This window comes from Streptomyces sp. NBC_01723 (assembly GCF_036246005.1).
GTDB lineage: Bacteria > Actinomycetota > Actinomycetes > Streptomycetales > Streptomycetaceae > Streptomyces.
The window spans coordinates 228,099-458,784 of record NZ_CP109171.1 but is presented as its reverse complement, the minus strand read 5'-3'; the positions used below and the strand labels follow the sequence as shown (position 1 = coordinate 458,784).

Here is a 230,686-nt window from a genome sequence, read left to right as displayed (position 1 = left end):
GGGCGAGCTGATCTACGACACGAACCCGGCCGTCAAGGAGGCCTGGGGCCTGGCCGCAGACGCCGCGGAGGACGGCCTGACGGCCAAGCTCCGTCAGTTCCAGCCCGGTTGGGACCCCGGTCTGGCCAACGGCACGTTCGCCACGGCGGTCTGCCCGGCCTGGATGCTGAGCCACATCAGCGAGAAGGCCGGCGCGGCGAACAAGGGCAAGTGGGACGTCGCCAAGGCCCCCAAGGGCGCGAACTGGGGCGGATCCTTCCTCGGCGTGGTCGAGCAGAGCCCGGTGAAGGAGGAGGCGAAGAAGCTCGTCGCCTGGCTGACCGCGCCGGAGCAGCAGGCCCACATCTTCAAGGAGATCGGCAACATCCCCTCCTCGCGCACGGCGCTGGAGAGCGCCGACGTGAAGAACGCCGAGTCCGAGTACTTCAGCGGCGCCCCGATCGGCCGGATCTTCGGTGCAGCCGCCCAGGAGATCCCGGACAAGCAGGTCCTCGGCCGCAAGGACGGCACGATCAAGGACACCTTCTCCCAGGGCCTCACCCTGATCGAGCAGCAGGGCACCGCCCGTGACGAGGCGTGGAAGACCACCGCGGAGCGCATCGAGAAGGCGGTCGGCTGACCTTCCGCCCGCCTCGTGGCCGTCCGGGCCCGCCCGCGTCACTCCGGCGGGCCCGGCGCACGGTCGCACACATCCGAACTCAGGAAGGAATCCCGGTGGCCACCTCCACCACCAAGGCCCCGGCGCGGCGCGGCGCGCTCCTGCACCGGCTGGACATCAAGGGCGCCCCGTACGTGTTCGTCGCGCCGTTCTTCGTGGTCTTCGCCGCGTTCAGCTTCTACCCCCTCGTCTACACCTCGTGGATCTCCCTGCACGACGTGGAGCTGGCCACCCTCGATGTCATGGAGTGGGTGGCGTTCGACAACTACGTCGACCTGTGGGGGGACTCCAGGTTCTGGAACGCGCTGCGGAACACGATCACCATCGGCGTCATCTCCACGGTGCCGCAGCTGATGATGGCGCTCGGGCTGGCGCACCTGCTCAACTACCGGATGCGCGCCTCGCTGTTCTTCCGGGTCGCCTCGCTCGTCCCCTACGCCACCTCGGTCGCGGCGGCCGCCCTCGTCTTCACCATGATCTTCGAGCGCGACTTCGGCATGATCAACTGGGCGCTGGGTTCGGTCGGCATCGACCCGGTGGACTGGGAGGCCGACAAGTGGCCCGCCCAGGTCGCGATCTCCACCATCGTGATCTGGCGCTGGACCGGCTACAACGCGCTGCTCTACCTGGCCGCCATGCAGGCCATCCCCGCCGACCGGTACGAGGCGGCCTCGCTCGACGGGGCCTCGCGCTGGCAGCAGTTCACCCACGTCACCGTGCCCGGGATCCGCTCCACCATCGTCTTCACCATCGTGCTCTCCACGATCGGCGCCACCCAGCTGTTCGGTGAGCCGCTCATCTTCGGCCAGGGGCCCAACGGGGTCACCGGCGGCGCGGACAACCAGTACCAGACGCTGGGTCTCCTGCTGTACGAGGAGGGCTGGAAGAACTACCAGATGGGCCGCTCGGCGACCGTCGCCTGGGCGATGTTCCTGCTGCTCGTCCTCGTCTTCGTCGTGCAGCGCCTGACCAAGCGCCTGCGCTCCCGTACGTCCTGACCTGGAGTCGCCATGACCACACAGAGCCTCCCGGCCCGGACGGACAGCCCGGACCGCACCCCCGCCGCCCGGGCGGGCCGCCCCGCCGGGCGCCGGCTGCTGCGCCAGCGGGCGGGCCGCCAGCATCACGCCGGGCCCCTCGCCTACGTCCTGCTCGCCGTCATGGCGGTGCTGTCGATCTTCCCGCTGTACTGGACGATGGTCGCCGCCTCCACCGACAACACGCGGGTCAGCCAGACGCCCCCGCCGTTCCTGCCCGGCCCGAACCTGTTCAGCAACCTCGCCCGCGCCTGGGACGAGGCGGCGATGGGCAAGGCGATGGTCAACAGCCTGATCGTGGCCGGGGTGATCGCCCTGTCCACGGTGATGTTCGCGACGCTCGCCGGGTTCGCCTTCGCCAAACTGCGGTTCAAGGGGCGCAATGCCCTGCTCATGCTGGTGATCGGCACCATGCTGGTGCCGCCGCAGCTCGGCGTCGTACCGCTGTTCATGATGATGGCCGAGCTGGGCTGGTCGCAGCAGCTGCCCGCCGTCATCTTCCCCACCCTGGTCAGCGCGGTCGGCGTCTTCTTCATGCGGCAGTACCTCTCGGAGGCGCTGCCGGACGAACTCGTCGAGGCCGGACGCGTGGACGGGGCGCACTCGCTGCGGATCTTCTGGAGCATCGTGCTGCCGGTCGCCCGGCCCGCGATGGCGGTCCTGTTCATGATCACGTTCGTGCACGCGTGGAACGACTTCTTCTGGCCGTTCGTGGTCCTCGACATGACCAACCCGACGGTGCCCGTCGCGCTCACCCAGCTCAGCGCCGGCTACGTCCGCGACCAGTCGCTGATCATGGCGGGCGCACTGCTCGGCACGCTGCCGCTGCTGGCCATGTTCATCGTCTTCGGCCGTCAGATCGTCAGCGGCATCATGGCGGGCGCGGTCAAGGGCTGACCCGCCGCCCCGCGAACACCCCCATCTTGAAAGGACTTACGTGGTCACCGCAGCACACCAGACCGGATCCGGCCCGGACGCCGCCCGTACCTTCCCCAAGGGCTTCCTCTGGGGTTCCGCCACCGCCTCCTACCAGGTCGAGGGCGCCGCCGCGGAGGACGGGCGCACGCCGTCCATCTGGGACACCTACGCCCGCACCCCCGGCCGCGTCCGCAACGGCGACACCGGTGACGTCGCCACCGACCACTACCACCGCAGCGCCGAGGACGTCGCCCTGATGGCCGAACTCGGCCTCGGCGCCTACCGGTTCTCCCTGTCCTGGCCCCGAATCCAGCCCACCGGGCGCGGTCCGGCCGTGCAGAAGGGCCTGGACTTCTACCGGCGACTCGTCGACGACCTCCTGGAGAAGGGCATCGAGCCCGTCGCCACCCTCTACCACTGGGACCTGCCGCAGGAACTGGAGGACGCGGGCGGCTGGCCCGAGCGTGCCACCGCCGAGCGGTTCGCCGAGTACGCGGCCCTCGCCGCGGACGCCCTCGGTGACCGGGTGAAGACCTGGACCACCCTCAACGAACCCTGGTGCAGCGCCTTCCTCGGTTACGGCTCCGGCGTGCACGCCCCCGGCCGCACCGACCCCGTGGCCGCCCTGCGCGCCGCCCACCACCTCAACCTGGGGCACGGCCTGGCCGTCCAGGCGCTGCGCGACCGCCTCCGCGCCGACGCCCGGTGCTCGGTCACCCTCAACATCCACCACGTCCGCCCGCTCACCGGCACCGAGGGGGACGCCGACGCGGTCCGCCGGATCGACGCCCTCGCCAACCGGGTCTTCACCGGCCCCATGCTGCAGGGCGCCTATCCGGAGGACCTGCTCAAGGACACCGCCGAGCTGACCGACTGGTCCTTCGTCCAGGACGGCGACCTGCGGCGGATCCACCAGCCGCTGGACTTCCTCGGCGTCAACTACTACACGCCCACCGTCGTCTCCGAGACCGACGGCAGCGGCACCCACAGCTCCGACGGACACGGCAACAGCTCCCACAGCCCCTGGCCGGGAGCCGACCGGGTCGCCTTCCACCAGCCGCCCGGCGACCGGACCGCGATGGGCTGGGCAGTCGACCCCACCGGCCTGTACGACCTGCTGCGCCGGCTGGCCGCCGACTTCCCGGCGCTGCCGCTGGTCATCACCGAGAACGGCGCCGCGTTCGACGACTACGCCGACCCCGCCGGCCAGGTCAACGACCCCGCCCGGATCGCCTATGTGCGGGGCCACCTCGCCGCCGTCCACCAGGCCATCCTGGACGGCGCGGACGTCCGCGGCTACTTCCTCTGGTCGCTGCTGGACAACTTCGAGTGGGCGCACGGCTACAGCAAGCGCTTCGGTGCCGTCTACGTCGACTACCCGACCGGCACCCGCATCCCGAAGGCGAGCGCCCGCTGGTACTCCGAGGTCGCCCGCACCGGCGTCCTGCCCGGCGCCTGACCGCGTGCCGCCCCCGCCCTGCCGCGCGAGCGGAGGACGGGGGCGGTCCGGGTTCGGGCGGCGGTCAGTTGAGCGGGTCGAGGGTGAGCTGGGCCTGGGCCGGATTGCCGTCGTGCACCAGCGACTCGTGGTTGCCGACGTCGTCGAAGGCGAAGGCGTACGCCTTCCCGTCCGCCATCCGGTCGTGGATGATCCGGGCGTAGTGGTTGGTGACGGAGTCCTTGTAGAAGTTCGCCGCCGAGGGGTCGGGCTGGTTGGGGTTGCTCAGCAGCGTCGAACGGTTGAACCCGGCGCACAGCGTGCGCGAGATCGGTCCGCGCACCAGGTCGTTGGGGGCGTCCAGGAGCCGGTGGCAGCCGAAGACGCTGGAGGCGTCCGGTTTCTGGAAGCTCGTGACGACCGCGCCCGAGCCGTTGGTGAAGTTCATGACGTTCCCCGAGACCCGCCCGAAGTACTTGGTGTTCGGCTGGTTCCCGAACGGCGTGACGGTGAGGGTGTTCGTCGCGTACTTCTGCCAGACCCGGTTGATGTAGTCGTTGAGCACCGACGCGGGCAGCGCCCCGGTCTCCAGCCCGTACAGCGGCGACAGCGCCCGCAGCACGGTGCCGTCAGGCCGGGTCTGGATCAGTCCGCCCCAGCCGGGCTGCGCCCGCAGCGCGTTGAACACCGCGTTGTAGCCGCCGGCCTTGAGCTTCCCGGCGCTGATCACACTCCCGTCGCCGCGCTGCACGCCGACCGTGTAGGGCGCGGCGAACATGTCGACCTGGGTGCTGTTGAGCCACAGCCCGGAGTCGTTGAGCGTGTACTCGGACCAGTTGAAGAGGATGTTGCGGTTCGGGTCGCTCGGGTTCTGCACCGCCGGCTGCACCAGACCGCCCGTGGTCAGCCGGAAGTCGAGCTTCTGGCCGTACGAGAAGTAGATGCGCCCCGACAGCTTGGGGATCCGGATCGTCTTGGTCTGTCCGGCGGCCGGCCCGGGGATGGACGCGTCCGGTGCGGGGGTGGGCGGATTGCCGCCGGCGGGCCAGGCGTGGAAGGTGCCGTTGGCATCGGCCCAGCCCTGCTGACCGGTCGTCAGCGAGGTGCCGAGGTTGTAGATGTGCACGGCTTCGCCGCGGCTGGAGTTGTTGGTGATCTTCAGGGGGATGGTGGCGGGCACCGCGGCGTCCGCGGGCGCCGAGGCGCCGAACGTGAGCAGGGTGCCGGCCAGGCCCGCTGCCGTGGCCACGGCGAGCAGACGGCGTCTGAGTCTTGAGAGCACTCTCCACCTCCGTGCGGGTGTGGGGGAATTGGTCCGTACCGATTCTGAGAGCGCTCTCAGCGTTGCGCCGGGACGCGTGCATGTCAATGCAGGGGGCGGGATGCCGCGAAGTCGCGGGGCTCGGTGGGGAGGGGCGCGGCGGACACCGGCTGTGGTGAACCGGACGAGGAGCTGCAACGCGTCCGGTCTCCCGAGCGCGGCTCCACGGCGCGGGACCTGGTCGCCACCGTCGCCGAGGGCACGCCGGAGGCGATCACGGCGTGGCTGCGCCGGACCACCGACGCCTGGCCGGCCATCCGGCCGATCATCCGCCTCGGCCGCGACGCCGCGGTGATCGAACCGGACCTCGCCGACCTGGTCGAGCGGTGGATGGAGGAGGCCGTCGGCGACATCGAGGACGGCCTCACGCTGGCCGGACGCTTCGAACCGCACCAGCGCCACTTCCGCGGAGTGCTCGCCATGGCACAGCTCGACTACGTCGCCCAGAACTGGGACCGCGTCGACTGGAAGCTCACCGACGACCAGATGCTCGACGAGCTGAGCGCGGGCTGGGTGTCCCTGCTGACCTGACCCTCCTGCTGACCGAAGGCGCCGTCGTCCGCGACGGCGCCTTTCGCAGGCCCGGAACCGTGCCGTCGGCGCGGACCGCCCTCTCGTCGTGCGTACCGTTCGTTGTCTTCTCCTCATGTCCACTTGATTGACGCGAAGACCGCCTTGAGGCTCGGCGGCCGTCCGGCCGCGGCCGGCACCTGCATCGAGCCGAAGTAGGAGATGCCGATCATGCCGACGTTGCCGTCGCACCACGGCTGGGCCTTCACCGACGGCGTCAAGTCCCGCATGCTGGAGACGTTCTCGCCCGAGGAGATCAGGGAGAAGGCCGCCCCCCGGCTCCGGGACCCGGACGTGGCCGCGTGGGCCAACCTGGTCCATGTGGTGGAGGGCGCGCGGGCCGACGAGCACAACGCGCTGCTGCCGCCGGACGCGTTCCACCTGCCGGTGGGCCGCCCCGTCACCCACAAGATCTACCGCGACGCCGCGCACCCGTTCCGGCTGGTGCTGCCGTTCGCGACGGTCCGGGCGGACGGGGAGCCGGCCAGCGTGTAGTGGCGCACCCCGGCGCCGCCCCGGTGTTCCGCCTCGGGCCACAGGCAGTCCAGGACCGAGGCGGACGGGGCGAAGAGGGCGGACGGGACCGCGTCCCGGGCGAACCACTCCCAGCGTTCGATCTTGTCGGGCTCGGTGACCCGGGGCGTGCCCAGGGCCCGCTCGGTGACGGCCGCCGCCGTCACCCGGGTCAGTCCGGCCAGGCCGTCGACGAACACGGCCAGGACCCGTACGTCCTCGGCGGCGACCGTGAGTCCGGTCTCCTCCGCCAGTTCCCGGGCCGCGGCCGTCTCGAAGTCCTCGCCCGGGTCCACCTTGCCGCCGGGCAGTTCCCAGCGTCCGTCATGGCCGAGGCCGAGCAGGACCCGCCCGGTGGGATCGAGGACGGCGAGACCGACTCCGGTGAGGCTGTGGGAGGCGGGGCGCGCGCGTTCGGGGCGCTCGGCGCCCGGTGCGGGTGCGTGTCCGGGGTGCGGTTCGGGCTCGGGCTCGGCAGGGTTCATCCGGCCATTCCACACGGTGGGGCCGGCCTCGCGCCATCGCGGGGCAGTCCGGCGGCCGCGTCGTGGAACGCCCGGCGCAGGGCGACGATCCCGTCCCCGGCCCTGGTGGGGTGCACCCGGTTGGTGAGCAGCACGGCATAGCGCCCCGTGTCCGGGTCGACCCAGAGACTGGTGCCGGTGAAGCCCGTGTGGCCGTACGAGGCGGGGCCGAACACGTCTCCGGCGGGGGAGCCGACGGGATCGCGGCCCTGCCAGGCGAGAGCGCGCCGCAGTGCCAAGTGGTCGGTGTGGCCCGCCGTCATGACGGCGAAGGTGTCGGGGCGCAGGAGCCCCCGGCCGCCGTCGGCGAGTGCGGTGCCGAGGCGTTCCATGTCCGCCAGGGTGGAGAACAGGCCCGCGTGGGCGCCGACGCCGCCGAGCACCACCGCGTTCTCGTCGTGGACCTCGCCCACGACCGTGCGCCCGCGCCAGGGGCAGTCCTCGGTGGCGACCGCCCGCGCCCGGCGCCCGGCGTCCGGCCGGAACACGGTGTCCCGCATCCCGGCCGGCGCGCACACCAGCTCCTCCACCAGCGCGTCCAGCGGTCGTCCCGTCGCCGCCTCGGCGATCAGACCCAGGACGATGAAGCCCTGCGAGGAGTACTGGACGCGGGTGCCGGGCTCCGCGGTCAGCGGCAGCAGCCGTACCGCCTCCAGCAGGGACGCACGGGTGGGACGGTCGCGGTAGAGCGGCACCTGACCAGGGATCCCCGAGGTGTGCGCGAGAAGTTGACGTACCGTCAAGTCGGCCTTGTCGCCCCCTCGGTAGTCGGGCAGATACGTGCCCACCGTCGCGTCGAGCCCCAGCACGCCGCGCTCGACCAGGGCCATCACCGCGAGCCCCGCGACCGGTTTCGTCACCGAGGCGAGGTCCCACAGATCGTCGCCGTCCAGCGGCGGTCCGTCCCAGGACCGGGTGCCGGTCCAGCCGCGGTCCAGCGGGCCCTCCGGGTCTCCGACGGACCAGGCGGCCCCCGAGAACACCCGCCGTTCCCGTCCCTCGGCGAGCAGGTCGGCCAGGGCGCTCACGACCGCTCACCCCGCGAGGCGTCGTCCACCACGCCGAGGACCGGCGTGCGCGCGCCGAGCCCGGCCGACACCGTGCGTGCCGCGGCCCGCACCATCGGCCCGAACACCTCCACGCTGTCGGGGTCCATGGTGAAGGTCAGGCCCAGGATACCGATCGCGCCCACGACCCCGCCCTCCGCGTCGAGGACGGGGGCCGCCACCGAGCGCACGTCCGGCTCGTCGTACTCGTCGTCCACGGCGTACCCGCACAGCGCCGCGCGCGCCAGCACCGCCCGGACGGCGGCGGGCTCGGTGGGTGTGCTGGGTGTGCGGGCCTCCAGGTCGCGTACGTCCAGTACGGCGTCGGCCTCCTCAGGAGGCAGGGCCGAGAGCATGGCGAGCCCCACGCCGCACGCGTACAGCGGGGAGCGCTGGCCGGGCGCCGTGCTCATCCGGTACTCCCGGGCCGGCTCGGACCGCTCCAGGTACACCGCGTCGGTCGCGTGCCGCACCGCGTAGAACGCCACGTGTCCGGTGCGCCGCCGCAGGTCGGCGAGGGCGGGCCGGGTGAGTTCGAGGACGCGGCTGTCGTTCAGGGCCGCCGCGGCCAGACCCAGCAGGCGCGGGCCCGGGCGGTAGCTGCCGTTCTCCGCCGCCTCCGCGAAGCCGTACTCCGCCATCGTCCGCAGGTGCCGGTGGACGGTGGGCTTGGTCAGTCCCGTGCGGCGCGCGATCTCGCCCAACCGGTGGGGACCGCCGGGCTGCACGAGCGCGTCGAGGACCTCCATCGCCTTGTCGACGGGGCCCTTCACGAGTTCCTGATCGACCGACCGGGTGTTGACCGCTTTCACCATGTCGCTTAGCTTAACCCAACCGCATTCCATCTGACGGAACGGAGGTGTTGTTCAATGGAACGAATTCATCAGGGGCGCACGATGGACCGCAGCCGTCCCACCCGACGTCACGTCCTGCGGACCGGCGGTCTGCTCCTGGGAGCCCTCGGCGCCCCGGCGCTCCTGACCGCGTGCGGCACGACGGCCGCCGCGGACCGGGCCGGCAACGTCCTGCGGGTCTCCCAGCCCGGGGACCCCAAGACGCTGGACCCGCAGAAGCAGGGCGACATGGTGTCGATGAACGTCCTGATCAACATGTTCGACACGCTCACCACCCGGGGCCGGGACAACCGGCTGCACCCCAGGCTCGCCCTCTCCTGGAAGGCCACCGACGCGCGCACCTGGCGCTTCACCCTCCGACCCGGCGTGACCTTCCACAACGGTGAGGCGTGCGACGCGCGGGCCGTCGCTTTCAGCATCGAGCGGCTGCTCGACCCCGCCACCAAGTCCCCGATCGTCGAACTGCGCTTCGTCAAGGGCGTCACCGTGGTCGACCGCCTCACCGTGGACTTCCACACCACCGTGCACGACCCGATCCTGCCCGCGAAGCTCTCCCTCTTCGGCGGCGTGGTCGTACCGCCCCGCCACCTGGCCGAGGTGGGCGACGCCGAGTTCGCCGACCACCCCGTCGGCACCGGCCCCTTCACCTACGTCAGCTGGCAGCGCGACCACGAACTGCGCATGCGCGCCTACGCAGACCACTGGAACGGACGGCCCGCCGTCGACGGCCTTGTCTTCAGCCCCGCGCCGAACGCCTCCTCCTCCCTGGCCGCCCTGCAGAGCGGGGGCGTCGACCTCGTCGCCGGACTCACCCCGGACGCCGCCCAGCAGTTGGAGGGCTACGGCGGCGTCTCGCTGGACGGCCACACCGGGATCCGCACCGCCTACCTGTCCCTGAACACCCTGGAGCGAAGCCCGCTCCAGGACCGCCGGGTCCGCCAAGCCCTCAACCACGCGATCGACGTACCCCTGCTGATCAAGGCGGTACTCGGCGGCAAGGCGACCGAGACACCCGCCCTCGTCCCGCGCGGCGCCTTCGGCTTCGACCCCACCGTCAAGCCGTTCGAGCGGTCCGTCGAGACCGCGCGCGCCCTCCTCGCCGACGCCGGGCACCCGCGCGGCTTCGCCACGACGATCACCGCCTCCAACGTCGACGCCAACGTCGCCGAGGCCCTGTCCGGACTGCTGGCCAAGGCGGGGGTGGACGCACGCGTGAACCTCCTCGACCCCGGCACCTACTCGGCCCGGCTCACCTCCGACAACCGGGGAGCGCTCGGCCCGGTCTACCTCGCGGCGAGCACCGTCTGGACGATGGACGGCGCGAGCATCGTCCAGTCCAACGTGCGCAGCGACCGACGCCAGAGCCGCTGGCACTCCGAGGAGGCCGACCGCCTCATCGACCTCGAGGAACTCTCCGAGGACCCCGCCGAACGCGAACGGGCCTTCTCCGACCTGCAACGGCTGATGCGGGAGGAGGCGCCCTTCGTCTTCCTCTACCAGATCGACAACATCTTCGCCCGCAACGACCGCCCCCGCTGGACACCCGGCTCCGCGGGCGTCCTCGCCATGGAGAGCGCGGAGGTGTCCCGATGAGCGCCCCCACCCTCGACAAACCACCCACCCCCGCGGAGACCACACCCCGCCGCACGGGCCGGACCGGGCTGCTGCGCACGGTACTCAGGCGCCTGGCCACCGCGCTGTTCGTCCTGCTGTGCACCGCGACGGTCTCCTTCTTCCTGGTACGGCTCTCCGGCGACCCCGTGAAGATCCTGCTGCCGCCCGACGCCACCGCCGAGCAGGAGAACGTGCTGCGCGCCTCCCTCGGCCTGGACCAGCCGCTGTTCGCGCAGTACCTCGACTACCTCTGGGGACTGCTCCGCCTCGACTTCGGCGACTCCCTGGTCTACGGCCAGCCCGTGAGCGAGATCCTCGCCGACCGGCTGCCCGCCACCATCGAACTGGCCGCCGCCGCCCTCGCGGTGACCCTCGTCGTCGCCGTCCCGGCGGGCATCTTCGCCGCCATGCGCCGCGGGCGCGGCTCCGACCACACCGTGATGACCGGCGTCCTGCTGGGCCAGTCCACCCCGCCGTTCTGGGTCGGCATCCTGCTCATCCTGGTCTTCGCCGTCTGGCTGCGCGCCCTGCCCGCCTCCGGCTACGGCACCTTCGCCAACCTCGTCCTGCCGGCCGTCACCCTCGCCGTCTACTCCGTCGCCGTCGTCGCGCGCCTGCTGCGCTCCTCGCTGATCGACGTCCTGTCCTCCGACCACATCCGCAGCGCCCGCGCCAAGGGCTTCGGCCCCCTGAAGGTGGTGCTCAGGCACGGACTGCGCAACGCCTCGCTGCCGGTGGTGACCGTCGTCGGGCTCGAGGTCGGCAACCTGCTCGGCGGAGCGATCCTCACCGAACGGGTCTTCTCCTGGCCCGGAGTCGGCCAGCTGACCGTCGAGGCGATCTCCAACCGCGACTTCCCGCTCGTCCAGGCCACCGTCCTGTTCTTCGCCGCCACCTTCGTCGTGGTGAACCTGCTCGTCGACCTCTCCTACAGCTTCCTCGACCCGAGGGTGAGGACGTCACGATGACCGTCATGTCACCGGCCGCCACCGACCGGACCCCGGCCGAGGCACCGTCCGGCGGCTCGGGCTCCGCCGTCCTGCGGGCCCTGCTGCGCAACAAGCTCGCCGTCGCGGCCCTGGCCGTACTCGCGCTGCTGCTGCTCGCCGCCCTGTTCGCACCCCTGATCGCCCCCTACGACCCCAACGCGCAGAACCTCCTCCTCAGGCTGCGGCCCCCCGCCTGGCAGGACGGCGGCAGCGGCGCCCACCTCCTGGGCACCGACCAGCTCGGGCGCGACATGCTCTCCCGCGTCATCTTCGGCGCCCGGGTCTCCCTGCTCGTCGGCGCCGGCGCGGCTCTCCTCGCCGGAGTCATCGGCACCGTCGTGGGACTGTCCTCCGGGTACTTCGGCGGCTGGGCCGACCGCGCCCTCATGCGGCTCGCCGACGTCCAGCTCGCCTTCCCGGCGCTGCTGCTGGCCCTCGCCATCGTCGGCTTCCTCGGCTCGGGCCTGTGGTACGTGATCCTGGTGCTCGGCTTCACCGGCTGGGTCTCCTACGCCCGCGTCGTGCGCTCCGAGGTGATGTCCCTGCGCACCCGCGACTTCGTCACCGAGGCCCGCGCGATCGGCGTCACCGACGTCACCATCATGCGCCGCCACCTGCTGCCCAACGTGATGGCCCCGCTGGCCACCATCGGCACCCTGCACGTCGCCGCCGCCATCGTCGCCGAGGCCTCCCTGAGCTATCTCGGCCTGGGCGTGCCCAAGGAGACGGTCACCTGGGGCGGCATGCTCTCCGACGGCCAGCTCTACCTGGGCACCTCCTGGTGGGTCGCCGTCTTCCCCGGCATCGCCCTGATGCTCACCTCCCTCGCCATCAACATCACCGGCGACGCCCTCAGGGACGTCGCGGACCCGAAGGCCTACCGCCGATGAGCCACGACCGACCGACAACGCCACCGCCGCTGCTGGAGATAGCCGGCCTCAGCGTCGACTTCCGCCTGGAGACCTCCGTCGTCCACGCCGTCCAGGACGTCTCCCTGCACGTCCACGCCGGTGAAACCCTCGCCGTCGTGGGGGAGTCGGGCAGCGGCAAGAGCGCCACCGCCCTCTCCGTCCTGCGCCTCAACCCGAGCCCGCCGTGCGTCTACGCGAGCGGCGAGATCCGCTTCGACGGACGCGACCTGCTGAAACTCTCCGAGAAGGACCTCGGCCGGGTCCGCGGCAGCGACATCGCCATGGTCTTCCAGGACCCGATGACCTGCCTCGATCCCCTCCAGCGGGTCGGCGCCCAGGTCGCCGAAGTACTCGGGCACCACACCGGCATGTCCCGCGCCGAGGCGAAGGAGGCCGCGCTGGAGGCCCTGGACGAGGTCGGCATCCCCGACCCGGCCCTGCGCTACCGCCAGTACCCGCACGAACTCTCCGGAGGCCTGCGCCAGCGCGTGATGATCGCGACGGCGCTGGTCGCACGGCCCCGCGTGCTCATCGCCGACGAGCCGACCACGGCCCTGGACGTCACCGTGCAGCGCCAGATCCTCGACCTGCTCGTCACCCTCCAGCACAAGCACGACATGGCCGTCGTGCTGATCACCCACGACCTCGCCGTCGTCGCGGAGACCGCCGACCGCGTCGTGGTCATGAACAAGGGCCGCGTCGTCGAGACCGGCGACGTCCTCGACGTCTTCGACCGTCCCGCCGACGACTACACCCGCAAGCTGCTGGCGGCCACCCCTCGACTGGAGGCGGCATGACCACGGAAGCCACCGAAGCCACCGCACCCGCACCCGCGTCCGCCAAGGTCCTCCTGGAACTCGTCGGACTGCGCAAGGAGTTCGGCACGCACGGCACGACCACGGCCGTCGACGACGTGTCGCTCGAAGTCCACGAGGGCGAGACCCTCGCCCTGGTCGGCGAATCAGGCTGCGGCAAGACCACCCTGACCCGGCTGCTGCTGCGGCTCCTCGAACCCACCGCCGGCAGCGTCCGCTTCGACGGACAGGACCTCGCCGCCCTCTCCGCGCCCGAACTGCGCGCCGTACGACGGCAGATGCAGGTCGTCCTCCAGGACCCCTACTCCAGCATGAACCCGCGCATGCGCATCACGGACATCGTCGCCGAACCCCTCGTCACCCACGACCCCGAGGCGCGCGGACGGCGCGCACGGCCCCGGACCCGCGAACGCGTCGGTGAACTCCTGGAGGCGGTGGGTCTGGACGCCGGTATCCAGGACCGCTACCCGCACGAGTTCTCCGGCGGACAGCGCCAGCGCGTCTCGATAGCGCGGGCCCTGGCCCTGCGCCCCCGCCTCCTCGTCCTGGACGAACCGACCAGCGCCCTGGACGTCTCCGTGCAGGCGACGGTCCTCGACCTGCTGGCCGACCTCCAGCAACGGCTCGGGCTGACCTACGTGTTCGTCTCCCACAACCTCGCCGTCGTCGGACAGGTCGCCGACCGGGTCGCCGTGATGCGCCGGGGGCGCCTGGTCGAGGTCGGCGACACGGCGGAGGTACTGCGCTCACCGCGACACCCCTACACGCGGCAACTGCTGGACGCCGTACCCGTCCTCGACCCGCGCAAGGGGCGTCGCGCGGCACAGCGGGCCGCCTCGCCGACGGACGGGGCGAGCCGGTGACCGGCCCCGTCCTACAGGTGCGACAGCACCAGACCCGCACCGCCGAGCAGCGCGACGTCGTCGACGGCGGCCGTTCCCACCAGCACCCGGGGCTGCTCGGCCTCGGTGAAGGCGACGGCCTCGCGCAGCCGCTCCTCCACCACGGTCCGGAAGCGCTCACCGCCCTCCCGCGCCTCACCGTGCAGGATGAAGAGACCGGGCGCGAACAGCTGCTGCACGTTCACCAGACCCAGCGCGAGGTTGTGGGCGTACTCCTCCACCACCCGTCCGGCGAGCGCGTCCCCGCCGTTCACCAGTGCCTCCAGCGACACCGCCGGGCCGAGGCCCGCATCCCGCGCCCGGGCGCGCAGCCAGCCGGTCGTGGCCACCGTCTTCCAGCAGCCCCGGCTGCCGCACGTGCAGCGCTCACCGCTGGCCGACACGGTCATGTGCGCGCCGCTGCGCCCGCCGGGCGGGGCCATCACCTCGCCGTCGTACAGGACACCGACCCCGAGCACCTCGCCCGTCGACACCGAGGCGAAGGTGCGCCGCCCGCGGCCCGCGCCGAACCAGCGGTCGCCGAGCACCTGGAGGCGCGCCCGGTGCTCCACCCGCACCCCGGCGCCGGTGAGCGCGCCGAGCCGCTCCGTCACCGGATAGCCGTGCAGGGCGGGCACGTCGTTCACCTCCAGGATCAGCCCCGTGCGGGGGTCCACCAGCCCCGCCGCGGCCACGCCGATCCCCTGGAGGTCGTGCGCGGCGAAGACACCGGCCGCCTCCTCCAGCGCCGCGTCGATGTCCGCGGGCGTCGCGCCGGCCGCGTCGTACGACGACTCGGCGCGGTCCAGCACCCGGCCCGCCACGGACAGCACGGCCGCCCTGACCCGGCCGGGCACCAGCTCGACGGCGCCCAGCCGCCGCGGCGCGGGCGGCGCGGCCGGTCGCGGCACAGCCGCGGGGACCAGTCGCAACGGAGAACTTTTGTGGACCATGCGCCGACTCTGCCACGGCCCCGTTTCGGAGAGGTAGCACTGTGAGCCAATCGAGACTGAGCGAACTCACCTGGCGCGAGGTCCGCCGGGCCGGTGAGCGGGGCATCGCCCTGCTGCCCATCGGCTCGCAGGAGCAGCACGCCGGGCACCTGCCCATGGGCACCGACACCCTGCTGGTCGAGGAGGTCGTGGACCGGGCGCTGGACCTCCTCTCCCGGGAGGCGGCCGCACCCGAGGTCGTACGGCTGCCGGCGCTGCCCTTCGGCCACAGCCCGCACCACCTGTTCGCCGCCGCCGTCTCGCTCTCCGCGGCCACCCTGGGCGCGGTTCTCGACGACGTCCTCGACTCGCTCGTGACCAGCGGACACCACCGGGTGATGGTCGTGAACGGCCACGGCGGCAACGACGAGATCATGCGGCTCGCCGTGAAGCGGTTCGCGCTGCGCGCCCGGGTCACCGTCGCCGCCTGCTCGTACTGGACCCTCACCGCCGGCGAGGACGAGGCGGGTCGGCCGGACGTCACCCCGGGGCACGCCGGATGGTTCGAGACCTCACTGATGCTCGCCGCCCACCCCCGACTGGTGCGCACACCCGTGCCCGCCCGCGCCCCGGTGGAACCGCCGCCCCTGTTCGACAACCCGCCGCACCCCGGCCTGACCGTGGAACGCCACGGCGAGTGGGAGCGGGTCGACGGCGCCACGGACGACGCGTCCGGCGCCGACGCCGTCCGGGGCGGCCTGCTGCTGGACGACCGGGCGCGCGGCCTCGCCGACGCGATCCGGGCGTTCGACACGGCGAGCCGGCCGTCCTGATGAAGCCATGCGACAAGGAGAAGCAATGAAGATCACTGACGTGGACGTGTGGGTCGTCAACCTCCCGCTGGTCAACCCCTTCACGAGTTCGTTCGAGACCAAGACCGGCGAGACCCGCACCGTCGTCCGCATCCGCACCGACGACGGCGTCGAGGGCTGGGGCGAGACGATGTGGGGCGCCCCGGTCGCCGCGATCGTCCGGCAACTGGCCCCCGAGCTGATCGGGACCAGCCCCTTCGCCCTGGAGAGCTTCCACCGCAAGCAGCACATGGTGCCGTTCTTCTACGGCTACCTCGGCTACGCGGCCATCGCCGCCGTCGACGTCGCCTGCTGGGACGCGATGGGCAAGGCGACCGGCCAGTCCCTCACCGACCTGCTGGGCGGCCCCGTGCGGGACGAGGTCCCGATCACCGCGCTCATCACCCGCGCCGACGCGCCGGGCGCCACGCCGGCGGACCTGCCCAAGGCCCTGGCGGAGCACACCGTGCGCGTCGTCGCCGAGGGCGGCTTCGACGCCGTCAAGCTCAAGGGCACCAAGGACTGCGCGGGCGACGTCGCCATCCTGCGCGCGGTCCGCGAGGCGCTGCCCGGGGTGAACCTGCGCGTCGACCCGAACGCCGCCTGGTCCGTCCCCGACTCGGTGCGCGCCGGGATCGCGCTGGAGGAACTCGACCTGGAGTACCTGGAGGACCCGTGCGTCGGCATCGAGGGCATGAGCCAGGTGAAGGCGAAGGTCCGCATCCCGCTGTGCACCAACATGTGCGTCGTCCGCTTCGAGGACTTCGCGCCCGCCATGCGGCTGAACGCCGTGGACGTCATCCACGGTGACGTCTACAAGTGGGGCGGCATCGCCGCGACCAAGGCGCTCGCCGCGCACTGCGAGACCTTCGGCCTCGGCATGAACCTGCACAGCGGCGGGGAACTCGGCATCGCCACGGCCGCGCACCTGGCCGTCGTGTCGAGCACACCCGTCCTCTCCCGGGCGATCGACAGCATGTACTACCTGCACGCGGACGACATCATCGAGCCGCTGCACCTGGAGAAGGGCAGGCTGCGGGTGCCGTCCGGCCCGGGACTGGGTGTACGGGTGGACGAGGACAAGCTCCGCCACTACGCCGGGGTCAACGAGCGGGACGGAGACCTCACCGGATGAGCGGGCGGACCGGGAAACGAGCCGTGCGCACGACCGGGGCTCCCCGGCCGGCGGGTGCGTACGCGCAGGGCGTGGTGGCGGGCGGACTCCTGTTCACGGCCGGGTTCGGCCCGCAGGACCCGGCCACCGGCGAGGTGCCCGAAGGCGTCGGCGCACAGACCGCGCAGGTGCTGCGCAACGTCCGCGCGGTCCTCGCCGAGGAGGGGCTCTCCCTGCGGGACGTCGTGAAGGTGACCACGCACCTGCAACACCTGAAGCGGGACTTCGCCGCGTATGACGCCGCCTACCGCGAGTTCTTCGACGAGCCGTGCCCGGTGCGCACCACCGTCGGGTCGGACCTCATGAACATCCTCGTGGAGATCGACGTGGTGGCCGTCCTGCCCGGCCCCCACACGCCCGGGTGACCACCCATCCGCGCTCGCGTGCCCCGGCGCACCCCGGGGCACGCGAGCCCTTCGCAGTCGTACGCTGATCAGCACCGACCGAGACCGTGTGGGAGACGAACGTCATGCCCCTGCTGGAGCCCAAGCCGGACAGCCTCCGCCCGGGATCGGCCCGCGCCGCCGCGGCCGACCGGGTCCCCGACCGGGGTGCCTCGGGCACGCCCGAGCGGCTCCGCGCGGAGCTGACCGCACTGCTCGGTCCGGAGAAGGTCCGCTGGAAGGTCTCCGACCTGGTCAAGTACGCCTCCGACGCCAGCCCGTACCGGTTCGTCCCGCAGGTCGTCGTCCTGCCCGAGACCACCGAGGACATCTCCGCGATCATGGGGTACGCGCGCTCCCACGGCCGCGACCTCGTCTTCCGCGCCGCCGGCACCAGCCTGAACGGCCAGGCCCAGGGCGAGGACATCCTCGTCGACGTCCGCCGCCACTTCACCGGCGTGCAGGTCCTGGACGACGGCGCGCGGGCCCGCATCCGGCCCGGCACCACCGTCATGCGGGCCAACGCGACCCTCGCCCGGTACGGCAGGGTCCTGGGCCCCGACCCGGCCAGCGCCATCGCCTGCACCGTCGGCGGGGTCGTGGCCAACAACGCCTCCGGCATGACCGCGGGCACCACCCGCAACTCGTACCGCACCCTCGCCTCGCTGACCTTCGTGCTGCCGAGCGGCACCGTCGTCGACACGGCCGACCCGGACGCGGACGCGAAGCTGGCCCGCACCGAGCCGGACCTGTGCGCGGGTCTGCTGGCCCTCAAGGCGGAGATCGAGGCGGACGCGGCACTCACCGACCGGATCCGGGCCAAGTACGAGATCAAGAACACCAACGGCTACCGGCTCGACGCCTTCCTGGACGGCACCACGCCCGTGGAGATCCTGCGCGGTCTGATGGTCGGCTCCCAGGGCACCTTCGGGTTCATCTCCGACGTCGTCTTCGACACCCTGCCGCTGGACCGCCGGGTCACCAGCGGCCTGCTCTTCTTCCCCTCGCTGACCGCCGCTGCGGCGGCCGTGCCCCTCTTCAACGAGGCCGGGGCCCTGGCCGTCGAGCTGATGGACGGCAACACCCTGCGCGCCTCGGTCAGCGTGCAGGGCGTGCCGGCGGACTGGGCAGGACTGCCGCGCGAGACCGCCGCGCTGCTGGTGGAGTTCCGGGCACCGGACGAGGCGGGTCAGGAGGCGTACGAACGGGCGGCGGCCGACGTCCTGGAGCGGCTGAGCCTCGTCGCCCCCGTCCCCTCCGTGACCAACGGGTTCACCCGCGACGCCAAGGTCATCTCGGGGTACTGGAAGGCCCGCAAGGCATTCGTCACCGCGGTCGGCGGCTCCCGGCCGGCGGGCACCACGCTGATCACGGAGGACTTCGCGGTCCCGCCGTCCCGGCTGGCCGACGCCTGCGAGGCCCTGCTCCGGCTCCAGGACGGCCACGGCTTCGACGCGGCCGTCGCCGGTCACGCCGCCCACGGCAACCTGCACTTCCTGCTCGCCTTCGACGCGTCGAAGGCGTCCGACGTCGACCGGTACGCCGCCTTCATGGACGACTTCTGCCGGATGACCGTGGAGCGTTTCGACGGGTCGCTGAAGGCCGAGCACGCCACCGGACGCAACATCGCCCCGTTCCTGGAGCTGGAGTGGGGCCCGAGGGCGACCGAGCTGATGTGGCGCACGAAGCGACTCGTCGACCCCGACGGCGTCCTGGCGCCCCGGATCGTCCTGGACCGGGACCCCAGGGCCCACCTGCGCGGCCTCAAGACGATCCCCGGCATCGAGGCCGTCGCCGACCCCTGCATCGAGTGCGGCTTCTGCGAACCCACCTGCCCCAGCCACGACCTGACGACCACGCCACGCCAGCGGATCGTGCTGCGCCGGGAGATGATGCGCCAGCCGGACGGCTCACCGGTGGAGGAACAACTCCTCGCCTCCTACGGCTACGACGCCGTCGACACCTGCGCGGGCGACTCCACCTGCCGGATCGCCTGCCCCGTCGGCATCGACACCGGCGCCATGATGAAGGACTTCCGGCACCAGCGGCACTCCCCCCGCGAGGAGCGGATCGCCGCGCTCACCGCGAGGCGGTTCAAGGCCGTCGAGGCGTCGGCGCGCCTGGCGGTGGGCGCGGCCGACCGGATCGCCGACCGGCTGCTGACGGCCGCCACCGGCCTCGCCCGCAAGGCGGTACGCCCCGACCTGGTGCCCGAATGGCTGCCGGAGATCCCCGGCGCCGCCACTCGCGCCGTGCCCCGCACCGCGAAGGCGGACGCGAGGGCCGTCTACTACCCCGCCTGCGTCAACCGCATCTTCGGCGGCGCCGGGAGCGACGACAGCCCTTCGCTCCAGCAGGCCGTGGTCGACGTCTCGGACCGCGCCGGCAAGCCGGTCTGGATCCCGGACGACGTCGCCGGCACCTGCTGTTCGACGATCTGGCACTCCAAGGGCTACGAGGACGCCAACACCGTGATGGCCAACCGCGTCGTCGAGGCCGCCTGGGCCTGGACCGACGGCGGAAGGCTCCCGCTGGTAGTCGACGCCTCCTCCTGCACCCTGGGCATCGCCGACGAGGTCGTCCCCTACCTCACCGAGGCCAACCGGGAACTGCACCGGCACCTCACGGTGGTCGACTCCGTCGTCTGGGCCGCCGAGGAACTCCTGCCCGGGCTCACGATCCGGCGCACCGCCCGCTCGGCGGTACTGCACCCCACCTGCTCGATGCAGCACCTCGGCGACGTCGATCAACTGCGCGAGGTCGCCGAGGCGGTCGCCGACGAGGTCGTCGTCCCGGACGACGCCGGATGCTGCGCCTTCGCCGGTGACCGGGGCATGCTGCACAAGGAGCTGACGGCGTCCGCGACGGAGAAGGAGGCCGCCGAGGTCACCTCGCGCGCCTACGACGCCCACCTGTCCGCCAACCGGATGTGCGAGATCGGCATGGACCGGGCGACGGGACGCGCGTACCACTCCGTCCTGATCGAACTGGACCGGGCGACCCGGCCCTGACTCAGCGCTGGGTGAGGGTCTGGGGGTAGTCGGTGATGATGCCGTCGACGCCGAGGCCGGTCATTTTGCGGATGGCGCCGGGTTCGTCGACGGTCCAGACGTTGATGTCCATGCCGAGTTCGTGGATGCGGTCGACGAGGGTCTGGTCGGTGACGGTGTGCTGGGGGTTGATCTGGTCGGCCCACCCGCTGAGTTGCTGGAGTTCGGTGTCGGTGGGGCGGTCGGCGTCGAGGATGCCGATGGGTATGTCGGGCATGCGGGTGTGGAATTGCCGGGCGTCGTCGGTCTGGAAGGACTGGACGGCGAGTTGGTGGCGGGCGAGGGCGCGGCGGACGTAGGCGGGTTTGGTGTGGAGGTGGTCGGCGAGGTCGGTGGCGATGTCGGTGTAGTGGCCGCAGGGGCTGATTTCGGCGAGGAGTCCGGTGCGGGTGTGGTCGATGTGGCGGATGACGTCGTCGACGGTGATGAGGGGTTCGCCGGTGTATTTGGTGTGGAACCAGGAGCCTGCGTCGAGGCGGCGGAGTTCGTTCCAGGTGAAGTCGGAGACGCGGTAGCGGGGGCGGTCGGGGTAGAGGTCTTCGATGTTGGTGGTGCGTTCCATGGTGCAGTCATGGAAGTTGACGAGTTTGCCGTCCTTGGTTTGCTGGACGTCGATTTCGACGTGGTCGGCGCGTTGGGTGACGGCCAGGTCGATGGCGGCGGCGGTGTTCTCGGGTGCCATGCCGGAGGAGCCGCGGTGGGCGATGGCGTCCGGGGCGCCGGGCGCGGCGTGCGCGGTGGTCGTCGTCAGGGCCAGGGCCAGACCGCCCAGTGCGGCCACGACGACACCCGCACGTCTGGCCGAGCGTCTGCCGTCCGGTTCCGAGAGCACGGTGAAGCGCATGCGCGGTCCTTCCCTCGTAGCTCGGTGCGGGACTGTTCGTGACGTGCCGTCAGCCGCCCGCGGCGGCGGGCAGGGCGGCGAGGACCGCGGTGGCCGAGGCCACGGGGTCGCCCGAGGGATGGACGGGGTAGCGGTCGCGCTCCTGGTTCCAGGTGTTCTCCAGCGCGAACCAGTCGATGGCGGCCGGAGGGCGGCCGGTGACCAGCGCCGTCTCGAGGGAGTCGAGGTACGTCGTCCACCGCATCGCGTAGAAGTCGCGGACCAGCCCCGACCACTCCCGGTTGGCGTAGTCCCGCAGCCCGCCGGTGTCGCTGCCGGAGCGGTGCCCCCAGGTGGTGAGGATCGAACGGGCGTCGAACTCGGCGGCGGCCCGCTCGGCCGGCGTACGGCCCCAGGACTTGGCGTCCTCCAGCCAAGGCCCGAGGAGGAACCGGGTGTCGGTCGCCAGCAGCCGGTCGAGGAGTGCCAGGTCGCCCTTCCACTCCGCGGCCAGCGCACGGAAGCGGGACAGGTCCTTGGCGTCGTAGGCCGTCCTGATCTCCGGGAGCAGGGACCGGCTCCGGTTGGCCAGCGCCTGACGGGCGACGTCCACCAGGTCGAAGCGGTACGCGTCGGTCGCCCGCAGCGCTGGCGCGACCTGCAGCAACTCGGCCAGCGCCTCCCGCACGGTGGCCGGGTCGTAGCGCATCGCGCCGGGGCTCCAGCTGGCCGCCGTGGTCGCGTTGAGCCGGGGACGGGCGGTGAACAGGCTGTCCTGCGACTCGCTCCAGGTGCCGGAGGGCGTGCTGTACGGGCCCGTGCGCAGCAGCTCCCAGGCGCGGGCCGCGTGCGGGTCGGGGCCGCCGTAGCGGCGTGACGCATAGGCGGCGAACCAGGCCCGCTGGTCCACCGGGGCCGTCCGCCAGGCCAGTTCGGTGAACAGCTCGTAGGCGACCGGGTTGCCGCCGGTGCCCTCGGGCAGGTAGGCGATGCCCGCGAGGGTGCTGCCGGGCTTGGTGCGCCAGTGGTCGAATCGCTCCGCCCAGACGGAAGTGTTGGCGCCGATGGTGGTGTGGCCGCCGAAGTTGGGGATGGTGCCGAAGGCGTAGGGCGCGCCGTGCCAGGTGGTCTCCCGGTCGAGCCCGTCGTAGCGGTCGGACAGCCCGTCGACGATGAGCAGCCTGCTCTTGTCGACGGCGTCGATGATCTCCGGCGAAGGGTTCCTCTGCCAGCCGATCAGGGTCCAGACGGCACCGGGACGGGCGGTCTGCAGAGCGTCCATCACCGCACGGGCGGCGTCCCCGACCGGCACGTTCCCCGGTCGGCCGCCCTCGTGCAGCAGGTCCATCTTGAACATCGACGAGTCGCCGAACAGCTCACGCTGGTGGCGGTAGAAGGAGGCGGCGACCCGGCGGAAGACCTCGCTGCGCGGATCCAGCCAGTCGGGTCGCTGGAAGCCGACCCACTCGCCCTGCGGGACGACCGGCCCGGTGGGGTTCCGTTCCGTGAATCCCGGGGGCACCGTGCCGAAGTAGCCGGGCAGCACCGGGGTCATGCCGAGCTGTCGCAGCCGGTCCGCGATCCGGCGCCCGAGGTCGGCACGGTCCTGGAGGAGCCGCTCGGAGACCGGACCGGCGAATCCGGACATGTTCTGCATCAGCCACCACGGCTGGTGCGCCGGGCCGGGGATCCAGGACCTCAGCTCCTTCCCGGAGTACCCGAACTCCTGGAACGTCTCGTGGTAGACGGCGTCGGCGCCCATCTGCACGAAGACCTCGTTCACCCCGTGCAGGGCGAGCAGGTCGATCTGCCGTTCGTACGAGGCCCAGTCGCGGTAGGCGCCGGAGTAGCCGTCGTCGGTGTCGTTGAGCGCGAAGCGGTGCGGCACCGACGCCTGCCGGTGGACGGTCCCGGTGGGCGCCGGGAGAGTGCGCGGCAGCTTCGCCGTACTCCGCCCGGGCCACCCGAGGTCCACCTTCGCCGTGTGCTTGAGGTACCAGTTGACGCCGCTGAGGATCACCGCCGGGCTGGTGCCCCGGACGCGCACATGGCCAGCTCTGCCAAAGACGCTGAAGTAGTCGCCCGACGCGGGGCGGGCCGCCGGGACCAGGCTGAACTGCGAGACGTGGCGGGGGAGCAGGCGGGCGAGGGCCGCCCTGGCGGGGTGCGTGGCGAAGGCGGGCCCGCCCGGTGGGGAGGAGGCCGCGGATGAGGTGCCGGGGGTGAGAGCCGTGGTGAGAAGGAGGAGGGCGGTGGCTGCGTGGACGGCAGCCCAGGGTCTGAGGCCTCTCACAGGTCACCTCTGTGGGGGTTGTCGAGGGGATGCTGGTGAATATGGGGCCGGGGGAGTCCACCGTCAAGAAGACATCCGGTCATGACGTACGCCTCGCCTGGTACACCGAGTCGTAGATGGGGAAGGCGTGGCGCAGCCCGGTCAGCGCGAAGAGCTGCTTGGTGTGGGCGTCGGTGATGACCAGTTTCAGCTCGCCGCGGACGGCCTGGACCCGTTTGAGGGTGCCGACCAGGACGCCCAGGCCCATGGAGTCGATGAACGCCACCCCGCGCAGGTCGATGACGAACCGGCGGAGTCCGTCCGCGAGCCGCTCGATCATGTGCTGCTTGATCGTGGGCACGGTGTACACGTCGACCTCACCGCGGATCTCCACGACGGTCCAGCCGCCGACATCGCTGTAGTTGATCTCGATCGGAGGTTCCATACGCACCCAACGGCGATGCCGTGGGCAGAGGTTGCGCCGCACATTCGTTCTGCATATGCATGAACGGCTGGCCAAAGGATCACCTGAGGTGCAGGTGAGGGTCACGGTGCGGTGTGCGAGCAGGGGCTCCGGCCACCCTCGGAACGTACGTTCGAAATAGATCGCGGTCGCCGTGGCCCCGGCCCCGCCGTGCGCGTTCCGCCATTCGGGGTCATCCTGGTAGCCGGGCCACGAAGCCCACAGACCGACCTACCGGGAGGTTCTGTGATTCTGCTCGCGCTTCTCCTACCGGTCGTGATGATGGCCTTCCTCTTCGCCGCGGACGCGCTCGAGGACCTGATCTTCCCGCCCCCGGCGGCCCCGGAGGACGACGCCTCAGGCGCCGCCGGGGCGACGACCACCTCGCCCTGACAGGGACAGGGCACCCGGCCCGAAGAAGACCAGCAGCAGGAAGCCCCAGCAGAACAGCGCCGGGGGCAGCCCGCCGTTCTGGAGCGGGAAGAGCCCGTCCTGCTGGTGCTCGGTGAAGTAGGCGAACGCCATGATCCCCGAGCCGATGAACGCCGCGCCGCGCGTGGCCACGCCGACGAGGACGAGGGCGCCGGTCACCAGCTCGATCACCCCGGCGTACCAGAACGGCCAGTCGCCCACGGGACTGGCCGGCCGGTCCAGCAGCCCGAAGACCGTCGCGGCGCCCTCACTGGTGAACAGCAGACCCAGGACGATGCGGAACAGGCCGAGCACCAGGGGCTGCTGCCTGGTCAGCCGGTCGTTCAGGCGTGCGGTGCTCATCGGTGGGCGCTCCCTCGGGTCGTACGGCGTGCGGCCGCGCACGACGCGGCCGTGGGGAGTACGAGACTCCTCCCGTACTCCCTACGTGCGTGCGCGGCGATCGACTCAACGCCGGCCCCGAAAGGTGGAACCGTCGGCCGTCAGCCGTCGTTCGTGGTCACCTTCACCTCGTCGACGACCAGCTGCTGCGGGAAGGTGGTCGAGCCGTCGGGGTCGCCCGGCCAGTAGCCGCCGACCGCGAGGTTCAGGATGAGGAAGAACGGCTTGTCGAAGACCCACTGGTTGCCGTTCAGATCGGCCGGCGTACGCGTCTGGTACACGTTGCCGTCGACCGACCAGGTGATCCTGTCCGGGGCCCAGTCCACCGCGAAGGTGTGGAAGTCGTCCGCGAAGGCCTCGCCGTTCGGCAGGGTGTAACCCGCGCCGATGCCGCCCGAGCCGGAGTAGCCGGGGCCGTGGATGGTGCCGTGGACGGTCGACGGCTCGAAGCCGACGTTCTCCATGATGTCGATCTCGCCCGAGTTCGGCCAGCCGACCTCGCCGATGTCCTGGCCCAGCATCCAGAACGCGGGCCAGATGCCCTGCCCGCGCGGGATCTTCATCCGGGCCTCGACGTGCCCGTAGGTGGCGGTGAACTTGCCCGAGGTGTTGAGTCGCGCGGAGGTGTACTCGCACGGCCCGTACCAGCACTGGTAGTTGCCCGGGTTCTCGCGGCGGGCCTCGATCACCAGGTTCCCCTGGCCGTCGAGCTTCGCGTTGTCGGTGCCGGGCGTGTAGTACTGCCGTTCGTGGTTGTTGACGTTGTCGCCGGTCTCCAGCTGCCACTTGGCGGAGTCGACGCCGGACCCGGCGGGTCCGTCGAAGGTGTCGGAGAACGTCACGGCCGCGGCCGTCTCCGCCGGGCGGTCCGCGTGCGCGGGCGCGACCGCGGCGGCGGCCACCAGGCCGACCGACAGGGTGGTGAGCAGGCAACTGCGGATCAGACGGGGGGAGTTCATGTCTCTCCCTTTCGTGGGCCCGCTCCCACGACGCGGGAGCGGGCACTCGGGTGGGGGGAAGGTGGTGCGGTGTGGACTGTCCGGGCGCGGGTGGGGCCGGCCGGTCAGCCGAAGGACTCCAGGGTGATCGCCGCGTCCTTGGGGTCGCCGTCGTGCACCAGCGACTCATGGGCCCCGACGTCGTCGAACGCGAAGGCGTACGCCTTCCCGTCCTGCATCTGCGAGTGGATCAGGCGGGCGTAGTGGTTGGTGACGCCGTCCTGGTAGAAGCCCGAGGCGTCGGCGTCCGGCTGCTCGGAGTCGGTGAGCAGCGTCGACCGGTTGTACGCGGCGCACAGGGTCCGCGAGATGGGCCCGCGCACCTGGTCGTTGGGCGCGTCGAGCTTGTTGTAGCAGCCGAAGACGGAGTCGGAGTCCGGCTTCTCGAAGGAGGTCACCACGGCGCCGGAGCCGTCGGTGAAGTCCATCCGGTCCCCGTTGACCTTGCCGAAGAACTTCGTGTCCGGCTGGTCCTTGAACGGCGTGACCGTCAGCGTGTCGGTGGCGTACTTGCTCCAGACACGGTCGATGTAGCCGTCCAGCACCCCGGCGGGCAGGTCGCCGGCGCCGATGCCGTGCCCAGGGGCCAGTACGCGCAGCGGCGTTCCGTCGGCGCGGCTCTGGACCAGGCCCTCCCAGCCGCCGCCCTGCTGGACGAGTCCGTCGGCCACGGCCTTGTAACCGCCGGGCTTCAGCGAACCTGTGTGCTCGGTGGAGCCGTCACCCGCGGTGAGACCGACGGAGTAGGGGGCCGAGAACATGTCCACCTGGGTGGAGTTGATCCACAGACCGGAGTCGTTGAGCGTGTACTCCGTCCAGTTGAACAGGATGTCGTGGTTGGGATCGTCGGCGTTCTGCACGGCGGGCTGGACGAGCCCGCCGTCGGCGAGCCGGAAGTCCAGCTTCTGGCCGTAGGAGAAGTAGACGCGGCCCGAGAACTTCGGAAGCCGAACGGTCTTTGACCCGCCGTTTGCCGGGCCGGTGAAGGACGCGTCGGGGGCCGGGACCGGCGGGGCGCCACCGGCCGGCCAGGCGTGGAAGGTTCCGTTCTCGTCGGCGTAGCCCTGCTTGCCGGACGCCAGTTCGGTGCCGATCACGTACACGTAGACCTGTTCGCCGCTGCCCGAGTCGTTCTTCAGGGTGAGCGGGATCGTGTCCGGCACGGCCGAGGCCGGTTCGGCCGGTCCTGTGACGACGGCGACGGCGCCGAGGGACGCCGCGACGGCCAGGGACGCCGTCAGCTTGCGTGGGGAAAGCACACGGTCCTCCTTGGTGTGGGGGGACTTGCAACGTTGTAGTGCTCCCCTGTACATGTCAACAAGATGAACGAAATGAATCGGAAGAAGGCGCTCCAGCTTCGGGAGATGAACCGGCACCCGGCCCGGTGGCCCGCCTCCTTCAGGGGGTCGGGGACCAGCGCGGCGTCACCCCGGTGAGCCGGCAGACGAGGAAGTACAGCGGTATGGGCGCGGTGTACGGCGAGTCGCCGTCGGGTCCGTGGACCATGCGCGGACCCGACGGCGGGGTCTGCGCCGCGCGGGTCCAGGAGGGGTCGCCGCTCACGTAGAGGACGCCGGGCGGCCACGCGACCCCGATGTCGGAGCCCGACGGGACGACCCACCACCAGCGCCCCTGGTCGGCGAAGACGCAGCCCGCGCGGGGCAGACGGGCCAGGATGCGCTCGCCGTGATCCGGCGAGGTGCCCACCGCGTCGTGTCCGAGACCTGCACGCACTCCGGCGGGCAGGGACAACGGGGCGGGGGCCGTGGACGGACGTGGATCACGGGTGTGCTGCAGGTCCATGGGGGGTGTCCTTTGGCCGGGAGGAGAGCGCGGTCTGCCGACGCGCACAACCGGCGGAGCACCAGGAGAACGTTGTCATGCGAGACCGACCCGGACGTGAAGAAAAGGGGCGGTGGAACCACTGTGTCATCCGTCAGCAACCGTACGCAACCGGCAAGTTGAAATGTGCAGTTGAGTGGATGCATGCTCCTCGGACGGGGACGCCCGCCGTGGCAGACTGCGCACCCGAGGCTGGGCGCACAGCCGCGAACAAGGAGATGGTGTGACCTCGGAGACCGATTGGGGCGGTGCCCCCTCCGTGCTGCGCATGATCCTCGGCAAACAGCTGGAGGAGTTGCGCACCCGGGCCGGTCTGTCCTTCGAACAGGCCGCCGAGTCGATCGGGGTGAGCCACTCCACGATCCGGCGCATGGAGGCGGCGAAGGTGGCCCGCCTGCGGCTGCCGGACGTGGAGAAGCTGCTCCAGTACTACGGCGTCCGCGACCAGCAGGAGATCGACACCTTCCTCAAGTCGGCCCGCGAGGCGAACAAACGGGGCTGGTGGCACACCTACCGCGACGTCATGCCGGACTGGTTCGCCGCCTACCTCAGCCTGGAGCAGGCGGCCCTGCACATCCGCGCCTACGAGCCCGAGTTCGTGCACGGGCTGCTCCAGACCCCGGCCTACGCGCGGGCCCTGCTCAGCGCGGGCAATCCGCACGCCTCCTCCGTCGCCACCGAGCGCCGGGTCGCCCTGCGCATGCGGCGCCAGGAGATCCTCACCCGCCCCGAACCGCCCCGGCTGTGGGTCGTCATGGACGAAACGGTCCTGCGCTGGCCCGTCGGTGGCGCCGAGGTGATGCGGGAGCAGGTGGACCACCTGATCGAGGTGGGCCGGCTGCCCAACGTCACGCTCCAGATCATGCCGTTCGCCGGGGGCCCGCACCCCGCGATGCGGGCCGGCGCGTTCCACGTCTTCCGCTTCCGGGCTCCCGAACTCCCCGACATCGTCTACCTCAGCGGCCTCGTGGGCGCCGTCTACCTGGACAAGGGCGACGACGTGGTGGTCTACCGCGAGGCGCTGGACCGCCTGGGCGCCCAGGCCGTACCGGCCCGAAGCACCGAGGAACTCCTCGGCGCGCTACGCAAGGAGCTCTGAATGGACCAGCACCCACAGCACTCCGCCGGCTCCGGGACACCGCCCCCGGGACCGGGCCCCTACGAGTGGGTCAAGCCATGGAGCGACGACGCGGGCGGCGCCTGCGTCGAGGTGCGCAGGCTGGGCGACGGACGGATCGCGTTGCGCCAGTCCTCGGACCCGGACGGCCCCGCGCTCGTCTTCACCCCTCACGAGATGTCGTGTTTCCTGGACGGTGTGAAGGCGGGCCAGGCCGACTTCCTCTACTGAACGCGCCGGTTGCCGTAGGTTCCACCGAGAGATCACTGGTACCGCACGACTTGACGGAGAGGGGCGGACGTTGTCCGACAGCGGATGGCCGGCCGACCGGATCGACACCGAGCACGCGCACTCGGCCCGGATCTACGACTACATCCTGGGAGGCAAGGACTACTACCCGGCCGACCGGGAGGCGGGCGACGCGATGGCCGCGGAGTGGCCCGCGCTGCCCGTGCACATGCGCGCCAACCGGGACTGGATGAACCGCGCGGTGCGCTGGCTGGCGGAGGAGGCGGGCATACGCCAGTTCCTCGACATCGGCACCGGCATCCCGACCTCACCCAACCTGCACGAGATCGCGCAGTCGGTGGCGCCCGAGTCGCGCGTGGTCTACGTGGACAACGACCCGATCGTCCTCACCCTGTCCCAGGGGCTGCTGTCCAGCACGGCCGAAGGGCGGACGACGTACATCGAGGCGGACTTCCAGCATCCTGAGGACGTCCTCGAATCCGCCGAGTTCCGCAAGACGCTGGACCTGGGCAGGCCGGTCGCGCTGACCGTGATCGCGATCGTCCACTTCGTCCTCGACGAGGACGACGCGGTCGGTATCGTCCGCCGCCTCCTGGACCCCCTGCCGTCGGGCAGCTACCTGGCGATGACCATCGGCACCGCCGAGTTCGCCCCGGACGAGGTCGGCCGGGTCGCGCGGGAGTACGCGGCCCGCGACATGCCGATGCGGCTGCGCACCCTCGACGAGGCGCACGAGTTCTTCGACGGCCTCGACCTGGTCGAACCCGGCATCGTCCAGGTGCACAAGTGGCACCCGGACGGCGCGGGGGAGCAGGGCATCCGCGACGAGGACATCGCGATGTACGGCGCGGTGGCCCGCAAGCCGTAACGGCGCGCGGGAGCGGGCGGGACCGGAGGCCCTGGGGCGTCAGATCACGCGGAAGAGGTCGGCGGCGGCGTGCACGTCGGTGAAGTCCTCGACCGAGCGGAGGTTGTCGCACAGGGCCTCCAGGACCGACCCGGCCTCGGCGGCCCGCGGGGTACCGATGGCGACACCGAAGACCCGGAAACCCAGCAGGCGCTTGGCTTCGTTCCAGTCGCGCATCCACTCCTCGGTGACGCCGCAGTCGTCGTCGGTGAGCATCACGATGTCCCCGCGCCTGCGGGCGGCGTCGTCGAACTCCTCCCTCAGCAGCTCGCCCGCCGCCGACAGGGGCCGCTGGTAGCTGGTGCCGCCGCCGAGGAAGGTCTCCGCGAAGTCGAGGGTCCGGCCGAGGTCGGCGGGCCCGTCGGCGGGGAAGTGGAAGACCTGGAGTTTGTCGGCGGCGGAGAAGAGGATGCCGACGAAGTCGCGCCCCGCCCGGCGGGCCTGGTCCAGCAGTGCCAGGGCGCACGCCTTCGCCCACGCCTCCCGGGTGATGCCGCCGGGCCCGGCCTCGTACATGGAGTGCGAGGTGTCCACACACGCGATGACCGCCCCCCGGCCGGTGGCCTGTTCCCCTTGGCTGTCGTAGAGCATCAGCTCCCCGGCGGCGTAGCGTGCGGCGAACACCGCACGCAGTTCCGCCAGGCCGAGATGAGCCAGTTCGGAGGGGATGACACGGGAGAGGTCGTCGCCGAGCGTGACACCGATCAGCTCGCCGGTCGCGTTCTCCACCTTGCGGGCGCGCTCGCCTTCGGCCATCTGCCGGAATCGGCCGATCAGCTCGGCCCACCGCGCGAGCCGACCGGTGCGCAGCCGCTCGGCGAGCCGGGCGCGCCGCTCGAAGGACATCCGCTCCAGCTCGCCGGAACCGACGCCCCAGGCCCGCATCAGCGCGGCCTCCTCCCGGGCGGCCGCCGCGGCCTTCGCCACCCCGCCGCGCGCGGCGGCGGGCATCCCGGGCAGCGGTGCCGCGAGCGCCTCACCGGCCATTTGGGCGGTCTGCCGGGTGTGGGCCCGAGCGTTCTCCATCGCTCGTTCTACGGCTTCGGCGGCCGGACCGGGCACGGTGCCGTCCTCGCCGGCCTCGTCGGCGGCCCGCCGGAGCGCCTCGGCGACGGCGGTGGCCGCGTCCTCGGCGTCCCCGCCGGCCCGACCCGCCCGCTCCGCGCGGTCCTGGGCGTCCCCGGAGTCGTCCAGCATCCGGCGCAGCGCACCGGCTTGGGCGAGTACGGCCATCGCGGCGGCGTACGGGTCGCCGGCCGTCTCGCGGTGCAGTTCGGCGAAGTGCGGCGACTCCAGCATGGCCCCGACGACACGGTGGTTGACCAGCCGGGTGGGGTCCATCTCGCCGGGTTCGCGCAGTCGGGGGCCGACTCGATAGGCGGCCAGGAACGCGTCGGTCAGCAGGTCGGTGGCGTGCGCGTGGCGCTCGCCCAGTTCCGCGGCCAGGTCGCGCAGAGCGGGCGACTGCTCATAGGTGTCGCGCCAGGCGATCCGGTCGAAACGGTCGGCGACCACGGCCGTGGTGTGGCGTGCGGGGGCGGTGGCCGCCCCGGCCAGCCATGGCGCGGCCCGGGCCGCCAGACCGTCCAGCAGGGCCGGGATCTCGTCCATGTTCCTGATCGCCCCTCGTGCTCAGAGCCGGGACTGCACCGTGCTCGCGTCCACGCCGAGGGCCTCGGTGAGTACCCGGGCGCGGACGGCGCGCTGGCGGCCGGTGACCCGGTCAATTGCCGCCGTGGAGCGGCCGGCCACCACCGCTTCCTCCCGCAGTTTCTCCAGTCGGGTTCCGGCGGTGGCGAGCTGGTTGTGGGCCTTCTTGATGACCCACTCGCTCAGCGCCTCGCGGGACTGCCCGGCCATGGCGTCGAGCTGGGTCTCCAGTTCGTCGATGGTGTCGGCGAGGTCCAGGGCCTCGCGGGCGTCGGGGTTCACCAGGTGCAGCACCTCGCGTTCGACCGTCGGGCGTTCGGCGGGGGAGTGCCACAGCACATGCGTCAGCACCGACAGGTCGCTCTCGCCGACCGCGACGCGTCCGTCGAGGTAGGCGGAGGCCTGGAGCAGGCCCACCGCCTGCCGCCAGCGCCGGTCGGAGGCGACCAGTTCCTTGCGGCGCAGGGCCGCGCGCAGCGTGCACACGGCGTCCACGATCGCGTCGGGGACGTCGACGGCAGGGACGGTCCCGGTCACGGCGTGCTGCAGCGCGGCCAGTTCCACCGTGGTCCGCGGCGGCGGGGCAGCCGGGCGGCCGACGGCGGAGCGGACCAGCGCGGCGAAGTTCGAGGGGTCCTCGAGGTACGAGACTTCGATCCGCACCAGAAGCCGGTCGTAGATGGCGGCCGAGTCCTCTCCGGTGGGCAGCTCGTTGCTCGCCGTGATGGCCCCGATGAGCGGGCAGCGGACGGGTTCGCCGCCGCTCTCGGGATGGTAGATCCGTTCGTTGAGGTAGCCCAGCGTCTCGTTCAGCGCCGCCGTGGAGCACTTGAAGATCTCGTCGATGAACGCGACGTGCGCGGTCGTGGCGCGACCCTCGTAGACCTGGCGGTACTCGCCCCGGGACAGCGCGGCGACGTCGATCGGGCCGAACATCCGCGTCGGCGCCGTGAACTTCGACAGCAGGATCTCCCAGTACGACGCCCCCTCGATCCTGCCCGTGAGTTCCCGGGCCAGCTCGGACTTCGCCGTCCCGGGCGGACCCAGTATCAGGGAGTGCCGGCCCGCCAGCAGGGTCACCAGCAGCGTCCGCACCACGTCGGCCCGTTCGTAGAAGCGGTCCGACAACTCCTCACCGATCGCGCGGAGTCGCCGGGCGGTGTCCTGCGCGCCGGGCGCGGACGGATGGTCCCGCGCGTCCTGTGGGCCCATCGCCGACTCCTTGCCTGTCACGTCCGGGGGTGGCAGGTCGGAGCCTATCCCGCGCCCACGGCGAGTGATCCGGACACCTGCGACGCGGACGGCTTCAGGTCAACGGGCGCTGTGGGCGCCCCCTTCACCGCCGGTCGGCCAGGTGCGGAGCAGGGAGTCCAGCGCGTTGAGAATCTCCGTCCAGCTCTCCTGCGAGTCGGGTGCGCTGTGGCTGAAACCCCCGGCGGTCTCCAGGCCGACGTATCCGCTGAAGACGCTGCCCAGCAGGCGTACGGCGTGCGTCTGCTGGGGTTCGGCCAGGTCGTACCCGCGCAGGATGGCCCGCGACATCTGGGCGTGCCGCGCGCCGGCGCCGGCCGCCGCCGCCTCGGGGTCGAGGCGGAACTGCGCGGCGGCGAAGCGGCCCGGGTGCCGGCGCGCGTAGTCGCGGTAGGCGTTGGCGAAAGCGGACAGCGCGTCCTTGCCGGCCCGGCCGGCCACCGCCTCGGAGACCAGGTCGGCCAGCTCTTCGAGAGCGAACAGCGCGATGCCGGTCTTGAGTTCGTGCGCGTTCCTCACGTGCGAGTAGAGGCTCGCCGTGCGTACCCCGAACCGCCGGGCCAGCTCCGTGGGTGTGGTGTGCTCGAACCCGATCTCGTCGGCCAGCTCGGCCCCCGCCCTGAACAGGGTCTCCGTCGTCAGTCCTGCCCGCGCCACACTCGTCCTCCACGTCACCTGCCGAGCAACCGTAGAAGATTATGTGTGTGCCTAACATGATTAGGCAACCTGAGGAGTCAGTGGTGCGTCGCCGCCGCCCAGTGGGTCTCCCGGTACTCTCGCGCCCCGGCCATCAGCGCATTGAGCGCGTCCCGGGTACTGATGAGGTCCGCGATGTGCTCGGACAACCGGTCGCGCTCCTGCGCCATGCGCTCCAGGGCGGCGTCGGAGTTGTCCTCGCTGGGCGAGTCGACGCACGGCAGCAGTTCGGCGATGGTGCGGCTGGACAGCCCCGCCGCGTAGAGCCGCTGGAGGAACCTGACCCGATCGACCTCGTGGTCCGTGTAGTGGCGCTGGCCGCTCGGGCTGCGGGTGCTGGCCAGCAGCCCCTGGTCCTCGTAGTAGCGGACGGACCGCACGCTGACCCCGGCCCGTGACGCCAGCTCCCCGATGCGCATGCCGTACTCCCCACTGCTCGCTGTGATCCGCGACACAGACCCTTGCCTCTGACGTCAGTGTCAGGTTTTAGCGTAGCCGCCGAGCCCGACATCCGGGCCCCGCGCGACCAAGGAGTTCCGACGTGACGTCCCTCTTCGACAGCTACCCGCTCGGTGAACTGACCCTGCCCAACCGGATGGTGATGGCCCCGATGACCCGGGTCCGTGCCGCGGCGGGCGGGCTGGCCACGTCCTCGATGGCGACGTACTACGCCCAGCGCGCCTCGGCCGGACTGATCGTCTCCGAAGGCGTGCAGCCGAGCCTCGTCGGGCAGTCCAACCCCGGTACGCCCGGGCTGTACACCGACGAACAGGTGGCCGCCTGGCGCCCGGTGACCGGCGCCCTGCACGCCAACGGCGGACGGATCTTCGCCCAGATCATGCACGGGGGGCGCGTCTCGCACCCGGACACCACGGGCATGCGGCCCGTCGGCCCCTCGGCCGTCCCCGCCGTCGGGAAGGTGTTCACCCCTACCGGCCCCCAGGCGGCGCCGACTCCGCGCGCCCTGGAGACCGCCGAGGTGCCCGAACACGCCCTCTCCTACGCCAGTGCCGCCCGCCGCGCGGTCGACGCCGGCTTCGACGGGGTCGAACTGCACGGCGCCAACGGCTACCTCATCTCGCAGTTCCTCTCCTCCAACGCGAACCTCCGCACCGACCGCTACGGAGGCTCGGTGGCCAACCGGATCCGCTTCGCCGTCGAGGCGGTGTCCGCGACCGCCGAGGCCGTGGGCGGCCACCGGACCGGCATCCGCCTCTCCCCGGCCGGGACCTTCTGGGGCGTCGAGGAGACCGACGTCCCCGAGCTGTACGACGAGCTGCTGACCGAACTGGCGCGCCTCGATCTCGCCTACGTCCATGTCGAGGCCACCGCCGAGGAGGAGGTGCTCGTCGGTCTGCGCCGCGCCTGGCCGGGCACGCTCATCATGAACCCGGTGCTGCCGATGGGGCCGAAGCAGGCCGGGCGGGACGAGGCCGACCACTGGCTCGGGCTCGGCGCGGACCTCATCAGCTTCGGCCGCGGCTTCATCGCCAACCCCGACCTGGTCGAGCGGCTGCGCACCGGCCTCCCGGTCGCCCCGGTGGACGAGGACACCTACTACCAGGGCGGCGACGCCGGTTACCTGACCTACTCGGCCTATCAGCACACCGCCTGACAACCGCCCGGATGCCGGTGTGTGACGTGAATCACGCACCGGCGCGCGGTTGCCGGGCCGGGAAGTTTCGTATCCCTCTCATGACAGCGGGGCTGTGAATGCGAGGATGAGCCGCCATGACTGCTGGGTGGTGCTGCCGCACAACGCGGGCCGCGGTGTTCGCGGCCGTCTGCGTGCTGCTCGCCACCCTCGGGCACGTCCTGATGTCGGAGACCGCCGTGCCCTGGTGGGCACTCGTCACCGCGGGCACCGTGACCGGCGGCGCGGGATGGTGCCTGGCCGGCCGGGAGCGAGGGGTCCTCCTCGTGTCGTCCGTCGTGGTGGTCGCCCAGACGGCACTGCACGAGTGGTTCTCCTACGCCCAGCGGCTCACGGCGCCGTCCGCGTCCCCGATGCCCATGGGTGCCGGCGCGTCCGTCCCCGATCACACGGCCGGCATGGCCCACCTGGGCCACGCCATGCATCCCGCCGCGCACGGCGGCTCCGCCGCGGGACCGACGGGCGCCATGGACTCGATGACCGGCTTCGGCCCGGTCATGGAGGCGATGTCCTCGTCGGGCATGCTCGCCGCCCACCTGCTGGCCGCGCTGCTGAGCGGCCTGTGGCTGGCGTACGGCGAGCGCGCGGTCTTCCGCATCCTGCGGGCCGCCGCCGGGTGGCTGGCCGCCCCGCTGCGCCTGGTCCTCACGCTCCAGGTGCCACCGCACCGGCCGCGTCCCGCCCTCCGCCGCGGCCACGCGGCCCACCGGCCGCCGCGGCTGCTCCTCGTCCACGCGATCACTTCTCGGGGTCCGCCCGCGGGAACCGCTGTCGTCTGAGACAGCCGGTCCCCGACCGCGCCGGGCGTTCCACGCCGGGCCGGGCCGGGCATCGGACGTACACCGCCCCGCGGGTGCGTCCGCCACTCCCACCCCGTCACCGGGCCCCGCCGCGCACTGAGCGCCGCCGGGTCCGGAATCCGGGCGTCCGCGTACGCCGTGGCCGCATGCCGCGCGTCGTGCGCCGGAGATCCGGACTCACGAGAAGGACAGCACGTGATCAGTCCTGCCCCCTCCGCCGTCCACGACCGGGTGGCACGCGCCGCGAGAGCACGTCAGGAACGGACGTCCGCCGACGAGCCGGCGACGCTCTGGGCGCTGGCCGCCCGCGGCGGCGATCCGCGGGCCGTGGAGAACCTCGTCCGCGCCCTCCAGCGGGACGTCCGCCGCTTCGTCACCCACCTCGGCGCCGACCCCCAGTCCGCCGACGACCTCGCCCAGGACACCTTCCTGCGGGCGCTCGGCAGCCTGCACCGCTTCGAGGGCCGTTCCTCCGCCCGCACCTGGCTGCTGGCCATCGCCCGCCGCGCGGTGATCGACAGCTACCGGCACGCGTCCGCCCGGCCCCGGCTGCTGGCCACGGAGGACTGGGAGACCGCCGCCGAGTGTGCCCAGGAACACGGTCTGCCGGGATTCGACGACGGCATCGCCCTGGCCGAACTGCTGGACGCGCTGCCGCACGACCGGCGCGAGGCCTTCGTCCTCACCCAACTCGTCGGAGTCTCCTACGCGGAGGCCGCCGAACTCGTCGGCTGTCCGGTCGGCACGGTCCGCTCCCGCGTGGCCCGCGCCCGCGAGGCGCTGATCCGGTCCCTCGGCGAGGCCGAACGCAGCGGGCCGCCGGACGTACAACGGGCGATCAGGTCCCGCACGGCCTGCCGTTAGCATGTTCGAACTCGTGACGATCGCCATGAGTGACCCGTTTGTCCGATCACTAGCAACCAGGCCAAATAATTGAAAACCATACCGACACGAATATCCGCGCGAACGACGCTCTGGGTCGCGGCGGGTGTGGCGACCCTCGGGTTCCTCATCGCGCTGGAGTTCGCCGCGCGCCACTACGGCGAGCCGGGACCGATCACCCAGCAGGCCCGCGAGGTGGTCTTCGCCCCCGATTCCGGGCCGCTGCTCTACGCGGGGCTCGCGCTGACGATGGTGGTGCTCACCTGGCGGCAGCGGTTCGTCGCGGCCGGTGTGGCGATCGGCGTCGACCTCGTGCTGTGGCCGGTGCGCTGGGCGGTCGGCGCGGACATGAACTTCGGCAACGGCGCCCTGTGGGTGGTCCTGGGCTGCGCGGTCGTCGCCGTCACGCGTCGTACCGGCCGGGAACGGGCGCTGCTGCTGAAGGGTGTCGGGCTGGGGCTGTTGCTGGTGGCCGGGCACAAGACGGGGGACACCTGGCTGCTCATCACGTCGGAGACCCGCCCGACGGTGCTCGACCCCTATCTGGCGACCGCCGACCACGCGCTGGGCGATCCGTCCTGGCTGGTCGGCCGGCTGGTGGAGGCCACCTCGCCGGTGGGCGGCGGCATCCTGCACGTCGTCTACGGCCAGCTCCCGCTGGCGGCGGCCCTGGTCGGCCTGTACCAACTGCGCCACGTGGCGGTCGAGCGCCGCTTCCCGAGCCACCATCTCGTCCGCACCTTCCTCGTCATCGGCCTGCTCGGGCCCGCCGTCTACATGATCTTCCCGGTCGTCGGGCCCGTGTACGCCTACGGAGCCGAGGGCGGACAGTGGGCGGTGGCCAACCTGTGGCCGGACACCCTGCCGTCGATCGGTGCCCCGCACGCGGTGCCGTTCGACGAGATCACCCCGCGCAACTGCATGCCCAGTCTGCACACGGCGTGGGCGACGACGCTCTTCGTCCACTCGCGCAAGGGGTCGCGCCCGATGCGGTACGCCGGGGCCTTCTGGCTGGTCGCCACCCTGACCGCGACGCTGGGCTTCGGTTACCACTACGGCGTGGACCTCATCGCCGGCGTGGTCTTCGCGCTCACGGTCGAGGCGGCGATGCGCGCGTTCGCCCGCGGCTGGGACCGGTCGGCCGTCCGGCTGGTCGCCCACGGAGCGACGGTGTTCGCGGTGCTGCTGGTCTCGTACCGCCTGCTCCCGGAGGAGATGGCCGCGTACCCGTGGGTGGCCGGACCGCTCCTCCTCCTCGCGATGGCCTCGGTGGTGTTCGGGTACCTGCGGACCACCAGGGCGTGGGAGCCGAAGTCCGGGCCGGCGCGGCAGCCGGAGCCGCCGAGGCCTGCCGAGCCGCAGCCCGAACTCGTCTGAGCCCGTGAGACCCCCGCAGGGCCAACGGGCCTGCGGGGTCGGGCGGTTCACGAAAACGACGCAGCGCTCTGGTCGTCGGACACCCGCTGGGCTACCGTCGGTAACACCCTGTCGGCGCAGGAGTGACTCCCGTGTCCCTCCGCCCCTCCGTACACCGTCGGAAGGCAGCCCATGCAGAACACGCCGGCACCTGCCGGGATCACTCGCCGCAACGCCCTGACCGTGACCGGGGGCGTGCTCGCGGCGGCGACACTGGCCCAGGCGGTGCCCGCCTTCGCGGCCGAGGAGCAGGCGGCGGACGCGATCGTGGTCGGACACGGTCTCGCGGGGCTGGTGGCCACGGCCGAACTCGCCGCGGCGGGCCGCAAGGTGCTGCTCCTCGACCAGGAACCCGAGGCGAGCCTGGGCGGCCAGGCGTTCTGGTCCTTCGGCGGTCTCTTCTTCGTGGACTCCGCCGAACAGCGCCTGATGGGCATCAAGGACTCGCGCGAACTGGCCTGGCAGGACTGGCTCGGCACGGCCGGCTTCGACCGGGGCGTCGGCGACCCCTCCGGCCAGGACCACTGGGCGTACAAGTGGGCCGAGGCGTACGTGGAGTTCGCCGCCGGCGAGAAGCGGTCCTGGCTCGCCGGGCTGGGCGTGCAGTGGTTCCCGATCGTCGGCTGGGCCGAGCGCGGCGGCGGCCTCGCGGACGGACACGGCAACTCGGTGCCGCGCTTCCACGTCACCTGGGGGACCGGCCCCGCGGTCGTCGAGCCGTTCGAGAAGAAGGTGCGGGCGGCGCGCGCCGACGGCCGGGTCACCTTCAGGTTCCGGCACCGGGTCGACGGCCTCGTGACGACCGGCGGCGCCGTCACCGGAGTACGCGGCGCCGTCCTCGAACCGAGCACGGCACAGCGCGGCAAACCCAGCTCCCGCACCGTGGTCGGCGAGTTCGAACTGCGCGCCCCGGTCGTCGTGGTGACCTCCGGCGGCATCGGCGCGAACCACGATCTCGTCCGGCGGAACTGGCCGGCCCGACTCGGCACCCCGCCCAAGTCCATGATCACCGGTGTGCCCGCGCACGTGGACGGCCGCATGCTGGCGATCACCGAGGAGGCGGGCGGCCGGATCGTGAACCCGGACCGCATGTGGCACTACACCGAGGGCCTCAGAAACTACGACCCGATCTGGCCCGGCCACGGCATCCGCATCCTGCCCGGACCGTCGTCCATGTGGTTCGACGCCACGGGCAAGCGCTTCGGCACGCCCGACATCCCCGGCTACGACACCCTGCACACCCTGAAGTCCATCACCGACACCGGCTACGACTACTCCTGGTTCGTCACCACGCAGAAGATCATCGCCAAGGAGTTCGCGCTCTCCGGCTCCGAGCAGAACCCGGACCTCACGGAGAAGAACGTCTGGAAGCTCCTCTCCCGTATCTGGCAGACGCCGGAGCCGATCGAGAAGTTCAAGAAGAACGGCGTGGACTTCGTCGTCGCGACGACCCTGCCCGAACTGGTCCGCGGCATGAACAAGCTGACCGGTGACAACCTGATCGCGCTGGACGGCCTCCAACGGCAGATCGAGGCCCGCGACCGCGAGATCGACAACCCGTACACCAAGGACGTCCAGGTGATGGGCATCCGCAACGCACTCGCCTACCCCGGGGACACGCTCAGCCGGACCGCCTCGGTCCACCGGATCCTGGACTCCGGCGCGGGCCCGCTGATCGCGGTCCGTCTCAACATCCTCACCCGCAAGACCCTCGGCGGCCTCCAGACCGACCTCTCCGGCCGGGTCCTGAACGCCTCGGGCGACCCGGTACCGGGTCTGTACGCCGCCGGAGAGGTGGCGGGCTTCGGGGGCGGCGGCGTGCACGGCTACCGGTCGCTGGAGGGCACCTTCCTCGGGGGCTGCCTGTTCTCCGGCCGCGAGGCCGGACGCGCCGCGGCCGCCGCGACGGCGTCCTGAGGGAGGGCCGCCCCTCGCTACGGGAGGCGCATCAGCCCGAGGTCCTCGCCCCACGCGTCCAGCACCGCCGCGTGGCCGGCCGCGCGCACCGCGGTCTCCACCCGGCCGAACAGGTCCCGCTGTACGTCCGTGTCACCGGTCTCCGCGACGCGCGCGAGCGCGGACAGCAGCGCTCGCGTGTCCCATCCCGGGAGGGGGAAGCGGTCCAGTTCCCACGCCAGGTACTTGTTGTAGGGACGCGGACGACGGTCGAGGGCGAACAGCAGCTCCAGCAGGAAGCCGACGCTGTCACCCGCGTCGAGGCGCGCCGCGAGCGGATATCCGTCCCGGGCGTTCTTGACCGACCGGTAGAGGGAGTTCGCGTAGGCGTCCAGCCAGTCGGCCGCCGCCCGCGACGCCTCCCCGGCGTCGAGCCGCCCCTTCGCGGCCACCATCTCGGCGATACCCCCGTCGAGCCGGTCGAGCACGACCCGGGCCCGCGCGAGCGCGTACCGCTCGAAGCCGCCGAGCCGGCGGAACTCCGCGACCGTCACCACGACGAGATCCAGCCCGGCCGAGCGGAATCCGTCGAGACCGGCGAGCCCGGTGCCGGCCGAGTCGGCCAGCACCACGTACAGGTCGTGGTCGGAGTGGCGGGTGGCCATGCCGTCGTGGGCGTGGGATCCCTTGAGGACGAGCCCGACCACATCGGGGTCGGCGGTGGCACGGGCGACGAACGCCTCGTAGGTCATGGGGTGTCGTGCGGACACGGTCCGATCGTCTCCAGACAGCTCTACGGGGGCACGGGAAGCCACCCTCGGAGTCCTGCCGACCCGAGGGCGGTGAAGCCGTTCGCGACGGCCCTGGCCGTCGCCCCGCAGATCAACGCACGTCCGGCACGCTAGCGGCCGATCACCGCGTCCGGCAACGCGTTTGCCCGCCGCCGGTCGTCATCGACCCTGAGGTCCGTCTGAACAGACCGGAGGAGGCGCCCCGTGTGTCACGGGGCGCCTCCCGGGATGGATCGTTCCCTGTTGTCAGGCCTTTTCCTGCATGGACCGTCGGGCCGGGTTGCCCTGCTCGGCGGCCTTCGGGTCCTTCTCGTCCGCCTTGGCCCGGACCCCCTTGGCGATGCGGTCGCCGATGGTCTTGTCGATGTTCGACCAGTACTCGAAGGCCCGCTGAAGGACGGGTTCGCTCACCCCGTTGAGGAGGTGACCGACCACGTTGTCGACCAGCCGGTCCCGGGCCGCGTCGTCCATGACCTCGCGGACCAGCGTGCCCGGCTGACCCCAGTCGTCGTCCTCGGGGTGGTCGACGTACGCGGCGCGGGTGATGGCCCCGTCCGCCTCCCAGCTGGGCGGGGTGCCGAACCGCTCGGTGTCGGCGGCGGGACCGCCCTTGGAGTTCGGCGCGTAGACCGGGTCACTCGTCTTCTGATAGGCCATCGCCCCGTCCTTGGAGTACGTGTGGACGTCGACGACCGGGGCGTTCACGGGGAGTTGCTGGTAGTTCGCGCCGATCCGGTGCCGATGGGCGTCGGCGTAGGAGAAGAGCCGGGCCAGCAGCATGCGGTCCGGGCTCGGGCCGATGCCGGGGACCAGGTTGTTGGGCTGGAAGGCGGCCTGCTCGATCTCGGCGTGGTTGTCGGTCGGGTTGCGGTCCAGCGTCATGCGGCCGACCGGGATGAGGGGGTAGTCGCCGTGCGGCCACACCTTCGTCAGGTCGAACGGGTTGAACCGGTAGTCCGCGGCGTCCTCGTACGGCATGACCTGCACATACAGGGTCCAGCTCGGGAACTCGCCGTCACGGATGTGCTCGAACAGGTCCCGCATGTGGTAATCCGTGTCGGCCGCGGCCATCTGGTCGGCCTCGTGCTGCGTGAAGAACTCGATGCCCTGGTCCGTCTTGAAGGTGTACTTCACCCAGAACCGCTCGCCGGCCGCGTTGATCCACATGTACGTGTGGGAGGTGTAGCCGTTCATGTGGCGCCAGGTCCGGGGGATACCGCGGTCCCCCATGAGCCAGGTGACCTGGTGGGCGGACTCCGGTGACAGCGTCCAGAAGTCCCACTGCATGTCGTGGTCGCGCAGGTTGTTGTCCGCCCGGCGCTTCTGCGACCGGATGAAGTGCTGGAACTTCATCGGGTCCTTGACGAAGAACACCGGCGTGTTGTTGCCGACCATGTCGTAGTTGCCCTGGCTGGTGTAGAACTTCACCGCGAAGCCGCGCGGGTCGCGCCAGGTGTCCGGGCTGCCGCGCTCGCCCGCCACGGTGGAGAAGCGGATGACCAGGTCGGTCGTCGTCCCCGGCTGGAAGACGGCCGCCTTGGTGTAAGCGCTCACGTCGTGCGTCACCTCGAAGTGGCCGAAGGCGCCGCTGCCCTTGGCGTGCGGCTGGCGTTCGGGGATCCGCTCCCGGTTGAACTGCGCCATCTGCTCGATGAGGTAGGCGTCCTGGAGGAGTACCGGGCCTCCCGGGCCGACGGTGAGCGAGTGTTCGTCGCTTTCCACCGGTGCGCCGGAGTCCGTGGTGGTGGCAGGCGTGATGTCCGTCATGAGACTGCCTTTCGTCGTGGAGTGGGTGACGCCCAGGCGCCGCGCGACACGGTCGCGGGGGAGGGGTGCCCTGGAGCGGCCACGCCAATCCGGTCCGGATACGTCCGGACGGGGGCCTCGCGCGTCTCGCAGCGCCTCTCGCGGAACGACTCCGGGCCCGGCCCGGGGCAGGGGGCACCGCAGCTCCCGCTCCCGTGCCGCGTCCCGGCGCCGGGACGCGCCGCGTGCTCACCCATCCGTCCAGGCCTTCCGGAGTGCCGTCGTCCGTATCAGTCTCCGCCGCCGCCGAGGGCGCGCAAGCGGAGACGACAGGCCGGACGCGTGCCCACGTACGGCGTCCTCAATCGCGCGTTTGCGCCCTTTTCGGCCGGGGTGGGTCCGTGACGGCGCCACAAGTCCTGATCTTCGCGGTCCGGTCACGTGGTGGCCGCGGCGGTGGCAGGCATGGGGGCGGCGGCGCCAGGCGGACCGGCGCAGTACGTGGTTGAGGTCGCGGCGGGGAGCCGGGAGCGCAGTGGCGCGCAGGACGGCCGGCAGCTCGCGCGCGCCGGCAGGGACGAGGTCGGTGGGGGTGTCGCCGATGGTGTGGGCGCGGGCGCGGGTGACGTCAGGATCGCGGCGGCCAGCAGGGTGATCAGGCTCCATCGTCCCCGAGACGCGGCAGTCGTCGGGGCGTTCTGTGTGTCAGTCGGCCGCCGGGAGGCGAAGCGTGGCGACGGCCCCGCCGCCGGGCGCGTTGGCGAAGGACAGCGACGACCCGATGACCTGGGCCTGGCCGAGCGCGATGGTCAGCCCGAGGCCGTGGCCCCGGCCGCGTTCCGACGCCCCGGTGCGGAACCGTTGGGGCCCCGCAGTGAGCAGTTCGTGGGGGAATCCCGGGCCGTGGTCCCGTACCGTCACACAGGTGCCCGCCACCTCGACTTCGACGGGCGCGCGACCATGTCGGTGGGCGTTGATGACCAGGTTGGCGACGATCCTGTCAAGCCGGCGCGGGTCGGTCTCGGCGGACAGGGCGCCGGCCGTGGTGAGCCGCGTCTGGAGCCCGGTGCGGACCAGAGACTCCCTGACCGCCTCGGCGAGCGGAACGGGCCCGAGGTCGGCGCGCTCGGCGCCCGTGTCGAGCCGGGCGATCTCCAGCAGGTTGTCCACCAGGGTCCGCAGCACCGCCACGCGGTCCCTGACCAGTTCCGTGGCCTCCCCCTCGGGGAGCAGCCCACTCGCGGTGACCAGGCCCATCAGCGGGGTGCGCAATTCGTGGGCGACGTCGGCGGTGAAGCGCTGTTCGGCCAGCAGTCGTCCGAGCAGGCTGTCGGCCATCGAATCGACGTCGCCGGCGATCTCGGCGATCTCGTCGCTGCCGCGGCCGACCTTGGTTCTGGCAGCCAGGTCACCCGACGCGATCCGGCGTGCGGTCCGCGCCACCCGCCGCAGCCTGCGATGGGGCAACTCCGCGGCGAGTGCCGACAGCGGTACCACGATGGCCAGCGCGACCAGGGAGTACTTCCACATGTGCCGGTCCAGGGCGCGCCGGGTGAGCAGGTCGGGCGTCATGTCGACCTCCACCGCCACGGGTCTGCCTCGGTACGTCCGTGCCGCCCACATCGACGGGTGGTCCCCGGGGCCGTCACCGTCGTACCAGGTGGCATACCCGTCCCTCAGGCCCTGCGGGCCCCGGAGCCGGCGCAGCAGCTCGGCGGGCACGGCCTCGGGCGACATCCGAAGCGAGTCGGGCGGGGTGCCGTACCGCTCGTAGTCCCGCAGGTCTTGGGACAGCTGGGTCACCGCCTTGGACCTGCCGTCGTTCAGCGACCGGGCCAGGGTGCTGCGGTGGACCAGCGCCCCGACGGTGAGCGCGATGGCACAGCAGGCCATGGCGACAAGCGCAGCGATCTTCCAGCGCAGCGAACGCCAGTTCAGCAGGTCGCGCAGGACATCCACGTCAGCGCCGCAACTTGTAGCCGAACCCGCGGACGGTCTGGATCCGCTCCGCTCCGATCTTCCTTCGCAGTCGCTGGACGCACAGGTCGACCACGCGACTGTCGCCGTCCCAGCCGTAGTCCCACACGTTGCGCAGCAGCATGTGCCGGTCCAGGACGACGCCGGGATTCGCGGCGAACTCCAGCAGGAGCCGCAGCTCGGTGGGGGCCAGCGCCACTGGCTCGCCCGCCTGGAACACCTCGAGGCCGGCGGTGTCGATGGTCAGGTCGCCGAAGACAAGTGGGGCGCGCTCGCCCGGGCGACCGGAACTCTCCGGTCGTGCCGCACCATCCACCGGTTCGGCCGGGGGGTGGTGCGGCACGGCCGGGGCGGCGGGGTTGAAGGCAGCCCGCCGCAGCAGTGAGCGGATCCGGGCCACCAGCACCGCGGTGTCGACGGGTTTGACCACGTAGTCGTCGGCACCCGCCTCCAGGCCGGAGACCACGTCCAGGGCGTCGCCGCGCGCGGACATCATCAGAATCGGGTCCATGCTGGTCTCCCTGATTCGGCGGCACAGCCCGATGCCGTCGAGGGCGGGCAGCATCACGTCCAGCAGCAGCAGGTCGTGGCGGCCTTCCCGGAACAGTTCGAGTCCGGTCAGGCCGTCGCCGGCGGAGCTGACACGGTAGCCGTAGCGCTCCAGCGCCAAGGTGAGCGATCTGCGGATCACCTCGTCGTCCTCCACGAGCAGGATCGCCACGGGCACCAGGGCGGACCCCCCGGCCACTGGAACCGACATCTTTCCCCATCGACGTAGGTGCTGGAGGTCCATCATGCGACGGGCATCCCGCCCTGCCGAATTCTGCCTCCACCGCGCCTGTGCCGGGGCCGGTTCGCCGGTGGTACCGAGTGGGTCAGGGTTCGCGGGTCCGGTGGCCGCTGTGCCGGTCCTGGTCACCGAGGAGGCTGTCGCGGCGGTCGGGACGGTGCGTGGCACCGGTGAGGGTGCAGCCCTGACGGGACAGGTCCAGTTTCGATCCCTTGGCCAGGCAGTCCGTGATCATGTGAACCTGCTGGCCATAGCTACGACCCTGGTGGGAGGTTACTTCCCCGTTCGGGCCCACCTCGCAGGGGTTGTTGTCGGTGCACTGCTCGCCGTCGTCGTTGTGGGTGTTGTGGATTCCCACGACCGTAGTGCCGTCGGGAGCCAGCAGCGCCGAACCGGAGTCGCCGTGCCAGGGGGCGCAGTCGTCGCTGGTGGTGTAGCGGATCGAGTTGTCCAGCTGATAGCCGCCCTCCCGCAGGTGCGGGACCACGGCCTCGGCGGTGCAGTTGTGGCGGGTGCCGAGGGACGCCACGGTCAGTGGGTCGCCTGCGCGCACGGAGGTGGAGGTGAGCCGGAAGACTTTCGCGCCTTCGGCCTTCAACTGCGCGTAGGTCTTGTCCAGGCGGTAGAGCGCGATGTCGGTGCCGGTCATCGTCGCGTACATCAGCCGTTTCGTACGGGCGGTGGTTTGCGGATAGCCCTGGCGGTCGGCGATCTGCACCTCGCGGTCGGCCGGCCGGTCCACTGTCGCGGTTCCGGGCGCGGGCCACTGTCCTTGCACGCAGTGACCGTTGGTCAGCAACAGCGCCGGGTCCTGCGGCCGGGAGGCGGGAGTGCGGACCACTGATCCCGCACAGCCGCTCAGGTCCACCGTGCCCTCCATGTCCGGGATCGGATCATCGGGGGGCACGTTGGTGCCCGTGATGATGCCGTTGATCCAGTCGGCGTGCTTGGTGACATCGGAGTACAGCGTCTTGCCGCTTTCGTCGGGGCCACTGACCACACCGGCCACGGCCCACTGGCCGCCGTCGCGGACCAGCGCAGGCCCGCCGGAGTCCATGTTCGACGCGGCGATGCTGCCGTCGCGGCTACCGATGCACAACTCTCCGCTGGGCGCGGCTGACGGACACGTTGAGATCGGTTGCACCACGGTGTCGGCCTCCCGCAGCCGCGTGGGGAAACACGCCGCGTTGTCGGTGTCGTCGCAGGTCATGCCCCAGCCCATGATGCGGACGGGCGTCCTGTCCGGCGGCGTGGTCGAGGCGATCGGCACCGGCTTGGCCCGAACCGGCTTCCGCAGGTGCATCAGAGCGAGGTCGCGGCCCCAGAACCCGCCCTCATCGTGACTGGTCGCCAGCCGGTAGTAGTGATCGACGTCGGCGACCTCGCCGCCGGACGTGGTGTCCAGTGACCCGACCCGGACCTTCCAGCCACGCGGGACACCGGCCTTCGCGCCGGTCGGGTTCCTGCCGGCGCAGTGGCTGGCGGTCAGGACCCATTGCGGTGCGAGGACCTCCACCCCGCAGCCGTGCTTGTCCGAGCGCGGCGGGGCGGGGTAGGACGGCTGGAACGAACCCATGAACGAGTAGGCCCGGGTGGACTCGGTGCCACCCACGACGGCCTGCGCGGATAAGGGTGCTACCAGGGCCGCCGCGGTCAACGCGATCCCCGTCGTCAGGGCGGCGGCCGCCCTTCGGCCTGTCGACATGTGCATGAGTGGCTCCCTCGCGTCTATCGCCAGCCATCGCTCCGGCGGGCTGGTCGGGGGGACGGCAGTCGGCCGTCCCGTCCGGCATCGAGCCTGGACCCAGCGGCTCTCCGCAGGGTCTCTTCCGCGTATCAGGCGCGGCGCGGCAGCCGCTCAGTTGTGTATCAGTGTGTTCGGGACCGGCCTGATGATGCCTGGCCACGCGCGGGAAGCGGCCCGCTGCCTTTGTCCGTCGCAGCGTGACGGTGGAGACGGAGGCCCGGGGACGACATCTCCGCCAAGGTGGCCGGCCCGCCTACGGCCGCCGCTGGGATGCGGAGCGCACCGCTTGGACGGCGACCTCGCCCCCTGACGCCATGGACACCGCCATCGACATCTACGGGCACCCTGCTGCCCAGCGCCTGGGGGCCGGGCGGCGCGGACCGGCCCAGGGACGGCAGGGTGATCGTGTGAGGATCCCCCAGGCACACGGCGAAACGGGCCCGCGCGTCGGAGCTGGTGATGACTACGTCGAAGAGGCCGCCGCCGAGACGGACGGGGGGGCGCTGCGGGCTTCAACGGCCAGGAAGCCGCGGACCAACTCGGCAAGGTCAGCCATGCGGGGGCCGGCTCGCGCATGGCACCCGCGGACTCGACCAGTCGCTGCTCTCGGGCGGACCAGGGTGGCGATCCCGGTCGGGGCGTACGGGTCCAGCGTGCCGGGTGCCGGGTGCCGGGTGCCGGGTGCCGGGTTCGGCGGGGAGACCCGGGTCGGTGTCGGCGTGACGGGGGACCGCGGGGGGGGCCTGGCCGGTTCGGGCAGTCGCTCACCATCATCAGCACCTGACACACCGCCCGGCTCAACGCCCGGGCTCCCCATGGGTGCCGTACCTCAGGACCGAGGCGGCCCTGACGAGAGGCAACGGAAAAGGCAGGAGGACCACTCGCCTCCTGCCTGCCACTGTCAAGCTATAGCTCATGCGGGGCCTTGCGGCAAGGGCCCCTCCGTGGCGCAGAATCGGCGCCCTCGGCCGCTGCCCACATGAGGCAGCAGGGCCGATCGGACGCTTTCTCACCATGGGGGACTCATGATCGACGTGCTCGTCGTCGGCGCCGGACCGACCGGCATGATGCTGGCCGGCGAACTGCGCCTGCACGGCGTACAGGTACGGGTGCTGGACAAGGAGACCGAGCCGACCCAAGTGGTGCGCTCGCTCGGGTTGCACGTGCGCAGCATCGAGGTGATGGACCAGCGCGGCCTGCTGGAGCGGTTCCTCGAACACGGTAAGCGTATCCGGCCGGCGGCTTCTTCGCCGGCATCGGCAAGCCCGCGCCCGTCGAGCTGGACACCACGCACCCCTACGTCCTCGGCATCCCGCAGCCCGTCACCGACCGCCTGCTGACCGAGCACGCCGTCGAACTCGGCGCGGAAGTCGAGCGAGGCCGCGAACTGGCCGGACTGTGCCAGGACGACCAGGGCGTGACCGCTGAGCTGGCCGACGGCACCCGGCTGCGCGCCCGCTACCTCGTGGGCTGCGACGGCGGCCGCAGCACCGTCCGCAAACTGCTCGGCGTCGGCTTCCCAGGAGAACCCTCCCGCACCGAGACGCTGATCGGCGAGATGCGCGTCCGCGCGGAGCCCGAGGAGGTGGCCGCCGTCGTGGCCGAGGTCCGGGAGACCCAGAAGCGGTTCGGCGCCGGACCGCTGGGGGACGGCTTCTACCGCGTCGGCGTGCCCGCCGCGGACGTGGCCGAAGACCGCTCGCTCCCGCCGACCCTGGACGAGTTCAGACGGCAGCTCAAGGCGTGCGCGGGCACCGACTTCGGCGTGCACGCGCCGCGCTGGCTGTCCCGTTTCGGCGACGCCACCCGGCTGGCCGAGCGCTACCGCACCGGACGGGTACTGCTCGCCGGCGACGCCGCGCACATCCACCCGCCGGTCGGCGGGCAGGGCCTCAACCTCGGCATCCAGGACGCCTTCAACCTCGGCTGGAAACTCGCCGCCGAGGTGAACGGCTGGGCCCCGGACGGGCTGCTGGACAGCTACCACACGGAACGGCACCCGGTGGCCGCCGACGTGCTGGACAACACCCGCGCCCAGATGGAACTGCTCTCCACCGAACCCGGCCCTCAGGCAGTGCGCCGCCTGCTGGCGGAACTGACGCGGTTCGAGGACGTCAGCCGCCACCTGACCGAGAAGGTCACCGCGCTGAACGTCCGCTACGACCTCGGCGCCGGACCCGAACTCGTCGGCCGGCGGATGCGGGACGTCGAACTGCGGCAGGGGCGCCTGTACGAACTGACGCACACCGGCCGCGGGCTGCTCCTCGACCGGACGGGCCGGCTGTCGGTGACGGGCTGGTCGGACCGGGTCGATCACGTCGTGGACGTCGGTGCGAAACTGGAGGTGCCCGCGATGCTGCTGCGGCCGGACGGCCATGTGGCATGGGCCGGTGACGACCAGCAGGACCTGGTCGGCCGGTTGCCCCGGTGGTTCGGGGCCGCCACCGGCTGACCCGACCGTCCCGGGCCGCCCGTCCCCGCTTCCCCACCGGAGAGCCACCATGAACCACGTCGCCGACCCCCACCGCTACGACGGCACCATGCGGTACCGCCGCACCGGTCGTTCCGGTCTCGACCTGCCCGTCCTGTCGCTGGGCTACTGGCACAACTTCGGCGACGACAAGCCGTTCGAGTCGCAGCGGGAGATCGCCCTGCGCGCCTTCGACCTCGGCATCACCCACCACGACCTGGCCAACAACTACGGCCCGCCCTACGGATCCGCGGAGATCAACTTCGGCCGGATCATGCGGCAGGACCTGGCACCGTACCGGGACGAAATGGTGATCTCCACCAAGGCCGGATACGACATGTGGCCCGGCCCCTACGGCCAGGGCGGAGGCTCCCGCAAGTACGTGCTCGCCTCCCTCGACCAGTCCCTGAAGCGCACGGGCCTGGAGTACGTCGACATCTTCTACTCCCACCGCCTGGACGCCTCCACACCGCTGGAGGAGACCATGACGGCGCTGGACACCGCGGTGCGGCAGGGCAAGGCCCTCTACGTCGGGATCTCCTCCTACGACGCCGAACGCTCCCGTGAGGCCGCGGCGATCCTCCGCGACCTCGGCACCCCGCTGCTGATCCACCAGCCCTCGTACAACATGCTCAACCGGTGGATCGAGACCGAGGGCCTGCTCGACGCCGCGGGCGACGAGGGCTTCGGCGTCATCGGGTTCACCGCGCTCGCCCAGGGGCTGCTCACCGGCCGCTACCTCGACGGCGTCCCGGAGGGCTCCCGCGCCACCCAGGGCAAGTCCTTCGCGACCGACTGGCTGAACGAGGACACCCTCCAGCGGCTGCGCGCGCTCAATGACATCGCCGCCCGCCGGGACCAGACCCTGGCCCAGATGGCGCTCGCCTGGGCGCTGCGCGACCCGCGCGTCACCTCGCTGGTGATCGGCGCCTCGCGCACCGATCAGCTGGAGCAGAACGTGGCCGCGCTGGACAACCTCGCCTTCACCGCCGACGAACTCGCCGAGATCGACAAGTACGCGGTCGCCGACGGCAGCGTCGACCTGTGGCGGCAGGCCCGCACCGGCGAGATGGGCTGAGGCCCGCCCCGCCCGCACGGGCGGTCGACGGCGGTCACGACACCGGTTCGTCCGTGACGCGGAGCAGCCGGGGCGGCACGGTGGCGGGCTCGGGCAGGCGCAGGGGCTCCCGGCCCGGGGTGATGCTGCCGAGGAGCGTCGCCCGGCGCGCACCGGTTCCCGACGGGATCGCGCCGGGCAGGCCGTGCACCGTGAGGAAGCCCAGGAGCGCGAAGGCGAGGGCCTCCTTCGCGTCGGACGGCAGCCCGAGCGCGTCGCTGGGTCCGAGCGGCACGCCGGGCAGTTCCTCGGCGAGCATGCCCATCAGCACCGGGTTGTGCGCCCCGCCGCCGGAGACGACGAGCCGGGTGACCCCGTGCGCCCGGCAGGCGTCGGCCACGGTGACCGCGGTGAGCCGGGCCAGGGTCGCCAGTACGTCGTCCGGCTCCGGCACCGGCGCCAAGGCCAGTGCCTCGAGCAGGTGGGGCAGGTGGAAGCTCTCCTTGCCGGTGCTCTTCGGGGCCGGCCTGGCGTAGTACGGCTCGTCCAGCAGCACCCGCAGCAGCGCCGCGTCGACCCGCCCCGCGCCGGCCCGCCGCCCGTCCTCGTCGTACCCGAGGGCGCCTCCGGTGAAGTGCCGTACGGCGGCGTCCATCAGCGCGTTGGCGGGCCCGGTGTCGAAGGCCAGCGGTTCGGCGCCGGGGGCGACGACGGTGAGGTTGGCGATGCCGCCCAGGTTGAGCGCGGCCGGGGTGCCGGGCAGCGCGGCCAGGGCGAGGGTGTCGGTCATGACCACCAACGGGGCGCCCTGTCCGCCGGCCGCGACGTCCCTGCCGCGCAGGTCGGAGACGACGGGCAGACCGGTGGCCTCGGCGATCCAGGCGGGCTGGCCGAGTTGCAGGCTGCCGCGGACGGCGCCGTCCTCGACCCAGTGGTAGACGGTCTGCCCGTGCGAGACCACCAGGTCCGCGGTCCCGTCGCACAGTTCGCGCAGGGCGCGGACGGCCACGTCGGCGAAGGCGCGGCCGATGCCGGTGTCGAGCACGGCGGCGGTGCGGGCGGTCGTGTCCGACGGCGGCAGGAACCCCGCGATCAGCTCGCGCAGTTCGTCGGGGTAGGGGGCCGAGAGATGCCCGAGGGGCCGCATCACCAGGACGTCGTCCTGGAGGACGAGGTCCGCGGCGGCCGCCTCGACCGCGTCGTAGGAGGTGCCTGACATCAGGCCGATCACACGCAAGACGTCTCCTGTGCGAAGGGGTCCGGGCCGGAGGGCGGCCCGCTCACTTCCGGCCGGCCGTGGTGAGCCGGTCGGGGCCGGTACCCGGCTCGGCGCCCTCCAGGGCGCCCCCGCCGGCGGCCGGCGCCCGGTGGAAGAGGCTCAGGACGCCGCCGACGACCAGGGTGATCACCACCCCGATGGGCACCAGCCACTGGGCCGCGATGGCCTGGGACACCGTCGTCCCGCCCGTCGTGACGTCGATCTTGACCACCCGCACGATGTACGTCATCACCCCGATGGTGACCAGGAAGGCCACGACGGAGTCCACCTCGTTGGCGCGGGTGACCAGCCGCCCGAGCAGGAACGCGCCGAGCAGCGCGCCGTAGGTGTAGCCGGCGATGGTCAGCCCGGTCAGGTAGACGTTGCCGGTGCTCGCGCTGAACGCGCACGCGAAGACGGCCATCAGGGTCGCCCACACCAGCGTCATCCAGCGGGCGAGCCGCAGCAGTGACTCCTCGGACGGGGTGCTGCGGAAGAAGCTGTGGATGATGTCGGCGACCGTCGAGTTCGACATGGAGTTGAGCGCCGAGGACAGCGAGCCCATCGCGGCGCCCAGGATGCCGGCCACCAGCAGCCCGGAGACGACGACGGGCAGCCCGTTCAGGATGAACTCGGGGTAGAGGTTGTCCGAGCTGGACAGGCCCAGCTCGGAGAACGGCCGGCCCTGGTTGTAGGACCACAGCAGCGCGCCGACGAGCGAGAACGCGGCGAACTGGACGACGACGAAGACACCCGAGGCGATCATGGCCTTCTGGCCCTCGCGCAGCGTCCGGGTGGCCAGCACCCGCTGCACGATGAGCTGGTCCGAGCCGTGGCTGGCCATGGCGAAGATGGCGCCGCCGATGATGGCGGTGGGCAGGGCGAACGGGCTGGTGAGGACGTGCGCCAGGTTGAGGTCGGTGTCGAAGAGCGTGAACCGCCCGGCGTCCCAGGCGCGGGCGTAGCCCTCACCGCCGACGTGGGCGGACAGCACCGCGACGGCGAGGATCGCGCCGCCGAGGTAGAGGCCCATCTGGATGGCGTCGGTCCAGATGACCGCCTTGATGCCGCCCAGGTAGGTGTACACCACGGTGATCAGCGTGAGCACGATGATGATCACGCGGTAGCTCGCGTGTACACCGAACTCGTCGAGCAGCAGCTTGATCGGGATGGCCGACGCGAACAGCCGGACACCCTCGGCCAGGAGCCGGGTGAAGACGAACGTCACCGAGGCGAGCCCCTGCAGCTTCAGCCCGAACCGGTCGCCCAGGTACTGGTAGGCGCTGACGAACCCGCCGCGCTTGTAGAGGGGGATCAGTACGGTGGCGACGACGACGCGTCCGATGACGTAGCCCAGGGCGAGTTCGACGTTGCCGAAGCCCTGACCGCTGTAGGCACCGCCGGGAACGCTGATCACGGTCAGGACGCTGGTCTCGGTGGCGACGACGGAGAAGGACACCGTCCACCACGGCATGTGGCCTTCACCGACGAAGTAGTCCTTCGCCGACTTCTGCTTGCCGGCCTTCCGCAGGCCGATCCAGGCGATCCCGATCAGATAGACCACGATCACCACGAGGTCGAGCTGGCGCACGCTTGCTCCTAGACACTGGCCGGTGGGGTCGCCGGCGTGGGGAGAGGGCCGTCCGAGTATGGGAATGCCGCACTCCGGATGTCAATAAGTAACGGCCAGTCGGACCGCACGTAAATTTTTGACCAACCCGGGTGGCCCCACTAGCCTGTGTCCACCACACTCAGGAGGGGCCATGGTCCGCCAGTCCTCGTCCGGCGCGCCGGAGCAGTCCGCGCAGGACGCCCCGCTCGCCGACATCCTCACGCGAGTCCGTGCCGCCCGGCCCTCCCTGGCCCCCTCCGAACGCCGGGTGGCCGACGCCGTCCTGGCCGCCCCGGGACAGGTCGCCGAACTGTCCATCAACGCGCTGGGGGAGCGGGCGGACACGTCGGCCGCCACCGTGATGAGGTTCTGCCGCACGATCGGCACGGGCAACTACCCCCAGCTGCGCCTCGCGCTGGCCGCCGCCGCCGCACGCGAACACGCCCTGGGTGGTGAGCGTCCGGAGCGCGGCGGCACCGACATCAGCCCGACGGACACGCTGGACCGCATAGTCGGCAAGATCATCTACAACGAGGTCCGGGCCCTGGAGGACTCCGGCGCCGGACTCGACATCGAGGCGCTGGGCCGGGCGGTCGACGCGGTGGCGGGGGCCCGCAGGGTCGACATCTTCGGCGTCGGAGCCAGCGCGTTCGTCGGCCAGGACCTGCATCAGAAGCTGCACCGCATAGGCCGCATGGCCTTCATCTGGAGCGACCGGCACGCCGCACTCACCGCGGCGGCGCTCCTGGGGCCCGGCGACGTGGCGCTGGCCGTCTCCCACTCCGGCGAGACCGAGGACACCACCGAACCCCTCCAGGCCGCCGCCGAACGCGGAGCCACCACCATCGCCCTGACCAACGACCCCGGCTCCACGCTCGCCACCGGCGCCGACCTCGTACTGACCACCTGCGCCCGGGAGACCCCGTTCCGCTCCGGCGCGACCGTCAGCCGCATCGCCCAGCTCGCCGTCGTCGACTGCCTCTTCGTCGGCGTGGCCCAGCGCTCCTACGACGCGTCGACCGCCGCACTGGAGAAGACCTACGGCGCCGTCCAGCGCCGCCGCCGCCCGGCCCGCCGCGGCACCTGACCGGACGTCACCTCATCCGCCGGCCAGGGCCCGCCTCCGGGCCTGCTCGACCGCCCGCTTCAGTGCGTCGATGTCGAAGGCACCGCGGTGGCGCCGGCCGTTGACGAAGAAGGTCGGCGTGCCCGACACACCGCTCAGGTCCGCCGAGTCCACGTCCTCGGCGACCCGCCGGGCGCCCCGGCGCCGCGCCAGGTCCTCGCGGAACACCTCCATGTCCAGGCCCACTTCGCGCGCGTGCCGCAGCAGATCCCGCTCGCCCAGCTCGTCCTGGCGGTCCATCAGCAGGTCGTGCATGTCCCAGAACCTGCCCTGCCGCGCGGCCGCCTCCGACGCCTCGGCCGCCGCCTGGGCGTTCGGATGCACGTCGGTCAGCGGCAGATGGCGCCAGACGTAGCGGACGTCGGTCTCGCTGCCCAGCAGGTCGCGCACCACGCCCTCGGCCTGGCCGCAGTACGGGCACTCGAAGTCGCCGTACTCCACCAGGGTCACGGCGGCGTCCGCGGGACCGCGCACATGGTCGTGGCGCTCGTCGACCGCCACCCCGAGATCCGTCAGCGGCTCGGACGTGCCGAGCAGGGCCCTTGTCCGCCGGGCCGCGGGCAGCAGGCCGATCACCCCGGAGACCGCCCAGCTGACCGCGAACGAGCCGATCAGTGTGGCGATGATGCCGATGCGCGCCTGATTCAGCTCCTCCCCCTCGAAGGCGAGCGCGGCGATCAGCAGCGAGACGGTGAAGGCCGCCCCCGCGATCGATCCGGCGGCGGTGACCGAGCCCCAGCCCACGTTGGGCCGCAGCCGCCGCCCCGACAGCAGCTGCGCGCCCGCCATGGAACCCACCACCCCGACGATCTTCCCCACCACGCAGCCGCACACGATGCCCAGAGTGACGGGCGAGGTGAACGCGTCGGCCAGTCGCGCGCCGCTCAGCTCGATCCCCGCGTTGGCCAGGGCGAACAACGGCACGATGCCGAAGCTCACCCAGGGCAGGAACCGCTGTTCCAGCCGCTCGTTCGGCGAGATCGCCGAGGCCAGGCCCCGCGCCGCCGAACGCTGCAGCTCGGGCGTCGGCTGCTCCCGGAACAGCCGGAAGAGACGGCTCGCCCGCTCCAGATCCCCACGCGGCGCCGGGTAGGCGATGACCAGGGCCCCCACCGCCAGACCCGTCACGACCGGATCGACCCCGGCCTCGTGCAGCGCCACCCACACCACCACGGCCAGGAGGGCGCAGAGCAGACCGCGGCCGGCGTCCGCCAGCCGCAGCACGACGACGACGGCCAGCAGCGCGCCCAGGGCGACGAGGAGCGCCGGAAGGTGAATCTCGTCGCTGTAGAAGACGGCGATGACGAGCAGCGCCACCACGTCGTCGACGACCGAGATGGACAGCATGAGCGCCCGCAGCGAGGCCGGCAGCCGATGGCGCAGGACGGCCAGGATGCCCAGCGCGAACGCGGTGTCGGTCGACATGGCCGTGCCCCAGCCGTGCACCGAGTCGTGCCCCGCGTTGATCGCGACGTAGATCACGGCGGGAACCACCATGCTGCCGAGGCCGGCCACCGCGCTGAGCACCACCCACCGCCGGTCCCGCAGTTCCCCCATGTCGAACTCGCGCCGCGCCTCCAGCCCGACCACGAAGAAGAACAGGCTCATCAGCCCCGCGTTGATCCACTCGTGGACCGTCAGCGACAGGTGACGGGTGTCGAAGCCGACCATGAAGTGGGCCTGCCACACGGCCTCGTAGGAGTGGATGTCGATGTTGGCCCAGAGCAGCGCCGCGACGACGGCCACCAGGAGCAGGACCGCGCTGCCGGTCTCCGTCTGCACGAAGGTGCGCCAGCGGGTACCGCCCCTGGTGGACATCTCCTGCGCTGTCTCGTGGGACTCAGTCTCGCTCACGCGGGCGATTATGGCCGCCCGGGACCCGTTCCTCGCGCAGGCTCGTCACCAGGTCGCGAGGGAGTCCGTGGGTGTCGTGGAGGTAATGGAAGTCGTCCTCTCCCAGCGGGCCGCGGAAACGGGGCCGGGAGAGCACGCTCCGGCCGCGCTCCAGGAGCCCGCGGAACCGGCGTTCCTCCTCCAGCAGCAGTCGCCGTACGGTCTCGGGGTCCCCCTCCTGCCGGAAGCGGCCCAGGGTGTGGGAGACCAGCTCCTGCGGCAGGTCGCCGAGGGCGCGCGACGGGTCGTCCCGCCACAGCACGGTGAGGACGCGTCGTACGAGGCGGCGCAGCACGTACCCGCGGCCGGTGTTGGCCGGGCGGACCCCGTCACCGATGATGACGACGGCCGAGCGCAGGTGGTCGACGACCAGCCGCAGCGACGGTTCGTCCAGCGGCCACAGGGACGGCACCAGCCGCCGCCACGGGTCGAAGACGTCGCACTCGAACACCGACGACCTGCCCTGGAGCAGCGAGGAGAGGCGCTCCAGGCCGAGGCCGGTGTCGATGTTGCGCTGCGGGAGCGGCACCAGGCTGCCGTCGTCCAGGCGGCGGTGACGCATCATCACGTGGTTCCACACCTCGACCCAGCGGTCGTCGCGGGTGGGTGTGGACCGGGGCGGGGTGTCACCGGTCCACAGGAAGATCTCCGAATCGGGTCCGCACGGGCCGACCGGACCGTTGGACCACCAGTTGTCCTCCACCGTCAGCTCCACCGGCACACCCCGCTCCTGCCAGAGCCGGAGCGAGTCGGTGTCCGGTCCCACCTGGTCCCCGCCGCCGTACACCGTGGCGTGCAGCAGTCCCGGATCGATCCCCAGGCCCTCGGTGAGCAGCCGGTGGGCCCAGTCGAGGCTCTGCGAGCTCTCGTAGTCACCCAGGGACCAGGTGCCGAGCATCTCGAAGACGGTGAGATGGGTGCTGTCGCCGACCTCCTCCAGGTCCGTGGTGCGCAGACAGCGCTGGACGCTGACCAGCCGCCGGCCCAGCGGGTGCGGACGGCCCTCCAGGTACGGGGTGAGCGGATGCATGCCGGAGCTGGTGAACAGCACGGTGTCGCCGGGCGGGGGCAGCAGGGTCGAGCCGGTGATCCGGCGGTGACCGTGTTCCTCGTAGTACTCGACGAACGTGCGGACGATCTGCTCGGTGTCCATGGGGGTGACTCCTTCGCTGCGTGGCGGGAGGCACCGGAGAACGGGTCCGTGCGAGCGGGGCGGCGAGGCGAGGGGCCGGAACGCCACGAGACCACCGACGGGCCGTTTCCGGTCGCCGGTGGGAAAGGGAGAAGGTCAGGCGGCGGCGGCCGGCGAGCTGGTCGCTCGCGCGGTCGCGAAGATGCTTCGGCCGATGACGTTCATGCGGACGACGGTAGCGCCCGCCACCGCTCGGTGCACGCGAATATCCGCGGGACCGCCGAGATCCGGGGGACGGCCGAGATCCGCGGGTGGCCGAGATCCGCAGGACGGCCGCAGACGGTGTCGGTCGGCGTCAGAGCACGTCGTAGGTCAGGTGGGTCGCGGTCGACGTCGGTGTCACGCTCCGCTGTACCAGCGAGCGTGGTGCCCGGCCGGGGAACAGCGGCGTCCCGGTGCCCAGCACGACGGGTGCCAGGTGGAGTGTCAGCGAGTCGACCAGTCCCGCGTCGAGCGCCGAACCGATCAGGGAGCCGCCGCCCATGAGGACGACGTCGAGGTCCCGGCCGGCGGCCGCCGAGGCCGCGTCGGCACGCTCGCGCGCGGTGGCCACCGCGTCGGCCAGGCCGGTCGTGGCGAAGGTCCAGTCGAGGCCGGTGAGGCGCACCGAATCCGGTCGTGTGCCGGTCACGACGACGAAGGCCGGTTTGCCGACCTCGCCCGCGCCGTAGCCGGTCGTGTCGTCCCAGCCGCCCGGTCCGTCGACCACGTCGAAGAGGTGGCGGCCGAGGACGACCGCACCCGACCGGGCGGTGGCCTCGCGCAGGACCCGGCGGTCGTCGGGGTCGTCGGAGAACGCCCAGGTGTGCAGTGCCTCGCCGCCGGTGCCCAGCCCGTTCTCCGGGCCGGGGTCGGGTCCGGTGACGAAGCCGTCGAGGGAGACCGAGATGTCCGCGATGATGTGCGCCATGTCAGGGTGGACCCGTGCCGTCGGCAGAACTCATCGGTCGCCGTCGCCGGTCAGGGCGGCCAGGTCCTCGCCGGTCCGCAGCAGGCCCGTGACCTCGGCCTCCGCCTCCCGGGGCGCCCGGACCGCCAGGGTGCGGTCGTCGCTCTCGGCCGTGACCTCACCCGTCACGCGCAGACCCGTCACGGCGCGGCTGCCGGCGGCGAGGACGTACCAGTCGCCGTCGGGGGAACGCCAGCGGGTGTCGGCCACCACGTGCTGGCCGAACCGGCTGCACGCCGCCGTTCCCCGGGCCCGTACCACCGGCTGCGCGGCGTCGCCGGTGCGCAGGTCCACGGAGACCTCGTCGGTGCCGCGCCAGGTGACGGCGCGGGCGCAGGACCACACGGCACGGCCGGCGTCCTGGGGGAGTCGCTGGTCGGCGAAGTCCCAGAGGTTGACGGCGCGGACCGGCTCGCCCTCGCCGGATAGGCCGTCCAGGCCGCACGCCAGCCGGGACCAGGCCACCAGGGCGGCGCTCCCGGTGGCCTCCCTGGGCCGGCGGGCCGGGGGAGCGCCGGCACCGGGCAGCGGCGTGTAGGTGAGGTGCACGGGGGAGAGACCGCCCCGGTCGGCCAGGAGGAACGAGTGATCCTCGACGATGCGGGAGGACGACCGCAGTTGCAGCACCGTGCGCCGCTCGCAGGACCCGCCCGCCGGTGTCGCCGGCACGGGCTCGGTGACACCGTCCGCCGAGACGTCGAGGTCGCGTGCGGCGTCGTCGGGGCGCAGCAGGTCACGGGTGCCGGCCTCGGCGATCCACGGGGCCAGCAGGTACCGGGCCGCTCCGTCGCGTTCCGTCACGGCGACCGCTGCGGCGGTGGTGACGTCCGCGTCGTCGGCCCGCGCCACGGAGAGGGCGGCGGGCTCACCGCCGGAGGCGTCCGGCTCCCTGTACCGGGCCAGCCGTCGGCCGTCGTGGAGGAGGACGACCGTGCGGGCGTCCACGTCGCCCGCGTAGAGCAGTTGCGGGGAGCCGGGCGGAGGGTCCACAGGTGTGCCCGGAGCGAAGGAGACGTCCGTGTTCCCGCGTGAGGGGCTCGACCAGGTCTCCAGGGCCCGGGTGAGCAGCGCCGTGTCGCCGGTCCGGTCGCCGCGGGCCGGCCAGGCGGTGAAGTCCACCCGTGAGGTGTCCGCCCACAGCGCGGGGTCCGTGCGGCGCAGGTCCTGTGCGGTGGGCGCGTAGGCGGACCGTGCGACGTCGGACCCCGCCACGTCGGAGCCCTCGGTGTCCTGGCCGGTGGCGACGAGCGCCGTCGCGGTGACGAGTGCGGCGAGCACCACCGCGCCTGCCAGCCGCGTCCGCCGCCTGCGGCGCAGCAGGTCCGTGGGCTGCGCCCGCACGGTGCACGCGTCGAACTCGCTGGGGCCCGCGGCCGACAGCACACTCGCCGCCGCGGCACCGTTGCCGAGGTCGAGCCGGTCCGCGGCGCGCAGGGCCCCGGCCGGGTCCTCGACGCCGGCGGCCCGCAGCACCTCCAGGACCTCCGGCTCGGACAGCCCGTCCACGTGCCGCAGGACGAACGCGCCCCGGGTGTCCGGTTCCGCGCCGGACAGCACCTGGCCCAGGGCCATGTCGTCGGCGTTGCCCGACCGGGGGAACAGCCGCAGCCCCAGCACGATGGGCAGTCGGCGCGGCGGCCACACCGCCGTCGCCCGGCCCGCCCAACTGCCTGCGCGTCGCGCGTCCTTGAGCGCGGCGCGCAGGACCGCGACGCGCAGGTCGTTGCCGATGAGGGCCGCGACCGGCTCCCCACCGCCGCGCGGAGCAGGCACACCGGGCGTCGGCCGTGCTCCGCCGCCGGTCCGGGGCAGTGCCCGCTGGGCGAGGGAGTGGGCCCCGAGGACCCTGCGGTGCCTGCCCAGCGAGGCCGGCAGCACCAGGTACGCCAGGCGTACCAGGCCGCCGTACTGCTCGACCAGCACGGACTCGGCTCTCTGAACACGCCCCTGGACCGGGCGACTTCTCTCACGGAACCGACTGACGGGCATAGGCGGTGCACTCCACGACCGAGGATCTGCTGTTGCTGATCTCTCAAACGAGTGAATCGCGTGATGGTCACACGACGGTCGTGGCCCGGCTTCACCCGAAGGGGGCCGGCACGGCGTTCCTGGGCGTCATCCCGTCACCCGGTCCTCCTCAGTTCACGGAGAGCCGCACCAGCCCTTCGTGCGCGCGGGGCGTGCCGTCCACCGTCACCGCCACGTAGCGCGCCGAGCCCCGGTACGCGACCGCGCGCACCCGCCCGTGACCGGTCAGCGTCCCCACCCGCCGGTACCGCACGCCGTCGGTGCTGAACTCCAGGCGGGCCGCCGGGGCCGAGCCGGTCGTCCACTCCGCCTCCACCCGGCGGACCTCGGTGCTCGCGCCGAGGTCGACCACCATCCGGCCGTCCCGGCCCGGCCGCCACACCGTGTCGGGGGCACCGTCCACGGCGGCACCCGGGCTGGACATCCCCGGCGGCAGCGGATTGGTCGGGAAGGTGTGCCGGCCCAGGGCGTGGTCGTCGTGCGGGAAGGGCCGCGCGCCGCGCAGCGTGACACGGACCTCGTGCCCGTTGTGCACGTTCGTGACGGTGCTGCGCCCCTGGGCCTCGATCCGCACCCGGCAGCGGGGGCCCGACAGGTGCAGGGTCGCCCCGTCACTCACCCTGACCCGCAGCCCCGGCGGCAGGCTCCGGCCCGACAGCGGCACGAGGGTGAACCGGGGCGGGAGCAGCAGCGCGGACGCCGGGTCCAGGCGCGCCGTGTAGCCGAGGCCCTGACGGGTCACCGTCTGCTCGCCCTCGTACACGTGCCGGTGACGCCCCTCCTGCGGCACCTCGATCCCGGTGTCGACCGCGTCCGCCGAGAGGTTGAACAGGCTCAGGTGATCGTCCACGAGGGCCGCGCGGACCCGGGCGTCCTCGGCGACGGGGGCCGGCCGGCCCGCCAGCGCGCGCAACTGGGCCGGGGACGCACCGCAGTGCCCCTCGATCACGAGAGCGTCCCGCGCCCCTTCGGCCGGCACGATCGTGTCGCCGTACACGGCCACCGTGTGCTCGCCGTCGCCGCCACGGACGACCAGTCCGGCGCGGCCGTCGATGTCGAGCCAGCCGCCCTCGCTGCGCAGCGCCGGGGCCGGTCCGGTGGCCAGGTCCGTCCACCGCTCACCGTCGGACGAGCCCTGTATCAGGTAGGAGCGTCCGGCGGCCGCCTCCCAGCGCAGGGTGACCCGGTCGACCGCACGGGCGGCGCCCAGGTCCACCGCCCACCAGCTGTCCGCGCGCTTCCTGTCCTCGCGGGAGACCGCCCAGCGGGTGCCGGCGTCGCCGTCCGCCGCCAGGTCGGCGGTCATGCCGGCCGACTGCGAGGAGGCCGTCGCGGCCCTGCCGCGCGCGAGGTCGTCGGTGCCGTCCCCGGCGCGGACCTCGACGGCGTACAGCGAGTACCCGTACGCCGGGTCGGGCCGCACGCCCAGCATCCTGACGTGGCGCACCGTCGCGGCCGGGAAGGCCAGTTCGTCCACGCGTCCCTTGGCCGTGGGCGAGGCGTCCTGCGCGCGGACCGTGGCCGAGCCCTCCGCGAACCGGTAGGTGCGGCTGCCGTCCAGGCCGGCCACACCGGGCATCGTGAGGTTGTGCACCTCCAGCCGCGAACCGCCCGCTCCCGCCCCGTCGGAGGCGTAGACGACAGCGCCCGAAGGGAGTGTCGTGTACCCCGCGAAGCCCTCGCCCAGCCGCAGCACCGTGGCGCTGCCGTCGAACCCGTCGCGCAGAGCGGTGTGCACCCGCACCTGCCTGCCGGTGACCTTCGCGGCCGTCGAGGGCAGGAACATCGGTGTGCCGCCGCTGAGCCGGAACAGCCAGTCGTCGTGCCCGGGCTGCCAGCCGAACTTGACGAACCCGGGCTTCGTCACCACGCCTGCCCAGGCGGCGGGGGACTGGTGGGAGACCAGCCCCGGTCCGGTCCCGAAGTCGGTGACGCCCGCCGCGTGCGCGAACAGCTCCTCGCGCGACATCGGGCGCACCTCGCGGCCGGCGGTCGGCCACACGTGCAGCAGGTAGCTGATCGCGAGTTCCGCGCGTGCCTCCGGTTCGTACTTGGGCTCGCCCGAGAACTTCGCGAGCCGGTACTCCGGCGGGTACTTCTGGTACGCCTCCAGCCGCTCGGCCAGGTCCGCCTCCGCGCGGGCCGCCGCCCGGTCCCCGGCCACCCGGGAGAGGAAGGCCAGCGGGATCACGTCCCTGCCGTACAGGTGCTCCCGGTCGTTCACCATGGGCATCAGCGGCTCGCCCGCGTCCGACATGACACCCAAGAGCGTGCGCCACAGCGGTTCCGCGTTGGGCTGCCTGGTCAGGACCTCGGGCAGCGGCTCGCCCGCCGCGAGGAAGTGCGCGGCGTTGCGGCCCGAGGTGCGCCACATCTCCGCCTGGTAGTGCGGCCCGAACGAGCCGTGGTTCTCCACGATGAAGGTGTCGTACGTGTTGTGCGCGGTGTTCCGCGAGACCGGGACGCCGTCCACGCGCGCCGGGTTGGCCAGGTCGGCGGCGGGCAGCCCGCCCTCGTTGCGCGACCAGGTTCCGTAGTCGGTGGCCCAGTCGGCCCGGCGCCGGTCGTCCGGTGCCCAGGCCAGCGCCGGGGCGAGGGTCTGCGCGTACAGCCCCATCTCCTCCAGCTTCGTGTCACCGATGTGGCCGCCCTCGAGGCCGTTGGGCGTCCAGTCCCCGGAGGCCGGGTCGTCCCCGGTGCCCAGGGAGTGGGTGTACGCCGCCTGTTCGCGGGTGATGGTGTCGACCGCGGCGCGGGTGCCCGCGTCCAGCTCGTCCCAGAGGAGGCGCGCGGCGAGGATGAAGTACGACTGGAACGTGGTGTCGAAGAACAGGGTGCGGCCCCACTCGGTACCGCCGGTGAGCCGGTTGGAGGAGGCGAAGTGGCGCAGGGTCGCCAGCGTCCGGCGCCTGAGGGTCTCCCGGTCGACGCCGGCCTCGCGCTCGTCGAAGGTCCCGTGCGTCAGCAGCACGGCGTGTCCGAGGACGACGGCGAAGCCGAAGTACTCGTCCGTGTAGGTCCCCTTGGCCTCGTCCCACTGCGTCTCGGACCAGCGGGTGTGCCTCAGCAGGACGCGGTGGTACGTGGCGGCGACCTCGTCGGGCGGATCGACGGACCGGGCCGCGGCCGAGCCGGAGGCGGCGGCCGGGGACGCGCTCAGCGCCGGCTGGAGCGCGGCCGCGGCGCCGCCCGCGCCGAGCAGTTGGAGCAGGAGCCTGCGGCCGACAGGGAGGGATACGGGGCCCATCATGGTCCTTCTTCACCAGGCGACAACGTTGTCAACGAAGGTCATCCTTGAACGGCCCGGAGAGGCGTGTCAATGGTCGTGCGTTCATCCGTCCCGGCGGAGGGCCCGGGAGCGTCCGGGTGGGAGAGGTGTGCGACATCCCGTGAATTCCCCCAAGCCGTGCTGAATCCCCGACTCCGTGGCCAGGGGGTCTTCCACCTGGCAGCGAGCCGGCGCTGGGACCGGGCCGCCTACGCTGCGGAGGTCAGCCACCGATCTTCAGCACACCCTCCGACCTGCGAACCAGGAGCACCGGCATGAGACTCGACGGTCAGCACGTGGTCATTACCGCCGCCGGACGCGATTTCGGACGTACTCTGGCCATCCGTCTCGCGGACCTCGGCGCCGAGGTCTTCCTCTCCGCGCGCACTCTCGCCGCCGCTGAACGTGTCCGCGACGAGATTCGCGGCCGAGGGCACCAGCAGGTCCACGCCTTCATCTGCGACCTGACGGACCCGACCTCGATTCGCGACTTCGCTGCGGGCGTCGCCCGGCACACTGATCGCGTCGACGTGCTGATCAACAACGGCTCCCGCTACCTCGAAGGACCAGACCTCCAATCCGCCTCCGACGCCGACGTCGTCGACACCATCGCATCCGGCGCCACCGGCACCGTCCTGACCGTGAAGAACTTCCTCCCCCTCCTCCTCAGTTCGGACAGGCCGGACGTGGTGACCATGGTCTCCGCCTGCGGAACGGCCGGTCATCACCGCTCGGACGCGCACGACGCCTTCTACGCGGCCAAGAGCGCCCAGGCGGGGTTCGCCGAGATCCTCTCCAAGCGCCTGCGGCCCCAGGGGGTCCGGGTGATGTCCCTCTACCCGCCCGACTTCGACAACCCCGACCCGCTCTCCGAGGAGTGGGAGACCACACCGCGCGAGGCCAAGGACGCCCTCACCGCGCAGTCACTCGTCGAGTGCATCCTCTTCGCCGTCGCCCAGCCCCGCGACTGCTTCATCAAGGCGTTCCACTTCGAACAGGTCTGACCGATGCCGGCACGTCCACGCACGGCGACGCACACCGCGGTCCGGGCGGCCCATGCACCCCAGACCCGGGGGGCGAACCTGTGACTGACGGCCGCGAACAAGGGGATCTGGAAAGCGTCCCAGCTCCAGCGGAGCCTGGCCGAGCACGGCTTGGTGTTCCCGGCCGGGAAGATGTCCGGGCTGTGGTCCGGCCGGCCTGTCTCTCTCAAACCAGCCTGCTGGACTGGTTGGAGCACCGGCGAAACCGGTGGCCGAACACCGCGAAGCTCCGCCTGCTGATCAACGATCAGATCGCGGCGAAGACCAGCCGTGCCGGCAACCACGGGGTCGGCGCGACCCTGCGCGGGCAGGCGTGACGCTGGAGCGGCTCCGCGTCGACCGGCGACTCGAAGAGGCCCTGACCCACGGGCCCAGCCCGCGCCACCTGACCGGGTCTTCGGGCTCGACGACAAGACTGCGGTGCGCTGCGCGGACTCCGCGCCAGCACTACTGGAACAGGCCGCTGCACAGCAGCTTCGATGATCTCCGGTCTTCTGTCGTCAGTTTTCGGGGAGCCTCGACGGCGCAGGTTTCAGCCCGTCCAGGGTGAGGTCGAGGAGGCGTTCGGCCTGCTCCCGCTGCTCGGGCCTGGCCGAGGTGAGGGCGATACCGGCGAGGGCGGCGAACATGTCGGTCGGGCTGATGTCGGACCGGATCGTTCCGGCAGCGGTGTTGGCGTCCATGAGGGAGGAGAGGGCGGCCTGAATCATCTCGTGACTGTCGGCGTAGGGATTGGTTCCCGAGTCGACAACGGCTCGCAGGGCGTCGGCCATGCCGAGTTTGGCGGTGGCGTAGTCGATGAAACGGCGCGTCCAGGCTCGCAGGGCATCAGGCGGCGACATCGCCGCAAGGAGGCCGGGGACGGCGTCGCACAGCCGGGCCACTTCGTTGCGGTACGCCGCCTCGATCAGAGCTTCCCTGGTGGGGAAGTTGCGGTAGAGGGTGCCGGTTCCCACGCCCGCCTCTCTGGCGATGCGCTCGAAGTGCGCGTCCAGTCCCTCCTTGGTGAACACGCGTACCGCGGCGGCCAGGATCTTGTCCCGGTTCCGCTGTGCGTCAGCCCTCAGCGGGCGTCCTGCATCCCGGACCATCAATGGCTCTCCCTGTCTCCGTTTGCTAAGTGGAGGCGCCGCCACTTAGTGTGGACGAAGTGGCGGCGCCTCCACTTTCACTGTAGGACATGGCCGCCCCCACTCCTCTACTGGAAGGACCGCCCACCGTGTCGGGAATCGAAGGCAAAGTCGTGGCGATCACGGGCGCCAGCAGCGGCATCGGTGAGGCGACCGCGCTCCTGCTCGCCGAGCGCGGCGCGAAGATCGTCCTCGGGGCACGCCGTCCGGAGCGTCTTGAGGCCCTGGCCACCCGCATCGAGAAGGCCGGCGGTGAAGCCGCCTGGGCCCGCACGGACGTGTCGCGACACGAGGACCTTTCCGGCCTCGTCAAGCTGGCACGCGATCGATACGGCAAGCTCGACGTCCTCGTCAGCAATGCCGGGGTCGGTCTGATCTCCCGTCTGGACGACCTGCGCGTCGAGGACTGGGAGGAGATGATCGACGTCAACCTCAAAGGGGTCCTGTACGGGATCGCCGCGGCTCTTCCCGTCTTCCGGGAGCAGGGCTTCGGGCACTTCGTCAACACCGTGTCCACCGCCGGACTGCGCATCGTGCCGCTCCAATCGGTGTACGCCGGCACGAAGAACGCCGTGCGCACCATCTCCGAGGGCCTGCGCCAGGAGGCCGGCGACAGCCTGCGCGTGACCGTCGTCTCGCCCGGCGCCGTCCGCACGGACTTCGCGGAGCGCATGGATCCGGCTGTGAAGGACCAGATCGACAAGATGATGGAGATCGCGCTCTCTCCGGACGCGGTGGCCCGCGCCATCGCCTTCGCCATCGAACAGCCGGACGGTGTCGACGTAGGTGACATCGTCGTTCGCCCCACCGCCCAGGGATAGCCCTAGGCAGGCCACGCCGGACACTGTCGAACCCACGGATGCTCCCAGCTGTCACGGTGCAGGACGTCGAGGCCGTGCCGCTCCCCGTTGTGGTGGTCCATTCGGCCCGCGCTGTCGGCAAACCCGGTCCTCAGCCGTCAGCGCCAACCGCCGTACCGAACTTCCCCGAGGCCGAGGTCGTAGCCGGTGAAGTCGGCGTACGGCAGGTATCCGATGCGCCGGTAGAGGGCGTTGCTGGTGAGGTTGGCGGGGTTGGTGAACAGGACGACGTCCGTCGCCCCCGCGGTCAGCGCGGCTCGGGTCACCTCGACGGTCACGGCGCCGGCGTAGCCGCGGCCCCGGAGCCGGGCCGGGGTGTAGACGGGGTCGATGCGGACCTGGCCGCCGACCAGCGGGTTGACGCCCGCCATGGAGACGGGTGTGCCGTCCGGGGCCTCCCAGTAGGTGTACCGCTTCTCGGCGAAGCGGGTGCGGGCCCAGGACGCGGCGTCTATGGCGACGGTTTCCCCGACGTCCGCGGCGAACTCGCGGCACCAGCCCATGAGGTGCTCGTGCTCTGTCTCGTCCACCGCCCGGCCCCGGCCCGCCGGCAGCGGCTCCGGTGGTGTGAGCGTGTCGAGACGGTGGAGCCGGCCCCGCCAGCTGTGCGTGGACGCGGCGCCGGTGTGCCGCTGCCAGGCCTCGGCGAACGCGGTGGCGGTGTCATGGTCCGCGGTGACACCGGTGACGGAGAGACCGAGGCCCGCCAGGTGGGTGGCGAGGACCTCGGCCTGCTCGGGGGAGAGGGCGGTGAGGGTGAGACGCCGGGACGGGAGGCGGTAGAAGGCCGCGTGGACCTCGCCCCCCGCCTCCAGCAGGCCGAACACGACGGGTTCGGTGCCGAACACCTCCGCGCCCCGGGTTCGTATCTTCTCCAGCGTGGTCAGCGGCGTGGTGTGCAGGGCGGGGCGTGAGCGCAGGAAGTCTCCGGCGCGGGCGAGGAATTCGTCGAGGTCTTCGGTGACGTGCCAGTCGTCCGGTCGCATGCTTCATGATCTCCGACCCACCCCGGCGCGGGCGAGTACTTGCCCGAAGTGCGGGTTCTCCGGGCGCTCGGGAACCGCTTGCTCAGGGCCGGTTCACCTGTTCCGTCAGCCTGCCCTTGCGCAGGGTGAGGACGCGGTCCGACTGGGCGGCGAGCCGCTGGGAGTGGGTGACGACGACCACGCACTTGCCCTGCACGTGGGCGAGTTCGCGGAAGATGTCGATGACGCCCTGCGCGGTGTCCTCGTCGAGGTTTCCGGTGGGTTCGTCGGCGAAGAGGATGTCGACGTCGCAGGCCAGCGCGCGGGCGATGGCGACGCGCTGCTGCTGGCCGCCGGACAGCCGCAGTACGTTGCGCCGGGCGGTGTCGGCGTCCAGGCCGACGCTCTCCAGCAGGCGCAGGGCCCCGGACCTGCGGCTGCCCGTCGCGGGCCGGACACCGGTGATCTCCATCGCGGTGGTGACGTTCTGCAGGGCGGTCATGTAGGTGAGGAGGTTGTACTGCTGGAAGACCGTCGCGGCGTGCTTGTTGCGGTAGCGGCCGAGGCCCAGCTCCGTGAGGTCCCGGCCGTCGAAGCTGACGGTGCCCTTGGTCGGGGCGTCGAGCCCGCTGGCGAGGCTGAGCAGGGTGGTCTTGCCGCTGCCCGAGGGGCCCAGGACGGTGTGGAAGGTGCCGCGGTCGAAGGCGCAGTCGATGTTCTTGAGGACGGTGGTCCGGCGGCGCTGGTCCGCGTAGGTGTGGCTGACGCCGTCGAGCCGCAGGACGGGTCGGGTGGTGGTGGCCCGGGTCATGGTGGGGTCACTTGCCTTTCGTGAGGATGGCCCGCGGGCTGAGGCGCAGGACCGCGCCGGCGGGGAGGGCGGTGGCCAGGAGGGCGATGCCGAGGCCGACGCCGCCCACGGTGGCCAGGTCCGCCCGGTCGAGACGTACGGTGATCCGGTCGACGGGGTCGGCGTTCTCGACCGGCTTGTCGTCGGGGTCGAGGCCCCGGTCGAGGCCCGTGCTGCCGGGGGGCGGCGCCTCCCAGGAGTCGATCTTCCGCTGGGCCGCCGCGGCCTCCCGGCCGAGCAGCGACTGGCCCGCGTACTGCGTGAGGGCACCGGTGAACAGGGAACTCAGGCCCACGGCGAGGGCGGCCACCACGACCATCTCCAGTGCCTGCTGGGCGATGAGTCCGCCCTTCTTCTCACCCATCGCCAGGAGCACGCCGTACTCCCTGCGGCGCTGCTTGACCGCGAGGTTGACCAGCAGGGCGAGAACGGCGGCGCCCGCGACGCCGATCAGCCACATGGCGAGGGTGGCGGTGGAGCCGATGCTCTTGAGCGGGCCCGTCATCTGCCGCAGGGCCTTGTCGTTGGCGTCGAGCGCGAACCCGTCGAGCGCCGGCCCGGCGACGGTCTCGGCCTCCTTCTTGAAGCCGTTCAGGTCATCGGCGTCGCGGAGGAGGAAGGTGGCCTCGGCGACCTGGAGGGAGCCGCCACCGGAGTCCTTCGCGGCCCCGTCGCCACCGGAGTTGAGGCCGGCGAAGGCGCCCACCGACGCGTAGAGCATGTTGGCCGGGTTGACGCCGTACTCCGGGTCGGGTTCGGAGACGGGCCGGGGGTCGCGGTAGATCCCGGCCACGGTGAAGTCGGCCGAGGACGTGCCGTCGTTGCTGCCCAGCGTGATCCGGCCGCCGACCCGCAGCCCGTTCTTCCGCGCCAGCCGTTCCTCGATCAGCAGGAGCCTGTCGTCCTTGTCGGCCGCCGTCAGGTGCCGCCCGGACAGGAGCCGGAACCTGCCGCTGCGGAAGTCGGCCCGCAGCGAGGAGTCGAGGACGCCCACCGTCGCCGTCCCGCCGGGCCCCATACCGCCCTGCGCGCCCTCGGTGACCAGCTCGGCGTTCCCCTTGAGGATGCCGCGGTCCCACATCGAGTAGGTGTACTTCCGCACCTGCGGCAGGCCGCCCAGCTCGTCCACGGTGGACGCGTCGATCCGCGGTGCCTGGAAGCCGCCGCCGCTGCCGCTCAGGTCACCCGGGTCCATGCCGAGGCTGACCTCGGCACCCACGGAACGCGTGGCCTCCCGCCGGGCCTGCGCCGTCGCGTCGTTGATCAGCACGCCGGCCAGCACCATCACGGAGATGACCAGGAAGGTGCACAGGGTGATCAGGGTCCTGCCCTTGCGCGCCCACAGACTGAGGCCGGCGCGTTTGACGAAGTTCATGAGGTTCGGTTCTTCCCGTCGGTGTCGGAGCCGCTGTCGGGCTCGGTGCTGTGCGGTGGTCAGGCGTCGTCGGTGAGGATGGAGCGCGGGTGCAGGCGCAGGATGCCGATGCCGGGGACGACCGTGGCGACCAGGGAGATGCCCAGGGCGATGCCGGCGACCCGGCCGACGTCGGAGAGTTCGACGCGGGCCACGGGCGGGTCGACCGTCGTCCGCGGTGCCCCGGTACGGGCGGCGGGCTTGTCCGCCTCGCCGGTCAGGAGGGCGTCACCGGTCCGTGGGCCGGCCGCGAGGGCGATCTGGGCGGCGATGAACACGGCGGGCAGGGCGACGGCGGTCACCTCCACGACGTGCTGGCCGACGAGCTTCCACTTCCGCTCGCCCATCGAGAGGAGCACCCCGAGTTCGGCACGGCGCTCGCGGGTCTGCGACAGCACGACGAGGCCCAGGACCAGCGCACCCGCCAGGGCGATCAGCCAGACGATCAGCTGCGCGAACGTGCCGACCCGCTGGACCGGCCGGACCTGGTCCAGATACGCCTTGTCGTTGACGCGGAACTCGAAGGCGCCGCCTCCGAGCAGCCGTTCGGCCTCGGCGTGGAGGTGTTCGACCTGTTCCGGCGACCCGATCCGGTAGACCGCCTCGGTGACGTCCGCCGTACCGCCGCCCAACTGCTGCGCCGTGCTCACGGGTGCGTAGACCGTGTTGCCGGGCAGTTCCCTTGCCGGTGTCCACCGGGCCGGGTCGGGCGTCGGGTCCCGGAACACCCCGACGATCGTGGCGGACGTGGTGCGCTCGCCGTCGGCCGGCCGCAGCCGCACGGTGTCGCCCGCCGTGAGACCGTTCCGCTCGGCGAGCCGCTCCTCGACCAACGCGACGTGGCGGCCGGCGTCCCGCGGTGTGAGGGCACGGCCCGCCGTGATCCTGGCCGAGCCGTAGGAGAAGGGCAGCAGCAGGCCGGAGTCCCGCACGCCGTGGAGTGCCAGCAGGGGCCGTTCCTCGCCGTTCTTGGCGCGGGTGCCGCCGGGCCCCGGCTTGTCGGACTCCAGGGGGGAGAAGCCGCTCGCCGCGGCCGCCGACCGGAGCAGCGGGTTGTAGCGGTGCACCACCTCCGAGGAACCGAGCCGGTCCGCGAGGTCCGGGGTGAGGCCCTCGCCCCGCACGGTCACGTCGACGCCGATGACGCGTCCCACCTCGGCCTCCTGCCGGGCCGCGGCGCCCTGGAGCAGGAACCCGCCCAGCAGCAGGGTGCACATCACCAGGAAGATGCCCAACAGGGCGGCGGTCCTGGACTTCCGGACCCGCAGGCTCGTCCCGGCGCGCTTGACGAAGTTCATGGGAGGAGGAGAACAGGCGGCCGTTCGCAGCCGGATAAACGCGTTACAGCGGCATAAGCGCCGAGCCCGCTGGTCCGGCCAAGGCGTCCGGCGTCCTTATCCCGGTGCAATGGTGACCTTGCTTTCATGGGCGCATGAGAGTTCTGGTAGCCGAGGATCACCGCGTTCTGGCCCGCACCGTCGCCACCGGCCTGCGCCGGCAGGCGATGGCCGTCGACGTGGCCGGCTCAGGGGACATGGCCGAGCGGATGTGTCTGCACACCGACTACGACGTGCTGATCCTCGACCGCGATCTGCCCGTCATGACCGGCGACGAGGTGTGCCGGCGGCTGCGCGCGGCCGGCGACGCGCCGCCGATCCTGATGCTGACCGCGGCCGGGGAGACAGCCGACCGGGTGTACGGCCTCACCGCCCTCGGCGCCGACGACTATCTGCCCAAGCCGTTCGACTTCGCCGAACTGGTCGCCCGGGTGAGGGCATTGAGCCGTCGTGTGCCCAAGCCCCCACCCGTGGTCCTGCGCCACCAGGGCATCAGCCTGAACCGGACGCGCCGCGAGGTGTCCGTGGAGGGCCAGCCGCTGGACCTGACGCCGAAGGAGTTCGCGGTCCTGGAACTGCTGATGACCGCGACGGGCGCACCCGTGCCGCACGGCGAACTCGTCCGCACCGTCTGGGACGAACATCTCGACCCGCGCACCAGCGCGGTCCGCGCCACGGTCAGCAGGCTCCGCGGCAAGCTCGGTCCCGCGGCGCTCATCACCGTGGACGACGGACAGGGCTACCGGCTGTGCGACTGAACCCCGTCCGTCGGTACCGGGCCCGCCTCAGCCGGATCCCCTTCCGCGTCCGCCTCGCCACCGCCATCGGCGCCCTGGTCCTGCTCGCCGGGGTGGGGCTGCTCGCCTTCGTGGTGCTCCTCGTCCGCTACGGGACGGCCCAACAGGTCGACGGCATGGAGATCACCTACGGCAACACCCCGACCGGCGGCGCCTCCTCGGCCGGACCGACGCGGCCGACGGGCGGCGCGCCCCACCGGGTCCGCGCCGACGGCGACGTCGCCATGGTCCGGAAGATCGACCAGACGGTGCAGGCCGTCCAGGACACCGCGCTGCGTCAGATGGTGCTCTGGTCGGCCGTCGGCCTGCTGTTCACGGCACTGCTGGCCGGGGTGCTCGGCTGGTGGCTGGCGGGACGGGCCCTGAGGCCGGTCGTCTCGATGACGGACGCCGCGCGCCGCATCGGCGAACAGAACCTCGACCAGCGCCTGGCCCTGACCGGTCCCGACGACGAACTCCACCGCCTCGCCGACACCTTCGACACCATGCTGGACCGCCTGGAGCGCTCCTTCGAGAGCCGGCGCCGATTCGTCGCCAACGCCTCCCACGAACTGAAGACTCCCCTCGCCGTCCAGCGCACCAGCATCGAGGTGGGCCTGGCCGGACCGCTCACCGACGATCTCGCCGGGGTGCGCGACGACCTGCTCGCCGCCAACCGCGAGGCCGAGCAGCTGATCAACGCACTGCTGCTGCTCGCCCGCAGCGACCGCGGCCTGGACGAGACGGAGAGCGTCGACCTGGCGGCCACGGCCCGGCTCGTGACCACCGGACACGCCGCGCAGGCCGCACGCAGCGGCGTGACCCTCACCATCACGGCGGACTCACCGCTGGTCGTCGTGGGCAACCCGCTTCTCCTGCGTCATCTCCTGACCAACCTCGTGCGCAACGCCATCCAGTACAACCACAGCGGCGGTCATGTGCGCGTCCGACTGGACGGCCGCTGCCTGACGGTGACCAACACCGGCCCGCGTATCCCCGCCGAGCACGTCACCGACCTCTTCGAACCCTTCCGCCGCCATGCCCAGGACCGTACGGCCACCACGGGCCACGGACTGGGCCTCTCCATCGTCCGCTCCATCACCCAGGCCCACGACGCACGGCTCACGGCGGAACCCGGCCCGGAGGGGGGACTGGCCGTCGGCGTGCGCTTCCCGTGACCGGCGGCGGGCGCGTGCCCCGCCGTGGGCCGGCCGCGCTCACCGCCTCCGCCACCACCGAACGACCGCCGCCCCGGCGAGGAGCCCGAGTGCGGCTCCGGCCGTGCGGCGCCCACGGGTGCGGGGTCGCACGGCCGATGCCGTGTGCGGGTGGCGCCCCGCGTCCACGGGTGCCGGTGCGGCGGGTTGGTCCGACTCGGACAGGCCCTGGGTGATGCGCTGCCACACATGTGCCGGAGGGGCGCTCGGGAGGTCCGGCTCCTCGACTCCGCGGGCCGCCATGACGACGCGGGTCATGAGGTGCAGTTCCTCCCGGCAGCGCCCGCACGCGGCGAGGTGCTGGAGGGCGCCGACGTCGTCGTGCGTGGCGTCGTTTCCGAGTGCCAGTTCCACCAGATGCGCGGGGTCGACATGTGGCACCTCTGCCCTCCTGCCGGTGTGCCGGGGCCGGTTCACCCACGGTGCTCCGCGGCCCGGCGGAACACCAGGACGCCGGTCAGGGTGACCATGCCCGTCACGGCCGCCCAGGCCAGCCACTGCTCCGACGAGTTCGGGGTGAGGCCGACGGCGTTGGCACCCGAGTAGCCGCCGCTCGGTGAGGCGTCCGTGGTGTCGAGCGTCTGGGTCGCCAGTGCCAGGTTCTTGTCGGCCGCGCTGCCCCAGGCGTAGGCGACGTTGCTCGTGCCGTCCTTGAGGTTCAGGTCGGCCGGGCCGATCGCCACGGTGTCGGTGCCGGCGAGCACCACGTCGGCGGAGACCGTGCCGGCGTCGACCACGGCGGTGTCCTGCTTCGGGTTCTCCAGTCCCTTGAACACGGGCTGACCGTCCGCGCGGACGTCCACGGCGGGTGCGGCGGCGACGTGGCGTACCGTCAGCCGCGACTGGCCGTCGTCGACCGCGGAGACGTCGTTGGTGAAGGCCGTCAGCTGGGGTGTGCCGTCGGCGGACAGGTGCGCGGCGATGGTGGCGTTCGCACCGGCGGGTACCTTGACCTCCTTCTCGATGGCCGGGGTGCCGTCGGGGCCCTGTCCGGCCTCGAAGACCTGGATGTCGTAGGAGCCCGCCTTCAAGGACTGCGGGTCTGTCACCGTGCCGGGCTTGAAGTCGCTCAGCAGCTTGTCACCGTTGGCGTAGACGTCGACGTCGAGTCCGGGGACGCCGTGGAAGACGGACACCATGGCCGAGTCGTCACCGCCGCCCGCGGGTGCGGACACGGCGGGTGCGGCGGCGGTGAGGGCCAGGGCGCAGGCTCCGGCCGACGCGCCGAGGATGAGCGGAATTCGGGAAGCCATGAGGATCATCCCTTCTTCGAGGGGCGCCCGTCAGGGCGGTCTCGTTGGTGGCTCGTATCCCCATTTCGGGCACGGGGGTCACGACGGATGCGCCGTGCGGTGGGGTTTCTCTTCTCGGTCCGCCGCCTGCTCGTCGGCGCGGCCCTGCTCGATCCCCTCGCGCAGGCGGCGCAGACCGCGGCGGGTGTGGCTCTTGACCGTGCCCAGCGGCGTGCCGGTGCGCTCGGCGATCTGGGCCTGGGTGAGGTCCTCGTAGAAGGCCATGCACAGGACCTCGCGCTGGCCGCGGGGCAGCCCCGACAACGCGTCGACCAGCAGCACCCGGTCCAGGACCTCGTCCACGCCCGCGTCGTGGCGGTGCCCGTCGGCGTCGTACGCCAGCGATTCGACCAGGGCGAGGCGGCGCGTCCTGGCCGCCAGGGCGTCGACGATCTTGCGGCGCGTGATGCCGACCAGCCAGCCGCCGAGCGGCCCCCGCTCCGGGCGGTAACCCGCCCGTCCGCGCCAGGCGCCGATGAACACCTGCTGCGTCACGTCCTCGGCCTCGTGGGGATCTCCGAGCGAGCGGCTGGCCAGGGTGTGGACGAGTGAGCCCCAGCGCCGGTAGACGGCCGCGAAGGCGAGCTCGTCGGACGCGCACAGACCACGGGCGAGCTCGTCCTCGTCCGGCTGGTTCGCCGGCGGACCGGCGGGGACGTCGGAGTGTCGCGCTTTCGTGGTCATGATCTGTTCCTCCTGGCGTCTGCGCTGTCCGAGGCGGAGAGCCACCCGCGCGGCGGGTTCCGGACGGTGTGGGGTTCGTTGGCAGCAGCCCTTGAAAAACAGTCTTGTGAGAGCGAACGACGCACGCAACATGCGTCGTTTGTGCGTCGTAAGATGAGAATATGGCTCTGGACAGGGACGATGAGACGGAGGCCGACGCTGATGCCCGGCGAGGTGGCGGGCTGACCACCGGCGAGGTGGCACGGCGCCTCGGGGTGGCGCCGACCACCGTCCGGTCGTGGGACCGCCGCTACGGGCTCGGTCCCGCCGCGCACACCGGCGGACGGCACCGCCGCTGGACCGCCGACGACCTCGCCCGGCTGGAACGGATGTGCGCGCTGACGGCGACCGGGCTGCCGCCCGCCGAGGCCGCCCGCCTGGCCCTCGGCGAAGCCGCCCCCGGCACGCCCCCGCGCCGGACCGCTCCCCGGCCGCCGCCCCCGGCACGCAGCCGCGCCGGCACCGGCATGCGGCTCGGCGACGTACGTCAGGAGTGCAAGGGCATCGCCCGCTCGGCCCTGAGACTCGACGCCGCCGCCCTCGACAAGCTGCTGGAGGACGCGATCGAGGAGCACGGCCTGGTCGCCGCCTGGACGGAGGTGATCATGCCGACGCTCCAGGCCGTCGGACGCAAGTGGGAGTCCGTGGGCGAGCGGTACGTCGAGGTCGAGCACTTCCTGTCCTGGCACGTCTCCGGCGCCCTGCGCCGCCACGCGCCGCCCGTGGTCGCCGACCGGCCCGGCGCCACCACGGTGCTCGCCTGCGTGCCCGCGGAGAACCACACGCTGCCCCTGGAGGTCCTGGCCGCCGCGCTGGCCGAACGGGGCCTGCCGGTCCGCATGTTCGGCGGCGCCCTGCCCGTCGAGTCGCTCGTGGCCGCCGTCCGCAGGACCGGCCCGGCCGCGGTGGGGCTGTGGGCGCAGTCCCGCACCACGGCCAGCCGGCCGCTCGCCCAGCAGGTTTCGGCGATCGAGTGGGGCGTGCGCGGCGCCCGCAGGAAGCCCGTGGTGCTGACGCTCGGCCCCGGCTGGGCCGGGCAGACCTCACCGGGGCTGCCGCACCCGCCGGGCCTGTCGGAGGCCGTCGCCGTGGTGGAGTCGGTCGTACACAGGTGACGTCGCTCGTCCTCTCGGGTACCCGACGGCGGTGCCGCCTGGCCTCACCGGGCGGAACGTGCTCGGGTGGATCCGGTCTCCCGGCCGGCGGAGGCCGCTGTCGAAGGAGGGGCGCGCATGACGACTCACCACCACGGGACCCCGGACACGGTCGTCGTCGGAGCGGGGCTCGCCGGTCTGGCCTGCGCCCTGGACCTGTGCCGGGCCGGACGGCGGGTGGCGCTCCTGGAGGCTTCCGACGCGGTCGGCGGACGGATGCGCACGGACCGGCGGGACGGATTTCTGCTCGACCGCGGGTTCCAGGTGTTCAACACCTCCTACCCCCAGGTCAAAAGGCGCCTCGACCTGCGCGCCCTGCGCCTGAGGCCGTTCACCCCGGGCATCCTCGCCCACACCCCGGCGGGTGCCGTCCGCCTCGCCGATCCGACCCGGCGTCCCCGGGCGGCGGGAACGCTGCTGCCCGGGAGGGTGCTGGACGCCCGTGACCTGGCCGCCCTCGCCGCGCTCACCGCCCGGGACACCCTGTTCCCCGCCGGTCTGCTCAAACGGGGCCCCGACCGGTCCACCGCCGACGCCCTGTCCCGCGCCGGAGTCTCCGACGCGGTGGTCACCGACATCCTGCGGCCCTTCCTGTCCGGGGTGTTCCTGGAGGACCGGCTGGAGACCTCCGCACGCTTCTTCCACCTGGTCTGGCGCAGCATGGTCAGGGGGACCCTCTGTCTGCCCGCCGGTGGAATCGGCGCCGTCCCCGCACAGTTGGCCGACGGCCTGCCCGAAGGAGTCCTCCGGCTGGAGACGCCCGTCGAGGCGGTCACCGCCTCCGGAGTACTCCTGACGGACGGCCGGGAACTGCGGGCCCCGTCCGTGGTGGTGGCGACCGACGCGGCCACGGCGGCACGTCTGCTGCCGGGCCCTAAGGTCCCGGAGACCCGTACCGTCACCACCTACTACCACGCCGCGCCCCGCACACCCCTGGCCGAACCCACACTGGTGGTGGACGGCACCGGCGCGGTACTGAACACCTGCGTGCCGACCGAGGTCGCGCCCGCCTACGCACCCCCGGGCACCTCGCTGGTCTCCACCTCCGTGCTCGGCCCCGACCGCCCCGGAGCGGACGGGACCGTGCTGCGCCGCCTGGCCGAGCTGTACGGCACCGACACCGGCGACTGGACGCCGGTCGCCACGTACACCGTCCGGGGAGCACTGCCCGCGATGACGCCGCCGTGGCCGACGAGCCGCACGACGCGTGTCTCCGAGGGCCGCTACGTCTGCGGCGACCACCGCGCGACCGGCAGCGTGCAGGGCGCCCTCGCCTCGGGCACCCGGGCCGCCCGGGAACTGCTCGCCGACCGGGCCGGCGACTGACCGCCGGCCGGACGGCACCGGCCGCATCCATCACGGGCCGGGACACGGAATACCCGGACGACACCGACGACGGGCGAGACCGCCGCCCTGACCCTGCGATCGGAAGTGGACAGTGAACCTCGACGGCGCGCGCGTACTGGTGGCCGGTGCCACCGGCGTCCTCGGCGGTGCCCTCACCGCCGAACTCGGAGCCCGGGGAGCGCGGCCGGCACTGGCGGGACGCGACCCCGCGCGGCTCGCGTCTGCCGCACGAGCCCATCCGGGCGCCCCGACCGTCACGTTCGACGCCTACGACCCCGCGTCCTGCGCCCGCGCGGTCTACGGCGCTGCGACGGAACTGGGCGGGCTGGACGCCGTCGTCACCGCCTTCGGGTCGGTGGCCTTCGGCCCGGCGGCGGAGGTCGGCGACGAGATCGCGGAGCACCTGACGGCCGTCAACGTCCTCGCGCCCACCGCCTTCTTCCGCGCCGCGTTCACCGTCCTGGGCCCCGGCTCGGCGATCGCCGCCTTCACCGGTGTCGTCGCGCGGCGCCCCCAGGCGGGCATGGCCGACTACAGCGCCTCCAAGGCGGCGCTGAGCACCTGGCTCGACGCGGCCCGCCGCGAGGTCCGGACCGGTGGCATCCGGGTCCTGGAGGTCCGGCCGGGACACCTCGACACGGGCTTCGCCGACCGGCCCGTCGCGGGCACGGCCCCGCCGATGCCGGCCGGAGGCGACCCGCACCGGGTCGTGGCGGCCGTCGCCGACGCGCTGGAGGCGGACGCCGAACTGGTCCGCACCGACCCGGACGGAACACCCGTCGTCGAACGGCGTACCAGGTGAGCCGGCCCGCCCCCGCGCCCGACATGACGTCCGACGTCGTCATCGTCGGCGGCGGCGCGGCCGGACTCAGCCTCGCGCTCCGGCTGACGGCCGCCGCCTCCCCGACCGTCACCCTCGTGGAGGCGCCGGACGGCCCACTGCGCCCCCCCGAACGGACCTGGTGCTACTGGGATCAAGACACCGACGACACTCATGGCACCCACGGTGCCGGCGACTTCGGTGCGGCGGTCGGCGCCTCCTGGTCCCACCTGCGCGTCCACGGCAGCGACGGCCGCGCCGTCACCGTCGACCCGGCGCCCCTGCGCTACCGCATGCTCCGGTCCACGGACTTCGAACGGCTGGTGCACGCGCGGCTGGCGCGTTCCCCCGGCGTACGCGTGCTGCGCGCGACGGCGGACACGGTGCGCAACACCGCCGACGGCACGGCGGAGGTACGCTGCACCACCCCCGACGGCGGCGCCCGGCTGCTCCGCGCACGCCATGTGTTCGACTCCCGCCCCCGGCCCGCCCTCCCCCCGGCCCGGACCCGGCTGGCCCAGCACTTCCGGGGCTGGTTCGTGCGCACCGACGCACACCGGTTCGAAACCGGCGTGGCCGACCTCATGGACTTCCGCGTCCCGCAACCGCCGCACGGCCTCGCCTTCGGCTACGTACTGCCCCTGGCACCGGACCGCGCGCTCGTCGAGTACACCGAGTTCTCCCGGACCCCGCTGACCACCGAGGCGTACGAGGCGGCGCTGACCCACTACACCCACGACGTGCTGAAACTCGGGGCGTTCACCGTGGAGTCGGCGGAGCAGGGGGTGATCCCGATGACCGACGCGCGCTTCGCCCGCCGGGTGGGCCCCGCCGTGTTCCGGATCGGCACCGCGGGCGGCGCCACCCGGCCCGCGACCGGATACACCTTCGCCGCCGTCCAACGGCAGAGCCGCGCGATCGCCGCGGCGCTGCACGAGGGCCGCGCCCTGGTGCCGCCTCCGCACGGGCGGCGCGCCCTCGCCATGGACGCGGTGCTGTTGCGGGCCCTGGACACCGGCCGGATCAACGGCCCCGACTTCTTCACCGGCCTCTTCCGGCGGATCCCGCCGCACCGGCTGCTGCGCTTCCTCGACGGCGACACCACCCCGTGGGAGGAATGGAGCATCGGCCTGCGCACACCCGTGGGCCCGATGCTCCGCACCACCCTCGAACTCCCCTTCCTGCCCCGACGCCCGCACGGCACCCCACGAACCGGAGGCAACCACCCATGACACTCCTGCGCGACCACGACCTGGCACGCGCCTTCGACCACGCCTCGCACACCTACGACCGGCTCACGGCCCTCAACCCCGGCTACCGCACCGACCTCCTGCGCTCCGCGCGCCGGCTCCAACTGCCCCGTGCCGGCGCCGGCCTGCACGTCCTGGACCTCGGCTGCGGCACCGGCACCTCCACCCGGGCCCTGCTGCGGGCCGCACCCCGCGCCCGGATCACCGCCGTCGACGCCTCCGCCGGGATGCTGCGGCGCGCCCTCGCCAAACCCTGGCCGGCCCGCGTCCGTTTCCGGCACCTGACCGCCGAGGAAGTCGTGGCGACCGACGAGGGACCGTACGACGCGGTCTTCGCCGCCTACCTGTTCCGCAACGTCAGCGACCCGGACGGTGTCCTCGCCGCGGTCCGCGCCCTGCTGCGGCCGGGCGGCCGGCTCGCCGTGCACGAGTACAGCCTCAGCGGCTCGGCCGCCCACCACGCCCTGTGGAACGCCGTCTGCCGGGGCCTGATCATTCCCGCGGGCACCCTGAGCGGCGACCGCGCCCTGTACCGGCACCTGTGGCACAGCGTCGTCCACTTCGACACCGTTCCCGCCTTCACGGCGCGCCTCGGCGACGCCGGGTTCACCGGCGTACGCGCGGCCCCCGTCGCCGGCTGGCAGACCGGCCTCGTGCACACCTTCCTGGCCCGCAACGGTGCGGCCGCCCCGGTGGAGGTGGCCCGTTGAGCGCCGACCGGCCGGCGGCCCGGCGCGGACGCGACCGCAAGGCCGAGATCGTGATGCCCCCGCCGGGCCGGGACCGCCTCGACCCCGGGGACGCCCCAGCGGTCGCCGTGGTCGGAGGGGGAATCGCCGGACTGGCCGCGGCCACCCTGCTGGCCGAACGCGGCGCCCGTGTGACCCTGTACGAACGCGAGGACACACTCGGCGGACGGCTGGCGGGCCGGCCCACCCGCCTCGCCGACGGGTCCGGGGCCACCATGAGCCGCGGCTTCCACGCCTTCTTCCGTCAGTACTACAACCTGCGCGGCCTGCTGCGGCGCACCGACCCCGGACTCGACCGGCTGCGCCCCCTGCCCGACTACCCGCTGCGCCACAGCGGCGGACTGACCGACAGCTTCGCCCGGGTCCCGCGCACCCCGCCGCTCAGCGCGCTCGGCTTCGTCGCCCTGAGCCCCACCTTCGGCTGGCGCGACCTCGCCGCCATGGACGCCGGGGCCGCCCTGCCGCTCCTCGACGTCCGGGTGCCCGAGGTCTACGACCGGTTCGACTCCATGAGCGCCACGGAGTTCCTCGAACGCGTCCGCTTCCCCGAGGCCGCGCACCATCTGGCCTTCGAGGTGTTCTCCCGCAGCTTCTTCGCGGACCCGCGGGAACTGTCCGCGGCGGAACTGCTGCTGATGTTCCACATCTACTTCCTCGGCTCGGCCGAGGGCCTGCTCTTCGACGTGCCGGACGAGCCGTTCCCCCAGGCCCTGTGGGACCCGCTCGGCGACTACCTCCAGCGCCTCGGTGCCGACCTCCGCACCGGCACCCCCGTGCGCGGCGTCCACCCGGACGACGACGGGGGGGTGGAGGTGCGCACCGACGACGCCCTGGACCGGTACGACGCCGCCGTGCTCGCACTCGACCCCGGAGCCCTGCGCGGACTGACCGCCGCGTCACCCGGGCTCGGCACACCGGCCTGGCGCGAGGACATCGCCTCGCTCGGCACCGCACCGCCCTTCCTCGTCTCCCGGCTCTGGCTGGACCGGCCGGTCCACGCCGACCGCGCCGGGTTCCTCGGCACCAGCGGCTACGACGGACTGGACAACATCAGCGTGCTGGAGCGCTACGAGGGGGAGGCCGCCCGCTGGGCCGCCCGGACCGGAGGCTCGGTGGTGGAACTGCACGCCTACGCGGTCCCCGTCCACGCCCACCCCGAGACCGTGCAGAACCGCCTCCTCGACAGCCTCCGCCGGGTCTACCCCGAGACACGGCGGGCCCGGATCGTCGACGCCCGGCACGAATGGCGCGCGGACTGCCCCCTGTTCCCCGTCGGCTCCTACTCCCGGCGGCCCACCGTCGTGACCCCCCACCCGAACGTGACGCTGGCCGGCGACGCCATCCGCTGCGACCTGCCCGTCGCCCTGATGGAACGCGCGGCCACCACCGGGTTCCTGGCGGCCGGAGCGCTCCTCGCCGGCTGGGGAGTGCGGGGTCAGGTGCTGTGGACGGTGCCCCGGGCCGGCCGGTCACCCGTACTGCGGGCACTCGGCCGGGCCGGGAACCGCCGCGCTCAGCCCGGGAACCGGCCCGTGCTGCGCAGTGCCCACCGCCGCTCCGCGTAGGCGAGGTCGTCGCGCCACAGCCGCCCGGCCGTCCGGCGCATCAACGGGCGCAGCACCGGCGCGGCGGCCCGCGCGAGTGCGAAGCCCCGCCGGTCGGAGGCCGCGACGACCGCTTCGACGACGGCGGTCCGCGGACGCGCGGCCCCCTCGGCGGTCAGCGGCGTGGCATGGGTCTCCACGACGGACGTGGACCCCTCACCCTCCGTGATCCGCATGACGACCGTACGCGGCTCCGGTGCGGTGAACTCCGCCCGGACCGGCACCACCAGACGGCCCGTCACCCGGAACGACACGTCCACCACGAAGGCGTCGTCCGCGTCGCCCAGCGGCGGCCGGGCCACCGTCAGATCCACGAACGAGTACGGGTGGAACCACGAGCCGTGCCACGGATCGAGCCGGTTGGCGACCACGTCCTGGGGCTCGCACCGCCCGACGGCCGTGAAGACGGCGTCCACACCGCCGCCCGGAGCGGGCCGGTCCGGGACCACGGGACGCTCCGACGGCTCCTCGCCGCCGACCGCGTCCAGCCGGACCCACACCAGGACACCGTCGTCGTGGACCGGGAACGGCTCCCACCCCGCGAACGGCCCGCCGTCCAGGGCCAGTCCGTGCCAGTGGCACACCAGCGTCCCGCACACCACGCGGCTCTCCCGCAGGGGCGCTCCCAGATGCGGGCACGCCCCCGGGCCCCCGCGCAGCTCACCGGTGTCCGACCGCCACAGCACCACCTCGGTGCCGCCCACGGTTCTGCCACAAGGACGGCCACCGGCGCGCACGTCCCGGGAGGCACCGACGACGAACCAGTTGCCCGAGGGACGCGCCGACGCCCGTTTGAGGGCATCGTCGATCAGTGCGGGGCGCGCCTCCCGCCAGGTCGGAGTCTGGGTCGCCCAGTCCGACCGGCCGCGCCGCCGCAGCGGCGGGGTCCAGCCCGTCCGGTCCGCTCGGTCACTCACTGCACGGGTCCTTTCGTCCGGGGCGCCGCATCGCCCGTCAGCGGCGCCGGGTGCGTGCCGCGGGCACGTCGGCGCGCGCGTACGACGCCCACCACTCCGGTGGCGGCCGTGGCCGCGCGACGCCCGCGCGAGACCACGGCACGGCGGTGCACCACGGTGTAGTCCTGCTCCGCGATCGCGTCGAGAATCCCGCCGTAGAGCGTGAACGCGGTGCGGATGCAGGGACGCACCCGTGGATCGAGCATGGCGATGCCCGGCTCCGCCGCCCGGTACACCTCCCGCGTCATGGCCTCGGCGGCGACGAGCGCCGCGCGGATCCGCGGGTCCCGTCGTCCCGTGCGGCGGCTCCACTCCAGCAGCGGCCGGTCCACACCGTGCGCGGCGAGCAGGTCGGCCGGCAGGTACACGCGGCCCCGGTCCAGGTCCTCGCCGACGTCCCGCAGGAAGTTGGTGAGCTGGAAGGCGACCCCGAGGTCGGCCGCGTGCGGGGCGGCTTCCTCGCGGGGGACGACCGTGCCCAGCACCGGCAGCATCTGGAGGCCGATCACCGCGGCCGAGCCGTGCATGTAGGCGCGCAGGCCGGCGTAGGTCGGGTAGTCCGTGACGTGCAGATCGCTGCGCATCGACACGAGGAAGTCGGCGAACAGCGAGTGCTCGATGCCGTGCCGGGCGGCGGTGTCGGCGACCGCCCGGACCACGGGCTCGGTCCCCTCACCGGTCCGCAGCCCGTGCGCGAGGTCGCTCTCCAGGACCCGCAGCAGCCGGTCGCGTTCCGCAGGTGTGCGGTGCCGGTCCAGGTCGTCGACGATGTCGTCGGCCCAGCGGGCGAAGCCGTACAGTGCGTGCACGCGGGCGCGGCGCTCCAGCGGGAGCAGCCGGGTGGCCAGGAAGTAGGTCTTGCCGTGGCGGGCGTTGAGCCGTCTGCACAGGGTGTAGTCGGCGCGCAGGCCGGGATCGGTGATGTGTGCGGCATCCAGTTCACGACGGGCCATGGGAGCCTTCCGCGGTCGGGGTGGTATCGGCACGCTCGGCTCGTGGCGCCGGACGGGGGTGCACGGTACGGGCGGCGGTACGGGCCCCGCCGGTGACCCGCGCGGCGGCGAGCTTGCCGCTGATCAGTACGGTCGGCACACCGACGCCCGGGGTGGTGCCGCAGCCCGCCAGCACGACATTGTCCACGCCGCGCACCAGGTTGCGGGGGCGGAACGGGCCGGTCTGGGCGAAGGTGTGGGAGACCGAGAAGGGGCTGCCCGCCGCGTGCCCCTGCGCCGCCCAGTCCAGCGGGGTGATCAGCAACTCCTCCTGGACACCGGCCGCGAACCCGTCCAGTCCCCGCCGCTCCAGCTCGGCGACCAGGGCGTCCCGGTAGCGGGGGCCCAGGTCCCGCCACGCGGCGGCGGAGGGCCCCACGTCGGTGTTCGGGCACGGTGCGAGGACGTAGTGGAGGTGCCGGCCCGGCGGTGCGAGGCCGGGGTCGTGCGTCGTCGGCCGGGTGATCAGCAGGGACGGGTCGCTCATCAGCCGCCCCGTGCGGGTCAGTTCGTCGAAGGTGGCTTCCCAGGCGCCGCCGAAGGACAGCGTGTGGTGGGCGAGACCGGGCCACGTCCGGTCGGTTCCGGCGTGCAGGACGACCGCCGAGGGGGAGTGCCGCAGCCGCACCGGACGCCTCGGCGTACGCCCCAGCAGCCGGTGCGCGGCGGGCAGTTCGCAGGTCAGCACCACGGCGTCGCACGGGATCCGCTCCCCGGAGGCCAGCCGCACGGCCCGCACCCGGCCCGCCGACCGCTCCAGCGACGTCACCTCGGACGACCAGCGGAACCCGGCCCCCGCCGCGCCCGCCGCGTCCGCCATCCCGCGGGGCAGCGCGTGCATGCCGCCCTTGGGGAACCAGACGCCGGCCACGGTGTCCATGTAGGCGATCACCGCGTACGCCGCGAGGGCCCGGGCCGGGGCCACACCGGCGTACAGCGCCTGGAAGGAGAAGACACGGCGCAGCCGCGGGTCGGCGATGAAGCGGCCGATCCGCCGGTCCAGCCGCCCGAAGCCGCCCAGCGCCGCCAGCCGGGCCAGGTCGGGGTGGAGCAGCTGGAAGGGCGAGTCGAAGTTCGTGTCGATGAACCGCCGCATCTGTGCCCGGTACAGCTGCTCCAGCCAGTTCCGCAGCCCGCGGTAGCCGGCCGCCTCGGCAGGGCCCGCGAACCGCCTCACCTCCGCCTCCATCGCGTCGCCGTCGGTGTGGACGTCGAGGGCGCTCCCGTCGGCGAAACTCGCCCGGTACGCCGGATGCAGGGGCGTCAGCTCGACATGGCGGTCGAGGCGGTCGCCCACGGCGGCGAACGCCTCGTCGGCCAGGTGCGGCATGGTCAGCACCGTGGGCCCCGTGTCGATCTCGTAGCCGCCCAGGCTCACCCGGCCCGCCCGGCCGCCCGGCCCGTCGTCCCGTTCGACGACCGTCACCCGGCGGCCCGCGCCCAGCAGGTGCAGCGCGCAGGCCAGCCCGGAGAGGCCGGCGCCCACCACGACCACGTGATCCGTCGGGCCCGTCACCGTCCTCACGCGGCCTCCCCGGTGGTGCGCCCCGCGACGACACCGGACGCCCGCTCGACCAGGGCGGTGAACTCACGGCGTACGGCGGGCTCGGCGCCGGTACGGGCGAAGTGCCGCAGACTCTTCGCGGCCAGCTCCGTGATGGTCGCCTCGACGACGGCCCGCGCCCCGGTGCGTTCCAGCGCGTCGCGCATCCGGCGCACTTCGTCGTCCGCGCCGGGCCGCACCCCCGGGGCGAGCGCGTCGGCGGCATCCGCGTCGCCGCCGGCCTCGGCGGCCCTGAGGCCGACCGCGAGCAGACACGTCAGCTTGCGCGTGCGCAGGTCGTCGTCGGCCGGTTTGCCCGTCACCGCCGGGTCGCCGAAGGCGCCGAGCAGGTCGTCGCGGAGCTGGAAGGCGAGCCCGGCACACCGTCCGGCGGCCCGCAGCGCGTCCAGGGCGGGCCCGTCGGCACCGTTGAGTACCGCGCCCAGCGCCAGTGGGCGTTCGACCGTGTACAGGGCGCTCTTGAGGGTGGCGACGCTCAGCGCCGCGTCGACGCCCGACGCCCCGGTGGCCTGCGCGTGCAGGTCCCGGTACTGGCCGGCGACCATCTCGCCGCGCATGTCCTGCCACTCCTGGTGCAGCCGCGCACCGTACGGCGAGCGGAGCGCCGTCTCGGTCAGCAGGTCGTCCGCCCACGCCAGGGCCAGATCGCCGACGAGTACGGCGGCGGACGCGCCGAAGGCGTCGGCGGAGCCGCTCATCCCCGCGGCGAGGTGCGCGCCGGCGAGGTCGACGTGGACGGCGGGCGCGCCGCGGCGCAGCGCTGATCCGTCCATCACGTCGTCGTGGACGAGCGCGCACGCCTGGACGAGTTCCAGGGCCGCGCCCGTGCGCAGGACCGGCGTGACGTCCCCGGCTCCGCCGGCGGCCCGCCACCCGCACCACGCGAACGCCGTGCGCAGCCGCTTGCCGCCGCGCCGTACGAAGGCGGCGACGCGCTCGGCGACGTCGCGGGCGTACACGGGATCGACCTCGCGTGCCTGCCGCAGCCTGGCGTCGAGGACGGCGTCGAGTTCCGCCTCGGCCGCCCGGACGGCGTCACGGGCCGTGAGCGGGCCGTCGGCCGGTCTGACCGGCTCGGTCACCGTGGACGGCGGTCCCAGCATGCACAACCCCTTGTCGCTCTCGGTCATTTGCACACCCATGCTTCCGCCGGGCGGGCCCGAACGGATGCGCCGGATTCCCGCCCGTCACTCACGGCCCTCGCTCAAGGAGGCGCCTCGCCGCGGGCCCGCTCCTGGCGGCGCACGTCGGCCAGGTCGGTGAGCCGCTCCATCTGTCGCACCGGACGGGCGGTCCGGTGGTTGTGGCCGAGCCGTTCCCGGTGCCGGTCGAGGAAGGTCCAGTAGCCCGCGGTGTAGGGGCAGGCGTGCTCGCCGGTCCGGTCGCCCGGCCGGTAGTGGCACGGTCCGCACAGGTCGCTCATCCGGTGCACGTAGGCGCCGCCCGACGTGTAGGGCTTGGTCGTCATCCGGCCGCCGTCGGCGTACTGGGACATGCCGACGACGTTGGGCACCATGACCCAGTCGTAGCCGTCCACGAAGCAGCGGTGGAACCAGTCCGTCACCGCGGCGGGGTCCCAGCCGCGCTGGAGGGCGTGGCTGCCGAGGATCATCAGCCGGGGGATGTGGTGGGTCCACCCCGTGTCCCGTACCTGGGACAGCACCGTGTGCAGGCAGCGCGCCCGCACCGCGTCCGCGTCCAGCTCGCTCCACCAGTCGGGGAGGGGCGCGGTGTGGCGCAGCTCGTTGGACCGCCGGTACTCCTCACCGAAGTACCAGTACAGCTGCCACACGTACTCGCGCCATCCGGCGATCTGCCGGACGAACCCCTCCACGCTGCCCAGCGGCGCCCGGCCGGCGCGCCACTCCGCCTCCGCGCGCTCCACGCACTCCACGGGGTCGAGCAGGCCGAGGTTGAGCGAGGACGACAGCAGGCTGTGGCTCATCACGGGGTCGGCGGCGAGCATGGCGTCCTCGTACGGCCCGAAGCTGCCCAGCCGGCGCGCCAGGAAGCGTTTGAGTGCCGCCCGCGCCTCCGTGCGGGTGGCCGGGAACAGTCTCGGCCCGTCGCGTCCGACGAAGGAGACGCCGCCGTCCTTCTCCCACCGGTCGAGGTCGTGGCGGACCTCCTGGTCGATCTCGTCCTCGCGCGGCCGGTAGGGCCCGGGAACCGGCAGGGTGTCGGCCTCGCGCGGGGGAGGCCGCCGGTTGTCGTGGTCGAAGTTCCAGCGACCGCCCGCCGGGCTGTCGGCGTCCATCAGCAGCTCGTGCCGCCGGCGCACCCAGCGGTAGAAGTCCTCCTGCCGCAGCCGTCCGCCACCGTGTCCGTCGGCCCACGCGGCGAAGTCGTCCGCCGCAACCATGAAGCCCCGGGCCGGGCCGACGGTGACCCGGGGGAGGGAGCGCACCAGCCGGAGGGCGGCGTACGAGGTCGGGTGGTGGACGGTGACCTGTCGGCCGCGGGCGGCCCGGTCCAGACCCTCCCGGTAGGTGTCGGCCCGCACATAGGTCACCCGGTCGCCCAGTTCGGCGGCACGGTGCCGCATGGCGGAGAGCACCAGGTGCGCCTTGGCCCGGTGGAAGCGGCGCCGCCGGAACACCGACCGGGCCTCCACCATGAGCAGCGGTGTGTCCCGGCCGGGACCGTCTTCGCCCGGCGCGAGGAAGTGCGGCCCGAGCTGGTCCCCGAAGAGCCAGTGCACGGTGCTTCCCATGACCGATTCCCTCCGGCGCTCACTCCGATTCGTCCCTGATACGAGATCATGAGGGCATCGGCGCGACCGCGCCCGTCGCGACGGGCGCACGTGGCGAGCCCTCTGCTCCACCCGGGTGAACGGCGTACCGGCGCATCCGATCCGGGGGCGGCCGGCGAAACAGGTGCATGAAGCTACGAGACGAACTGCCCGTCGACCACCACCTGGCGAGCGTCTACCGCTACGGTGCCGGATTCTGCGGTCTCGTCCTGCTGGCCTTCGCCGCCCTCGGTTTCGCCGACGCGCTCAGCCCGTTCCGCACGGGGGGCGGCATGGTCGCCGGAATGACCACGAACGTCGCCCTCAGCGTCATCTCCACCGTGGTGGGACTGGCGCTGCTCGGCGGGGCGGTGATCGGCGGCAACGTCGCCTCCACCCTCAACATCGTGGTGGGCGCGCTCTTCTTCCTGAGCGGCTTCGCGCACATCTTCGTGCTGGACCGTCCGGCCAACATCCTGGGCTTCGGCATGAGCAACGTGATCTTCAGTTTCGTCATGGGACTGTTCATCGCCACGTTCGGCATGTACGGCCGGGTCTCCAGCAAGCTCTCGCACGACAACCCCTACTGGGCGGCGAGACACCCCGAGCAGGCGGCGAGAGAGGAAGCGGCCGTGCGGAGCGCCCTGCCGAGTACGGCGGACGGCGCCCGGGCGCCGTACTCGGCGGCGAAGGCTCCCCGTCGCGGGAGGCGGTGACCCCGGGCGAAAGCGGGCGGACCGCGGCCCACCCGCCCGCCGGTCCGCCCGGTCACCCCGTCATGGGCCGCGAGCGGTGAATCCGTTCGCGGCCATGCCCTGACAGAACGAGGCCTTCGCCGCGCCGTACCGGGAGAGTCTCCCGCCGACGAACCAGGTGGTGCCCGGCGGGAAGTCGAAACTCCCGTCGTCGATGCCGTCCCAGCCGTAGCGGAAGTCCAGGCTGAACGGGTAATCCCGCCCGCACCGTGTCCCACGGCGACGGATGCGAGTCGCCGCACAACCCTCACTCGTGGTTCGTAGCCGCCGCCCTCTCGGATGCCGGTCGACCCGGGCGGCCGGAGACCGGCCCACGCGACCGCCCGGCCGCCCGCTCGTGCATCCGGTCCGCGGCCCGGAGGGCGAGCAGGCTCCCGCCGGCCCCGCCCGTCCCGGTGCGGGCCGGCAGGCGCGGCGCACACGGCGCCGGATCCGGCCTCCCACGCATCCGTCATCGACATCGGGGCATCCGGCACGTACGGCAACTCAACCGGACGGAAACAGAGATGAGAGTGACGACGTGTCGTTTCCCGAACACCCCGCATCTTCCGGCGACGCCCACCAGACGCACCACGACGCCGGCATGAGGCGCTCCAACGGCATGGCGGTCGCCGCCCTCGTCCTCGGCATCCTGGCCCTCCTGCTCTTCTGGACCGTCATCGGCGGGGCCCTGCTCGGTCTGCTGGCCCTGATCTTCGGCATCATCGGCGCGCGCAGGGCGCGCGGCGGACGGGCGCCGCGCCGTGGGATGTCCATCGTCGGCGCCGTACTCGGCGTGCTCGGTCTGATCGCCTCCGTGGTGATCATCGCGATCGGTGCGTCCATCCTCAACTCGGACGAGTTCAAGGACTTCGACGACTGCGTCCAGCACGCCGACTCGCAGAGCGAACGGGACGCCTGCGCCGAGGACTTCGAGCAGGACGTGAACAACTGACGCGGCCCGCTCGCGACGTGGCCCCGGCGCGTCAGCGCGGCCGCTCGGTCGGGAGGTCGCTCGGACGCTCGCCGGGCACGAACGTCACCTGGGGCGCGCCCGTACGCGGATGCACGCTCTCCCCTCCCACGACCCCGTACACGTCGGCGAGCAGCGACGGCGTGAGCACCTCGGCCGGCGGGCCCGAGGCCGCGACCTCCCCCTCGCGCAGGACGTGGGGGCGGTCGCAGCAGTACGCGGCCAGGTTGAGGTCGTGCGGGGCGAGCAGCACGGTCGCCGACAGCCGGCGCAGCACGTCGAGGACGTCCAGCTGATGGCGGACGGCGAGTTGGTGGTCGCCTCGTCGAGGACCAGCAGGGCGGGCCGCTGGGCGAGAGCGCGGGCGATGAGGACCCGCCGGCGCTCGCCGCCGGAGAGCCGGTCGAAGGGACGGTCGGCCAGCCGGTCGGCGTCGACCACGGCCAGGGCGTGGTCGATGACGGCGGCGTCCTCCGCCGTGTCGCCGGCCGGCATCCGCTTGTGCGGCGTCCGGCCCATGGCCACGACCTCCCGGACGGCGAGGTCGAAGTCCGTGGCCGAGTTCTGCACCACGGCCGCCACCGTGCGCGTGAGTCGCCGCGCGGGCATCGACCAGGTGTCGGCGCCGTCGACGCGGACCGTACCGGTGTCCGGGCGCAGGACGCGGTAGACGGCCCTCAGCAGGCTGGACTTGCCGCTGCCGTTGGGACCGACCAGGCCGATCACCTCGCCCGCCGAGGCGGTCGGCGAGACGTCGCGCACCAGGTGGCGTGCTCCGGCGGTGAGGGTGACGCCCTCGACGGACAGGTCGGTCGCGGCGCGTCGCCTCCTCACCGGCCGGCGGCAGGTTGAGGTTGCGGGCCTGCACCAGGAGCACGCCGATGCCCAGCAGCACCGCCAGTTCCGGCAGCCACAGGGTCTCCCAGTTGACGCCGCCGAGACCGCCCAGGGTCCGGGCGAGCACCGCCCGGGCCTCGTCGCCGTGGTCGGTGGTGAGCAGCAGCAGGTCGAGGACGGCGGTGAGCACCGCCGCGACCGCCACCCCGGACAGGACCAGGCGCGTCGAGGTGATGCGCCCCGGTGCGGGCGGTGGCGTGCACGATCACCAGCGCGCCGGGGGCGCCGGCGAACGCGGCGGCCGACAGCGACAGGGGGCCGAGGACGCCGACGCCGAAGACGATGACCGAGACCGCGCCGAGGGAGGCGCCGGAGGAGACGCCGAGCAGGTACGGCTCGGCGAGCGGGTTGCGGACCAGCGCCTGAAGGGCGGAGCGGGGCCCCGCTGACAGCTCCGGGGCCGGGATGCGAGGATGCCCGGAGCAATTGGGCGACGGCGGCCCGAGGAAGCCGGTGCGAATCCGGCGCGGTCCCGCCACTGTGATCGGCGAGCGAGCCCCCACACGACCACTGCCCGCACCGGGTGGGAAGGGGTGGGGCGAGCGACGACCCGAGAGCCAGGAGACTCACGCGGTCGCCTCCTCGACGGACCACCGGGGCGGATCTCCCCGGGGAGAGGGACGATGCCGTATGCCCGCCCACGCCGGCCCGGCCGGGGCGACGCCCGGCGCACCCGCGGACCCGACGCCCTCGCGCGTCGTCGTCTGCCGGGACTGCTGCTGCGGCACCCCGAAGATCATCGGCGTCGATCACGCGGCGCAGACGACGCGTCTGCGGGCCCGGGTGCCCGTGCGGGTGTCGGACTGCCTCGACGTGTGCGAACAGGCCAACGTGATCGTCGTCCAGCCCTCCGCGGCGGGCCGCGCCGCCGGCGCCCGTCCCGTCTGGCTCGGACTGGTCAACGACCCCGACGCCACCGAGGACATCGCCGACTGGGTCCGCGCCGGCGGCCCAGGTGTCGCACCGCGGCCCGACATCCTCGACCTGTACGCCATCACGCCCCCGCGACGCGGCCCGGCCTCCTGACTCGGCGCTCACGAGGAGCACCCGGTGTCCGGAAACGTTCAGATGCCGCCCGCCGACGTCACCGCCCTCGAGGGCTTCTCCGTCCTGCGCGTCGGGGGTGGAGATGCCGACCGGCATCCGGTCGGCCCCTCCTACGCGCGGGGTTCACCGACCTCGCCGAGGCCGTCGCGCACCGCCACCGCGCGCCGGAAGCGCGGATCGGCGTGTCCATCGCCCGCCTCGGTCACGCGGCACGCCTCTGGTCGCCCGCCCTGGCCTGCGTGTTCCTGCACGGCATCGTCCTCGACCACCGGACCGGATCTCACGTTCCGGCGCGCACTTGCTGCCTCTACTACCGCGCGCCGAACGGCTCGAAGCGCGGCGACTGCTGTCCGGCGGGGTAGCGGGGGCGGTCACGGGCCGTCGGTGTCCAGCGGGTTCAGGGACTGTTCGGTCCAGATGACCTTGCCCTGCGCGTGATACCGGGTGCCCCAGCGCGTGGCGCACTGGGCGACGAGGAACAGGCCGCGGCCTCCCTCGTCGGTGGTGGCGGCCATGCGCAGGTGGGGTGCCGTGCTGCTGCCGTCGGAGACCTCGCAGATCAGGTTGCGGTCGAGCAGCAGCCGGACGCGCACCGGTTCGGCCGCGTGCCGGATGGCGTTGGTGACCAGCTCGCTGAGGATCAGCTCGGTGGTGAACGCCGTCTCCTCGAGGCCCCACTCGCTGAGTCGGCGCGTCGCGTCGGCCCGGACGCCGGCGACGGCCGCGGGGTCACGCGGCACGTGCCACTCGGCGACCCGGTCGGCGGGGAAGGCCCGGGTCCGGGCCACCAGCAGGACGATGTCGTCGTCGGGGCGGTCGGGGAGCAGCGCGTCCAGCAGCACGGCACAGGTCTCGTCCGGCGTCCGGTCCGCGCCGGCGAGCCGCCTGCGGAGCTGGTCGAGGCCCGCCTCGATGTCCCGGCCCCGGTCCGTCACCAGCCCGTTGGTGAACAGGACGAGCCGGCTGCCCTCGGGGAGCCGGAACTCGGCCGGGGTGAAGGGCAGGCCGCCGAGGCCCAGCGGAGGGCCGGGCGGCAGCTCGGGGAAGTCCACGCTGCCGTCCGGGCGGACGACGGCCGGCGGCGGGTGCCCGGCGCGGGCCATGGTGCAGTCACCGGAGACCGGGTCGTACACGGCGTAGAGACAGGTGGCACCGACGATGTCCGAACCGCTGCTCGTCTCGGCGCGGTCCCGGTCGAGGCCGGTCACCAGTTCGTCGAGGTGGCCGAGGAGCTCGTCGGGAGCCATGTCCAGGCCGGCGAAGTTCTGCACGGCGGTCCGCAGCCGGCCCATGGTGGCCGCGGCGTGCAGACCGTGACCGGCGACGTCGCCCACCACGAGGGCGACCCGCGCGCCGGACAGCGGGATCACGTCGAACCAGTCGCCGCCCACGCCCGCCTGCGCCGGCAGGTAGCGGTAGGCGATGTCGAGGGCGTTCTGCACCGGCAGTCCGTGCGGCAGCAGGCTGCGCTGCAGAGCCACCGCGACGGTGTGCTCGCGGTGGTAGCGCCTCGCGTTGTCGATGGCGACCGCGGCTCGCGACGCCAGTTCCTCGGTGATGGACAGGTCCTCCCGGGTGAACGGCTCGGAGCCCGCACCGCGCCAGAAGTTGGCCACGCCGAGCGCGACGCCCCGGGCGCGCAGGGGAACGGAGACCAGTGAGTGGATGCCGTAGGCGAGGACCCTGGGCGCGCGGTCGGGATCCTGTAGCTGCCAGCCGGTCTCCGCGCTCAGGTCCGCGACGAGAACGGCGTGTCCGGAGGCGAGACCCGTTGTCGCGGGAGTGCCGGGCCGAATGGTCATCGCCTCGCCGACCGGGATCAGCGGCGCGTCGTCGCGCACGCCGTGCAGGACCACGCGGTGCATGGTCAGGTCGCCCGGGGCGGCTTCCTCGCCCCGCAGTACCGCTTCCAGCAGTTCGACGGTGACGAAGTCGGCGCACCGTGGCGTCGACGCCTCCGCCAGTTCCTCGGCGGTGCGCACCACGTCGAGTGTGGTGCCGATCCGGGCACTCGCGTCGTAGAGGAGTTCCAGCCGCTTGTGGGCGCGCTCCGCCCTGCTCCGCTCCCGGTGCAGCTCGGTCGTGTCCCGCAGCGTGGCCACGGATCCGGTGGCCACGTCCTCCCGGTCCACCCGGCGCAGGCTGATCGCCAGGAGCCGGTCCCCGGCCGTGTGCATCTCGTCCGTGCGGGTGTCGCCCGAGGTGAGCAGTTCGACGATCGCCGGGTCCAGTCCGAGGCCGTCGAGGGGGAGCCCCTCGCACCCTTCGGGGAGGCCGAGGAGGCGCCGCGCCTCGTCGTTGGCGAGCACCAGACGGTCGCCGTCGACGATCAGCACACCCTCCCGGATGGTGTGCAGCACCGCGTCGTGGTGTTCGTACATGCGGGTGATCTCGACCGGTCCGAGACCGTGGGTCTGCCGCCGCAGCCGCCGGCTCACCAGGGCTCCGGCACCGAGGGCCAGCGCGAAGGAGGTGGCGCCCGCGATCAGGAGAGCGGGCATTTGACGGTTGGCCGACTCGTTGACGTTGGTGATCGTGATGCCCACGGCCACACCGCCCACCACGCGGCCGTCCGCCGCCCGCACGGGGGCGTCGGCATTCACCGTCGGGCCCACGCTCGAATCGAACGTCCGGGTGAACGACCGGCCGTCGAGGACCTCCTCCAGTACCCCGGGTGGGCCGACGATGCGTTTCCCGATCAGCGCGGGATCGGGGTGTGTCAGGCGGATGCCCTCGTCGTCGAAGACCACGACGTAGTCGACGTCGGCGGACTTGGCGACGGCTTGGGCACGGGGCTGGAGCACCGCGGTGGGGTCGGTCCCGGTGACGGCCGTCGCCGTGCCCGGCGCGGTGGCGAAGGACTCCGCGACGCCCCGGGCGGCATGGCGGGCGTCGTCGGTGCTGACCCGCTGTGCCTGGAACACAAGGAGCACCACCGCGGTGACGATGAGCAGCACCGCTGTGCCGACCTGCAGCAGAAAGACCTGGCCGGCGATGCTCCGCCGTGGCAAGCGGTCCATGGCGTCAGTTTTCATCACTCACGCGGGTGGGACCAGTCAGGCCGCCGGGACCTGCGCGTGACCAAGCGGCTCAGAGGGGAAGCGGCACCGAGAAACGGGCGGGATGGCGCGGGCCGATGAGCACGACGATGCCTCGGCCGTCGGGGGAGGGGTGGGTCGCCTGGGTCCAGCCCCGGCGGCGGTGGAAGGCGAGGGCCGGTCCGCCGCGGACCGACGTCAGCAGCCAGGCGCGTCCCCCGGGCGCGTCCTCGGTCACCGCGTCCAGCAGGCCGCCCGCGAGACCGGAGCCGCGGTCCGCTCGGCGGACGGCCAGTTCGTCGATCCCCCGGGCGCCGCACAGCCAGTCGGCGGTGCGGCCGGCGCCCAGGCCCGCCGCGGCCTGCGGGTGGCAGCGGTCGGTGGGAAAGGGCGCCGGGGTCGTCCACGCGGTGGCGAAACCGGCGACCTCCCCGTCCCGTACGGCGGTCGCCGCGGTGAACCCGGGCCGGCCCGCGTCCACCCGCAGCCGCGCCGCGAACTCCGTCGCCCTGTCCTCGTCCTCGTTCCAGGGCGGCGCGCAGAACGCGTCGACGTACACCGAACGGAGCGTTTCGATGTGCGCGAGCACCCCGGGTCCGCGGTGGACACGGATGCCGGAGGTCATCGGGCGGTCACTGGCGGTGAAGGGGGGAGGAGGGCGGCGCGAGGATCCCCCGCCCGCGCCGCCCGGTCGATGGCCGGCACCGGGCCGGAACGCATGGGCGCAAGCACGGCACTCACGCCTTCATACGCAGAACAAGCTGTTGCGAACAGTATGCAACAAGGAGGATCCGATGTGCACGGACGATGTGCACCCGAGCGGCCCTGCGCAGGTGGGCGCCCCGTAGAGTGCGTCTTCGGCAGAGCGCGTCTGCCGCCTCTCCCGGACCCCGAGGTACTCAGCAGTGACCACCGCCCACACCCCCGCACCGGCCGTCGTCGGGATCGGCGCCGACGGCTGGGAAGGGCTCGCGGACACCGCGCGAGGGACCCTGCTCGACGCGGACGTCGTGATCGGCGGCGCACGCCAACTCGATCTGCTGCCCCCGGAGTGCGGCGGGGAACGGGTCGCCTGGCCCTCCCCACTGCGGCCCGCGGTCCCCGGCCTCCTCGCCGCGCACGCCGGCCGCCGTATCGCCGTCCTGGCCAGCGGCGATCCCATGTTCTACGGCATCGGCCGCGCCCTCACCGAAGAACTCGGGCCCGGCGCCGTGCGCGTCCTGCCGCACCCCTCGTCCGTCTCCCACGCCTGCGCCCGCCTCGGCTGGCCCCTGGAGGACGTCGAGGTCGTCACGCTCGTGGGACGGCCCGCGGCCCGCCTCGCCGCCGCCCTGCACGACGGCCGGCGCCTCCTCGTGCTCAGCGCGGACGCCACCACCCCCGACGAGGTCGCCGCCCTGCTCAGGGACCGCGGCTTCGGCCCGAGCCGGATGCGGGTGCTGGAACAGCTCGGCGGCGTGCGGGAGCGCACGACGGCACCGGCCACCGCCGAGGACTGGCCGCCGCCGCACCCACCGGGCGACCCCCTCAACATCGTCGCCGTCGAGTGCCGCCGGGACCCGGAGGCCCTGCGCCTGGGCGCGGTGCCGGGCCTGCCGGACGCGGCCTACGAGCACGACGGGCAGCTCACCAAACGGCACATCCGCGCCGCCACGCTCGGCGCGCTGGCCCCCGCACCCGGCGAACTCCTGTGGGACGTCGGCGGCGGCTCCGGCTCGATCGCCGTCGAATGGATGCGTGCGCACCCCGCCTGCCGGGCGATCACCGTCGAACGGGACCCGGCCCGTGCCGAGCGCATCACCCGCAACGCCGAACGGCTCGGCGTGCCGGGTCTCCAAGTGGTGACCGGGGCCGCCCCCGAGGCGCTGGCCGGGCTGCCCCGGCCGGACGCGGTGTTCGTCGGCGGCGGCCTCACCGCCCCCGGCCTGCTGGCCGCCTGCTGGGACGCGCTGCCGGACGGCGGCCGCATGGTGGCCAACACCGTGACGCTGGAATCCGAGGCGCTGCTCGCCGACGCCCACCGCCGCCACGGCGGCGAACTGGTCCGCCTGGCCGTGGCGCACGCCGTCCCCGTGGGCGGCTTCACCGGGTGGCGGCAGGCGATGCCGGTCACCCAGTGGGCCGTGGAGAAGACCGTCGAACCATCCGCAGGAGCAGACATATGACCGTGTACTTCATCGGTGCCGGCCCCGGCGCCGCCGACCTGATCACGGTGCGCGGCGCCCGGACGCTCGCCGCCTGCCGGGTCTGCCTGTACGCGGGCAGCCTGGTGCCGCGCGAACTGCTCGCGGAGTGCCCCGCGGACGCGAGGCTGGTGGATACCGCGCAGCTCACCCTGGACGAGATCACGGCCGAACTGGTCCGCGCGCACGAGGAGGGCCACGACGTCGCCCGGCTGCACTCCGGGGACCCCTCCGTGTTCAGCGCGGTCGCGGAGCAGATGCGGCGGCTGGACGCGGCCGGGGTGCCTTACGAGGTGGTCCCGGGCGTTCCGGCCTTCGCCGCGGCGGCGGCCGCCCTGAAGCGGGAGCTGACCGTGCCGACGGTCGGGCAGACGGTCATCCTGACCCGCGTCGCCCAGCAGGCCACCGCCATGCCCGAGGGCGAGGACCTCGCCACCCTGGGCCGCAGCGGCGCGCTGATCGTGCTGCACCTCGCCGCCCGGTACGTGGACCGTGTGGTGGACGAGCTGCTGCCGCACTACGGCGCCGACTGCCCCGCCGCCGTCGTCGCCTACGCCTCCCGCCCCGACGAGCTGGTCCTCCGCGGCACGCTCGACGAGATCGCCGGGAAGGTGAAGGACGCGGGGGTGCTGCGCACGGCCGTCATCATGGTCGGGCGGACGCTCGGCGCGGAGCAGTTCCGCGACAGCCACCTGTACTCGACGGAGCGGGACCGGCATGTCTGCTGAGTCCCAGGCGGCGTCCGAAGAGGTCATCCCGATCCTGCGGGTGCGCGACGCGGCGGCGGCGGTGCGCTGGTACGCCCGGCTGGGCTTCGTCCAGCAGTGGGAGCACCGCTTCGAACCGGGGTTCCCCGTGTTCGCGGAGGTCGCCCGCGGGCGGGTCCGGCTCCATCTGTCGGAGCACGAGGGCGACGCGCGCCCGGACACCCTGATGTACCTGCGGTTCGCCGACCTCGACGCGGTCGCCGCCGAGTTCGGCGTCGTGCCCGAGGAGCAGCCCTGGGGACGGGAACTCGCCCTCAGCGATCCGGACGGCAACCGCCTGCGGGTGGGCCCGGTGCGGGACGAGACCGGCCACGCGGACGGGTAGTCCCCCTGTCCCGCGCTCAGGCCACCCCGCTGCGGCCCACCACCGTCCCCGCGCGGTCGACGCAGATCACGTCGACCGCGACCGGCGCCCCGCGCAGCACGGCCAGCGACTGGTCGCGGGCCGCCCTCGCCACCAGGTCGCCCAGCGGAACCCCGGCCGCCCGGCACAGCTGGAGGGCGGCGAGCCCGGTGTTGGCCCCCGCCACCTCGGCGGTCAGGGCCTCGTCGGCGCCGCCGCGCCGGGCGAGCCCGGCGAGGAAGCCCTTGTCGACCTGGGAGCGCCCGGAGTGCAGATCGAGGTGGCCGGCGGCGAGCTTGGAGAGCTTCGCGAAACCGCCGCACACCGTCAGGCGGTCCACGGGATGGCGGCGGACGTACTTCAGTACCGCGCCCGCGAAGTCGCCCATGTCCAGCAGCGCGTCCTCGGGCAGGCCGTACTCCTCGACGACGGTCCGCTCCGAGGTGGAGCCGGTGCACCCCGCGACATGCGTACGCCCCGCAGCACGGGCCACGTCCACCCCGCGCCGGATCGAGTCGATCCACGCCGAGCACGAGTACGGCACGACGATCCCGGTGGTGCCCAGGACGGAGAGGCCGCCGAGGATGCCGAGCCGGGGGTTCCAGGTGGAGCGGGCGATCTCCTCGCCGTCGTCGACGGAGACGGTGATCTCGACGTCACCGCCGGCGCCGTACCGCTCGGCGACCCGTGCGACGTGGTCGCGCATCAGCTGCCGGGGCACGGGGTTCACGGCCGGTTCGCCGACCGGCAGCGGCAGGCCGGGGCGGGTGACCGTGCCCACGCCCGGTCCGGCGCGGAAGACGACCCCGGACCCGGCGGGCAGACGCCGCACCGTCGCCCGGACCAGCGCCCCGTGCGTGACGTCCGGATCGTCGCCCGCGTCCTTCACGATCCCCGCCATCGCGCAGCCGTCCGTCAGCTCCTCGGCCGCGAGCGCGAAGGACGGCGTCTGGCCCCTGGGCAGCGTGATCGTCACCGGGTCGGGGAAGTCACCCGTCAGCAGCGCCGTGTACGCGGCGGTCGTCGCCGCCGTCGCGCAGGCTCCCGTGGTCCAGCCGGGTCGCAGACCGGTGTGCTTGAGTTGGGCGCCGCGACCGCCCCTGGCCTCGCCGCTCATGTCCCGCTCACTCTTGTCCCGCCAGAGGGACGAAACCGCAGAAAGGGAACGACCCTGCCGTGCACGTACTGATCCTCGGCGGCACCACGGAGGCCCGCAGGCTCGCCGAACTCCTGGCGTCCGAACACCTGCCGGGGCTCTGGGTGACGAACTCCCTGGCCGGACGGGTGGCCGCGCCCCGGATGCCGCCCGGCGAGGTGCGCGTCGGCGGCTTCGGCGGAGCCGAAGGGCTCGCCGTCTGGCTCGGCGAGCACACCGTCGACCTGCTGGTCGACGCCACCCACCCGTTCGCCGGCACCATCAGCTTCAACGCCGCTCGGGCCGCCGCCACCGCCGGGGTCCCCCTGCTCGCCCTGCGCCGCCCCGGCTGGGCGCCGGTGGCCGGGGACGACTGGCACGAGGCCGGGTCCCTCGCGGAGGCAGCCGCGCTGCTCCCCGCGCTCGGCGGGCGGGTCTTCCTCACCACCGGCCGCATGGGTCTCGCCGCCTTCGCCGGTCTGCGCGACCTGTGGTTCCTCGTGCGGTCGGTCGACGCGCCCGAGGCACCGCGTCCGCCCCGCACGGAGGTACTGCTCGACCGCGGCCCGTTCACCCTCGACGGCGAACGCGAGCTGCTGCGCCGGCACCGGATCGACGTCCTGGTCACCAAGGACAGCGGGGGAGAGGCCACCGCGCCGAAGCTGGCGGCCGCCCGTGAGGCCGGGGTGCCGGTGGTCGTGGTGCGCAGACCCCCGGTGCCCGAGGGCGTGCCGGTCGTGAGCGGGCCCGGGGAGGCGGCGATGTGGGTCCGGGAGGCACACGCGGGGCGTCGGCCGCCGGGCGCCCCTCACGTCTCCGGGTAGCGGCGGGGCGTCCACACGACCTCTTCGCCGTCGCCGCGCCGCACCACCCGCGTCTGGGACGAGCCGACCAGCAGGATCGTGCGCATGTCGACCTCGGCCGGGTCCAGGTCCGCCAGCCGCACGATCCGCACCCGCTCGCCGGAACCGCCCACGTCCCGGGCGACCACGACGGGCGTGTCCGGCGCCCGGTGCTCGAGGAGCAACTCGCGGGCCTTGCCGACCTGCCAGGTCCGGCTGCCGGAACCCGGGTTGTACAGAGCCAGCACCAGGTCGGCCCCGGCCGCGGCCCGCAGCCGCTCGGCGATGACCTCCCACGGCTTGAGCCGGTCGGACAGCGAGAGGGCGGCGTAGTCGTGCCCGAGCGGCGCCCCCGCACGGGCGGCGGCGGCGTTGGCGGCGGTCACCCCGGGCAGCACCCGCACCGGAACGTCCGCGTGCTCCTCGGCCGAGGCGGCCTCCAGCACGGCCGTGGCCATGGCGAAGACCCCGGGGTCGCCGCCGGAGACGACGGCGACCCGGCGCCCCCGCCGGGCGAGACCCAGCGCGAACTCCGCGCGCTCGGCCTCCACCTTGTTGTCCGATCCGTGGCGCCGCTGACCTGCCCGGACCGGGACACGGTCCAGGTAGGTGGTGTACCCGACCAGGTCGTCGGCGGCGGCGAGCGCGCCCCGCGTCTCGGGCGTCAGCCACAACGGGCCGGCCGGCCCGGTCCCCACGACCACGACCTCCCCGACGGCACCCGGCTCCGGCACCGGCGGCTCGGCGTCCACCTGGCTCGGCAGCACCGCCACCGAGAAGTAGGGCACGGACTCGGCCTCGACGTCCGCCAGCTCCGCGAGGCGCTCTCCCGCCATCGTGGCCCGCTCGACGTACCGCGCCTCGTCGAGCCGCCCCGACCCCTCCAGCGCGCGGCGCACCTTGGCGAAGGTACGGCCCAGCTTCATCACCACGGCCGAATCCGTCGAGGCGAGCCGGGCCGTCAGCTCCTCCTCGGGCAACGTGCCCGGCAGGATGGTCAGCACCTCCTCACCCTCGACGAGCGGCGTGCCCAGCCGGGCCGCGGCGGCGGACACGGACGTCACACCGGGGATCACCTCGGTGTCGTACCGGTCGGCGAGCCGCTTGTGCATGTGCATGTAGGAGCCGTAGAAGAGCGGGTCGCCCTCCGCGAGGACGGCGACCGTGCGGCCCGCGTCGAGGTGGGCGGCGAGCCGCGCCGAGGCCTCGGCGTAGAAGTCGTCCATGGCGCCCTGGTAGCCGCCCGGATGGTCGGTGGTCTCGACGGTGAGCGGGTAGACCAGCCGTTCCTCGACGTGGTCGGCGCGCAGGTGCCGCTCCGCGATGGAGCGGGCGATGGAGCGTCCGTGCCGGGCGCTGTGATACGCGATCACGTCCGCCTCGGCGATGGCCTCGACCGCGCGCACGGTCATCAGGGACGGGTCGCCGGGACCGAGCCCGACCCCGTACAGCTTGCCGCTCATTCTTCCTCGCTCGCGATCGCGTTGAGTGCGGCGGCGGCGATGGCGCTGCCTCCGCGACGGCCCCGGACGACCAGGTGCTCCAGGCCCGAGGGGTGGGCGGCCAGGGCGTCCTTGGACTCGGCGGCGCCGATGAAGCCGACCGGCACGCCGATGACGGCCGCGGGCCTCGGCGCGCCCTCCTCGATCATCTCCAGGAGCCGGAAGAGGGCGGTGGGCGCGTTGCCGACGGCGACCACGGAGCCCTCCAGGCGGTCGCGCCACAGCTCCAGCGCGGCGGCGCTGCGCGTGGTGCCCAGCTCCGCCGCCAGCCCCGGGACCGCCGGGTCGGAGAGGGTGCACAGCACCTCGTTGTCCGCGGGCAGCCGCTTGCGGGTCACACCGCTGGCCACCATCTGCACGTCGCAGAGGATCGGCGCACCGGCCAGCAGGGCCTCGCGGGCGCGGGCCACCACCGTGGGCGTGTGGCCGATGTCGCGCACGAGGTCGACCATGCCGCAGGCGTGGATCATCCGGACGGCGACCCGGCTGACGTCGGCGGGCAGGCCCGTGAGGTCCGCCTCCGCCCGGATCGTGGCGAAGGACTGGCGGTAGATGGCCGCTCCGTCCTTCTCGTATGCGTGCGTGGTCACGGTGCTCTTCCCGCTGCTCTCGGTCGTCGTACGGCTCATGGGGTGATCGCCGCCAGTGCGGTGGCGAGTTGGGAGGGGTCCGTCAGGACCGTGGTGCGTGTCGGGCCGCCAGGTGCGCCGACGGTGAGGCGGTAGCCGCCCTCGGGGACGGCGACCAGGTCGATCCGGTCGCCCCGCGGGTGTCCGCAACGGCGTTCGCAGCCGGACCAGTACAGGGGGAGCGGGGACCGGCTTGCGGCGGACAGGCCGCCGGCCGCGTCTGCCCGCACGTTGGCGTGGGACTTCCCGCACCCCGGGCGGCCGATGCAGGCACCGACGCGCGGCCAGGGGGAGGCGGCGTCGGTGACGAGGCCGGCGGCAAAGAGGCGGTCGAGGGCGTCGGCGGTGTCCGTCGTGCCCAGGCCCCCGACGGGTACGACGACGCCGCGCCACGGCGTCAACCGCAGTTCGGCTTCCCGCGTCGGGGCGGCGACGCGGGTCAACTCCCGCCACTGCGGGCCGGTGAGACGGCCCAGCGGGACGTGCACGCACAGGGCGTCCCCGACGAGCCCGGGAGGAGGCCCGTCCGTACGGGGCGTGTGCGTCCGCTCCTTGACGTGGGCGACTTCCGCCCCGGACAGACGGCGGTCCACCGCCCGCGTCAGGACACGGGCCGGTACGGCGAGTTCGTCCACCCGCCACACCCGCGACCCGGACTCGCGCGCGACGTCGAGGAAGGCCTCCGCCGCCAGCAGCGCCGCCCGGGACGCCTCGCCCGCGGCCACCCGCCAGGCGTCGTCCATCGAGCCCAGCGAGACCAGCGCGTGGTCGTCGCCGGCCGCCCGCACGGTGACGTCGGCGCCGAGCCCGGTCACGTCCCCGCGCCCGTCGTCGAGCGCGAACAGGAACCGGCCCGACAGCTCCCGCGCCCGGTCGCTCGCGCACAACGCGGCGTCCAGGGCCGACAGCCAGGGCCGTACGTCCCGGAGGCCGCGCCCGTCGAGGCCGGACAGCGGCGAGGCGACGATGTTGCGCACCCGTTCGTGCCCCGGCGAGGGCAGCAGCCCGGCCGCGTCCAGCAGCCCGGCGAGCTCCCCGCCGCAGCCGTCGCGCAGCCGCCGCAGTTGCACGTTGCCCCGGGACGTCAGATGAAGGTCCCCGTCGCCCAGCCGCCGGGCCGCTTCCGCCAGCGCCTCGGCCTGGACGACGCCCAGGACCCCGCCGGGTATCCGTACCCGGGCGAGGGCACCGTCGTCGGCGGCGTGCAGCCTCAGCGTCCCCGGGCAGGCGTCACCACGGTCCCGTGAGACCGCTGTGGCCTGGGAGGATATGGAAGGGAGCGCCGAGGACATGGCGGCGAGCATACCGACCATCACACCGGTGGCACCCCCCGCCCTTCTCGGCGGGACCCTTACTATGCTCCTGGGTGGATCATCCGGTCCGCCCACCGCCAGACGGCGACAGGGGAGGAAGCCGGTGTGAATCCGGCGCGGTCCCGCCACTGTGAGTCCGGCCACCCTGAGGGGCCGGACGAGTCAGGAACTCCCGCCGTCTCTCACCGCCCGGGGCGCGGACCCCGAGGAAGGGCAGACGCCGCATGCCGCATTCGTCCGGGGAGCGCGCCTCGCACCCCAGCATCCTGCTCCTGTCGACGTCCGACACCGACCTGCTGAGTGCCCGCGCCGCCACCGGTCCGGTCACCTACCGGTTCGCCAACCCCGCCCGCCTCCCGCTCGACGACCTGCCCGCCCTGCTGGAGGGCGTCGGACTGGTCGTCGTACGCCTCCTCGGCGGAGTGCGTGCCTGGCGCGAGGGTCTCGACCTGCTCCTCGCCGACGGCCGGCCCGTCGTGGTGCTCAGTGGTGAACAGGCCCCGGACGCCCAGTTGATGGAGGCCTCCACCGTCCCCGTCGGCCTCGCCGCGGAGGCGCACGCCTACCTCGCCCACGGCGGTCCCGCCAACCTGGAGCAGCTCGCCCGGTTCCTGTCCGACACCGTGCTGCTCACCGGCCACGGCTTCGACCCGCCGACGCCCGCCCCCACCTGGGGCCCGCTGGAGCGTGCGCCGCGCCCGGACGCGGACGGCCCGACCGTGGCCGTGCTCTACTACCGCGCCCACCACATGAGCGGCAACACGGACTTCGTGCACGCCCTGTGCGACGCCGTCGAGAACGCCGGCGGCCGGCCGCTGCCCCGGTACGTGGCCTCGCTGCGCGCCCCCGAGCCCGAACTCGTCGAGGACCTGCGGGCGGCCGACGCGATCGTCACCACCGTCCTCGCGGCCGGCGGCACCAAGCCCGCCGAGGCATCGGCCGGCGGTGACGACGAGTCCTGGGACGCCGGCGCGCTCACCACCCTCGACGTCCCCATCCTCCAGGCCCTGTGCCTGACCGGCTCCCGCGCCGACTGGGAGAGCAACGACGAGGGCGTCTCCCCGCTGGACGCCGCCAGCCAGATAGCCGTCCCCGAGTTCGACGGCCGCCTGATCACCGTGCCGTTCTCCTTCAAGGAGATCGACGCGGACGGCCTCCCCGCCTACGTCGCCGACCCCGAGCGCGCCGCCCGCGTCGCCGGCATCGCCGTGCGCCACGCCCGCCTGCGGCACATCCCGGCCGCCGACAAGCGCCTGGCCCTGGTCCTGTCCGCCTACCCGACCAAGCACTCCCGCATCGGAAACGCCGTCGGCCTGGACACCCCCGCCAGCGCGGTCGCCCTGCTGCGCCGACTGCGCGAGGAGGGCTACGACTTCGGTGCCGACACCGACGCCGAGGTCCCGGGCCTCGCCTCGGGCGACGGCGACGAACTGATCCGCGCGCTCATCGAGGCCGGCGGCCACGACCAGGACTGGCTCACCGAGGAACAGCTCGCCCGCAACCCGGTCCGTATCCCGGCCGCCGACTACAGGCGCTGGTACGCGACCCTGCCCGGGGAGCTGCGCACGGCCGTCGAGGAGCACTGGGGCCCCGCCCCGGGAGAGATGTTCGTCGACCGCAGCCGCAACCCGGAGGGCGACATCGTCCTCGCCGCCCTGCGCCGCGGCAACCTGCTGATCCTCATCCAGCCGCCGCGCGGCTTCGGCGAGAACCCCATCGCCATCTACCACGACCCCGACCTGCCGCCCTCCCACCACTACCTCGCCGCCTACCGCTGGATCGCCGCGCGGGCCGAGGACGGCGGCTTCGGCGCCGACGCGATGATCCACCTGGGCAAGCACGGCAACCTGGAATGGCTGCCCGGCAAGAACGCCGGCCTGTCCGCCGCCTGCGGCCCCGACGCCGCCCTCGGCGACCTGCCGCTGATCTACCCCTTCCTCGTCAACGACCCCGGCGAGGGCACCCAGGCCAAGCGCCGCGCGCACGCCACCCTCGTCGACCACCTCGTGCCGCCGATGGCCCGCGCCGACTCCTACGGCGACATCGCGCGCCTGGAGCAACTCCTCGACGAGTACGCGCAGATCGCGTCCATGGACCCGGCGAAGCTCCCGGCGATCCGCGCCCAGATCTGGACCCTGATCCAGGCCGCCAAGCTCGACCACGACCTCGGCATGCAGGACCGCCCGGACGACGACGGCTTCGACGACTTCCTGCTGCACGTCGACGGCTGGCTCTGCGAGGTCAAGGACGCCCAGATCCGCGACGGACTGCACGTCCTCGGCAACCCGCCGGCCGGCGCCGACCGCGTCAACCTCGTCCTCGCCATCCTGCGCGCCCGCCAGATCTGGGGTGGCACCACCGCCCTGCCCGGCCTGCGCGAAGCCCTCGGCCTCGACGAGTCCGCCGCCACCCGCACCACGGCCGACGCCGCCGAGGAGCAGGCCCGCGCACTGGTGCAGGCCATGGACGACGCCGGCTGGGACCCCGCCGCCGTACCGTCCGAGCACGGCGAACAGGTCGCCGCGGTACTGGAGTTCGCCGCCCGCGAGGTCGTCCCCCGGCTCGCCGCCACCACCGCCGAGATCGACCACGCCGTGCACGCCCTGAACGGCGGCTTCGTCCCCGCGGGACCGTCCGGCTCACCCCTGCGCGGCCTGGTCAACGTCCTGCCGACCGGCCGCAACTTCTACTCCGTCGACCCCAAGGCCGTACCCTCCCGCCTCGCGTGGGAGACCGGACAGGCCCTCGCGGACAGCCTCCTGGAGCGCTACCGCACCGACAACGGCGAATGGCCCACCTCCGTCGGCCTGTCCCTGTGGGGCACCAGCGCCATGCGCACCGCCGGCGACGACGTCGCGGAGGTCCTCGCGCTGCTCGGCGTGCGCCCCGTCTGGGACGACGCCTCCCGCCGCGTCACCGGCCTCGAAGCCATCCCCTGCGAGGAGCTGGGCCGCCCGCGCATCGACGTCACCCTGCGCATCTCCGGCTTCTTCCGCGACGCGTTCCCGCACACCGTGGGCCTCCTCGACGACGCGGTACGGCTCGCCGCCTCCCTGGAGGAACCGGCCGAGGCCAACCACGTCCGCGCCCACGTCCAGGCCGACCTCGCCGAACACGGCGACGAACGCCGTGCCACCACTCGCATCTTCGGCTCCCGCCCCGGCACCTACGGGGCCGGTCTGCTCCAGCTCATCGACTCCCGCGACTGGCGCACCGACGCCGACCTCGCCGAGGTCTACAGCGTCTGGGGAGGCTACGCCTACGGCCGCGAACTCGACGGCCGCCCGGCGCGCGACGAGATGGAGACGGCGTACAAGCGGATCGCGGTGGCGGCCAAGAACACGGACACCCGCGAGCACGACATCGCCGACTCCGACGACTACTTCCAGTACCACGGAGGCATGGTCGCCACCGTCCGCGCCCTGCGCGGCACCGCGCCCGAGGCGTACATCGGCGACTCCACCCGCCCGGAGACGGTCCGCACCCGCACCCTGGTGGAGGAGACCTCCCGCGTCTTCCGCGCCCGCGTGGTCAACCCCAAGTGGATCGAGGCGATGCGCCGCCACGGTTACAAGGGCGCCTTCGAACTCGCCGCCACCGTCGACTACCTCTTCGGCTACGACGCCACCACGGGTGTGGTCGCGGACTGGATGTACGACAAGCTCACCGAGGCGTACGTCCTGGACCCCGTCAACCGCGAGTTCCTCCAGCAGGCCAACCCCTGGGCCCTGCACGGCATCGCCGAGCGCCTGCTGGAGGCGGAGTCGCGCGGCATGTGGGAGAAGCCCGACCCGGCCGTCCTGGAAGCCCTGCGGCAGGTGTACCTGGAGACCGAGGGCGATCTGGAGGGGGAGGACTGACACCCCGTCGGGGGACAAGGAGTGGGTCTCCGGCCGGGAACTCCACCCGGCCGGAGGCCCACCGCGTCAGGAGCGCACGCGGTAGGTCACGTGCGTGACCTGGGGCGCCGCGCGTGAGGCCACCTGCTCCAGCCTGAGCGGCGGGACACCTTCGAAGAGCCGGGTGCCGGCGCCGAGCGTGAACGGCACGACGTGCAGCCTCAGCTCCTCGATCAGGCCGGCCGCGAGGTACTGGTTGACGGTGGTGGCCCCGCCCTGGACCTGCACGTCGCCGCCGCCTGCCGCCGCCCGCGCCTGGGCGAGCGCCGACTCGATCCCGTCGGTGACGAAGTGGTACGTCGTGCCCCCGGCCATCGCCTGCGGGTCGCGCGCGTGGTGAGTGAGGACGAACACCGGGGCGTGGAAGGGCGGATCGTCGCCCCACCAGCCGTTCCACGGACGGTCCCACTCACCCCGCACGGGCCCGAACATGTTGCGTCCCATGATGAACGCCTTGGCGGCGGCCATCCGGTCCAGCTCGGCCCTGTTCTCGTCGGGCGTGTCGAACATCCAGGCGTGCAGCTTCTCGCCCGTGCCGTCCCCGCCGTCGTCACCGAACGGGCGTTCCTCATTCTGGCCGTGCCCGGCCGAGTACCCGTCGGCCGTGACCGTGATGTCGCAGATCACCTTGCCCGCGTGTGTGGTGATGGCTCTCTCCTCGTCGTGAGGGCCGCTACCTCCGTACCGACCAGACCTCCGGACCACCGCCGCGCCATTCGATCAAGTCCGAGGTCTCCACGTCGACGTCCTCCAGACCGGCCCGCCGCAGGAACTCCTCGACATCCCGCACGCCGTACGCCAGTCCGAGAATCTCGCCGTCCGCACGGACCCGCCGACCGCCGCTGGGCGACGGCCGGCCCACCACCACGGGACGCCTGGCCATGCCTCCAGGTTCCGCTTTAATCTTGTTTGATGCGACTTGTCCCCAGATGGGTCCTGCTCACCTCAGGGTGCGCGCCCGTCCTGCTGATCGGAGGCTGGACGGGCGCGGCGCTGTTCGAAGGGCCTGCCTACGACCCCGTGTCCCAGACGATCAGCGTCCTGGGAGCCTACGGGGCCCCGGGATTCTGGGTGATGTCGGCGGCGTTCCTCGCCCTGGGTGCCTGCCATCTGCTGACCGCCTGGGGGCTGCGGGCCGCCGCCACCGCCGGCCGGGTGGCCCTGGCCGGCGGCGGTCTCGCCGCCCTGGGTGTGGTGGTGCTTCCCGCGCCGAGCAGCGGGGGATCCCTGCGCCACGGCGCGGTGACGGTCATCGGATTCACCCTGCTGGCGGTGTGGCCGGTCCTCGCCGCCAACGGTGGTTCGGCCGCCCCGTGGGCGCTGCGGCTGATGCCCTCGGTCACGGTGACGGCCTTGATGGCGGTCGGTGGGGCGTGGTTCCTGATCGAGATGCACCGGCAGGGTGACGCCGGCCTCGCGGAGCGGGTCGTGACCGGCGTCCAGTCGCTGTGGCCGTTGGTCGTGGCCGCCTCCTGCCTCCACCACGCCGGGAACCGGGTGCGGCAGGCATCGGGAGGCCCGTAGTCCGCGGGGCGGTCGGGGTCACAGGGAGGTGCCGCGGCCGGGATGGCTCCCGGCCCGGACCACGGGGGTGCGGTCCGCCCACGGCTGGGCCCGTTCGAGTTGCCCCGCGAGGCGGAAGAGCAGGTCCTCGCGTCCGTGATCGGCGGCGAACTGCATGCCGATCGGCAGCCCCGTGCCGGGGTCGGCGGTCAGCGGCACGGACATGGCGGGGTTGCCGGCCACGTTGAACGCCAGGGTGAACGGCGAACGGTCGTTGAGCCGGTCGATCCAGCCGGCTCCGTCCAGCGCCGACGCATCCTCGGTGTAGGTGCCCAGCGGCATCGGAAGCTCCGGGAGCGTGGGAGTGAGGAGGACGTCGTGGGTGGCGAAGTACCGCCCCAGGCTCCGCGCGACCGCGTTGCGTATCGCGAGGGCGGCGACGAGTTCGGGGCCGCTGACGCGCTGTCCGTAGTGGTAGCTCGTGAGGGTGGCCGGTTCGAGCGTGGAGGTGTCGGCCGGGAGTCCGAAGGCGGTGGCCACGGCGTCGACCGTGGCGGCGAGGTTGGCCGTGAACAGCCGGGCGGTGGCCGACAGGAACTCCTCCCAGTCCGCTCCGAGACCGACCGTGGCCTCCTCCACCGTGTGGCCGAGCGATTCGAGCAGCCGCACGGTGCGGGTGAGCGCGTCGGCCACCGGCGGGGCGGTGCGACGGCCGCCCCAGGCCTGGGTGAGGACGCCGATCCGCAGCACGCCCGGCGCACGGGTGACTTCCTCCAGGTAGGGGCGGGAAGGCTGTCGGGCGGCGTAGGGGTCGCCGGGTTCCGGTCCCAGGATGCGGTCGAGCAGCGCCGCGCTGTCACGGACGGTCCGGCTCACGCCGCCCTGCACGGCGAGGCCGTTGAAGGTCTCGTCGGCGTCGGGGCCCAGGGAGACGCGGCCGCGGGTGGGCTTCAGACCGAAGAGTCCGTTGCAGGCGGCGGGAATCCGCAGCGAGCCGGCGGCGTCGGTGGCGTGGGCGAGCGGCACGACCCCGGCTGCGACGGCCGCGCCCGCACCCCCGCTGGAGCCGCCCGCGCTGCGCTCCAGGTCCCACGGATTGCGGGTCGGACCGTACAGCACGGGCTCCGTGGTGATGCTGTAGGCCAGTTCCGGCGTCGCGGTACGGCCGAACGTCACGAGGCCGGCGCGGCGGAAGCGCCGCATCAGGAAGGAGTCGGCGGGGGCGACGTTCCCGGCCGCGAGGCGGCTGCCCAGCTCCGAGCGCCTCCCGGCCATGGTGACCCCGATGTCCTTGATCAGGAAGGGCACCCCGGCCAGCGGCGTGCCGCCCGGAACCGGCTCGTCGTCGGTGGGCCAGGTCTCCACGACGGCGTTGACCCGCCCGTTGACCTCGAGCGTGGCCTCGCGTGCGGCGTCCTCGAGTTCGGCGGGGGTCACCTCGCCCCGGGCCACCAGCAGCGCGAGGCCGACCGCGTCGAGACGCACGTACTCGTTCACTTTCATCGTCACTCCAGAGCAGAGATCGGTACCGTACGGTCCCGGATGATACTCAACGGTATCGCTCGGAACGGGCTGGTACCGTAGCAGGGGGCGAGAGAGCCGAACGAATGCCGCGGAGGAGTCATGACGTCGACCGTCAGAAGGCCGAGCAGGGTGGCGAAGCTGCCCCCTCGCGAGCGCATCCTCGACGCGGCCGAGGAACTCTTCCAGGGTGAGGGGATCCGGCGCGTGAGCGTCCAGGCCATCGCCGACAAGGCCGAGACCACCAAGATGGCGGTCTACCGGCACTTCGCGACCAAGGATGCCCTCGTGGCGGAGTGGCTGCGGATCGTCGCCGCCGACTACCAGGCCGCCTTCGACCGCGTCGAGGCCGACCATCCCGGCCGGCCGAGGGAGCAGATCATGGGCCTGGCCCGCTTCATCGCCGAGGGGCTCCCGGCGATCTCGCACCGGGGCTGCCCCTTCGTCAACTCCCTCGCCGAACTCCCCGACCGTGCCCACCCCGCACGGCAGGTGATCGAGGAGCACAAGGCCCGCCAGACGCGCAGGCTGACCGCCATGTGCGTCGAGGCCGGTATGACGGACCCGGAACAGACCGCGGCCCAGATCACCTTCCTCCTCGAAGGCGCCCAGGTCAGCACGCAGAACGGAAGCATCGACCGGGCGGGGGACCGGCTGCTGACGATCGTCGAGGGGATCGTCGACCCGCACGCCTCCCTCGGCTGAGGGGGCGGTGGCTCAGCCCGCCGGGGCGGTCGCCCTCCCGCCGGCCCGAAAGGCCGGGGGGCCGGGGAAGTGGTGGCGGTGCGACTCGTGATCCACGCGGAAGACGTCAGCCGCTTCACCCACTGACCCCCTGGCACGGCACGTCCCGGCTTCCGGGGCGTCAGGAGAGCGGCCAGGTGCGCAGGAAGGCGTCGGCCGCCTCCTGCAGCTCGTCGCGGCAGACGCCGCTCGCGGCCTGTACGGCGAGGCCGGACGCGAAGGTGGTGAGGCAGCGGGCCAGCAGCCCCGGATCGGTCTCCGGAGGCAGGTCGCCCTCGTCGACGGATCGCCGGAACCGGTCGCGGACGGACGAGTGGCCGTCGTTGCGCCAGGCGACGAGCAGCTCACGGACCTCACGCCCGGTGTCGCTGGCGGTCCAGTACGCCAAGTCGCAGCCGGGCGTCGGGTTCAACGCGATCGAGCCCGGCTTCACCGCCACCGACATGACCGCGGGGTTCGAAGGCGGCCGGACACCGCAGGAGAGCGCCAGGACCATCGTGCGGCTGGCGACGCTGGGCGCGGACGGTCCGACGGGGGCCTTCCAGGACGAGAACGGGGAGTTGCGCTGGTAGGCGCGCCGTGACGCGACGTAGGTGCCCGACCTGATCCGCTGCCACGCTCCCTCTCGGCCGGCCCGGGAAATCGAATTGCTTCGCAAGGCACGGCTGGCTTGGCTGAGCGCATGACCGAACTGCGTACCGATCGCCTCGTCCTCCGCCGCTGGCGCGACTCCGACCTCGCGCCGTGGGCGGCGATGAACGCCGATCCCGAGGTGCGAGAGCACCTGGGCGAACCGCTCACCCGTGAACAGAGTGACGCCTCCGTCGCCGGCTTCCGGGCCGATTTCGAGCGGCGGGGTTACGGATGGTGGGCCGTCGAGGTCCGGGCCACGGGCGAGTTCATCGGCTTCGCGGGACTGGACGAGGTGGAGGACGGGCTGCCGTTCACCGGTGTGGAGATCGGCTGGCGGCTCGCCCGGTCGGCCTGGGGCCGGGGTTACGCCGGCGAGGCCGCGCGGGCCGTGCTGGCCCATGGCTTCGAGGTCCTGGACCTGCCCGAGATCCTCGCCGTGACCACGGCCGCCAACGTCCGTTCCCAGGCGGTGATGCGCAGGATCGGCATGACCCGGGACCCGGCCGGCGACTTCGACGACCCGGATGCGCCCGAGGGCCCCCTGCGTCCGAACGTGCTGTTCCGCATCGCTCGCGACGGCTGAGGAACCCCCGGTCCTCCGGCTCACGTGTCCTCGTAACGGGCGACGATCGCGGCGGCGCGGTCGCGCAGGGCGGTCCGCAAGGACCGCGGGGCCAGGGCTTCCGCGTCCGTACCGAGCTGCCACAGCGCCCACTCGGCGTGCCGGGTGTCCTGGAACGTCACCTCCAGCCGCAGCCGGCCGTCCGCGTCGGGTTCCTCCGCGCGGACGGCCAGCGCGGTGTCCAGCAGCTCCTCGCGCCGCGCCGGGCCCACCCGTACCAGCACGGTGACGTGGTCGCCGCTGGAGAGAAACCGCGCGGAGCGTTCCCGCCAGATCCGGTCCAGATCGACCCGGTCCGGCCGCTCCGCGGTTTCGGGGAGTTCCTCGGCGGCCTGCATCCGGGACAGCCGGTACGTGCGGTCCGCGCCCGATCTCGTGGCCAGCAGGTAGCTCTGGCCGCGCACGGTGACCAGGCCGATCGGGTCGACCGTGCGCCACTTCGGGCTCTGGTCCACCGCCGCGTAGTGGATACGCAGCTTGTGTCCGGCGAGCACCGCGCGCCGGACCTCGATCATCGTGGTGCCGGACACCTGCTCGGTCGGCAGCCGACGGGAGAGCAGGTCGGTCTGCGGGTCGACGAGGAACCTCTGTGCCGCGTCGCTCGCGGTGGTCCGGTGGTTCTCGGGCAGCGAGTCGACCACCTTGCGCAGGGCCGAAGCAAGCGCCGGGCCGAGGCCGAACAGCGGCTCGCCGCGGCTCGATCCGGTGGTCAGCAGGGCGAGGGTCTCGTCGTGGTTGAGGCCGGTGAGCTCGGTCCGGAAGCCGGGTGCCAGCCCGAAACCGCCGTGCCGGCCGCGTTCGGCGTAGACCGGGACGCCGGCCGTGGACAGCGCCTCGATGTCGCGCAGCACGGTGCGGGTGGACACCTCCAGCTCGCGAGCGAGCGTGTCCGCGGTCAACCGGCCGCGCTGACGCAGCAGGAGCACCAGTGAGACCAACCGGTCGGCGCGCACCCGGGAACTCTATCCGAATACATGACCATCGGTGTCGTGATTCGCTGGCACGCTGGCCGGTACGACGTCGAAGCCGGCGACAGCCCGGCCGACGGTCTCCGTACCCCCGATGAACCGAATGGAGCTGACGTGGCAGTGGAACGCACCGCGGTCAACCCGGTGACCTGGTCGAAGGAACTGGGATTCCACCAGGGGGAGGTCGTCTCCGGGCACACCCGGACCCTGTACATCTCGGGCCAGACCGCGATGAACGGCGACGGCGAGCCCCAGCATGACGGCGACATGGCCGCGCAGTTGGCGCTGAGTGTCGACAACCTGGAGGCGGTGCTCGGCGAGGCGGGCATGTCCCTCGCGAACCTGGTCCGGCTCAACGTCTACACGACCGACGTCGATCTCCTGCTCCCGCACTACGGCGTGCTGGCAGCGCGGTTGGGCGCCGCAGGGGTGGCGCCCACCTCCACGATGCTCGGCGTCTCCCGGCTGGCGATCCCCGGCCAGCTCGTCGAGCTGGAGGGAACCGCCGTCGCGTGACGTGACCTCGCCGAGCGCCCCCTGCTGGTCGCGCCGGACGCCGGACTCAGGTGGAGAAGCGCTCCGGAGCCAGCGTGGCCAGCAGGGAGCGGATCACCAGGTCCGTCGAGGCCGCCATCTCGACGGAGTCGGGGTCGAGCAGCCACTGGACCTGGAGTCCGTCCATGACGGCGATGATCGCGTTCGCCGCGTCGTGCACGCGGGCCGCGTCCGACTCCGCCAGGCCGCAGGCCTCGGTCAGCGCGTCGGTGACGAAGGCGCGCAGTCCGGTGTAGCGGTCGCGGAAGTAGGCCTGCGCGGGGTGCTGTTCGGTGACGGACTCCGCGGAGAGGACCGCGTAGAGCCGGACGAGACCCTCCCGTTCGGCGTTGCGCAGGGCGGTGTCGACGAGGTGGCGCAGAAAGGCGATGCCGCGCGGGCGCTCGGGGCCCAGTTGCTCGATGTCTCCCTGGTCGCGCAGTTCGAGGACGCTGGTGAGCAGCAGCGCCTTGGAGCGGAAGTAGTGCAGGACGCCGGCCTGGGTCAGTCCGGCGCGGTCCGCGATCTCCGCCAGGGAGGCGTTGTGGTAGCCGCGGGCGGCGAAGGTGTCGGTGGCGATCTCCAGGATGTCCTGCTGGCGCCGCCGGGCCTCGGGGCTGCGTGGTGTGCGGGGCCCGGCCTTGGGTCTGCGCGTGGGCCTGCCCACTGATTGGTCGCTCACGTGCGACAGCCTACGTTCCGTCAGACGGCCCGATCGGTGGTCTTCGAACGGATCGCGCGAGTGTGACACACACCACTTACTAAGTGCTTAGTAGGTGTGCTTTCATGGCGCCGTCATTCAGCTGAGGCTCCGTTCTCCGTGCCGGGTGCCGACCGGCTGGGCCGCTCCTCCGCACCGCCGTTCCAGGCCGCCGGCACGCCCCGCTCCCCACCGAAGCGAAGGAGATCCGCACCGTGTCGACCAGTACGAGAACCCGCCTTCCGAGATCCCGGTCCCGCTCCCGTGCCTTAGCCGCCCTCGCCCTGGCCCTCGCCGGCCTCGGGACGGGGGTCACCGGGTCCGGCACCGCGCAAGCAGCCGACCCCGTCGCCCAGGTGTGGGTCACCACACCGGACGGCGCCAAGAGGCTCGCGGCCGAGGGGAGCGTCCCCTTCACCGGCACGCCCCAGTCCGTCGACATCCGCATCGACGCCGGAAGCAGGGGCCGGCGCTTCACGGGCGCGGGCGCGTCCGTGACGGGCGCCTCCGCCCGCCTGATCCAGAGCCTTCCGCAGGACAGGCGCGGTGAGTTGATGCGGTCGTTGTTCTCCACCGCCGGTGACGGCATCGGACTGAACTACCTGCGCCAGCCGCTGGGCAGCACCGACTTCGACGCGACGAACATCCCCTACTCCTACGAGGACACCCCCGGCAGCTTCTCCATCGACCGGGACCGGGCCGAGATCATCCCCGCCCTCAGGCAGGCCACGGCCGTGAACCCGCAGATCCGCTTCATGGGTTCGCCCTGGTCCCCGCCCGCGTGGATGAAGAGCGGCAACTCCCTCAACGGCGGCAGCCTCAAGCCGGAGAACTACCCGGCGTACGCCGATTACCTGGTCAGGGCGATCAAGGCGTACCAGCAGGAGGGCATCGCACTCACCGACCTCACGGTGCAGAACGAGCCCGAGTTCGCGACCAGTTACCCCTCGATGTCGATGACGTCGGCACAGCAGGCCGACTTCCTCAAGGTCCTCGACCCGAAACTCACGGCGGCCGGGCTGCCGACCAACATCCTGGCCTACGACCACAACTGGGACCATCCGAACTACCCACTCGACGTGTTCTCCCGCACGGCGGGCATCAACCGCGTCATCGGCGCCGCCTTCCACTGCTACGGCGGACAGGTCTCCGCGCAGCAGCAGGTCGTCGACGCCGGCAAGCGCGTCTTCTTCACCGAGTGCTCCGGCACCGACAGCTCCGACACGAGCAGGACGTTCGCCGACACCCTGCGCTGGCACGCCGAGAACCTCGTCGTCCAGAACTTCCGCCACGGCGGCGAGACCGTGCTCACCTGGAACCTCGCCCTGGACCGGAACGGCGGCCCCCACCAGGGCCACTGCGCCAACCGGTGCAACGGCGTGGTCGAGATCGCCGGCGGCAACGTGACCCGCAACGCCGAGTACTACGTGCTCGGCCACGTGAGCAAGTTCGTCGCACCCGGCGCCACCCGCATCGGTTCCAGCAGCCAGGGCGCGGGCGGCGTGCAGAACGTCGCCTTCCAGAACCCCGACGGCTCCCGCGTCGCCTACGTCGTCAACACGGCGGCGTCGTCCCAGCGCTTCTCCCTCACCGACGGCGGCAAATCGCTGGCCTACACGCTGCCGGCCGGAGCCGTCGCCACCTTCGTGTGGAGCGACACCGGCGGGGAGCCGACCGGCCCGATCGACCCCGCTTCCTGGTACCGCGTCGTGAACACCGGCAGCGGCGCGTGCCTCGACGCCGCCGACTGGGGGACCGCCAACGGCACCGCCGTGCAGCAGTGGGCCTGTGGCGGCGGCGCCAACCAGTCCTGGCAGTTCCGCCCCACCGGGGACGGGTACTACCAGGCCGTCAACCGCCACAACGGCAAGGCGTGGGACGTGGACGGCGGCTCCGGCGCCACCGCGGACGGCACCCGCGTCCACCTGTGGGACTACGTGGGCGGCACCAACCAGCAGTGGCGCGCCGAACCCACCGGCACCGCGAACCGGTACCGCTTCGTGGCCCGCCACAGCGCCAAGTGCCTGACCGTCGACAACGCCTCCAACACCGACGGAGCCCGCCTCTCCCAGCAGCCCTGCTCCCAGTCGACCGCCCAGACCTTCGCGCTGACCGGCTGACCTGCGCGACCGCGCGGCCGGCGGACAGGCCCCGGGTGTCCCGGCCTGCCCGCCGGCCGACGGCGGTTGCGGGGGCGTCCCGTTGGCCACACCGGACCTCCGGCCCAGGGCGGCCTTCGGAACGTGTGGTGTTGCCCGCCACGGCTAACTAAGGCTAGCCTCGCCTAAGTTGAGCTGAAGGAGGAGTCGTGACCAACCCGTTCGACGACGAGAACGGCGTGTACCTGGTACTCGTCAACGACGAAGGGCAGCACTCCCTCTGGCCCTCCTTCGTGGAGGTGCCGGCCGGTTGGACCGTCGTCCACGGCGAGGACACCCGCGCCGCGTGCCTCGCCTACGTGGAGAAGCACTGGACCGATCTCCGGCCCAAGAGCCTGATCGAGAGCATGGCCTCCGAAACGCCGGTGGGGTAGCGCGCATGCTTCCGCCTGGAGTACGCGGGGGCATGACTCGGTGATCGGCAGGGCAGTCGACACCTGTCCGTGTCAGCCGCCCCAGGGGGAACCTCGTGACGAAAGCCGGAAGCGACGCCGCCGCCTCGCCGGGAGGAGCGGACGACACCCCCCTGAACCGGGCCATCGGCCCCAAGCTGCTGATCCTCTTCGTCATCGGCGACATCCTCGGCACCGGCATCTACGCCACCACCGGCCAGGTCGCGGGCAAGGTCGGCGGCGCGCTGTGGCTGCCGTTCGTCATCGGATTCGCGGTGGCCATCCTGACGGCGGCCTCGTACGTCGAACTGGTCGGCAAGTACCCGAAGGCCGCCGGGGCCGCGCTGTACACGCAGAAGGCGTTCCAGGTCCCGTTCCTCACCTTCATCGTCGCCTTCATGGTGATGTGCTCGGGCCTGTCCTCGGCCAGCGCGGCGGCCCGCGCCTTCAGCGGCGACTACCTCTCCGAGTTCACGGACTTCTTCCCGTCCACGCTCATCGCGATCCTGTTCATCCTCGCCCTCGCCGCCCTCAACCTGCGCGGCGTCTCCGAGTCGGTGAAGACCAACGTCGTCCTCACCCTGGTCGAACTGACGGGTCTCTTCGTCATCCTCGCCGTCGGCGCCTGGGCGGTCCTCACCGGCGACGGCGAACCCTCCCGGCTCGGCGAGTTCCAGGCCGGCGGCTCCGGCTACGCGCTGGTCACCAGCGTGCTCGGCGCGACGGCGCTGGGCTTCTTCGCCTTCGTCGGCTTCGAGGACTCCGTCAACATGGCCGAGGAGACCGTGGACCCCGCGCGCACCTTTCCGCGCGCCATCTTCCTCGGCGTCACCGTCACCGGCACCATCTACGTCCTGGTCGCCCTGATCTCCTCGCTCCTCGTCGACTACCGCGTGCTGGAGGACTCCAGCGGCCCGCTGCTGGAGGTCGTCAAGGCCGGCGGACTCGACTTCCCGCCGAAGCTGTTCGCGCTGATCGCCCTGTTCGCGGTCACCAACTCGGCGCTGATCAACATCATGATGGCGTCCCGCCTCTGCTACGGCATGGCGAACGAACGCATCCTGCCGCGCGCCCTCGGCCGCGTCCTGCCCCGGCGGCGCACACCGGTCGTCGGCATCGTCTTCGTCTCGCTGCTCGCCATCGGTCTGGTCTCCACCGGGGAGATCGCGGGCCTCGGTGACACCACGGCCTTCCTGCTGCTGTGCGTCTTCGCGGTCGTCAACGTCGCCGTCCTGGTCCTGCGCCGCGATCCGGTGGAGCACAAGCACTTCCGCACGCCCACCGTCCTGCCGGTGCTCGGCGCGATCGCCTCGCTGGCCCTGGCCAGCCCCCTCGCCGACCGGCCCGCGGACGTGTACATCCGGGCGGGTGTGCTGGTGGCCATCGGCATCGGGCTGTGGGTGCTGAACAAGACGGTGATGAAGGCCCGGGGCGAGGAGTGAGCCGGAGCGGCTGGTCGTGCGGGACGTGGCCAAGGGCGAGTGGCGGCTGGAGGTCGACCCCCGCTACGGCGGCACGGGCGCTCCTCCTCCAGCGTCGCCGGTGACACCACCTGCAAGGGCTCGGACTGCTCGGGGGCCTCGAAGCGGATGCCGGTGTCCTCGGGGTGCTCCCCGGCGTCCCGCACGGGGAGTTCGAGCGCCGAGCCGGCCGGCTCCAGGACGAAGCCGTCGGAGCCGGCCTGCGGCCAGATCCACGGCCAGTACGCCGAGGAGACGGCGAGCCGGATGCGGTGTCCGGCGGGGAAGGCGTGACCGATGCCGTTGAGCGGAAAGGTCACCGTCTCGGTGGCGCCCGGCGTCCACGGCACGTTGCGGTCCCGGCCCTCGCGGGCCGCGAGGTTGAGCGCGCCGCGGGTCACCAGGGTCGACGACCCGTCCGGCGCGACGTCGCAGAGCCGGGCGACGGCCTGCCCGTACGGCACGTCCATCCGCAGGCGCAGGGTGACCTCGGGGCGCCCGAGGATCTCGACGGGGGCGTCGGTGACGGGGAACTCGAAGCACACCGAGCGGCCGTCCTCCTCCCGCTGGTCGGGCGGCAGGTCGGCGTCGTTGCCGAAGGGGAAGAACCGTCCGGCGTCCACGCCGGTGTGCTGAGGGGACCGTACGACGACCGGGCCGCCGCCGAGGGCATGGGTGGTGGCGGTGACGTACGGCGACGGCCAGGCCGGGTCGCCGACCCAGCGGCCCGGCAGCTCGGGGTAGACGGTGGCCGGCCGGTGCGACTCGCTGATCCAGGAGCGCAGCCGGGGCTCGTCCATGACGGGGTCCGGGGAGCCCCTCTCCGACGATGCGGTGCGGGCCGTGATGGTGATCCGCCTCAACCAGCTCGCCGCCGCCGGCAGCGGCGTACACCCCCGCCTGCTGCGGGCACTGGAGCAGGCGCTGCGGGTCGGCGCGCTGCCCCTCGTGCACACCCGTGGCGCGATCGGCACCGGTGACCTGACGGCCCTGGCGGAGATCGGGCTGACGCTCGCCGGAGAGCTGCCCTGAGCGTCCGGCGGCATCGAACCGGTGCCGATCAGCCCGGGGGACGCGCCGGCCGCGGTGATCTCCCGGGGCCTGGAGGTCCACGCCGGCTTCTCGACCCACGCGGTACGCAGCACCGTCGCCGCGACGGCCGCGTACCGCACGGTCCTGGCCTGTGAACTGCTGGGCGCGGTACGCGCGTTGCGGATGGCGGATGCAGAACTGCCCGACACCCCGCTGCGCGAGGCGTACCGGCTGGCCACGTCCGCGCTGCCGCACATCGCCGAGGACCACCCCCTCAGCTCGGAGATCCAGCGGGCGGAGCGCCTCCTGGACCGCTTCTCGACCCTGTGAGGTCCGCGGCCACCGTCACCTGATGCGGTGGGCCTCCCAGAAGGGACCGAGGTTCTGGTCCGTCACGGCCTGGGCGGCCTTCTTGAAGCCGGCGGTGGTGGAGACGCCGTACCAGTGGCCCTGGGCGTACCGCTTGAGGAGCCGTGCCATGGAGTCGGCGCCGAGGGTGCGCTCCAGGTCGGCCAGCGCGCAGGGCCCGGCCGTGTAGACGAGGTGGTACGAACCCGGGTGCGTCGACCAGTAGTCCATCGAGGACGTCAGCGCGGCGTCCTCGTCCGGCCAGTACACGTCGGCCCAGCAGTCCCGGGTCTCCCAGCCGTAGAACCGGGCGTTGGCGTACTGGGCGAAGCTCTCGTCCAGCCAGGGGGAGGAGTACTCGTCGTTGCCGACGACGCCGTACCACCACTGGTGCGCCAGCTCGTGGACGACGGCGCCGCCCTCCTCGGTCGTGCCGAGCAGGACGAGCCCCGGGTACTCCATGCCGCCGCCGAACCCGGGGGTCATCACCAGGTCGATCTCGCCGTACGGATACCGGCCGAACTCCTCGCCGAACCGGTCGATCGCCGCGAGGGCGTCCGTGCGGGTGAGCCGTACGCCGGCGGCGGGGGTGCCGTCCGCCCAGTACGACTTGACGCGCACGCCCCCCGGCGAGGTGTCCGTGGCCGTCCGGAAGGGGCCGGCCGCCCAGGCGAAGTCCCGCACCCGGTCGGCGACGGCGAGGGTGACCGTACGGCCGGGGTCGCCCGAGGGCACGGTCCGGGTGCGGCCGGTCGTCGGCACCTTCAGGCCCGACGGGTGGTCGAGACGTACCCGGAAGTCGCTCGTCAGGGCGTAGAAGCTCTCGCCGACGGCCATGTACGGGTCGAGGTGCCACCCTCGCGCGTCGTGCACGGCCAGAACGGGCAGCGCGTTGCCGAGGAAGCGGTGGGCGTCCTCGCGGCCGAAGCGGGCGTTGCGGCCGGGGACGGTGAGGGAGACGTCGAAGGCGAGCGAGGCCCGCGCGCCGCGCACGAGGGGCTTCGGCAGGGTGACGCGCAGGGCCGTGCAGTCCACGGAGAGACCCGCGGCCGAACCGCCCCGCACGTCCGAGACCTTGACGGGCGACGGCGCGCCGGCCCTGCCGCACCCGTCCTCACCGTTGCCCCACAGTCGCAGGTACACCTCGCGCAGCGGCCGTTCGGACCCGTTCCGGAACGACACCCGCTGCCGCCCGGTCCAGTGACCGCCGTCGGCGTCGGCGCGCAGGTCCACGTCGTAGCGGGCCCGGTCCGGCGTCGCGGCACCTTCGGACGCCCCCGCCCGGTCCGCCGCGCCGGCGCTCGTGACGCCGGTGCCCATCACCGCGAGCAGCAGGAGGAGCACGAAGAACGGACGGCGACCGGATCGGGACGACCCCGCGGCAATCGGCGACATGGCAGCGCATACTGCCACAACAGGCAGTGTTTCGAACCGGGTTGGGACGGCCTCGGTCCCTCCCGTGGGCAGCGGCTCAGCCGCCTGACCGGCCGGGCCGTCGGGTGAAGCGGCGCAGTCCCCGGCGGGTTGGCTTGAGGGGCCTGTCCTCGGGGGCGGCCGGAGCCGGTGCCGCCGGCAGCGCCGGCGCCGTGGCGGGGGCCGGGCTCTCCACGTACCGGCTGCCCCGTTCGAGCCGGGTCCGGACCGCCTGGGCCATGGCGTGGTGGGACGGATCCTGCAGCAGGCCCTCCGCAGACAACCGCTCCCACATGCGCAGCAGTTCCTGCCCCCGGGTCGCGACCTGGCCCTCGTCCCACAGCCGCTGCCACGCCGCGGTGGCCCGGGCGACCTCGGGTGCGGCCCGGTTCAGGTCGGTGCGGCAGCGGATCCGCGCGACGGTCAGCGCGAGCACGGTGGAGATCATGTAGTCGCCGCGCAGATAGGCGATGTACGCCTCTATCGCCCGTGCCTCCAGGGAGAGTTCGTCCTCCGCGCCCCGGCGCAGCGAGAGGTGCTCGCGCAGCGCACTGGCGAGGACGAACGCGGCGTGCAGCTCCTCGCGCTGCGTGTGCTGGATGATGCGCTCGACGCGGGCGAGCGGGGGGAACGCCTCCTCCTCCGCGGCGGTGCGCTCGCGGCCGGGCGGCAGGTCCTCCTCCTCGGCGATGGTCCGGCTGGAGCCGTCCGGGAGCACCCGCAGGCGCGCCACCTGCTGGGCCGGGCGGTCGATGACGGTCGCCGCCACCGGGGCCCCCAGGGTCCGGGCGAACATGGCGATGGCGTCGAGGATCGCCTCGTTGGCCGGGCGCATGCCGCCCATCTCCAGCAGATGGCCGTTGACCACCGTCGACCCGTCCTCGGCGACGTACGCGTCGAGTCGGATCAGCGGCGGAGCGCTGAGGACGGGCAGGTGCCCCTTGTCACGGGGTGTCGGCGAGTGGGGCATACGCTCAGACTCCGGGTCGGACCACACCGAGGATGGGCATGGAGGCGGCGGGCGCGGTCGTGATCGAGCGTCCGGGCCGTGGGGCGTGGACCATCTGTCCGCCTCCGATGTACATGCCCACGTGCGTGGCGTCGTTGTAGTAGATGATCAGGTCACCGGGGCGCGCGGACGAGAGGCCGACCCGGGTCAGGCCCTGCCACTGCGCCTGCGAGGTACGCGGAATGGGGTGCCCGGCGGCCGCCCACGCGGCGGAGGTGAGTCCCGAGCAGTCGTACGACGAAGGGCCCACGGCTCCCCATACGTAGGGCTTGCCGATCTGGGCCATCGCGAAGCCCACCGCCTTCCCGGCCGCCCCGCTCACGCTCGTCCCGCCGCCCGAGCCGCCCCCGGCGGTGGAACCGCCGCCCGACCCGCCCCCGCCCGCGGAGCCGCCGCTGCCGCCCGAGCCGGAGCCCGGCCACTTGGACTTGGCCTCCTCGGTCCGCTGCCGTTCGAGCGCGGCCAGCCTGCGGGCCTCTTCCTCCTCGAGACCGGCCTCGATGCTCTCGGCCTCGGCGATCTTCTTCTCGATCCGCTCCTTCGCCCCGGCCTTGTCCGCGCGCGTCTTCTTCAGCTTGCGCAGTTCCTCCGCGGCGGCCTCGGTCTGCTCGTCCAGCTCGGCGCGGACGGTCTGCTGGGTCTCGGAGACGTTGACGAGGCCCCGCATGGCCTGGCGGGCCTGCGACGCCTCGTCCAGGGCCTGGTCGGGGTGGTCGCCGAGGAGTAACTGGATGCCGGTGGAGGCCAGATGACCCCCGCGGTACTGCGTCCGGGCGGCCGCGCCGGCGAGGTCGTGCAGGTCGTCCACCCGGTCCTCGGTGCGGGCGAGGTCCTTGCGCAGCGATGTCAGCCGCTTCTCCTGCTTCTTGGCCTTCTCGTTGGCCGCGTTGTACGCCTCGGTGGCCACCTCCGCCTCGCGGTAGAGGCCGTCGAGTTCCGCGCGGACTCCCTCGATGGAGGTGTCGTCCCGGGGGCCGGGATCGTCGGGGGCCGCGTAACTCGGGCCGGGTATCAGGGCCATCGCGCAGACGAGTGCTGCTACGGTGGCCCGGCCCCGCAGCCCTCCGCCGCCGGTCGACACGTTCATCGGCTCCACTTTCAGAGGTCGTGTGCGGGCAGCTCGGACGGGCGGCCTCCGGCCAGCGCGGTCGCCACCACGGGTCACACGGAGATCCGTTCGACCTGTGAACACATTACCCTCACCTGAATGGCCCACCCGGGTATCCCCGCGCGTGTCAACGTCCCCGTAGGCAACTCGCCCACCGAGGTTGGCCGGTTCTTGTCCGTGCCGACGCCCAACCTCAGTTGTGCCTCGTTCCGGTGAGGCGTCGCAGCGCGGCCCGTGCGGGGGGACCCCAGGTGGGCTTGCCACCGGGAAGGCCGCGCTCACCGGCATCCGCGATGAGCAGGCCGCCGAGCGCGTTCGCCGCCGCGTTGCCTCGGGCACGGCGGAGGGTGGCGCTGTCCGGGGACGGCCGGTAGGCGTCGTGGAAGGGGTCGGTGGCTCCGTCCGGCAGCAGGATCCAGGCGGCGGCGAGGTCGCTCGCCGGATCGCCCGCGCAGAGGTCGCCGAAGTCGATCACACCGCAGAACGTGCCGTCCGCCGTGAGGATGTTGGCCGGATGCAGATCGGCGTGGACCCACAGGGGCGGGCCGTCCCACGGGGGAGCGTCGAGTGCGTCCTCCCACACCGCGCGGACGGCGTCCGGGTCGGGGAGGAGGCCCAGGTCGGTGGCCTTGGCAAGCTGGTCGGCGAATCCTTCCGCGCGGTCGGCCAGGGCCCCCGCACGGCCGCGGCCGACCGGGGCTCCGGCGGGTGCGGGCCGGTGAAGTGCCGTCAGGAAGGCGGCCAGAGCACCGGCCGCGTCGGCGGCGCGCGTGACGGGAGCGCGGTCGGCCGGCGTCCCCGGTACCCAGGTGGTGACGATCCACGGCCGCGGGAACCGCTCGGAGGGCTCGCCCAGGCGCTGCGGCACGGGGACGGGCAGCGGCAGGTGCGGGGCGAGCGCGGGCAGCCAGGCGTGTTCCTTCAGCAGGAGTGCGTCCGCGCTCTCCGTCGCCCACGGGAGCCGCACGGCGAGGTCCTCTCCGAGCCGCCACAACTGGTTGTCCCAGCCGCGCGCGCCCAGCCCCAAAGGCCGGTCGGCCAGGTCCGGGTGCTGTTCCTTCAGGAGATCGCGGATCAGCTCCGCGGTGATCTCGGCCTCGGTGTGGGACATGGGGAGCAACAGTAGCCGGACGAGCCCCCGGCAGCGCGGGACCGAATATCGCCTACGGCCCGTCCGGAGGCCGTAGGCTGCCCGGCGGCTCCCGGTCGACGGAGCCTCGGTGAAATGGGGGGCGTGCAGGTGAGCAAGGTCGATCCGTCGGTGAGGGCCCGGTCGTTGGCCCGTTACGCGTTGCTCGCCGCCGTGGCGGCTGTGCTCGTCCTCCTGCTGTCGCTCCTCGACGCGGGCCTCATGATCATCCTGGGCGGGCTCTCGGGACTGGCGGTGTGCGCGGTCGGCGCATGGTGGTTCCTGGCCCATCGGGGTGTCGTGCGGGTGCTGGGCGCGGGGCTCGCCGTGGGCGCGTTGGTGGCCGTGCTGGCGTTGTTCCTGAACGGCGGCCTCTGGTTCACGGCCCCGGTCGGGGTGGTGCTCTGGGCCGGGGCCCTGGGCTGTGCCCGTGGTGCCCTGCGGGCGGACCGGCGGCCGGATCCGGCACCCGCCGCCGTGGAGCCGGGCCGGCGGCCCCGACGGGCGGTCCTCATCATGAACCCGGCCTCGGGCGGCGGGAAGGTGGCACGGTTCGGGCTCGTCGCACGGGCCGAGGCGCTCGGTGCCCGGGTGATCCTGCTGCGGCCGGACATCCACAGCGATGTCGAGGAACTCGCCCGCAAGGCCGTCGCCGAGGGCGCCGACCTGCTCGGCGTCGCGGGCGGGGACGGCACCCAGGCCCTGGTCGCCGCGGTGGCGGCCGAGCACGACCTGCCGTTCCTGGTCATCTCCGCCGGCACCCGCAACCACCTCGCCATGGACCTGGGCCTGGACCGCACCGACCCGTCCCGGTGCCTGGACGCCCTCACCGACGGGGTGGAACTCAGGGTGGACCTGGGTGACGTGGCGGGCCGGGCGTTCGTCAACACCGTGTCGTTCGGGGTGTACGCGGCGATCGTGCAGCGCCCCGAGTACCGCGACGCCAAGGCGGGCACGGCCCTCGACGCGCTGCCGGACCTGCTGGCCGGTGGTGCCGGTGAGCGCCTCGACGCGCTCGCCGACGACCGGCCGGTCGACGGCCAGCAGGCGTTGCTGGTCAGCAACAACCCCTACTCCTCGGCCGACCCGCTCGACGTCGGACGCCGGCCCCGGCTGGACGGGGGCGAACTCGGCGTGCTCGGCATCCGCGTGGACGGTGCCGCGCAGGCGGCCGACCTCGCCGTGCGGGGCTCGATGTCTCCGGCGCTGACCATGCTGACGTCACGGCGGGTGGAGGTCCGCGCCGGTGCCGCGAGCATCCCGGTGGCCGTCGACGGCGAGGCGCTGACGCTGCCCACACCGGTGGTGTGCACCCTGCGACCGCGTGCCCTGCGCGTCCTGGTCCCGCGCGACCGTCCCGGGGCGGTGGACCGGGTACCCGAGCTGGACTGGCGGCGGATCGCCACGCTGGCCCTCGAACGCCCCGCCTCCGGCGCACGTCGCTGAGCGGCGCTGTCGGGCGTCCGACGCCTCAAGCGCCGGTGCGCGCCCGCAGAATTCCCTCGACGCCCTGGAGGAAGGTCTCCGAGACCAGTTCGGGATCGAAGAGGCACCCCGCCGCCATGGCGCCGTCCCGGAGCATGACGAGGTGCCGCCCGTCCGCCTCGGCGGGTGCGTCGCCGGTCCGTGCCAGCAGTTCCGTGACGGTGTCCAGGAACCACGCCCGGTGGGCGAGGACGGCCCGGTGGATCGGGTGGGCGGGGTCCGGGTACTCGGCCACCGCGTTGAGGAAGGCGCAGCCGCGGAAGCCGGGGGAGCGGATGCCCTCCGTGATGGACCTGGCGACGGCCCGGACCTCGTCGGCCGGGGACCGGGCGCCCGCGCGGGCTTCGGCGACCTGCCCCCGGATGCCCCGGTCGGCCAGGTCGAGGTAGGCGAGGACGAGGTCCTCCTTGCCCGAGAAGTGCCGGTACAACGTCGCCCGGGTCACCTTCGCCTCGGCGGTGATCCGGTCGATGCCGACGGAGTGGATCCCCTCCGCGTAGAAGATCCGAGTCGCGGTACCGAGCAGCCGCTCCCGCGCTTCCGACGTGCTGCCGCCTTCTGGGCTCCTACTCATGCGGCCCAAGGTACCAAATCGATGAGGTAGAACGTTCGGTCTTGACAAGCGCAGCGCCGACCCTCTTGTATCGATGAGGAAGAACGAACGTTCTCCCTCATCGCCGCCAGCGAAAGGTACTTCCGTGGACACCCTTGTCAGCAGTACGACCGCCCCCGCCCCCGTGGCCCTGCGCAAGCTGTACTTCCTGCGCTTCGCGTTCGCCGCGGTGTGGGCCGCGCTGCTCTTCGCGGCCGGCGACACGCTCGGACCGGCCGCCGTGACCCTCCTGCTCGTCTATCCCCTGTTCGACGTGGCGGCCGCGATCGTCGACATCCGGTCGGCCAGGGCCGACGGCGGTAGCGCGCCCGCGCTCCACGTGAACATCGCGATCAGCTCACTGGCCGTCGTCGGGCTGGCCGTGGCGGCCACGTCGGGTGTCCCGGCCGTGCTGCGCGTCTGGGGTGTCTGGGCGATCACCGCGGGCATCGTCCAGCTCGTCGCCGGCGCCACCCGCCGGAAGCTGGGCGGCCAGTGGGCCATGATCATCAGTGGCGCCATCTCCACGGTCGCCGGCGCCTCGTTCTTCGCGCAGGCGGGCGGCGACGACGCCGCGCTGACGAGTCTCGCCGGGTACGCCTTCCTCGGCGGCGTGTTCTTCCTGGTCTCCGCGCTCCGGCTGAACCGCGCCCGCAACGGGGCGTGAACGTCAGGTGACCGCCCAGGCCGCCTCGATCATCCGGAAGATCTCGTCCACGGCGGCCTCCGGATCGGCCGCCTCGCGGGCCAGCGCATAGGCGTCGATCACGAACCTCGCGATCGTCCGGCAGGCCGTCGTGGTCCGGGACAGCGAGGGGTCGGCGGCGATGGCCGCCGCCAGCGACTCCGCGTGGCGCAGCCGCATCGACTCCTCGTACTTCCGCAGGGCCGGTGATCCGTCGATCATGCGCCAGACCGGTGCGGCGTCGTCCGCCGTGCAGTGGCGCACCAGGGCCAGGATCTCGTCCCGCAGCGCCGGCATCAGCGGCTCGTCCGGCGCCCGGCCCCCGACCGCGTGCGCGAGCCGTGCCTCGAAGTCCTCGTCCCGCTCGAAGACCAGGGCCTCCTTCGAGGCGAAGTGCGAGAAGAGCGTGGTGACCGCCACGTCGGCCTCGGCGGCCACGTCCCGGATGCCGACCTTGTCGTACCCGCGTTCCAGGAAGAGCCCCATGGCGGTGTCGGCGATCTTCTGGCGGGTCGCGGCCTTCTTGCGCTCGCGGCGTCCGGTCGGTTGCGGCATGCGCTCACGCTATCAGCTGCAAAGGTGTAACCGTTGTTAAAAACTAACCGTTAGTGCTACGGTTTCCGGCATGAAGAAAGTGAGCTTCGCCGAGTTCGGCGGTCCGGAAGTGCTGCGCCTCATAGACGCCGAGGAGCCCCACGCCGGCCCCGGTCAGGTCCGCATCGCGGTGCGGGCGGCGGGTGTGAACCCCGTCGACTGGAGGATCCGCGAAGGCCAGATCCTCCAGGCCCATCCGATCGACTTGCCCTCCGGAGTGGGGCTGGACGCCTCCGGGGTGGTGGACGAGGTCGGCGAGGGTGTCGAAGGGGTCGCGGTCGGCGACCACGTCTTCGGCGAAGGGGCGAGCACCTACGCCGAGTTCGCCGTACTGTCCGCCTGGGCCCGGATGCCCGAGGGGCTGACCTTCGAGGAGGCCGCCGGCTATCCCTCCGTGGTGGAGACGGCGCTGCGCCTCATCCGCGAGATCGGTCTGCGCGCCGGGCAGACGCTGCTGGTCAGCGGCGCTTCCGGCGGAGTCGGTTCGGCGGTGCTGCAGATCGCCCGCGAGCGGGGCATCACGGTGATCGGCACGGCCGGTGCCGCGAACCAGGACTATCTGCGTGGCCTGGGCGCCCTCGCCACCACGTACGGCGAGGGCTGGGTCGAGCGGGTACGGCGGCTCGGGCAGGTCGACGGGGCGCTCGACCTGGCCGGGTCGGGCGTGATCCGTGAACTGGTCGAGCTGACCGGTGACCCGCGGAAGGTGATCTCCATCGCCGACCTCGACGCGCCGCAACTCGGCGTCCGGTTCTCCGGCGTCGCCGGGAGCGTGCCGGACGCGCTGGCCGAGGCCGCCGACCTCATCTCACGCGGGAGGCTCCACATCCCCGTCGAGCAGTCCTACACACTCGCCGAGGCCGCGGCGGCGCACACCGACAGCCGCGCGGGGCACACGCGCGGCCGTCGGGTCGTGATCGTCTGAGCGGATCGGGTCAGACCCGGTCGGCCGCGATCATCAGGTACTGGAAGCTGCCGTTGCGGTAGGCGTTGAGGAAGGTGTCCTCGATACCCGTGACGAGGTGGTCGGCCTCGCGGCGCAGCTCCCAGTAGGGGATCGTGGCCGCGGTCAGGTCCTGGACGTGGACGGGGACGAGCCGGTTGCGGGCCATCGCCCGGAAGTACGCCGAGCGCGGGTGGATGTCGCAGATGTAGTGGGCGTTGATGAGGGACACCTCACGGGAGGCCTGTCCGTAGGTGTCGTTGTAGCAGCCGGTGATCACCACGTACCGGCCGCCGCGGCGCAGCAGGCGGGCGTGCTCGGCGAAGAGCAGGTCCAGCTCGACGTACATCGTGGACTCGTTGTTCCAGGAGGCCGCGTAGGCGCCGGTGGCGAAGCCGGTGTCGAGCATGTTGCGGTGGTGGTAGCGCACCTTGCCGTCGATGCCGCGCTTGCGTGCCTGCTCGTTGGCGAAGTCCGCCTGCTTGGCCGAGATGGTGACCCCGTCGGTGTGGCAGCCGTGCCGCAGATGGGCCACCACGCTGCCGCCGCCGCGTCCGCAGCCGGCGTCGAAGACCCGGTCGTCGGGGGAGAGGTCGCCGAGGTGGGAGGCGAGGAACTCGGCCTGGGCGTGCTCCAGCCGGTGCAGTTCGTGCGTGATCCGCTCCCGGCGCCGGTCCGCGTCCGGTTCGTTCAGCACCGAGGTGTCGGCGTCCCCGATGCCGTAGTGGTGGTGGTACAGGTCGTCGACTCGGCCGAGTTCGAGGTTGACCGGGTTCTCTTCGGCGTTCCAGTAGTCCGCGACACGGTTCTGGTACGTGGACTGGGCGGGTACCTGCGCGGCCTTGGCGCGGGTCTGGGCGGTGGTCAACTGTGGCTCCCTGGTGCTGTGGTGCGTGTTCCGTCGTGCCGTGTGCTCTTGGTGCCGGGCGTCGGTCACCAGTAGTCGGGCAGGCTGTATCGGTCGCTGTTGCTCGCGTGCCACTCGTGGTTGCCCGACACCCAGTCGGCCAGGCCGCGGGCGTATCGCTCGACGAGGGGCGAGGTGGTGGACAGCAGGGCGGACTCCGTTTCGAACGCTTCCATGATCTGGTTGTGGATGTCGACGCTGCGGAGATAGGCGGCCTTCAGACCGCACCGGTCGTTGGCGGCGACCACCTGGGGCAGGTTCAGATGCTCCGGGTCGCTCGCCAGTTCCTTGGTGAACGAGTACAGGTCGTTGACGATGGTGGTGGCGTTGCAGGCGAGGACGGTGATCCGCTGTACCTCGGGGCGGGCGTAGACGGCTTCGGGCAGTTCGTAACCGTCCACCGCGTCGACGATGGACAGACAGGGCCGGAAGTTGTTGAACTGCCGCATCACCAGGTACTCCCAGACGCGCGGCCGGTGACGCGTCTCCGACCAGGAGGCTTCCGCCAGGTACCCGAGGTGCAGCCGGGCGAGGTCGTGCACGAGCCTGGTCGTCTGGCTGGGCGTGGCGAGGGCCGCGTAGTCCTTGAGGGCCCAGTGGTACGACCGCAGCGGACCGTCGGCCTGGACGCCCTGGCGCCAGTCGTTCTCGGCTTCGGGAGTGGAGTGGAAGGGGTCGAGGGCGGACTGGGCGATGATCAGCCGGCCGCCGAGGCCGCGTCGCGCGCCGCCCCGGCCCTCGTCCTCCTCGCAGTAGCAGCTGTCGACGATGTTCTCCGCCAGCAGCAGCTTGCCGGCGACGGTGAGCCGTTCCATGTCGACCGCCTCGGGGTGCTGCAGCGCCACGGCACGGCCGAACTGGAACTGGGAGAAGTCCCCGCTCCACTCCGGGGGGAACAGGTCGAGCGCGCGGGCCCAGGCCTCCAGTCTCTCGTCGATCTCGGCGGACTTGTCCGGGTCGGCGGGGGCGACGGGCCGGTGCTTCAGGCCGGGGATGGTCTTCTCGCGCCGGGCCCGCATGGACCGGGCGGGGTTCGGCGGGCCGGGCAGTGAGAACGCGGCCGTGCCGTTGGTGGAGGTGCTCATGGTCGTGTGCTCCAACTGGTCAGTCGGCAACCCGGCCGAGTTGGACGTTCTCCAGGAGGCCGGCCGCGTCGGGTACGAGGATGGCCAGCGAGTAGTAGGCGGTCACGAGGTAGTTGGTGACGGCGTTCCGGCTGAGGCCCATGTACCGGACGTTCAGCCCGGGTTCGTACTCCTCGGGGATGCCGGTCTGGTAGAGGCCGACGACGCCCTGGTCGGCCTCGCCGGTGCGCAGCGCGAGGATGCTGGTGGTGTGGGAACGGGAGACGGGGATCTTGCCGCACGGGAAGATCGGAATGCCCCGCCAGGCGGGGACGTGGTGCCCGTTCACCGTCGCGGAGCCCGGGACCAGCCCGCGCCGGTTGCACTGCCGGAAGAACGCGGCGATCGCCTTCGGATGGGCGAGGAACAGTCCCGTCCCGCGGCGCATGGAGAGGAGTTCGTCCATGTCGTCGGGGGTGGGCGGTCCCGAGTGCGTGCCGATGCGCTGTCCGTGGTCGACGTTGTGCAGCAGCCCGAAGTCCCGGTTGTTCACCAGCTCCCACTCCTGGCGCTCGCGGATCTCCTGGATGGTCAGCCGCAGCTGCTGCCGCGTCTGGTCCATGGGATCGCCGAAGAGGTCGGCGACCCGGGTGTGCACGCGGAGCACCGTCTGGGTGAGGGACAGCTCGTACTCGCGCGGGGCGAGGTCGTAGTCGACGAAGCCCCCGGACAGCGTGGGCTCACCGCTGTGACCGGCCTGGACCGGCATGTCCGCCTCGCCCCCGCGGTTCGTCGGCAGCCGCTGCCGCTCCGCGTACGCCGCCAGGTGCGCGGCCAGGGAGGGCGCCCGGTCGGTGAACTCACGCAGCGCGTCCCGCGGCAGGGCCAGCACCACTGCCGCCGTCTGGGCACGCACCGACGCCGGCCACACCGGGTCGGGCCGGCCGATCGCCTCGTCCCCCACCGGTTCGCCGTCGCCGACGACACCGACCACCGCCTCCCCGCCGTACCGACCCACGGCGAGACGGGTGAAGCGGCCGTGGACGACCAGGTAGATCTCGGTGACCGGCCGACGGGCCTCGCACAGCGCTTCACCCGCTCGCACCTGGCGGACCGAGAAGCGGCCGGCCAGCTCCGTCAGGACCTCCTGGTCCGCGTAGCCCCGCAGCACGGGCAGCTCGGTGAGGGTCCGCGGAATCACCCGGACGTCGTCGGCGCCGTTCTGCTCGAACTGGACCCGCCCCCGCCCGACCCGCAACCGCAGCCGGCGGTTGACCCGGTAGGCCCCACCCCTGACGTCCACCCACGGCAGCTTCCTGATCAGCCACCGGGAGGAGATGCCCCGCATCTGGGGCTCGGACTTGGTGGTCGTCGCCAGCTGACGCGCGGCACGGGTGCCGAGGCTGGTGGGCGGGTTCTCGGCGGATGCCGCGGGACCGTGGTCCGGGGTGGCCAGACCTGTGGCGCTGTCCTGAGCGGACAATTTCCCTCCAGGAAGGGCGAGCGGTAGTGAGCGGAACGACCCGTGAGGCACAAGTGGACCGTGCGCTTCAGCAAGACAACCAGCGCCGGGCGGCGTGCCGGTAGGCGCGAAGGGGGGCGGCCTGCACACCACGAGGCACAAACATCCCTGATGAGGCGCAGAGCGCGCGAAGCACCCACCCGCACGCCCCACCTCTGCTCCGTCACCCCGGACGGTTCACGGTTCGCGAGAGCGGCGGCGTCCTCACCGTCCGGGGTCTGCCTGTTCTCCCCGTGGTTCGCGTCCCATGCAGATCTCGACGACCCGGTACGTCTCTCCGTCCCGGGGCGCTCGCGTCCAGGAGCGCGTGGTGACCGTGTGCAGCCGTCCGTCGTCGATCGCCCGGCGCGGCAGACGCGCGCCGAACTCCTGCGCCACCGCTTCCAGCAGCAGCCGTTCCGCCTCGGGACGGGGTTCCGTGCCGTCCAGGAACCGGCTCGGGTCCAGCGCACGCGGTGGCTCCCCGTCGGACCGGACCTGCCCCTCCGCGTACGTGACCGCGTACTGCTCGGCACCGTCCTGGGCCACCGACAGGTGGAAGAACGGCTCCCCGTGCCGGTCCCGCAGGCCGCACCCCACCACCACAGCGCGCGTGCCCGCACTGGCAGCCGCGGCGGGAGAGACGAAGTACTGCGGCGAGAACGGCCCGGGGTCGTGGTCGAAGGCAAAACTCCAGCCGGCCCCGGCCCGGCCGACCGCCATCACCGCCCTGTCCTCGTAGGACGGGTACTTCCCGCCCTCCCCCCGCGACCTGCCGCGCGCCTCCGACCGGGTCAAGGGTTCGCCCAGCACGGCGCCGTCCTCGTCCGCGAGACGTCCGGGTAACTCCTCCGGCTCCACACCCTCCACCAGGACGAACCGGTAGGAGGCGCGCCCGCCCCCCGGACTCGGCTCCGCCAGCCAGGCCAGGCCGGCCGGGTCCAGATCGGCCGTCGGCCGCGGCGCGTCACCGGCCTGCCCGCCCCGCGGCGTGGACAGCAGTTCCCGCCCCCGCTCCGGTGTCAGCAGCGGCCCGAGGAACGGGTCGGCGATCCACCCCAGTGGCGCCAGATGATCCGGCCCCAGCGGCTCCCACAGCGGCAGCGCGCTCCTCAGCGTCCGCCACGCCCCGTCGGTGTCGCCCCACCGCGCCAGCTCCCGGGCCCGCTCGACCGCCTCCCCGAAGGGTCCGCCGGGCGCGTACCGGTACGTGCGGTCCCTCACTCGTGCCAGAGTCGCGTGAGCCCGCGACACCAGTTCGTCGTCGGCGCCCCGCAGTTGGAACCGCAGCGTGGAGTCGTCCCGGTACGAGTGCCGCGCGAACTCGGCGATCAACGGCGGTAGCAGGTCGGGCGCGTACCGCGAGTCCGTCACCAGGTCCTCGAAGTTCACCGGCGAGGTGTCACTCAGCAGGCGCCGTATCTGGTCGCCCAGCCCGCCCGCCCGCGGTCTGCCGTATCCCTTGGCCTCCTCCAGTGCCCGCCCGGCCCCCTCCCAGTCGCCGCGCAGTGCCGCCGTTCGGGCCCCCTCCACCTGGGCGTCCAGCCTGCGTGTCGTGTCGTTGACGAACGCCGGGGCCCCGTCCCCCGGGAGAGCGCGCAGGCTGTGGAACTCGCGGTGCATGTCCCGCATGAACTCGAGGAAGTTGGCGTGCCGCACCGGTGGCGCCGCCTGCCAGCCCGCCCAGGTGTACACCGCCCACTCACCGTCCTCGTCCACGTCCTCGGGATCCATGAGGACGTACATGGCGTCGGACTCCACGTCGAGCTGAAGCCCTCGCCGCCACAGGCCGGCCTCGCGCCACTCCTCGTCCTCCGAGTCCGCGTCCAGGTACTCCTCGAACATGACCGCGAGTCCGGACTCGTCGTCGTGCCAGCGCGCGTCAGCGGTCCCCGCCAGTCGCCACACGAATCCGCCGGCGTGCCGCCACCCGTCGCTGACCTTGAGGAACTCCCGGTACGACGGGGGCATCCGCCGGCCGAGGCGCTTCTCCACGGCCGTGACGCGCTCCTCGGACGCGGGCGGGGACCCCAGCCAACCCGCCCGCCGGGCCTCCTGGTCGTCCTCTCCCCGCCCCTCGTCGTCCGCCATGCCGTCCGCCCACTCCGCGCTCCACATGAGGAGGAAACGCCGCCAGTCGAAGGCCTTCGTGTCCGTCATGAGCCCGATGCTGCCACCAGCCACTGACAGCGTCCCGGCGAGCGCCGGGACCGGCCGGTGCCCGTGGGTAGGCTGAACCGATCACTGCCGCGTATCCCGGCACTCGTGACAGATGTGGAGCCCACGCCATGACCACAGCGCACGACCTGACGATCGTCTCACTGGAGGCGCGTACCGAGTATCCCGTCGAGCGCGGCGATCTCTCGCTGGCCCTCGCCGGAGCCGAACTGGCCGACCTGCTGGAAGCCGGCGCGGTGTCCCTGGACGGGTCCGTTCTCCGCCCGGTGGAGCGGCCGGGGTCCGGTGACCCCATGCTGGACGCGGCGGCGTCCGAGGTCGGGAAGGAACCGGACGAGTCGGTGGAGGACTGGCTGTGGCGCCGGGGGCGGGGACTGGCGGCCGAGTACGTCGCCGCCGAAGGGGCGGAGGACACCCGCCGCAAGCGGCCGCGCTGGATGGGGCGGCGCGACGCCGACCGGCCGGCCCCGGCCGATCCGGAGACACGCCGGCGGGCCACCGACCGCTGGGCCTCCGGCGACCCCGTGCTGGTGGGCCTCGCGGCCGCGGTCGGAATCCACCACGAGTCGGCCGACCGGGTCGAGGACCCCGAGGACGACGGGATCGCGGCCGTGCTCGCCGCGGTGAACGACGCCGTGGTGGAACTGGCCGCCATCAGGCAGCGCCGCAGCATCGAGGACGCCGCCTTCGACAACATCTGGCGCGGACTGTGACGGCCGGCCGGAACGCCTGAAGCCACCCGGCGCGCGCGGCCTTCCCGCCCGTCGGCATGTCGCGGCCCGGCCCGCCTGACGGTCGGCGAGGATTCCGGCAGAGCACGCCCTTGGCGAATCCGGACGAACGCGCAGGGAGGCAGCGGTGACGGTCGAGCGGGTCGGACTCGTGGTGCACGGTGGCCGCGAGGGCGCGGCGGCGGCGGCGCGGGACGTCCGGCAGTGGTGCCACGAGAACGCGGTCGGATGTGCCGACATCGACGTGTGGAGCGGCGAGGGCCGGCGCAGCGCCCGGGAGGAGGTCGAGGCGGCCGGCGACCCGGACCTCGTCGTCACCCTGGGTGGCGACGGCACCTTCCTGCGCGGTGCCCGGCTGGCGGCCGAGAACGACGCGCTGATCCTGGGCGTGGACCTGGGCCGGGTCGGGTTCCTGACCGAGGTCCCGGCACCGGCGGTGCGCGCCGCCCTCGACGCCGTCCGGGACGGTGGTGTGGACCCGGAGAACCGCATGCTGCTCACCCTCAGGGCCTCCCGTCCGCTGGAGATCCCGTCGGAGATGGAGGCCCTGCTGCGGTACGGGCGGGGCCCGTTGCTGCCGCCGCCGCGCGTGCGCACGGACTGCGAGAGCGGTGGTGAGTGGGGCATCGCGCTGCACGTCACCGCCCTCAACGACGTCGTACTGGAGAAGCTGTCCCGGGACCGGCAGATCTCCGTCGGGGTCTACGTCTCCGGCCGCCTCCTGGCCTCGTACTCCGCCGACGCCCTGCTGGTCGCCACCCCGACGGGCTCCACCGCCTACAGCTTCGCGGCGGGCGGCCCGGTGGTCTCCCCCCGGGCCGAGGCGCTCGTCTTCACCGCGGTGGCCCCGCACATGACCTTCGACCGCTCGGTGGTCACCGCGCCCGACGAACCCGTCGGGCTGCGCATCCTCGAACGGTCCGGACAGGCCGCCGTGAGCATCGACGGACAACTGCGCGGCGTCCTCGACCCCGGGGACTGGCTCGGCGTCTACGCCGCGCCCCGCCGACTGCGGGCGGTGCGGCTCGGGCCCATGGACTTCTACGGACGGCTGCGCGAACGCATGCGGCTGACCGACGCCCCCGCGGCGGTCGCCGACGGCACCCCCGCGCCCCTGTGGCCGGTGAGCACGCCCCCGCCCGGGGACCTCGCCCACCTGGCGATGCCCCTGCCGGTGGCCGGCGGGACCACGGCCGAGGATGTCTCGCCGGGCGGCGCGTGACATAACCTCTCCCAAGGAGACGTCAGTTGTGGCGTGGGTCCACGGGCAGGAGGCGCTGGTGCTCAGGAAGGGCGGCTCGCGATGGCTCGCGTGCGCCGTGGCCGGGGTGTGTCTGCTGCTCCTGGGCCCGAGTGCGCCGGACGAGGGGGCTCCCTTCACCAGGGCACTGCCCGTCGACGCCGTCACGGACGTCGTGCCGAACCGGGTCATGACGTGGAACCTCTGCAACCCCTGCGACGCGAGCAACGTCGACCGCGCGGCGGAGATCGCGACGTACGCCCCCCAGGTCGTCGGCATGCAGGAAGCGTGCGCACGTGACGTCGAGAAGATCCGGGACTACCTGGAGGTCTTCTACGGCCTGCGCTACCACGTCGCGTACGGCTCGGTCCTGCAGAACTGGAGCCGCTGCGGGGGAGCGCCGTGGAACCCGGGCGGGTTCGGCCAGGCGCTCCTGTCGGCGGCGCCGATGACGGACCGCGTCGAGGTGGAGTATCCCGAGGGCGGTTCCGAGGACCGCGGGTACATGGCGGTCACCACCACTGTCGGCGGCCAGTCCGTCCGGGTCTTCAACACCCACCTCGCCCAGCGCCGCCAGGAGGAGTACCGCGACGGCCAGACCCGGGTACTGGCGAAGGCCGTCGCCCGGCACGACCGCGCCATAGTCCTCGGCGACTTCAACGCCGTACCGGACGCGCCCGAACTCCGCCGCCTATGGGCCCTGGCCACGGACACGGACCCCGCGTGCCGTCCGGCACCGGACGCGGGCTGCGCCCCCACCACCGAATGGCAGAGCAAGTTCGACTACGTCTTCCTGCGCGGCCTGGCACCGCTGCGGCACCGGGTACAGCGGAGCGAGTACTCGGACCACTACCTGCTCCACACCGACGTGGACCCCACGCGGCGGATGGACGAGCCGGGGACTTGAGCCCCGACGCGACGTCATGGTTCACGGTCGGGTGCACGCCGCACTGCTCGCACCGCCCGGGTGCTGGAGCAAAGTGGTGGCCGACGGGCTCTGTTGGGGGAGAGGATGGGAGCCATGACGGGAGAGATTTCCTCCATCGACAGCACCAGGCCCAGTATCGCCCGCGTCTACGACTACCTGCTCGGCGGCAAGGACAACTACGCCGTGGACCGGGAGATCGGCGACGTGTTCAAGCGTGACCTTCCCGGTTCGGTGGCGATTGCCTTCGCCAACCGGGCCGCCTTGGTCCGGGCGGTGGGGGAGATCGTCGCGACCACGGAGGTGCGGCAGTTCATCGACCTGGGCAGTGGCCTTCCCACCGCGGACAACGTCCATCAGGTCGCCCAGCGACAGGACCCGCAGGCCCGGGTGGTGTACGTGGACACCGACCCCCAGGTGCTGGTCCACGGACGGGCGTTGCTGGAGGAGAACGACCTGACCCGGGTGGTCCCGGTCGATGTGCGCGACCCCGAAGCGGTGCGGAGCCACCCGGACATCGTGGAACTGATCGACTTCGACCGCCCCGTCGCCGTCATGTTCAGCGCCATCCTGCACCACGTCAACGACGAGGAGGATCCCGCCGGCATCGTCCGCTACTGGCACGACCAAGTGCCCGCGGGGAGCCACTTCTTCGTCAGCCACTTCCGATGCGGGAACAACCCGGAGACGGCGGAGGCCGAGAAGGTCCTCCAGGGGACGTTCGGCCGCGGCCGGTGGCGGACCGACGACGAGATCGAGTCCCTGCTGGACGGCTTGGAGATCCTCGAACCCGGAATCGTCCCGGCGTCCCTGTGGCGCTCCGGGGCCGCCGCGCGGGAACTCACCGTGTGGGAACGCCTCATCGCCGCCGGGATGGCCCGCAAGCGGTGAAGAGGCCCGCGAGCGGTGAAGGGAACGGGCTGGCGGGGCGGCGGCGGTCCGAGTAGCGTCACCGTGTGGATCACGACGAACGACCCGCTCACGCCTCGTCGTTCGGGGCGGCGGCGGTCGAGTACGCCGCACACCGTCCGGACTACGCGCAGGCTGCGGTGGACTGGGCACTGGCGCCTGCCCCCGGCCCGCGCGTGCTCGACCTCGGCACCGGGACCGGCAAGCTGACCGCCACGCTCGTCGCCCTCGGTGCCGAGGTCGTCGCGGTCGAGCCCGACCCGGCGATGCTCGGTGAGTTGCGCCGCTCGCTGCCCGACGTGCGTGCCCTGCGGGGGAGCGCCGAGGCGATCCCGCTGCCGGACGCCTGCGTCGACGCCGTACTGGCCGGCAACGCCATGCACTGGTTCGACATGGCCGTCGCCGGACCCGAGATCGCCAGGGTCCTCGCACCCGACGGCGTCCTGGCCGGCCTCTGGAACCTCCTCGACGACCGGACCGATTGGGTTGCCGAACTCGCCCGGATCGGCGGCGGCGCGGCCGTCGGCCCACGTGACACGCCCGCCGCCTGGCGGGCCGAGGCGGCCGGCATGCACCTACCGGAGCCGCCGGCTGCCGCCCGCTTCGGCTCCCCGGAGCAGGCCGAGTTCGCTCATGCGCAGCGCCGCACCGCCGATTCCCTCGTCGCGACCCTCGCCACACGCGCGGGGCTGCTGGTCATGCCGGAACCGGAACGAGCGGCCACGCTGGACCGGATCCGCGCGTTCCTGGCCGGCGCGACGGAGACCGCCCGTGGCGAGTTCACCCTTCCGATGCTGACGGGCGTTCTCCGCGTCCGGCGACTGTGAAACCGTGGCCCGAGAGAGTGCGTCTCTCAGGAGAGGTACGGGAAATGGCCCAGGTGGGGACGACAGCGGTGCTGGCCGTACTGCCGGACGCCGAACCGCTGCTCGAGTCGGCGGCCCGCGTGGACCCGAGGGCGGTGCGCCCGGGGGTGCCCGCGCATGCCGCGCTGCTCTACCCGTGGCTGGCAGCCGACGAGGTGGGGGAGCCGGAGCTGCGCAGACTGCGAGCCGCGCTGCCGGCCGGCCGGATCCCGATCAGGCTGGCCGCCGTCGAACGAACCGGTGGTTTCGTCGGGATCCCGGTCCCCGAGTTGCGCGGCGTGGCCACCGCGGTCCGCACCGCCTTTCCGGCACCGGCTCCCTACGGCGGCCGGTTCGGCCCCGATCCGCCGGTGCACGTCACCGTGGCGCTGGACGCGGGAACCGAGGCCGCCGCCGACATCGCCGCTCGCACGGCGGCCCGCCTCCCGATCGTCACCGGGATCGACGCCTTGCACGTGGTCGCCCTGACACCCACGGGCTGGCAGGCCCTGGGCGAGCTGCCGCTCACCGACGAGGATTCCATCGGTTCGTACGTTAAACTTACTTAGCGAGTCTCACTGCTTCAACGGGCATGTTCCCGCTCGTCGAGCTCTCACGGCCTTCCTGTGGACCAGCGCCGGGAATCCGCCGCGACTCCCGCCACCGCCAGGAGGGCATGACCGTGCAACACCCGCCCGCGGCGTTCCTCGACGGCTTCGTGCAGGTCCTGGCCGACGCCGCCACCACCGGCCGCCGCCTCACTCGCGAGGAACGCGCCACCCGCCGCGAACTGGGCGCACGTGCCGCGGCCTCGGGACTCGGCTGGCGGGTCCTCGTCCGGGAACACCTCGCCGCCAGCCGCGGCGCGTGGCCCGCAGCGGCGGCGCCCGACCACGTGCTGTCCGTCGTCGAGCAGGCACTGGACGCCTTCGCCGAGGGCTACGAGAGCGCCCAGCGGCTGGTCATCCGCCAGGAGGAGGCGGCCCGGCGGGAGTTCATCGACGACCTGCTCCACGGGCGCGGCGACTCCGGCCATCTCGCCGCGCGGGCCGAACGGTTCGGACTGCGTCTGTCCCGCGACCACGCCGTCGCCGTGGCCGAGGGGCCGGTCCCCTACGACGAGACCGACTCCGTCCCCCGGCAGGTGCAGGACGCCCTGTTCACCCACTTCGAGAGCCGGCGTCTCCTGCTCACCACCAAGGACGGCCGGATGGTCTGCGTCGCCCCCGGCGACCAGGGGGACGTGCTGACCCGCTTCGCCAAACAGGCCCACGCCGCCACCGAAGGCGGCCAGGTGGCCCTCGGCCGCCCCCGCTCCGGCGCGGTGGGGATCGGGCACAGCTACCAGGAGGCGCTCAACGCCTTGGACGTCGCCCACCGGATGGGCTTCGACGACCCGCTCCTGCGCGCCGCCGACCTGCTGGTCTTCCCGGTCCTCGCCCGTGACCGGCCCGCCCTGGTCGACCTCGTGCGCGAGACGCTCAGCCCGCTGGAGCAGGCCCGCGGCGGCGCGCAGCCACTGCTCGACACGCTCAACAAGTACTTCGACGCCGGCTGCGTCGCCGCCGAGACCGCCCGCAGACTCTCACTGAGCGTCCGGGCGCTGACCTACCGCCTGGAACGCGTCCACACGCTGACGGGCGTCGATCCCACGGAGCCCGAACAGCGCTACATGCTGCAGACCGCGGTCATCGGCGCCCGCCTGCTCGACTGGCCGAGCAGGGCGCTGTGACCGGGGTCGCGGGCGGCCGCTCCGGCACTCAGAGATCGGCACAGATGCCGCGGGCCTCGCTCAGTCTCGCCTTCACCCCGGCATCCACCTCGAAGACCCGACGGTGCCGCTGGTGCGCGCCGGACACGGCCTTCGCGAGCGGCTCGTAGGAGGGGTCGCCCGCGGCGGCGGCCGTCGACAGGTCGAAGGCGGCGGCGAAGCGGTACAGCGCCTGCTCGCCCGCCTTGCCGCGCGTCGCCAGCTTCGACTCGTCCATGGCGGTCAGCGCGTCGCACGCCCCCCGGGCGTCGCCCCGGGCGCCGTCACCGCCGGCGGTCTCGTCACCGGTCAGCGCCCAGGTGGCACCCACGCCGCCCGCGCCGATCAGCAGGCCCACCAGGACGGCGGCCGCCAGCGGCCACCGGTTGCCGGCAGGCGGGGCGGCGGCGGGGACGTATGTGGGTTGCATGTACACGACGATATCCGGCCGTCGTGTGCGGTCGGCGGGTGGGGGAGGGGGGCCGGGCGGGGACCGAGGATCCTGGGCATCGTCCCTATATCAGAGACCTCGTCACCGAGTGGGCAATACCCGTGACTTCAGCCTGATTTCCGTTGGGACGCAGCGATCCGGCCAACCTGCCACCGCTTTCCCCGACCCGGACAACCGGGCATCGGGTCCTCCCCTCTCACAGCGCGGGCACAGCGAGTGCCCCCAACACCCGGAGGACGAGGGATCGATGACCAGAACGCGCACCACCCGGCTGCGGCGTCCGCTGCTCGCCGGCACCACGGCCGTCGCCGCCATGGCCGTGACGGCCGGCCTCGTGGCCGCCACGTCCGAACCCGCGAAGGCTGCCACAGGGCCCAAGCTGAGCCTCATCGCCGCGACCGACTCGATCACGCTCACCTCCTGGAAGGAGGAGCCGGGCGTCTACCTCGACCTCGGCACCTACCTCACCGCCGAGGGAACCCCGTTCGAGCTGAAGGTGACCCGGAAGTCCTACAAGGACCCGGTGAGCGTCACCCAGACCGTGTACGAGGGAGGCAAGGCCAAGTCCAAGGTGCTGCCCAAGGGCACGGTGAAGGACTTCGCCGGGCTCCCCGGCTTCGCGGAGATCACGGTCACCGACAAGGCCGGCAAGAAGGTCCTCGGCAGGACCGAGGACTTCTGCCCGAACAACGCCAGCGGCCGGGTGCGGCCCGACGCGCCCGCCACCTCCAAGTATCCGGAGAGCTGCCCCACCAACCCGTTCACCCTCGGATCGGTATGGGGCGTCGAGAAGGGCTGGGCGGCCAACACCTACGCGGGCTCCTACAGTGACTCGGTCAAGCTGGCGGCCGGCACCTACACCGCCAAGATCGCCGTCGCCAAGAAGTACCGCGACCTGTTCGGCATCGCCAACAAGCCGGCCACGGTGAAGGTGACCGTGCAGGAGCGGAGTTACGAGGACGAGGCAGGCGCAGCCGAGCCCGCCTCCCGGGCCGCGTCGGCCGGCAAGCACGCCGGGCACGGTGCCGCCCACCAGGCACCTGCCGCGCACGCGGGCCACGGGCCGGGCCACGCCCCGACGCCCGCCCAGGCCGGCGCGCCGGTCACCAGCGGCGCGACCCCCTCGTACAACGTGGGCCACGGGCCGCTGAAGGCCGCTCCGCCGGCCCTGCCGTGGGCGCTGAAGAAGAAGGAGCAGGCCGCGCGCTCGATGCGGGTCGGTGACACGGGTGGCCAGACCGACGGCTCGCGCAAGGCGCCCGCCCTCCAGCCGCTCGCGAAGCGGCCCGCGGGCAAGCCCAACGTGCCGGACGTCCCCAAGCCCGACCTGCGCTCGCTGCCGGCCTACGGCATCGTCATCAGCGACGGCGAGAAGGACGTCCCCGGCAAGGACTACCTGGCGTTCAGCGCCAACGTGTGGAACGCCGGCCCGGCGCAGCTGGTGGTGGACGGCTTCCGCTCACCCGGCAAGGCCAAGATGGACGCCTACCAGTACTTCTACGACGCCAAGGGCAAGCAGGTCGGCTACACCCCGACCGGAACCATGGAATGGGACCCGCGCCCGGGCCACGTGCACTGGCACTTCACCGACTTCGCCAGCTACCGGCTGCTGAAGGCGGACAAGAAGGAGGCCGTGCGCAGCGGCAAGGAGGCCTTCTGCCTCGCCAACACCGACGCGATCGACTACACGGTGAAGAACGCCAACTGGCACCCGTTCAACACCGACCTGTCGACCGCCTGCGGTGAGGAGAACTCGATCTCCGTCCGCGAGGTGCTGGACGTCGGCTCCGGCGACACGTACTCGCAGGACCTGCCGGGCCAGTCCTTCGACATCACCGACCTGCCCAACGGCACGTACTACATCCAGGTGCTGGCCAACCCGGAGAAGCGGCTCAAGGAGACCAGCGTCGACAACAACAGCGCCCTGCGGAAGATCGTGCTGGGCGGCAAGCCGGACAAGCGGACGGTGACCGTGCCGGCGCACGACCTGGTGAACGCGAACTGACCGCACCCCGCAAGAGCGACGGACCGGCACCAAAAGCCGACGGCCACCCATGGTGGCCGTCGGCCCCGTGCGGAGGGGCCGAGCGGATCCCCGTAACACCTTCCGGTGGAATGTCCCGTACACCTCGTCGCGGCGACGCGCCTCCTACGCTGGATGCCCAACCAACCCGCGAAGGGACGGTCATACGCGTTGAGTTGAGGGCCGCGCCGGACGACGACGTACAGACCGCGCTCGACCTGTACGCGTGGCTGCGCAAGGACCCCGACATCCGCCGCCACGCCGAGCTGACCCTCGGGTCGTCGGATCCCACCGGCGAGGCCATGGGCGCCACCGGGCCTCCTCGCCGGACTGCAGCATCTCAGGCCGCCAACTGAGATGTGACAGCGGAGACCGGCCCGTGCAGCAGACCGTCTCCCGCGGCGGCAAGTTCGCCGACCCGGTCTACGCCTACGTCTGGGACGTCCGGCACGGCGTCGACAGCACGTTCACCGTCCCTTCGGGCTTCGGTACCGGCGAGGCGTGGCTGCTGAGCAGCACCGTCCGCGTCTCCGTACCGGAAGGCTGCACCGACCACACGGTCCACTGGCAGGTGACCGCCGACGGCGAACACCGCATCGGTCAGGGGACCACCCGATGGCTGCGCCAGTACGACGAGACCTTCAAGCCGCAGGGCTGCGCCCCAGGACCGTCACCGTGGAGGCATGGTGGGACGGCGGGGACGCGGCCTGCCCGTCCTTCTCCTTCATCTGGCAGGACCCGACCCTCTGCCTCGAGGCGGACCCGGACTTCCTGGACGGTGACTACTACCCGACTTGACCTTGACACCGTGGCAAGGTCTTCACTGCCCGTCAGGGAGGTGGTCTCGATGACGACCACGAAACAGGACGACGCGGACGCCCTCCGGGTGCTGCGGACGCTGGAGGACCACCGTTCGTCGGTGCGGCTGCGGGCCGCGTTGGCGGTGGGAACGACGCCCGACCCGCGCTTCGTCGACAAGCTCGTCGAGCGGAGCGCGATCGAGCCCGACTTCTTCGTCCGCGACATGCTGACCTGGGCGCTCACCCGGCACCCGGTCTCCGTGACACTGCCCGGGCTGGTGCGCGAGGTCCGCTCGGAGCGCGCCCGGGCGAGGAGCCAGGCGTTGCACACACTGTCCAAGATCGGGGACCGGCGGGCGTGGCCGGCCATCACGCCCGCGCTGCTGTCCGACGCCGACGACGAGGTGGTGCGGAGCGCCTGGCGGGCCGCGGTCGTGCTGGTGCCGGAGGGCGACGAGCCCGCGCTGGCCAGGCTGCTGGTGACGCAGCTGGGCCGCGGTGGCCGGGAGACGCAGCTGAGTCTCAGCCGGGCGCTGGTCGCACTGGGCGAGGCGGCCGAGCCCGCTCTGCGCGCGGTCGCCACGGCCGCCGACCCGCTCGTGCGGGCGCACGCCCTCGCCACCGAGCGGCTGCTGCGGGACCCGGACACCGGCTTCGGCTACGCGATCGAGGAGGCGAAGCGCGTGGTGGCCCTCGGCGGAGCCCCCGTTGAGGACGATGAGGAACGAGGCATGCGGGATGAGGGATGATGGGACGTGTTGATCGGTGAGGTGGCGCGACGGTCCGGGGTCAGTGCCCGCATGCTCAGGCACTACGAGTCGCTCGGTCTGGTGAGACCCTCCGGCCGCACCGGCTCCGGATACCGCGAGTACTCCGGGCAGGACATCCGGCGGATCTTCCACATCGAGAGCCTGCGGTCACTGGGACTGTCGCTGCGTGAGATCGGGCGCGCGCTCGACGACCCCGGCTTCATGCCGTCGGAACTCGTCGGTGACCTCATCCACCGGACACGCGAACGCGTCGCGGCCGAGACCGAGCTGCTCACGCGGCTGTCCCGGATCGATGCCGCGGACCCCGCCGGCTGGGAGGACGTTCTCCAGGTCGTCGCGCTCCTCCAGGCGCTGGTATCGAAGAGTCCCGGCGCCCGCCAACGCGCGGCCCTCTCCTCCGGCGAAGAGGTCCCGGTGCCGGTGGAGGCCCTGGTCGAGGCGGTTCTGAGCGAGCCGGACCCGATCGTCGCGGGCGCCCTTCGGTGGGCGCTGGCGCGGTCCGGCGACCGAGGCCCGGCGCTCCTGGCGGAAGCCCTCGGCTCACCGGCGGCCGCGGTGCGGGAACGCGCCGTGCAGAGCCTCGCCGAGCTGCCGGGCGACGAGGTCACCGGGCACCTGCGGCACGCTCTCGCCGGCCCCGACGCCGCGGTGCGCGGGTGTGCGGCGCTGGCACTCGGAACACGAGGCGTGGCCGAGGCGGTGCCGGAACTGGTCGACATGATCGTGGAGGGGCGGAACGACACCGACGCCGCGGACGCGCTGAGCGTGCTGGCCGCCGACACCGCGATGGCGGACCGGATCGCCGACAGGATCGTCGGCCGCCTCGCCCGCGCCACCACCGGAGCACCGGCACGCGGACGGCTGACCCAGGCCCTGGCCGGCATCCCGGGAACGAGGGCGTCACATGCCCTGGAGGAACTGTCCCGGGACGAGGACCGGGCCGTCGCGCTGACCGCGGTGTACCTCCGCCGCCTGCGCGCCTGACCGACGCCCCGGTTCAGCGGCGGCGTGCGGGGCCGGTACCCCGTACGTACATTGGAGAGGTGGGTGTGACTGCTGAGCCACCGTGGACGGGCCAGGTCGACTACGCGGCGCTGTTCGCCGCGACGCCCAGCCCGTACCTGGTAGTCGACCGGGACCTGGTGATCGTGAGCGTCAACGCCGCCTACTGCCGCGTGACGGGGCGGGCGGCGGGGGGCCTGCTCGGCCGGTACCTCTTCGACGCCGTCCCCGAGAATCCCGCCGATCCCGAGTCCGACGGAGCGCGCAAGGTGTCGGCCTCCCTGCGACGGGTGCTGGCCACGGGGCAGGCGGAGAGCATGGCCGTACAGCGCTACGACATCCCCAGCGCCGAACGACCCGGTGACTTCGAGGAACGCTGGTGGTCACCGGTGAACACACCTGTGTTCGACCCCGGGGGCAAGGTCGCGTGGATCATCCACCGGGTCGAGGACGTGACCGCGTTCATCCGCGAACGCCGGCACTGGCTCCGCTCTCCCGTCGACTCCCCGGGCCCGCCGGAAGCCGGTATGGAGGCCGGAATCGAGGCCGAGCTGTACGCCCGGGCCAAGGCACTGGAGCGACTGAACGAGGAACTGCGGCAGGCACACGCCCGGGAGCGGCAGGTGGCGATCACCCTCCAGGAGGCCATGCTGCGCTCACCCGACCTCGCACGCCACCCCGACGTGGCGGTGCGCTACCTGCCTGCCATCGGCTCGTTGAACGTGTGCGGGGACTGGTACGACGCCGTGGACCTGACCGACGGGCGCTTCTTCGTCGCCGTGGGCGACGTGGTGGGCCACGGCCTGGAGGCGGCCACCGTCATGGGAATGCTGCGCAGCGCGCTGTCGGCGGCCAGCCGCACCGTCCCCGGCCCCGCCCAGGCGCTGGAGGTGCTGGGCCTGTACGCGCGTTCCGTGGAGGGCGCCCTGGCCGCGACCGCCGTCACCGCCCTCGTCGACACCCGCTCACAGCTGATCATCTACTCCAGTGCCGGGCACCCGCCGCCCGTCCTGATACGCGGCGACGGAACCTGCCACCTCCTCGACCAGGCCACCGATCCGCCTCTCGGCGCGCGGCTCACCCACGTGCCGCGCCCCCAAGCCGGCATCGGCTACCAGCCCGGCGACATCCTGGTCCTCTACACGGACGGTCTGGTCGAACGCCGGGAGGAGGACATCGACATCAGCCTGCGGCGCCTGACCGACACCCTGCGCCAGTGCCTCGGCCTGGACCCCGAGCGCCTCGCCGACGTCCTCCTGGAGAGCCTGGGCGTCAGCCACGGCGCCCGCGACGACATCGCCCTGGTCGTGGTGGGACTCTGAGGCGGCGGCCGTTCAGGTCCTCCGTGAACGACGGAACTCGGTGACCGCGCTCCCCTCACCGCCCAACGCCCCACCGCCGGGCGCCGATCACTCCACCACCGACCACCAGCCCCACGACGACCCCAGCCGCCACCACCCGCCCGGCACCGAACTCCGTCCCGGTCACCGGAACCACCGAGGCCCCCGCCACCACGCCGGCGCCCGCGCACGCCGCCACCGCCTCTCCCCACACGCGCGCGGCCCCGCGCCCCCACCGCCACGGCCGGCTCTCACTCGTCACCAGGTACGCGACCAGCAGCACGACCACCCCGGCGCCCTCCCACCACGCCGGGTCGCCGAATGCGGCGACGACCACGACGCCCGTCGCCAACACGGTCGTCCGGTGCCGCACCAGGAGGTGGGACCAGCGGACCGACTCCAGCGTCGGCCGCCGGTCCAGCGCCGGTGCCGCCCACACCGCGAAGACGACCGCGCATCCCAACAGCAGGGCGTCCCGCGCCCCACCCACGGTCGCCCACGGCCGCCACGCCATCACGACGGCGGCCGACCCGATCACCCGCACGGGCAGGGTTCCGATCCAGTAACCCGCCCACTCCCGCAGGCTCACCCGCGTGTCGAGCACCGTCATCGCCCCCTCCCGCCGACCCGCCCGGACAACAGCGGTGCCAACGCCAGATCCAACGGCTCACCCACGACGTGCCGCAGCACCGGCACCCCGCTGTCCCGCAGGGCGAACCTCATGGCGTCCCGGTCCGCGTGCCACAGCCGCAGCCCCAACTCGCCCGACACGTCACCGGGTTCGACCGGTGGGTCCCCGCTCGGGATCTCCACGACCACCGGGCGGCGTCCCCGCCCCTGAAGATCCCGCAGCACCTTGAGCATCCGGGCGTCGCTCAACGGAGTGAACACGTAGACGAGGGCGCCCTCCGGCAGCGCGGGCGGCGGCACCCGCTCGAGCCCGGGTCCGTCGAAGCGCCGGTCCCTGCGGACGTCGAGGACACTCTCGACGATGCGGTAGAACGCCGCGTCCCCGGTGCCCGGCGCCAGCCAGCGCGTGGTGCCCCCGGTCGAGACGACCCCCACCCGGTCCTGGGTGCGCAGATACGCGCGGGCCAGCCCGGCGGCCGCCCGCACCGTCTCGTCCAGGGACGACACCCCGGTCACCGGGTCGACCACGTCCCCGAACGCGTCGAGCAGCATCACCGTGTCGGCGGCACGCTCGGCCGCGAACCGGTGCAGCTGCACCGCGCCGCGCCGGGTCGTCGACGGCCAGTGGATGCGCCGCTGCCGTTCCCCGGGCACCCACGCTCCCACCCCGACGACCTCGACGCCCTCGCCGGCCTGTACGGAGGCGTGTTCGCCGAGACGCTGCGGCAACCGCGCCGGAATCGGCGTGAACCGCGCCTGCGTGGGGCGCGGGAACACCGACACCTCGGCCGCCTCGACCCGCACGGTACGGCGCACGGTGCCCCCGGCGTCGTACACGTCGAGGTCCACGGGCCCGAGCGACCAGCGTCCCCAGAGCAGCGCCGTGTGGCGCAACGTCACCGTGGACGCGCCGACCACGACCTCGTCGAGCCGCAGGCCCGGGCCGAGGGTGACCCCGGGATCGAGCCGGACGGCGCCACCGTCGTGGGCCACCGAGATCCGGAGGGTGACGGTGTCGCCCTCGAAGCAGCGCCTCGGTTCCACGGCGGCCGACGTCTCGACGCGCCGGGCGTACGCGCGCGGCAGCGCGAGCGCGAGCAGCACCAGCGGCGGGGCCGCGAGCGCGAGGAGCCATGCCCGGCCGGTGAGCAGGGCGGCGGACAGCGCGACGACGGCGACCGTCAGCAGGCGCAGCGTCCGCTCACCGGGGCGCGGCCCGCCGGGCGGCGGGGGCGGCGGCTGCGCGGGGGAGGTGCGCCCCTCCAGGGCACGGACCACCGCGGCGCCGGGCCGGGGTGCCGGCGCGGGCGCGGTCACGACGACACGGCGGCCGTACGCCGCGTGGACGGCGTGCCGACGCTGTCGACTATCTCCCGCAGCACGTCGTCCGTGGCCACCTCGCGCACCCACAACTCCGGCCGCAGCGAAACCCGGTGGGCCAGCGCGGGCACCGCGAGCGCCTTGACGTCCTCCGGGACGACGTAGTCGCGGCCGTTCAGCACGGCGCGGGCCCGCGCGAGCTGGACCAGAGCGAGCCCGCCCCGCGGCGAGGCACCGATGCTGATCTGGGGGTGCTCGCGGGTCGCGCCGACGAGCGCGACGGCGTACTCCAGCAGGTCGTCGTCGATCTCCACACCCTCCACCACGCGCCGCCAGGCCACGACGTCCGCCGGCCCCGCCAGCGGCCTGAGCACCGCCTCGGGCGCGGCCCGGTCGATCCGGGCCCGCAGCATCACCAGCTCCTCCCGCGCGCCCAGATAGCCCATCCGCACCCGCAGCTGGAACCGGTCGAGCTGCGCCTCGGGCAGCGAGTACGTACCCTCGTACTCCACCGGGTTGGCGGTCGCGACCACCATGAACGGGTCGGCGAGCGGCCGCGTCTCGCCGTCCACGGTGACCTGCGACTCGGCCATCGCCTCGAGCAGCGCGGCCTGCGTCTTGGGGGGCGTCCGGTTGATCTCGTCGGCGAGCAGCAGGTGCGTGAAGACCGGCCCGGGACGGAACACCATCTCGCCGGTGCGCTGGTCGTACAACGGCGCCCCCGTGACGTCCGACGGCAGCAGGTCGGGCGTGAACTGGATCCGCCGGAAGTCCAGGCCGAGCGTGGTGGCGAAGGACCGGGCCAGGAGCGTCTTGCCGAGCCCCGGCAGATCCTCGACGAGGACGTGCCCGCCGGCCAGCACGCCCAGCATCACCAGTTCGAGGGCGTCCGGCTTGCCGACGACGGCACGTTCGATCTCGTGCAGCACGGCACCGGCCTGCTCGCCGACCTGCGCGGGGGTAAGGGGCTGAGGCGTGGTGGGACTCGTCACGTCGCTTCTTCCTTGTGAGTGCCGGGGGTACGCGTGCGGGGTGAGCCGAGGTGTTCGAGCCGGTCGACGAGGCGGCGGAGTACGTCGACGGGGATGCCGCCGTCGGGCCGGGTACGGGGCGTCTCGGACCCGAGCCAGGGCCACAGGTCGGGTCCGATCAGATCGGCGGCGCGCCGGGGCTGTTGGTCGAGTGAGACGTGGTGGTGTTCGGCGAGTGCGGCGGCGTAGAGGCGGCGCAGCTCGGGCCGCAGCACCGCCCGGTAGTAGAGGGCGCCGTCGGGACCGGTGGCGGTGCGTACGTTCCGTCGCCATTCGCCCATGCCCGGCGTCCGGGTCCGCAGCAGCCGTACGTCGCCCCGCCGTCCGGAGTCGAGGGCGCCCGCCCCGGCGACGTACCGGGCCACGACCAGCGTCGCGACGGCGAGCAGGGTCACGACGGCGCCGGCCGCCCGGAAGCCGTCGAGGAGCAGGACGAGCAGGACGCCGGAGGCGGCGACCGCCCCGCCCAGCAGACCGAGCCCGCGCAGAGTGAACGTGTCCTGCCCCACGGGCCGTTCCGTGCGCCCGTTCACCGCTGCGCCTCCCCGTGGTGGAGCAGCGACGCGATCTCTTCCAGGGCGTCGGCCGCGGCCTCCCGGTGCGAGGGCCCCATCGGATGCGAGGAGTAGCGGGCCTCGCGGAACAGCGTGGTGAGCCTTGGCGCGGCCGGGCCGGGGGCGAGGCCCGCGTCGGCGGCGCGGGTGAGCAGGTCGGCGGGACTGTCGGAGGTGTGCCGCCGTAGGCCGGACGCGACGAGGGCGTCCTCCATCGCCGCGTAGCAGGCGATGACGGCCGTACGGGCGTCACCGGTGTCGGCGAGGGCGCGGCGGCCGGAGTGCACGGCTGCCAGGAGCAGCCGCGCGTCCTCGTCCCCCGCCGGGGCGCCCGCGCGTTCGGGGAGCGCCGGCACGGTCAGACCCCGTCGGCGCAGCCGCCGCACGACGAGCACCGCGGCGACCACGGCGACCACCGCGGCCAGCAGGCCGAGCAGAACGTACAGCGGCACGGAGGAGCCGTGCCCGGAATCCCCCTCGGGATCGGCCCTGCCGAGAACCGGCGGCGGTGAGACCGGCGGCGGCAGCTCCACCGGCGGGGTGGGTGATGTGCTCCGCCGGTTGAACCGATGCATGACCAGGGCCAGTACGCCGATGACGCCCGGCCCGGCAAGGAGCAGCGGCACGGCCGCCCGCCGCAGCCGTTCCTCGCCCGGCGTCAGCGGGTCGCGGTCGGCCGCGATCCTGGAACGCAGCCGCTCGACGACGAGCATGACCCCTGCCGCCCAGGCGACGGACGACCCGATCGCGACGATGCCCCAGTGGCCGAGCGGCCCCTGGCCGGAGTGCAGCAGGCCCTCGGCGGGACGCAGTACGAGCGCCGCGACCGCCAACGCCCCGACCACCCCGGCGGCGACCACCGCCCCGGGTACCGCCCGGCGTCTCCCATGCTCCCCATGTTCCATGCCGACCCCCCGGCTGAACCCTTTCCCCCAAGGTCAGTTCACCGCATCCTGACACATGAAGAGCCCCGCCGGACGAGCCACCCACCCACGGCACGCCACGCCGGCCGACGGCCGGGCCCGGTCCGGCGCGACGTGCCGTCTACCGTCGACGCACGAACCTCGCCCGGTCTTCCGGCCCCAGGCGCTCGGTGGCGTGGCGCACGGTGATCCGCGGCAGTTCGGGGGCGTGCAGGTCGAGGAAGTCGACCAACGCCCGTGCGTCGCGGCGGCCGATCTCCCGGAGCATCCACCCCAGCGCCTTGTGAATGAGCGGCTCTGGATCCTGGCGGAGCGCCTTGACCAGGGAGAACGTCGGCTCGTAGCGGTCGGCGCGGATCAGTGGCAGCGTGGCCACGACGGAGATCCGCCGCTCCCACAGGGAGGCCGACCCGGCCAGGCGGTCCAGCACCTCGTCCAGGACGTCCTGCGACTCCTCCAGCAGCCACGTGCCCAGCACGACCGGCGCGGATCCGTCCACCAGATCCCAGTTGTCCACACAGCCGGTGCGCGCCAGGTAGAAGTCCACCAGCGTCCCGCGCTCCCCGCTGCCACGGGCGACACGCATCTGCTCGGCCAGCACCAGGAGCCCGGCGAACCGTTCGTCGTGGACGCGGCTGCGCAGCAGGGCGTCCACCTCCTCCGGCCGCAACCCGCGGTAGCGCCGCGCGAGATCGCGCAGCACCGGGACCCTTACGCCGAGCAGCTCGTCGTCTGAGGGGCTGAGCACCCGTAAGAGCTGGGCGCGTACCTGCGGTTCGGCCAGCTCCCGCAGCTCGGACCGCAGCCGCTCCAGCGGCGCGCGTGAGGAGGACGTCATGTGTCCGGACGGTAGCGCGCCTCCGGACGGCGGGTGTCCCGCGCCGCCCAGGAAGCGAGGATCCGCAGACGCTCGTCGCTGGGGGATCCCGGCTCGGCGGTCAGGGTGATGAGCTGCTGGTCGGGGTCCGTCGTCGGGGCGAGGAAGGACCAGTCGAGGGTGAGCCGGCCGACGACCGGATGCTGGAGGACCTTCGTGCCGGTGCCCTGGGTGGCCACGCGGTGGGTCCCCCACCAGCGCCGGAAGTCGGGGTCCTGGAGCGACAGCTCGCCCACCAGTTCCGCGAGCCGGGGGTCCTTCGGGTCCCTGACGGCATCCATGCGCAGCTGCGCCAGGCTCGTCCGCGCCACCCACTGCCAGTCCGGGTACAGGCCCCGGACCACCGGATCCCGGAAGACCAGCCGTACGAAGTTGCGCCGTTCCTCGGGAATCCGCGCGAAGTCGGTGAAGAGGGCCGCCGCCATCGGATTCCAGGCGAGGATGTCGGTGCGTAGGCCCAGGACGACGGCCGGAGTGGTGGGCAGGTCGTCCAGCAGCCTCCGCAGCTGCGGCTGGACCTCCTGCGCGGTGCGCCGCCGGGGCCGGGCGGCACCCCGGCCGGACAGCTCGAACAGGTACGCACGCTCGCCGTCGTCCAGCCTCAGGACCCGCGCGAGCGCGTCCAGTACCGGCTCGGACGCCTGACGGCGGCCCTGTTCCAGGCGGGTGTAGTAGTCGGGGCTGATCGACGCGAGCAGGGCCACTTCCTCCCGGCGCAGCCCCTTGACCCTGCGCCGGGAGGCCGACTCGGGCAGCCCGACCTGGGCCGGGCTCAGCTCCGTACGCCTGGCCTTGAGGAAGGCGCCCAGCTCGCTCCGGCGCGCGTTGCCGCTGCTCATGAGGGCAAGTCTGGCAGACGGCCGCGCCCGCGACAGGGGGCCTGGTGTGTCCCAGGACAGCGCTGTCCCGGGCCGGAAGACGCCCCTTACCCCTCTCCGTACCGGCTGCGAGGGTCGGTGACGCGACCGACGGACGGACGGCCCCGAGGGGGACACCACCGCCGGAGACGCATCGACCGCCTCCACCTCCAGGAGACACAGGAACATGAAGGCCGACGTCACCTTTCCCAGCAGCAATCTCTCCCTCGCCGGAACCCTCTTCACCCCCGACGACCACATCGACGGCCGGCTACCGGCTGTGGTCGTCTCCCACCCCGGCGGCAGCGTGAAGGAGCAGAGTCCGAGCGTCTACGCCGAGCGCCTGGCCCGGGCCGGATTCGCCGCGCTGGTCTTCGACGCCGCCTACCAGGGCGAGAGCGAGGGGGAGCCACGAGGGCTGGAGGACCCCTTCCAACGCGCCGAGGACATCAAGTCCGCCGTGACCTACCTGACCACGCGCGACGACATCGACCCGGACCGCATCGGAGCCCTCGGCATCTGCGCTTCCGGCGGCTACGTGCCCTACGCCGCACAGACCGACCACCGGATCAGGAGCGTGGCCACGGTGAGCGCCGCGGACATGGGCTCGGTGATCCGGGAGGGACTGGGCCGCACACAGGACCCGGCCGTCCTCAGGGCGATGCTCGACCAGGCCGGTGCGCAGCGCACGGCGGAAGCACGCGGTGCCGCCCCACGGATGGTGGCATGGCTGCCCGACAGTGCCGAGGACCTGCCGCCGACCGCAACCCGCCAACTGCGGGAGACCTTCGACTACTACCGCACCCCGCGCGGTCACCACCCGCGCGCCAACCGGGGATGGGTGCAGCGCAGCGTCGACCTGATCGCCCAGTACGACTCGTACGCGATGATCCGACTCGTCTCGCCCCGCCCCCTGCTGATGATCATCGGCTCAGAGGCGGAGACCGGGTACTTCAGCAGGGAGGCCATCGAGAAGGCGGCCGAGCCCAAGCGGCTGGCCGTCATCGACGGAGCCACGCACGTCGACCTGTACGACAGGGACGCCTACGTCACTCCGGCCGTCGCCGAACTCACCGCGTTCTTCGGCGAGAGCCTGGCCGGATGACTGCCCCTCAGCGCCGGTCCCGCGCGGCGCACGGACGCCATGCCGACAGGTGGGGTCAAGATCCGCCGGGTTACAGGACTGTCCCAGGGGGGGCGGTGGTCGCGAATGGTGAGGAACGGCGGCTGGAGGTGTCTGTCCGGCCGACCGAGGGCGTGCCCCGGCCGGGCGTGCGCCGGCGGTGGTGCGCCGGCGGTGGTGCGTCGTGCGCCTCGGTGTGCGTGTAACAGGAATGTCTTCAGGTGCGGTTGCGCGGAACGGACTGCCCGGCGGGGTGGCTCTTCGTGTGCACAAGCGCCGGTACAGCAGCGACTGGTACCGACGGTCGGCACGCCCAACCGATTCTGAGGAAGAAACGATGCGCGTTCACAAGCTCACCTTCGCAGCTCTCGCCGTTGCCGCGAGCCTCTCGCTCACGGCCTGCCAGAACGACGACGACGCCACGGGGCAGAGCGACCCGTCGGCGGCGTCCAGCGAGGCTTCCTCGGGCGGCGGTTCGGGCTCCGGCGATTCGCAGCAGGGCGCCGGGGACGAGTCTGGCGGGGAGGGCACCGGTGGGCAGGGGACGGCAGCGGGCTCCGGGTCCGGGTCCGGCTCCGGGGCGAATGACAAGGTCGGCAAGTGCCGTACCGACGAGCTGAAGTTCAAGGCGATGGACGCCACCATCGACGGCGACACCGAGGGCACCGTCGCGGTGGAGCTGACCAACGGCGGCGGCCGGGAGTGCGCGATCTCCGGGTACGCCGGCGTCGATCTGAAGACGAACTCGGGCACGCTGTCCGCGAAGCGCAGTGGCGAGCCGGTCGTCCCGGGCACCCTCAAGGACGGGGAGACCGTGGCCTTCGGCATCCACTACCCGATCAACGACTCGGGCGGCTCCGGCGTCCGTATCACCGGGCTCGTCGTCACCCCGCCCGACGAGACGAAGTCCGTCACCCTCGACTGGCCGGGCGCCGCCACGCTGCCCGTCACGGACGGGACCGGCTCCCCGGTGAAGGTCGGCCCGATCGGCAGCGCCGGCCAGGGCGGCTGACCGCGCCCGGAGTACCGTCAAACAGCGCCGCGAAGCCGCGGTGTGCCGCCAGCAGGCGGCGTTGGGGGGAGAGGGGCAGAGCAACACATGCAGGAGCCGGAGTTCCGTCGGGCGGTGACCGCGGCCACGTCGATCGCCTCGTCACTCGGCCTGGCCACCGAAGACGTGACCGTTCTCCACGACTCGAACAAGCTCACCCTGCGTCTGCTGCCCTGTGACGTCCTGGCCCGGGTGGCATCCGTCGCGCAGCAGGTCGCGGAGTTCGAGGTCGAGCTGGCGCAGCGGCTCGCCGCATCCGGGTGCCCGGTGGCCGCCCTCGAACCTCGTGTGGAGCCACGCGTCCATGAGCGGGACGGCTTCGCGGTCACGTTCTGGACCTACTACGAGCCCATGGCGCCACCCGAGGTGTCACCGGCCGACTACGCCGACGCGCTGAAGCGTCTGCATGCCGGCATGAGTCGGCTCGACGTCCCGACGCCGCACTTCACGGACCGGGTCGAGCAGGCTCAACAACTCGTCGCCAACCGCGACCGCACCCCGGATCTCGCCGAAGCGGACCGGCAACTGCTGCGCAACACGCTACAAAGCCTGAGGCTCGCGATCCGCGAGCGCGGCGAGGCCGACCAGTTGCTGCACGGTGAGCCGCACCCGGGCAACGTCCTGACAACGCCGAACGGACTGCTGTTCATTGACCTGGAGACGTGCTGCCGCGGCCCCGTCGAATTCGACCTGGCCCATGCCCCCGAGGAGGTCGGCGCGCACTATCCGGGCGTCAACCAGCACCTGCTGCGCGAGTGCCGCCTCCTCGTACTGGCGATGATCACAACGTGGCGATGGGACCGAGACGACCAGTTCCCCGACGGACGACGGATCGGAGCGGAGTGGCTCAGCCGGATCCGAGCAGAACTCGACGGCGACGGGGTGGGCGGCCGGAGCTGACCGCGGAGGGCGCATGCATGCCTAGGCATGTCCAGCTGTGCGCAACGTTTGCGAAAGCGCGTCGACGGTCACGCCCACGATGGCCAGGAGCTGCGCCGGGCTCGCCCCGGCTCTGCTCATGACCGCGAGAGACTGGTTCACGGCCGCCGTGTGTTCAGCGAAGGCATCGGCGTCCTCGTCGGTCAATCGCCCCGCCTTCAGCGCGGCGCGCAGACGCAGACGCTGGAAGCCGAGCGCCTCCTTGGCGTGTGCCGCGACGGCGGGGCTCAGCACCGGAATCGCCATGGCCGACTGGGCGATCAGGCACCCGTCGGGGAGTTCGGGATCGGCGATGCGCTCAAGGGTGACGTCGAAGAACGCACGAACAGCCGCAAGGGGCTCCGAGGCCGCACACGACAGGGCGGCGTCGTACTTCTCGCCGTAGCGCGCGGCGTAGCGATCAAGGCAGCGCAGGAAGAGCGTGTCCTTGGCGCCGAGGGAGGAGTAGATGGAGCTGCGGTTCAGGCCGGTTACCCGTGACAGGTCGTCCACGGAGGTGTCGGCGTAGCCGACGCGCCAGAACTGGATCATCGCGGCGTCGAGTGCCGTGTCCATGTCGAACTGCTTCTTGCCTGCCACGTGGCACTTCCTTGCCGGTGTCTTGATGTCTCTGGGCTGTGCTGGACACCATTCTATCTTGAACTGGATAGTTCAAGACGTGTTACGTTGAAGACAGGATCACGAGCGCGGGCCCCGCCGCCGTCCGAGACGGCACCATGGTCGCGCCGTCTGGTCCTGGCAGCCGCCGTCCCCATCCACTCATGGCCAGGCTGGTGGGGATCTGAACGTTCCGCTCTTCAACACCGGCACAACCAGCGAATCCCACACCGATGAAGGTCTCCCATGACTGACTCAGCGACCACCTCTCAGCGTGTCTCCGAAGCCAACCCCGTCCGCGACCTGCCCTTGCACGACCTGGCCGGATTCACCCACCGCTGGGTCGACGCGGACGGCATCCGCCTTCATGCCGTCGAAGGCGGCCAGTCGGCCGGCCCGGCAGTCGTCCTGCTCGCCGGGTTCCCGCAGACCTGGCAGGCCTGGCACAAGGTCATGCCCGGTCTCGCCGACCGGTTCCGCGTCATCGCGATCGACCTGCCGGGCCAGGGCCACTCCGAGCGCCCGGAGCGAAGCTACGACACCCATACCGTCGCCGCCCACGTCCACGCCGCGGCAAGGGCACTCGGAGTGACGACTTATTGGCTGGCCGCCCACGACATCGGGGCATGGGTCGCCTTCTCCCTCGCTCTCAACTACGAGAGCCAGCTGCGTGGGGTCGCCCTGCTCGACGCCGGAATCCCCGGCATCACCCTTCCGGAAACGATCCCCACTGACCCGGCCCGTGCGTGGAAGACCTGGCACTTCGCGTTCCACCTCGTGCCCGACCTGCCCGAGACCCTGCTCGCCGGCCGCGAACGGGAGTATGTCGGCTGGTTCCTGAAAACGAAGACCCTCTGTCCCGAGGCGTTCGACGACACCGACCTCGACCACTACGCAGCGGCCCTCGCCGCCGACGGCGGCCTCCGCGCCTCCCTCGCCTACTACCGGGACGCCGCCGAGTCGGCGCGCAAGAACCACCAGGCGCTCAACCACCGGCACCTGTCCGTGCCCATCCTCGGAATCTCCAGCAGCCACGGCTCCATCCCGGACATGGCCGCCTCCATCAGCCCGTGGGCCGACAACACCACCGGAGTCGTCGTGCCCGACGCCGGGCACTTCATCCCCGACGAGCAGCCCGAAGCAGTCGCCGCCGCAATAGCCGGCTTCATCGCCGGCGACGACTGACGCCGTGCAGACTCCAGTCGGCGCGCTGTGGGACTGATGACGTCTGGCTTTGTACACGAGAACGAGAGTCGTTTGTCGTGGACGCTTGAGGCACCCCGAATGCGGCCAAGCCGATGCTCACGAGCCCGGGAGTCACCCGCTGCTGACGCGACAGCCAGCTCTCAAGAGCGCGCCTTAGCTGTATTGACCCGCAGGGTCATTCACGCGGCTGATCGGTGGATGGCCGCCGAGTGCGGTGTGGCAGCGGTGGTGGTGATCCGGCCGAGTTCCTTGACGTCGACGTGGACGAGTTCGCCGGGCCGGTCGGGTTCGTAGCGGCGGATGATCTGTCCAGTGGGCCGGTCCAGGAAGGCCCGACGGTTCAGGCCGTGGCGGACCAGGATCCGGTGGGTGGTCGAGGCGGGCAGACCCAGGATCGCGCCGATGCGGGCGGGCTCGAGCCTGCGGTCCTGGCGGAGCCTGCGTACCTGGGCCTCGGTCGCCAACGGGGTGCGGTGCGGTGTTCTCAGAGGCCGGCTGGAGCGGTCGTGCAGTCCTTGCTCGCCCTCGGCCCGCCAGCGGCGAACCCATTGTGGGCCGTGACACGAGAGATCCCCATCTCGGCTGCGACGTGAGCGACCGGACGGCCGGTGCGGACACGCTCGATGAGCAGCCGCCTGCCGTGAACGGTCAGCCGGGCATCACGGTGGGACACGAAGACCTCCGTGCGGTGGGTTCCTGGACAGCTCCACCACACAGGAGGTCTTCGCCATGATCACGGTCGGCGTTGACAACGCTCATGATCAATACCCTTGGCGGGCGGCGCTGCATCCACCCTTCGCGTCGCCTTCGCTTTGGCGTCGACTCCGGCGGGACAGCACGGTGGCCGGAACGAGGAGCACCGCGCCGAGGAAGAAGTAGCCGTTGATCACCATCGTCTTCCAGAAGTCCCGTGACCCTGTGTCAACGGCCTCCTTCTCCATCCCGAGCAGGCCGTGCGGAGTGAGTCCCGTCGCTGTGGTGACGTTCTCCACGAGACCGGGCACGCCCCGCATCGTCAGCACCGCGCAGCCGATCCACAAGGGCACACGCACCAGCCAGGACGGCGCACGTGGGCCCCATGGTTCGACCGTGGCCAGCACACACGACGGTCCGTACTGCGTGTTTGACACGACGGACGTTCTACTCCTCTCTGCCGAAACGAACGACAGCCGAGCTGGCCTCCACCGCATCACGGTCCCGCTCGCCCTGGTGGCCGACCGCCCGGAGCCGACCGAGAGCGGACAGTCCACACCTCGGGCGGGCCCACAACCGCCGTGCCACCGCGTGCGCGCTCGATGTCGTTCCCAACACCGTCGACAACCACAAGGCCTGTTTCGCCGTCCTGACCGTAGAGCCCACTGGAGGAGTTGCAGAGCTGACACCGTCTTCTGGTCAGATCATCGCTGGAACCCATTGGGGTAGCTCCGCGTGCACGATGCCGGGTCAGGTTTGAGTCTGGGGGCATGAGTATCCGCCCATGGGCCGTCGTGGAGACACCGGACAGCCGTGGCCTGCGCCGCATCACCATCGGCGGCGAGACGGTCGGCAGTGCCTGGTCATCGGCCGAGCTGCGCAGAATACTCGGCCGTCTGGGTTACCCGGAGAACATGGATCTGGATGATCCGGCATCCATATGCTGGCGCGGGGGTGACAGCAGGACCTGGCCCGACCGGGCTTGGAGAAGGCGCTCGATCATGTCGCTCATGGTGGCCGGTCTGCTCGTTTCCATGGTTTTCAACGTGGTCATCGGATGGCCGGATGCCTCGGGTGCTCTCACTTTCTCGCAACGGATTACTGGAGTGCTGTTCGTCCTCTCGGGCGTGGTGCTGGGAGTTGCGGCACTCGCGGCAATCGACTACTGGGGGAGACGGCAGTTCAGGGCATCCGGAGCGATTGTCCTGCTCGGCACAGTCACTGTGCTGGCCACCGACGCTCTCCTTCTTCTCCTCTGGCTCGAGGAGCGGGAGTACACGCGCTACCTGCTGGTCTATTTGCCTGCCTTCTGCTGGTCCGTATGGGCCTTGTGTATTCTTGTGCGCCAAAAATCGTGGAAGGGGATACCGCAACCGAAGAAATTTGCTGCCGGAGTGGTCGCAACGGCACTCCTGACGGCGGTCAGCCTCGCCTACTCCACCATGTATCAGCCTGCGGCGGCCCCCATGCACTTCACCATGAAAGCGGAATTCGGGAAGGCGTGGGAGGACAAAAATCTGCCCTTCGTGCATGTTCCGATGACGCTGCACATGAAAAACACCGGAGGGATACCGGTGTACATCATCAATGACATCTACACGGTCCGCGGCAGAGTCGCCTTGTATTCCAAAGGCGATGAGGATCTGATGGAGGAGTGGAGGGAGAGCGTCGGGAAGCAAGGGGCGCGAGAGGGGGAGGCCGAACTCTATGTCGACCGACTCAAGTACACCACAATAAGCAGTGGAAGATTCTATCATTCCGGTGATTCGCTCGACGTTGGGCAGGAGTACGCAATGAAGCGTGTATTTCAGCTGCCCAGGGACGTAGGGTACGACACGCTGAGTGTTGCATTGCAGATTTCTTACATGCGAAAGGATCGGGGAAGGCTTGACGTGGAGGAGTTCAGTTCCCCGCATCCTTCATGGAACGAGCGCGACCCGCTCTACTACTGTGAACCGGCGATATGTGGGGGCCAGCTCGTCTATCGCGGAAGGGTGAGACACAACAACAATCTCATCAATGTGACGCGAAAACCTCGCCATGTGACGGCTGTCTGGTCTCCTGAAGGCCGTTTTATTTCCTCGATTTCGTCCTTCTCCTACAAATTCTCCGGGGTGGGTGACTACGAGGAGGAGAGGAGGGAGCTGGAGAGATACGGAGCTGCGAGGGCCCGGTCTGCTTCAGAGGTATCCGTGGCCGAACTGCTGAAATCTGCCGACGTCTGACCGATCACTCACTCGTCTTGCTGAGCCAGGTGTCCACCGTGACCCCGAACTTCTCGTCGAGATACGTTGCCGTCTGCTCACAGGACAGGGCAGAGGCTCCCAGGGTCCCGAACAGTTTGTCGTGCGGCACGAGCTCGGCGAGTTCGGTGATGAGCGGTACGACTTCGAACGGGCCGTTGGTGTTCTCGTTGTTCTGCAACTGGGCGAGGACGTCGAGCGTGTCATTGCTCTTGTCCTTCGCCTTCCAGAAGTCCTTAACCCCTTCGGCTTCCCACTGGGCGGGAATCTGCTTCTTCAGTCCCCGTACGAGGTCGGACTCAGGGGTGGACTCGAAGATGGCGCTCGTGCAGAACGCGGCTGCTTTGCCGAGCGACTCCTCGGGGCGGTCCTGGGCGGAGGCGGATTGCTCCTGTTGGTCCTTCATGCGGGAGGTTTTGTCCTCCAGCTCCTTCTTGGCTTCGGACCGCTCCTCCGGCGAGGCCCCGGAGTCGTTGCTCTTCTTCAGCAGTGCGCTGACCTGCTGCGTGATCTCCGTGAGTTGTTCTCGTTCCTTCGGCGGTGTCCTTCCGTCGCGCGCTATGTCCGAGGATGCGCTCAACGAGACCAGAGTGTTCGAAGTGGCCTGCTTCGACCCCGTGTTTGCAGCTGAACTCTCGGCAGCAGGTGAACTCTCGGCACCAGGTGAGCTCTCGACGGTGGATGAGCTCTCGGCCACGTAGGTTGTGTCTTTCGCTGTGCTGATCATCTGGCCCCGCACGTCCTGCGGCGTCTTGGGGTCGCAGATCATGTCCAGTGTGGAAGTGGTGCGCTTGATCACGAGGATGAGTGTGGACCGTTCTTCGGCCGGTACCCGGGTATCGCCGGCCGCTCCGAGAGCCGAAGTCACCTGCTTCACGATCGCGGTCAAATCTTTCCGCAGCTCCGGGGGTGTTCCCGCGTCATTGATGGCCGCCAGCGCGGTGGAGAGATTCTCCGCGCTCTCGATGACACCCTGCCTGTCCTGAGGCAGCGTATCCGGGTCCTTCACCGTGCTGATGATGCTGATCAGCTTTTCCACGGTCGATGCGAGTTCTTCGGGGACTCGTTCCTTCTCCTCGTTCAGCGTCGTCGTCGCCTCGTCGATCTCCACCTTCTGCTCGGGCGGCGGGTCGGAGGTCTGTCCGTCAGTATCGTCGGGGTCTGACGGCTCAGTTTCCGGCGTCCCGCTCGGCTTGGAGGAGGGAGACGTCTCGGGTTCCGGCGAATCGCTTGGTGGGGATGTCGGTCCGGAGTCCGGTGGTGAGGGGGGAGGCTCGGTGGGATCGTCCGGTTCACTGGGCTCGGAAGGGGGCGACGGCGGAGGATCAGTGGTCTGTGCCGGGACTCCGGCATGGCTTCCGTTCGAGCTCTGAGAATCCGTTGCGGCAATCGTCAGACCTGCCGGGAACGCGAGTGCTGCCGCCAGGAGAGAGGCGTTGACCGCGTGAAGTATGTGTCGCCGGGAGATTCTGGCCATAATGATTCCAGATACGCTTGGCGCCGTAATGTTCCGTCGATGGGGAAACTCCGCGTTGGCAGCGGCTCCAGGGAAAGCGGAGCCGGAAGCCTGCGAAGTAGGTATGAACCTACTCTTCACCTGCCCGGCGCCGTCTGCAACGGGAGCACCAAGCCGCGGTACGGCCGGCCCTCCCAGCACGAGCGACGTCCGCGAAGCAGGCACCGACTTCGGCATCACGAGCGGCACCCGAGCGTGACGTGTGCCCAAGGGCAACCATTGCCCAACCGCTTCCTGCCACTTTCACGGTTTGCCGCAGCCGACTGCCAGTCGCATCGTAGAAAGTAGGGGAGGGCCTGCCGCACGGCACGTTGTTCGTTTCGCCGGCTTCCCCATGTCTCCCCGCTGCGCCTCACGATCAAGAGCGGTGCGATGCGACGAGGGAAGGATCTCGCCATGCCTCATCCATGGATGCCCCAAGCCCTCAGGGCGGACGTCGGGGACCATGCGCCATGCGACCCCGAATTCCCGCCAAGGGCTATCGCGCACATTACGGCGGACAGGGCGGCCACCGCCGAATCTCCCCTGGATCTGGTCCCGTTCGCCAACCTCAAGGGCTTCTTCACCGGCAGCGGCAAAGGCCGGGCTCCACAGATCCTCTGGGATCCCTTCACCGGAGCGTTCGCCCAGTTCTTCCCCGCCACTTCCCGCAGCAAAGCCGTGTTCGACGCGCCTGGTGGCACTCGTACCAACCGGGCCGGCAGAGTGGTCATCCAGATCGAGGCGTTGTTCTTCCCGCACTGCCGTGTGAACGGCAAAGTGTTCGCCAGGCTGGCCGACACTCCTTGCAAGGGGTGGGGCGATCTCCACGCATGGGTCAGCTCGTGGGACGTACCGGACGTCTGGCCCATGGGTCGCCCGACGTCCCTGTCCCGCAATACGTGTCCGGCCGACAAGTGGCGGACTCAGGGCGGCTGGTACGCCCACGCCCATGTCCCGGAGAACGACCACGTCGACCCAGGTTCCTGGCCCGCGTTCGGGTCCCAGCCGCCTACTCCCTCCCATGCTGAGCCCCAGTTCGAGCCGTTCCCCGGTGCGTCCTTCTTCCAGGCGGGGCATCAATCACCCGTCATCGGCGGAATGCATGGCCGGCTCGTCGCTGAAGACTGCGACCGCTACACGTCCAGCACCAGACTCGACGTGTGGGGAGCGGGCGACGTGAGGTCCTACACCGCCTGGCAGCAGAAGCTGGGTTTCGAGGGACGCGCTGCCGACGGCGTCCCCGGCCGATTGAGCTGGGACAGGCTCGAAGTCCCCAACGTCTGAAGTTTCATGAGCAACAACCGCGGAGCCTTGAGAATTTGTCGAGCTGACGTCAGAAGACGTGTTTGAATAGCCCCTTTTGTGGGTTTGCGAGGGGCTCCCATCGGGCGCATGGTGGAAATAGACGACCGTGTCCGACCGACAGGCGCACTCCTTGACCGGCGCTACCCTGCTCTAGAACGGGCTTTCTTCGGCGGGCAGACGAGCACGGGGCTTGCGGAAGGGCAGCGTGCTGGGACTCACCAACTCGGCTCAACCGAACACGGTGTCTGCTCAGTAGAAGGAGACAGGGTCATGCCTGCTTTGGCACCATTTCCAGGAGCGAAATTTTTCCACAAGGGACAACGTAGTCCCATGATCGCGTCGATGGGCAAACGTCTGGTGGCGGAGAAGTGCGGCAAGTACCGGACGGGACCCGGCCCCGAGTGGACGGACGTCGACCGGGAGTCGTTCGCCGCATGGCAGCGCAAGATCGGGTTCGAGGGGACCGACGCCGACGGCATTCCGGGTAAGACCTCCTGGGACCGCCTCCGTGTCCCGGCCTCGTCGTCGGCTCCTGACGGCCGCGCCGTGTCTCCCGTACCGCAGCACCGCGCCACGACCGCCTACCGGGTGAAGGGGCCTCACTGGAGCTTGGGCTACCACACCGGAGTGGATTACGCCGCTGAGAAGGGCACGTCATGTGTTGCGGTCCGCAACGGTTCCATAGTCCGCAGCGGGAAGGACCGCAGCTTCGGTGACTTCCTCGTGCTGCGCGCAGGCGGGTTCGACTATTGGTACGCCCACCTCTCCGAGCAGACCGTGAGAGGAGGTTCGGTCAAGGCGGGCCAGAAGATCGGAGAAGTCGGCTCCACAGGGAACGCAACCGGCCCTCATCTCCACTTCGAGAAGCGCCCGGCCCGTGGTGGCTTCGGAACAGACGTGAAACCCACCTGACAGCCGTCGAAGTGCCCCCTGCAGGATGCGTGCTGGAGAGAAACGATGGACCTCTTGCCGGCCGAGATCAAGGTCAACGTCGAGGGCGACGTCGCGGGGGCGCTGTCGGCCCTCGGCGGGTCGCGCAGCCCGATGACGACGCGCCGCATCTGGTTCGCCGAGGAGCGGAACGGTGTCGCCGAGGGCCGAATGCCCCTGCTGGACGGCGGCGCGATCGTGCGGTTCAGGATCGGCGGAACCCCGGACGATCTGACCGTCAAGTTGCGTCCGTGCACCCGGGAGCAGCTGGTCGGCCGGTTCTCCGCTCCCTTCGAGGCGGAGCCGTTCAGGTACAAGATGGAGGAGGACTGGTCGGGGAATCGCCGTGTGGTGGCCGCCTCCCTGACGCATGCCCACCCGCCCGGAGCGCTCGCGGACGCGGTGAAGCCAGGGGCCGATCCCGCCGCGTCGGTCGACGCGGTGCAGGATCAGTTCCTGCACGCCTGCGCACCCGACGTCCGGCTCGACGGGCTGGTCGCGCTGGGGCCGGTCCACTCGACGAAGGCCGACGACGTTCCACTTGACGACCTGGAGGTCGACCTGGAGGCGTGGTCGGTTGCCGGACTGCGCTTCCTGGAGATCTCGACCCGGGTGCAGCCCGAGGGCGAGGACGACCTGGAGAAGTTCACGGCGCGCGCCGAGCGCAAGCAGCGGGAACTGCAGGACGCGGTACGGGGACGCGGAGTGGAGCTCTCCGAGCACACCGACGGCAAGACCCGACGCGTTCTTACCGCCTTGGCGGCGGCTGAGCAGCGATGAGGCGGCGGTTCACCGACCTACCAGGCCGCCGGGAATCAGCGACGGGACGTCGGGTGCCAGACATCGCCGCAGCGAGCCGAGTTGCTCACGATCGCCGTGGGCCCGTTCTGGATCCCTCCGCTCGTCTAGACGAACTCGTTGCCGATCAACTTGTGCAGGTCGGGCATCACTCCGATGAAAGCACCGGGAGCGCCGGGACTGCTGTTGAGCGGGCGGGTCAGCACGTTTCGCATCCGTGTCGCGGAAATCTTCCCCGGTGCCCCGGTCGCCGGGTTGAGGGTCTGAAACAGGTTCTGCACCAGCAGGCAGACGCCGGCGATCACCGGCGCCGCGGCCGAGGTCCCGCCGAACGGCGGTGCGGTCCAGTAGCCGTCCTTCTTCCTCGGCGCAGCAGGGTTCCCGCACGTCACCACGTTCTCCACCCAGGAGTAGCAGTCGATGCGGGTGCCGAAGCCACTCATCACCCCATTGGTCGCAGGATTCGGCGCGGCCAGCCTGCCGTGCGGGAGCGCGGATGAGCCGCCGCCGACCACGATCGCCCCGCAATCCTGGAAGTCCGGGCTCTGCCGGTCGAGCGAGTGGCGGCCCTGCGGTCCGACGAACTGGTCGAGCGGGGCACCGCTGTTCCCGGCCGCCTCGACGACGCTCACCCCGCGCGCGGTAGCGAGCCGTACCGCGGCGAACACCGCGGGGTCGGTCTCGGCCGGCACGAGGTGCTTGACGCCGCTGATGGTCGCCGCGAGCTGGGCTTCCAGCAACAGTACGTCGCCGAAACGCAGCTGCGCCTGCGCCACCATCACCGCGTGGGCGAGCTCCTGGCGGCTCTGGAAGGAGTTGAACGGTGGATTCGACTGGTTGTACGACATGACCCGGGTGGACGCGCCCGGCGCGATGCCGCAGATTCCGACGGTGTTGTCGGCGCCGACCACCTCTCCGAGTACGGCGGCACCGTGCGGGAAGCTTGCGGCGATGTTGTGTCCGCCGAGCAACTGGATCCCGGTCGGCAGGTCCTGGTGCCCCCCGAGGAACCAGCCCTGCTCGACGTCGATGAACTGCAACCCCGAACCGTCGGCGCCTTTCGCCCATGCCGCCTGCACACCGATTCCGTCGAGCGCCGGCCGTAGATAGCCCTGTTGGCTGAACAGCGGGTTCGAGGTGCCGACGACGGGGTCGGACGCCAACGGCGTGGTGTACGCGTACTCCACGGTGCCGGCCAGCTGTGACAACGCCGCGGCCAGCCCGTCGGTGTCGAATCCCGGTGGGCAGTCGATCGCGAGGAAGTTGTTGAAGTCGGTCGCCGAGTAGTCAGGGTCGGCGGCACGGGCCTCGTCGATCATCACCTGGATCTCGTCGCCCGTGTGCGTGTCGAATACGCGGCGCAGCCGCAGGCCCGGCAGCAATGAGCCGATCACCGCGATCACCGGCTCGAACCCGGGTCCGACGACCGCGTTGGCGAAATCGGTGAGGGTGAGGGCGCCGCCGGGGCCGAGCGGGACGAAGGTGCCGTCGACCACTTTGACCGTCACCGACGGCACCAGCTCGCGTTCGAAGACTTCCTGCCTCACGCCAACAGCGGGGTCGAAGCGCAGGGATCCGTGCTCGAACACGTTCCTTCGCCCGAACGGGACGGCTGCGTCGTCGATCTCGTCGGTGACCGGATGGCCGAGACCGCTGTACTCCGCGCCGAGCTCGAGGTAGGTGGCGAGGATCAAGCCGTGCAGCTCGAATGCCTCGCCAATCCGTGGATGGAAGAGGATCCGACCGAACTCGAAGTGGCGCATGGAGCCCCCGTCGTACAGGACCTCCTCCGGTCCCACGGGGGCGCCCAGGTTCAGACCGGACGCCATGAGTTCGGCGTGCTTGTCGTCTATCGAGGTCACCGTCGCGCACCCTTCGGAGGTGTGCCCCTGCTTCGAAGTTATGGCAGGCGAGCTGACTCCGCCACCCAGACCTCGCCGAAGAGGAACGACCCGCCGACGGCGTGGACTTCAGCACGGTGCAACGAGCGCAACGGCGACTGCCAGGCCGGGTCGCCCCGACTGGGGCCGCGGCGTCACGTGGCACGGTCGGCTCCGTTGTGTGCGTCGGCTGCCGCGGCGTCGGTCGCCGCGCTGTGACCGGACGCGGTCGGCGGCATGGGCGGCAGGCCCGCTGAGAGGCCCGGCAGCAGGACGGGCTCCAGCCGGACCCGTTCCTGTCTGCCCAGGTAGCGCTCCAGCTGCGGTGGCCGGTAGTCCGTGTTCCGGTCGTAGCGCTCCTTGGCGGGTACCGCCAGGAACTCGTTGCCGTCGGCCTCGCCGTCGTCGTTCACCGCCTCTCCGAGCGGCCGGTGCAGCGGCTTGGACATTCGGTACATGCCCGTCCGTGAGGCATGCAGAACACCCGAACCGTCCGGTCGTACACGGAAGTCGATGCTTTCCCCGGGCTGCATCACCCGCGGTCCGTCCGTGCTTAGCGCGTGGGAGTCGAACTCGAGCCCGTGCCTGCGGGCCTGGTCGACCATCCACAGCAGGGCGACGTCGGACAGTCCCGTCTCCTTGTAGCCGCCACCGACATCGGAGTGAACACCGGCGAACCACACCTGCTTCAGCTCCTGACCCTGCTCGGCGGAGCCGGGGTTCTGATGCCACAGCGTTGGCCGGAATGCCGAGCGCTGCTCGTCGGCGGCCAGTGCATGGAAGGCCGCCTTGATCCAGCTGCTCAATTCGGTGTTGTGGAACGCCCAGCGGCGGTTGAACCTGTTCACCGCCGGATGCAGCCATGTCGTGTCCGGCACCGGAATGCCCAGGGCGCCGACCGTGTCCCACACCCCGACGAATCCGATCTCCGTCTCGAGCGCGTAGGAGCGGCGGAACAATGTGGCTGCCGCGCCGTTCGGTTGCTCGATCCGGTCGCGGTACAGAGCCCAGGCCTCCGGGATCCGGTCGGCGTGTTCCCGGCGCAGGATGCCGCTGTTGCGTACCAGACCCGCGAGACTGCGGGCGGTGAACGCACCGCGGCTGAAACCGAAGAGGAACAACTCGTCGCCCGGCTCGTACGTCTCGACGAGGAACCGGTAGGCGCCCACGATGTTCCGGGACAGCCCCACACCGAACGCGCCGCCGCGCAGGCGTTCCCGCCGATGGGTACCGACACCGCTGTGGTAGTAGACGCGTTGCTCCACCCCGGCGGCGGACTCGGGGCGCACGGACAGCGCGACCTTGGCGACGTTGGTCTTGCTCGGCTGGTCCGCGAAGTTCCATGTACCGTCGCAGCAGACCACCAGACGCTTGGCCATGACCATCCCTCCTCGCGAGAGCACGGAACGGCGCACAGCACCACTTCCAGGGTCGCACCCACTCGCGGGCCGCGCCATGCGACAGCCAGTCAGCACTCTGGCCGGCAGCAGACACCAACTCCCGCTCAGCGCAGCTCGCCCGGTCAGGCTCTCAGTGGTGATGTTCCGCCTTCGGGGGCACCATGGACAGGAGAGGCGAGTGGCCTCGGACCGGGGGGTCTGCCTTCCCTTCCCTCGTACGAGGGGGTTCCGTCATGGCTTCCCACAGCCGTTCTCCCGTCACGCTGACACTTCTGCAGGAGATGCGCCAACGTCGCCAAGACGGCCGCTTCGGCAGTGGTGGCCGCCCCGGGCGGCCCGGTGGCGGCGGTCATCCCCACCGTCCTGGGGATGGGGGGCGTCCTGAACGTCCGGGTGGAGGTCGACCGGACCGGCCCGGGGGTGGTGGTCGCCCCGACCATCCCGGCGGCGGTGACCCCGGGCATCCCGGCGATGATCGTCCCGATCGTCCCGGTCGCCCCGGCGACGACGGCGCGGTGGGACCGTTCCGGGTCGTGCGCCCGGCGGACATGCTGGTGGTCGACATCGACCTGGTGAACCTCCGGTTCGACGGTCGCCGACTGGTGCGGCGGGAGCCGGCCGAGCCGACGATGATCCTGGTCGGGTTGCCACCGCAGCACGTCCTGGAGGAGGTCGCGCCGCAGCTGGACACCGTGACCACCTCACCCGCGTCCATGAATGCCTTCGCCTCCGGTGCGTCCCAGCTGGTCTTCTCGGTGCCGCCCGAGGTGGACAGCCTGGAGCTGTCCTTGGCAGCCCTGCTCGACTGGGAGCGGCTGGTGCCGATCACCGTGCCGGTCCCTCTGCCGGGCACCACCCCCGCCGGGCTGCCCGGAACCGTCCTCGAGTTCCCCACCCGGCTTCTCCTCACCTACGACGAACCGGTCAACTGGACGTGCCGGACGGAGCCCCACAGCGCCGACGGCCGTACCGGGTTGTGGCACGCCCTGCTGAGCAGCGAACGAGGCGGCGACGCACTGCTGCGGGCCCTCAGGAGGGTCGACGACCGGGCTCCCGTTGCCGTGAAGGTCCCTCTGAGGGACGAGGACCTGGAGGCCCTGGTCACGCTCACCGGTCGGGCAGAGCTGATCGACGCCGCAGGCGCTCCCATCGTGCTGCCCAGCGCACCTTTGCGTGCCGAACAGTTCATCGCGACACCCATGGGCGCCTCCGCCCACCTGCACGGCGCCTGGGACGACGTGTCGGAGGACGCCACCGCGCAGCTCGGAACGATCGGCAGGACCAGCCCCGACCTGGTGGCGTACGACCACATCACCGGCCTGGGACGCGACCAGTTCGTCAGGGTCGTCATCCGCGGCTTCCTGACCACCGGGCACCCGGCCCTCCTGGTGAAGGAGTTCAAACGGTTGTTTGTCGCCCACAGCAACGACGGCATCGTGGCCTACCTGCAGCAGGAGGACCGGATCGTCCTTCGTGAACCCGAGGTGCGCTACGGGGAGAACACCGGCTTCGCGCATCAGGGACGCGAAATGCCCTTCCGTACCCTGCGTGTCACCGACCGGGTCACCCCGCCGATCAAGCCCGCCTGGTCCGAGAGGAGTGCCAACGGCCAGCCGCAGGCTGACAAGGCGTTCTGGATCGAGCTTCAAGACGGAAGCAGCGATCACCAGTTCACCGTTCTCGCCACCGATCACGAGGGGCGCAAGGTCAGCTTCACCACACCGCTGGTGTTCGTGCCCGCCTCGCACGCCGGTAACTGGGAGGAACTGCAGGAGCGTTACTCGCCGAGCGAGACGAGCGAGAGGGACCGCCTCAACCGGCCGCTGAACGGGCAGGTGATGGCCATGGCCGAGCCACCCGCCGACGCCCCCGGCAGCACCAGTCACGCGGTGGGCAGGCTGGGCCTCGCCATGACCCGGAAAACGGCCGGAGGTGAACACCCACTGGCCGGCACACTCGTCGTGTCCACCGCCGAGGTGCGGGTCCCCGCCCTCGAGCAGTTCACCCCGAAGGCGGGATATGTGCCGGTCAAGTTCAACGACTTCTATCGCGACCGTGGCATGGCGGCGCACCCCGCACGCGCCTACCTCGAACTGGTCGATGCGATCGGACTCGATTTCGCCGCGGAGAAGGTCGGTGGGCTCGCCCGTCCCAATGCCGCGGTCAAGGTGATCACCAGCCAGGCGGGCGTCGTGCCGGACATGTTCAGCGTCGGCTCCACCGGGGAGATCGAGGCGGCGGACGTCGCGGACATCAGGAAGGCCTTCGGAGCCGCCAAGCTGCTTGGCTTCATCGACCTGGGCACACTCGTGCCGCCCGTCACCAAGCCGGACCTCGACCGCCTGAAGGCCCTCGGGGACAGTGAGATCCAGGCCCTGCTGGACGACGCTACCGGGACGATCCCCGCCCCCGTGCTGCGCATCCGCGACCTCGCGGGCGGGGCGGGCAAGGAATTGCGCTACGTGTGGAAGACCAGGCTGACGCCGCCGGTTCCCGGGCCGACCGGGGAGACGTTCCTTCTGGACGTGGATGACACGGTGCTGACCCTGGACGCACGGACGACCGTCTCGAAGGAGGCCGGGGAGAAGACGTCGATAGAGGGCCGGCTGCGCGATGTCGCACTGGAAATCGCCGACGTCGCGCGGATCGAGATCGCCGACCTGAGGTTCAAGTCCATTCCGGGCAACAAGCCGGACGTGTCGGCGTCCGGTCTGGAACTGAAGTTCCTGGGGGATCTCCGGTTCGTCGACACGCTGCGCAGCGCCCTGCCCGCCGACGCCTTCGGCTCCGGCGCTTACGTGGACGTCCAGTCCTCCGGAATCCGCACGGGTTACGCGCTGGCTCTTCCGGCCATCGGGGTCGGTGTCTTCTCGCTTGCGAACGTCTCCTTGAAGATGGAACTGAACATCCCCTTCGAGCCCGACAAATCCATTTCCTTCCGCTTCTCGGTCTCCGAGCGGCAGCGCCCCTTCAACGTCACCGTCTCTCTGTTCGGCGGCGGTGGGTACTTCTCCCTGCTGGTCGACGCGGAGAAGGGAATCAGGGAAGCCGAGGGCGCCATCGAGTTCGGTGGGGGTGCGGCGCTGAATCTGGGCGTGGCGAGCGGCGGAGTGACGATCATGGCCGGCGTCCGCTTCGAAGTCAGGGACAAGAACGTGAAGGTGGGCGGCTACCTGCGCTGCAGCGGTTTCCTGACCGTGCTGGGCATCGTCACCGTTTCCGTCGAGTTCTACCTGGAGCTCATGTATGAGAAGCACGGCAACGAGTCGGTGGTCCGGGGGAGGGGCACCCTCAAGGTGAGCGTCAAGATCGCCTTCTTCAGCAAGTCCGTATCCCTCGAACTCGAGCGGAGCTTCTCAGGCGCGCCCGGCGATCCCGCCTTCGTCGACTGCTTCGACAAGGAGACGCACTGGGAGGACTACTGCCTGAGCTTCGACGGCGATCCGTAGACCGGCCGGGATGTGATCATGAAGTTCGAACAGAGAGTGTTGTGGACAGTGCTCCCAGCGGGACTGTCGGCAGACGGAACCCAGGTCAAGGTCTCGGTCTTCGTAGCTCCCCGGCTGGGGGTTCCCGACCCGGATCCGGCGCCCGATGCGCCGGAAGACCAGGCACGCGGCACACTGCGGTCGTTCCCCGACTTCCTCGCCTGGCCCGACAAGGTCAAGGACGCCACCTTCGAGTTCGGCCCGGGAGACGGCGTTTCGCCCTCCTTCAGCGGCCCGGTGCGCCCGTCCGGCCCGCCTCCGGATACCGAGCTCTGGACGAAACTCTTCGGCGAGGACATCCCACTGGACCCGTACGTCTTCGAGAGCATGGCCGAGCAGGGCGAAGGGGCCCGCACCTACTCGGCCAAGCGTGTGAGTGACGTGACCCGGGCGGCCTACCGGCTGGCGGCCACGGAGTCTCCCGAACAGCCCCCGGAAATGCGCTCCATTCTCCAGGGGATGATGAATAGCAGGGCCCCCGGGCTCGCCTCCGAGGTGTCCGAGATGCGCCGAGGTCTCGACGAACTGGAGGATTTCCACCGTGCTCAGGTCCAGAGCGTGCCGACGCTCGCAGGTGGAGAGGCGCCGCCGGCTCCGGCACCGGAGAAGCTGGAGCCGGACTTCCATCAGATGCTCACCTCACTCGGCGACCACCCGGCACTCCTCCGACGGCTCGGGCTGATCCTGGACTTCCTCCTGCCGGCTGAGCGGATTCCCGTCTCAGCGGGTGAACACCTCTTGAGTGTGGTCCCGCACTGGGCGCCCGAACTCGGGCCCAACTCACAGGACCTGCCCCCGCGCACGCGTTACGTCTACCCCCCCGACCGGAAGCTGTTCGTCGCCGCACCCCGGACATTCGAGGCCGACCCGCTGGGCTCTCCGGCGCTCGGTCTGGTCGCGTTGCCCGAGGAAGACTTCTCCCTCGAACAGGCCGACCTCGACGGCGCCGCGCTCAAGGTGGCGGAGCTCGCCCGGGATCCGGCCGAGGCCGGCGGTGCCGCGTCGGATCCGACCACGCAGGCCCCGGAGACCAAAGGGCTGGCTCCGGTCCGTACGCAGGGGATCTCCTTGGTCAGAGACGGCCGCGCGGAGGTTCTCACGGCCGACTTCGCGCAAGCGGCCCACACCAACGACACGGCCGTCGCCGCCCTGGAGGCGAACAGGCAGGCCGGGGACGGCCAGGATGCGAACCGGCCGGACTCGCCGGCCATGCCTGATCTCTGTGCCGAGGACCTGGTCCGCGGTCACCGGATGGACGTCTGGGACGACACCCGGGCACGCTGGTACTCGTTGCACGCACGCACGGTCGAATACCGCTCCCCAGGAGGCGATGAGCCGCTCCTCACGGCTTCCGACGAAGGCTTCTTCCAGGTCAACCTGGCGTCCCCGCCGGCCGATGCCGGCAGCGACGCCCTGTACATCCCTGAACGGATCACGACCTGGGAAGGCTGGTCCCTCTCCGCTCCCCGTCCCGGCCGGGTCCTTGGCATCGGGGAGGGGGCACCCGACGAGGTCGTCGAACCCACCAACGAGGCACGGACCCGGCTTCCGCTGGAGATCGACATCGGGGTGCAGAAGGGCTCGCTGCCCCTCCTGAGGTTCGGTCGTGGATACCGCATACGGCTGCGCACCGTCGACCTGGCGGGCAACGGCCTCACTCCGGGGGAAGCCGACGCGCTGGTGGACAAGGACAGCAGCGGCGACTGGGTGCTGCCCGGGAATGGGCCACTCGTGTTTCGGAGATTCGAGTCGGTGCCGGCTCCTGCCGTGGTGCCCAGGCTGCCCCTCGACGAGGGTGCCTCGGTGTCCCGGATGGTCGTCCGAAGCACCCCGGGCAGCGCACCAGGCCCAGCCGGCGCCGGGGCCCCCGACACGGGGACGCGGACAGTCCTACTGGCCAACGTGCAGCCCGGGAGAACCAACGACGACGTACGTCTGGTCCAGCAGGCCCTGATCGACCGCAACCAGGCCATCCCCGCAGGTGCGACTGGGCACTTCGGCGCACAGACGACAGAGGCCTACGCCGCCGAACAGCGCGAACAGGGCTTCCACGGCGGGGACGCCGACGGCACCCCCGGCTGTCAGTCCCTCACCGAACTCGGCCGCAAGAGCGGCTTCACCGTCGACTGCGACTCCGCTGCCGGCACTCCGGGCACGGCGGGTGAGGCCCCCCGGGACACGGAACCGGCGCGGACCGCCGAACAGTACGCCGCCGAGCTCAACAGCTCGCCGCTGGTGACGACGGGGGAGCACACGCCCTTCAGCGGAGTCGATGAACGTCACCTGGTGGCCCCGAAGGCCTCACTGCAGTGCGTCGAGCGGCACGGGCTGCTCGACGGAGCCATCGGTTCGCGTGACCGCGCCGCCAGGGAAGCCGGCTACGAACTGGCATCCCGGGAGAACGGCTCGCTCAACGATCCGGCCCAGCCGGACGTGGAAGTGAAGACGATCGACTCGCCCGCCGCCGACCCGGAGCACCCTGCGGCGACCGCCCGGTACAAAGGGGAACACATCGAACTGCCCTATCTTCGCGAGCCATTGGCCACCGGTGTTCTGCTGCTCGATCTGCCGGGCATGCAGGAGGGCGAGCCGTTCGAGATCCCTTGGGGAGGCAGCGCCTGGCACCGGCCCCGCTCCTTCCGGCTGAGGCTGGCGGAAGGGAACGCCCCGCCTCACTTCGACGAGTCGTCACGGGTGCTGACGGTCTCACTGCCCAAGGCCCGGGTGGCCACCATACGGGTGTGTTCCGCGATGCCATTCGACGAGAAGCTGATGGGCCTGGCCTCCTGGTGCCGGGAACAGCCTGCTCGACAGCTGACACCGGAAGCCGCGCCGGAGGAACGGGAGAGGGCGGCACAACAGGACGAGGAGGAGCGGGAGCGGGCATCCACCGCGATGGAACGTGCCGCCGCCGGGCGCCACTGGATGTTCACACCCGCGCAGGAACTCACCCTCGTGCACGCGGTACAGCGGCCACTGAAGCAACCTGTGCTGGACCTGAAGCCCTCGGCGCATCGCCCCGTGGAGGCCACGGCCGAGCACCTCGACGGCGTGATCAGGCTGGACGAAGCCAGCACGGACCGTATCGGACTCGTCGCGAAGTGGACGGAAGTGTCCGACGAAGGAGAGGAAGGCCGAACCGAGCGCCCGATGACCACGCCGGTGTTCGATCTCCTCACGGCGAGGCTGCCCCTGAACGACGAGGCCGGTCCCGAACCGGCCACCCTCCGGGACGGCACCCTGACCTTCAGCACCCGGACCGCCGAGGAGTCTGCCAGGCGGGAACCGAGGAAACACGACTTCGGCGACACCAAGCACCGCAGGGTGCACTATCACCCGGTGGCCGGGACCAGGTTCGGCGACTACTTCCCGACCCGGCTCGCCGAGCACGACGCGAACGCGCTGACCGTGGAAGGCACGGCCGTCGAACACTCGGTACCCAGCAGCGCCAGGCCCACCGCACCCAGGCCGCTGTACTGCGTACCCACGCTGTCTCTCGAGACCGTCGAAGGCCCACCCGGTACCATCGTCCGACGTCGCCGTGGCGGCGGCATCCGGGTGTTCCTTCAGCGTCCCTGGTTCTCCTCCGGGGACGGCGAACTCCTCGGCGTGGTACTCGGGGAGGCAACGGGCGCCGGCACATCCGTCACGGACGCCCCGGGGGTGACGCTGATGGGCCGCGACCCCGTCCACCGCTCCGCAGAGGTCGTCGCACCGACCGTGTCGACGTTCACCAACGCGGTGCGGCAGGCCGAAGGGCTCACCCCGGTGCCCACCGGGTCGCCCACCGTCACCGTCCTGGGCTTCGCCCCGCAGTTCGACCCGATGGGGAACCGTTGGTTCTGCGACCTGGAGCTGGACACCGGCGACGCCTGTCTGCCGTTCATACGGCTGGCACTCGTGCGCTTCCAACCGAACTCGATACCCGGAGTCGAGATCTCACCGGTCGTGGTCACCGATCTGGTACGGACCCTGCCCGACCGTGAACTGCGGGTGAAGCTGGACGAGGTGCCGACCGTCAGTGTCACCGGTCCGTCGTACGACCCGAGCGACTCCCCGCCGCCCCGGATCACGGCCACAGTGCAACGCCGACGGGACGCCGTCGCCGACGAGGACTTGGCGTGGGTGACGCTTGACGACACGACCGTGACGCTGACCTCGATCGATGCGGTCTCCACAAGGACCCCGTCCTACGTCGGCCAGGTCCATCTGCCCCCAGGCGCTCGACGGGACCGACTGCGTCTACTGGTCATGGAGACCGACGGCATACCACCCGACGCGGCCACCCCGCCGACCACACCGGGGCCGGTGGTGTACTGCGACACCGTTCACTTGAGCGGGGATCACCGACGCCATGATGACCACAACCGCCGTGATCACCACCGGCGTGATGACGGCCGTCGGAATTGACCCGTCGAGCAGCGGTGTGCTCCGGCCGGGGGAATCCGGGCGCCCGGCCCGGGGGCGCGAACCCGGGCGCGCGGAGAACGGCTGCCATCCTGCGCCTACGGACAACCAGTCGAGCCGTTCGGAGATCACCTCATGCCCATCAGCCAGTCGGTCGGCCGCGACGGCACGAATCTGCGACGGGAGGTGCAGTACGTTCAGGCGCTGCTCAATGTCTTCCGCGCCGAACAAGGCCAGACGGCGCTGGACCTCGACGGCCTCGTCGGGCCCCTCACCATTGAGGCCATCGAGGGGTTCCAGTCCGCCGAGACGGGGATCGTCGACGGCCGGGTCGATCCCGGAGCACAGGCGATCGGGGCGCTCGAGCAGCAGACGGCAGGGGTGCTCGACGAGCTGCGCGCAGTCACCATGTTCGCGCTGCTGCTCTCCCACCGGCCGGTCGAGGAGGAACCGCCGGTCGTGGAGGACCCCGTGCTCGACGACAAGGAACTGCAGGGCCTCGTGCAGTCGATCTCCGCGGAATAGGAGCGCAGGCTGTGGATCCGACCGAAGAACTCATCCTGGAGCTTTCCCAGGCCCTTCTCGCGCTCTTCAACTCCTCACGTGGTGTGATGCACGGCGTCTACCAGGGTTCGCACGAGGCCGCGTTGTTCGAGGCCCAGGGCGGTGTCATCGGTCCTGGCGGGTTCAACCACCTGACCAACGTGATGGACACGGCCCGGAACATCCAGGGCAACCGCGACGCCGTCGAGTTGGCCTTGAACCGTCTGCAGGGCGTCGGACCCGCCGTCGGCTTGCGCGTACGCAGTCTGTGCGACCCCGTCCTCAAGCTGGCGGACGACTACTTGAGGATCGCCCAGCAGACCAACAACGCGGCAACCGTGCTGCGGCAGACCGATCCCGCCCGCCTGCAAGGAGTCGTCCTCGGGCAGGGCGGGCTCGGTCCCGAGATCGGGCGCACCCAGCAGGCCCTCGTCACCAACCAGATGAACGCCATGTCCGCACAGCTGACCGCCCGAGGAATCGAACCACGCCTGATTCCCTCCGCGCAGTCGGCCCTTCAGCCCGTGCTCACCTCCATTCGTCAGCTTCCCCTCAACGGCCGCGAGGCCGCGCAGAAGCTCACCGGGGCGTTGGGCGCGATCATGGTGCTGGTCAGACAGACCGCCGCGCGGGCCGGGATCATCGGACGGGCCAGGCTGACCGCCGCGCTGCTCGGCATCGAAACTGCTCTGGTCGAGTTCGGCGCCCGCCTGACCACGCCGATCATCATCATCGACCGCCGGGTGCTTCACCAACTGATGGGCGTACCAGACGTCGACGGGGCCTGAGCACCGACTCCGGTCGGTGCCCGGGTCGATACAGCTGTCAGGCGTCCTCGAAGAGGAGGTCCTCGGGCGGACGGGTCATCCTCACCGTGTGGCCGTTGGTGACCTCCACGACATGGTGGAGGCCGGCACGCCGCTCGCCTGTGGACAGGACGGAGAAACGGTCCCGGCCACCTGCCAGGAAGGCAGGGAAGCACGACAACGGCATGATGTCCAAACGCAGATAGTCCATCGTGCGCCGGAACAGTTTGGGCAGGATCACCACCTCGTCGGTGAGCGAGCCCGGACCTGTGATCTTTGCTCCGGTCGTGGTCACGTCGCTCGCCCACAGGCCGCGGCGGGCGTCCCGTGCCCCGACGGCCACGGCGGCCATCTCCGTACGGAGAGTGGTGAACAGGCTGCGGTAGAAGGTCGGGTAGGCCAAACCCTCCGTGAGCAGGTGGTGATTGACCGTCGTCCGCAGCACGGGGACGGTCACGTCGATCTCCAGGCCGCTGGTGCCGGGCGGATCGCCCCGTCCGGCCAGGGCTATGCAGCGGCCGTGGACATCGGCCCCACGGGTGAGTACGAAGCCGGGCACCGTCTCCGGGGTGGTGGCGGTCACGCTCTCGTCCGGTCGTCGCTGGACGTCGGTGAAGCCGAGCCAGTCCAGCATCTCGTCACGTGCGGCGTGAGCGAACCGGAGCGGCTGGTGGTCACGGCTCGGACCGTAGTGGGTCTCGAGCGCGTCGACCGCGTCCAGACGCAGTTTCGCGCGTCCCACGGAACTGTGCTCGACAGCCCGCCCGCCCCCTCCACCGACAAGGCTCCACTCGGAAGGCTCGTCCGCGGTGAAATGAACCGTGTCCCCGTCCGGCTGCGACCCCGTCACGTTGTAAAAGCCCTTGATGAGCAGCATAGGCATGGCGACTCCTCAATGTCGCGGAGATCTCGAGGCCACACTTACCAGGATACGCGGGCTGGACTGGACCGCAGTTCGGAAATAGCCCTGCAGCGGTGAACAGTTGACGACGCAAAGGGTGAGCTGCGCCGAGTTCCGTAAAGCCCGATCTTGGTGATCCAGGCGGGCGCGGGACGTGCTCCAGACTCGACTCGACCGGGAATCGCGTGGTCGCAGGCTGATGTGGCGGGCGCGGATATTCCGACTAAGCTGATGAATTGCAGTAAGCGCACGCAGCCGGACGTGAGCTGCAGTGGCACATTCGAGATACATGCGGTGTTCGCCGTACTACGGACACCGAAATGCCGCGGTCGGGAACACGCTCGGGGGCGTCTTCTTCAAAAACGCGGCAGCAGCCCGACGTTTTCCCCCGTGTCCGGCCGCCAGCCACCATTCGGCACCAGGAGGAACCGGTCATGAGCGAGCCCGGTACCGTCGCGCTCCGCGCCCCACAGGACGGCTCGGTCCAGGCCATCGCCTTCAGCCCGGACAACAAGCGCTTCGCCGGCGGCGGCAGCGACACCCGGCTGCGGGTGCGCTCGATCGGCATCGGGGCACCGCCACTGGAGGTGACCACCGACGGATCCGTGACGGGCATCGCCTTCAGCCCGGACGGAACCCGGATCGCCGTGGCCGACTTCGAGCAGGTGCTCCTGCGGGAGAGCACCACCGGCACGGCCCTGTGGCAGGGCCCACTCGCCCCCGGCACCTCGGTGAACTCCGTTCGGTTCGCCCCGGACGGACAGCTGATCGCCGCCACCGACACCCTGGTCGCCGTACTCGACCAGGCCTCCGGGGAGACCACGCGGCGCATCACCGTGGACCCGCCGCTGATCGCCGATGTGGACCTCAGCCGGGACGGCAGCCGGATCGCGCTGGCCGTCGACGAACGCCACGGTGGAAACCATCGGCACGCCGGGTCCGCGCGGGTGCACGATCTGGCGACCGGCAAGGAACTGGGACGGCTGACTCCGCAGGACGCCGTCCTCACCGTCGCGTTCAGCCCGGACGGGCTGCACGTGCTCTGCTGCGGGGCGGACGACACCACCCGCATGTTCGAGGCGGAGACCGGGAAGCAGGTCTGGCCCACCCCGGAGGAGCCCGACGAGAAGGTCACCTCCCCGAGCTGCCTCGCATTCGACCCGAAGGGCAAGTGGACCGTGGTCGGCGGCGCCGACGGGTTCGCCCGGGTCCTGGACGCCGAAACGGGCATCGAGCGCGGCCGGGCGCCCAAACTGGACCCAGGCTCTCCGGAGGACCAGAGCTTCGGAGCCGTCACGCACGTCGCGTTCAGCCCCAACGGCAAGCATGCGGCCAGCGCCTCCATCGACAACGTCGTACGGCTGTTCAACATCGAGGGCAAGGAGCTGTACACCGTGCCCACGGAGGAGGTGCTGGCGCTGCGGTTCAGTCCGAACGGTCGCTGGCTCGGCGTCGGCACCATGAACGGCGCCCTCGTGATCGACAACGGCGAAGCCAACCAGGGGTGAGCCACCATGGACCCGCACGCACTCCTCCAGCAGGTCGCCGACCAACTGCGCGCGCTGGCCGAGGACGCCGTCGACGGCCTGGTCGGCTCCCTGCCCCAGCTCGGCGAGGACCCCTCGGCCGCGGGCACCGTGTTCGCCGGCCGTCTGCTCGCCGTGCACGACAAGCTGCCGCCGGGCAACTCGCTGGTGGGACTCCTGAGGGAGACACTCGGCGACCTGGACGCCGCCTCGCCGGTGCGACTGCACGGCTGGCGACGGGCCCCCGGCGCGCCCCTCGGCGTCGCCCTGGTGCTCGACGACCCTGCCGCAGCCGCCGGCGGGCGTGCCGTTCTCGGGGTGACCCCGGACGGACCCGTGTTCGACGTCGTGGTGACTCCAGGAGCGGCCCTGACCCTGCCCCAGACCGTCCATGGGCCCTGGAGCGCGGAGGCGACCGTCACCGCCGCACAGGGCTGGGACGCCGCCTTCGGGCCGGGCCTGCCGCCCGCACCGCCCGGCGGAAGCGCCGCGATCCGCCTGCGCCGCACCGGGAAGCTCACCGCCGGAATGACCGACGGGCCCGGTATGAGCGTCGACGGCATCGGACTGACCGTCACCTCGGAGCCGGGCACCCCCGCCGCCCTCGAGCTGGAGTTGCAGGGGTTCACCGCCTCCGTGCTGCCGGCCGCGCTGGCCCGGCTCCTCGGCATCGGCGGCGCGAGCCCGATGTCGGGACCTCCCGCGCCCGTCGTCCTGCGCGCCGACCGGGCCGACGGCCTGCGCTTCGCCGGCACCGGCGGCCTCAACGTTCCCCTCCCGCTCCGGCTGAACGGCCCCGGCGTGTCCAGCCGTGGCGCCGCCCTGGAGCTGACCTCCGACGGAGGCGAGCCGCGGTTGGCCCTGTCCGTGTCGGCCAGCGCGGGACTGCCGGGCCTGCCCCTGAGGGTCCACCTCGACCGCGCCGGGATCGAGCTGCCGGTCACGTTCGCCCCGGCCAACCGTCCCGGCCTCGACCCGAGCAGGCTGCGTGAGCTGTTCCCGGACGGCATCGGAGCCGAGCTGAAGGTGCCGCCCATCTCCGGCGGCGGCCTGGTCCGGCGCACCCCCGACCAGGGTTACGGCGGCCTGATCTCCGTCGACCTCGGCGTGCTGCGCGTCCAGGCGGTCGCTCTGTTCCGCCCGCCGGACGGCAAGGCCCCCACCAGCTTCCTGGCGCTGCTCGCCGCACAGTTCCCGACCCCCGGCATCCAACTCGGCCTGGGCTTCGCACTGGACGCGGTCGGGGGACTGGTCGCGGTGAACCGACGCGCGGACGTCACCGCGCTCCAGCAGCTCGTCGGCGACGGGAACGCCGACCACGTGCTGTTCCCCGACCGCGCGGTGGAACGCGCCCAGGAGATCATCGGATCGCTCGGATCGGCGTTCCCGGTGGCGGCAGGGCGCATTCTGGTCGGGCCGATGATCCGGCTCAACTGGGGCGGCCGCATGGTGTCGCTGTCCGGAGCGGTGATCCTCGAACTGCCCGCGCCGGCGCGCGCACTCCTTCTGGGACGGCTGCTGGTCGGGCTGCCCGACCCGACCGTGCCGCTCATCCGCCTCCAAGCCAGTGTGCTCGGCCGGATCGAACCGTCCGTCCCACTCTTCGAACTGCTGGTGTCGCTGTCCGGGTCGTGGATCGTCGGGCTCGCCGTGCGCGGCGAGCTGTATCTGCTCGTACGCGGCGGCCGGCAGCCGGAGTTCGTCATGTCAGCCGGCGGCTTCCACCCCCGTTACACCCGCCCCGCCAGGGTCCCCGCGCTGGACCGGCTCCAAGTGGACCTGGCCCCGGGCCAGGGGTGGGGACTGCGCATGGAGGCCTACTTCGCCGTCACCTCCAACGCGGTGATGTTCGGCGGCCAGGTCCAGCTGAACGCCACGATCGCCGGCTGCGGGGTGACCGGCTGGCTGGGACTGGACGCTCTGTTCGTCTTCGACCCGGTGTTCGCGTTCTCCGTACATGTACGCGCCGGAGTGGCAGTCCGCGCCTTCGGGCGCCGACTGGCCGGGATCGCCCTGGACTTCACGCTGGAGGGGCCCGCGCCCTGGCACGCTTTCGGCACTGGCAGCATCTCGGTTCTGTTCTGGGACGTCGAGCTGGACTTCGACATCCGCTGGGGCTCGCCGCCCGCCGTCGCGCAGAAGGCCGGACGCGATCCGATCGAGGCTCTGACACCCGAACTCGCCCGGTCGAAGGCGTGGGCGGCGGAGAGGCCGGCCGCCGAACGGACCGCGCTGGTGTTCACCAAAGCCGCCGACGACAAGCTCAACCAGGGAACGCTCGTGCATCCCGACGCCACCCTGCGCTTCACCCAGCGCGTGGTGCCCCTGGGCGTGCCGATCTCCCGGTTCGAGCGGCGGCCCGTGCCGACGCAGACCTGGACGATCAAGGAGATCACCCTCGGCACCACCAGGCCCGCCAGCGGACTCCCCTCGCTGCCCGAGCAATTCGTGCCCGGCGAGCTCTTCGAACTCACCGAGGACGCGCAACTCACCGAGCCCGCCTTCGTCACCCGCGCGGGCGGACTGCGGGCCGGCACCGACGGCATCGTGCTCGGCGCCGGCCACCGCGTGGACGACGGCTACGAGACGGGCTACGAACCTCCGCTGCCCAAGAAGCAGTTCTCTCTCTGGCCGGGGCTGTTCCGCCGGGAGGCGGCCGTTCGTGTCAGCGCGGCCGAACGGCTGGAACGGTGGCGTACACCGGAAGCGGTGATCAAGGTGCGCCCCGCCACACTGACCGTGACCGCCGCCGATTCGCTCCGGCCGCTGCTGGATGACGTCACCATGGTCGACGCCACCGCTGACGCCTGGCAGGCGATGAGCGGCCAACTCGACCAGCCCCAGGAGTCGTTGAGGATCATGGAGAGCTGGGAGGTGGGCCGGTGAACACGTCCCGCACTCTCCGCCGACCCCTCGGGAGCGTCGTATGAGCACGCGTTGGTTCTTCTCTTCCGCGCGGGTCGGCACCGCCGCCTCGGCCGACGGCCAGGCACTGCACACGGGGGTGCGGTTCTTCCGGGACATCGACGGCCGCCGCGAGGAACCGGACGAGCTGAAGGGACCGACCCTGTCGCTGGTGGGGCCGGGTGACGTGCTCGGCTTCGACCGCTCGATGGTGCTGCGTGAGGAACCGCCATCCGGCACACCCGACGCGGCGGAGAACGTGCTGGCGAGCGTGGAGCTGGCGCACGCCGACCTGCCCTGGCTGCTCTCCCCGGGCAAGGTGACCACTGACGGCGGACCCACCCCGCAGCCCTGGATCGCACTGATCGTGCTGGCCGAGGACGAGGCCGCCCCTCCCCGCCCCGGGCACCCACTGCCGATCCTCACCGCGCCGGTCGCCGCGCTGCCCCCACTGGCCGAACGGTGGGCCTGGGCCCATGTGGAGGCACGGCTGCCCGACGACGTCACCGACCTCGACAGCGCACGGCGCCTCGTCGAACAGGGCGCGCGGAATCACTCGGCCGGTGTCGTGGGACGGCTGCTGTGCCCGCGCCGGCTGGCCCCCGACCGCGGCTGGATCGCCGCCGTCGTGCCCGCCACCGCCGCAGGGCGTGACGCGGGCCTGAACGCTGGGGCAGGGGCGGCGGCCACCACGGACGCCTGGCCGGTCCCCGGTCGCGACACCGTCGACCTCCCCGTCTACCACTGGTGGACCTTCCGTACCGGGAAGGCGGGCACCTTCGAGGAACTCGCCCGCCGGCTGCGCTTCCGGCCCGCCGCCGAGTCGGGACTCGGCACCCGGACCATCGACGTCGGCCGCCCCTGGCCTGCCGAGGAACCCGTCGGCCCGGCCACCGCCGCCATGGACGGGGCCCTGCGGCCACCTGGCCCGACGCCGCTCGAGACCTGGTCCGACCTTGCGGCCCAGGACCGGTTCCGGGCCCTGATCCGCGAGCGGGTGGACGCACCGGCCCGGCTCCGGGGCGAGCCGGTGCCGGACGGGGAACCCGCCGAGGACCGGGAGGTCGTCGCCGTCGCTCCGCCGCTCTACGGCAGTCACCACACCGGCGAGCAGACCGTGCCCACCGAGCCGGACACCTGGCTGAGCACCCTCAACGTCGAAGTCCGCAGACGGGTCGCCGCCGCACTCGGCTGCCGCTATGTGCAGCTGGAGCAGGAGTTCCTGATGGCCCGGGCCTGGGAGCAGGTCGGCGAGATCCGCCAGGCCAACCGACTGCTGGCGGCAGGCGAGCTGGCGGCCGTCGCCGCCGAGCGGGCCCAGCGCAAGCACCTCGACCCACTCGACGCGGCCGGTCTGGTCACCGTCATGGCGCCGCTGAGCGGGCGGGTGCCCGTGTCCGCCACGCAACCGGACGCGGAGCCGACCACCCTGGCCACCCTGCTCGCCACGGCACCGGACCTGCCGGCCGCGGTGGCCGGCACCTCCTTCGCCCGACTGACCCGCGCCAATGGCGCCCTGGCCCGCCGCGCCCAGCGCATCACAGCCGAAGAAGGCGGCGAGACGCCACAGGCCGGGTCGTTCCTGCAGGGGAAGCTCAAGGGCATGGCCATGGTCGACGACGGTGATCCGGAGGCCGTCCTGCACAGCGAACTGCGCGCCGGGATGCCCCCAGTCGGACTGCAACTGCTGCGGCTGGCCGACCGTATCCCCGCCGACATCTGGGCACAGCGCACCGAGGACGACGATCGCCCGCTACGGCCGATCATGGCCCACCCGAAGTTCACCGTGCCGATCGCCGAGGAACTGCTGGCTCGCTGGCCGGAGTGGGCACTGCCCGGCATCGGCGCGATGCCGCACGAATCGGTGACCCTGCTGGAGACCAACCCCCAGTTCATTGCCGCGCTGCTCGTCGGACTCAACCACGAGTTCAACCGCGAACTGCTCTGGCGGGAGTTCCCCACCGACCAGCGCGGCACCCCCTTCGCCCGGTTCTGGCCCGGCGACAACGCCGACGTCGAGGAGATCGCGTTGTGGCCGCTCGACGCCCCACTGGGCAGTCAGCTGCGCACCGGCGGCGCGGGCGACCTGGCCATGCTTGTGCGCGGGGACCTGCTGCGCCGCTTCCCGGGCACCGCCCTGCACGCCGTACGCGGAGTGGACGGCGAGCTGCCGCCCGCCTTCGACGGCGTACCTGCCACCTCGCTCGCGCTGGACGAGTCGACCGTCCTGTACCTGTTCGCGGACCTCGACGAGGAGCGGGCCCGCACCGAGGACTGGTTCTTCGTGTTCCGCGAACCCATGCGCGGCACCCAGTTCGGATTCGACACCGGCTCTCAGCCCGCCCAAATCGAGACCTGGGCCAACCTCACCTGGCAGGGCGTCGGCGTGGAGCCCACCCGATGCGTCCAGCTCGTTGATGCGCCCGGCACACCGACCAAGCTCACCCAGCCCGACCCGCCGGTGTGGGCCCGGGACGCGGCCGACATGGCCCGGATCGCCTTCCAACAGCCGTTCCAACTGGCCTTCCGGGCCACCACGCTGCTGGGCGGCTGACCGTGCCTGGAACAGGAGCAGTGGGGATATGAACGACGCCTTCGCCGCCCGCGCACAACTGGACCGGGCACGGACCGAAGCGGACACCGCGCAGGCCCTCGCCGACGAGCAGGAGGCAGTGGTGCGGCGCCTGCGGGCGCACACCCAGGCCGGCCTGCCGGACCCTCCCTTCCCGCCCACCGCCGCCGAAGCGCTGGCCGCTGCCGAGGCGGCCCTGCCGGAGCTTCTCAGCAGGGCCGAGGAGACGAACCGCCTGGTCGTCGGAGCACAGGAGGAGCTGACCCGGGCCGTGGCGGAGGGCGAGGCGCTGTTCCCCGACGACAACACGGCGCCCGTCGCGCTGCTGCCGGTGCGGGTCGAGACCATCTGGTGGGAGCCGAAGACCCTGCGCGTGCGGATCTACCCGGACGACATCCTGCTGTCCGGCTTCGAGCCCGGACTCACCCCCGCCGAGACCGCCGCCGGTACCGCCTACTGGCAGAATCCTGGCCCCGAGGCCTGGCAGAAGGTGCTCACGAAGCTGCGCCCGGCCCGCGCCTCCTGGGCGGTCCGCGCCTGCCGCCCTGGCGCCCCGGCACCCGCGACGCGTTCCGACGATCCCCGGGAACACCGTCCGCACGGGGTGTCGATGCCGAAGCGCTGGCGTTTCCTCGGACTGTTCGAGGGGCAAGTGGTGGTCGACAAGCTGGGCCGCCCCGTACCGGACCCGCTGCCGATCGGTCTGCTGCGCTCCGAGGAGGAGGGCTGGGAAACCGAATGGTTCGAAGCGGTCAAGGCCGGCATGGGCATCGAGCTGATCGTTCCGCCCGAGAACACCGAGAACCTGGACCAGCTGCTGGTGGTCGGCGTCCGCGACGACGCACCCGTGGACGGCGCGGCCCGGCTGCGCGACCTGCTGCACGGACACCGGTACGGCGGCGGGCTCGGCCTGCTGACCTCCGGCACCGCCACCAACAACACCCCACGCTCCCGCTCGGGTTGGTCCTCCGCCCCCGCCTACCCCGGCCCGGATCCCGACGGGGAGGCGGCGCAGCGGCCGGTCGCCGACACGCTCGCGACCGCGCTCGGCCTGCCGGACGCCGGATTCCTGCGTGACTGCCCCGGCGCCGATGACGCCGCCCCGTCGGCTGTCGCCGCGCTGACCCTGCTGACCTGGCCCACGCTCGGCAAGGGCTTCGCCGAGGCCGCGCTGACCACCATCGACCTGGGCACCAAGCAGCCCAGCGGGGTCTCCCAAGAGGGGCCCTGGCGGGCGGTCCGTGAGCACCTCGCCGAGCACGTCCGCGGTCGCGGACCGCTGCCGATGCTGCGCGTCGGCCGCCAGCCGTACGGCGTCCTGCCCGTGACCGCGCTGGACGACTGGCGCGCTGAGCGCTCCGACGACGTCGACGGAGTGATCGCGCCCTGGCTCATGCGGCTGCGGCAACGCTGGCGGGCGGTACTGGACGAGCGCGTGGCCCAGGACAACGGCGACGAGGAACTGACCATCCCGCGCGTCGAACCTGGCAAACCCGTGGACCGGGTCGCGGTGGACGCCCTGCAACGACTGCCCGTGGCCACCGGCCTGGGCATGATCCGGATGAGCGGACCGGAACGCGCCGTATCGCGAACCCCCCTCGACGCGCCCCCGGCGACGCTCGGCGTGCCAGGGCTGCCGCCCGACGGGCTGGCCCGCTGGACGACGACCAGCGACGGCTGGACCTCGCTCGGCTGGAGCCTGGACGAGGCGACCGGCGTCCCGGAGTTCGTCACCCGGCTGACCCCGGATTCCGAAGCGTTTCCGGCCCGGGCGACGGCGACCGCGGACTTCCTGGGGGCGGTACGGGCCTTTCTGGAGGGGGACCTGGAGGCCACAGCGTATGACGCGGAGTGGCCCGTGGAGCTGTCCACGGGGCGGGAGACCCCTCCCAGGCGCAGTACGTTCTTCGATCTTCCGGGCCTGGAGGAGGAGCCGTCGCCCACGGAGGGCGAGGAACCGGCCGGGGGCGTCGAGGACGAGGAAGGAACCGAGGAAGTCCCCGATTCCGAACGGGACATGAGCGGAGTGCTCGACGCGCTGCTCTTCCTTCCCAACTGGTCCACCTTCCTGGGCGATTTCGACCCCGCCGGAGACCCCCTGCGTCAGGCTCTGGCCGTGGTCGGCGATGTGGATCAGCTCGTGGCGGACGTCCTGGAAGGTCTGGACGAGGGCGAGCGCGCGGCACGCGTCGCCGCCGCCACCCCGGCCGCTGCCGCGCTGCCCCGGCTGGAGCAGGCGCTGCGCACCCTGGCCGCCGTACCGGTGACCCGGCTGCCTGAACTGCTGCTGGAGGTCGTCGACGTCCACTCGCACCGCCTTGACGCCTGGATCACCTCACTGGCGTCGAAGCGCCTCGCCGAACTCCGGGCGTCCGGGACCGAGGGCGTTCGGTTCGGCTGCTACGGATGGGTGGAGGACCTGCGCCCGCCGGTGCCGAGAGAACAAGTGGAGATCGACCTGGACGACGTGGCCACCACCGTGGAGCTGTCCGGGAAGGACGGCTACATCCACGCGCCCTCGCTGCACCACGCGGCCACGGCGGCCGTTCTGCGGTCCGGTTTCCTCGGCAACCCCGACGAGCAGAGCTACGCGGTCAACCTCACCTCCCGCCGCGCCCGCGTCGCCCGCTGGCTGCTCGGCGGTGTACGGCAGGGGCAGAACCTGGGCTCGCTGCTCGGCTACCGGTTCGAACGGGCCCTGCACGACGCCGGACTGGACCACCTCGTCGAACGGTTCCGACGCCAGTTCCCCCTGCCCGTCGTCCCCGAGACCCCCGCCGAAGAACCCGACGCGGACCTGTGGGCGCGCAGCGCGGAGGCGGTCTCCGCGCGCAACGTCGTCGACGGCATGGCCCTCGCCCGGGCCGGGGCGGGCGCACCCGACCTGGCCAGCGTCATCGACCAGGCACCGGTGGTCGGCTCGGACAACGACCGGGCCGCGGTGACACCGCTGCTGGACGACCTCGCCGACGCCCTCGACGCCGTGGGCGATCTCGTCCTGGCCGAGAGCGTCCACCAACTGGTGGGAGGCAACCCCATCCGCGCGGGCCTGGCCGCCGACACCCTGGGCCGCGGCGAGGACGTGCCGGACACCTTCCGCGTCCTGCGCACCCCGCACCGGGCCCGCGCCCTGACCCACCGCACCGCGGCGCTGCTCCCGGCGGAACCGACCGCCCCGACCGGCTGGCCCACCGATCCACTCGCCGAGCTGCAGCCCGCGCTGGAGGCTTGGGTCGCCCATCTCCTCGGCCCGGCCACCGGCTGGACCCTCGCCGGCACGCTCGGCGACGGGCAGGCGGAACCGCGCACGTTCGAACTCAGCGCCGGCCAATTGGGATTGGGCGCCCTGAGCGCCGTACTGGACGCTGCCGCCGCCGAACCGGCCGCGCTGCGCCGGGCGGTTCAGGGCGCGCGGGGCGTCCCGCCCGAGACACCCGTCGTGTTCACCGGACCGGGATGGAACGGCCTGCACGGCCGGGCGGCCCGGATCCGTACCCTGCTGACCAGCGCACAACCGCTGCTCCAGGCACACCTGTCCGACGGCGCCGCAGGCCGCTCGGCCCACACTGCGGGAGTGCGCTCCCGTCTCGCCGCCTTCGCCGAGACCCCGGTGCTCGCCGGACACCCCGCGCAGGCCGAGATCCGCGAACTGGCGGCCCAGAACGTCCCACCGGAGTCGGCCGAAACCTGGCTCGCACGGGCCCGCACCGCGCTGGCCCCGGTGCTCGGCGTGGACCTCCCGCTGCTTCCCACGCTCAGCGCCCCGGGCGGGCGCGCCAATCTGCCCGGCGCCGACATCGAGGACTGGCTGCGGCGCAACGCTGCCGTACGGCCCATGGTGCGCACCCTGCACGAGACGCTGCTGTTGGCCGGAAACCGGGGCGGGCGGGTGGAACGGCTGCGTGCGGCCCAGCATCCGACGGCCGAGGGCGACATCTGGATCGGCGGCTCCTTCCCCGCCGGGCAGCGCCCGCCCGCCACAAGCCACCTGGTGTGGCACGCACCGGCCGACCTCGCACCGGACGCGAACGTCACCGGGGTCGTCCTGGACGAGTGGATCGAACTCCTCCCCGGCTCCGACCAGCCGCCCCCGGGACCCGGCCCCGCGCCGGAGACCGAACTGACGGGCGTCGCCTTCCACTATGACCGCCCGGACGCCAAGGCCCCGCACAGCCTGCTCCTCGCGGTCCCGCCGGACATGGACCGAGGCTGGACCTCCGACGGACTGGCGCAGGTGCTCCTGGAGACCCTGGAGCTGGCCAAGCTGCGCGCCGTCGACCATCAGGATCTGAGACGGCTGAGTTCGCTCCTGCCCGGCATCCGCATCGCCCAGGAGAGTGCGACAGGGCGGGCCCTGGCCCGGATCGAGACGAAGCGGAACGACACCGACCCGCATGGCCCGTTCCAATTGGAGCCGCGTCACCGGGCCACCGACGTCGACGCGGGCCTCGCCGCCCGGGTGCACGATCCGCTGTGGCTACTGACCCGGCAATGGCAGTTCGGGGAGTTCACCGCTCAGGACGCCGGATCCCCGGCCGTGGTGCGGATGAGCGGCAGCAGCGCGCCCATCGAGGCCTGGCGCCCCGGCGGGGCCACCGACTGGGTGCCCTACGACCTCGGCCAGGGCCCGCTCGACACCCGGATCGAGGACGAGCGGGTCCAGGTCGACGAACGGATGCGCGCCGAGGGCGGGGCCGCGCTGCTGCGCATGTGCGACGACGCCGGACTGCTTGCCGCAGCGCTGACGGTCCTGGCCCCGCACCGGCTGCGGCCGGGGGAGCCGGACGCCGGCCTGAGCGGTCTCCTCGACGGAGGACTGCCCGACGCGGCATCGGTGGCGGCCGCGCTGGACGCGGGCACCTTCGACGCCGGACCCGAACCGCGGCTCGGCGAGGTGGCCGCCCGCTGGCGGAGCTGGTGGGCCGCCCAACTGGCCGAACACGGCCCGGACTGCTTCGACCCGCACCGCGGCGAGTACGCCGCCGAACTGTCCGTCGGCGGCACGGTCCTGCGGGCCGAGGAGTACCAGGGCGACGGACTGGACTGGTACTCCCTCGACGTCCACCCCGACCCGGACGCCGTGGCGGTACCGGCGGGGCAGAGCCGGACGTTCGCTGAGGAAAGCCTGCCGTCGACGGTTCGCTACGGCGGGTTGCCGGCCGACCGCTTCTGGGAGATGGAGGACGCGCGCGTCGACCTCAGCGCGGCGGACGTGTCCACGCTGGACACCGGGCGGCTGCTGCTGATCTCCTTCGCCACGGTCTTCGGCAACGACTGGTTCCTGGTGCCGCTGGAGGTGCCGGCGGCCTCGCTGACCGTCCTGGACCGGCTCCTCGTGCGGGACGTCTTCGGCCGTCACCATCTGGTGGAGCGGGCGGGGCGCGACGACCCGTCCTGGACGATGTTCACCCTGAACAGCCCCGACCCGGACCACCCCGCCGCGTCCGGGCTGCTCATGCTGCCCTCCGAACGCGGCCAGCCGGGACAGCCGCTCGAGCGGGTCCTCCTCACCCGCGACGAACTGGCCAATCTCGCCTGGGCGGTGCAGCACCAGTACACCGACGGTCGCGGCGAGCCGGTCGACCGCCGCGACCGCTGGGCCCGAACGGCGGCACCCGAACCCGCTGTGGCCGGGGATCTGCCCGCGTACGCGGTCCAGTCCGTCGTCCCGGACTACTGGTTCCCCCTGGTTCCCGAACCGGTGCGGGCCGGTCAGATCCGGTTCCGCCTGGCCACCCTCACCGGTCCCGGCCTCGACTCACGCCCCGAGGGCCGTCTCATCACCCCCGGACTGTGGCTGCACGAGGAGGAGGTACCACGCGAGGGAGTCCTGGTCACCCGCCGCCCGGTCCTGGCGCGCTGGTCCGACGGCTCCTGGCACAGCTGGGTACGCAGGGAGAAGACCCCCGGCACGGGGGAGAGCGCGAGCGGTCTGGCGTACGACACGGTACGGCCCACGGAACCGTGGCAGTGAATGGAGAAGCACCCGCCGCCGGGCACCGGAGCACTCCGCGTGCGCATCCGTAAAGTTGAATTCACCCCCAACGGCACCTTCCCCGAACTTTGATGACGGCGAATTAGCGAGTCGCATGGACGCCAACTAGAGTTGCCGGTACGGGCGTCAGAGGCGATAATTCAAGGGAGAGTCGAACCCTGTCGGCCAGCAATCACCTGTCTGACGATACCGAAATTTGCAGGCTCCACGGTTCGGTCTTTCGCCTCGACCACAGCACCTCACTCCATCGGCTGCTCCGCGCCGTTGCGGCAGCAGCGTCCGACCGAGGGAGCCTAGCCATGGCCAAGACAACGACCGATCTTCCGGTTAACGGATTCGTAGCTCAGGAGGTCGCCTTCTCCCAGCTGTTCGGCAGACTATCCTCGGGGTTCAAGAACGCCATCCGAGAGAGCGTGACCGAACCTGCGGTGAACGCCGAGAAGATCACGTCGAACAACCAGTTCTGCCTGATTACAGTCCTGGGTCACTCCGACCGGGTTGACACTGCGGGACTCAGTTCGGAGCAGCGTCGCGCACAGGAGCTCGAGGCAAGCGACAGGCGGGCCATCAGCGCATACCAATGGGTCTTTGATCAAATCACCGCTGCGCTCACCGCTGCTGGGGAGACCCCTCCGCCGGCTGTGAAGGACGCGACGAACTTCGAAATCGTCCCCATACCCTGCGGGGCGGCCAATCTTTTGAATGTGGTGCCGACCAGCGAGGCACAGCGGCAGGAGAACCGGCGCGTCCAGTTCGTTGTTTCCACCTTCACTCCCTGATCGCTCCGTTGACGTCCTCGTGCTCCCTGTTCTGGTCGGGCGGTACGTTCGAGTTTGCGGAGCCGATTTCCCGATTCTCCCCGCCGGGGAAGTTCCTGTTCCACTCGTACGCGGCGCTGTAATTCCGGGAGTAAGAGCCTGCCCGGCCCGCCTTGATCCCCCAGGCCAACAGCATTCCTAGTCGATGATCGTCTCCTCTTCTCGGGCATGGCGAGCCGACGTGCGGCCCTTGGTAGCCGCCGTCGGCGATCCTGGTGGTGTTGCCGACGGCGACCTTGGCGCCGGACTCGTCCCAGGCGCGGCAGTCGTGCCGATCGCCGGGCAGCGGACGGCCGGCTTAGACCGTGTCCTACGTGGTGAAGCGGTCGTTGGTCCGTTCACGGGGGTGCTGCACCGGCTTGAGGATGCCGGCCTGGTCGACGTCACCCGCGTCGTCCTCGACACCGCCCACGTGAGGGCAGCCCCGTGACTACCTGGCCTTTCTCGGACTCGCCGCCGCTCTCTGCTGCTACAAGCGCCTCGTCCGCCTCACCACGTAGGACACGGTCTAAGCGTCACGATCCACCGTCGCCGAGACCACAGGCGATGTCGGGGCTGTAGGGGTCGCGGGCCCTGGGGGCCCCGCGGCTAGGAGGGACTGTGCCTGGGTGTCTACGAAATGTGTGAAGACCTGCTGTGCGTATCCGAAGATGACAGCCCAAGCAATGATCTGAGCTGATGAGTCCAGGTTCGTAAGCCCAGGCACAAACCCGCCACGCATGAGCAAAATTCCCAGCACAGCTGTCAGCGCCCCAGTTGGCAGTTTGAGCAGCGCGAGAGTCAGGGGCACAGCGAATGGGGTTGAGGTGCCCCGCATACGACGGAGTGCCGCCGCGGCGGCGATGCATGCGGCCACAACCCCCACCAGCTCAATGATCAAAAAGTCCGCCCCGCGAGCGGTGTCCGCCACCAATGCCCTGGTCGCCGCAGGGTCTGTACCTTCCATAATGAAGGTCATGTCGATCGGGCAGACGGCTACCTTGTCGGCTGCATTGAGCTCCTCGGGGGTGAAGCACAGCGGGACCGCGCCGGGGTTGACGAACCCAAGGATCGCGACAAGGATGGCCAGCCCTGTCAAGCCAAGCATGAGCCACCAGACGATATAGACGAAGCTGCGTACCCGCATGGCCTCGTCGATTCTTGCCTGGCGGGCCACGCCCATCGCTTCGAGCAAAATCTCACGCTGTACCTCCGACGGAGGCACCTTTTCCGACGTTTCTCGGGCAATCTTCTCCGCTTCCATCCGCCGCGGGTCATCGGGCGGCAGGTGCTCGTGCAGGAAGGCCAGCACGCCCGGCAGCAGCGGCAGCACCTCGAACTTTTCCGACGACCGCAGCAGTATGTTGTGGGCAGCGTCGATATGGATACGCCCGACGATGACATGGGCGGCGCGCTTGTACTGGGGGGAGTGCTCGGGGGAAATGGCCTTCTCCGCCTTCTCCAGCTCTTCTTTGGCCTTCTTGAGAAGTTCCGCCTTCCTCCTGCGCTCAGCCGGCGCTCCCTCTCGATGCGCCTCCTCTCGATCGTTCAGGAGTGCGCGCAGCTCGCTGATGCGTGCCTGAATGCCCTCACGATGTTCCCAGGGCCCCGACTCAGAGGCGCGACAGCGTCGCCATTTGTCCATGATTTCGATCTTGCAGGCCGTAACTCTCGGGCGTATGTAGACACGCCCCCTCGACAGATCGCAGTACTCAACCTGCGGTGCCCGTTCGCTCGTGCGGGTGCAGATCGTGCCAGCTCGCCTCAGCGTTTCAGTTGAGGCTGCTGGGCGGCTGAGCGAGGTTGTTTGCGACTGCGTCGGCCGGTAGACATGGTGAGGGCCCGACGCGGGGTCGGGTCGGGGCAGTGCGGCCAGGCGGCCGTGAGCCCATGTCGCCAGGGCCAGGTCGCCGATGTCCGAAGGCGGAGGCGGCGGGTGAGGGCGTGGCGGAATGGGTATGCGATGCGGCGGGGGAGGAGGGGACCGGCGAAAGTCGATGACGCCATACCTGTCTGCCCGCTCGAGCACCCTGCGCCGAGCAAGCCCACCGCAACAACGAACGCGGGTCCGGTGAACTTTCGGGAGCCCCGGCTCCTGGGATACTGCTGCTCAGAATCAAGTCGCGGCATTCAGCCACCCCCTTCGGGCAATGATGCCCGGCTCGGATTCCGTTTCAAGCGCCGGGTCAGAACACGTCGAGGCTGCCCTCCAGGCTCAGCCACGACAAGGACGCAACGGTACTCAGCGTTGGGCACAGCTCACGCAGCTTGTCCGGACTCGTCTTCGGAGGCTTCGGGCTCACCCCGTAACAGCCGGCCTTCCGAAGCGTGTTCACGGCCCGCGCCACCTGACCCGCGGCCTTCTTGGGGACGGCGTACTCGTTGCCGGGAAAGTGCTTCCAGATGTGCCGGTTCATCGCGTTGGCGACTCCGCCGACCGCGGTGAGGTCCTTTCCACACCCGGCGTCGTCCCAGGGGACACCAGGGCACGGGGGCGTTCCGACAAGGCCGGAGACGACCTGATAGACCCGACGCGGACCGTATGGCCGCCGGGGTAGTCGCGTCCCGAACTCAACCGACTGGCGAGTTGTTCAGCCACGGGAACCGCAGGACTGAACAACGTTCCCCCCTCCCTGGATCGGTCATGGTTCGCCCGTACCGCCGTTGCCCTTCAGGCGTTCCAGGTCCGACGCGCGGACCTGGATGACGAACAACGCGATGACGGCGGCCAGCCCGGCCATCACGGCGGCTACGACGAACGCCGCGCTCACGCCGGCGGTAAGCACCTGATCGCCCCAGATTCCCGGCAGCTCCCCGGTGCGCTGTGCCTCCGCCTGCTCCTGCGGCGTCGCTTCGGAGAGGAAACTCGGCAGCAACGACTCGGCCTTGTTGCGGCTGGCCGTGCCGAACGTGGTCACCAGAATGGAGAGGCCGAGTGAACCGCCGACCTGCTGGGTCGCGTTCAGCACCCCGGACGCCGCCCCCGACTCGCGCTCCGCGACGCCGGAGACCGCCATCAGCGTGAGGGACACGAACTCCATGCCCATGCCGAGACCGAACACCAGCATCGGCCCCAGCACACTGCCCGCGTAGGTGCTGTTGATGTCGGTCAGCGTCAGCCACGACAGGCCCGCCGCCGCGAGCAGTCCGCCGAGCACCATGAACGGCTTGGGGCCCGTTCTCGGCAGCAACTGCGACGCCAGGCCGGCGCCGACCGCGATCACGGCGCTCACCGGGAGGAAGGCGAGACCGGCCTCCAGCGGCCCGAACCCCAGCACGTTCTGCACGTACAGCGTGAGGAAGAAGAACATGCCGAAGATGGCCGCGGACAGGCTGAGCATCATCGCGTACGTGCCGGCCCGATTGCGGTCGCGGAACATCCGCAACGGCGTGATCGGTTGCCGGGAGCGCCGTTCCACCAGCAGGAACGTGGCCAGCAGTACCACGGCGACCGCGAAGGCGACGAGGGTGACCGCGTCCCGCCAGCCGTCCTCGGACGCCCGGATGAAGCCGTACACCAGTGAGACCATGCCGAGTGTCGAGGTCAGCGCCCCGGTGACGTCGAAACGGCCCGGCCGACGCTGCGACTCACGGATGTACCGTGGCGCCGCCAGCGCGATGAGCAGCCCTATCGGCACGTTCACGAAGAAGATCCAGCGCCAGTCGAGCCATTCGACCAGGATTCCGCCCGCGAGCAGCCCGACCGCGCCGCCGCCCGCCGACACCGCGGCGAACACCCCGAACGCGCGATTGCGTTCGGGCCCCTCGGTGAAGGTCGTCGCGATCAGCGCCAACGCCGTCGGGGAGGCGATGGCGCCGCCCATGCCCTGGACCGACCGGGCCAGCAGCAACTCCCACGGGTTCTGTGCCAGCCCGCACAGCAACGATGCACCGACGAACAGCAGCACTCCGATGACGAACATCCGCCGTCGGCCCAGGATGTCCCCGGACCGGCCGCCGAGCAGCAACAGCCCGCCGAAGGTGAGGGTGTACGCGTTGATCACCCACGACAGACCTTCGGTGGAGAAACCGAGCGAGGTCTGGATCTGGGGGAGGGCGATGTTCACGATGGTGATGTCCAGGACCACCATCAGCTGACACGAGGCGATGACCAGCAGTGCTACGCCTTTACCGCGCTTTCGTCGCGGCTGGGTGATCGAATCGGCCGGGACTGGCTGAGGGTTCGACATGTGCGTTCCCTATGGCGAGGGCCTGGGGCGGGCTGCGGGAGCCCCACGACGACCGTAAGCCCACACCTCGGACTGCACCAATCGGGTGAGTGCGGACATCGGCGCCCGGCCACCGGCTGGTCGGTGCCGACCACCGCTGTACAGCATGTACGCAATGCGTACGGATGCGGTACGGCGCCGACTCGGTGTCCGTTCGTTTGAGACCGCGGCTCGCGGCTCCGCGACAGGAGACCGGGAACATGTCCGGCGCACAACGTGCTTCAAAACCCGTCCCGTTCACTCTGGTCCAACCAGTTGACCAGGTGCCGTGCACGGTTCAGGCTCTGGGCCATGACAGAGCAGCCGATCCGGCGTGAGGCGGTCTCCGACCAGTTGTTCACGCTGCTGAGAGACCGAATCCTGAGCGGGACGCTCGCCGCCGGAGCGCCCATGACCGCCGAACGGGAGCTGGCCGCCGAGTTCGGGGTGAACCGGCACGCCGTACGGGAAGCGGTCAAGCGTCTGCAGCAGGCGCGGCTCGTCGAGGTGAGCCACGGCGGACGCACCAGGGTCCTGGACTGGCGACGCACCGCCGGACTCGACCTCGCCGTCCAGCTCGCCCGCGCGACCGGTTCCCCCACGCACGACCTGCGGCGGGACGTCCTGGAGATGCGGGCCTCGCTCGGCGCGGACGCCGCCCGGCTGTGCGCGGCCCGCTGCTCGCGCCAGACCGCCGCCGACATCGTCAGCGCCGCGGCCGGGTACATCGGCTGCGGACCCGACCTCGCCGAACTGGGCGCCGCGGACGTCGCGTGGTGGCGGCTGATCGTGGAGGGCTCCGGAAACCTCGCCTACCTCCTCGCCTTCAACACCCTCGTCGACGGCTCCCTCATCGCCGGGGAGGTGCCGATGGAGCTGCGCGCGGCCGAACTGCTGGACATCGAGGGCCATGTACGGCTCGCCGCGCTCATCGGGACGCGCGACGAGCAGGGCGCGGAGGCCGCGGCACGCGCCCTGCTCGCCCGCAGTGTGCCCACCGCACCCGTAGCCCCCGAACTCGAAGGAGGACCGGCGTGATACCGGCCGTCGTCTACGCGATACCCGCCTTCGTGCTGCTGGTCGCCGTGGAGGCGCTGTCGTACCGCTTCCTGCCGGACGACGAGGAACGGGGCTACGAGACCCGCGACACCGTCACCAGCATGTCGATGGGCGCGGGCAGCCAGGTCGTCGGCCTCCCGTGGAAGGCGGTCGCGATCGTCGCGTACGCGGGGCTCTACACCCTGGCGCCCTGGCAGCTTTCCCCCGGCTCGGTCTGGACCTGGTTGCTGGTGTTCTTCGCGGACGACCTCGCCTACTACGTCTTCCACCGCGCGCACCACCGGATCCGGGTGCTGTGGGCGAGCCACGTCGTCCACCACTCCAGCGTGCGCTTCAACCTCTCCACCGCGCTGCGGCAGAGCTGGACACCCATGACCACCCTGCCGTTCTGGCTCCCGCTCGCCCTGCTCGGCGTACCTCCGTGGATGATTCTGCTCCAGCAGTCGATCAGTCTCGTCTACCAGTTCTTCCTGCACACCGAACGCGTGGACAAGCTCTGGCGCCCGATCGAGTTCCTCTTCAACACCCCTTCCCACCACCGCGTCCACCACGGCTCCAACAACGTCTATCTGGACCGCAACTACGGCGGCATCCTGATCGTCTGGGACCGGCTCTTCGGTACATTCGAACCCGAGGGCGAGCGGGTGGTCTACGGCCTGACGAAGAACATCGACACCTACAACCCGCTGCGCGTCGCCTTCCACGAGTACGCGGCCACCTGGCGCGACGTACGCTCCGCCACCCGCTGGCGGGACCGCGCGGGCCACGTCCTCGGCCCGCCCGGCTGGACGCCGAAGGCGGACCACTGAGCCGCGGCTGCCGCCGGTCGCGCCCCGTCGGCGAGGACAATGGGAACAAGGCGTTCCCGCGAGAGAGCCGCGACGAGGGTGAGGACGATGGAGCCGGGTGAGCACAGCGTCGGCGTACTCGTGTTCGACGGGATGAAGATGCTGGACCTGTCCGGGCCCGCCGAGGTCTTCAGCGAGGCCAACCGGTACGGCGCCCGCTACCGGCTGACCCTCGTGTCGGTCGGCGGGGACGCGGTCTCCACCTCCATCGGCGTCCGCGTCCCGGTCGACGCCGACATCACCGAGGCCCCCGCCTTCGACACCCTGCTGGTCGTGGGCGGCGACCAGGTGCCCCACGGCACGGTGGCCCCGGACCTCGCCGCCGCCGCACGGGAGCTGGCCTCCCGGTCCGGCCGGGTCGCGTCGATCTGTACCGGTGCGTTCATCCTCGGCTCCGCGGGGCTGCTCGACGGCAGGCGGGCGACGACGCACTGGCAGCACACCGCGCTGCTGGCCCGTCGCTGCCCCGCCGCAGGCGTGGAGCCCGACGCGCTCTACGTCCGGGACGGCACGCTCTACACCTCGGCCGGCGTCACCGCGGGCATCGACCTGGCGCTGGCCCTGGTGGAGCACGATCACGGACCGGACCTGGCCCGCGGCGTCGCCCGCTCCCTCGTCGTGTACATGCAGCGAGCGGGCGGGCAGTCCCAGTTCTCCGCCTCCCTCCAGGGACCGCCCCCGCGCACGCCGGTCCTGCGGCAGGTCCAGGACGCCGTACAGGCCGATCCCACGGCCGATCACGGCCTGGAGGCGCTCGCCGCGCGGGTGCGGGTCAGCCCCCGGCACCTGACCCGCATGTTCCGTACGGAGCTGGACACGACGCCGATGAGGTACGTGGAGCTGATCCGCTTCGACATGGCGAAGGCGCTGCTGGACGCGGGGCACAACGCCACGGAGGCGGCCGCCCGGTCGGGATTCCCCAGCTACGAGAGCCTGCGCCGTGCCTTCGCCCGGCATCTGGGCGTCTCACCGACCAGGTACCAGCGCCGCTTCACCACGACCGGGGCGGGTACCCGGGCCGCGCGCGCCTCTCGCTGACCCGCCGGGGTGTCTCCGCGCGGCTGTGTCCGTCCGCGAGGGGTTGTCGGCCATTCGGAAGCGGACGCGCGGACACCGGCGGACGCAGGGTGGAACCACCGATCACCTCTGCCAAGGAGTGCCGTCATGAGTGAGAAGATCGCCGGCGTCGAGATCCCCGACAGCGCCCTCGTCCGTGAAGCCACGGAGCTGATCCGCACCACCACACCACCGCTGATCTTCCACCACTCCCGGCGGGTCTACCTGTTCGGCAGCCTCCAGGCCACCGCGCTCGGGCTCCGCCCCGACCCGGAGCTGCTGTACGTGGCGGCGCTGTTCCACGACACCGGGCTCGTCCCGCCCTACCGCGGCGACGACCAGCGGTTCGAGATGGACGGCGCCGACCAGGCCCGCGACTTCCTGCTGGCCCGCGGAGCGTCCGCGTCGGACGCCGAGACGGTCTGGACGGCCGTCGCCCTGCACACCACGCCCGAGGTGCCCTACAAGCTGGCGCCGGAGATCGCGGCCACCACGGCGGGGGTGGAGACGGACGTGCTCGGCCTGAACCTGGGCAACGTCACCCGGGCCCAGATCGACGAGGTCACGGCGGCCCACCCCCGCCCGGACTTCAAGCGGCAGATCCTCCACGCGTTCACGGAGGGCTTCAGGCACCGTCCGGCCACCACGTTCGGGACGGTCAACGCGGACGTCCTCGAACACTTCGTCCCCGGCTTCCGCCGCACCGACTTCGTCGAGGTCATCGAGGGATCCGACTGGCCCGAGTGACCGGATCCGCGAAAGGGTCGTGGGCGCGCCCGGACGGGACCGGCGTTGCAGGCGTTGGCAGGGTGCGGTGGCGGACACGCGCCCGGGGGAGCGGTGACCCGCGAGCCAACACAGGCCGGACGAGCGGCGCAGCAAGAAGCGGAGAAGTCCAACCGGTCGGCGCAGCAGGGAATCGATTCGGCGGGTGAACGGTGTCCGGAGGAGCAGAAACGACCGCTCCGAGCTGTGAGTCTCGGACACCGACAGCGGATCGGCGGACACCCTGCACAGGGGACGCCGATCCCCCTACCGTTGGGAGCTCTCCTTGCGTCTTCGTCGTATCGCGACCAGTGCCCTCGGCTCCGTCGCTCTCGTCCTCGCGTCCGCCGGTGCGGTCACCCTGACCGCGGGCCCCGCAGCCGCGAACCCCTGCGGCTTCTACGAGACCGCCTCCGACGCCTACTACAACCACTGCACCTCGGACGGCTCACGCATCATCATCGAGATCGACGACTGGGGGCCGAACAGCGAACAGTGCGTGGGCCCGGGCGTGACCTGGATCGGCTCCAGCTCAGGTGTCGACGGCGCCTGGTACACCGGCCGCACCTGCTGACCGGGAAGCCCCGTCACCTGACGGGGCCGTAACACCCAGCGCCGTGCGGGGAGGCCATCGCGAGATCGCGTCCTCCCCGCACGGCGCTCACGCGTCCATCGCCGCCCCGACCGCGCGTCGGCGGCAAGGCTTCTGACGCGCTCACATCCGTGTGTCGGCAAGGGTTGGACGCGCGCCTCTCAGTCACCCGCTCAACCGTCCGCCGGACCGGCCCGGTTCTGGTCGCGCCACTCCCGGGGCGACATGCCGTACGTCCGCTTGAAGATCTTGCTGAAATGCGTGGCGTTCACGAAGCCCCAGCTGCGGCCGACCGCCGCGACGGTCCGCCGACGACCGGCCGGGCCGGCCAGTTCCCGCCGGCATTCGGCGAGGCGGCGGGTACGGATCCAGTCTCCGAGGCTGATGCCCGAGCGGGCCAGGACGGCGTAGAGGTGGCGCACGGAGATGCCGTGCGCGGCGGCGATCCGGGCCGCCGACAGATCGGCGTCCGCCAGGTGCTCCCTCATGAACTGGGTGATCCGCAGGCCCAGTGTGACCTCCAACGGGCCCTTGGCCCGGCCGGAGTTGCCGTACTGGGTGGTGAGGACCGCGCGCAGGAGTTCGACACTGGGCTCCACGACGGCGTCGGCCTGCCCGCCCTGGTGCAGGGCGTCGGTGACGGCCAGCTGGGAGAAGTAACTGAAGGCGAGCGGTGCGACGGGGTTGTCGGCTCCCATCGCCACCGCGCCGGTCTCCCGGAGCAACCGGTCCGGCAACGCGAGCGATGAGCGGGGGAAGCGCAGGAAGTGGTGGTCGACACCGTTGTCGAAGAGCAGCGTATAGGGAGAGATCGACTCGTAGACGGCCAACTGGCCCGGCTCCAGCACGCACTCACGGCCGTTCTGCACCACGAGGCTGGTGCCGGCCACCTGGAGGCCGAGGAAAACGGCCGGTTCCTCGTCCTGCCGGGCCAGCCGCTCCGTCCGCCGGACGGTGACCGCGGACGCCCGCGCCGAACAGAACCTCAGGGGCCCGACGGCGCCGAGCCCGATGCGGACGGAGATCCCCTCGACCGGCGGCCGGTGGTCGATGTCGACCGCCACCAGGGACTCCCACACGGCATGCCGGACCACCTCCTCCCGGTCCCGCGGCGAAACGAACGCCGTGTCCAGAACCGGACTCATGAGGCAGACCTCCCGTTGCGCCGGTCGTGGCGCCGCCCCCGCGGCTGCTCGGCCCGTTCCCCCACAAGTCCCCCTCGGCACGGACGGATCCCGGCCTCATTCTGACCCGAAGCCCTCGCGCTGACCAGCGTCTCCGGCATGTCACCGCGGGGCTCCGCCCGCCCCTCACGGGCCGGCGACGGCGTGGCGCACACGTTCGCGCACGCCTGACAAAGGACTCCGCACGCACGACAAAGCCTCCTCCCCACGACCGCCCTAGGGTCTTCCACGGCACGTCCCGGAGTCCCGGCGCACAGGCCGCCGATCCTCCGGCCGGGAAAGGTGACACGTTCGTGAGGAAGAAAACCCTCGTCGCCGCCGCCCTCGCCGCGGCGGTGTGCTGCGCGGCCGGCTGCCACGCCCCGGCGGAACGGCAGACCGTCTCGAACACAAAGGTCCGGGACCTCACCGTCCGGGAGGAGATCCGCATCGGGCGCGCAGAGGAGCGGCTGGTGAAGGAGTGCATGGCCGCGAAGGGCTACCCGTACTGGGAGTTGCCGGTCCCCGGCGTCGACGAGCGGAGGGCCGGCCGCTACGTCACCGACGACGTGGACTGGGCGCGGAAGTACGGCTATGGCCGCGTCTTCGAGGAACGCGGCGAAGAGATCCGCAGGACCGACCCGACCACCGTCCACATCAACGAGCTGCGCCCCCGGGAGCGAGCCGCCTACAACAAGGCCCTGGACGGCGACCACCGGAACCGGATGAGCACCGAACTGCCGGGCGGGGCGGGCACGGTGGACGCGCCGCGCGGCGGGTGTGCCAACCAGGCACGCTCCACGCTCTACGGTGACGCCGAGAAGTGGTTCGCGGTCCGCAAGACCATCGAGGGCATCCTGCCGCTCTACGGCCGGGACCTCATGGAGGACAGTCGGCTCACGAAGCCGGTCGCACAGTGGGCGCGCTGCATGAAGGAGGCCGGCCGCCCCTTCGACGACCCCGGCCGGCTCCGCCAGGAACGTGTCAGGGCCACGGCGGACATGCCGTCCGCCGAGGCCCACAGGTTCGACAGGACACTGGCGGTGCTCGACGCGACCTGTGCCGGGAAGACCTCCCTCGCCCGGACCATGCGCGCCCTGGAGACCTCGTACCGGGAGAACGTACTCAAGAGGTACGTGAAGCAGAGGGACGCCTACCGCACGATGCGCCTGCACGCCCTGCGCCAGGCCGACGACGTCCTGTCCTGACGCCGGCACCGCCATCACACCCACTCAAGGAGATCCACCATGCGCAAAATTTCTGCCGCGGCCGCCGTGGCCGTGTTCGCCGGCATCAGCCTCCTCGGCCCCGTGCCCGGCGCGTCCGCCGCCGCGGCGGCCACCTGCGCCGACAACTACGAATCGGCGCGCGCCGGTTACATGTACGCCTACAACGGCGCCAACTGCGAGGGACAGCTCGGCCTCGCGGTCGGCAACGACCAGGACTGGGGCGACTCCGCGAGCAGCTTCCAGGGATCCGACGACAACAGGGCCTCCTCGGTCCTGAACATGGGCCGCTACTCGGAGGTCAAGTTCTTCGCGTTCCGCACCAGCTCCTCCGGCTTCGACCCCCACATCTGCCTGACCCGGGCGGAGGGCTACGCCTCGAACCTCAGCGACGACTACTTCATGGAGGACCCGATCTTCGGCAGCGCCAACAACAGCATCAGCGCCCACATCTGGGTCGACCGCACCTCGTGCAGCGCCTACGCGGTGTGACGGCCGTCCGACCCGACCCGAGTCCGGCCCATCAGAAGATGCGCTGAGACACGGCGGATGGTAGGCGGGTGGGGAGCCCGACGGGGCAGTCATGCGTCCCAGTCGTCGGGCCCCTCGCCCCGCCATTCGATGCCCTTGGACCGGACGACGTCCATGTCGTCGAAATCCTGTAACCCGGCCTCCTGGATGAAGGCCGCGATGTCGGTGGTGGTGTAGGCGATGCCGACGAAGTGACCGTTGATGCGGACGCGTCTGCCGCTGTCCGCTCCGGCGGGGTAGACGACGATCGGCTGCTCGCTCATGGTCTCAGGGTGGGCCGGACGACGACGGCACGCACGCGGAGCGCTCAGCGCGGAGGCCCGTGCGGACCAGCGTGGATCCGTGCTGCCCACAGGGCCTCCAGGGGCACATACCACCAGTGCTCGGGCGCACTCGGCCGGAAGGCCAGGCCACGTCGCCGCGTGCTCCTGCCTCAAGGATGTCCCGGAGAGGATGTCCCGGAGAGGATCTCCCAGCGGCGATGGACGGTTCCCGGCCGCCTGCCAGGGCCGACGCGACCGCTCCGAGTCCGGCCATCCCTCGCCATCCCGGTCCCCGGGGGACTGAGCAGACACGGCTTCGTGTCGGACTTGTTGACATGCCCAGTGCCCGTCGCGATCCTGTGACAGTCTGCTTCCATCGATGTAAATGCCCCATGCGAGCCGCTCGGCGCACCCCCTCGACGTACGTGCCGACCGCACCGACAACCCGCTCGACGGTCCCGGGCCGACCCCACAGACTCCGCCGGCCCGTTGCTGACCGGATGCCAGGCCCGACCCGCCACGCCACGGCCGGGCCGGCGTCGAACAGGAGACCGATCAGGGAACGGGACCATGAAACCTATTCGCCTGCTCCACGCCGCCGTCGCCTTCGGCCTCTCCGGCATCCTCGCGGCCGCGCTGTCCCTGGCGTCCGCCGAGCCCGCCACCGCCGACCAGACCGGGCTGCGTGCCGCCGACCCCAGCGTCCTGCGCGTCGGCAGCACCTACGTCTCCGTGCAGTCGGCGGGCGGCGGCATCGTCGTGCGCCAGGCCCCGTCGACGGCCGCACTGGCCTCGGCGCCCGCCCGCCAGGTCTGGTCGGACACCCGGAACCGCGGGGAGGTGTGGGCCCCCGAGATCGTGCGGGACGGCGGCCGCTACTACATCTACTTCTCGGCCGGCCGCGGCGCCGCCCACCGGATGTACGTCATCAGCTCCGCCTCTGCGGACAGCGGATACACCGCCGAGACGAAGCTGGCGCTGCCGGACGACAAGTGGGCCATCGACGGCACCCTGTTCACGTTCAAAGGGCAGCGATGGTTCGTGTGGTCCGGCTGGGCCGGCGACACCAACGTCGAGCAGAACCTGTACATCGCGCGGATGAGCAGCCCCACCACGCCCACCGGCGCGCGCCACGTCATCTCGCAGCCGCGGGAGAGCTGGGAGCGGGTGGTCGGCAACCCGTACATCAACGAGGGGCCCGAGCCCATCAAGGACCCCAACGGCCAACTGCACATCGCGTACTCCGCCAACGGCAGCTGGAGCGACCAGTACTGCCTCGCCGACCTGCGGCTGCGGTCCGGCGGCGACCCGACGTACGTGTGGGACTGGTACAAGTCCAACGGCTGCCTCTTCGGCTCGAACCGCGCCACCATGATGTCCGGCTGGGACCCGACCCTGCACGTCAACGGCCCCGGCCACCACACCTTCGTACTGCTCGACGGCGACATCGCCACGAGCCCGCCCGCCGGGCCGCGATTCCCCCTGATGTTCCACGCGGTGCCGAAGGGCACGCCGTACTCCTGGGAGAACCGGTACTGGTACACCGGCACCTTCGCCTGGTGGGGGAACACCACCTACAGCCGCGCCAACGTCCCCGGCCCGAACAACGACACCGGCTGGAGCCTCAAGTTCTTCGAGTAGCCCGCCCGTGCGGCCCGCCTCCCGGCGGTGTGTGCGACCATCCCGGATAGTCCGGTGCCGTCGGTCACCATGCTTGTCAGCGCCGGGAGACGAGCTGTATAACGTTGTAAACTCGTGCCCAGGGGCTTGGAGTCCGGCTCACCGTGGGGACACACCGGCCCCGCGCCGAACACCGAGTGGGGACGCTTCGGAGGGATTCGACGTGCGGGTCAGCCTCAAGGACGTCGCCGCGCACGCGGGGGTCTCCGTCAAGACCGTCTCCAACGTGGTGAACGACTATCCCTACGTCACCGCCGGAATGCGGGAGCGCGTCCAACGCTCCATCGACGAGCTGGGTTACCGGCCGAACCTGACGGCACGCCACCTGCGCAAGGGACGCACCGGCATCATCGCGCTCGCCCTGCCCGAGCTGGGGAACCCCTACTTCGCCGAGCTGGCCGCCGCCGTCATCGACGCCGCCGCCGCGCACGACTACACCGTGCTCCTCGACCACACCGGGGGGCTGCGGGAGCAGGAGATCCTGGTCAGCCAGGGGTTCCGGGCCCGGGTGATCGACGGGCTCATCCTCAGCCCCATCGAACTGGAGACGGAGGACCTGCGCGACCGCACGGAGAACGTGCCGCTGGTGCTCCTCGGCGAGCGGGACTACGACCTGCCCTACGACCACATCGCCATCGACAACGTCGCGGCGGCCCGGACCGCGGTGCGCCACCTGATCGGCCTCGGCCGCCGGGAGGTGGCGTTCATCGGCGACCGGCGCGGACGCAGTGAACCCGCCCAGCTCCGTGTGCGCGGCTGGCGCGAGGAACTGGCCGCCGCCGGGCTCCCGGCCGACGACGGACTCGTCGCCGCCACCGACGGCTGGGGACACGCGGACGGCGCGGCCGCCATGGCCCGGATCCTGGAGGCCGGCCGGCGGCCCGACGCGGTCTTCGCCTACAACGACCTCGTGGCCATCGGGGCGATGCGCGTCCTGCACGCGCGAGGGCTGCGGGTGCCCGAGGACATCGCGGTCGTCGGATTCGACGACGTGGTCGAGGGCCGGTTCGGTGCGGTGACGCTCACCTCGGTGTCGCCGGACAAGGAGGCCATCGGCCGGCTCGCGGTGGAGTCGGTACTGGCCCGGCTGGGCGGCCAGCCGGCCGAACCGCGCCGCTTCCGGGCCGACCACCGGCTCGTGGAGCGGGAGAGCACGCTGGGCCGTGGCGCCGAAGGCGTCTGAACACACGCACCGACCTGTACCCGGGGGGTGGGCCGTATGTCATAGGCATTGGTCGACTGACATCGTTGTCAGACGCGGCGACGACCCAGTTTCAGCGGAACGGCGGCAACAAGTCAAGAGGCCGCCGCGTGTTCGCCGGGGTTCGGTGAACGGGACCACCTGGAAAGCGAGTTCGACCCGCACGCTCTGATCGCAGGTCGCGCACGGGGGGTTTACAGCATCCTTGCAACGATGTAAAACCTCTGTGCGGCGGGCCGGACAAGGTCCTCCGCAGGGGGAGAAGCAGTAGTCGTCGCACATAGTCCGGCTCCCCAATTCCCTTTCAGCGCCACCCGGATCGGGGTCACCATGCAGCGCACCACTCACCGTCCACACCTCCTCGGCCGCCCGGTGGTCGTGGCCCTGGCCGCCGCCGTGGCCCTCACCGCGACCGCCTGCGCCAAGTCGGAGGACGACGCGTCGGACAGCAAGCAGTCCGGGTCGTCCGCGGCCGGCGCCGAGCAGAAGGCCGTCACGCCGAAGCCGGGCAGCAAGACCTGCGCCATCGACGCGTACGGCGCCGAGAAGATGGACCTGAAGGGCGCGACCGTGGGCTTCTCCCAGTCCGAGAAGGAGGCGAACCCGTTCCGCATCGCCGAGACCCAGTCCATCAAGGACGAGGCGAAGAAGCGGGGCGTCAAGCTGCTCACCGCCAACGCCCAGTCGCAGTTCTCCAAGCAGATCACCGACGTGCAGGACCTGCTCGCCAAGGGCGCCGACCTGCTGGTCATCGCGCCGCTCAACTCCGACGGCTGGGACCCGGTGCTGCAGGCCGCCGCCGCGAAGAAGGTCCCGATCATCACGATCGACCGCAAGATCAACGCCGAGGCCTGCAAGGACTACGTCTCCTTCATCGCCTCGGACTTCGTCGAGCAGGGACGTCGCGCCGCCGACCAGATGATCGAGGCGACGGGCGGCAAGGGCGAGGTCGCCATCCTCCTCGGCGCGGCCGGCAACAACGTCACCACCGAGCGCACCAAGGGCTTCAAGGACCGCGTGGCCGAGAAGGCCCCCGGCCTGAAGGTGGTCTTCGAGCAGACCGGTGACTTCGCCCGCGAGAAGGGCCAGCAGGTCACGGAGCAGCTCATCCAGTCGAACCCCGGCATCAAGGGCATCTACGCGGAGAACGACGAGATGGGCCTGGGCGCGGTGGCCGCGCTCAAGGGAGCCGGCAAGAAGGCGGGTGACGTCGACATCATCACCGTGGACGGCACGCGCAATGCCGTTCAGGGCATCGTCGACGGCTGGATCAGCGGGGTGATCGAGTCCAACCCGCGCTTCGGACCGCTGGCGTTCCAGACCCTCGACACCTTCACCAAGGGCGAGGCGGTGCCGCAGGACATCGTCATCGAGGACGGCGCGTACAACGCGGACAACGCCAAGCAGGACATCGGCAAGGCCTACTGACCCTCCACGGGGCCCGGGACACCCGGGCCCCGTCGTCCTGCCCGCACCACACTTCCTGGAGGCACAGGTGGCACCCCCCGCCGAAGTCCTCGCCGTCCGCGGACTGAGCAAGACCTTCCCCGGCGTCCGCGCCCTGGACGACGTGGACCTGACCGTGCACGCCGGCGAGGTCCACGCCCTGATCGGCGAGAACGGCGCCGGAAAGTCGACCCTCATCAAGCTGCTCACCGGCGTCTACCGACCGGACGCCGGCCGTATCACCTTCCAGGACCGGGAGGTCTCCTTCGAGACCCCGCTGGAGGCGCAGAAGGCCGGCATCTCGACCATCTACCAAGAGGTCAACCTCATCCCGCTGCTGAGCGTGGCCCGCAACCTCTTCCTCGGCCGCGAGCCCCGCACCCGCCTCGGCCTGCTCGACTTCGCCCGCATGAACCGCGAGGCCGACGAGATCCTGCGCACCTACGGCGTCCGCGTCGACGTCCGCCAGTCGCTGCGCACCCTCGGCGTCGGCGCCCAGCAGATGGTGGCGCTGGCCCGCGCGGTGGCCACCGACGCACGGGTCGTCATCATGGACGAACCGACGTCCTCCCTCGAACCGCGGGAGGTGGAGACCCTGTTCTCGGTCATCCGCCGCCTGCGCGACCAGGGCATCGCCGTCATCTACGTCAGCCACCGCCTGGACGAGCTGTACGCCGTGTGCAGCAAGGTCACCGTGCTGCGCGACGGGCGCCGCGTCCACCACGGGGACCTGGCCGACCTGGACCGCATCGACCTGGTGTCGACCATGCTCGGCCGCGAACTGGGGGAGGTGCGCGCGGAGGGGCAGACCAAGTTCTCCGGCGACCACCAGATCGCCGACGACCAACCGGTGTTGTCGGCAAGGAAGTTGTCCGTCCGGCACAAGCTCCACGGTGTCTCCCTCGAGATCCGGCCCGGCGAGGTCGTCGGCCTCGGCGGTCTCCTCGGCTCCGGACGCACCGAGACCGCCAAGGCCGTCTCCGGTGCGCTGGCGCTGAGTTCGGGAAGCGTCACGGTGGCCGGGGCACCGCTGCGCGGCGGCTCGACACCCGCCTCCATCCGGGCGGGCATCAGCCTGCTGCCCGAGGACCGCAAGAGCGAGGGCATCGTCCCCGGTCTGTCCGTGCGCGAGAACATCGCGCTCGCCGTCCTGCCCCGGCTCTCCCGCTTCGGCCTGGTCTCCGAGTCCCGCGTCGACGCCGTCGTCGACACCTTCATGAAACGGCTGCGCATCAAGGCATCCTCACCCCACCAGAAGGTCGGCGAACTGTCCGGTGGCAACCAGCAGAAGGTGCTCCTGGCCCGCTGGCTGGCGATGAACCCGAAGGTGCTGCTCCTCGACGAACCCACCCGCGGCATCGACGTCGGCGCCAAGGCCGAGGTGCAGAAACTCGTGGACGAACTGGCCGCGGACGGCCTGGGCGTCCTGCTCATCTCCTCCGACCTGGAGGAACTGATCGAAGGGTCCGACCGCGTGGTCGTACTGAAGGACGGTGCGGTCGTCGGCGAACTGACCGGCGACGAGGTCACCGAGGACCAGCTGATGCGCACCATCGCCGGCGAGGCCCCGCCGCGGGACCCGGCCGAGGAGGCGGTCACCCATGGCTGAAGCCACCCTCCGCACCGCCCCACTGGACAAGGCCCGCCTCATGCAGTGGCTGCAGACGTACGGCGTCTACGCCGGCGTGGCGCTGCTGCTGATCGTCAACATCGTGATCACCCCGCACTTCCTGTCCGCCGAGAACTTCCGCACCCAGGCCGTCCAGGTCGCCCCGGTCATCATCGTCGCGCTCGGCATGGCCCTGGTCATCGGCACCGAGGGCGTCGACCTGTCCGTCGGCGCCGTGATGGCGCTGGCCGCCTCCGCCACCGCCCTCTACCTCGGATACGGGCTGCTGCCCGCCCTGCTGGTGGTGGCGCTGTTCGCGGCCGGCGTCGGGCTCGCCAACGGAGCGCTGGTCGCCTTCATCGGCGTCCAGCCGATCGTGGCCACCCTGGCGCTCATGGTCGGCGGCCGGGGTCTCGCCCTGGTGCTGCTGCCCCAGCTGGAGGACCTGCGCAACCCCGCACTGGCCTCCCTGGGCTCGGGCGACGTGCTCGGCTTCCCGTACCTGATCCTGATCGCCGCCGGACTGGCCCTGCTGGTGGCCTTCGTGGTCCGCCGCACCACCTTCGGCCGCCAGCTCCTCGCCATCGGCGACAGCCGGCCCGCCGCCGAGCTGGCCGGACTCCCGGTGCGCCGCGTACTCATCCTCGTGTACGTGGCCTGCGCCCTGCTCGCGGCCGTGGCGGGCGTGCTGGCGACCGCCCGGCTCCAGGCCAGCGACCCCACCTCGCTCGGCAACCTGATGGAACTCTCGGCCATCACCGCCGTCGTGGTCGGCGGCACACCCCTGACCGGCGGCCGGGTCAACATCGCCGGCACCGTGGCGGGCGCCGTCCTGATCCAGCTGCTCACCGCCACGCTGATCAAGCACGATCTGCCGCCCTCATGGACCCAGATCGCCCAGGCCATAGTGATCGTGTGCGCCGTCTACGCGGCACGAGGACGGGGGAAGCGATGAGCGCGACGAAGACGGACGCGCCCATGGTCACCGCGAGCAACGAACCGACCGACGCCACCGAGCCGGCCGGCTCCGCGCGCTCCGAGCGGCTGAGCGCCCTGGTCCAGCAGCACGGCGCCCTGGCCGTCCTGGTGATCGTCTCCCTGGTGGCGTCGTTCTCCTTCGACTCCTTCGCCACCGGCGACAACATCAGCAACATGGCGACCAGTTCGGCGTTCCTGGCCATCGTCGCCCTCGGCATGACCTTCGTCATCATCACCGGCGGCATCGACCTCTCCGTCGGCTCCCTGTTCGCCCTCGGGGGAGTCCTCGCCGCCTGGGGATCACGCCACGGCACCCTGGTGGCCCTCCTGCTGCCGCTCGCGGTCTGCGGACTGATCGGCGTCGTCAACGGACTGCTCGTGGCGCGCTCCCGCCTCGCCCCCTTCATCGTCACCCTGGCCGCCATGCTGGGCGCCCGTGGCCTCATGCTGGCCATCACCGACGAAGGCGCGAACACCTACCTCATCGCCAAGGGCTCCTTCCTCGCCGAACTCGGCCAGGGCAGCACGCTGGGCCTCGGCAACCCGGTGTGGATCACGCTCGCCCTGTTCGGCGCGGGCGCCGTGGTGCTGCGCCGCACCCGTTTCGGCCAGCACGTGTACGCGGTCGGCGGCAACGAGGACGCGGCGGCCCTGATGGGCGCGCCGGTCGCCCGCACCAAGATCCTCGTCTACACCCTGTCCGGGCTGCTGGCCGGACAGGCCGGCGCCCTGAACGCCGCCTGGCTCGCCTCCGGCGTGACCATCCTCGGCAACGGCATGGAACTGGACGCCATCTCCGCGGTCGTCATCGGCGGCACCCTGCTCACCGGCGGCCTCGGCTACGTCAGCGGCTCGCTCGTCGGCGTCCTGCTGCTCAAGGTCATCCAGAACGTCATCAACCAGATCGGCTCTCTCGACTCCTCCTACCAACTCGTCGTCAGCGGCGCCTTCCTGGCCCTGGTCGTCATCGCCCAGACCTGGCTGGGGCGCAGACGCCGGCTGATGTGACAGAGCTCCGGACGCGGCAGCCGTGCCTGACTCGCCCGGCTGCCGCGTCCGGTTCCCACGGCCGGTGCCACGTCCACCCGCCGGCCGGTGTACCCCCCCCCACCGACCGACAGGAGACGCCCAGCCATGACCCCCGTCAAAGCGACCGGGCTCGTCGCCAAGTCCTGCGCATCGTTGCTCGCCGGCGGACTGATCGCGATGCTCTCGCCCTCCGCCGCCGTCGCCGCACCCGAGTACTCGACCTCCGAGGCCGGCAACCCCTTCGTCGACGGCTGGTACGCCGACCCCGACACCGCCCGCTACGACGGGCGGTACTGGGTCTTCCCCACGACCTCCAAGAGCTACGCCGAGCAGACCTACCTCGACGCGTTCTCCTCGACGGACCTGGTCCACTGGACCAAGCACAGCGAGGTCCTGAAGACGGCCGACGTCTCCTGGGCGAAGTACGCGCTGTGGGCGCCGGCGCCGATCGAGCGCGACGGCAAGTACTACCTGTACTTCGCCGCCAACGACATCCAGAACGACTCCCAGACCGGCGGCATCGGAGTGGCCGTCGCGGACCGTCCCGAGGGACCGTACAAGGACGCCATCGGCGGCCCGCTCGTCTCCCGCTTCCACAACGGCGCACAGCCCATCGACCAGGACGTCTTCATCGACGACGACGGGCAGGCGTACATGTACTACGGCGGCTGGGGTCACGCCAACGTCGTCAAGCTCAACCGGGACATGACCAGCCTCGGCACCTTCGCCGACGGGTCGACGTACCAGGAGATCACCCCGGCCGACTACGTCGAGGGGCCCCAGATGTTCAAACGGGGCGGCAAGTACTACCTGATGTGGTCCGAGGGCGGCTGGACCGGACCCGACTACTCGGTCTCCTACGCGATCTCCGACTCACCGACCGGCCCCTTCGAGAAGATCGACAGAGTGCTCGCCCAGGACCCCGCGGTCGCCAAGGGATCCGGGCACAACTCCGTGATCAACGTGCCGGGCACCGACATCTGGTACATCGTCTACCACCGCCGCCCGCTCAGCGAGACCGACGGAAACCACCGCCAACTCGCCTACGATCGACTTCACTTCAACGCCGATGGCACCATCCGGCGCATTGAGATGGGCGTGCAGGACAACTTCGCCGACGACAATGCCCTCGGCTGGCGGACCTACGGCGGTTCCTGGTCGGCCGACGGCGGGCGCTACCGGGCCGGACACTCACTGGGCGGCAAGGCGCTCCTCGACACCGACTTCGCCGACTTCACCTACGACGCCGACGTACGCCTCGGCTCGGGCCGCGGTGACGCGGGCCTGACCTTCCGGGTGACCCGGCCGTCGGTCGGCGTGGACGGCTACACCGGGTACTACGCGGGAATCCGCCGGGACGGCGGGGTCGTGCTCGGCCGGGTCGCCGACTCCTGGACACCGCTGGCGACCGCGCACACGTCCCTCGACCCCGGGTCCACCCACCGGGTGAGGGTCACGGCTGTCGGCCCTTCCATCAAGGTGTACGTGGACGACATGACGACCCCGAGGATCTCCGTCACCGACGGCACGTACCGCAGCGGTGCCAACGGCGTCCGGGTCTTCGACACCGGGGCCCTTTTCGACAACGTGGCGGTCGGCCCGGCCCGCTGAGACATCCGGCGGGAAGCGGGGTGAACCCGCTTCCCGCCGGGACCTCGGAGAGCCTGGAACCTACGGCTTCTCCTCGGTGTACAGAGCCCTCACCTCCTCGGCGGTGAGGGCCTTGTCGTAGGCGTGGACCTGGTCGACCGCCCCGTTCCAGAAGTCCGTCGGGTTGCCGTCCCACTGGGCGCGGCCCACGGTCAGCGGGCCGGTGCTCGGGTAGGCCGGTCCGGCGGCCGACGTGGCGGCCGGCTCACCGTCGACGTACAGGCTGAGCCGGTTGTCCGCGCCGTCACGTACGCCGACGAGGTGGTACCAGCGGCCCGTCTCCGGAGTGGTCTCCACCCGGGCCCGCTGCTCGCCGGGCGTGCTGAAGGCGAAGGCGCCCTGACCGTACTGGAGGTAGAACGGGCTGGCCTGGCGCCGCGTGTCCTGGCTGACCGCGGTGGCGTAGTTGCCGGGGAGCGCGTCGAGCCGTACCCAGGCGGACACCGAGTAGCTGCCGGTGGTGTCGAGCACCGGCCCGTCCGTCTGCGCGGACTGGCCCTGACCGTCGAACTTCAGGGCGCTGCCGCTGACGCCCGGGGTCCAGGCCGTGCCCGCGCCGAGCGTCAGGTCCCGGCCGCCCGGCCCGCCGTCCGCGGCGGTGGTGCCGGAGCCCTCGTCGAGGGACCAGCTGCCGCCGCCCGTCAGCGGCTCCCGGTCGCCCGCGGCCGCGCCGGCCGCGATGACCTTGCGGTTGACCTCGCGGACCCGGTCCGCATCGACCTTGATCTCCCGGCGGTCGTAGGTGTACAGACCGTTGAGCTCGTTCTCCAGGTCGGTGATCTGCGTGTACACCGAGCCGGACAGCTCCGCACCGGCCTGGGCCAGGTAGAACTCCTCCGTGTTCTCCACGTACTTGCGGGTCAGCGCCTCCTTGTCGGCCACACCGCTGTAGATCACGGTCGGCGCGCCCGGCCACATGTGCCCCGGAGTGCGCAGCGTGAAGCCACCGTGCTCGCCGTCCATGGCGGCCCTGGTCTCGTCGGGGAAGGGCGGATCCTCGTTGTTGTAGTCGTGGTGGTCGATGATGTCGCCCTTGCCCGAGTCACCCTTGGAGTTGCAGCAGTTGACACCACTGTGGGCGTTGACGATCCGGGACGGGTCGGCGGACTTCACGGACTCGGCGAGACGACCGGTGGCCTCCCGGTTCCACTCGCCCCAGCCCTCGTTGAAGACGATCCACCCGATGATGGAGGGGGAGTTGTGATGCTGACGCATCATCTCCGTGCCCTGCTCGACGAACGCCTGCTGCCCGGACTCGTCGGGGAAGTTCCCGGAGACGAAGTCCTGCCACACCAGCAGCCCGAGCCGGTCCGCGTGGTAGAACCAGCGCGGCGACTCCACCTTGATGTGCTTGCGTACGGCGTTGAAACCCAGCTTCTTGTGGGCCTCGAGGTCGAAGGCGAGAGCGTCGTCGCTCGGTGCGGTGTACAGACCGTCCGGCCAGAATCCCTGGTCGAGGGTGGCGAGCGAGAAGACGGGCTTCCCGTTCAGCACCAGCTTCGGGAACCCGCCGACCTTCTCGACGCTGATCTTCCGCATGCCGAAGTAGCCGCCGACCCGGTCGGTCGACCTGCCGTCGACGAGCTTCACGTCGAGGTCGTAGAGGTACGGGTCGTCGGGGCTCCACAGGTGCTGCTTCGCGACGGGCAGCCGCAGCTTCTCGTTGGCCGGCCCGCTGACCCTGCCGACCACCTTGCCGCGCTTGTCACGCGCGACGGCCTCGACCCGTGCCTGGTCGGAGGCGTCACTGGACTCGACGGTCACCGCGAGGCTGCCGGTGTCGATGTCCGGAGTCGTGACTACGTTGTCAACGGACGTGCGGGCGACGGGTTCCATCCACACCGTCTGCCAGATGCCGGAGGACTGGGTGTAGAAGATGCCGCCGGGGTTCCGGGACTGCTTGCCCATCGGCTGGTTGGCGCCGCCGGTGTCGGTTACCGCGACGACGACCTCCTGCGGCCCCTTGCCCTTCAGCGCGTCGGTGATGTCGGCACTGAAGGCGTTGTATCCGCCGGTGTGCTCGGCGACCTTCTTGCCGTTGACGAAGACGCGTGCCTGGTAGTCGACGGCACCGAAGTTGAGCTTCAGGCGGTTGCCTGCCTTGTCGCTCCCGCCGACCTTCCAGCTCTTCGGCACCTCGACGAGCTTGCGGTAGAACATGTGGTCCTCGTGCCGCTCGAGACCGGAGAGCTGCGACTCGACCGGGAACGGCACGATGATCTTCTCGTCGAGGTTCTTGCCGAATACCGGCTGTTCCCCGGCCTCCGCGGCGCTGAACTGCCACGGCCCGTTGAGGTTCTTCCACTTCGACCGTACCTGCTGGGGACGCGGGTACTCGGGCAGCGGGTTCTTCTCGTCGAGCCGGTCACCCCACGGGGTGGTCAGCCGGTGGGCGGACTCGTTCTGCGCGTACCGGACGACCTGGGGCACCGTCCCGCCGCCGTCGGTGAGGCCGCCTTCGCCGTCGTAGGAGAACTTGACCTGCTGGTTCTTCTGGACGGGCTCCGCGAGCGTGATGAGGAGCGCATTGCGGTCGCCGGGCGCCACCCGCACCGCCTTGATGGGCATCGGGGTCGTGTCGGCCTCGACCTTCAGGTGCTCCGCCAGCCCCTTGACGTCGCCGACCCTGCCCTCGAAGCGGGCCCGCACCTGCCGGCCGTCCTCGCCGACGTTCAGCTCCAGCGGGTAGACCTCGAAGTCGTCCGGCGGGGTGAACGCCGACATCGGCACGAGCTGCTTGTCCGTCGTCGGCGTCGACCAGCGCAGGAACATGTTGGCGCCGCCGGTGTCCTGGAACATCTCCAGGCGGAAGTCGTGCTTCTCACCCGCCTTCAGGTGGACCGCGGCGCTCGTCTGCTCGTTGTCCCAGTCCGGCTGCCAGTGGTCGATGACCGGCTCGCCGTCGATGAAGAGCCGGAAGCCGTTGTCGCCGATGGCGTGGAAGGTGTAGTCGCCGGTGGCCGGCGCCGCGATCTGCCCGGTCCAGCGGGCGGTCGTGTGCTCCGTCTTGCCGGTCAGCTCCTGGAAGGTGCTGGTCAGGCCGGAGAAGTTGACCTGCGGGTCGAGCACGGTACCGCCGAGTTCGGCGAAGTCCCTCGCTCCCGGCGCGGACATGCTGAAGTACTCGCCCTTCAGGCCCTGCACCTGGACGGCGGCCGGGCCGTCCTTCTCGGCCTGCACCGCGGACGTGCCGGTGGCCGCCTCCGCGGCCGTGGCGGAGGCCGTGAGGCCGCTCGTGGGCAGCGCCAGGGCCGCCGCTGTCAGGATTGCCCACACTCTGGCTCGTGGGCGTGTGTGTGGTCGCGTCATCGGACCCTTCCTCGGAAGCCATCTTTGCAACGTTGGAAAGCTTGTGTCAGCGGAATGACAACACGCCCTTCCGCGCCTGTCCAGACCTCGCGCACCACTTCACTGATCCGCCGTCAACCCAGGCGCGGCAAAGGCTCACTTCCGTCGCGTCACAGGAACTTCCAGAGGTGGTCGGCGGTCCCGTTGTCGTCGAACTGGACGACCTGCGCGCTGTTGCCGGTGGACATGCCGTCGACGCCCAGGACCTTGCCGCTGTGCCGGTTCCGGATGCGGTACCAGCCGTCCCCGTCGTCCACCAGGGTCCACAGGTGGTCGGCGGTGCCGTTGTCCTCGTACTGGACGACGCGGGCGCTGTCGGCGGTGGACATGCCGTCGACGCCGAGGACCTTGCCGCTGTTGCCGTTGCGGATCAGGTACCAGCCCTCACCCCGGTCCACGAGCTGCCAGGCGTGGTCGCCGGTGCCGGAGTTGTCGAACTGCACGACGCGCGCGCTGTTCTCCAGCGACATGCCGTCCACGGCGAGGACCTTGCCGCTGTGCTTGTTCTGGACGCGCCGGAACGGGGGTTCGGGCGTCCAGGCCCTGCCGTCGGGCGTGGCCGTGGGGAACGAGGTGATGCGCAGCCTCGCGGCGCCCATGGGGACGAGCGTGACCGTCTCGACGGGGGAGTCGCTGCGTGCCGGCCCGGCCTGCAGGGGCGCCACCACGTTCTCGTCGTCCGCGACCCACTCCTCGACGCGACGGGCCTCGGCGCTGATGCGGACCGGGACCGTCTCGTGGGTGAAGGGATTGTCGGGCACGGGGCCGCGCGCCGGGGTGAACTCCAGGCGGGGCGACGCGACGAGACCGTAGTTCCACGGCGAGGTGGCGTGCACCGCGCACTCGGGGAAGGTCTCGTCGCCCCCGTACTGCTCGTACCGCTCGCCGATCCGGAGGGAGTAGGCGAGGGGCCCGTGCTGGACGCTGACGGCGTCGTGCTGGTCGGGCCAGTGGCGCAGCGTGGTCCGCTGGGGGAGACGCAGGGACACCTTGTCACCGCTGCGCCAGGTCCGCCGCAGGGTGACCCACCCGGGCCCGTCCGCCGCGGCGACGGAACGGCCGTTGACGCGGACCTCCGGCCCGTCGCACCAGCCCGGCACCCGCAACCGCAGCGGGAAGGAGACCGGGCGCGGCGTGGACACGGTCAGCGCGACGGTCTCGGTGAAGGGATAGCCGGTGTCCTCCGTGACGGTGACCCTCGTGCCCCCGGCGACCTGCGCGCGGACCTCGCTCGGGGCGTACATCGCCGCGGCCAGTCCGCCGTCCGGGGTGGCCAGCCACAGCTCCTCGGTGAAGTAGGGCCAGCCCATGCCGTAGTTGTGCGGACAGCAGCGGTACTGGTCGACGCCGGGCTGGAAGGACTGCATGGCGAAGCCGTTCTGGAACTGCCCCTGTGTCTTCGGCCGGTTGTCCAGGTCGACGCCGTTGGCGCTGGTGACGTAGTGGATGGCTCTGCCCTGCGGGTCGAGGGAGGCGGGCAGCATGTTGAAGGCCAGGTCCTCGCACCGGTCGGCCCAGACCGGGTCACCGGTGATCCTGGTGAGCAGTTCGTGACTGGCCATGAACTCGACGATCCCGCAGGTCTCGAAGCCCTGCCGCGGGTCGGTGAACCCCGGCCGGTAGTTCTCGTCGCCCGCCATGCCGCCGCCGGGGAACCGCCCGTAGACGTCCATGACCCGGTCGTACGCCCGGTAGGTGGCCCGGATCAGCTCCGGGTCGCCGGTCACCTGCGCGTACTGCGCGGGCTCACGGAAGCCCTGGGCGATGTTGACGTTGTGCCGGGAGGGTGTGGGGCCCGTCCAGTCGGCACCCAGGGTGTGCATCTTGGTGGCCAGGCCGAGCAGGAACGCCTCGCCGGTGCGGCGGTGCAGCCACAGGGCGACGTCGAGGCCGTCGCCCCAGCGGTAGGAGACCCAGCTGGTGTTGAAGGCGCCGGGGCCCTGGGCGTTCATGAAGCGCAGGAACCGGGTCATGAAGGGGACGACGCGCTCGTCCCCCGTGTACTCCTCGTGCGTGCGCAGGGCCTGGAGAAGCGGCAGGAACGGCCAGAAGTCCGGACCGCCGTTCAGTGACGTACGCAGCGCGCGCGGCCCGAAGAAGCCGTCGCTCTGCTGGGTGGCCAGGATCGCCTCGATCCAGGTGCGCGAGCGCGCGAGCGCGCCCCGGTCCCCGGTGGCGACCGCCATGGGCACGTATCCACGCAGCCAGTACGGCACTTCCTCCCAGGCGCCGCGCTCGGGGTGCACCCAGCCGGTCGCGGAGAAGTCGAGGAAGTGCGACAGACTCTCGAACCGGCCGCAGAGGCCGTCGAGTTGAAGTCTGAGCTGACCGGCGAGCCAGCCCCGCGCGGTGACGCTGCCGGCGGGCAGCTTGCGGAAGGCGTCCGGCGCGAGCGAGCCGGACGCCCTCGCCGTGGCGGCGGCCGCGGAGGTGACGAGCGGGCCGCCCAGCGCCGCCGTGCCGAGCGCCAGGGCGCCGGTGCCGAGGAGGGTGCGTCTGCTGACGGACATGGGTCTCCTGACTGTGGACTCGGATCCTTCAGTGCCGCCGGTCCCCTGAAGGGCCGCACGGGGGGCAGGGCTCCGTGCCGACCGGCGTACGAGGTCGCGGAGTTGTACATCGTTGGAAGACGGGAGCGCACTGAGGATCAGAGCACACCCCCGTGACGACCGTCCAGGGGTGTGACTCGCCCGATCCGGCCGGACGCGCCCTTCCGGCCAAGGGCCGTCGGCAGCGGCTCAGGACCGCCCGTGAGGGCCTGAGTCGGGCACGGCAACGGGCCGGAGCACCGTCAGTGGCCCCTCCTGGCGAGCCACCATGGCGAAGGGGAACCTGTCGACCTCCAGGCAGAGACCGACGTCATCGGGGTGGTATCCGCTCCGCAGCCCTCCGGCGAGTTCGGCCGCGGCGCGTGAGTTGCTCGCACGGTGGACGTACGGAGCGGCGTCGACACCGCCACCGTCCACGCAACGGCCGATGTACTCGGCACAGGCCAGGTCCTCGTCGGCCCTGCCGTCCTCCCCGGTGACGACGAACGTGACCGGACCGGCCTCCTGGCCCCGCAGGAACCGCGCGGTGGGGCCGGCCACCACGAAGCTCGCGCACAGGACCAGCGGTGCGTCCGCGACGGCCAGCGCGCCCACGGTTCCCGCCGTCGTCTTCTGCACCAGCGTGCGACCGGCGAGATCGGCGGACCTGAGCAGGCCCGGCGAGTTCACCGCGTCGAACCCCGCCGCCGGAGCACCGTCCTTCAAGGCGAGCCAGCCCGGCCGGGTCTCCTTCAACTCGAGCGCCTCACGCTCCGTGGAGGCCAGGACGATCCGCTCCACGCCGCGCGAGAAGGCCCAGGCGGCCACGGTGAAGGCCCGCATGACGTCGATGACGACCGCGACACGCGGAACGTCGGTCAACTCCGGTATGCCAACGAACTGGTGATCCATCGCGCCATTGTGCCGCCCGGTCGGTCGTCGAGTGCTTCGGCCACGGTGTGGTGGCCGACGTCGGACGGGCCGGGCTGTTTCTTGCCGTAACCGCAAGATGGAGTGCCAGGTCATGGGGCGGCTGGCAACACTCCCACCCATGACCCCAGCACCACGGCCGATGCCGCCGCACACCTTCCGCCGTTCCGCGCGAACGGTGGCAAGCGTTCTCCTCACCCTCCTGTTCACCATCGCCACCGCGGCCTGCTCCACACCGGCAGCGGAGGACGACGCCCCCGCGTACGCCGCCGTCACCCAGGACGATCCCCAGTTCGAGAAGAGCTTCCGGCACGGGTTCGCCGACGTCGACGGTGTCCGTATGCACTACGTGAAGGGCGGCAGCGGAACGCCGGTCGTGCTGATCCACGGTTGGCCGCAGACCTGGTACGGCTGGTGGCCGGTCATGCCGGAACTCGCCAAGCACCACACCGTCTACGCCGTCGACCTGCCCGGACTGGGCGACAGCACCGGCTCCCCGTCCGGCTACGACAAAGCCACGCTCGCGCGGTACGTGCACAAACTGGTCGCCGACCGGCTCGGGCTGGACGACGCCCGTGTCGTCGGGCACGACCTCGGTGCCGCGGTGGCATTCCAGTACGCGAGCCAATTCCCGAACGACACCGCGCGCCTGGGCTACCTGGACCTGCCGCTGCCCGGGCCCGCGATGGACGCGCCCACCTACCGCTCGCTGAGCTGGCACATCGCCTTTCACGCCCAGCGGCGGGTCCCCGAGACGCTCGTGGGTGACGACGTCAGGGAGTACCTGGCGCTGTTCTACCCCCAGGTCTCGTACGGCGGCACGGCGTTCGGCGGTACGTCGGACGACTCCCCGTTCACCCGCGCCCAGATCGACGAGTACGCACGTACCTACAGTCGGCCCAAGGCCCTCTCGGGCGGCTTCGAGCTCTACCGCGCTCTTGATCAGGACGTCCGCGACACCGTGGCCGCGGCACCGGTACGCGTCCCGACCCTGCTCATGACCGCGGAAGGACAACTCGACGCGATCCGGGGCACGGTGGCCCCGCGCATGACCAACATCGAGCGGGCGGTGGACGTTCCGCGAGCGGGACACTGGCTCGTCGAGGAGAATCCCCGCTTCCTCACCGCCGAACTCCTGAAGTTCCTCGACGGATGACCACGCGGGGTTCGCGAGCCGGCCGCCGTGGTCCAAGGTGGACAGCCCGGACACGACACCGTCGGCCGGCCTCGACCCGCTGTGCCTCGATCCGCCGTGCCGGGGTAGTCGAGACAGAGGACGGGAACCGGATCAGGAGGTGCCGAAGGTGAGCGAATCATCCCTACGGGCGGTGGGCTGGGCGAAGTCGTTGCCGCTCACCAGCGATGTGAGAACGGCACGGGACTGGGTCCGCGGCCACCTGCGGAAGATGCGGTGGACCGCCACGGCTCCCGAGACGGTGGACGCGGTGCTGCTGACCGTCTCGGAACTGGTCACCAACGCGCAGGTGCACGCCCGCAGCAGCGCACAGTTGATGATGACGTGGGACGAGCACTGTCTGCACATCGCCGTGCACGACTCTTCCGGCGAGCTCCCCCTGGCCCGGGCGGCGAGCCCTGACCGTCTGGGCGGACGCGGGATGTTCCTCGTCGAGGCACTGGCGGACGACTGGGAGGCCCGGCCCTGTCCCGACGGCAAGACCGTCATCGCCTGTTTCCGTCCGCCCGCCACGACCTCGTAACTCCCTCGAGGTCCCAGCGCTGACTCACGCCCGGTCGCCCGCCCGCGGGGAGACCTGCCGCTCGAAGAGCGTCTCCAGCACAACCGTCGCACTGGTCCCGTTGACGCCGTCAATGGCGTAGATCCGGCGCAGCACGTCCTGCAGCTGCTCGGTGGTCGCGGTCCTGACCTTCACCAGCACCGAGGCGCTACCGGCGATGATGTGCGCCTCCAGGATCTCGGGCAGCGCGGCGAAGTCCTGCGCGGAGTCGCCCATCCACGCCGTCGAGTCGACCATCACGTAGGCGAGGACACCGCACCCGACCACCGCCGGGTCCACTTCGGCCGTGGTCCGTCGGATGACCCCCCGCTCCCGCAGCTTGCGCACACGCTCGTGAGCCGCCCCGGCGGACAGGCCCACGGCCTGGCCGAGCACGGCGTAGGACTGCGTGGCGTCCTGCTGGAGTCGCGTCAGGAGGACACGATCAATGTGATCCACAATTCTCCGTTCGCCCTACAGACGCAGACGCCATACGTCATCTTAGAAAATGCGTGCCATGCCGAAGATTGTTCGGCCTGCCTGTGGGAGGGGACCCCATGACCGACGAGAGCCCCGCGCTGTACGAGATGCTCGACGACCGGTTCCGTACCGGGCGGTGCATGAACGGCGACGACGGCCTGGAGATGCTGTACACCGGCTGCCGTTGGGCCGAGGGGCCCATCTACCTGCCTGCCTGGCGGCAGGTGATCTGGAGCGACATCCCCAATGACCGGATGCTGCGCTGGGACGAGGAGACCGGCGCCGTCAGTGTCTTCCGCCGTGCCGCCGGGCACACCAACGGCAACACGCTCGACCGGCAGGGCCGGCTGATCACCTGCGAGCAGGGCAACCGCCGGGTGACGCGGACCGAGCACGACGGCACGGTGACGGTGCTGGCCGACCGCTGGCAGGGCAAGCGGCTGAACAGCCCGAACGACGCGGCGGTGAAGTCGGACGGCTCCATCTGGTTCTCCGATCCGGACTTCGGCATCACCAGCGACTACGAGGGCTACCGAGCCGAGAGCGAGATCGCGGCCAACAACGTCTACCGGATCGACCCGGACAGCGGTGAGGTGGATCTGGCCGCCGACTGCTTCGCGGCACCGAACGGGCTCGTCTTCTCGCCGGACGAGCGTCAGCTCTTCGTCTCCGACACCCGGGCCGGCTGCATCCGGGTCTTCGACGTACGGGACGACGGCACCCTCTCCGACGGCAAGATCTTCGCCGAGGCCGCCCGTCGCGCGAACGCGCGCTTCGACAACCTCCGGTTCGACGCCGACGGCCGGCTCTGGGTGGCCGCGATGGCCGACGGGGTGCACTGCTACGACCCCGACGGCACGCTGATCGGGCGGCTCGGCGTCCCTGAGGCGGTGGCCAACATCTCCTGGGGCGGACTCAAGCGCAACCGCCTCTTCATCACCGCGGAGACCAGCCTCTACTCGGTCGTCATGGGGGTCACGGGCACGCACCCGACCGGCCCGGGGCGGCGGCCCTGGCTGGACCCGGAGCCCAGGTGACCGTTCGGCCGAGGCCTGGTCGAGGAGGTCCGGACTTGCGGGTGGCCGTGCGCGCGAGCAGGGTGGAGAGATGAGTGGTAAGGACGGTCCCACACTCATCTCGTCGGTGCAGCGAGCCTTCCGGCTGATGGAAGCGGTCGGCGCGCACGAGGGCGGCGTCCCGGCCAAGCAGCTGGCACGTGAGACGGGGCTGGCCCTGGCCACCACCTACCACCTCCTGCGCACCATGGTGCACGACGGCTACGTGCGCAAACTCGACGACGGCACGTTCGTCCTCGGCGAGAGGCTGGGCGCGCTGCACGGCGGAAGCCGCGAGCAGGCGGCACTCAGCAGGGTCCGTCCGACGCTCACCGAGTTGCGCGACGGCCTGTCGGCCGCGGCCTACCTGACCTTCTACGAAGAGGGCGAGATCCGGGTCGCGGAGATCGTGGACGGCCCGAAAGCCCCCCGTGTCGATCTGTGGGTCGGCTTCGAGGACGCGGGACACGCCACGGCGCTCGGCAAGTGCGTGCTGCGCGAACTGGATCCGGAGGCTCGCGCCGACTACCTCTCCCGTCACACGCTGAACGACCTCACCCCTCGTACCATCACCTACCGCCGCGACCTGCTACGACGCCTGGACGCCGCGGCTCAGGTCCCCGCCGTGACCGACGTCGAGGAGTACGCGCTGGGCACGGCGTGCGTGGCGGTGCCCGTACGCCAGGGCGACACCATCGGCGCGCTCGGGATCTCCGTGAACGTCAGCCGTGCCGCATCGCTCGGCGACGCCGTGGCGCGGCTGCTCGGCACCGCGGAACGGGTGTCCCGAGGACTCTCGCTCACCATCTGAAATCCAGGCCCTTGTGAGGGGGCGGTCGCCTGCCGTTTCCTGGATGAGACGGGGCAAATAGGACGGCAATGTGAGGGATGGATAAGTGACTGACCAGAGCCTGGCAGGACCGTACGAGTACGGATCGGTCGCCCACCACGTGACGAACGGCTGGACCGTCGTCGGTGCCAGTGGTGAGATCGACATCGCGTTCGCGCCCGTGGTGCGAGCGGCGGTGGTCCGCCTCCTGGACGAGGGCCACCTGCACTTCGTCCTGGACCTGTGCGGTACTCCGTTCCTGGACTCGGCGGGCCTCGGCATGATCGTCGCGGTCACCAAGCGCATCCAGGCGCGCCATGGCTCCCTGCGGATCGCCTGCGACGACGAGCGGCTGCTCCGTGTCTTCACCCTCGGCGGGCTGCGTCCCGTCTACTCCTTCCACGACACGGTGGATCAGGCCGTCGCACAGCCCGCGGGCGCCGAGGAACTCGCCGACTGGCCGCACATACGGCACTGACGTACGAGCCAAGCGATCGTGGACCCTAGACTCGCCGCCATGAACCGATGGGAACAGCTGACCGGTGGCACGTCCGGTGAGCAGTACGCCGCTCGTTTCGCGGAGCTGGCGGAACACGGACAGGACGTACACGGTGAGGCGCGACTGTGCGCCACGCTGGTGCCCCCCGGGGCGCGCGTGCTGGACGCCGGCTGCGGTACCGGTCGAGTCCTGATCCAGCTCGCCCGGCTCGGATACGACGGCGTCGGCGTCGACCGTGACGCCTCCATGCTGGCCGTGGCCCGGAGAAGCGCGCCACGGCTGACCTGGCTGGAAGCCGACCTGTCGGACTTCGACCCGGTCGCCGCCGGCGTCACCCCTGGCTTCGACCTCGTCGTCGCCGCGGGCAACGTTTTTCCGCTCCTCGCTCCGGGCACCGAGGCGGACGTCGCGGCCGCGCTGGCCCGCGCGCTGCGCCCGGGCGGTCTGCTCGTCGCGGGCTTCGGCCTCGACCGGGACCATCTGCCCGTGGCGCCCAGCCTCACCCTTGCGCAGTACGACGCCCACTGCACCGGAGCCGGCCTCACCCTCACCGACCGCTTCGCCACCTGGGACGCGGACCCGTATGAAGGCGGCGGCTACGCGGTGAGCGTCCACCGCCGCTGACACTGCTCCGACACCGGCCGACCGCACGCCTCGTGGAACGCGACGGCCGTGACATTGCCGCCTCCGACCCCGCGGGGTCAGAACGGCATGTGGCCACGGGCCCGGCGACCGGCCGAACCGCTGCGGCCGACGGCCTTGGAGCTGCTGCGGAAGGGCTTGCTGAATGCGCGGCCCAGGATGCCCGGTGCCTTGCCGCCGGCCCGGGAGCCGGCGCCCAGCGTTCGCTGGGTGCCGCGCTGCGGGCGATGGGACAGGCGCGGTACGAGGAACGCGAGCACGGCGAGAACGACGCATACGGCGACGATTCCGACGATCATCATGATCGGACTTCCTAACGTGAGACGTAGCTGTCGGTTGCCCTGTGGATGGGGGCACATGCGTGCCGGGCGCAAGAGCCGATGGGCCGACCGCTTTCGTATCGCGGGGGAGAATGAGCCGCATGGCCATGGTGAAAGACGTCGACGTCCGGCGCACGGAGCACTGCGAGACGGCGGCGCTGGGTGTCCTCCTGCGGCACGAGGGACTCGACCTGTCCGAGCCCATGCTCTTCGGGCTCGGCTCCGGCTTGTCCTTCGTCTACTGGGCGAGCAAGAACATGGACTTCCCCTTCCTGGGCGGCCGGGTCAAGCCGTTCGAACTCACCAGAAACCTGGCCGGCACACTCGGACTCGAGCTGCGGGTCGAGGAGACCACCTCCCCGCGCAAGGCATGGCAGAACGTCGCGGCACACGTCGACGCCGGTCGGCCGGTCGGTCTGCAACTCGACAGCTACCACCTGGACTACTTCAGCACCAGGGTGCACTTCGGCGGACACATCGTGGCCATGTACGGCTACGACGACCACGACGCCTACCTGGTGGACACCTCCCAGCAGGGCGGATCCGTCTCCACGAGCCTCGCGGCCCTGGCCGGTGCCAGGGCCGCGCGCGGTCCGATGACCGCACGGCACCGCTCCTTCACCCTCACAGTGCCCGGCGGCCTGACGCCACCGCAGGACCGGATCGTTCCCGCGATCAAGAGCTGCGCCGACGCCTTCCTGAACCCGCCCATCGCGAACCTGGGCCACCGGGGCATCGCGAAGGCCGCCACACAAGTGCCGAAGTGGCTGGAACGTACCGGCAATCCACAGGACGACCTGCCAAGGGCCGCCGTCCTCATGGAGAGAGCCGGCACCGGCGGCGCCCTGTTCCGCAACCTCTACCGGGACTTCCTCGCCGAGTGCGCCCAGCACATCGACGACGACCACCTGCGCACCGGCCATCGCCTGTACGCCGAGGCGGCCACCCTCTGGACGCAGGTGGCCGCACTCGTCGCGGCAGCAGGCGAATCCGGCGACGCGAAGAACCTCACGGAGGCCGGCTCCGTCCTCCACGAACTCTCACGTGTCGAACGCGACGCGATGCGGGCGCTCAGCCTGCTCCGGCGAAGCGGTCGGCCCAGTAGGCGGTGCGGTCCAGATACGCCGTCTGGGCTGCCGCGCCCGTGAGTCCGTAGGCTCCCTCGTAGGTCCGATACGCAGGGTTTTCCGGCGGAACGGCGGCTGCCGGTTCGATCTGGCTGCCTTCGTGCCACTCGTTGAAGGACGTGACCGACACCCAGGTCGGGGAGCCGCCGACGGCGGGATCGAGGGCGTTGTTCCACTGCCGGTCATATGCCGCGCCGTTGTTCCGCTCCACGGTGGGCGTCGTGTTGCCGGGCACGGCACGGTCGTCGAGGTAGCCGGGTGCGACGGAGGGTGCCCAGATCAGGTCGTGGGCCCGGGCGTAGTCGCCGGCCTGCTTCCAGCCCGGAGCCGTGGCGCCCGCGATCCCGTCGTAGGTGTACATCCCGGAGAAGTGCGCGATCTTGGTGGTGTCGGTGGTCTGGGCGAGCACACTGCTGGTGCCGGTGACCTGGTCGAGCGGGGACCAGTCGTTGATGTCGAGGCTCTGGAAGACGTAGAAGGCGTTCTTGCCGCCGTGCTCGGGGGAGCGGTAGAAGGCCGGGTGGCTGCCGTAGGCGTTGTTGATGTACTGGACGTCGGCCACGGTCGACGCGGCGGTTCGTCCCGCGTACGGCTCCAGGTGCCAGGCCACCTTGATGCCCTTCTTCTGGGCGGCGTCGAGGACGCCCCGGGCGAGCCGGTCTTCGTAGCTGCCCTGGCCCCACCAGCTGTAGACGAGCACGCCGGCGCCGGATCGGGCGATCCATTCCATGTGCTGGGTCACGGCGCCGGTGAAGTCGCCGGAGTCGTAGGGACCGAGAGCCGGGTAGAAGTCGGCTCCGATGGCGCCCGGCGGGGTCTGGCCGCCCTGCTGCCAGTGCCGCCAGCTGCCGTTCGTCGCCGGGCTGCCGTACCAGGGGTAGTAGAAGAGGTGCACGTTCGGGTTGAGTGCTTCGGCGGTGGGTTCGGTGGTGACGCTCAGGGTGTCGATGTCGAACAGCGCGCCGCTGCCGCCGGTGAACCGCAGGAACAGCGGACCGGACGCGGTGGCGCCGAGAGTGGTCGAGACGTCTGTGAAGGTCTCCCAGCCGCCGGTCACCGGTACCCGTACCGAGCCGAGCGGGGTGCCGGTGGCCGAGCCGGACCTGACCTCGATGGTGCCGCCCGCGCCCGCCGACGACACCCTCGCCGAGAAGGAGCGGGCCCCCTCGGTGGAGACGGTGGCGTAGCCCACCCAGTCGCCGTTGTCGATGTAGCCCAGTGTCCGCCCGCCGCTGGCACCGGCGTGCGCGGCCGCCTGTACACCGGAGCCTGCCGTGTACGACTCCGCCTCGATCCGGTCGGCGCCGCCGGGCGAGGAGCAGTCGGCCGGAGCCTGCCCGGCCGCGTAGCGGACGGCGCCCAGCAGCAAGGAGCGGAAGGCCGGATCGCCGTAGGACTGCGCGGTGTGACCGAGCCCCGTGTAGAAGGAGCGGCCGTCGCCCTGGCTGTGACACCAGGTGATGGGATGGTCGGCGCCCATGCTGCCGCCGCTGTAGGTCGTCTCGTCCAGGGTCTGGAGCACGTGGACGCCGGGACGGGGATTGGCGCGGTAGTTGTACCACTCGTCGGTGCGTGTCCAGGTCGCACCCAAGTGGGCGGTCGCGGGGTGGGTGCGGTCCTCGGTCGCCAGCGTTGCCTGCTGGATCGCGGGGTGGCTGTCGAAGTGGGCGCCGACGAGCCGACCGTAGTACGGCCAGTCGTACTCGGTGTCGGCGGCGGCGTGCACCCCGACGAATCCGCCGCCGGAGTCGACGTACGTCTCGAAGGCGGCCTGCTGGGAGTCGTTGAGGACGTCTCCGGTGGTGTTGAGGAACACCACCGCCTCGTAACCCGACAGGCCGGAGGGCGTGAAGGCGGCCGCGTCCTCGGTGGCGGTGACGGTGAAGCCGCCCTGGC

General features: G+C 71.7%; 200 protein-coding genes, 7 pseudogenes and 2 riboswitches (2 of these 209 only partly in view). Of the genes and pseudogenes, 112 read left to right on the top strand and 95 right to left on the bottom strand.

Annotated features, from left to right (window positions below; translation table 11 throughout):
- The 4 genes from OIE75_RS02095 to OIE75_RS02080 all read left to right on the top strand — a co-directional run.
- Positions 1-619 carry the 3' portion of an ABC transporter substrate-binding protein gene (locus OIE75_RS02095; RefSeq protein WP_307009133.1) on the top strand. 692 nt of this gene lie to the left of the window's left edge, so only the last 619 of its 1,311 coding nucleotides appear in the window; its start codon lies beyond the left edge, outside the window; the stop codon is at positions 617-619.
- Positions 620-714: 95 nt separating this feature from the next.
- Positions 715-1,656: a carbohydrate ABC transporter permease gene (locus tag OIE75_RS02090; protein WP_307009132.1), complete on the top strand. Its 942-nt coding sequence runs from the start codon at positions 715-717 to the stop codon at positions 1,654-1,656.
- A gap of 12 nt (positions 1,657-1,668) precedes the next feature.
- Positions 1,669-2,592 carry a carbohydrate ABC transporter permease gene (locus OIE75_RS02085; protein WP_329469228.1) on the top strand — a complete coding sequence of 308 codons (924 nt, stop codon included), beginning with the start codon at positions 1,669-1,671 and terminating at the stop codon, positions 2,590-2,592.
- A 40-nt stretch (positions 2,593-2,632) separates the two neighbouring features.
- Positions 2,633-4,072 (top strand): GH1 family beta-glucosidase, encoded by a 1,440-nt coding sequence (locus tag OIE75_RS02080; protein ID WP_307009130.1) that lies wholly within the window; start codon positions 2,633-2,635, stop codon positions 4,070-4,072.
- A 64-nt stretch (positions 4,073-4,136) separates the two neighbouring features.
- Here OIE75_RS02080 and OIE75_RS02075 read toward each other — a convergent pair whose 3' ends face one another.
- Positions 4,137-5,333: a glycoside hydrolase family 64 protein gene (locus tag OIE75_RS02075; RefSeq protein ID WP_329469226.1), complete on the bottom strand. Its 1,197-nt coding sequence runs from the start codon at positions 5,331-5,333 to the stop codon at positions 4,137-4,139.
- A 123-nt stretch (positions 5,334-5,456) separates the two neighbouring features.
- Here OIE75_RS02075 and OIE75_RS02070 point away from each other — a divergent pair, with 123 nt between their 5' ends.
- On the top strand, positions 5,457-5,903 hold the full coding sequence (locus OIE75_RS02070) for a hypothetical protein (RefSeq protein WP_329469225.1): 447 nt from the start codon (positions 5,457-5,459) through the stop codon (positions 5,901-5,903).
- A 113-nt stretch (positions 5,904-6,016) separates the two neighbouring features.
- On the opposite strand, the gene OIE75_RS02065 is transcribed toward OIE75_RS02070, so the two are convergent.
- Complete coding sequence (locus tag OIE75_RS02065; RefSeq protein WP_443078270.1) at positions 6,017-6,115, bottom strand: hypothetical protein; 99 nt, start codon at positions 6,113-6,115, stop codon at positions 6,017-6,019.
- On the opposite strand from OIE75_RS02065, the gene OIE75_RS02060 reads away from it, so the two are divergent.
- Positions 6,114-6,437 (top strand): hypothetical protein, encoded by a 324-nt coding sequence (locus tag OIE75_RS02060; protein ID WP_329474167.1) that lies wholly within the window; start codon positions 6,114-6,116, stop codon positions 6,435-6,437. The two genes, OIE75_RS02065 and OIE75_RS02060, sit on opposite strands and share 2 nt — an antisense overlap.
- Here the strand turns inward: OIE75_RS02060 and OIE75_RS02055 are convergent.
- Genes OIE75_RS02055 through OIE75_RS02045 form a run of 3 tightly spaced genes read right to left on the bottom strand, consistent with a single transcriptional unit; the run spans position 6,356 to position 8,840 of the window.
- Entirely contained in the window at positions 6,356-6,940 is a 585-nt protein-coding gene (locus OIE75_RS02055) for a nucleotide triphosphate diphosphatase NUDT15 (protein ID WP_329469224.1), read from the bottom strand. The genes OIE75_RS02060 and OIE75_RS02055 overlap by 82 nt on opposite strands.
- On the bottom strand, positions 6,937-8,007 hold the full coding sequence (locus tag OIE75_RS02050) for a serine hydrolase domain-containing protein (RefSeq protein WP_329469222.1): 1,071 nt from the start codon (positions 8,005-8,007) through the stop codon (positions 6,937-6,939). Before OIE75_RS02050 ends, OIE75_RS02055 begins: the two co-directional genes overlap by 4 nt.
- Positions 8,004-8,840, bottom strand: coding sequence for an IclR family transcriptional regulator (locus OIE75_RS02045; protein WP_329469220.1), 837 nt, complete (start codon positions 8,838-8,840; stop codon positions 8,004-8,006). The genes OIE75_RS02050 and OIE75_RS02045 overlap by 4 nt, the downstream gene beginning before the upstream one ends.
- A gap of 54 nt (positions 8,841-8,894) precedes the next feature.
- Between OIE75_RS02045 and OIE75_RS02040 the strand changes: the two genes are divergently transcribed.
- The 5 genes from OIE75_RS02040 to OIE75_RS02020 are packed head-to-tail and all read left to right on the top strand — an operon-like array spanning position 8,895 to position 14,071.
- Positions 8,895-10,472 (top strand): ABC transporter substrate-binding protein, encoded by a 1,578-nt coding sequence (locus OIE75_RS02040; protein WP_329469219.1) that lies wholly within the window; start codon positions 8,895-8,897, stop codon positions 10,470-10,472.
- On the top strand, positions 10,469-11,461 hold the full coding sequence (locus OIE75_RS02035) for an ABC transporter permease (protein ID WP_329469217.1): 993 nt from the start codon (positions 10,469-10,471) through the stop codon (positions 11,459-11,461). Before OIE75_RS02040 ends, OIE75_RS02035 begins: the two co-directional genes overlap by 4 nt.
- On the top strand, positions 11,458-12,372 hold the full coding sequence (locus tag OIE75_RS02030) for an ABC transporter permease (RefSeq protein ID WP_329469215.1): 915 nt from the start codon (positions 11,458-11,460) through the stop codon (positions 12,370-12,372). Before OIE75_RS02035 ends, OIE75_RS02030 begins: the two co-directional genes overlap by 4 nt.
- A complete protein-coding gene (locus tag OIE75_RS02025) occupies positions 12,369-13,190 on the top strand; it encodes an ABC transporter ATP-binding protein (protein ID WP_329469214.1) in 822 nt (273 codons plus the stop codon). The genes OIE75_RS02030 and OIE75_RS02025 overlap by 4 nt, the downstream gene beginning before the upstream one ends.
- A complete protein-coding gene (locus OIE75_RS02020; RefSeq protein WP_329469212.1) occupies positions 13,187-14,071 on the top strand; it encodes an ATP-binding cassette domain-containing protein in 885 nt (294 codons plus the stop codon). Before OIE75_RS02025 ends, OIE75_RS02020 begins: the two co-directional genes overlap by 4 nt.
- An 11-nt stretch (positions 14,072-14,082) precedes the next feature.
- Here the strand turns inward: OIE75_RS02020 and OIE75_RS02015 are convergent, their stop codons facing one another.
- Entirely contained in the window at positions 14,083-15,021 is a 939-nt protein-coding gene (locus OIE75_RS02015) for an ROK family protein (protein ID WP_329469211.1), read from the bottom strand.
- A gap of 62 nt (positions 15,022-15,083) precedes the next feature.
- Between OIE75_RS02015 and OIE75_RS02010 the strand changes: the two genes are divergently transcribed.
- From OIE75_RS02010 to OIE75_RS01995, 4 genes are all read left to right on the top strand, one after another.
- Positions 15,084-15,854 carry a creatininase family protein gene (locus OIE75_RS02010; protein WP_307009104.1) on the top strand — a complete coding sequence of 257 codons (771 nt, stop codon included), beginning with the start codon at positions 15,084-15,086 and terminating at the stop codon, positions 15,852-15,854.
- A 25-nt stretch (positions 15,855-15,879) separates the two neighbouring features.
- Entirely contained in the window at positions 15,880-17,007 is a 1,128-nt protein-coding gene (locus tag OIE75_RS02005) for a mandelate racemase/muconate lactonizing enzyme family protein (protein ID WP_329469210.1), read from the top strand.
- Positions 17,004-17,411 (top strand): RidA family protein, encoded by a 408-nt coding sequence (locus OIE75_RS02000; RefSeq protein WP_307009100.1) that lies wholly within the window; start codon positions 17,004-17,006, stop codon positions 17,409-17,411. The genes OIE75_RS02005 and OIE75_RS02000 overlap by 4 nt, the downstream gene beginning before the upstream one ends.
- A gap of 104 nt (positions 17,412-17,515) precedes the next feature.
- Positions 17,516-20,440, top strand: coding sequence for an FAD-binding and (Fe-S)-binding domain-containing protein (locus OIE75_RS01995; protein WP_329469207.1), 2,925 nt, complete (start codon positions 17,516-17,518; stop codon positions 20,438-20,440).
- A 1-nt stretch (position 20,441) separates the two neighbouring features.
- Here OIE75_RS01995 and OIE75_RS01990 read toward each other — a convergent pair whose 3' ends face one another.
- The 3 genes from OIE75_RS01990 to OIE75_RS01980 form a co-directional block, all read right to left on the bottom strand.
- The gene (locus tag OIE75_RS01990) at positions 20,442-21,323 is read right to left on the bottom strand and encodes a glycerophosphodiester phosphodiesterase (RefSeq protein WP_307009096.1); all 882 of its coding nucleotides are present in this window, start codon (positions 21,321-21,323) and stop codon (positions 20,442-20,444) included.
- A 49-nt stretch (positions 21,324-21,372) separates the two neighbouring features.
- Positions 21,373-23,595: an alpha-N-acetylglucosaminidase gene (locus tag OIE75_RS01985; protein ID WP_329469205.1), complete on the bottom strand. Its 2,223-nt coding sequence runs from the start codon at positions 23,593-23,595 to the stop codon at positions 21,373-21,375.
- A 79-nt stretch (positions 23,596-23,674) separates the two neighbouring features.
- A complete protein-coding gene (locus OIE75_RS01980; protein ID WP_329469204.1) occupies positions 23,675-24,019 on the bottom strand; it encodes an STAS domain-containing protein in 345 nt (114 codons plus the stop codon).
- Between the two features lie 264 nt (positions 24,020-24,283).
- Between OIE75_RS01980 and OIE75_RS01975 the strand changes: the two genes are divergently transcribed.
- Complete coding sequence (locus OIE75_RS01975; RefSeq protein WP_185832219.1) at positions 24,284-24,430, top strand: hypothetical protein; 147 nt, start codon at positions 24,284-24,286, stop codon at positions 24,428-24,430.
- Here the strand turns inward: OIE75_RS01975 and OIE75_RS01970 are convergent.
- The 4 genes from OIE75_RS01970 to OIE75_RS01955 form a co-directional block, all read right to left on the bottom strand.
- Positions 24,395-24,811 (bottom strand): DoxX family protein, encoded by a 417-nt coding sequence (locus OIE75_RS01970; protein ID WP_307009090.1) that lies wholly within the window; start codon positions 24,809-24,811, stop codon positions 24,395-24,397. The genes OIE75_RS01975 and OIE75_RS01970 overlap by 36 nt on opposite strands.
- Positions 24,812-24,951: 140 nt before the next feature.
- Entirely contained in the window at positions 24,952-25,809 is an 858-nt protein-coding gene (locus OIE75_RS01965; RefSeq protein WP_329469201.1) for a glycoside hydrolase family 16 protein, read from the bottom strand.
- Positions 25,810-25,913: 104 nt separating this feature from the next.
- Complete coding sequence (locus OIE75_RS01960) at positions 25,914-27,107, bottom strand: glycoside hydrolase family 64 protein (protein ID WP_307009086.1); 1,194 nt, start codon at positions 27,105-27,107, stop codon at positions 25,914-25,916.
- Positions 27,108-27,246: 139 nt separating this feature from the next.
- A complete protein-coding gene (locus OIE75_RS01955; RefSeq protein ID WP_307009085.1) occupies positions 27,247-27,651 on the bottom strand; it encodes a hypothetical protein in 405 nt (134 codons plus the stop codon).
- A gap of 262 nt (positions 27,652-27,913) precedes the next feature.
- On the opposite strand from OIE75_RS01955, the gene OIE75_RS01950 reads away from it, so the two are divergent.
- From OIE75_RS01950 to OIE75_RS01940, 3 genes are all read left to right on the top strand, one after another.
- A complete protein-coding gene (locus tag OIE75_RS01950) occupies positions 27,914-28,789 on the top strand; it encodes a helix-turn-helix domain-containing protein (RefSeq protein WP_307009083.1) in 876 nt (291 codons plus the stop codon).
- A complete protein-coding gene (locus tag OIE75_RS01945; protein WP_307009082.1) occupies positions 28,790-29,038 on the top strand; it encodes a DUF397 domain-containing protein in 249 nt (82 codons plus the stop codon).
- A gap of 70 nt (positions 29,039-29,108) precedes the next feature.
- Positions 29,109-29,924 carry an SAM-dependent methyltransferase gene (locus OIE75_RS01940; RefSeq protein WP_307009080.1) on the top strand — a complete coding sequence of 272 codons (816 nt, stop codon included), beginning with the start codon at positions 29,109-29,111 and terminating at the stop codon, positions 29,922-29,924.
- A gap of 39 nt (positions 29,925-29,963) precedes the next feature.
- On the opposite strand, the gene OIE75_RS01935 is transcribed toward OIE75_RS01940, so the two are convergent.
- The 4 genes from OIE75_RS01935 to OIE75_RS01920 all read right to left on the bottom strand — a co-directional run bounded on the left by OIE75_RS01935 (position 29,964) and on the right by OIE75_RS01920 (position 33,979).
- On the bottom strand, positions 29,964-31,574 hold the full coding sequence (locus OIE75_RS01935; protein ID WP_329469198.1) for a VWA domain-containing protein: 1,611 nt from the start codon (positions 31,572-31,574) through the stop codon (positions 29,964-29,966).
- A 21-nt stretch (positions 31,575-31,595) separates the two neighbouring features.
- The gene (locus tag OIE75_RS01930) at positions 31,596-32,825 is read right to left on the bottom strand and encodes an AAA family ATPase (protein WP_329469196.1); all 1,230 of its coding nucleotides are present in this window, start codon (positions 32,823-32,825) and stop codon (positions 31,596-31,598) included.
- Positions 32,826-32,924: 99 nt separating this feature from the next.
- On the bottom strand, positions 32,925-33,521 hold the full coding sequence (locus OIE75_RS01925; protein WP_307009075.1) for a TetR/AcrR family transcriptional regulator: 597 nt from the start codon (positions 33,519-33,521) through the stop codon (positions 32,925-32,927).
- 77 nt (positions 33,522-33,598) lie between these two features.
- Positions 33,599-33,979, bottom strand: coding sequence for a MerR family transcriptional regulator (locus OIE75_RS01920; protein ID WP_307009073.1), 381 nt, complete (start codon positions 33,977-33,979; stop codon positions 33,599-33,601).
- A 122-nt stretch (positions 33,980-34,101) separates the two neighbouring features.
- On the opposite strand from OIE75_RS01920, the gene OIE75_RS01915 reads away from it, so the two are divergent.
- The 5 genes from OIE75_RS01915 to OIE75_RS01895 all read left to right on the top strand — a co-directional run bounded on the left by OIE75_RS01915 (position 34,102) and on the right by OIE75_RS01895 (position 40,229).
- Entirely contained in the window at positions 34,102-35,175 is a 1,074-nt protein-coding gene (locus OIE75_RS01915; RefSeq protein ID WP_329469194.1) for an alkene reductase, read from the top strand.
- Between the two features lie 116 nt (positions 35,176-35,291).
- The gene (locus OIE75_RS01910; RefSeq protein WP_307009069.1) at positions 35,292-35,993 is read left to right on the top strand and encodes a hypothetical protein; all 702 of its coding nucleotides are present in this window, start codon (positions 35,292-35,294) and stop codon (positions 35,991-35,993) included.
- Positions 35,994-36,209: 216 nt separating this feature from the next.
- Positions 36,210-36,878 carry a sigma-70 family RNA polymerase sigma factor gene (locus OIE75_RS01905; protein WP_307009067.1) on the top strand — a complete coding sequence of 223 codons (669 nt, stop codon included), beginning with the start codon at positions 36,210-36,212 and terminating at the stop codon, positions 36,876-36,878.
- 69 nt (positions 36,879-36,947) lie between these two features.
- The gene (locus OIE75_RS01900) at positions 36,948-38,273 is read left to right on the top strand and encodes a phosphatase PAP2 family protein (protein ID WP_329469192.1); all 1,326 of its coding nucleotides are present in this window, start codon (positions 36,948-36,950) and stop codon (positions 38,271-38,273) included.
- Positions 38,274-38,444: 171 nt separating this feature from the next.
- Entirely contained in the window at positions 38,445-40,229 is a 1,785-nt protein-coding gene (locus tag OIE75_RS01895; RefSeq protein ID WP_307009063.1) for an FAD-binding dehydrogenase, read from the top strand.
- Between the two features lie 17 nt (positions 40,230-40,246).
- Here OIE75_RS01895 and OIE75_RS01890 read toward each other — a convergent pair whose 3' ends face one another.
- The 5 genes from OIE75_RS01890 to OIE75_RS01870 all read right to left on the bottom strand — a co-directional run bounded on the left by OIE75_RS01890 (position 40,247) and on the right by OIE75_RS01870 (position 47,217).
- Positions 40,247-40,978, bottom strand: a complete 732-nt coding sequence (locus OIE75_RS01890; RefSeq protein ID WP_329469190.1) for a hypothetical protein — start codon at positions 40,976-40,978, stop codon at positions 40,247-40,249.
- Between the two features lie 267 nt (positions 40,979-41,245).
- Positions 41,246-42,766 (bottom strand): catalase, encoded by a 1,521-nt coding sequence (locus OIE75_RS01885; protein ID WP_329469189.1) that lies wholly within the window; start codon positions 42,764-42,766, stop codon positions 41,246-41,248.
- 684 nt (positions 42,767-43,450) lie between these two features.
- Positions 43,451-44,704, bottom strand: a complete 1,254-nt coding sequence (locus tag OIE75_RS01880; RefSeq protein ID WP_329469187.1) for a HAMP domain-containing sensor histidine kinase — start codon at positions 44,702-44,704, stop codon at positions 43,451-43,453.
- A gap of 1 nt (position 44,705) precedes the next feature.
- The gene (gene cseB, locus OIE75_RS01875) at positions 44,706-45,482 is read right to left on the bottom strand and encodes a two-component system response regulator CseB (RefSeq protein ID WP_329469186.1); all 777 of its coding nucleotides are present in this window, start codon (positions 45,480-45,482) and stop codon (positions 44,706-44,708) included.
- A 115-nt stretch (positions 45,483-45,597) separates the two neighbouring features.
- Positions 45,598-47,217: a serine protease gene (locus tag OIE75_RS01870; protein WP_329469185.1), complete on the bottom strand. Its 1,620-nt coding sequence runs from the start codon at positions 47,215-47,217 to the stop codon at positions 45,598-45,600.
- Between the two features lie 1,067 nt (positions 47,218-48,284).
- Between OIE75_RS01870 and rox the strand changes: the two are divergent.
- Positions 48,285-49,711 (top strand): annotated as a pseudogene (gene rox / locus OIE75_RS01865) (rifampin monooxygenase).
- A 49-nt stretch (positions 49,712-49,760) separates the two neighbouring features.
- A complete protein-coding gene (gene mgrA / locus OIE75_RS01860; protein ID WP_307009054.1) occupies positions 49,761-50,807 on the top strand; it encodes an L-glyceraldehyde 3-phosphate reductase in 1,047 nt (348 codons plus the stop codon).
- A 34-nt stretch (positions 50,808-50,841) separates the two neighbouring features.
- Here mgrA and OIE75_RS01855 read toward each other — a convergent pair whose 3' ends face one another.
- Together OIE75_RS01855 and OIE75_RS01850 are read right to left on the bottom strand one after the other, a co-directional pair.
- A complete protein-coding gene (locus OIE75_RS01855; protein ID WP_329469183.1) occupies positions 50,842-52,023 on the bottom strand; it encodes an anhydro-N-acetylmuramic acid kinase in 1,182 nt (393 codons plus the stop codon).
- A gap of 43 nt (positions 52,024-52,066) precedes the next feature.
- The gene (locus OIE75_RS01850) at positions 52,067-53,635 is read right to left on the bottom strand and encodes a sodium:solute symporter (RefSeq protein ID WP_329469182.1); all 1,569 of its coding nucleotides are present in this window, start codon (positions 53,633-53,635) and stop codon (positions 52,067-52,069) included.
- A gap of 172 nt (positions 53,636-53,807) precedes the next feature.
- On the opposite strand from OIE75_RS01850, the gene OIE75_RS01845 reads away from it, so the two are divergent.
- On the top strand, positions 53,808-54,743 hold the full coding sequence (locus OIE75_RS01845; RefSeq protein WP_329469180.1) for a MurR/RpiR family transcriptional regulator: 936 nt from the start codon (positions 53,808-53,810) through the stop codon (positions 54,741-54,743).
- A gap of 12 nt (positions 54,744-54,755) precedes the next feature.
- Here OIE75_RS01845 and OIE75_RS01840 read toward each other — a convergent pair whose 3' ends face one another.
- The 5 genes from OIE75_RS01840 to OIE75_RS01820 all read right to left on the bottom strand — a co-directional run bounded on the left by OIE75_RS01840 (position 54,756) and on the right by OIE75_RS01820 (position 64,091).
- Entirely contained in the window at positions 54,756-56,600 is a 1,845-nt protein-coding gene (locus tag OIE75_RS01840) for a Na+/H+ antiporter NhaA (protein WP_329473917.1), read from the bottom strand.
- 22 nt (positions 56,601-56,622) lie between these two features.
- The gene (locus OIE75_RS01835; protein WP_329469178.1) at positions 56,623-57,828 is read right to left on the bottom strand and encodes an alanine--tRNA ligase-related protein; all 1,206 of its coding nucleotides are present in this window, start codon (positions 57,826-57,828) and stop codon (positions 56,623-56,625) included.
- A 334-nt stretch (positions 57,829-58,162) separates the two neighbouring features.
- Positions 58,163-58,777, bottom strand: a complete 615-nt coding sequence (locus OIE75_RS01830) for a dihydrofolate reductase family protein (RefSeq protein WP_307009046.1) — start codon at positions 58,775-58,777, stop codon at positions 58,163-58,165.
- 30 nt (positions 58,778-58,807) lie between these two features.
- Positions 58,808-60,805 carry a hypothetical protein gene (locus tag OIE75_RS01825; RefSeq protein WP_443078268.1) on the bottom strand — a complete coding sequence of 666 codons (1,998 nt, stop codon included), beginning with the start codon at positions 60,803-60,805 and terminating at the stop codon, positions 58,808-58,810.
- A gap of 148 nt (positions 60,806-60,953) precedes the next feature.
- A complete protein-coding gene (locus OIE75_RS01820) occupies positions 60,954-64,091 on the bottom strand; it encodes a discoidin domain-containing protein (protein ID WP_329473916.1) in 3,138 nt (1,045 codons plus the stop codon).
- 296 nt (positions 64,092-64,387) lie between these two features.
- On the opposite strand from OIE75_RS01820, the gene OIE75_RS01815 reads away from it, so the two are divergent.
- Both OIE75_RS01815 and OIE75_RS01805 read left to right on the top strand, forming a co-directional pair.
- A complete protein-coding gene (locus OIE75_RS01815) occupies positions 64,388-65,116 on the top strand; it encodes an SDR family oxidoreductase (protein WP_307009044.1) in 729 nt (242 codons plus the stop codon).
- Positions 65,117-65,343: 227 nt separating this feature from the next.
- The gene (locus tag OIE75_RS01805; protein ID WP_307009043.1) at positions 65,344-65,472 is read left to right on the top strand and encodes a hypothetical protein; all 129 of its coding nucleotides are present in this window, start codon (positions 65,344-65,346) and stop codon (positions 65,470-65,472) included.
- Positions 65,473-65,655: 183 nt separating this feature from the next.
- Here OIE75_RS01805 and OIE75_RS01800 read toward each other — a convergent pair whose 3' ends face one another.
- Positions 65,656-66,246, bottom strand: a complete 591-nt coding sequence (locus OIE75_RS01800; RefSeq protein WP_307009041.1) for a TetR/AcrR family transcriptional regulator — start codon at positions 66,244-66,246, stop codon at positions 65,656-65,658.
- A 128-nt stretch (positions 66,247-66,374) separates the two neighbouring features.
- Here OIE75_RS01800 and OIE75_RS01795 point away from each other — a divergent pair, with 128 nt between their 5' ends.
- The gene (locus OIE75_RS01795; RefSeq protein ID WP_307009038.1) at positions 66,375-67,106 is read left to right on the top strand and encodes an SDR family oxidoreductase; all 732 of its coding nucleotides are present in this window, start codon (positions 66,375-66,377) and stop codon (positions 67,104-67,106) included.
- Between the two features lie 137 nt (positions 67,107-67,243).
- Here OIE75_RS01795 and OIE75_RS01790 read toward each other — a convergent pair whose 3' ends face one another.
- The 4 genes from OIE75_RS01790 to OIE75_RS01775 all read right to left on the bottom strand — a co-directional run bounded on the left by OIE75_RS01790 (position 67,244) and on the right by OIE75_RS01775 (position 71,672).
- The gene (locus tag OIE75_RS01790) at positions 67,244-68,131 is read right to left on the bottom strand and encodes a GNAT family N-acetyltransferase (protein ID WP_307009037.1); all 888 of its coding nucleotides are present in this window, start codon (positions 68,129-68,131) and stop codon (positions 67,244-67,246) included.
- An 82-nt stretch (positions 68,132-68,213) separates the two neighbouring features.
- Positions 68,214-68,921: an ABC transporter ATP-binding protein gene (locus tag OIE75_RS01785; RefSeq protein WP_329469170.1), complete on the bottom strand. Its 708-nt coding sequence runs from the start codon at positions 68,919-68,921 to the stop codon at positions 68,214-68,216.
- A 7-nt stretch (positions 68,922-68,928) separates the two neighbouring features.
- Positions 68,929-70,335 carry an ABC transporter permease gene (locus OIE75_RS01780; protein WP_307009033.1) on the bottom strand — a complete coding sequence of 469 codons (1,407 nt, stop codon included), beginning with the start codon at positions 70,333-70,335 and terminating at the stop codon, positions 68,929-68,931.
- Positions 70,336-70,394: 59 nt separating this feature from the next.
- Positions 70,395-71,672 carry an ABC transporter permease gene (locus tag OIE75_RS01775; RefSeq protein WP_329469169.1) on the bottom strand — a complete coding sequence of 426 codons (1,278 nt, stop codon included), beginning with the start codon at positions 71,670-71,672 and terminating at the stop codon, positions 70,395-70,397.
- Between the two features lie 134 nt (positions 71,673-71,806).
- Between OIE75_RS01775 and OIE75_RS01770 the strand changes: the two genes are divergently transcribed.
- Both OIE75_RS01770 and OIE75_RS01765 read left to right on the top strand, forming a co-directional pair.
- Positions 71,807-72,469 carry a response regulator transcription factor gene (locus tag OIE75_RS01770; protein WP_329469168.1) on the top strand — a complete coding sequence of 221 codons (663 nt, stop codon included), beginning with the start codon at positions 71,807-71,809 and terminating at the stop codon, positions 72,467-72,469.
- Complete coding sequence (locus OIE75_RS01765; RefSeq protein WP_329469166.1) at positions 72,460-73,665, top strand: sensor histidine kinase; 1,206 nt, start codon at positions 72,460-72,462, stop codon at positions 73,663-73,665. The genes OIE75_RS01770 and OIE75_RS01765 overlap by 10 nt, the downstream gene beginning before the upstream one ends.
- A gap of 39 nt (positions 73,666-73,704) precedes the next feature.
- Here OIE75_RS01765 and OIE75_RS01760 read toward each other — a convergent pair whose 3' ends face one another.
- From OIE75_RS01760 to OIE75_RS01750, 3 genes are all read right to left on the bottom strand, one after another.
- The gene (locus tag OIE75_RS01760) at positions 73,705-74,085 is read right to left on the bottom strand and encodes a hypothetical protein (RefSeq protein WP_307009026.1); all 381 of its coding nucleotides are present in this window, start codon (positions 74,083-74,085) and stop codon (positions 73,705-73,707) included.
- A 32-nt stretch (positions 74,086-74,117) separates the two neighbouring features.
- A complete protein-coding gene (locus OIE75_RS01755) occupies positions 74,118-74,957 on the bottom strand; it encodes a DUF4397 domain-containing protein (RefSeq protein WP_329469164.1) in 840 nt (279 codons plus the stop codon).
- Positions 74,958-75,035: 78 nt separating this feature from the next.
- Positions 75,036-75,680 (bottom strand): sigma-70 family RNA polymerase sigma factor, encoded by a 645-nt coding sequence (locus tag OIE75_RS01750; RefSeq protein ID WP_307009022.1) that lies wholly within the window; start codon positions 75,678-75,680, stop codon positions 75,036-75,038.
- Positions 75,681-75,841: 161 nt separating this feature from the next.
- Here OIE75_RS01750 and OIE75_RS01745 point away from each other — a divergent pair, with 161 nt between their 5' ends.
- From OIE75_RS01745 to OIE75_RS01720, 6 genes are all read left to right on the top strand, one after another.
- Positions 75,842-76,834: a MerR family transcriptional regulator gene (locus OIE75_RS01745; RefSeq protein ID WP_329469163.1), complete on the top strand. Its 993-nt coding sequence runs from the start codon at positions 75,842-75,844 to the stop codon at positions 76,832-76,834.
- Positions 76,835-76,951: 117 nt separating this feature from the next.
- On the top strand, positions 76,952-78,199 hold the full coding sequence (locus OIE75_RS01740) for an NAD(P)/FAD-dependent oxidoreductase (RefSeq protein WP_307009019.1): 1,248 nt from the start codon (positions 76,952-76,954) through the stop codon (positions 78,197-78,199).
- 112 nt (positions 78,200-78,311) lie between these two features.
- Complete coding sequence (locus OIE75_RS01735) at positions 78,312-79,022, top strand: SDR family NAD(P)-dependent oxidoreductase (RefSeq protein ID WP_329469160.1); 711 nt, start codon at positions 78,312-78,314, stop codon at positions 79,020-79,022.
- Between the two features lie 23 nt (positions 79,023-79,045).
- Complete coding sequence (locus OIE75_RS01730; RefSeq protein WP_307017674.1) at positions 79,046-80,272, top strand: lycopene cyclase family protein; 1,227 nt, start codon at positions 79,046-79,048, stop codon at positions 80,270-80,272.
- The gene (locus OIE75_RS01725) at positions 80,269-81,000 is read left to right on the top strand and encodes a methyltransferase domain-containing protein (RefSeq protein WP_307009015.1); all 732 of its coding nucleotides are present in this window, start codon (positions 80,269-80,271) and stop codon (positions 80,998-81,000) included. Before OIE75_RS01730 ends, OIE75_RS01725 begins: the two co-directional genes overlap by 4 nt.
- A gap of 53 nt (positions 81,001-81,053) precedes the next feature.
- On the top strand, positions 81,054-82,604 hold the full coding sequence (locus OIE75_RS01720; RefSeq protein ID WP_307017672.1) for an NAD(P)/FAD-dependent oxidoreductase: 1,551 nt from the start codon (positions 81,054-81,056) through the stop codon (positions 82,602-82,604).
- Here the strand turns inward: OIE75_RS01720 and OIE75_RS01715 are convergent.
- From OIE75_RS01715 to OIE75_RS01695, 5 genes are all read right to left on the bottom strand, one after another.
- A complete protein-coding gene (locus tag OIE75_RS01715; RefSeq protein ID WP_307009013.1) occupies positions 82,553-83,560 on the bottom strand; it encodes a DUF5914 domain-containing protein in 1,008 nt (335 codons plus the stop codon). The genes OIE75_RS01720 and OIE75_RS01715 overlap by 52 nt on opposite strands.
- Complete coding sequence (locus OIE75_RS01710) at positions 83,557-84,552, bottom strand: phytoene/squalene synthase family protein (RefSeq protein WP_329469157.1); 996 nt, start codon at positions 84,550-84,552, stop codon at positions 83,557-83,559. Before OIE75_RS01710 ends, OIE75_RS01715 begins: the two co-directional genes overlap by 4 nt.
- The gene (gene crtI, locus OIE75_RS01705) at positions 84,539-86,116 is read right to left on the bottom strand and encodes a phytoene desaturase family protein (RefSeq protein WP_329469156.1); all 1,578 of its coding nucleotides are present in this window, start codon (positions 86,114-86,116) and stop codon (positions 84,539-84,541) included. The genes OIE75_RS01710 and crtI overlap by 14 nt, the downstream gene beginning before the upstream one ends.
- Positions 86,113-87,258 (bottom strand): polyprenyl synthetase family protein, encoded by a 1,146-nt coding sequence (locus tag OIE75_RS01700; RefSeq protein ID WP_443078436.1) that lies wholly within the window; start codon positions 87,256-87,258, stop codon positions 86,113-86,115. Before OIE75_RS01700 ends, crtI begins: the two co-directional genes overlap by 4 nt.
- A 101-nt stretch (positions 87,259-87,359) precedes the next feature.
- A complete protein-coding gene (locus tag OIE75_RS01695; protein WP_307009008.1) occupies positions 87,360-88,868 on the bottom strand; it encodes a cryptochrome/photolyase family protein in 1,509 nt (502 codons plus the stop codon).
- Positions 88,869-89,035: 167 nt separating this feature from the next.
- On the opposite strand from OIE75_RS01695, the gene OIE75_RS01690 reads away from it, so the two are divergent.
- The gene (locus tag OIE75_RS01690; RefSeq protein ID WP_307009006.1) at positions 89,036-89,602 is read left to right on the top strand and encodes a DUF4383 domain-containing protein; all 567 of its coding nucleotides are present in this window, start codon (positions 89,036-89,038) and stop codon (positions 89,600-89,602) included.
- Positions 89,603-90,161: 559 nt separating this feature from the next.
- Positions 90,162-90,575 carry a DUF4190 domain-containing protein gene (locus OIE75_RS01685; RefSeq protein WP_329469151.1) on the top strand — a complete coding sequence of 138 codons (414 nt, stop codon included), beginning with the start codon at positions 90,162-90,164 and terminating at the stop codon, positions 90,573-90,575.
- Between the two features lie 84 nt (positions 90,576-90,659).
- Here the strand turns inward: OIE75_RS01685 and OIE75_RS01680 are convergent.
- Positions 90,660-91,316: pseudogene (locus OIE75_RS01680) on the bottom strand (ABC transporter ATP-binding protein); the annotation flags it as partial.
- Positions 91,317-91,416: 100 nt separating this feature from the next.
- A pseudogene (locus OIE75_RS01675) lies at positions 91,417-91,864 on the bottom strand (iron chelate uptake ABC transporter family permease subunit); the annotation flags it as partial.
- Positions 91,865-91,934: 70 nt separating this feature from the next.
- A riboswitch (cobalamin riboswitch) is annotated at positions 91,935-92,057 on the top strand.
- A 63-nt stretch (positions 92,058-92,120) separates the two neighbouring features.
- Between OIE75_RS01675 and OIE75_RS01670 the strand changes: the two are divergent.
- Entirely contained in the window at positions 92,121-92,516 is a 396-nt protein-coding gene (locus OIE75_RS01670) for a (2Fe-2S) ferredoxin domain-containing protein (RefSeq protein WP_329469149.1), read from the top strand.
- 131 nt (positions 92,517-92,647) lie between these two features.
- On the opposite strand, the gene OIE75_RS01665 is transcribed toward OIE75_RS01670, so the two are convergent.
- The 3 genes from OIE75_RS01665 to OIE75_RS01655 form a co-directional block, all read right to left on the bottom strand.
- The gene (locus OIE75_RS01665; protein ID WP_329469147.1) at positions 92,648-92,788 is read right to left on the bottom strand and encodes a hypothetical protein; all 141 of its coding nucleotides are present in this window, start codon (positions 92,786-92,788) and stop codon (positions 92,648-92,650) included.
- A 120-nt stretch (positions 92,789-92,908) separates the two neighbouring features.
- A complete protein-coding gene (locus OIE75_RS01660) occupies positions 92,909-95,557 on the bottom strand; it encodes a SpoIIE family protein phosphatase (RefSeq protein ID WP_329469145.1) in 2,649 nt (882 codons plus the stop codon).
- A gap of 70 nt (positions 95,558-95,627) precedes the next feature.
- On the bottom strand, positions 95,628-96,200 hold the full coding sequence (locus tag OIE75_RS01655) for a GNAT family N-acetyltransferase (protein WP_329469144.1): 573 nt from the start codon (positions 96,198-96,200) through the stop codon (positions 95,628-95,630).
- 280 nt (positions 96,201-96,480) lie between these two features.
- Here OIE75_RS01655 and cbiE point away from each other — a divergent pair, with 280 nt between their 5' ends.
- Genes cbiE through OIE75_RS01640 form a run of 3 tightly spaced genes read left to right on the top strand, consistent with a single transcriptional unit; the run spans position 96,481 to position 98,850 of the window.
- Positions 96,481-97,740 (top strand): precorrin-6y C5,15-methyltransferase (decarboxylating) subunit CbiE, encoded by a 1,260-nt coding sequence (cbiE, locus tag OIE75_RS01650; protein WP_329469143.1) that lies wholly within the window; start codon positions 96,481-96,483, stop codon positions 97,738-97,740.
- Positions 97,737-98,486 carry a precorrin-4 C(11)-methyltransferase gene (gene cobM / locus OIE75_RS01645; protein ID WP_329469141.1) on the top strand — a complete coding sequence of 250 codons (750 nt, stop codon included), beginning with the start codon at positions 97,737-97,739 and terminating at the stop codon, positions 98,484-98,486. The genes cbiE and cobM overlap by 4 nt, the downstream gene beginning before the upstream one ends.
- A complete protein-coding gene (locus OIE75_RS01640; RefSeq protein WP_329469139.1) occupies positions 98,476-98,850 on the top strand; it encodes a glyoxalase superfamily protein in 375 nt (124 codons plus the stop codon). The genes cobM and OIE75_RS01640 overlap by 11 nt, the downstream gene beginning before the upstream one ends.
- Before the next feature lie 16 nt (positions 98,851-98,866).
- On the opposite strand, the gene OIE75_RS01635 is transcribed toward OIE75_RS01640, so the two are convergent.
- Positions 98,867-99,985: a cobalt-precorrin-5B (C(1))-methyltransferase gene (locus OIE75_RS01635; protein ID WP_329469138.1), complete on the bottom strand. Its 1,119-nt coding sequence runs from the start codon at positions 99,983-99,985 to the stop codon at positions 98,867-98,869.
- A gap of 59 nt (positions 99,986-100,044) precedes the next feature.
- On the opposite strand from OIE75_RS01635, the gene OIE75_RS01630 reads away from it, so the two are divergent.
- On the top strand, positions 100,045-100,827 hold the full coding sequence (locus OIE75_RS01630; protein WP_329469136.1) for a cobalt-precorrin-6A reductase: 783 nt from the start codon (positions 100,045-100,047) through the stop codon (positions 100,825-100,827).
- Here the strand turns inward: OIE75_RS01630 and OIE75_RS01625 are convergent.
- Genes OIE75_RS01625 through OIE75_RS01615 form a run of 3 tightly spaced genes read right to left on the bottom strand, consistent with a single transcriptional unit; the run spans position 100,812 to position 104,280 of the window.
- Complete coding sequence (locus OIE75_RS01625) at positions 100,812-102,308, bottom strand: precorrin-2 C(20)-methyltransferase (RefSeq protein ID WP_307008988.1); 1,497 nt, start codon at positions 102,306-102,308, stop codon at positions 100,812-100,814. The two genes, OIE75_RS01630 and OIE75_RS01625, sit on opposite strands and share 16 nt — an antisense overlap.
- The gene (locus OIE75_RS01620) at positions 102,305-102,976 is read right to left on the bottom strand and encodes a precorrin-8X methylmutase (protein WP_122617922.1); all 672 of its coding nucleotides are present in this window, start codon (positions 102,974-102,976) and stop codon (positions 102,305-102,307) included. Before OIE75_RS01620 ends, OIE75_RS01625 begins: the two co-directional genes overlap by 4 nt.
- Positions 102,973-104,280, bottom strand: a complete 1,308-nt coding sequence (locus OIE75_RS01615; RefSeq protein WP_443078266.1) for a cobalamin biosynthesis protein CobG — start codon at positions 104,278-104,280, stop codon at positions 102,973-102,975. The genes OIE75_RS01620 and OIE75_RS01615 overlap by 4 nt, the downstream gene beginning before the upstream one ends.
- Positions 104,281-104,335: 55 nt before the next feature.
- Positions 104,336-104,483: riboswitch (cobalamin riboswitch) on the top strand.
- Between the two features lie 30 nt (positions 104,484-104,513).
- Here OIE75_RS01615 and cobN point away from each other — a divergent pair.
- A complete protein-coding gene (gene cobN / locus OIE75_RS01610; RefSeq protein WP_307008985.1) occupies positions 104,514-108,149 on the top strand; it encodes a cobaltochelatase subunit CobN in 3,636 nt (1,211 codons plus the stop codon).
- A 66-nt stretch (positions 108,150-108,215) separates the two neighbouring features.
- On the opposite strand, the gene OIE75_RS01605 is transcribed toward cobN, so the two are convergent.
- Together OIE75_RS01605 and OIE75_RS01600 are read right to left on the bottom strand one after the other, a co-directional pair.
- Positions 108,216-108,836 carry a dihydrofolate reductase family protein gene (locus OIE75_RS01605; RefSeq protein ID WP_307017668.1) on the bottom strand — a complete coding sequence of 207 codons (621 nt, stop codon included), beginning with the start codon at positions 108,834-108,836 and terminating at the stop codon, positions 108,216-108,218.
- 25 nt (positions 108,837-108,861) lie between these two features.
- A complete protein-coding gene (locus OIE75_RS01600) occupies positions 108,862-109,071 on the bottom strand; it encodes a hypothetical protein (protein ID WP_307008982.1) in 210 nt (69 codons plus the stop codon).
- A gap of 29 nt (positions 109,072-109,100) precedes the next feature.
- On the opposite strand from OIE75_RS01600, the gene OIE75_RS01595 reads away from it, so the two are divergent.
- Complete coding sequence (locus tag OIE75_RS01595; protein ID WP_329469133.1) at positions 109,101-109,712, top strand: DUF998 domain-containing protein; 612 nt, start codon at positions 109,101-109,103, stop codon at positions 109,710-109,712.
- A gap of 18 nt (positions 109,713-109,730) precedes the next feature.
- Here the strand turns inward: OIE75_RS01595 and OIE75_RS01590 are convergent, their stop codons facing one another.
- Positions 109,731-111,194: an amidase gene (locus OIE75_RS01590; protein WP_329469131.1), complete on the bottom strand. Its 1,464-nt coding sequence runs from the start codon at positions 111,192-111,194 to the stop codon at positions 109,731-109,733.
- 120 nt (positions 111,195-111,314) lie between these two features.
- Between OIE75_RS01590 and OIE75_RS01585 the strand changes: the two genes are divergently transcribed.
- Positions 111,315-111,917 (top strand): TetR/AcrR family transcriptional regulator, encoded by a 603-nt coding sequence (locus OIE75_RS01585; RefSeq protein ID WP_307008978.1) that lies wholly within the window; start codon positions 111,315-111,317, stop codon positions 111,915-111,917.
- Between the two features lie 160 nt (positions 111,918-112,077).
- Here OIE75_RS01585 and OIE75_RS01580 read toward each other — a convergent pair whose 3' ends face one another.
- A complete protein-coding gene (locus tag OIE75_RS01580) occupies positions 112,078-112,344 on the bottom strand; it encodes a TetR family transcriptional regulator C-terminal domain-containing protein (protein ID WP_329469130.1) in 267 nt (88 codons plus the stop codon).
- Between OIE75_RS01580 and OIE75_RS01575 the strand changes: the two genes are divergently transcribed.
- Together OIE75_RS01575 and OIE75_RS01570 are read left to right on the top strand one after the other, a co-directional pair.
- Positions 112,319-112,528 (top strand): hypothetical protein, encoded by a 210-nt coding sequence (locus OIE75_RS01575; RefSeq protein WP_329469128.1) that lies wholly within the window; start codon positions 112,319-112,321, stop codon positions 112,526-112,528. The genes OIE75_RS01580 and OIE75_RS01575 overlap by 26 nt on opposite strands.
- A 110-nt stretch (positions 112,529-112,638) precedes the next feature.
- Complete coding sequence (locus OIE75_RS01570; protein WP_307008973.1) at positions 112,639-113,172, top strand: GNAT family N-acetyltransferase; 534 nt, start codon at positions 112,639-112,641, stop codon at positions 113,170-113,172.
- Positions 113,173-113,192: 20 nt separating this feature from the next.
- On the opposite strand, the gene OIE75_RS01565 is transcribed toward OIE75_RS01570, so the two are convergent.
- Entirely contained in the window at positions 113,193-114,164 is a 972-nt protein-coding gene (locus tag OIE75_RS01565) for a helix-turn-helix transcriptional regulator (protein ID WP_329469127.1), read from the bottom strand.
- Between the two features lie 135 nt (positions 114,165-114,299).
- On the opposite strand from OIE75_RS01565, the gene OIE75_RS01560 reads away from it, so the two are divergent.
- Positions 114,300-114,695: a RidA family protein gene (locus tag OIE75_RS01560; RefSeq protein ID WP_307017666.1), complete on the top strand. Its 396-nt coding sequence runs from the start codon at positions 114,300-114,302 to the stop codon at positions 114,693-114,695.
- Between the two features lie 46 nt (positions 114,696-114,741).
- Here the strand turns inward: OIE75_RS01560 and OIE75_RS01555 are convergent, their stop codons facing one another.
- Positions 114,742-115,395 carry a TetR/AcrR family transcriptional regulator gene (locus tag OIE75_RS01555; protein ID WP_307008970.1) on the bottom strand — a complete coding sequence of 218 codons (654 nt, stop codon included), beginning with the start codon at positions 115,393-115,395 and terminating at the stop codon, positions 114,742-114,744.
- A 233-nt stretch (positions 115,396-115,628) separates the two neighbouring features.
- Here OIE75_RS01555 and OIE75_RS01550 point away from each other — a divergent pair, with 233 nt between their 5' ends.
- From OIE75_RS01550 to OIE75_RS01540, 3 genes are all read left to right on the top strand, one after another.
- On the top strand, positions 115,629-117,533 hold the full coding sequence (locus tag OIE75_RS01550; RefSeq protein WP_443078265.1) for an RICIN domain-containing protein: 1,905 nt from the start codon (positions 115,629-115,631) through the stop codon (positions 117,531-117,533).
- A 188-nt stretch (positions 117,534-117,721) separates the two neighbouring features.
- Positions 117,722-117,946: an MbtH family protein gene (locus OIE75_RS01545; RefSeq protein WP_125491385.1), complete on the top strand. Its 225-nt coding sequence runs from the start codon at positions 117,722-117,724 to the stop codon at positions 117,944-117,946.
- 95 nt (positions 117,947-118,041) lie between these two features.
- A complete protein-coding gene (locus tag OIE75_RS01540) occupies positions 118,042-119,406 on the top strand; it encodes an APC family permease (protein ID WP_329469125.1) in 1,365 nt (454 codons plus the stop codon).
- Between the two features lie 68 nt (positions 119,407-119,474).
- On the opposite strand, the pseudogene OIE75_RS01535 reads toward OIE75_RS01540, so the two are convergent.
- A pseudogene (locus OIE75_RS01535) lies at positions 119,475-120,227 on the bottom strand (CocE/NonD family hydrolase C-terminal non-catalytic domain-containing protein); the annotation flags it as partial.
- Here OIE75_RS01535 and OIE75_RS01530 point away from each other — a divergent pair.
- Together OIE75_RS01530 and OIE75_RS01525 are read left to right on the top strand one after the other, a co-directional pair.
- Positions 120,223-120,456, top strand: coding sequence for an aromatic amino acid lyase (locus tag OIE75_RS01530; RefSeq protein ID WP_329469124.1), 234 nt, complete (start codon positions 120,223-120,225; stop codon positions 120,454-120,456). The pseudogene OIE75_RS01535 and the gene OIE75_RS01530 overlap by 5 nt on opposite strands.
- A gap of 21 nt (positions 120,457-120,477) precedes the next feature.
- A complete protein-coding gene (locus OIE75_RS01525; protein ID WP_329469122.1) occupies positions 120,478-120,786 on the top strand; it encodes a hypothetical protein in 309 nt (102 codons plus the stop codon).
- A gap of 15 nt (positions 120,787-120,801) precedes the next feature.
- Here OIE75_RS01525 and OIE75_RS01520 read toward each other — a convergent pair whose 3' ends face one another.
- The 4 genes from OIE75_RS01520 to OIE75_RS01505 all read right to left on the bottom strand — a co-directional run bounded on the left by OIE75_RS01520 (position 120,802) and on the right by OIE75_RS01505 (position 125,445).
- Positions 120,802-122,199 (bottom strand): M1 family metallopeptidase, encoded by a 1,398-nt coding sequence (locus OIE75_RS01520; protein ID WP_329469120.1) that lies wholly within the window; start codon positions 122,197-122,199, stop codon positions 120,802-120,804.
- Between the two features lie 76 nt (positions 122,200-122,275).
- Positions 122,276-123,187 (bottom strand): hypothetical protein, encoded by a 912-nt coding sequence (locus OIE75_RS01515; RefSeq protein WP_307008964.1) that lies wholly within the window; start codon positions 123,185-123,187, stop codon positions 122,276-122,278.
- A gap of 4 nt (positions 123,188-123,191) precedes the next feature.
- Complete coding sequence (locus OIE75_RS01510) at positions 123,192-124,313, bottom strand: C40 family peptidase (RefSeq protein ID WP_329469119.1); 1,122 nt, start codon at positions 124,311-124,313, stop codon at positions 123,192-123,194.
- A 214-nt stretch (positions 124,314-124,527) separates the two neighbouring features.
- A complete protein-coding gene (locus OIE75_RS01505) occupies positions 124,528-125,445 on the bottom strand; it encodes a phosphotransferase (RefSeq protein WP_307008960.1) in 918 nt (305 codons plus the stop codon).
- Between the two features lie 129 nt (positions 125,446-125,574).
- Here OIE75_RS01505 and OIE75_RS01500 point away from each other — a divergent pair, with 129 nt between their 5' ends.
- Positions 125,575-126,909: a diacylglycerol/lipid kinase family protein gene (locus OIE75_RS01500; protein WP_329473914.1), complete on the top strand. Its 1,335-nt coding sequence runs from the start codon at positions 125,575-125,577 to the stop codon at positions 126,907-126,909.
- 25 nt (positions 126,910-126,934) lie between these two features.
- Here the strand turns inward: OIE75_RS01500 and OIE75_RS01495 are convergent, their stop codons facing one another.
- The gene (locus OIE75_RS01495) at positions 126,935-127,522 is read right to left on the bottom strand and encodes a TetR/AcrR family transcriptional regulator (protein ID WP_122617947.1); all 588 of its coding nucleotides are present in this window, start codon (positions 127,520-127,522) and stop codon (positions 126,935-126,937) included.
- Between the two features lie 124 nt (positions 127,523-127,646).
- Here OIE75_RS01495 and OIE75_RS01490 point away from each other — a divergent pair, with 124 nt between their 5' ends.
- Positions 127,647-128,207, top strand: a complete 561-nt coding sequence (locus OIE75_RS01490; protein ID WP_329469118.1) for a hypothetical protein — start codon at positions 127,647-127,649, stop codon at positions 128,205-128,207.
- 3 nt (positions 128,208-128,210) lie between these two features.
- On the opposite strand, the gene OIE75_RS01485 is transcribed toward OIE75_RS01490, so the two are convergent.
- Positions 128,211-128,780, bottom strand: a complete 570-nt coding sequence (locus OIE75_RS01485; protein ID WP_307008955.1) for a TetR/AcrR family transcriptional regulator — start codon at positions 128,778-128,780, stop codon at positions 128,211-128,213.
- A gap of 70 nt (positions 128,781-128,850) precedes the next feature.
- On the opposite strand from OIE75_RS01485, the gene OIE75_RS01480 reads away from it, so the two are divergent.
- On the top strand, positions 128,851-129,744 hold the full coding sequence (locus tag OIE75_RS01480) for an NADP-dependent oxidoreductase (protein ID WP_329469116.1): 894 nt from the start codon (positions 128,851-128,853) through the stop codon (positions 129,742-129,744).
- 10 nt (positions 129,745-129,754) lie between these two features.
- On the opposite strand, the gene OIE75_RS01475 is transcribed toward OIE75_RS01480, so the two are convergent.
- From OIE75_RS01475 to OIE75_RS01460, 4 genes are all read right to left on the bottom strand, one after another.
- Positions 129,755-130,630, bottom strand: coding sequence for a geranyl diphosphate 2-C-methyltransferase (locus OIE75_RS01475; protein WP_329469114.1), 876 nt, complete (start codon positions 130,628-130,630; stop codon positions 129,755-129,757).
- Between the two features lie 65 nt (positions 130,631-130,695).
- Positions 130,696-131,754 (bottom strand): family 2 encapsulin nanocompartment cargo protein terpene cyclase, encoded by a 1,059-nt coding sequence (locus tag OIE75_RS01470; protein ID WP_329469112.1) that lies wholly within the window; start codon positions 131,752-131,754, stop codon positions 130,696-130,698.
- 19 nt (positions 131,755-131,773) lie between these two features.
- On the bottom strand, positions 131,774-133,216 hold the full coding sequence (locus OIE75_RS01465) for a family 2B encapsulin nanocompartment shell protein (RefSeq protein ID WP_443078264.1): 1,443 nt from the start codon (positions 133,214-133,216) through the stop codon (positions 131,774-131,776).
- A gap of 243 nt (positions 133,217-133,459) precedes the next feature.
- A complete protein-coding gene (locus OIE75_RS01460) occupies positions 133,460-135,394 on the bottom strand; it encodes an SMI1/KNR4 family protein (protein WP_329469111.1) in 1,935 nt (644 codons plus the stop codon).
- 128 nt (positions 135,395-135,522) lie between these two features.
- On the opposite strand from OIE75_RS01460, the gene OIE75_RS01455 reads away from it, so the two are divergent.
- From OIE75_RS01455 to OIE75_RS01425, 7 genes are all read left to right on the top strand, one after another.
- Positions 135,523-136,125 carry a GOLPH3/VPS74 family protein gene (locus tag OIE75_RS01455; RefSeq protein WP_329469110.1) on the top strand — a complete coding sequence of 201 codons (603 nt, stop codon included), beginning with the start codon at positions 135,523-135,525 and terminating at the stop codon, positions 136,123-136,125.
- 145 nt (positions 136,126-136,270) lie between these two features.
- Complete coding sequence (locus OIE75_RS01450; RefSeq protein WP_307008946.1) at positions 136,271-137,365, top strand: NAD(+)/NADH kinase; 1,095 nt, start codon at positions 136,271-136,273, stop codon at positions 137,363-137,365.
- A 28-nt stretch (positions 137,366-137,393) separates the two neighbouring features.
- Positions 137,394-138,290, top strand: coding sequence for an endonuclease/exonuclease/phosphatase family protein (locus tag OIE75_RS01445; RefSeq protein ID WP_353608942.1), 897 nt, complete (start codon positions 137,394-137,396; stop codon positions 138,288-138,290).
- 114 nt (positions 138,291-138,404) lie between these two features.
- Positions 138,405-139,199, top strand: coding sequence for an SAM-dependent methyltransferase (locus OIE75_RS01440; protein ID WP_307008943.1), 795 nt, complete (start codon positions 138,405-138,407; stop codon positions 139,197-139,199).
- A 65-nt stretch (positions 139,200-139,264) separates the two neighbouring features.
- Complete coding sequence (locus tag OIE75_RS01435; protein ID WP_329469108.1) at positions 139,265-140,044, top strand: class I SAM-dependent methyltransferase; 780 nt, start codon at positions 139,265-139,267, stop codon at positions 140,042-140,044.
- A gap of 44 nt (positions 140,045-140,088) precedes the next feature.
- Positions 140,089-140,631, top strand: a complete 543-nt coding sequence (locus OIE75_RS01430; RefSeq protein ID WP_307008939.1) for a 2'-5' RNA ligase family protein — start codon at positions 140,089-140,091, stop codon at positions 140,629-140,631.
- Positions 140,632-140,738: 107 nt separating this feature from the next.
- The gene (locus tag OIE75_RS01425; RefSeq protein ID WP_329469106.1) at positions 140,739-141,794 is read left to right on the top strand and encodes a PucR family transcriptional regulator; all 1,056 of its coding nucleotides are present in this window, start codon (positions 140,739-140,741) and stop codon (positions 141,792-141,794) included.
- Positions 141,795-141,822: 28 nt separating this feature from the next.
- On the opposite strand, the gene OIE75_RS01420 is transcribed toward OIE75_RS01425, so the two are convergent.
- On the bottom strand, positions 141,823-142,242 hold the full coding sequence (locus OIE75_RS01420) for a hypothetical protein (protein ID WP_307008935.1): 420 nt from the start codon (positions 142,240-142,242) through the stop codon (positions 141,823-141,825).
- Positions 142,243-142,510: 268 nt separating this feature from the next.
- On the opposite strand from OIE75_RS01420, the gene OIE75_RS01415 reads away from it, so the two are divergent.
- The 6 genes from OIE75_RS01415 (at position 142,511) to OIE75_RS01390 (ending at position 148,180) form a co-directional block, all read left to right on the top strand.
- Positions 142,511-144,268, top strand: a complete 1,758-nt coding sequence (locus tag OIE75_RS01415) for a lysyl oxidase family protein (RefSeq protein ID WP_307008933.1) — start codon at positions 142,511-142,513, stop codon at positions 144,266-144,268.
- A 194-nt stretch (positions 144,269-144,462) separates the two neighbouring features.
- Positions 144,463-144,642, top strand: coding sequence for an effector-associated constant component EACC1 (locus tag OIE75_RS01410; RefSeq protein WP_329469104.1), 180 nt, complete (start codon positions 144,463-144,465; stop codon positions 144,640-144,642).
- A 259-nt stretch (positions 144,643-144,901) separates the two neighbouring features.
- Entirely contained in the window at positions 144,902-145,084 is a 183-nt protein-coding gene (locus OIE75_RS01405; protein WP_329469102.1) for a hypothetical protein, read from the top strand.
- Positions 145,085-145,133: 49 nt separating this feature from the next.
- Positions 145,134-145,835, top strand: coding sequence for a HEAT repeat domain-containing protein (locus tag OIE75_RS01400; protein WP_307008928.1), 702 nt, complete (start codon positions 145,134-145,136; stop codon positions 145,833-145,835).
- A gap of 6 nt (positions 145,836-145,841) precedes the next feature.
- Positions 145,842-146,840, top strand: a complete 999-nt coding sequence (locus tag OIE75_RS01395) for a MerR family transcriptional regulator (protein ID WP_329469101.1) — start codon at positions 145,842-145,844, stop codon at positions 146,838-146,840.
- Positions 146,841-146,905: 65 nt separating this feature from the next.
- Positions 146,906-148,180, top strand: coding sequence for a PP2C family protein-serine/threonine phosphatase (locus tag OIE75_RS01390; RefSeq protein WP_329469100.1), 1,275 nt, complete (start codon positions 146,906-146,908; stop codon positions 148,178-148,180).
- Between the two features lie 55 nt (positions 148,181-148,235).
- Here OIE75_RS01390 and OIE75_RS01385 read toward each other — a convergent pair whose 3' ends face one another.
- The 7 genes from OIE75_RS01385 to OIE75_RS01355 form a co-directional block, all read right to left on the bottom strand.
- Complete coding sequence (locus OIE75_RS01385; protein WP_329469098.1) at positions 148,236-148,808, bottom strand: hypothetical protein; 573 nt, start codon at positions 148,806-148,808, stop codon at positions 148,236-148,238.
- Entirely contained in the window at positions 148,805-150,145 is a 1,341-nt protein-coding gene (locus OIE75_RS01380; protein WP_329469097.1) for a DUF58 domain-containing protein, read from the bottom strand. The genes OIE75_RS01385 and OIE75_RS01380 overlap by 4 nt, the downstream gene beginning before the upstream one ends.
- On the bottom strand, positions 150,142-151,140 hold the full coding sequence (locus OIE75_RS01375; RefSeq protein WP_329469095.1) for an AAA family ATPase: 999 nt from the start codon (positions 151,138-151,140) through the stop codon (positions 150,142-150,144). The genes OIE75_RS01380 and OIE75_RS01375 overlap by 4 nt, the downstream gene beginning before the upstream one ends.
- Positions 151,137-151,712 carry a hypothetical protein gene (locus OIE75_RS01370; RefSeq protein WP_329469093.1) on the bottom strand — a complete coding sequence of 192 codons (576 nt, stop codon included), beginning with the start codon at positions 151,710-151,712 and terminating at the stop codon, positions 151,137-151,139. Before OIE75_RS01370 ends, OIE75_RS01375 begins: the two co-directional genes overlap by 4 nt.
- A complete protein-coding gene (locus OIE75_RS01365; protein WP_329469092.1) occupies positions 151,709-152,638 on the bottom strand; it encodes a DUF4129 domain-containing protein in 930 nt (309 codons plus the stop codon). The genes OIE75_RS01370 and OIE75_RS01365 overlap by 4 nt, the downstream gene beginning before the upstream one ends.
- Before the next feature lie 139 nt (positions 152,639-152,777).
- On the bottom strand, positions 152,778-153,494 hold the full coding sequence (locus OIE75_RS01360; protein WP_329469091.1) for a DNA alkylation repair protein: 717 nt from the start codon (positions 153,492-153,494) through the stop codon (positions 152,778-152,780).
- The gene (locus tag OIE75_RS01355) at positions 153,491-154,372 is read right to left on the bottom strand and encodes a helix-turn-helix domain-containing protein (protein WP_329469090.1); all 882 of its coding nucleotides are present in this window, start codon (positions 154,370-154,372) and stop codon (positions 153,491-153,493) included. The genes OIE75_RS01360 and OIE75_RS01355 overlap by 4 nt, the downstream gene beginning before the upstream one ends.
- Positions 154,373-154,577: 205 nt before the next feature.
- Here OIE75_RS01355 and OIE75_RS01350 point away from each other — a divergent pair, with 205 nt between their 5' ends.
- The 3 genes from OIE75_RS01350 (at position 154,578) to OIE75_RS01340 (ending at position 157,464) form a co-directional block, all read left to right on the top strand.
- Entirely contained in the window at positions 154,578-155,495 is a 918-nt protein-coding gene (locus OIE75_RS01350; protein WP_329469089.1) for an alpha/beta hydrolase, read from the top strand.
- A 355-nt stretch (positions 155,496-155,850) separates the two neighbouring features.
- The gene (locus tag OIE75_RS01345; RefSeq protein ID WP_307008913.1) at positions 155,851-156,525 is read left to right on the top strand and encodes a DUF4232 domain-containing protein; all 675 of its coding nucleotides are present in this window, start codon (positions 155,851-155,853) and stop codon (positions 156,523-156,525) included.
- An 87-nt stretch (positions 156,526-156,612) separates the two neighbouring features.
- Complete coding sequence (locus OIE75_RS01340) at positions 156,613-157,464, top strand: phosphotransferase enzyme family protein (protein ID WP_329469087.1); 852 nt, start codon at positions 156,613-156,615, stop codon at positions 157,462-157,464.
- A 21-nt stretch (positions 157,465-157,485) separates the two neighbouring features.
- Here OIE75_RS01340 and OIE75_RS01335 read toward each other — a convergent pair whose 3' ends face one another.
- On the bottom strand, positions 157,486-158,082 hold the full coding sequence (locus tag OIE75_RS01335; RefSeq protein ID WP_329469085.1) for a TetR/AcrR family transcriptional regulator: 597 nt from the start codon (positions 158,080-158,082) through the stop codon (positions 157,486-157,488).
- A gap of 264 nt (positions 158,083-158,346) precedes the next feature.
- Between OIE75_RS01335 and OIE75_RS01330 the strand changes: the two genes are divergently transcribed.
- Positions 158,347-159,285 (top strand): alpha/beta fold hydrolase, encoded by a 939-nt coding sequence (locus tag OIE75_RS01330; protein WP_329469083.1) that lies wholly within the window; start codon positions 158,347-158,349, stop codon positions 159,283-159,285.
- A gap of 254 nt (positions 159,286-159,539) precedes the next feature.
- On the opposite strand, the pseudogene OIE75_RS01325 reads toward OIE75_RS01330, so the two are convergent.
- Positions 159,540-159,979 (bottom strand): annotated as a pseudogene (locus tag OIE75_RS01325) (leucine zipper domain-containing protein); the annotation flags it as partial.
- Between the two features lie 88 nt (positions 159,980-160,067).
- Positions 160,068-160,406 (bottom strand): hypothetical protein, encoded by a 339-nt coding sequence (locus tag OIE75_RS01320; RefSeq protein WP_329469081.1) that lies wholly within the window; start codon positions 160,404-160,406, stop codon positions 160,068-160,070.
- Between the two features lie 363 nt (positions 160,407-160,769).
- Between OIE75_RS01320 and OIE75_RS01315 the strand changes: the two genes are divergently transcribed.
- Positions 160,770-162,224, top strand: a complete 1,455-nt coding sequence (locus tag OIE75_RS01315) for a hypothetical protein (protein WP_307008905.1) — start codon at positions 160,770-160,772, stop codon at positions 162,222-162,224.
- A 4-nt stretch (positions 162,225-162,228) separates the two neighbouring features.
- Here the strand turns inward: OIE75_RS01315 and OIE75_RS01310 are convergent, their stop codons facing one another.
- Complete coding sequence (locus OIE75_RS01310) at positions 162,229-163,353, bottom strand: hypothetical protein (RefSeq protein WP_329469079.1); 1,125 nt, start codon at positions 163,351-163,353, stop codon at positions 162,229-162,231.
- An 816-nt stretch (positions 163,354-164,169) separates the two neighbouring features.
- On the opposite strand from OIE75_RS01310, the gene OIE75_RS01305 reads away from it, so the two are divergent.
- The 4 genes and pseudogenes from OIE75_RS01305 to OIE75_RS01290 all read left to right on the top strand — a co-directional run bounded on the left by OIE75_RS01305 (position 164,170) and on the right by OIE75_RS01290 (position 166,755).
- Positions 164,170-165,024 carry a peptidoglycan-binding protein gene (locus OIE75_RS01305; protein WP_329469078.1) on the top strand — a complete coding sequence of 285 codons (855 nt, stop codon included), beginning with the start codon at positions 164,170-164,172 and terminating at the stop codon, positions 165,022-165,024.
- 294 nt (positions 165,025-165,318) lie between these two features.
- Positions 165,319-165,561 (top strand): annotated as a pseudogene (locus tag OIE75_RS01300) (peptidoglycan-binding protein); the annotation flags it as partial.
- A 30-nt stretch (positions 165,562-165,591) separates the two neighbouring features.
- Positions 165,592-165,957: a M23 family metallopeptidase gene (locus OIE75_RS01295; protein ID WP_307017657.1), complete on the top strand. Its 366-nt coding sequence runs from the start codon at positions 165,592-165,594 to the stop codon at positions 165,955-165,957.
- A 45-nt stretch (positions 165,958-166,002) separates the two neighbouring features.
- On the top strand, positions 166,003-166,755 hold the full coding sequence (locus tag OIE75_RS01290) for a hypothetical protein (protein ID WP_329469077.1): 753 nt from the start codon (positions 166,003-166,005) through the stop codon (positions 166,753-166,755).
- A gap of 125 nt (positions 166,756-166,880) precedes the next feature.
- Here OIE75_RS01290 and OIE75_RS01285 read toward each other — a convergent pair whose 3' ends face one another.
- Together OIE75_RS01285 and OIE75_RS01280 are read right to left on the bottom strand one after the other, a co-directional pair.
- Positions 166,881-168,602: a S8 family serine peptidase gene (locus tag OIE75_RS01285; protein WP_329469076.1), complete on the bottom strand. Its 1,722-nt coding sequence runs from the start codon at positions 168,600-168,602 to the stop codon at positions 166,881-166,883.
- Positions 168,603-168,808: 206 nt separating this feature from the next.
- A complete protein-coding gene (locus OIE75_RS01280; RefSeq protein ID WP_329469075.1) occupies positions 168,809-170,032 on the bottom strand; it encodes a DUF2235 domain-containing protein in 1,224 nt (407 codons plus the stop codon).
- A gap of 336 nt (positions 170,033-170,368) precedes the next feature.
- Here OIE75_RS01280 and OIE75_RS01275 point away from each other — a divergent pair, with 336 nt between their 5' ends.
- The 5 genes from OIE75_RS01275 (at position 170,369) to OIE75_RS01255 (ending at position 179,279) form a co-directional block, all read left to right on the top strand.
- Entirely contained in the window at positions 170,369-170,629 is a 261-nt protein-coding gene (locus OIE75_RS01275) for a hypothetical protein (protein ID WP_307008892.1), read from the top strand.
- Complete coding sequence (locus tag OIE75_RS01270) at positions 170,587-173,502, top strand: hypothetical protein (protein WP_329469073.1); 2,916 nt, start codon at positions 170,587-170,589, stop codon at positions 173,500-173,502. Before OIE75_RS01275 ends, OIE75_RS01270 begins: the two co-directional genes overlap by 43 nt.
- Positions 173,503-173,520: 18 nt before the next feature.
- Entirely contained in the window at positions 173,521-177,951 is a 4,431-nt protein-coding gene (locus OIE75_RS01265; protein WP_329469072.1) for a peptidoglycan-binding protein, read from the top strand.
- Between the two features lie 132 nt (positions 177,952-178,083).
- Complete coding sequence (locus OIE75_RS01260; protein ID WP_329469070.1) at positions 178,084-178,473, top strand: hypothetical protein; 390 nt, start codon at positions 178,084-178,086, stop codon at positions 178,471-178,473.
- Positions 178,474-178,484: 11 nt separating this feature from the next.
- A complete protein-coding gene (locus OIE75_RS01255) occupies positions 178,485-179,279 on the top strand; it encodes a hypothetical protein (RefSeq protein WP_307008886.1) in 795 nt (264 codons plus the stop codon).
- 37 nt (positions 179,280-179,316) lie between these two features.
- On the opposite strand, the gene OIE75_RS01250 is transcribed toward OIE75_RS01255, so the two are convergent.
- Positions 179,317-180,180 carry a nuclease gene (locus OIE75_RS01250; RefSeq protein WP_329469068.1) on the bottom strand — a complete coding sequence of 288 codons (864 nt, stop codon included), beginning with the start codon at positions 180,178-180,180 and terminating at the stop codon, positions 179,317-179,319.
- A gap of 452 nt (positions 180,181-180,632) precedes the next feature.
- Here OIE75_RS01250 and OIE75_RS01245 point away from each other — a divergent pair, with 452 nt between their 5' ends.
- The 5 genes from OIE75_RS01245 to OIE75_RS01225 all read left to right on the top strand — a co-directional run bounded on the left by OIE75_RS01245 (position 180,633) and on the right by OIE75_RS01225 (position 193,974).
- A complete protein-coding gene (locus OIE75_RS01245; protein ID WP_329469066.1) occupies positions 180,633-181,706 on the top strand; it encodes a WD40 repeat domain-containing protein in 1,074 nt (357 codons plus the stop codon).
- A 6-nt stretch (positions 181,707-181,712) separates the two neighbouring features.
- Positions 181,713-184,610, top strand: coding sequence for a DUF6603 domain-containing protein (locus tag OIE75_RS01240; protein WP_329469065.1), 2,898 nt, complete (start codon positions 181,713-181,715; stop codon positions 184,608-184,610).
- Between the two features lie 40 nt (positions 184,611-184,650).
- Positions 184,651-187,182, top strand: coding sequence for a hypothetical protein (locus OIE75_RS01235; protein ID WP_329469064.1), 2,532 nt, complete (start codon positions 184,651-184,653; stop codon positions 187,180-187,182).
- Positions 187,183-187,210: 28 nt separating this feature from the next.
- Positions 187,211-193,174 carry a hypothetical protein gene (locus OIE75_RS01230; RefSeq protein WP_329469063.1) on the top strand — a complete coding sequence of 1,988 codons (5,964 nt, stop codon included), beginning with the start codon at positions 187,211-187,213 and terminating at the stop codon, positions 193,172-193,174.
- A gap of 320 nt (positions 193,175-193,494) precedes the next feature.
- Positions 193,495-193,974 (top strand): hypothetical protein, encoded by a 480-nt coding sequence (locus OIE75_RS01225; protein WP_329469062.1) that lies wholly within the window; start codon positions 193,495-193,497, stop codon positions 193,972-193,974.
- A 208-nt stretch (positions 193,975-194,182) separates the two neighbouring features.
- Here OIE75_RS01225 and OIE75_RS01220 read toward each other — a convergent pair.
- From OIE75_RS01220 to OIE75_RS01205, 4 genes and pseudogenes are all read right to left on the bottom strand, one after another.
- A pseudogene (locus OIE75_RS01220) lies at positions 194,183-194,308 on the bottom strand (IS5/IS1182 family transposase); the annotation flags it as partial.
- 213 nt (positions 194,309-194,521) lie between these two features.
- Complete coding sequence (locus OIE75_RS01215; RefSeq protein ID WP_307008876.1) at positions 194,522-195,637, bottom strand: hypothetical protein; 1,116 nt, start codon at positions 195,635-195,637, stop codon at positions 194,522-194,524.
- A 541-nt stretch (positions 195,638-196,178) separates the two neighbouring features.
- On the bottom strand, positions 196,179-196,409 hold the full coding sequence (locus OIE75_RS01210; RefSeq protein ID WP_329469060.1) for a hypothetical protein: 231 nt from the start codon (positions 196,407-196,409) through the stop codon (positions 196,179-196,181).
- Between the two features lie 225 nt (positions 196,410-196,634).
- Complete coding sequence (locus OIE75_RS01205) at positions 196,635-198,182, bottom strand: MFS transporter (protein ID WP_307008873.1); 1,548 nt, start codon at positions 198,180-198,182, stop codon at positions 196,635-196,637.
- Positions 198,183-198,512: 330 nt separating this feature from the next.
- Between OIE75_RS01205 and OIE75_RS01200 the strand changes: the two genes are divergently transcribed.
- The 5 genes from OIE75_RS01200 (at position 198,513) to OIE75_RS01180 (ending at position 202,502) form a co-directional block, all read left to right on the top strand.
- Complete coding sequence (locus OIE75_RS01200; RefSeq protein ID WP_122617990.1) at positions 198,513-199,238, top strand: FadR/GntR family transcriptional regulator; 726 nt, start codon at positions 198,513-198,515, stop codon at positions 199,236-199,238.
- Complete coding sequence (locus OIE75_RS01195; protein WP_329473912.1) at positions 199,238-200,068, top strand: sterol desaturase family protein; 831 nt, start codon at positions 199,238-199,240, stop codon at positions 200,066-200,068. The genes OIE75_RS01200 and OIE75_RS01195 overlap by 1 nt, the downstream gene beginning before the upstream one ends.
- An 87-nt stretch (positions 200,069-200,155) precedes the next feature.
- The gene (locus OIE75_RS01190) at positions 200,156-201,145 is read left to right on the top strand and encodes a GlxA family transcriptional regulator (RefSeq protein WP_329469059.1); all 990 of its coding nucleotides are present in this window, start codon (positions 200,156-200,158) and stop codon (positions 201,143-201,145) included.
- A gap of 126 nt (positions 201,146-201,271) precedes the next feature.
- Complete coding sequence (locus OIE75_RS01185) at positions 201,272-201,910, top strand: HD domain-containing protein (protein ID WP_307008868.1); 639 nt, start codon at positions 201,272-201,274, stop codon at positions 201,908-201,910.
- Between the two features lie 304 nt (positions 201,911-202,214).
- Positions 202,215-202,502, top strand: coding sequence for a DUF6355 family natural product biosynthesis protein (locus OIE75_RS01180; protein ID WP_161330437.1), 288 nt, complete (start codon positions 202,215-202,217; stop codon positions 202,500-202,502).
- 191 nt (positions 202,503-202,693) lie between these two features.
- On the opposite strand, the gene OIE75_RS01175 is transcribed toward OIE75_RS01180, so the two are convergent.
- Positions 202,694-203,665: a helix-turn-helix domain-containing protein gene (locus OIE75_RS01175; protein ID WP_329469054.1), complete on the bottom strand. Its 972-nt coding sequence runs from the start codon at positions 203,663-203,665 to the stop codon at positions 202,694-202,696.
- A gap of 332 nt (positions 203,666-203,997) precedes the next feature.
- Here OIE75_RS01175 and OIE75_RS01170 point away from each other — a divergent pair, with 332 nt between their 5' ends.
- Positions 203,998-204,891 carry a hypothetical protein gene (locus OIE75_RS01170; RefSeq protein WP_329469053.1) on the top strand — a complete coding sequence of 298 codons (894 nt, stop codon included), beginning with the start codon at positions 203,998-204,000 and terminating at the stop codon, positions 204,889-204,891.
- Positions 204,892-204,930: 39 nt separating this feature from the next.
- On the top strand, positions 204,931-205,401 hold the full coding sequence (locus tag OIE75_RS01165) for a hypothetical protein (protein ID WP_329469052.1): 471 nt from the start codon (positions 204,931-204,933) through the stop codon (positions 205,399-205,401).
- Positions 205,402-205,490: 89 nt separating this feature from the next.
- On the opposite strand, the gene OIE75_RS01160 is transcribed toward OIE75_RS01165, so the two are convergent.
- The gene (locus OIE75_RS01160; protein ID WP_329469051.1) at positions 205,491-205,703 is read right to left on the bottom strand and encodes a hypothetical protein; all 213 of its coding nucleotides are present in this window, start codon (positions 205,701-205,703) and stop codon (positions 205,491-205,493) included.
- A 570-nt stretch (positions 205,704-206,273) separates the two neighbouring features.
- On the opposite strand from OIE75_RS01160, the gene OIE75_RS01155 reads away from it, so the two are divergent.
- From OIE75_RS01155 to OIE75_RS01125, 7 genes are all read left to right on the top strand, one after another.
- Entirely contained in the window at positions 206,274-207,344 is a 1,071-nt protein-coding gene (locus tag OIE75_RS01155) for a glycoside hydrolase family 43 protein (protein ID WP_329469050.1), read from the top strand.
- A gap of 202 nt (positions 207,345-207,546) precedes the next feature.
- Positions 207,547-208,566, top strand: a complete 1,020-nt coding sequence (locus OIE75_RS01150) for a LacI family DNA-binding transcriptional regulator (protein WP_307008854.1) — start codon at positions 207,547-207,549, stop codon at positions 208,564-208,566.
- A 348-nt stretch (positions 208,567-208,914) separates the two neighbouring features.
- Positions 208,915-210,012, top strand: a complete 1,098-nt coding sequence (locus tag OIE75_RS01145; RefSeq protein ID WP_307008853.1) for an ABC transporter substrate-binding protein — start codon at positions 208,915-208,917, stop codon at positions 210,010-210,012.
- Between the two features lie 67 nt (positions 210,013-210,079).
- Positions 210,080-211,639, top strand: coding sequence for a sugar ABC transporter ATP-binding protein (locus tag OIE75_RS01140; RefSeq protein WP_329469048.1), 1,560 nt, complete (start codon positions 210,080-210,082; stop codon positions 211,637-211,639).
- Positions 211,632-212,594, top strand: coding sequence for an ABC transporter permease (locus tag OIE75_RS01135; protein ID WP_122618000.1), 963 nt, complete (start codon positions 211,632-211,634; stop codon positions 212,592-212,594). The genes OIE75_RS01140 and OIE75_RS01135 overlap by 8 nt, the downstream gene beginning before the upstream one ends.
- Positions 212,591-213,625, top strand: a complete 1,035-nt coding sequence (locus OIE75_RS01130; RefSeq protein WP_329469045.1) for an ABC transporter permease — start codon at positions 212,591-212,593, stop codon at positions 213,623-213,625. Before OIE75_RS01135 ends, OIE75_RS01130 begins: the two co-directional genes overlap by 4 nt.
- A gap of 126 nt (positions 213,626-213,751) precedes the next feature.
- Positions 213,752-215,257 (top strand): glycoside hydrolase family 43 protein, encoded by a 1,506-nt coding sequence (locus OIE75_RS01125; RefSeq protein WP_329469044.1) that lies wholly within the window; start codon positions 213,752-213,754, stop codon positions 215,255-215,257.
- Positions 215,258-215,317: 60 nt separating this feature from the next.
- Here the strand turns inward: OIE75_RS01125 and OIE75_RS01120 are convergent, their stop codons facing one another.
- From OIE75_RS01120 to OIE75_RS01110, 3 genes are all read right to left on the bottom strand, one after another.
- Positions 215,318-218,605: a LamG-like jellyroll fold domain-containing protein gene (locus OIE75_RS01120; protein ID WP_329469042.1), complete on the bottom strand. Its 3,288-nt coding sequence runs from the start codon at positions 218,603-218,605 to the stop codon at positions 215,318-215,320.
- Positions 218,606-218,754: 149 nt separating this feature from the next.
- Positions 218,755-221,154 carry an RICIN domain-containing protein gene (locus OIE75_RS01115; RefSeq protein WP_329469041.1) on the bottom strand — a complete coding sequence of 800 codons (2,400 nt, stop codon included), beginning with the start codon at positions 221,152-221,154 and terminating at the stop codon, positions 218,755-218,757.
- A 228-nt stretch (positions 221,155-221,382) separates the two neighbouring features.
- A complete protein-coding gene (locus tag OIE75_RS01110) occupies positions 221,383-222,084 on the bottom strand; it encodes a 2-phosphosulfolactate phosphatase (RefSeq protein WP_329469039.1) in 702 nt (233 codons plus the stop codon).
- 139 nt (positions 222,085-222,223) lie between these two features.
- On the opposite strand from OIE75_RS01110, the gene OIE75_RS01105 reads away from it, so the two are divergent.
- Positions 222,224-223,258, top strand: a complete 1,035-nt coding sequence (locus OIE75_RS01105) for an alpha/beta fold hydrolase (RefSeq protein ID WP_329469038.1) — start codon at positions 222,224-222,226, stop codon at positions 223,256-223,258.
- Between the two features lie 148 nt (positions 223,259-223,406).
- A complete protein-coding gene (locus tag OIE75_RS01100) occupies positions 223,407-223,820 on the top strand; it encodes an ATP-binding protein (protein WP_307008841.1) in 414 nt (137 codons plus the stop codon).
- Positions 223,821-223,844: 24 nt separating this feature from the next.
- On the opposite strand, the gene OIE75_RS01095 is transcribed toward OIE75_RS01100, so the two are convergent.
- Entirely contained in the window at positions 223,845-224,297 is a 453-nt protein-coding gene (locus OIE75_RS01095) for an Lrp/AsnC family transcriptional regulator (protein ID WP_329469036.1), read from the bottom strand.
- A gap of 98 nt (positions 224,298-224,395) precedes the next feature.
- Here OIE75_RS01095 and OIE75_RS01090 point away from each other — a divergent pair, with 98 nt between their 5' ends.
- The 4 genes from OIE75_RS01090 to OIE75_RS01075 all read left to right on the top strand — a co-directional run bounded on the left by OIE75_RS01090 (position 224,396) and on the right by OIE75_RS01075 (position 227,325).
- Complete coding sequence (locus OIE75_RS01090; RefSeq protein ID WP_307008839.1) at positions 224,396-225,355, top strand: SMP-30/gluconolactonase/LRE family protein; 960 nt, start codon at positions 224,396-224,398, stop codon at positions 225,353-225,355.
- Between the two features lie 70 nt (positions 225,356-225,425).
- Positions 225,426-226,184, top strand: coding sequence for an IclR family transcriptional regulator (locus OIE75_RS01085; protein ID WP_307008838.1), 759 nt, complete (start codon positions 225,426-225,428; stop codon positions 226,182-226,184).
- An 85-nt stretch (positions 226,185-226,269) separates the two neighbouring features.
- A complete protein-coding gene (locus OIE75_RS01080) occupies positions 226,270-226,680 on the top strand; it encodes an STAS domain-containing protein (RefSeq protein ID WP_122618010.1) in 411 nt (136 codons plus the stop codon).
- Positions 226,681-226,719: 39 nt separating this feature from the next.
- A complete protein-coding gene (locus OIE75_RS01075; protein WP_329469033.1) occupies positions 226,720-227,325 on the top strand; it encodes a class I SAM-dependent methyltransferase in 606 nt (201 codons plus the stop codon).
- A 77-nt stretch (positions 227,326-227,402) separates the two neighbouring features.
- On the opposite strand, the gene OIE75_RS01070 is transcribed toward OIE75_RS01075, so the two are convergent.
- Positions 227,403-227,645, bottom strand: a complete 243-nt coding sequence (locus tag OIE75_RS01070) for a DUF6411 family protein (protein WP_125489951.1) — start codon at positions 227,643-227,645, stop codon at positions 227,403-227,405.
- Between the two features lie 119 nt (positions 227,646-227,764).
- Between OIE75_RS01070 and OIE75_RS01065 the strand changes: the two genes are divergently transcribed.
- Positions 227,765-228,811 carry a BtrH N-terminal domain-containing protein gene (locus OIE75_RS01065; protein WP_307008836.1) on the top strand — a complete coding sequence of 349 codons (1,047 nt, stop codon included), beginning with the start codon at positions 227,765-227,767 and terminating at the stop codon, positions 228,809-228,811.
- Here the strand turns inward: OIE75_RS01065 and OIE75_RS01060 are convergent.
- A protein-coding gene (locus tag OIE75_RS01060) for a ThuA domain-containing protein (protein ID WP_329469031.1) crosses the window boundary here: on the bottom strand, positions 228,735-230,686 show its 3' portion. The gene runs 205 nt beyond the window's last position; only the last 1,952 of its 2,157 coding nucleotides appear in the window; the start codon falls outside the window, past its right edge; the stop codon is at positions 228,735-228,737. The two genes, OIE75_RS01065 and OIE75_RS01060, sit on opposite strands and share 77 nt — an antisense overlap.

Bases quoted from the DNA above. Each gene is read 5' to 3' on its own strand.
- OIE75_RS02085 (WP_329469228.1), top strand. From the start codon at position 1,669: ATGACCACACAGAGCCTCCCGGCCCGGACGGACAGCCCGGACCGCACC.
- OIE75_RS02060 (WP_329474167.1), top strand. From the start codon at position 6,114: ATGCCGACGTTGCCGTCGCACCACGGCTGGGCCTTCACCGACGGCGTC.
- OIE75_RS02065 (WP_443078270.1), bottom strand. From the start codon at position 6,115: ATGATCGGCATCTCCTACTTCGGCTCGATGCAGGTGCCGGCCGCGGCC.
- OIE75_RS02055 (WP_329469224.1), bottom strand. From the start codon at position 6,940: ATGAACCCTGCCGAGCCCGAGCCCGAACCGCACCCCGGACACGCACCC.
- OIE75_RS02045 (WP_329469220.1), bottom strand. From the start codon at position 8,840: ATGGTGAAAGCGGTCAACACCCGGTCGGTCGATCAGGAACTCGTGAAG.
- OIE75_RS02040 (WP_329469219.1), top strand. From the start codon at position 8,895: ATGGAACGAATTCATCAGGGGCGCACGATGGACCGCAGCCGTCCCACC.
- OIE75_RS02035 (WP_329469217.1), top strand. From the start codon at position 10,469: ATGAGCGCCCCCACCCTCGACAAACCACCCACCCCCGCGGAGACCACA.
- OIE75_RS02030 (WP_329469215.1), top strand. From the start codon at position 11,458: ATGACCGTCATGTCACCGGCCGCCACCGACCGGACCCCGGCCGAGGCA.
- OIE75_RS02025 (WP_329469214.1), top strand. From the start codon at position 12,369: ATGAGCCACGACCGACCGACAACGCCACCGCCGCTGCTGGAGATAGCC.
- OIE75_RS02020 (WP_329469212.1), top strand. From the start codon at position 13,187: ATGACCACGGAAGCCACCGAAGCCACCGCACCCGCACCCGCGTCCGCC.
- OIE75_RS02005 (WP_329469210.1), top strand. From the start codon at position 15,880: ATGAAGATCACTGACGTGGACGTGTGGGTCGTCAACCTCCCGCTGGTC.
- OIE75_RS02000 (WP_307009100.1), top strand. From the start codon at position 17,004: ATGAGCGGGCGGACCGGGAAACGAGCCGTGCGCACGACCGGGGCTCCC.
- OIE75_RS01995 (WP_329469207.1), top strand. From the start codon at position 17,516: ATGCCCCTGCTGGAGCCCAAGCCGGACAGCCTCCGCCCGGGATCGGCC.
- OIE75_RS01990 (WP_307009096.1), bottom strand. From the start codon at position 21,323: ATGCGCTTCACCGTGCTCTCGGAACCGGACGGCAGACGCTCGGCCAGA.
- OIE75_RS01980 (WP_329469204.1), bottom strand. From the start codon at position 24,019: ATGGAACCTCCGATCGAGATCAACTACAGCGATGTCGGCGGCTGGACC.
- OIE75_RS01970 (WP_307009090.1), bottom strand. From the start codon at position 24,811: ATGAGCACCGCACGCCTGAACGACCGGCTGACCAGGCAGCAGCCCCTG.
- OIE75_RS01965 (WP_329469201.1), bottom strand. From the start codon at position 25,809: ATGAACTCCCCCCGTCTGATCCGCAGTTGCCTGCTCACCACCCTGTCG.
- OIE75_RS01955 (WP_307009085.1), bottom strand. From the start codon at position 27,651: ATGGACCTGCAGCACACCCGTGATCCACGTCCGTCCACGGCCCCCGCC.
- OIE75_RS01945 (WP_307009082.1), top strand. From the start codon at position 28,790: ATGGACCAGCACCCACAGCACTCCGCCGGCTCCGGGACACCGCCCCCG.
- OIE75_RS01935 (WP_329469198.1), bottom strand. From the start codon at position 31,574: ATGGACGAGATCCCGGCCCTGCTGGACGGTCTGGCGGCCCGGGCCGCG.
- OIE75_RS01930 (WP_329469196.1), bottom strand. From the start codon at position 32,825: ATGGGCCCACAGGACGCGCGGGACCATCCGTCCGCGCCCGGCGCGCAG.
- OIE75_RS01920 (WP_307009073.1), bottom strand. From the start codon at position 33,979: ATGCGCATCGGGGAGCTGGCGTCACGGGCCGGGGTCAGCGTGCGGTCC.
- OIE75_RS01910 (WP_307009069.1), top strand. From the start codon at position 35,292: ATGACTGCTGGGTGGTGCTGCCGCACAACGCGGGCCGCGGTGTTCGCG.
- OIE75_RS01895 (WP_307009063.1), top strand. From the start codon at position 38,445: ATGCAGAACACGCCGGCACCTGCCGGGATCACTCGCCGCAACGCCCTG.
- OIE75_RS01885 (WP_329469189.1), bottom strand. From the start codon at position 42,766: ATGACGGACATCACGCCTGCCACCACCACGGACTCCGGCGCACCGGTG.
- cseB (WP_329469186.1), bottom strand. From the start codon at position 45,482: ATGTCGGTTCCAGTGGCCGGGGGGTCCGCCCTGGTGCCCGTGGCGATC.
- OIE75_RS01870 (WP_329469185.1), bottom strand. From the start codon at position 47,217: ATGTCGACAGGCCGAAGGGCGGCCGCCGCCCTGACGACGGGGATCGCG.
- mgrA (WP_307009054.1), top strand. From the start codon at position 49,761: ATGAACCACGTCGCCGACCCCCACCGCTACGACGGCACCATGCGGTAC.
- OIE75_RS01845 (WP_329469180.1), top strand. From the start codon at position 53,808: ATGGTCCGCCAGTCCTCGTCCGGCGCGCCGGAGCAGTCCGCGCAGGAC.
- OIE75_RS01840 (WP_329473917.1), bottom strand. From the start codon at position 56,600: ATGTCCACCAGGGGCGGTACCCGCTGGCGCACCTTCGTGCAGACGGAG.
- OIE75_RS01835 (WP_329469178.1), bottom strand. From the start codon at position 57,828: ATGGACACCGAGCAGATCGTCCGCACGTTCGTCGAGTACTACGAGGAA.
- OIE75_RS01830 (WP_307009046.1), bottom strand. From the start codon at position 58,777: ATGGCGCACATCATCGCGGACATCTCGGTCTCCCTCGACGGCTTCGTC.
- OIE75_RS01825 (WP_443078268.1), bottom strand. From the start codon at position 60,805: ATGCCCGTCAGTCGGTTCCGTGAGAGAAGTCGCCCGGTCCAGGGGCGT.
- OIE75_RS01820 (WP_329473916.1), bottom strand. From the start codon at position 64,091: ATGGGCCCCGTATCCCTCCCTGTCGGCCGCAGGCTCCTGCTCCAACTG.
- OIE75_RS01815 (WP_307009044.1), top strand. From the start codon at position 64,388: ATGAGACTCGACGGTCAGCACGTGGTCATTACCGCCGCCGGACGCGAT.
- OIE75_RS01800 (WP_307009041.1), bottom strand. From the start codon at position 66,246: ATGGTCCGGGATGCAGGACGCCCGCTGAGGGCTGACGCACAGCGGAAC.
- OIE75_RS01790 (WP_307009037.1), bottom strand. From the start codon at position 68,131: ATGCGACCGGACGACTGGCACGTCACCGAAGACCTCGACGAATTCCTC.
- OIE75_RS01785 (WP_329469170.1), bottom strand. From the start codon at position 68,921: ATGACCCGGGCCACCACCACCCGACCCGTCCTGCGGCTCGACGGCGTC.
- OIE75_RS01780 (WP_307009033.1), bottom strand. From the start codon at position 70,335: ATGAACTTCGTCAAACGCGCCGGCCTCAGTCTGTGGGCGCGCAAGGGC.
- OIE75_RS01775 (WP_329469169.1), bottom strand. From the start codon at position 71,672: ATGAACTTCGTCAAGCGCGCCGGGACGAGCCTGCGGGTCCGGAAGTCC.
- OIE75_RS01770 (WP_329469168.1), top strand. From the start codon at position 71,807: ATGAGAGTTCTGGTAGCCGAGGATCACCGCGTTCTGGCCCGCACCGTC.
- OIE75_RS01755 (WP_329469164.1), bottom strand. From the start codon at position 74,957: ATGGCTTCCCGAATTCCGCTCATCCTCGGCGCGTCGGCCGGAGCCTGC.
- OIE75_RS01750 (WP_307009022.1), bottom strand. From the start codon at position 75,680: ATGACCACGAAAGCGCGACACTCCGACGTCCCCGCCGGTCCGCCGGCG.
- OIE75_RS01745 (WP_329469163.1), top strand. From the start codon at position 75,842: ATGGCTCTGGACAGGGACGATGAGACGGAGGCCGACGCTGATGCCCGG.
- OIE75_RS01740 (WP_307009019.1), top strand. From the start codon at position 76,952: ATGACGACTCACCACCACGGGACCCCGGACACGGTCGTCGTCGGAGCG.
- OIE75_RS01730 (WP_307017674.1), top strand. From the start codon at position 79,046: ATGACGTCCGACGTCGTCATCGTCGGCGGCGGCGCGGCCGGACTCAGC.
- OIE75_RS01725 (WP_307009015.1), top strand. From the start codon at position 80,269: ATGACACTCCTGCGCGACCACGACCTGGCACGCGCCTTCGACCACGCC.
- OIE75_RS01720 (WP_307017672.1), top strand. From the start codon at position 81,054: ATGCCCCCGCCGGGCCGGGACCGCCTCGACCCCGGGGACGCCCCAGCG.
- OIE75_RS01710 (WP_329469157.1), bottom strand. From the start codon at position 84,552: ATGGCCCGTCGTGAACTGGATGCCGCACACATCACCGATCCCGGCCTG.
- OIE75_RS01700 (WP_443078436.1), bottom strand. From the start codon at position 87,258: ATGCTGGGACCGCCGTCCACGGTGACCGAGCCGGTCAGACCGGCCGAC.
- OIE75_RS01695 (WP_307009008.1), bottom strand. From the start codon at position 88,868: ATGGGAAGCACCGTGCACTGGCTCTTCGGGGACCAGCTCGGGCCGCAC.
- OIE75_RS01690 (WP_307009006.1), top strand. From the start codon at position 89,036: ATGAAGCTACGAGACGAACTGCCCGTCGACCACCACCTGGCGAGCGTC.
- OIE75_RS01670 (WP_329469149.1), top strand. From the start codon at position 92,121: ATGCCCGCCCACGCCGGCCCGGCCGGGGCGACGCCCGGCGCACCCGCG.
- OIE75_RS01660 (WP_329469145.1), bottom strand. From the start codon at position 95,557: ATGGACCGCTTGCCACGGCGGAGCATCGCCGGCCAGGTCTTTCTGCTG.
- OIE75_RS01655 (WP_329469144.1), bottom strand. From the start codon at position 96,200: ATGACCTCCGGCATCCGTGTCCACCGCGGACCCGGGGTGCTCGCGCAC.
- cobM (WP_329469141.1), top strand. From the start codon at position 97,737: ATGACCGTGTACTTCATCGGTGCCGGCCCCGGCGCCGCCGACCTGATC.
- OIE75_RS01640 (WP_329469139.1), top strand. From the start codon at position 98,476: ATGTCTGCTGAGTCCCAGGCGGCGTCCGAAGAGGTCATCCCGATCCTG.
- OIE75_RS01635 (WP_329469138.1), bottom strand. From the start codon at position 99,985: ATGAGCGGCGAGGCCAGGGGCGGTCGCGGCGCCCAACTCAAGCACACC.
- OIE75_RS01625 (WP_307008988.1), bottom strand. From the start codon at position 102,308: ATGAGCGGCAAGCTGTACGGGGTCGGGCTCGGTCCCGGCGACCCGTCC.
- OIE75_RS01620 (WP_122617922.1), bottom strand. From the start codon at position 102,976: ATGAGCCGTACGACGACCGAGAGCAGCGGGAAGAGCACCGTGACCACG.
- OIE75_RS01615 (WP_443078266.1), bottom strand. From the start codon at position 104,280: ATGCTCGCCGCCATGTCCTCGGCGCTCCCTTCCATATCCTCCCAGGCC.
- cobN (WP_307008985.1), top strand. From the start codon at position 104,514: ATGCCGCATTCGTCCGGGGAGCGCGCCTCGCACCCCAGCATCCTGCTC.
- OIE75_RS01600 (WP_307008982.1), bottom strand. From the start codon at position 109,071: ATGGCCAGGCGTCCCGTGGTGGTGGGCCGGCCGTCGCCCAGCGGCGGT.
- OIE75_RS01595 (WP_329469133.1), top strand. From the start codon at position 109,101: ATGCGACTTGTCCCCAGATGGGTCCTGCTCACCTCAGGGTGCGCGCCC.
- OIE75_RS01590 (WP_329469131.1), bottom strand. From the start codon at position 111,194: ATGAAAGTGAACGAGTACGTGCGTCTCGACGCGGTCGGCCTCGCGCTG.
- OIE75_RS01585 (WP_307008978.1), top strand. From the start codon at position 111,315: ATGACGTCGACCGTCAGAAGGCCGAGCAGGGTGGCGAAGCTGCCCCCT.
- OIE75_RS01570 (WP_307008973.1), top strand. From the start codon at position 112,639: ATGACCGAACTGCGTACCGATCGCCTCGTCCTCCGCCGCTGGCGCGAC.
- OIE75_RS01530 (WP_329469124.1), top strand. From the start codon at position 120,223: ATGACGGGGTCCGGGGAGCCCCTCTCCGACGATGCGGTGCGGGCCGTG.
- OIE75_RS01520 (WP_329469120.1), bottom strand. From the start codon at position 122,199: ATGTCGCCGATTGCCGCGGGGTCGTCCCGATCCGGTCGCCGTCCGTTC.
- OIE75_RS01515 (WP_307008964.1), bottom strand. From the start codon at position 123,187: ATGCCCCACTCGCCGACACCCCGTGACAAGGGGCACCTGCCCGTCCTC.
- OIE75_RS01510 (WP_329469119.1), bottom strand. From the start codon at position 124,313: ATGAACGTGTCGACCGGCGGCGGAGGGCTGCGGGGCCGGGCCACCGTA.
- OIE75_RS01505 (WP_307008960.1), bottom strand. From the start codon at position 125,445: ATGTCCCACACCGAGGCCGAGATCACCGCGGAGCTGATCCGCGATCTC.
- OIE75_RS01495 (WP_122617947.1), bottom strand. From the start codon at position 127,522: ATGAGTAGGAGCCCAGAAGGCGGCAGCACGTCGGAAGCGCGGGAGCGG.
- OIE75_RS01485 (WP_307008955.1), bottom strand. From the start codon at position 128,780: ATGCCGCAACCGACCGGACGCCGCGAGCGCAAGAAGGCCGCGACCCGC.
- OIE75_RS01480 (WP_329469116.1), top strand. From the start codon at position 128,851: ATGAAGAAAGTGAGCTTCGCCGAGTTCGGCGGTCCGGAAGTGCTGCGC.
- OIE75_RS01470 (WP_329469112.1), bottom strand. From the start codon at position 131,754: ATGAGCACCTCCACCAACGGCACGGCCGCGTTCTCACTGCCCGGCCCG.
- OIE75_RS01460 (WP_329469111.1), bottom strand. From the start codon at position 135,394: ATGACGGACACGAAGGCCTTCGACTGGCGGCGTTTCCTCCTCATGTGG.
- OIE75_RS01455 (WP_329469110.1), top strand. From the start codon at position 135,523: ATGACCACAGCGCACGACCTGACGATCGTCTCACTGGAGGCGCGTACC.
- OIE75_RS01440 (WP_307008943.1), top strand. From the start codon at position 138,405: ATGACGGGAGAGATTTCCTCCATCGACAGCACCAGGCCCAGTATCGCC.
- OIE75_RS01430 (WP_307008939.1), top strand. From the start codon at position 140,089: ATGGCCCAGGTGGGGACGACAGCGGTGCTGGCCGTACTGCCGGACGCC.
- OIE75_RS01425 (WP_329469106.1), top strand. From the start codon at position 140,739: ATGACCGTGCAACACCCGCCCGCGGCGTTCCTCGACGGCTTCGTGCAG.
- OIE75_RS01420 (WP_307008935.1), bottom strand. From the start codon at position 142,242: ATGCAACCCACATACGTCCCCGCCGCCGCCCCGCCTGCCGGCAACCGG.
- OIE75_RS01415 (WP_307008933.1), top strand. From the start codon at position 142,511: ATGACCAGAACGCGCACCACCCGGCTGCGGCGTCCGCTGCTCGCCGGC.
- OIE75_RS01405 (WP_329469102.1), top strand. From the start codon at position 144,902: ATGGCTGCGCCAGTACGACGAGACCTTCAAGCCGCAGGGCTGCGCCCC.
- OIE75_RS01400 (WP_307008928.1), top strand. From the start codon at position 145,134: ATGACGACCACGAAACAGGACGACGCGGACGCCCTCCGGGTGCTGCGG.
- OIE75_RS01385 (WP_329469098.1), bottom strand. From the start codon at position 148,808: ATGACGGTGCTCGACACGCGGGTGAGCCTGCGGGAGTGGGCGGGTTAC.
- OIE75_RS01365 (WP_329469092.1), bottom strand. From the start codon at position 152,638: ATGGAACATGGGGAGCATGGGAGACGCCGGGCGGTACCCGGGGCGGTG.
- OIE75_RS01360 (WP_329469091.1), bottom strand. From the start codon at position 153,494: ATGACGTCCTCCTCACGCGCGCCGCTGGAGCGGCTGCGGTCCGAGCTG.
- OIE75_RS01355 (WP_329469090.1), bottom strand. From the start codon at position 154,372: ATGAGCAGCGGCAACGCGCGCCGGAGCGAGCTGGGCGCCTTCCTCAAG.
- OIE75_RS01350 (WP_329469089.1), top strand. From the start codon at position 154,578: ATGAAGGCCGACGTCACCTTTCCCAGCAGCAATCTCTCCCTCGCCGGA.
- OIE75_RS01345 (WP_307008913.1), top strand. From the start codon at position 155,851: ATGCGCGTTCACAAGCTCACCTTCGCAGCTCTCGCCGTTGCCGCGAGC.
- OIE75_RS01340 (WP_329469087.1), top strand. From the start codon at position 156,613: ATGCAGGAGCCGGAGTTCCGTCGGGCGGTGACCGCGGCCACGTCGATC.
- OIE75_RS01330 (WP_329469083.1), top strand. From the start codon at position 158,347: ATGACTGACTCAGCGACCACCTCTCAGCGTGTCTCCGAAGCCAACCCC.
- OIE75_RS01315 (WP_307008905.1), top strand. From the start codon at position 160,770: ATGAGTATCCGCCCATGGGCCGTCGTGGAGACACCGGACAGCCGTGGC.
- OIE75_RS01305 (WP_329469078.1), top strand. From the start codon at position 164,170: ATGCCCCAAGCCCTCAGGGCGGACGTCGGGGACCATGCGCCATGCGAC.
- OIE75_RS01290 (WP_329469077.1), top strand. From the start codon at position 166,003: ATGGACCTCTTGCCGGCCGAGATCAAGGTCAACGTCGAGGGCGACGTC.
- OIE75_RS01285 (WP_329469076.1), bottom strand. From the start codon at position 168,602: ATGGCGTCCGGTCTGAACCTGGGCGCCCCCGTGGGACCGGAGGAGGTC.
- OIE75_RS01280 (WP_329469075.1), bottom strand. From the start codon at position 170,032: ATGGCCAAGCGTCTGGTGGTCTGCTGCGACGGTACATGGAACTTCGCG.
- OIE75_RS01265 (WP_329469072.1), top strand. From the start codon at position 173,521: ATGAAGTTCGAACAGAGAGTGTTGTGGACAGTGCTCCCAGCGGGACTG.
- OIE75_RS01260 (WP_329469070.1), top strand. From the start codon at position 178,084: ATGCCCATCAGCCAGTCGGTCGGCCGCGACGGCACGAATCTGCGACGG.
- OIE75_RS01250 (WP_329469068.1), bottom strand. From the start codon at position 180,180: ATGCCTATGCTGCTCATCAAGGGCTTTTACAACGTGACGGGGTCGCAG.
- OIE75_RS01245 (WP_329469066.1), top strand. From the start codon at position 180,633: ATGAGCGAGCCCGGTACCGTCGCGCTCCGCGCCCCACAGGACGGCTCG.
- OIE75_RS01240 (WP_329469065.1), top strand. From the start codon at position 181,713: ATGGACCCGCACGCACTCCTCCAGCAGGTCGCCGACCAACTGCGCGCG.
- OIE75_RS01235 (WP_329469064.1), top strand. From the start codon at position 184,651: ATGAGCACGCGTTGGTTCTTCTCTTCCGCGCGGGTCGGCACCGCCGCC.
- OIE75_RS01230 (WP_329469063.1), top strand. From the start codon at position 187,211: ATGAACGACGCCTTCGCCGCCCGCGCACAACTGGACCGGGCACGGACC.
- OIE75_RS01225 (WP_329469062.1), top strand. From the start codon at position 193,495: ATGGCCAAGACAACGACCGATCTTCCGGTTAACGGATTCGTAGCTCAG.
- OIE75_RS01215 (WP_307008876.1), bottom strand. From the start codon at position 195,637: ATGGACAAATGGCGACGCTGTCGCGCCTCTGAGTCGGGGCCCTGGGAA.
- OIE75_RS01210 (WP_329469060.1), bottom strand. From the start codon at position 196,409: ATGAACCGGCACATCTGGAAGCACTTTCCCGGCAACGAGTACGCCGTC.
- OIE75_RS01205 (WP_307008873.1), bottom strand. From the start codon at position 198,182: ATGTCGAACCCTCAGCCAGTCCCGGCCGATTCGATCACCCAGCCGCGA.
- OIE75_RS01200 (WP_122617990.1), top strand. From the start codon at position 198,513: ATGACAGAGCAGCCGATCCGGCGTGAGGCGGTCTCCGACCAGTTGTTC.
- OIE75_RS01190 (WP_329469059.1), top strand. From the start codon at position 200,156: ATGGAGCCGGGTGAGCACAGCGTCGGCGTACTCGTGTTCGACGGGATG.
- OIE75_RS01185 (WP_307008868.1), top strand. From the start codon at position 201,272: ATGAGTGAGAAGATCGCCGGCGTCGAGATCCCCGACAGCGCCCTCGTC.
- OIE75_RS01175 (WP_329469054.1), bottom strand. From the start codon at position 203,665: ATGAGTCCGGTTCTGGACACGGCGTTCGTTTCGCCGCGGGACCGGGAG.
- OIE75_RS01165 (WP_329469052.1), top strand. From the start codon at position 204,931: ATGCGCAAAATTTCTGCCGCGGCCGCCGTGGCCGTGTTCGCCGGCATC.
- OIE75_RS01160 (WP_329469051.1), bottom strand. From the start codon at position 205,703: ATGAGCGAGCAGCCGATCGTCGTCTACCCCGCCGGAGCGGACAGCGGC.
- OIE75_RS01155 (WP_329469050.1), top strand. From the start codon at position 206,274: ATGAAACCTATTCGCCTGCTCCACGCCGCCGTCGCCTTCGGCCTCTCC.
- OIE75_RS01145 (WP_307008853.1), top strand. From the start codon at position 208,915: ATGCAGCGCACCACTCACCGTCCACACCTCCTCGGCCGCCCGGTGGTC.
- OIE75_RS01135 (WP_122618000.1), top strand. From the start codon at position 211,632: ATGGCTGAAGCCACCCTCCGCACCGCCCCACTGGACAAGGCCCGCCTC.
- OIE75_RS01130 (WP_329469045.1), top strand. From the start codon at position 212,591: ATGAGCGCGACGAAGACGGACGCGCCCATGGTCACCGCGAGCAACGAA.
- OIE75_RS01125 (WP_329469044.1), top strand. From the start codon at position 213,752: ATGACCCCCGTCAAAGCGACCGGGCTCGTCGCCAAGTCCTGCGCATCG.
- OIE75_RS01120 (WP_329469042.1), bottom strand. From the start codon at position 218,605: ATGACGCGACCACACACACGCCCACGAGCCAGAGTGTGGGCAATCCTG.
- OIE75_RS01115 (WP_329469041.1), bottom strand. From the start codon at position 221,154: ATGTCCGTCAGCAGACGCACCCTCCTCGGCACCGGCGCCCTGGCGCTC.
- OIE75_RS01110 (WP_329469039.1), bottom strand. From the start codon at position 222,084: ATGGATCACCAGTTCGTTGGCATACCGGAGTTGACCGACGTTCCGCGT.
- OIE75_RS01105 (WP_329469038.1), top strand. From the start codon at position 222,224: ATGACCCCAGCACCACGGCCGATGCCGCCGCACACCTTCCGCCGTTCC.
- OIE75_RS01090 (WP_307008839.1), top strand. From the start codon at position 224,396: ATGACCGACGAGAGCCCCGCGCTGTACGAGATGCTCGACGACCGGTTC.
- OIE75_RS01085 (WP_307008838.1), top strand. From the start codon at position 225,426: ATGAGTGGTAAGGACGGTCCCACACTCATCTCGTCGGTGCAGCGAGCC.
- OIE75_RS01075 (WP_329469033.1), top strand. From the start codon at position 226,720: ATGAACCGATGGGAACAGCTGACCGGTGGCACGTCCGGTGAGCAGTAC.
- OIE75_RS01070 (WP_125489951.1), bottom strand. From the start codon at position 227,645: ATGATGATCGTCGGAATCGTCGCCGTATGCGTCGTTCTCGCCGTGCTC.
- OIE75_RS01065 (WP_307008836.1), top strand. From the start codon at position 227,765: ATGGCCATGGTGAAAGACGTCGACGTCCGGCGCACGGAGCACTGCGAG.